The 230,686-nt window shown below is 56.9% G+C and carries 211 protein-coding genes, 4 tRNA genes and 2 pseudogenes (2 of these 217 cut by a window edge); 140 read left to right on the forward strand and 77 right to left on the reverse strand.

The window, feature by feature from the left end; genetic code table 11:
• Positions 1-921 carry the 3' end of a beta-glucosidase gene (locus tag GC165_01005; GenBank protein ID MBI1331437.1) on the forward strand. It extends 1,299 nt beyond the left edge of the window, so the window shows 921 of its 2,220 coding nt (coding positions 1,300-2,220); its start codon lies off the left edge, out of view; its stop codon occupies positions 919-921.
• Between the two features lie 59 nt (positions 922-980).
• On the opposite strand, the gene GC165_01010 is transcribed toward GC165_01005, so the two are convergent.
• Complete coding sequence (locus GC165_01010; protein ID MBI1331438.1) at positions 981-1,493, reverse strand: GNAT family N-acetyltransferase; 513 nt, start codon at positions 1,491-1,493, stop codon at positions 981-983.
• 98 nt (positions 1,494-1,591) lie between these two features.
• Here GC165_01010 and GC165_01015 point away from each other — a divergent pair, with 98 nt between their 5' ends.
• Positions 1,592-2,029, forward strand: coding sequence for a DUF1905 domain-containing protein (locus GC165_01015; GenBank protein ID MBI1331439.1), 438 nt, complete (start codon positions 1,592-1,594; stop codon positions 2,027-2,029).
• Here the strand turns inward: GC165_01015 and GC165_01020 are convergent.
• Positions 2,026-2,727: a flavodoxin family protein gene (locus GC165_01020; GenBank protein ID MBI1331440.1), complete on the reverse strand. Its 702-nt coding sequence runs from the start codon at positions 2,725-2,727 to the stop codon at positions 2,026-2,028. The genes GC165_01015 and GC165_01020 overlap by 4 nt on opposite strands.
• Before the next feature lie 82 nt (positions 2,728-2,809).
• Here GC165_01020 and GC165_01025 point away from each other — a divergent pair, with 82 nt between their 5' ends.
• Positions 2,810-4,630 (forward strand): hypothetical protein, encoded by a 1,821-nt coding sequence (locus tag GC165_01025; protein MBI1331441.1) that lies wholly within the window; start codon positions 2,810-2,812, stop codon positions 4,628-4,630.
• A gap of 117 nt (positions 4,631-4,747) precedes the next feature.
• Complete coding sequence (locus GC165_01030) at positions 4,748-6,004, forward strand: tyrosine-type recombinase/integrase (protein ID MBI1331442.1); 1,257 nt, start codon at positions 4,748-4,750, stop codon at positions 6,002-6,004.
• A gap of 450 nt (positions 6,005-6,454) precedes the next feature.
• Here the strand turns inward: GC165_01030 and GC165_01035 are convergent, their stop codons facing one another.
• On the reverse strand, positions 6,455-6,643 hold the full coding sequence (locus GC165_01035; protein ID MBI1331443.1) for a hypothetical protein: 189 nt from the start codon (positions 6,641-6,643) through the stop codon (positions 6,455-6,457).
• A 315-nt stretch (positions 6,644-6,958) separates the two neighbouring features.
• Between GC165_01035 and GC165_01040 the strand changes: the two genes are divergently transcribed.
• From GC165_01040 to GC165_01080, 9 genes are all read left to right on the forward strand, one after another.
• Positions 6,959-7,510, forward strand: a complete 552-nt coding sequence (locus GC165_01040; protein MBI1331444.1) for a hypothetical protein — start codon at positions 6,959-6,961, stop codon at positions 7,508-7,510.
• Positions 7,480-8,049: a hypothetical protein gene (locus GC165_01045; GenBank protein ID MBI1331445.1), complete on the forward strand. Its 570-nt coding sequence runs from the start codon at positions 7,480-7,482 to the stop codon at positions 8,047-8,049. Before GC165_01040 ends, GC165_01045 begins: the two co-directional genes overlap by 31 nt.
• Positions 8,050-8,134: 85 nt before the next feature.
• Positions 8,135-12,118 carry a glycosyltransferase gene (locus tag GC165_01050; protein MBI1331446.1) on the forward strand — a complete coding sequence of 1,328 codons (3,984 nt, stop codon included), beginning with the start codon at positions 8,135-8,137 and terminating at the stop codon, positions 12,116-12,118.
• A gap of 151 nt (positions 12,119-12,269) precedes the next feature.
• Complete coding sequence (locus tag GC165_01055; protein ID MBI1331447.1) at positions 12,270-12,626, forward strand: hypothetical protein; 357 nt, start codon at positions 12,270-12,272, stop codon at positions 12,624-12,626.
• A 310-nt stretch (positions 12,627-12,936) separates the two neighbouring features.
• Complete coding sequence (locus tag GC165_01060; GenBank protein ID MBI1331448.1) at positions 12,937-16,599, forward strand: hypothetical protein; 3,663 nt, start codon at positions 12,937-12,939, stop codon at positions 16,597-16,599.
• Positions 16,571-17,692: a hypothetical protein gene (locus GC165_01065; protein ID MBI1331449.1), complete on the forward strand. Its 1,122-nt coding sequence runs from the start codon at positions 16,571-16,573 to the stop codon at positions 17,690-17,692. The genes GC165_01060 and GC165_01065 overlap by 29 nt, the downstream gene beginning before the upstream one ends.
• Complete coding sequence (locus GC165_01070; protein ID MBI1331450.1) at positions 17,689-18,093, forward strand: hypothetical protein; 405 nt, start codon at positions 17,689-17,691, stop codon at positions 18,091-18,093. Before GC165_01065 ends, GC165_01070 begins: the two co-directional genes overlap by 4 nt.
• A gap of 504 nt (positions 18,094-18,597) precedes the next feature.
• A complete protein-coding gene (locus GC165_01075) occupies positions 18,598-18,909 on the forward strand; it encodes a transposase (GenBank protein MBI1331451.1) in 312 nt (103 codons plus the stop codon).
• Positions 18,910-19,143: 234 nt separating this feature from the next.
• Positions 19,144-19,365, forward strand: coding sequence for a hypothetical protein (locus GC165_01080; protein ID MBI1331452.1), 222 nt, complete (start codon positions 19,144-19,146; stop codon positions 19,363-19,365).
• A gap of 18 nt (positions 19,366-19,383) precedes the next feature.
• Here GC165_01080 and GC165_01085 read toward each other — a convergent pair whose 3' ends face one another.
• Positions 19,384-19,737, reverse strand: a complete 354-nt coding sequence (locus tag GC165_01085) for a hypothetical protein (protein MBI1331453.1) — start codon at positions 19,735-19,737, stop codon at positions 19,384-19,386.
• A gap of 249 nt (positions 19,738-19,986) precedes the next feature.
• On the opposite strand from GC165_01085, the gene GC165_01090 reads away from it, so the two are divergent.
• The 3 genes from GC165_01090 to GC165_01100 all read left to right on the forward strand — a co-directional run bounded on the left by GC165_01090 (position 19,987) and on the right by GC165_01100 (position 22,422).
• The gene (locus GC165_01090) at positions 19,987-20,481 is read left to right on the forward strand and encodes a hypothetical protein (protein ID MBI1331454.1); all 495 of its coding nucleotides are present in this window, start codon (positions 19,987-19,989) and stop codon (positions 20,479-20,481) included.
• Between the two features lie 105 nt (positions 20,482-20,586).
• The gene (locus tag GC165_01095; protein ID MBI1331455.1) at positions 20,587-21,537 is read left to right on the forward strand and encodes a DUF1738 domain-containing protein; all 951 of its coding nucleotides are present in this window, start codon (positions 20,587-20,589) and stop codon (positions 21,535-21,537) included.
• Between the two features lie 237 nt (positions 21,538-21,774).
• Positions 21,775-22,422, forward strand: a complete 648-nt coding sequence (locus tag GC165_01100) for a DNA methylase (GenBank protein MBI1331456.1) — start codon at positions 21,775-21,777, stop codon at positions 22,420-22,422.
• 917 nt (positions 22,423-23,339) lie between these two features.
• On the opposite strand, the gene GC165_01105 is transcribed toward GC165_01100, so the two are convergent.
• Genes GC165_01105 through GC165_01115 form a run of 3 tightly spaced genes read right to left on the reverse strand, consistent with a single transcriptional unit; the run spans position 23,340 to position 25,657 of the window.
• Positions 23,340-24,722 (reverse strand): ThiF family adenylyltransferase, encoded by a 1,383-nt coding sequence (locus tag GC165_01105; protein MBI1331457.1) that lies wholly within the window; start codon positions 24,720-24,722, stop codon positions 23,340-23,342.
• 5 nt (positions 24,723-24,727) lie between these two features.
• Entirely contained in the window at positions 24,728-25,426 is a 699-nt protein-coding gene (locus tag GC165_01110; GenBank protein MBI1331458.1) for a hypothetical protein, read from the reverse strand.
• 6 nt (positions 25,427-25,432) lie between these two features.
• Positions 25,433-25,657, reverse strand: coding sequence for a DUF2188 domain-containing protein (locus GC165_01115; protein MBI1331459.1), 225 nt, complete (start codon positions 25,655-25,657; stop codon positions 25,433-25,435).
• A gap of 133 nt (positions 25,658-25,790) precedes the next feature.
• On the opposite strand from GC165_01115, the gene GC165_01120 reads away from it, so the two are divergent.
• The 4 genes and pseudogenes from GC165_01120 (at position 25,791) to GC165_01135 (ending at position 30,877) form a co-directional block, all read left to right on the forward strand.
• Positions 25,791-27,020, forward strand: coding sequence for an ImmA/IrrE family metallo-endopeptidase (locus tag GC165_01120; GenBank protein ID MBI1331460.1), 1,230 nt, complete (start codon positions 25,791-25,793; stop codon positions 27,018-27,020).
• A 10-nt stretch (positions 27,021-27,030) separates the two neighbouring features.
• The gene (locus GC165_01125; protein ID MBI1331461.1) at positions 27,031-27,543 is read left to right on the forward strand and encodes a hypothetical protein; all 513 of its coding nucleotides are present in this window, start codon (positions 27,031-27,033) and stop codon (positions 27,541-27,543) included.
• Between the two features lie 411 nt (positions 27,544-27,954).
• Entirely contained in the window at positions 27,955-29,271 is a 1,317-nt protein-coding gene (locus GC165_01130) for a DUF4263 domain-containing protein (GenBank protein ID MBI1331462.1), read from the forward strand.
• 397 nt (positions 29,272-29,668) lie between these two features.
• A pseudogene (locus GC165_01135) lies at positions 29,669-30,877 on the forward strand (site-specific integrase).
• Positions 30,878-31,606: 729 nt separating this feature from the next.
• Here the strand turns inward: GC165_01135 and GC165_01140 are convergent.
• Positions 31,607-31,882: a hypothetical protein gene (locus GC165_01140; protein ID MBI1331463.1), complete on the reverse strand. Its 276-nt coding sequence runs from the start codon at positions 31,880-31,882 to the stop codon at positions 31,607-31,609.
• Positions 31,883-32,181: 299 nt separating this feature from the next.
• Between GC165_01140 and GC165_01145 the strand changes: the two genes are divergently transcribed.
• Positions 32,182-32,385, forward strand: coding sequence for a hypothetical protein (locus tag GC165_01145; GenBank protein ID MBI1331464.1), 204 nt, complete (start codon positions 32,182-32,184; stop codon positions 32,383-32,385).
• A 43-nt stretch (positions 32,386-32,428) separates the two neighbouring features.
• On the opposite strand, the gene GC165_01150 is transcribed toward GC165_01145, so the two are convergent.
• Complete coding sequence (locus tag GC165_01150) at positions 32,429-32,704, reverse strand: helix-turn-helix domain-containing protein (protein ID MBI1331465.1); 276 nt, start codon at positions 32,702-32,704, stop codon at positions 32,429-32,431.
• Between the two features lie 142 nt (positions 32,705-32,846).
• On the opposite strand from GC165_01150, the gene GC165_01155 reads away from it, so the two are divergent.
• A complete protein-coding gene (locus GC165_01155) occupies positions 32,847-33,776 on the forward strand; it encodes a hypothetical protein (protein MBI1331466.1) in 930 nt (309 codons plus the stop codon).
• Positions 33,777-34,257: 481 nt separating this feature from the next.
• Here the strand turns inward: GC165_01155 and GC165_01160 are convergent, their stop codons facing one another.
• Entirely contained in the window at positions 34,258-34,524 is a 267-nt protein-coding gene (locus GC165_01160) for a hypothetical protein (GenBank protein ID MBI1331467.1), read from the reverse strand.
• 166 nt (positions 34,525-34,690) lie between these two features.
• Here GC165_01160 and GC165_01165 point away from each other — a divergent pair, with 166 nt between their 5' ends.
• The gene (locus GC165_01165) at positions 34,691-35,566 is read left to right on the forward strand and encodes a hypothetical protein (protein ID MBI1331468.1); all 876 of its coding nucleotides are present in this window, start codon (positions 34,691-34,693) and stop codon (positions 35,564-35,566) included.
• A 389-nt stretch (positions 35,567-35,955) separates the two neighbouring features.
• Here GC165_01165 and GC165_01170 read toward each other — a convergent pair whose 3' ends face one another.
• Both GC165_01170 and GC165_01175 read right to left on the reverse strand, forming a co-directional pair.
• On the reverse strand, positions 35,956-38,361 hold the full coding sequence (locus tag GC165_01170) for a TraM recognition domain-containing protein (protein MBI1331469.1): 2,406 nt from the start codon (positions 38,359-38,361) through the stop codon (positions 35,956-35,958).
• A gap of 2 nt (positions 38,362-38,363) precedes the next feature.
• On the reverse strand, positions 38,364-39,566 hold the full coding sequence (locus tag GC165_01175; protein MBI1331470.1) for a YARHG domain-containing protein: 1,203 nt from the start codon (positions 39,564-39,566) through the stop codon (positions 38,364-38,366).
• An 82-nt stretch (positions 39,567-39,648) separates the two neighbouring features.
• Between GC165_01175 and GC165_01180 the strand changes: the two genes are divergently transcribed.
• From GC165_01180 to GC165_01190, 3 genes are all read left to right on the forward strand, one after another.
• Positions 39,649-40,032: a hypothetical protein gene (locus GC165_01180; GenBank protein ID MBI1331471.1), complete on the forward strand. Its 384-nt coding sequence runs from the start codon at positions 39,649-39,651 to the stop codon at positions 40,030-40,032.
• A complete protein-coding gene (locus GC165_01185; protein ID MBI1331472.1) occupies positions 40,029-40,667 on the forward strand; it encodes a hypothetical protein in 639 nt (212 codons plus the stop codon). Before GC165_01180 ends, GC165_01185 begins: the two co-directional genes overlap by 4 nt.
• A gap of 147 nt (positions 40,668-40,814) precedes the next feature.
• A complete protein-coding gene (locus tag GC165_01190) occupies positions 40,815-41,096 on the forward strand; it encodes a DUF3892 domain-containing protein (GenBank protein MBI1331473.1) in 282 nt (93 codons plus the stop codon).
• Between the two features lie 701 nt (positions 41,097-41,797).
• Here the strand turns inward: GC165_01190 and GC165_01195 are convergent.
• Positions 41,798-42,205 (reverse strand): hypothetical protein, encoded by a 408-nt coding sequence (locus GC165_01195; GenBank protein ID MBI1331474.1) that lies wholly within the window; start codon positions 42,203-42,205, stop codon positions 41,798-41,800.
• Between the two features lie 92 nt (positions 42,206-42,297).
• Here GC165_01195 and GC165_01200 point away from each other — a divergent pair, with 92 nt between their 5' ends.
• The 3 genes from GC165_01200 (at position 42,298) to GC165_01210 (ending at position 46,177) form a co-directional block, all read left to right on the forward strand.
• The gene (locus tag GC165_01200; protein ID MBI1331475.1) at positions 42,298-43,842 is read left to right on the forward strand and encodes a hypothetical protein; all 1,545 of its coding nucleotides are present in this window, start codon (positions 42,298-42,300) and stop codon (positions 43,840-43,842) included.
• A 1,188-nt stretch (positions 43,843-45,030) separates the two neighbouring features.
• Positions 45,031-45,124, forward strand: a tRNA-Sec gene (locus GC165_01205).
• A gap of 99 nt (positions 45,125-45,223) precedes the next feature.
• Positions 45,224-46,177, forward strand: a complete 954-nt coding sequence (locus tag GC165_01210; protein MBI1331476.1) for a hypothetical protein — start codon at positions 45,224-45,226, stop codon at positions 46,175-46,177.
• Between the two features lie 8 nt (positions 46,178-46,185).
• On the opposite strand, the gene GC165_01215 is transcribed toward GC165_01210, so the two are convergent.
• Positions 46,186-47,070 (reverse strand): hypothetical protein, encoded by an 885-nt coding sequence (locus tag GC165_01215; protein MBI1331477.1) that lies wholly within the window; start codon positions 47,068-47,070, stop codon positions 46,186-46,188.
• Between the two features lie 220 nt (positions 47,071-47,290).
• Between GC165_01215 and GC165_01220 the strand changes: the two genes are divergently transcribed.
• Positions 47,291-47,872 (forward strand): PEP-CTERM sorting domain-containing protein, encoded by a 582-nt coding sequence (locus tag GC165_01220; protein ID MBI1331478.1) that lies wholly within the window; start codon positions 47,291-47,293, stop codon positions 47,870-47,872.
• On the opposite strand, the gene GC165_01225 is transcribed toward GC165_01220, so the two are convergent.
• Complete coding sequence (locus GC165_01225; protein ID MBI1331479.1) at positions 47,873-49,723, reverse strand: glycoside hydrolase family 9; 1,851 nt, start codon at positions 49,721-49,723, stop codon at positions 47,873-47,875. It lies immediately after the preceding gene.
• Between the two features lie 109 nt (positions 49,724-49,832).
• On the opposite strand from GC165_01225, the gene GC165_01230 reads away from it, so the two are divergent.
• The 3 genes from GC165_01230 (at position 49,833) to GC165_01240 (ending at position 52,747) form a co-directional block, all read left to right on the forward strand.
• Positions 49,833-50,240 (forward strand): hypothetical protein, encoded by a 408-nt coding sequence (locus GC165_01230; GenBank protein ID MBI1331480.1) that lies wholly within the window; start codon positions 49,833-49,835, stop codon positions 50,238-50,240.
• Between the two features lie 235 nt (positions 50,241-50,475).
• A complete protein-coding gene (locus GC165_01235; GenBank protein MBI1331481.1) occupies positions 50,476-50,937 on the forward strand; it encodes a 2-amino-thiazoline-4-carboxylic acid hydrolase in 462 nt (153 codons plus the stop codon).
• Positions 50,938-51,256: 319 nt separating this feature from the next.
• The gene (locus GC165_01240; protein ID MBI1331482.1) at positions 51,257-52,747 is read left to right on the forward strand and encodes a hypothetical protein; all 1,491 of its coding nucleotides are present in this window, start codon (positions 51,257-51,259) and stop codon (positions 52,745-52,747) included.
• Between the two features lie 294 nt (positions 52,748-53,041).
• Here the strand turns inward: GC165_01240 and GC165_01245 are convergent, their stop codons facing one another.
• The gene (locus GC165_01245) at positions 53,042-55,687 is read right to left on the reverse strand and encodes a hypothetical protein (GenBank protein MBI1331483.1); all 2,646 of its coding nucleotides are present in this window, start codon (positions 55,685-55,687) and stop codon (positions 53,042-53,044) included.
• A 97-nt stretch (positions 55,688-55,784) separates the two neighbouring features.
• Between GC165_01245 and GC165_01250 the strand changes: the two genes are divergently transcribed.
• Entirely contained in the window at positions 55,785-57,137 is a 1,353-nt protein-coding gene (locus tag GC165_01250; protein MBI1331484.1) for a hypothetical protein, read from the forward strand.
• A 4-nt stretch (positions 57,138-57,141) separates the two neighbouring features.
• Here the strand turns inward: GC165_01250 and GC165_01255 are convergent, their stop codons facing one another.
• Positions 57,142-57,903 (reverse strand): SDR family oxidoreductase, encoded by a 762-nt coding sequence (locus tag GC165_01255; protein MBI1331485.1) that lies wholly within the window; start codon positions 57,901-57,903, stop codon positions 57,142-57,144.
• 129 nt (positions 57,904-58,032) lie between these two features.
• On the opposite strand from GC165_01255, the gene GC165_01260 reads away from it, so the two are divergent.
• The 4 genes from GC165_01260 (at position 58,033) to GC165_01275 (ending at position 66,296) form a co-directional block, all read left to right on the forward strand.
• Positions 58,033-58,944 carry a helix-turn-helix domain-containing protein gene (locus tag GC165_01260; GenBank protein MBI1331486.1) on the forward strand — a complete coding sequence of 304 codons (912 nt, stop codon included), beginning with the start codon at positions 58,033-58,035 and terminating at the stop codon, positions 58,942-58,944.
• A 338-nt stretch (positions 58,945-59,282) separates the two neighbouring features.
• A complete protein-coding gene (locus tag GC165_01265) occupies positions 59,283-63,026 on the forward strand; it encodes a PAS domain S-box protein (GenBank protein MBI1331487.1) in 3,744 nt (1,247 codons plus the stop codon).
• Entirely contained in the window at positions 63,013-64,176 is a 1,164-nt protein-coding gene (locus tag GC165_01270) for a response regulator (GenBank protein ID MBI1331488.1), read from the forward strand. The genes GC165_01265 and GC165_01270 overlap by 14 nt, the downstream gene beginning before the upstream one ends.
• Before the next feature lie 401 nt (positions 64,177-64,577).
• Complete coding sequence (locus GC165_01275) at positions 64,578-66,296, forward strand: hypothetical protein (GenBank protein MBI1331489.1); 1,719 nt, start codon at positions 64,578-64,580, stop codon at positions 66,294-66,296.
• A gap of 504 nt (positions 66,297-66,800) precedes the next feature.
• Here GC165_01275 and GC165_01280 read toward each other — a convergent pair.
• From GC165_01280 to GC165_01295, 4 genes are all read right to left on the reverse strand, one after another.
• The gene (locus tag GC165_01280) at positions 66,801-68,609 is read right to left on the reverse strand and encodes a tetratricopeptide repeat protein (protein ID MBI1331490.1); all 1,809 of its coding nucleotides are present in this window, start codon (positions 68,607-68,609) and stop codon (positions 66,801-66,803) included.
• A 6-nt stretch (positions 68,610-68,615) separates the two neighbouring features.
• Positions 68,616-68,840: a hypothetical protein gene (locus GC165_01285; protein ID MBI1331491.1), complete on the reverse strand. Its 225-nt coding sequence runs from the start codon at positions 68,838-68,840 to the stop codon at positions 68,616-68,618.
• Positions 68,841-68,929: 89 nt separating this feature from the next.
• Entirely contained in the window at positions 68,930-69,799 is an 870-nt protein-coding gene (locus tag GC165_01290) for a DUF1559 domain-containing protein (GenBank protein MBI1331492.1), read from the reverse strand.
• Positions 69,800-69,816: 17 nt separating this feature from the next.
• Entirely contained in the window at positions 69,817-71,040 is a 1,224-nt protein-coding gene (locus GC165_01295; GenBank protein ID MBI1331493.1) for a GntR family transcriptional regulator, read from the reverse strand.
• A 217-nt stretch (positions 71,041-71,257) separates the two neighbouring features.
• On the opposite strand from GC165_01295, the gene cysD reads away from it, so the two are divergent.
• From cysD to GC165_01310, 3 genes are read left to right on the forward strand one after another with little or no spacing between them, the layout of a single operon-like run.
• Positions 71,258-72,151, forward strand: a complete 894-nt coding sequence (cysD, locus tag GC165_01300) for a sulfate adenylyltransferase subunit CysD (GenBank protein ID MBI1331494.1) — start codon at positions 71,258-71,260, stop codon at positions 72,149-72,151.
• On the forward strand, positions 72,152-73,924 hold the full coding sequence (cysC, locus tag GC165_01305; GenBank protein ID MBI1331495.1) for an adenylyl-sulfate kinase: 1,773 nt from the start codon (positions 72,152-72,154) through the stop codon (positions 73,922-73,924).
• A gap of 53 nt (positions 73,925-73,977) precedes the next feature.
• Entirely contained in the window at positions 73,978-74,505 is a 528-nt protein-coding gene (locus GC165_01310) for a globin (GenBank protein ID MBI1331496.1), read from the forward strand.
• Here the strand turns inward: GC165_01310 and GC165_01315 are convergent.
• Positions 74,495-75,127 carry an HAD-IA family hydrolase gene (locus tag GC165_01315; protein ID MBI1331497.1) on the reverse strand — a complete coding sequence of 211 codons (633 nt, stop codon included), beginning with the start codon at positions 75,125-75,127 and terminating at the stop codon, positions 74,495-74,497. The genes GC165_01310 and GC165_01315 overlap by 11 nt on opposite strands.
• Before the next feature lie 207 nt (positions 75,128-75,334).
• On the opposite strand from GC165_01315, the gene GC165_01320 reads away from it, so the two are divergent.
• The 10 genes from GC165_01320 (at position 75,335) to GC165_01365 (ending at position 86,387) form a co-directional block, all read left to right on the forward strand.
• On the forward strand, positions 75,335-76,189 hold the full coding sequence (locus GC165_01320; GenBank protein MBI1331498.1) for a hypothetical protein: 855 nt from the start codon (positions 75,335-75,337) through the stop codon (positions 76,187-76,189).
• A gap of 5 nt (positions 76,190-76,194) precedes the next feature.
• Complete coding sequence (locus GC165_01325; protein MBI1331499.1) at positions 76,195-76,743, forward strand: hypothetical protein; 549 nt, start codon at positions 76,195-76,197, stop codon at positions 76,741-76,743.
• A 15-nt stretch (positions 76,744-76,758) separates the two neighbouring features.
• On the forward strand, positions 76,759-78,300 hold the full coding sequence (locus GC165_01330) for an NAD(P)H-hydrate dehydratase (GenBank protein MBI1331500.1): 1,542 nt from the start codon (positions 76,759-76,761) through the stop codon (positions 78,298-78,300).
• Between the two features lie 45 nt (positions 78,301-78,345).
• Entirely contained in the window at positions 78,346-79,614 is a 1,269-nt protein-coding gene (locus GC165_01335; GenBank protein MBI1331501.1) for an FHA domain-containing protein, read from the forward strand.
• Positions 79,614-81,119, forward strand: a complete 1,506-nt coding sequence (locus GC165_01340) for an FHA domain-containing protein (GenBank protein MBI1331502.1) — start codon at positions 79,614-79,616, stop codon at positions 81,117-81,119. Before GC165_01335 ends, GC165_01340 begins: the two co-directional genes overlap by 1 nt.
• Before the next feature lie 10 nt (positions 81,120-81,129).
• Complete coding sequence (locus tag GC165_01345) at positions 81,130-82,503, forward strand: VWA domain-containing protein (GenBank protein ID MBI1331503.1); 1,374 nt, start codon at positions 81,130-81,132, stop codon at positions 82,501-82,503.
• A gap of 169 nt (positions 82,504-82,672) precedes the next feature.
• The gene (locus GC165_01350) at positions 82,673-83,035 is read left to right on the forward strand and encodes a four helix bundle protein (GenBank protein ID MBI1331504.1); all 363 of its coding nucleotides are present in this window, start codon (positions 82,673-82,675) and stop codon (positions 83,033-83,035) included.
• Between the two features lie 156 nt (positions 83,036-83,191).
• Complete coding sequence (locus GC165_01355) at positions 83,192-84,364, forward strand: cellulase family glycosylhydrolase (GenBank protein MBI1331505.1); 1,173 nt, start codon at positions 83,192-83,194, stop codon at positions 84,362-84,364.
• 10 nt (positions 84,365-84,374) lie between these two features.
• The gene (locus GC165_01360) at positions 84,375-85,454 is read left to right on the forward strand and encodes an NADH-dependent flavin oxidoreductase (protein ID MBI1331506.1); all 1,080 of its coding nucleotides are present in this window, start codon (positions 84,375-84,377) and stop codon (positions 85,452-85,454) included.
• 21 nt (positions 85,455-85,475) lie between these two features.
• Complete coding sequence (locus GC165_01365) at positions 85,476-86,387, forward strand: alpha/beta fold hydrolase (GenBank protein MBI1331507.1); 912 nt, start codon at positions 85,476-85,478, stop codon at positions 86,385-86,387.
• Here the strand turns inward: GC165_01365 and GC165_01370 are convergent.
• The 9 genes from GC165_01370 to GC165_01410 all read right to left on the reverse strand — a co-directional run bounded on the left by GC165_01370 (position 86,365) and on the right by GC165_01410 (position 99,213).
• Positions 86,365-87,096 carry a hypothetical protein gene (locus tag GC165_01370; protein ID MBI1331508.1) on the reverse strand — a complete coding sequence of 244 codons (732 nt, stop codon included), beginning with the start codon at positions 87,094-87,096 and terminating at the stop codon, positions 86,365-86,367. The genes GC165_01365 and GC165_01370 overlap by 23 nt on opposite strands.
• Before the next feature lie 24 nt (positions 87,097-87,120).
• Positions 87,121-88,311, reverse strand: a complete 1,191-nt coding sequence (coaBC, locus tag GC165_01375) for a bifunctional phosphopantothenoylcysteine decarboxylase/phosphopantothenate--cysteine ligase CoaBC (GenBank protein MBI1331509.1) — start codon at positions 88,309-88,311, stop codon at positions 87,121-87,123.
• Positions 88,308-88,853: a guanylate kinase gene (locus GC165_01380; GenBank protein MBI1331510.1), complete on the reverse strand. Its 546-nt coding sequence runs from the start codon at positions 88,851-88,853 to the stop codon at positions 88,308-88,310. The genes coaBC and GC165_01380 overlap by 4 nt, the downstream gene beginning before the upstream one ends.
• 66 nt (positions 88,854-88,919) lie before the next feature.
• Positions 88,920-90,869 carry a HAMP domain-containing protein gene (locus GC165_01385; GenBank protein MBI1331511.1) on the reverse strand — a complete coding sequence of 650 codons (1,950 nt, stop codon included), beginning with the start codon at positions 90,867-90,869 and terminating at the stop codon, positions 88,920-88,922.
• A gap of 124 nt (positions 90,870-90,993) precedes the next feature.
• Positions 90,994-92,931, reverse strand: coding sequence for a HAMP domain-containing protein (locus GC165_01390; GenBank protein ID MBI1331512.1), 1,938 nt, complete (start codon positions 92,929-92,931; stop codon positions 90,994-90,996).
• Positions 92,932-93,150: 219 nt separating this feature from the next.
• Positions 93,151-95,100: a HAMP domain-containing protein gene (locus tag GC165_01395; GenBank protein ID MBI1331513.1), complete on the reverse strand. Its 1,950-nt coding sequence runs from the start codon at positions 95,098-95,100 to the stop codon at positions 93,151-93,153.
• Positions 95,101-95,299: 199 nt separating this feature from the next.
• Positions 95,300-97,249 carry a HAMP domain-containing protein gene (locus GC165_01400; protein ID MBI1331514.1) on the reverse strand — a complete coding sequence of 650 codons (1,950 nt, stop codon included), beginning with the start codon at positions 97,247-97,249 and terminating at the stop codon, positions 95,300-95,302.
• A 267-nt stretch (positions 97,250-97,516) separates the two neighbouring features.
• Positions 97,517-98,824, reverse strand: a complete 1,308-nt coding sequence (gene yvcK, locus GC165_01405; protein MBI1331515.1) for a uridine diphosphate-N-acetylglucosamine-binding protein YvcK — start codon at positions 98,822-98,824, stop codon at positions 97,517-97,519.
• A complete protein-coding gene (locus GC165_01410) occupies positions 98,821-99,213 on the reverse strand; it encodes a hypothetical protein (protein ID MBI1331516.1) in 393 nt (130 codons plus the stop codon). The genes yvcK and GC165_01410 overlap by 4 nt, the downstream gene beginning before the upstream one ends.
• Before the next feature lie 44 nt (positions 99,214-99,257).
• Here GC165_01410 and mutS point away from each other — a divergent pair, with 44 nt between their 5' ends.
• From mutS to GC165_01430, 4 genes are all read left to right on the forward strand, one after another.
• Complete coding sequence (gene mutS, locus GC165_01415) at positions 99,258-101,819, forward strand: DNA mismatch repair protein MutS (protein MBI1331517.1); 2,562 nt, start codon at positions 99,258-99,260, stop codon at positions 101,817-101,819.
• Between the two features lie 242 nt (positions 101,820-102,061).
• Positions 102,062-105,190 carry a hypothetical protein gene (locus GC165_01420; GenBank protein MBI1331518.1) on the forward strand — a complete coding sequence of 1,043 codons (3,129 nt, stop codon included), beginning with the start codon at positions 102,062-102,064 and terminating at the stop codon, positions 105,188-105,190.
• Positions 105,191-105,304: 114 nt separating this feature from the next.
• Entirely contained in the window at positions 105,305-105,829 is a 525-nt protein-coding gene (locus tag GC165_01425) for a hypothetical protein (GenBank protein ID MBI1331519.1), read from the forward strand.
• Positions 105,830-105,910: 81 nt separating this feature from the next.
• Positions 105,911-108,448, forward strand: a complete 2,538-nt coding sequence (locus GC165_01430) for a hypothetical protein (protein ID MBI1331520.1) — start codon at positions 105,911-105,913, stop codon at positions 108,446-108,448.
• Positions 108,449-108,452: 4 nt separating this feature from the next.
• Here GC165_01430 and GC165_01435 read toward each other — a convergent pair whose 3' ends face one another.
• The gene (locus tag GC165_01435; protein ID MBI1331521.1) at positions 108,453-109,964 is read right to left on the reverse strand and encodes an aldehyde dehydrogenase family protein; all 1,512 of its coding nucleotides are present in this window, start codon (positions 109,962-109,964) and stop codon (positions 108,453-108,455) included.
• An 88-nt stretch (positions 109,965-110,052) separates the two neighbouring features.
• On the opposite strand from GC165_01435, the gene GC165_01440 reads away from it, so the two are divergent.
• The gene (locus GC165_01440; GenBank protein MBI1331522.1) at positions 110,053-111,855 is read left to right on the forward strand and encodes a M3 family oligoendopeptidase; all 1,803 of its coding nucleotides are present in this window, start codon (positions 110,053-110,055) and stop codon (positions 111,853-111,855) included.
• Here GC165_01440 and GC165_01445 read toward each other — a convergent pair.
• From GC165_01445 to GC165_01455, 3 genes are all read right to left on the reverse strand, one after another.
• Entirely contained in the window at positions 111,852-112,868 is a 1,017-nt protein-coding gene (locus tag GC165_01445; protein ID MBI1331523.1) for a peptidase M4 family protein, read from the reverse strand. The two genes, GC165_01440 and GC165_01445, sit on opposite strands and share 4 nt — an antisense overlap.
• 376 nt (positions 112,869-113,244) lie before the next feature.
• Positions 113,245-115,479 (reverse strand): AAA family ATPase, encoded by a 2,235-nt coding sequence (locus GC165_01450; GenBank protein MBI1331524.1) that lies wholly within the window; start codon positions 115,477-115,479, stop codon positions 113,245-113,247.
• Positions 115,472-116,518 (reverse strand): hypothetical protein, encoded by a 1,047-nt coding sequence (locus GC165_01455; protein ID MBI1331525.1) that lies wholly within the window; start codon positions 116,516-116,518, stop codon positions 115,472-115,474. Before GC165_01455 ends, GC165_01450 begins: the two co-directional genes overlap by 8 nt.
• 328 nt (positions 116,519-116,846) lie before the next feature.
• On the opposite strand from GC165_01455, the gene GC165_01460 reads away from it, so the two are divergent.
• From GC165_01460 to GC165_01490, 7 genes are all read left to right on the forward strand, one after another.
• Positions 116,847-117,635 carry a hypothetical protein gene (locus tag GC165_01460; GenBank protein ID MBI1331526.1) on the forward strand — a complete coding sequence of 263 codons (789 nt, stop codon included), beginning with the start codon at positions 116,847-116,849 and terminating at the stop codon, positions 117,633-117,635.
• Between the two features lie 93 nt (positions 117,636-117,728).
• Positions 117,729-119,054, forward strand: coding sequence for an argininosuccinate synthase (argG, locus tag GC165_01465; protein ID MBI1331527.1), 1,326 nt, complete (start codon positions 117,729-117,731; stop codon positions 119,052-119,054).
• Positions 119,054-120,094: an alpha-L-fucosidase gene (locus GC165_01470; protein ID MBI1331528.1), complete on the forward strand. Its 1,041-nt coding sequence runs from the start codon at positions 119,054-119,056 to the stop codon at positions 120,092-120,094. The genes argG and GC165_01470 overlap by 1 nt, the downstream gene beginning before the upstream one ends.
• Before the next feature lie 95 nt (positions 120,095-120,189).
• Entirely contained in the window at positions 120,190-120,756 is a 567-nt protein-coding gene (efp, locus tag GC165_01475; protein ID MBI1331529.1) for an elongation factor P, read from the forward strand.
• Between the two features lie 7 nt (positions 120,757-120,763).
• Positions 120,764-121,831: a hypothetical protein gene (locus tag GC165_01480; GenBank protein ID MBI1331530.1), complete on the forward strand. Its 1,068-nt coding sequence runs from the start codon at positions 120,764-120,766 to the stop codon at positions 121,829-121,831.
• Positions 121,831-122,880, forward strand: a complete 1,050-nt coding sequence (locus GC165_01485) for a hypothetical protein (GenBank protein ID MBI1331531.1) — start codon at positions 121,831-121,833, stop codon at positions 122,878-122,880. Before GC165_01480 ends, GC165_01485 begins: the two co-directional genes overlap by 1 nt.
• Before the next feature lie 48 nt (positions 122,881-122,928).
• Complete coding sequence (locus GC165_01490) at positions 122,929-123,504, forward strand: hypothetical protein (protein ID MBI1331532.1); 576 nt, start codon at positions 122,929-122,931, stop codon at positions 123,502-123,504.
• Here the strand turns inward: GC165_01490 and GC165_01495 are convergent.
• From GC165_01495 to GC165_01505, 3 genes are read right to left on the reverse strand one after another with little or no spacing between them, the layout of a single operon-like run.
• Positions 123,437-124,153 (reverse strand): 1-acyl-sn-glycerol-3-phosphate acyltransferase, encoded by a 717-nt coding sequence (locus tag GC165_01495; protein MBI1331533.1) that lies wholly within the window; start codon positions 124,151-124,153, stop codon positions 123,437-123,439. The two genes, GC165_01490 and GC165_01495, sit on opposite strands and share 68 nt — an antisense overlap.
• Positions 124,150-124,737 carry a hypothetical protein gene (locus tag GC165_01500; GenBank protein MBI1331534.1) on the reverse strand — a complete coding sequence of 196 codons (588 nt, stop codon included), beginning with the start codon at positions 124,735-124,737 and terminating at the stop codon, positions 124,150-124,152. Before GC165_01500 ends, GC165_01495 begins: the two co-directional genes overlap by 4 nt.
• 14 nt (positions 124,738-124,751) lie before the next feature.
• The gene (locus tag GC165_01505; GenBank protein ID MBI1331535.1) at positions 124,752-125,093 is read right to left on the reverse strand and encodes a hypothetical protein; all 342 of its coding nucleotides are present in this window, start codon (positions 125,091-125,093) and stop codon (positions 124,752-124,754) included.
• 32 nt (positions 125,094-125,125) lie between these two features.
• Between GC165_01505 and GC165_01510 the strand changes: the two genes are divergently transcribed.
• The 3 genes from GC165_01510 to GC165_01520 are packed head-to-tail and all read left to right on the forward strand — an operon-like array spanning position 125,126 to position 128,394.
• A complete protein-coding gene (locus tag GC165_01510) occupies positions 125,126-126,031 on the forward strand; it encodes a hypothetical protein (GenBank protein MBI1331536.1) in 906 nt (301 codons plus the stop codon).
• Positions 126,032-126,047: 16 nt separating this feature from the next.
• Positions 126,048-127,910 (forward strand): excinuclease ABC subunit UvrC, encoded by a 1,863-nt coding sequence (gene uvrC, locus GC165_01515; protein MBI1331537.1) that lies wholly within the window; start codon positions 126,048-126,050, stop codon positions 127,908-127,910.
• Between the two features lie 49 nt (positions 127,911-127,959).
• Positions 127,960-128,394, forward strand: a complete 435-nt coding sequence (locus GC165_01520) for a hypothetical protein (protein MBI1331538.1) — start codon at positions 127,960-127,962, stop codon at positions 128,392-128,394.
• Here the strand turns inward: GC165_01520 and GC165_01525 are convergent.
• Complete coding sequence (locus GC165_01525; protein MBI1331539.1) at positions 128,391-129,992, reverse strand: AAA family ATPase; 1,602 nt, start codon at positions 129,990-129,992, stop codon at positions 128,391-128,393. The genes GC165_01520 and GC165_01525 overlap by 4 nt on opposite strands.
• Positions 129,993-130,088: 96 nt before the next feature.
• A complete protein-coding gene (locus tag GC165_01530) occupies positions 130,089-131,261 on the reverse strand; it encodes a trypsin-like serine protease (protein ID MBI1331540.1) in 1,173 nt (390 codons plus the stop codon).
• Positions 131,262-131,361: 100 nt separating this feature from the next.
• Here GC165_01530 and GC165_01535 point away from each other — a divergent pair, with 100 nt between their 5' ends.
• From GC165_01535 to typA, 9 genes are read left to right on the forward strand one after another with little or no spacing between them, the layout of a single operon-like run.
• Positions 131,362-132,447, forward strand: a complete 1,086-nt coding sequence (locus GC165_01535) for an acyltransferase family protein (protein MBI1331541.1) — start codon at positions 131,362-131,364, stop codon at positions 132,445-132,447.
• A 43-nt stretch (positions 132,448-132,490) separates the two neighbouring features.
• Complete coding sequence (rlmN, locus tag GC165_01540; protein MBI1331542.1) at positions 132,491-133,567, forward strand: 23S rRNA (adenine(2503)-C(2))-methyltransferase RlmN; 1,077 nt, start codon at positions 132,491-132,493, stop codon at positions 133,565-133,567.
• A complete protein-coding gene (locus GC165_01545; protein ID MBI1331543.1) occupies positions 133,522-134,097 on the forward strand; it encodes a hypothetical protein in 576 nt (191 codons plus the stop codon). The genes rlmN and GC165_01545 overlap by 46 nt, the downstream gene beginning before the upstream one ends.
• Positions 134,094-134,957, forward strand: a complete 864-nt coding sequence (locus GC165_01550; GenBank protein MBI1331544.1) for a hypothetical protein — start codon at positions 134,094-134,096, stop codon at positions 134,955-134,957. Before GC165_01545 ends, GC165_01550 begins: the two co-directional genes overlap by 4 nt.
• Complete coding sequence (lptB, locus tag GC165_01555) at positions 134,954-135,700, forward strand: LPS export ABC transporter ATP-binding protein (protein MBI1331545.1); 747 nt, start codon at positions 134,954-134,956, stop codon at positions 135,698-135,700. Before GC165_01550 ends, lptB begins: the two co-directional genes overlap by 4 nt.
• Positions 135,687-136,805, forward strand: coding sequence for an LptF/LptG family permease (locus GC165_01560; protein MBI1331546.1), 1,119 nt, complete (start codon positions 135,687-135,689; stop codon positions 136,803-136,805). The genes lptB and GC165_01560 overlap by 14 nt, the downstream gene beginning before the upstream one ends.
• Before the next feature lies 1 nt (position 136,806).
• The gene (locus GC165_01565) at positions 136,807-138,351 is read left to right on the forward strand and encodes a DUF3084 domain-containing protein (protein MBI1331547.1); all 1,545 of its coding nucleotides are present in this window, start codon (positions 136,807-136,809) and stop codon (positions 138,349-138,351) included.
• Positions 138,348-138,764, forward strand: coding sequence for a pre-16S rRNA-processing nuclease YqgF (locus GC165_01570; protein ID MBI1331548.1), 417 nt, complete (start codon positions 138,348-138,350; stop codon positions 138,762-138,764). Before GC165_01565 ends, GC165_01570 begins: the two co-directional genes overlap by 4 nt.
• Positions 138,765-138,811: 47 nt before the next feature.
• Positions 138,812-140,644, forward strand: coding sequence for a translational GTPase TypA (gene typA, locus GC165_01575; protein ID MBI1331549.1), 1,833 nt, complete (start codon positions 138,812-138,814; stop codon positions 140,642-140,644).
• 54 nt (positions 140,645-140,698) lie between these two features.
• On the opposite strand, the gene GC165_01580 is transcribed toward typA, so the two are convergent.
• On the reverse strand, positions 140,699-141,289 hold the full coding sequence (locus GC165_01580) for a PEP-CTERM sorting domain-containing protein (GenBank protein ID MBI1331550.1): 591 nt from the start codon (positions 141,287-141,289) through the stop codon (positions 140,699-140,701).
• Between the two features lie 242 nt (positions 141,290-141,531).
• A complete protein-coding gene (locus GC165_01585) occupies positions 141,532-142,212 on the reverse strand; it encodes a peptidase E (protein MBI1331551.1) in 681 nt (226 codons plus the stop codon).
• Positions 142,213-142,266: 54 nt separating this feature from the next.
• Between GC165_01585 and GC165_01590 the strand changes: the two genes are divergently transcribed.
• A complete protein-coding gene (locus GC165_01590; protein ID MBI1331552.1) occupies positions 142,267-143,133 on the forward strand; it encodes a hypothetical protein in 867 nt (288 codons plus the stop codon).
• 33 nt (positions 143,134-143,166) lie between these two features.
• Here the strand turns inward: GC165_01590 and queF are convergent, their stop codons facing one another.
• The 6 genes from queF to lpdA form a co-directional block, all read right to left on the reverse strand.
• On the reverse strand, positions 143,167-143,514 hold the full coding sequence (queF, locus tag GC165_01595) for an NADPH-dependent 7-cyano-7-deazaguanine reductase QueF (protein ID MBI1331553.1): 348 nt from the start codon (positions 143,512-143,514) through the stop codon (positions 143,167-143,169).
• A gap of 14 nt (positions 143,515-143,528) precedes the next feature.
• On the reverse strand, positions 143,529-145,343 hold the full coding sequence (locus GC165_01600) for a hypothetical protein (protein MBI1331554.1): 1,815 nt from the start codon (positions 145,341-145,343) through the stop codon (positions 143,529-143,531).
• A gap of 107 nt (positions 145,344-145,450) precedes the next feature.
• Positions 145,451-147,289, reverse strand: a complete 1,839-nt coding sequence (locus GC165_01605; GenBank protein ID MBI1331555.1) for a hypothetical protein — start codon at positions 147,287-147,289, stop codon at positions 145,451-145,453.
• Positions 147,290-147,317: 28 nt separating this feature from the next.
• Positions 147,318-147,824: a cupin domain-containing protein gene (locus GC165_01610; GenBank protein ID MBI1331556.1), complete on the reverse strand. Its 507-nt coding sequence runs from the start codon at positions 147,822-147,824 to the stop codon at positions 147,318-147,320.
• A 42-nt stretch (positions 147,825-147,866) separates the two neighbouring features.
• The gene (locus tag GC165_01615) at positions 147,867-149,642 is read right to left on the reverse strand and encodes a hypothetical protein (GenBank protein MBI1331557.1); all 1,776 of its coding nucleotides are present in this window, start codon (positions 149,640-149,642) and stop codon (positions 147,867-147,869) included.
• A gap of 72 nt (positions 149,643-149,714) precedes the next feature.
• The gene (gene lpdA / locus GC165_01620) at positions 149,715-151,280 is read right to left on the reverse strand and encodes a dihydrolipoyl dehydrogenase (GenBank protein ID MBI1331558.1); all 1,566 of its coding nucleotides are present in this window, start codon (positions 151,278-151,280) and stop codon (positions 149,715-149,717) included.
• Between the two features lie 105 nt (positions 151,281-151,385).
• Between lpdA and GC165_01625 the strand changes: the two genes are divergently transcribed.
• Complete coding sequence (locus GC165_01625; GenBank protein ID MBI1331559.1) at positions 151,386-153,821, forward strand: extracellular solute-binding protein; 2,436 nt, start codon at positions 151,386-151,388, stop codon at positions 153,819-153,821.
• 41 nt (positions 153,822-153,862) lie between these two features.
• Positions 153,863-154,711, forward strand: a complete 849-nt coding sequence (locus tag GC165_01630; protein MBI1331560.1) for an ABC transporter permease subunit — start codon at positions 153,863-153,865, stop codon at positions 154,709-154,711.
• 63 nt (positions 154,712-154,774) lie between these two features.
• On the opposite strand, the gene GC165_01635 is transcribed toward GC165_01630, so the two are convergent.
• The gene (locus GC165_01635) at positions 154,775-155,623 is read right to left on the reverse strand and encodes a hypothetical protein (protein MBI1331561.1); all 849 of its coding nucleotides are present in this window, start codon (positions 155,621-155,623) and stop codon (positions 154,775-154,777) included.
• Positions 155,624-156,228: 605 nt separating this feature from the next.
• On the opposite strand from GC165_01635, the gene GC165_01640 reads away from it, so the two are divergent.
• The 5 genes from GC165_01640 (at position 156,229) to GC165_01660 (ending at position 161,064) form a co-directional block, all read left to right on the forward strand.
• Positions 156,229-156,630 carry a hypothetical protein gene (locus GC165_01640; GenBank protein ID MBI1331562.1) on the forward strand — a complete coding sequence of 134 codons (402 nt, stop codon included), beginning with the start codon at positions 156,229-156,231 and terminating at the stop codon, positions 156,628-156,630.
• 205 nt (positions 156,631-156,835) lie between these two features.
• On the forward strand, positions 156,836-159,124 hold the full coding sequence (locus GC165_01645) for a hypothetical protein (GenBank protein MBI1331563.1): 2,289 nt from the start codon (positions 156,836-156,838) through the stop codon (positions 159,122-159,124).
• A 25-nt stretch (positions 159,125-159,149) separates the two neighbouring features.
• Entirely contained in the window at positions 159,150-160,082 is a 933-nt protein-coding gene (locus GC165_01650; GenBank protein MBI1331564.1) for a lactate dehydrogenase, read from the forward strand.
• A 167-nt stretch (positions 160,083-160,249) separates the two neighbouring features.
• A complete protein-coding gene (locus GC165_01655) occupies positions 160,250-160,630 on the forward strand; it encodes a hypothetical protein (protein MBI1331565.1) in 381 nt (126 codons plus the stop codon).
• A gap of 74 nt (positions 160,631-160,704) precedes the next feature.
• Positions 160,705-161,064, forward strand: a complete 360-nt coding sequence (locus GC165_01660) for a helix-turn-helix domain-containing protein (protein ID MBI1331566.1) — start codon at positions 160,705-160,707, stop codon at positions 161,062-161,064.
• Positions 161,065-161,171: 107 nt separating this feature from the next.
• Here the strand turns inward: GC165_01660 and GC165_01665 are convergent, their stop codons facing one another.
• Entirely contained in the window at positions 161,172-161,684 is a 513-nt protein-coding gene (locus GC165_01665; protein MBI1331567.1) for a hypothetical protein, read from the reverse strand.
• A 123-nt stretch (positions 161,685-161,807) separates the two neighbouring features.
• On the opposite strand from GC165_01665, the gene GC165_01670 reads away from it, so the two are divergent.
• Genes GC165_01670 through GC165_01680 form a run of 3 tightly spaced genes read left to right on the forward strand, consistent with a single transcriptional unit; the run spans position 161,808 to position 163,872 of the window.
• Positions 161,808-162,365: an isochorismatase family protein gene (locus GC165_01670; GenBank protein ID MBI1331568.1), complete on the forward strand. Its 558-nt coding sequence runs from the start codon at positions 161,808-161,810 to the stop codon at positions 162,363-162,365.
• Positions 162,366-162,379: 14 nt separating this feature from the next.
• On the forward strand, positions 162,380-163,006 hold the full coding sequence (locus GC165_01675; GenBank protein MBI1331569.1) for a hypothetical protein: 627 nt from the start codon (positions 162,380-162,382) through the stop codon (positions 163,004-163,006).
• Positions 163,003-163,872, forward strand: a complete 870-nt coding sequence (locus tag GC165_01680) for a hypothetical protein (protein MBI1331570.1) — start codon at positions 163,003-163,005, stop codon at positions 163,870-163,872. Before GC165_01675 ends, GC165_01680 begins: the two co-directional genes overlap by 4 nt.
• 194 nt (positions 163,873-164,066) lie before the next feature.
• On the opposite strand, the gene GC165_01685 is transcribed toward GC165_01680, so the two are convergent.
• Positions 164,067-165,614, reverse strand: a complete 1,548-nt coding sequence (locus GC165_01685; GenBank protein MBI1331571.1) for a menaquinone biosynthesis decarboxylase — start codon at positions 165,612-165,614, stop codon at positions 164,067-164,069.
• A gap of 59 nt (positions 165,615-165,673) precedes the next feature.
• Between GC165_01685 and GC165_01690 the strand changes: the two genes are divergently transcribed.
• From GC165_01690 to GC165_01795, 22 genes are all read left to right on the forward strand, one after another.
• Positions 165,674-166,585, forward strand: coding sequence for a hypothetical protein (locus GC165_01690; GenBank protein MBI1331572.1), 912 nt, complete (start codon positions 165,674-165,676; stop codon positions 166,583-166,585).
• 57 nt (positions 166,586-166,642) lie between these two features.
• Positions 166,643-167,581 (forward strand): hypothetical protein, encoded by a 939-nt coding sequence (locus GC165_01695; protein MBI1331573.1) that lies wholly within the window; start codon positions 166,643-166,645, stop codon positions 167,579-167,581.
• A gap of 49 nt (positions 167,582-167,630) precedes the next feature.
• Positions 167,631-168,596 (forward strand): M48 family metalloprotease, encoded by a 966-nt coding sequence (locus GC165_01700; GenBank protein MBI1331574.1) that lies wholly within the window; start codon positions 167,631-167,633, stop codon positions 168,594-168,596.
• A gap of 23 nt (positions 168,597-168,619) precedes the next feature.
• Positions 168,620-169,174: a hypothetical protein gene (locus tag GC165_01705; GenBank protein ID MBI1331575.1), complete on the forward strand. Its 555-nt coding sequence runs from the start codon at positions 168,620-168,622 to the stop codon at positions 169,172-169,174.
• Between the two features lie 55 nt (positions 169,175-169,229).
• On the forward strand, positions 169,230-169,964 hold the full coding sequence (locus tag GC165_01710; protein ID MBI1331576.1) for a flagellar hook-basal body complex protein: 735 nt from the start codon (positions 169,230-169,232) through the stop codon (positions 169,962-169,964).
• A 79-nt stretch (positions 169,965-170,043) separates the two neighbouring features.
• Positions 170,044-170,832, forward strand: coding sequence for a flagellar basal-body rod protein FlgG (flgG, locus tag GC165_01715; protein MBI1331577.1), 789 nt, complete (start codon positions 170,044-170,046; stop codon positions 170,830-170,832).
• A 3-nt stretch (positions 170,833-170,835) separates the two neighbouring features.
• Positions 170,836-172,026 carry a hypothetical protein gene (locus GC165_01720; protein MBI1331578.1) on the forward strand — a complete coding sequence of 397 codons (1,191 nt, stop codon included), beginning with the start codon at positions 170,836-170,838 and terminating at the stop codon, positions 172,024-172,026.
• Positions 172,023-172,640: a hypothetical protein gene (locus GC165_01725; GenBank protein MBI1331579.1), complete on the forward strand. Its 618-nt coding sequence runs from the start codon at positions 172,023-172,025 to the stop codon at positions 172,638-172,640. Before GC165_01720 ends, GC165_01725 begins: the two co-directional genes overlap by 4 nt.
• On the forward strand, positions 172,641-173,834 hold the full coding sequence (gene flgI / locus GC165_01730) for a flagellar basal body P-ring protein FlgI (protein ID MBI1331580.1): 1,194 nt from the start codon (positions 172,641-172,643) through the stop codon (positions 173,832-173,834). It abuts the gene before it with no gap.
• The gene (locus GC165_01735) at positions 173,831-174,163 is read left to right on the forward strand and encodes a hypothetical protein (GenBank protein ID MBI1331581.1); all 333 of its coding nucleotides are present in this window, start codon (positions 173,831-173,833) and stop codon (positions 174,161-174,163) included. The genes flgI and GC165_01735 overlap by 4 nt, the downstream gene beginning before the upstream one ends.
• Entirely contained in the window at positions 174,160-174,639 is a 480-nt protein-coding gene (locus GC165_01740) for a hypothetical protein (GenBank protein MBI1331582.1), read from the forward strand. Before GC165_01735 ends, GC165_01740 begins: the two co-directional genes overlap by 4 nt.
• Positions 174,640-174,651: 12 nt before the next feature.
• Positions 174,652-176,031 (forward strand): flagellar hook-associated protein FlgK, encoded by a 1,380-nt coding sequence (gene flgK / locus GC165_01745; GenBank protein MBI1331583.1) that lies wholly within the window; start codon positions 174,652-174,654, stop codon positions 176,029-176,031.
• Positions 176,032-176,075: 44 nt separating this feature from the next.
• Complete coding sequence (gene flgL / locus GC165_01750) at positions 176,076-176,966, forward strand: flagellar hook-associated protein 3 (GenBank protein MBI1331584.1); 891 nt, start codon at positions 176,076-176,078, stop codon at positions 176,964-176,966.
• Positions 176,966-177,433, forward strand: coding sequence for a flagellar assembly protein FliW (locus tag GC165_01755; protein ID MBI1331585.1), 468 nt, complete (start codon positions 176,966-176,968; stop codon positions 177,431-177,433). Before flgL ends, GC165_01755 begins: the two co-directional genes overlap by 1 nt.
• 36 nt (positions 177,434-177,469) lie before the next feature.
• Complete coding sequence (csrA, locus tag GC165_01760; GenBank protein MBI1331586.1) at positions 177,470-177,676, forward strand: carbon storage regulator CsrA; 207 nt, start codon at positions 177,470-177,472, stop codon at positions 177,674-177,676.
• Complete coding sequence (locus tag GC165_01765; protein ID MBI1331587.1) at positions 177,639-178,109, forward strand: hypothetical protein; 471 nt, start codon at positions 177,639-177,641, stop codon at positions 178,107-178,109. The genes csrA and GC165_01765 overlap by 38 nt, the downstream gene beginning before the upstream one ends.
• Positions 178,013-179,020 (forward strand): bifunctional riboflavin kinase/FAD synthetase, encoded by a 1,008-nt coding sequence (locus tag GC165_01770; protein MBI1331588.1) that lies wholly within the window; start codon positions 178,013-178,015, stop codon positions 179,018-179,020. Before GC165_01765 ends, GC165_01770 begins: the two co-directional genes overlap by 97 nt.
• A gap of 12 nt (positions 179,021-179,032) precedes the next feature.
• Entirely contained in the window at positions 179,033-179,533 is a 501-nt protein-coding gene (locus tag GC165_01775) for a hypothetical protein (GenBank protein ID MBI1331589.1), read from the forward strand.
• 113 nt (positions 179,534-179,646) lie between these two features.
• Positions 179,647-179,943, forward strand: coding sequence for a hypothetical protein (locus GC165_01780; protein ID MBI1331590.1), 297 nt, complete (start codon positions 179,647-179,649; stop codon positions 179,941-179,943).
• 84 nt (positions 179,944-180,027) lie between these two features.
• Positions 180,028-181,149 (forward strand): aminopeptidase, encoded by a 1,122-nt coding sequence (locus GC165_01785; GenBank protein ID MBI1331591.1) that lies wholly within the window; start codon positions 180,028-180,030, stop codon positions 181,147-181,149.
• Between the two features lie 24 nt (positions 181,150-181,173).
• Positions 181,174-181,683, forward strand: coding sequence for a hypothetical protein (locus tag GC165_01790; protein ID MBI1331592.1), 510 nt, complete (start codon positions 181,174-181,176; stop codon positions 181,681-181,683).
• Between the two features lie 156 nt (positions 181,684-181,839).
• A complete protein-coding gene (locus GC165_01795) occupies positions 181,840-182,292 on the forward strand; it encodes a transposase (GenBank protein ID MBI1331593.1) in 453 nt (150 codons plus the stop codon).
• A gap of 96 nt (positions 182,293-182,388) precedes the next feature.
• Here GC165_01795 and GC165_01800 read toward each other — a convergent pair whose 3' ends face one another.
• Positions 182,389-182,967, reverse strand: coding sequence for a hypothetical protein (locus GC165_01800; protein MBI1331594.1), 579 nt, complete (start codon positions 182,965-182,967; stop codon positions 182,389-182,391).
• 186 nt (positions 182,968-183,153) lie between these two features.
• Here GC165_01800 and GC165_01805 point away from each other — a divergent pair, with 186 nt between their 5' ends.
• The 4 genes from GC165_01805 to GC165_01820 all read left to right on the forward strand — a co-directional run bounded on the left by GC165_01805 (position 183,154) and on the right by GC165_01820 (position 188,608).
• Entirely contained in the window at positions 183,154-183,564 is a 411-nt protein-coding gene (locus GC165_01805) for a nucleoside-diphosphate kinase (protein MBI1331595.1), read from the forward strand.
• A 143-nt stretch (positions 183,565-183,707) separates the two neighbouring features.
• Positions 183,708-185,321, forward strand: a complete 1,614-nt coding sequence (locus GC165_01810) for a hypothetical protein (GenBank protein MBI1331596.1) — start codon at positions 183,708-183,710, stop codon at positions 185,319-185,321.
• A gap of 26 nt (positions 185,322-185,347) precedes the next feature.
• On the forward strand, positions 185,348-187,384 hold the full coding sequence (locus GC165_01815; GenBank protein ID MBI1331597.1) for a hypothetical protein: 2,037 nt from the start codon (positions 185,348-185,350) through the stop codon (positions 187,382-187,384).
• A 3-nt stretch (positions 187,385-187,387) separates the two neighbouring features.
• Complete coding sequence (locus tag GC165_01820) at positions 187,388-188,608, forward strand: glycosyltransferase (GenBank protein MBI1331598.1); 1,221 nt, start codon at positions 187,388-187,390, stop codon at positions 188,606-188,608.
• On the opposite strand, the gene GC165_01825 is transcribed toward GC165_01820, so the two are convergent.
• Positions 188,605-189,303, reverse strand: a complete 699-nt coding sequence (locus tag GC165_01825; GenBank protein ID MBI1331599.1) for a hypothetical protein — start codon at positions 189,301-189,303, stop codon at positions 188,605-188,607. The two genes, GC165_01820 and GC165_01825, sit on opposite strands and share 4 nt — an antisense overlap.
• A gap of 98 nt (positions 189,304-189,401) precedes the next feature.
• On the opposite strand from GC165_01825, the gene GC165_01830 reads away from it, so the two are divergent.
• The 3 genes from GC165_01830 to GC165_01840 are packed head-to-tail and all read left to right on the forward strand — an operon-like array spanning position 189,402 to position 192,443.
• Complete coding sequence (locus GC165_01830) at positions 189,402-190,352, forward strand: NADP-dependent phosphogluconate dehydrogenase (GenBank protein ID MBI1331600.1); 951 nt, start codon at positions 189,402-189,404, stop codon at positions 190,350-190,352.
• A gap of 29 nt (positions 190,353-190,381) precedes the next feature.
• Positions 190,382-191,422, forward strand: a complete 1,041-nt coding sequence (locus GC165_01835) for a dipeptide epimerase (GenBank protein ID MBI1331601.1) — start codon at positions 190,382-190,384, stop codon at positions 191,420-191,422.
• A complete protein-coding gene (locus tag GC165_01840) occupies positions 191,415-192,443 on the forward strand; it encodes a DUF1611 domain-containing protein (protein MBI1331602.1) in 1,029 nt (342 codons plus the stop codon). Before GC165_01835 ends, GC165_01840 begins: the two co-directional genes overlap by 8 nt.
• Here GC165_01840 and GC165_01845 read toward each other — a convergent pair.
• Together GC165_01845 and GC165_01850 are read right to left on the reverse strand one after the other, a co-directional pair.
• Positions 192,435-193,619, reverse strand: a complete 1,185-nt coding sequence (locus GC165_01845; GenBank protein MBI1331603.1) for an aminotransferase class V-fold PLP-dependent enzyme — start codon at positions 193,617-193,619, stop codon at positions 192,435-192,437. The genes GC165_01840 and GC165_01845 overlap by 9 nt on opposite strands.
• Positions 193,620-193,744: 125 nt before the next feature.
• Positions 193,745-194,272 (reverse strand): hypothetical protein, encoded by a 528-nt coding sequence (locus GC165_01850; protein MBI1331604.1) that lies wholly within the window; start codon positions 194,270-194,272, stop codon positions 193,745-193,747.
• Between the two features lie 163 nt (positions 194,273-194,435).
• Between GC165_01850 and GC165_01855 the strand changes: the two genes are divergently transcribed.
• From GC165_01855 to GC165_01870, 4 genes are read left to right on the forward strand one after another with little or no spacing between them, the layout of a single operon-like run.
• Entirely contained in the window at positions 194,436-195,467 is a 1,032-nt protein-coding gene (locus GC165_01855; GenBank protein ID MBI1331605.1) for a LacI family DNA-binding transcriptional regulator, read from the forward strand.
• 2 nt (positions 195,468-195,469) lie between these two features.
• Entirely contained in the window at positions 195,470-196,333 is an 864-nt protein-coding gene (locus GC165_01860) for a prepilin-type N-terminal cleavage/methylation domain-containing protein (GenBank protein MBI1331606.1), read from the forward strand.
• 2 nt (positions 196,334-196,335) lie between these two features.
• The gene (locus GC165_01865) at positions 196,336-196,563 is read left to right on the forward strand and encodes a hypothetical protein (GenBank protein ID MBI1331607.1); all 228 of its coding nucleotides are present in this window, start codon (positions 196,336-196,338) and stop codon (positions 196,561-196,563) included.
• Positions 196,564-196,572: 9 nt separating this feature from the next.
• A complete protein-coding gene (locus GC165_01870; GenBank protein ID MBI1331608.1) occupies positions 196,573-197,007 on the forward strand; it encodes a hypothetical protein in 435 nt (144 codons plus the stop codon).
• Positions 197,008-197,039: 32 nt separating this feature from the next.
• Here the strand turns inward: GC165_01870 and GC165_01875 are convergent, their stop codons facing one another.
• The gene (locus tag GC165_01875; protein MBI1331609.1) at positions 197,040-198,182 is read right to left on the reverse strand and encodes a methionine adenosyltransferase; all 1,143 of its coding nucleotides are present in this window, start codon (positions 198,180-198,182) and stop codon (positions 197,040-197,042) included.
• A gap of 53 nt (positions 198,183-198,235) precedes the next feature.
• On the opposite strand from GC165_01875, the gene GC165_01880 reads away from it, so the two are divergent.
• The 7 genes from GC165_01880 to GC165_01910 all read left to right on the forward strand — a co-directional run bounded on the left by GC165_01880 (position 198,236) and on the right by GC165_01910 (position 202,892).
• On the forward strand, positions 198,236-198,880 hold the full coding sequence (locus GC165_01880) for a PEP-CTERM sorting domain-containing protein (protein ID MBI1331610.1): 645 nt from the start codon (positions 198,236-198,238) through the stop codon (positions 198,878-198,880).
• 22 nt (positions 198,881-198,902) lie between these two features.
• Complete coding sequence (locus GC165_01885) at positions 198,903-199,391, forward strand: GNAT family N-acetyltransferase (GenBank protein MBI1331611.1); 489 nt, start codon at positions 198,903-198,905, stop codon at positions 199,389-199,391.
• A 160-nt stretch (positions 199,392-199,551) separates the two neighbouring features.
• A complete protein-coding gene (gene rsgA, locus GC165_01890; protein MBI1331612.1) occupies positions 199,552-200,610 on the forward strand; it encodes a ribosome small subunit-dependent GTPase A in 1,059 nt (352 codons plus the stop codon).
• A gap of 5 nt (positions 200,611-200,615) precedes the next feature.
• Positions 200,616-201,200: a sigma-70 family RNA polymerase sigma factor gene (locus GC165_01895; GenBank protein ID MBI1331613.1), complete on the forward strand. Its 585-nt coding sequence runs from the start codon at positions 200,616-200,618 to the stop codon at positions 201,198-201,200.
• Positions 201,200-201,949 (forward strand): hypothetical protein, encoded by a 750-nt coding sequence (locus GC165_01900; GenBank protein MBI1331614.1) that lies wholly within the window; start codon positions 201,200-201,202, stop codon positions 201,947-201,949. The genes GC165_01895 and GC165_01900 overlap by 1 nt, the downstream gene beginning before the upstream one ends.
• A 2-nt stretch (positions 201,950-201,951) precedes the next feature.
• The gene (locus GC165_01905) at positions 201,952-202,656 is read left to right on the forward strand and encodes a prepilin-type N-terminal cleavage/methylation domain-containing protein (GenBank protein MBI1331615.1); all 705 of its coding nucleotides are present in this window, start codon (positions 201,952-201,954) and stop codon (positions 202,654-202,656) included.
• Entirely contained in the window at positions 202,653-202,892 is a 240-nt protein-coding gene (locus tag GC165_01910; GenBank protein MBI1331616.1) for a hypothetical protein, read from the forward strand. The genes GC165_01905 and GC165_01910 overlap by 4 nt, the downstream gene beginning before the upstream one ends.
• A gap of 10 nt (positions 202,893-202,902) precedes the next feature.
• On the opposite strand, the gene GC165_01915 is transcribed toward GC165_01910, so the two are convergent.
• The 3 genes from GC165_01915 to trxA form a co-directional block, all read right to left on the reverse strand.
• Complete coding sequence (locus GC165_01915; protein MBI1331617.1) at positions 202,903-203,361, reverse strand: hypothetical protein; 459 nt, start codon at positions 203,359-203,361, stop codon at positions 202,903-202,905.
• A gap of 98 nt (positions 203,362-203,459) precedes the next feature.
• Positions 203,460-204,044, reverse strand: coding sequence for an NUDIX domain-containing protein (locus GC165_01920; GenBank protein ID MBI1331618.1), 585 nt, complete (start codon positions 204,042-204,044; stop codon positions 203,460-203,462).
• 132 nt (positions 204,045-204,176) lie between these two features.
• Positions 204,177-204,527 carry a thioredoxin gene (gene trxA / locus GC165_01925; protein MBI1331619.1) on the reverse strand — a complete coding sequence of 117 codons (351 nt, stop codon included), beginning with the start codon at positions 204,525-204,527 and terminating at the stop codon, positions 204,177-204,179.
• A gap of 106 nt (positions 204,528-204,633) precedes the next feature.
• Between trxA and GC165_01930 the strand changes: the two genes are divergently transcribed.
• The gene (locus tag GC165_01930; GenBank protein ID MBI1331620.1) at positions 204,634-205,860 is read left to right on the forward strand and encodes a hypothetical protein; all 1,227 of its coding nucleotides are present in this window, start codon (positions 204,634-204,636) and stop codon (positions 205,858-205,860) included.
• Positions 205,861-205,924: 64 nt separating this feature from the next.
• Here GC165_01930 and GC165_01935 read toward each other — a convergent pair whose 3' ends face one another.
• Entirely contained in the window at positions 205,925-206,173 is a 249-nt protein-coding gene (locus GC165_01935; protein MBI1331621.1) for a YHS domain-containing protein, read from the reverse strand.
• Positions 206,174-206,896: 723 nt separating this feature from the next.
• On the opposite strand from GC165_01935, the gene GC165_01940 reads away from it, so the two are divergent.
• The 3 genes from GC165_01940 (at position 206,897) to GC165_01950 (ending at position 209,814) form a co-directional block, all read left to right on the forward strand.
• Positions 206,897-208,114, forward strand: a complete 1,218-nt coding sequence (locus tag GC165_01940) for an RNA polymerase subunit sigma-24 (protein MBI1331622.1) — start codon at positions 206,897-206,899, stop codon at positions 208,112-208,114.
• A 78-nt stretch (positions 208,115-208,192) separates the two neighbouring features.
• The gene (locus GC165_01945; GenBank protein ID MBI1331623.1) at positions 208,193-208,549 is read left to right on the forward strand and encodes a hypothetical protein; all 357 of its coding nucleotides are present in this window, start codon (positions 208,193-208,195) and stop codon (positions 208,547-208,549) included.
• A gap of 278 nt (positions 208,550-208,827) precedes the next feature.
• A complete protein-coding gene (locus GC165_01950) occupies positions 208,828-209,814 on the forward strand; it encodes a hypothetical protein (GenBank protein ID MBI1331624.1) in 987 nt (328 codons plus the stop codon).
• Between the two features lie 222 nt (positions 209,815-210,036).
• On the opposite strand, the gene GC165_01955 is transcribed toward GC165_01950, so the two are convergent.
• The 7 genes and pseudogenes from GC165_01955 to GC165_01985 form a co-directional block, all read right to left on the reverse strand.
• Positions 210,037-210,112 (reverse strand) — tRNA-Arg (locus GC165_01955).
• 13 nt (positions 210,113-210,125) lie between these two features.
• Positions 210,126-210,596, reverse strand: coding sequence for a hypothetical protein (locus GC165_01960; GenBank protein MBI1331625.1), 471 nt, complete (start codon positions 210,594-210,596; stop codon positions 210,126-210,128).
• A 43-nt stretch (positions 210,597-210,639) separates the two neighbouring features.
• Complete coding sequence (locus tag GC165_01965) at positions 210,640-211,437, reverse strand: hypothetical protein (protein ID MBI1331626.1); 798 nt, start codon at positions 211,435-211,437, stop codon at positions 210,640-210,642.
• Positions 211,434-212,438 carry a hypothetical protein gene (locus GC165_01970; protein ID MBI1331627.1) on the reverse strand — a complete coding sequence of 335 codons (1,005 nt, stop codon included), beginning with the start codon at positions 212,436-212,438 and terminating at the stop codon, positions 211,434-211,436. The genes GC165_01965 and GC165_01970 overlap by 4 nt, the downstream gene beginning before the upstream one ends.
• A 77-nt stretch (positions 212,439-212,515) precedes the next feature.
• A complete protein-coding gene (locus GC165_01975) occupies positions 212,516-212,719 on the reverse strand; it encodes a hypothetical protein (protein MBI1331628.1) in 204 nt (67 codons plus the stop codon).
• Positions 212,720-213,384: 665 nt separating this feature from the next.
• A pseudogene (locus tag GC165_01980) lies at positions 213,385-213,561 on the reverse strand (prepilin-type N-terminal cleavage/methylation domain-containing protein).
• A gap of 298 nt (positions 213,562-213,859) precedes the next feature.
• A tRNA-His gene (locus tag GC165_01985) sits at positions 213,860-213,935 on the reverse strand.
• A 40-nt stretch (positions 213,936-213,975) separates the two neighbouring features.
• Between GC165_01985 and GC165_01990 the strand changes: the two genes are divergently transcribed.
• Positions 213,976-214,605, forward strand: coding sequence for a hypothetical protein (locus tag GC165_01990; GenBank protein MBI1331629.1), 630 nt, complete (start codon positions 213,976-213,978; stop codon positions 214,603-214,605).
• 181 nt (positions 214,606-214,786) lie between these two features.
• Here the strand turns inward: GC165_01990 and ispE are convergent, their stop codons facing one another.
• The 4 genes from ispE to gatC are packed head-to-tail and all read right to left on the reverse strand — an operon-like array spanning position 214,787 to position 218,251.
• On the reverse strand, positions 214,787-215,569 hold the full coding sequence (ispE, locus tag GC165_01995; GenBank protein MBI1331630.1) for a 4-(cytidine 5'-diphospho)-2-C-methyl-D-erythritol kinase: 783 nt from the start codon (positions 215,567-215,569) through the stop codon (positions 214,787-214,789).
• Between the two features lie 3 nt (positions 215,570-215,572).
• Entirely contained in the window at positions 215,573-216,493 is a 921-nt protein-coding gene (locus tag GC165_02000; protein ID MBI1331631.1) for a hypothetical protein, read from the reverse strand.
• A gap of 9 nt (positions 216,494-216,502) precedes the next feature.
• Positions 216,503-217,954, reverse strand: coding sequence for an Asp-tRNA(Asn)/Glu-tRNA(Gln) amidotransferase subunit GatA (gene gatA, locus GC165_02005; protein MBI1331632.1), 1,452 nt, complete (start codon positions 217,952-217,954; stop codon positions 216,503-216,505).
• A 6-nt stretch (positions 217,955-217,960) separates the two neighbouring features.
• Positions 217,961-218,251: an Asp-tRNA(Asn)/Glu-tRNA(Gln) amidotransferase subunit GatC gene (gatC, locus tag GC165_02010; protein MBI1331633.1), complete on the reverse strand. Its 291-nt coding sequence runs from the start codon at positions 218,249-218,251 to the stop codon at positions 217,961-217,963.
• Positions 218,252-218,290: 39 nt separating this feature from the next.
• Between gatC and GC165_02015 the strand changes: the two genes are divergently transcribed.
• A complete protein-coding gene (locus GC165_02015; GenBank protein ID MBI1331634.1) occupies positions 218,291-220,330 on the forward strand; it encodes a hypothetical protein in 2,040 nt (679 codons plus the stop codon).
• Positions 220,331-220,355: 25 nt separating this feature from the next.
• Positions 220,356-220,443: transfer RNA gene (locus tag GC165_02020), tRNA-Ser, on the forward strand.
• Position 220,444: 1 nt separating this feature from the next.
• Here GC165_02020 and GC165_02025 read toward each other — a convergent pair.
• Together GC165_02025 and pheA are read right to left on the reverse strand one after the other, a co-directional pair.
• Positions 220,445-221,131 (reverse strand): DUF479 domain-containing protein, encoded by a 687-nt coding sequence (locus GC165_02025; protein MBI1331635.1) that lies wholly within the window; start codon positions 221,129-221,131, stop codon positions 220,445-220,447.
• A complete protein-coding gene (gene pheA / locus GC165_02030) occupies positions 221,017-222,126 on the reverse strand; it encodes a prephenate dehydratase (protein MBI1331636.1) in 1,110 nt (369 codons plus the stop codon). Before pheA ends, GC165_02025 begins: the two co-directional genes overlap by 115 nt.
• Before the next feature lie 69 nt (positions 222,127-222,195).
• Between pheA and GC165_02035 the strand changes: the two genes are divergently transcribed.
• The 4 genes from GC165_02035 to GC165_02050 all read left to right on the forward strand — a co-directional run bounded on the left by GC165_02035 (position 222,196) and on the right by GC165_02050 (position 225,150).
• Positions 222,196-223,056, forward strand: a complete 861-nt coding sequence (locus tag GC165_02035) for a TIGR00159 family protein (GenBank protein ID MBI1331637.1) — start codon at positions 222,196-222,198, stop codon at positions 223,054-223,056.
• Complete coding sequence (locus GC165_02040; GenBank protein MBI1331638.1) at positions 223,053-223,769, forward strand: hypothetical protein; 717 nt, start codon at positions 223,053-223,055, stop codon at positions 223,767-223,769. The genes GC165_02035 and GC165_02040 overlap by 4 nt, the downstream gene beginning before the upstream one ends.
• Positions 223,770-223,780: 11 nt before the next feature.
• Positions 223,781-224,554 (forward strand): GNAT family N-acetyltransferase, encoded by a 774-nt coding sequence (locus GC165_02045; protein MBI1331639.1) that lies wholly within the window; start codon positions 223,781-223,783, stop codon positions 224,552-224,554.
• Between the two features lie 113 nt (positions 224,555-224,667).
• The gene (locus tag GC165_02050) at positions 224,668-225,150 is read left to right on the forward strand and encodes a hypothetical protein (protein MBI1331640.1); all 483 of its coding nucleotides are present in this window, start codon (positions 224,668-224,670) and stop codon (positions 225,148-225,150) included.
• Here the strand turns inward: GC165_02050 and GC165_02055 are convergent.
• From GC165_02055 to GC165_02070, 4 genes are all read right to left on the reverse strand, one after another.
• Positions 225,122-225,859 carry a hypothetical protein gene (locus GC165_02055; GenBank protein ID MBI1331641.1) on the reverse strand — a complete coding sequence of 246 codons (738 nt, stop codon included), beginning with the start codon at positions 225,857-225,859 and terminating at the stop codon, positions 225,122-225,124. The two genes, GC165_02050 and GC165_02055, sit on opposite strands and share 29 nt — an antisense overlap.
• Before the next feature lie 491 nt (positions 225,860-226,350).
• A complete protein-coding gene (locus tag GC165_02060) occupies positions 226,351-227,289 on the reverse strand; it encodes a hypothetical protein (GenBank protein ID MBI1331642.1) in 939 nt (312 codons plus the stop codon).
• A gap of 17 nt (positions 227,290-227,306) precedes the next feature.
• Positions 227,307-228,089 carry a GNAT family N-acetyltransferase gene (locus GC165_02065; protein MBI1331643.1) on the reverse strand — a complete coding sequence of 261 codons (783 nt, stop codon included), beginning with the start codon at positions 228,087-228,089 and terminating at the stop codon, positions 227,307-227,309.
• Between the two features lie 3 nt (positions 228,090-228,092).
• A complete protein-coding gene (locus GC165_02070; protein ID MBI1331644.1) occupies positions 228,093-228,884 on the reverse strand; it encodes a hypothetical protein in 792 nt (263 codons plus the stop codon).
• Between the two features lie 89 nt (positions 228,885-228,973).
• Between GC165_02070 and GC165_02075 the strand changes: the two genes are divergently transcribed.
• The 3 genes in view from GC165_02075 to GC165_02085 are tightly spaced (at most 8 nt apart) and all read left to right on the forward strand, a layout consistent with a single transcriptional unit that may run on beyond the window.
• Complete coding sequence (locus tag GC165_02075; protein MBI1331645.1) at positions 228,974-229,786, forward strand: arylamine N-acetyltransferase; 813 nt, start codon at positions 228,974-228,976, stop codon at positions 229,784-229,786.
• A complete protein-coding gene (locus GC165_02080; protein ID MBI1331646.1) occupies positions 229,783-230,088 on the forward strand; it encodes a hypothetical protein in 306 nt (101 codons plus the stop codon). The genes GC165_02075 and GC165_02080 overlap by 4 nt, the downstream gene beginning before the upstream one ends.
• Positions 230,089-230,096: 8 nt before the next feature.
• Positions 230,097-230,686, forward strand: partial view of a hypothetical protein gene (locus tag GC165_02085; protein MBI1331647.1) — the 5' portion only. 538 nt of this gene lie beyond the right edge of the window; the window shows 590 of its 1,128 coding nt (coding positions 1-590); it begins with the start codon at positions 230,097-230,099; its stop codon lies beyond the right edge, outside the window.

A 230,686-nucleotide genomic window follows, 5' to 3' on the forward strand; every position in this document is an offset into this window, starting at 1 on the left:
ATGGCCGAGCGCCTCGGCGACGACCTGTTCTATGCCAAGGGGGCCGACATCCAGTCTCAATCCGAAGACGGCTTCACCGCCGCCATCGCCGCCGCCCGCAAGGCCGATGTCGTGGTCATGGCCCTCGGCGAAAGCCGCTTCATGTCTGGCGAATCTTTCTCACGCACGAAGATCGACCTGCCCGGCAACCAGCAAGACCTCCTGAGGATCATCCTCGCGACCGGCAAGCCGGTCGTGCTCGTCGTCTTTAGTGGTCGCCCGCTGGCGCTCCCGTGGGAGGCCGAGCATGTTAACGCCATGCTCGAAGCCTGGTTCCCTGGAGTCCAGGCTGGTCCCGCCCTCACTCGAACGCTGTTCGGCGACGTCGCCCCCTATGGTCGCTTGACCGCCTCCTTCCCCCGCTCGGTCGGCCAACTTCCGCTCTACTACAACGCCCTCACCACTGGCCGCCCAGGTAAAACCGACGCCCCCAACCAACGCTTCCTCTCCACCTACCTCGATGAGCGAACCTCCCCTCTCTTCCCCTTCGGCTACGGCCTCACGTACACAAAATTCACCTACTCGGAACCCACGATTCTAACCAAAACCGCAAAGGCATCCGCTCTGAATAAAGGCCAAGCTACGATCGAAGTCGAGGCGACGGTAACGAACGCAGGTGACCGCGCCGGAAGCGATGTCGCACAGGTATATATTCAGGAGCGCGGGACCAGCGTCGCGCGCCCCATCCGCGAATTGAAAGGCTACCAGCGTGTCCAACTCGCCCCCGGCGAATCGAAGAAGGTCAAGTTCACGCTGACCGGCAAGGACCTAGCCTTCTGGAACCTGGACATGAAGCATGTCGCCGAGCCGTGCGAACTGCGAGTCTGGGTCTCGCCCAACTCCCGCGCCGGAGCACCCGCGACAATGCGAATCGAACCTTAGAAAATAAGTCTCCCTCGCTGGCCGAGGGAGCGGTGAACGAAGTGAACCGGAGGGAGTGGCTAAGCTAACGGCTTCGCCATGATCACGCTTCGATAGTTCGTCGAAGTCCAATCCGCCTCGTCGACAATCTCAAAGCCCCATCGCCGGTACATTGCAATCAGGTCCAGAGCCGGCTCAGCCGTGTCCAAGGCCAAATACGACTTTCCGAGCAAGCGCGCATGGTTCTCGACCATCTGGTACAGCATCCGTCCGATACCGTGCCCCTGAAACTCTGGCTCCACCGCAAACTGCCCAAAATACGCCACATCGTCGCGCTGGTAATACGAGTGGTACGCGTTCGGCCGTCCCGGATAAAGCGAAATGCACCCCACGATCCGCCCATCGATGACCGCGAGAAAAGATGTACCCCCGATCAGCCGGTCCTGTGTGTGCCGCGGAGATTGGTGGCTGGCATTATAGTGCAGACCTTGATCGGCCAGTCTTCCGTAGGCTCGATGAAGCATCGCCGTGATGTCTTCGACAGAATCGCTAGGCGTCCAACGGCGAACTTCGGCGACAATCATGGATACCATCTATTATGGAGGAAATATTTACCTGCTTCAGTTTAACGATTAGAAGTTTTTTGCTAGTCGCGTCACATTTAACGCTAAATCGGGTATTAATTGTGCATATGCCCACCTTCAATACCACCCTTGCCGGAACCGCCGATGGTCCAACCGGGATCGTCGTCCCGCCGGAAATCATCGACGCTTTGGGGCAGGGCAAGAAGCCGGCCGTGGCGCTGACCGTCAACGGTTACGCCTACCGAACCACCGTCGGCGTCATGGGTGGCACCTTCATGATTCCCTTCAGCTCGGAGCATCGCGCCAAGTCCGGCCTCAAGGCGGGCGACGCCATCGAGGTCGTGATCGAGTTCGACGATAAGCCGCGCGAGGTGGAAGTTCCCGACAGTCTCGCCGACGCCCTCGCCGCCAACGGCCTGCGCGAAAAGTTCGACAAACTCGCCCCCTCAAAGCGCAAGGAATTTGTGCGTCAGGTCAACGACGCCAAAGCCGAGGACACTCGCCAGCGCCGCATCGACAAGATCGTCGCCGATCTCCAGGGCTAAGACTTTCGCACGAACCGCTCGTCGTACGCCTCCAACGGCAGGTAAGCGATCGGCTCGGTCTGGTCGAGCGAAGTTAGCCGTTCGCCGTACTCGCGGAAGTACGCCTCACGTGCCTCATCGCCCACCCGCGACGGTCCCCACGCCACGAACGGCGGCAATACATCGAATCCCACAAAGTACAAGATTCCGTGGTGGATGGGATAGAGAATCTGCTCGATAGAACCATTCAGGCCGTTCTCGGAGAACATCGGCTCGTGCCCGCCAGTGGTGAGCGAGAGCATCGCTCGCTTGCCGCGAAACACGCCGCGGCTGTACCATTTGCCCCCGCCGTACGCGTGCCCACAGGCGAAAACGCGGTCCACCCAGCCCTTCAGAATCGCAGGCAAGGAGAACCACCAAAGCGGAAACTGGAAGATTAAAACGTCGCACCATTCCAGCTTGTCCCACTCCTGGCGGATGTCGTCAGCAAAGCCGTCGTTGCGGCTGGCAAATATCTCCTCATCCTGCAGGTCAAGCCGGTCGCCATTCACCACCGTCCTGAAGTTTTCGCGACCTGAGACTGGATTCCATCCCATTGCGTACAAGTCCGAGACTTGAACGTCATGGCCGGCAGCCGACAAAACCTCAACGGCGTGGCGGGTCAGGGCCGAGTTGAAGCTGGTGGCCTCGGGGTGAGCATGAACGATCAGCACTTTCATGAGAGATATGCTTCTTCTCTACGTCCACTTTGGTGAACATATCTGCGTACCGCTCCTGGACCACCGGTAGACTGGCGCAACGATGATTGCATGGATCGGCCTGCTGGCGATCGCCTCCCCAGACCTGCCCCTGTTCCAGGCTAAAACCTATGCGGGCTGGGAGGTCACCGGCACCGCATTCCGGCTCGGCCCCGTCATCGATCCCGCCCTCAAACGCAGGCTGGAGATCCAGAATTCCGGCGAGGATTCCGTCATCAGTAGTGAGATTGAAGATGACGGCCCCATCGGCACCCTTACTTCCCCCGAGTTCGTCATCCAGCGCCGAAGTGTCTCGTTCCGCATCGGCGGCGGAGACTATGCCGGACAAACATGCGTTGACCTCTTGGTCGGTGGCAAAGTCGTCCGCTCCGCGACTGGACACCGAAGCGACTACCTCATGACCACGGTCTGGGACGTCTCCAAACTCAAAGGCAAGAAGGCCCAAATTCGCATCGTCGATCTCCATCGCGGAGACTGGGGCCACGTCAATGTCTCCCATATCGTCCAAACCGACCGACCCGAAAAGCCAATGGCCACCACGCCGCTCTACCACGAAACCCTGCGCCCGCAGTTCCACTTCACCGCCCGCTACTGGAACGACTTTCGCCTGAATCCGGTCGAGCACCAAGAAGGCTGGATCAACGACCTCAACGGCCTCATCTACTACGACGGCGAATACCATATGTTCGCTCAGCGCTGGGCTACGTGCTGGCTCCATGCCGTCAGCAAGGACCTCGTCCATTGGACCGAACTTCAGCCCGCTTTCTGGGAGGAGAGCCTGGGAAGCGGCGTGCAGTCCGGCACCATCGTCGTCGACTATCACAACACTTCCGGCCTATCGCCTGACCCAAAGACCCCACCGATGGTGGCCTTCTGGTCCCGCTTCGATAACCGTAGCCAATGCCTTTGCTACAGTCTCGACCACGGCCGCACATGGACCCGCTACGCCAAGAACCCGTTCATGGAGCGGCCCGAGCGCGACCCCAAGGTGTTTTGGTATGAACCCGGCAAGCATTGGGTCATGATCATGTACGGGGAGGGAGCATATCATGTCCTCACTTCGCCCAATCTGCTGGATTGGACCGACGCCCACCATCCCATTCCCGACAGCTTCGAATGCCCCGATTTCTTCGAGCTTCCCATTGACGGCGACGCCAGTCGAAAGAAATGGGTGCTGATCCAGGGGAGCGGCAAATATTCGGTCGGCACGTTCGACGGCTTCCAATTCAAGGAAGAAACGCCCCGCCTCGCCTGCGACATTGGCCCGAACTTCTACGCCACCCAGTCGTGGGCCAACACCGAAACCGGCGACGGACGCCGCATCCAAGCCGCTTGGATGCGCGGGTCCAAGTTCCCCAACATGCCCTTCAGCCAGCAGGTATCCTTCCCATGCCAATTGACCCTGCATTCCACCACCGACGGTCTACGCGTCCATCGCGAGCCGATCGCTGAAATTGCCAAACTCCACGATGGCCACCACGATTGGAAGAACGTCGACCTGCAATCCGGTAAGAGCCTATCTCTGACGAAGGACGGCGAACTCTTCCACCTCGTCGCCCAGGTCGAAATCGCCGACGGGGCCAAGCTGAACTTGAATATCCGTGGCAACAAGGTGACGTTGACCAAGAACGAGCTGGAGTCCGGCGACGCCAAAGGCACAACCACCAGCGCCGTCCATAGAGTCGAAATCCTGATCGATCGCGGCTCGATCGAAACGTTCGTCAACCACGGTGAACTCTCCTCGACCCGATTCGCTCTGCCCGAAGGCGAGGGCATCGACCTCTCCGCCGAAGGTGGCGATGTGAAAATCCTGTCGCTGACGCTCTACCACCTTAAATCCATCTGGCCCAAGAGCCCTCTATAATAAATCGGGAGTGAATGAGTGCTGGTGTGCTCCGCGGTCTTCAAAACCTTTATTGTTGAACCTAAAACGGCTAAAGGTTGGGAATTCAGACGGGAAAATGTAGTACAATGTCTACATATGCAACGCAGTTTGTCACGGTCAGAAGCCAGGCGACTCGAGTCAGAAAAGTACATCCGCCTTGGCAAAGACGGAAAGTTTCATGTTGAGATAGACAAGAAGACACCTGGTGGTGAAGACTTCCGCAAGGCATCCAAGTATGTGACGTTGGACAAAGCTGTTGCGGCCCGAGACGAGTGGTTAAAGTTGTGGGCTGACGATCAATCGGCCAAAGTCGTAACCCTCGACCAGTGGGCCGAAGAATGTTTTGAGGAAATCATGCCCATTCCGCACACGCGCAAGAAGGCGCTGAAGCCAAATACCATCAACGGATATCGCTTGCTGTACAACATGCACGTTAGCCCGGTTATCGGCAGGATGGAGCTACGCAAGGTGAAGACCTCTCACATGATTGAAATCATCCATCATCGGATGACTTGCCGGGATAGTGACACGCAGGCGAATGTCAGAACGGTGGTCTCAAAGCTCTATACCCTTGCCCAAGCCTTTGAAAAGGTTCCCTTGGGCTACAACCCGGTAAAGCTGGTGACGGTGCCGCGAACAGGTATCAAGCACGACGAGGAAGGATTTGAAATCCGGTCTGTTCGAAATCTGACGGAGTCCGAACAGGAACAGCTCTTGTCTGCCAGTGCCTTACATGCGTGGCGCTTTTCTCCCTCGGATGAGATATTCACCGGTGAGGATGGTCGTCCCTGGCTGTATTTGGCAAATCTCATGGGGCTTCGAATGGGATTGCGCAGGGGCGAGATTTTGGGCTTCAACCTGCGCCACGTCGATTGGAACCGCCGCCTGTACGATGTTCGGTGGCAGGTGAACAGGATCTACAAGCCCGACAAAGGCGACTTCGTGCAAGCTTCAGACTCCTTGAAGAAGGAGGGTAGCTACCGGAAGATGCCAATCCCGCCGAGCGTATTTGATGAATTGGTGAGGATCAGGGAACGCAAACCAGATACGGTTTTTGTTTTTGATTGTCCAGACGGCAAGCACCGCAACCCGGAGGATTTGAATTCGGCATTCAAGATTGCGGCCCGGGAAGCGGGTCTCTTGGATTGCCGAGATGATCGAGGCGGACCGCTGAAGAATCCCACACCGCACGACATGCGTCACACTTTCGGTTATATGCATGCAAACGTGTACCACACGCCCCACACTGCCCTTCAGAAACTCATGGGCCACAAGAATATCCAAACTACGCTCAGTTATTACGCTGTCGCCAGCGTTGACGACGTGATTGCGGCCATGGCGCGCGTGGCATAGTAGGAATGAGACTATTAAGATTAAGTTAAGACGCGATCATAAACGTGTCATTGCCCGGATATCAGCCATATTTATTAATACAGTTGAATACCAGTTGAGGGCCTGGCATTTAGTGCTTGGCTCTTTTTGTTTGGTGCTCGGCTGAAAATAGAAGAACTATGGCAAAAGCTATAATAATCCAAGCAGCACGCGCAGGAAGCGTAGGTATCGTCACCGCCGGAACTGGGGCATCCGTTCCGGCTATCGTCATTGTCGGGGGCGCGGCCCTCGCTATTTATGGTCTATATAACCTTTGTAGAAATTTAACCCGTCAAAATTAGGCAAAATGATAGTGCTAGAAGGACATCAGTTTCCCATTGCGCTATTTGATATGAAATTACACTGACCAAATAGACTTGGTTCCTGTCTTTGAAGAAGGAACCAAGTTCTTGCTCCTTTGATTTGTGAGTCCTAATGCCGTCGTTTCCTTCGAACCGGGCTTCTCATCGTGCCCGACATTTCAATCATCGCCATGTAGCGTTCAAGCTCTTTGCGCTTGATAAGCGTTCGCTTACCATGCTTGAAATGTCCAATCTCGACCGGACCGCCACGCTGCCCCAGCAACGTCTTCACATGCGAGACTGAGGATCGCAAAAGCATCGCGACCTCAGCGATGGTCAGCCATTCGAACCTGCTAGGGAGGAACGCTATGCTCTTCTTCCAGTGCTTCCACTTCTGGGCTCTGGCATTGCGTCGAATGCGCAGAAAGCGAATGCGTAAGAGTCGTTGATTTGTTCTGTTTGTCGGGATCGGGGTTGTTATCGGCCCGATCGCTGTTTGTCAGTCAATGTTGCATGAGCAAGGCACCATGCCTTTTTAAGTTGTAGCCTTGGCTACAACTCGCATTATACACCGATTATCATAGGTTTGAAATTTCTTTGAACTCGTATATTGGAAGACACTTACAATAACATCATGGTCACCAATCAAATGAAGAGCGCCATTCCAGAGTTTCAGATCGGCGGTGTTATTGACGACGAACGGGTGTATGGTCGTGACCCAAGCAATCCATACTACGACCTTCTGTATTGGACGGCCAAAGAGTTCCAGCCGAGGCTCATCGTAGAACTTGGAACCTGCACGGGCGGAAGCACCTCGCATCTGGCTGCCGGAACCAAGGGCAAGGTGGTCTCCATCGATATCGACCAGCGGGACGAAACGCGGCGCAAGCTTGAAGCCTTCGATAACATCGAGCTCATCGAGGGCGACACGAGGGATGCCGTTCTTGCTTCGGAAATCTCAAATCGCGGCCCAATCGATCTACTCTTCATCGATACCGACCACACGGCAGAGCAGGTAAGAGAGGAGATGGCGCTCTATGGCCCGCTCGTTCGCAACGGTGGTCTCATTCTTTTCGACGACATCCGCATGCACCCTTGCATGTCGAAATGGTGGGACGAACTGAGCGAAGATAAGCTCGAAATGCCCGAACTCCACTGGACGAGCTTCGGCGTGGTGTTTCGGTGAAGTTCCCCGAGTGCTTCGAAAAAGCTCACTACCAAACATCCTTTTGCGGCGTCGAAGCTTCCCAAGCGTGGAACGATCTGGCGCTTTGGGAGGAATTCCTAAATCGAACCCAACCGAAATCAGTGGTCGAGTTAGGAACTTTCAAGGGCGGAATGGCCATGTACCTGACCCTCCGGGGTCTCGTCCGAGACTTTCAGTTCGTCACCATCGACTCAGCGAACCATGGTGCACCAACCCGGAAGCTTGCGGAACTCGGCGCGGAAGTGCTGCAGATGGACCTCTTCTCAGCGAGTGGCGAAGAGCAGATGAAGGAGCTTCTCAGCAGCTTGCCGAAGCCTTGCATTCTTTTCTGCGACAACGGCAACAAACCGGAGGAGTGGAAACGCTATGTTCCTATGCTGACGGCAGGCGACTACGCCGCCGTCCACAACTGGGGAACGGAGTTCCGCGAAGAGAATCTCGTCCCGCCAGCAAGGCCCTATATACAGAGCGAATGTGAAGCCGTAGAAAGCATGACCAGGTTCTTTGAAGTTTTCTAATTAAGCTTTTGGTTAGTCTTAGATAAAACGACGGCTAAAACGTACTCCACTTGGCATATCCTATTATTTTTGGTGGTGGAGATAGTTGAAGAAATCTAAGCGCTGCGTCGTTCTCTGTGCCCATGACGACTATTGGTTCGTTCGCCGGAGCATCGAGGCGGCAAAGCCTTTCGGTCCGGTTCTGGCCTTCGTTTCGCGCAAAGCCTGGAGCGGAGAGCCCGGCTGCTTTGAAAGGGTTGTGGAAGAAGCCGAAGCCGCCGGAGCGGAAGTCATCCTGGGAGATTGGGATAACGAGACGGAGCATCGCCGCACGGCGCTTGCCGCCGCACTTGAGCGAGGCTACGCATACGCGCTCATACCGGACGGCGACGAGGTCGTCGAACCAATGCTTCTGGACAGCCTCATCAAGATCGCGGATGCCGGTCTTGCCGAGCGGGTCCACGCTCACATGGACACCTACTGGAAGTCGGCGCGCTACGTCATCCGTCCTCGTGAGCAACTAACACCCGCCATCGTCCTTAAACTGGACGCCGTCCAGCACGTCTACATCCGTGACTTTCAGGGTGGACGCGCCATCGTCCTTGGACCTGAACACGGCGTCATCCACCATCTCAGCTACGCCGGTCCCGACGAGCGGATTCTCAGGAAGATCACGACATGGAGCCACAAGCATGAACTCGTCCGGGATTGGTATCGAAACGTTTGGCACGGCTGGGACAGCGACAAGCTCCTGAACAATCTGCACCCAACCCATCCCCAGGCGTACGGCTTTACCGAGCGTGTCGAGATTCCCGAAATCCTTCAAGGCGTTTGGGACGAGCGTCCGGTCGCAGAGCCAAATCCAGAGAGACCCGAAAACTGGCCGAAGCTTTCCATCGTCATTCCCTTGCACGGCGGTGAGGACGACATCCGCCTCTGCCTGCAGAGCCTAGAAAAGTGCGCGGACCTCATTCATGAGACCATCGTCGTCGATGATCTCTCTCCCGATAACGCCGCAAGCGTAGCTGAGGAGTTCAACGTCATCCTCGTCAAGAACGAAACCAATCTCGGTTTTGGCCTCACCTGCAATAAAGGAGTGGAGGCTTCCACCGGAGACGTCATCCTCTTTCTCAACTCGGATACCGTCGTTCCGAGAACCGGCCTTGTGAAGCTCACCCTCGGCCTGATGGAAAGCGGCTCCATCGGAGCCGCGGGACCGATGTCGAACAACGTCGGCTACCACCAGCGCATCGCCCCGACCTACACCACCCTCGGCACTCTGGATCTGTTCGCGGCAGACCTGGCGCAGTCTGGAGCCGGGAGCCGCGATGTGGAAATCCTCGTCGGCTTCGCGCTTGCAGTGCGAAAGTCCGTGCTCAATGAAGTCGGACTCTTCGACGATCGGTTTGGAGCCGGCCTCTTTGAAGACACCGACCTCTGCTACCGCATGCTCAGAGCCGGTTATCGCCTACGCATGGTCGGAACCGCCTACGTCCACCACTGGGGCTCCAGAACCCTCACCAGAGTCATTCCCGACATCTCGAAACTGCTGGAAGGAAACGGCAAACTCTACCGCGATAAATGGAAGCTGGACATCGAAACCGGCTTCGCCTCATATCTTCCCGGTTTTGCCCTTAATCCCGAAGTCGTGCGTTTCAATGAGGACAGAAGGCCAGACAGGGTCCGAAAGAATCTTGAGAAGCTTAAGAGTGAAGCAAAGATTTCGCTTTGCATGATCGTGAAGAACGAAGAGCGCGTTCTTGCCCAGTGCCTTGAGAGCGCCATGCCCTATTTCTTCGAGGTCATCGTCGTGGACACCGGCTCGACAGATAGGACCAAGGAGATAGCCAGAGAGTTCGGGGTGAAGCTCATCGAATCCTCGTGGCCGGATTCGTTCGCCGAGGCGCGCAACGAGTCCCTTAGCCACGCCACCGGCGACTGGATATTCTGGCTGGACGCCGACGATGTGCTTCCGCTCGCCTCGGGTGAGGCCGTCGTGCATGCCGCCCTGAATGCGGCGCCGGACATCACAGGCTTTGTTGTGCCTGTCCAGTTCGTCGAAGAAGGACCGAACGCCGGGACTAAGGTGGATCACGTTAAGCTCATCCGCAACTTCCCGGGCATCCGCTTCGAAGGTCGCATCCACGAGCAGATTCTTTCCTCCATCCGCCAGCACGGCGGCGAGATTGTGAGGCTGAACGCGGTCGTGCTTCACGCCGGATACGATACGTCTGCCAAGGGACAGGCAAACAAACGGGTGAGGGATTGGCATCTGCTGAACCTCGACCTGCAGGACCGCCCCGAGCATCCATTCGTTTGGTTCAACATCGGGATGACCCATCACTACACCGGAGGGCACAACGAAGCGGTTGAAGCCCTTCGAAACAGCATTCGCTTTTCCGGCGAGCAGGACTCGCACCTGCGCAAGGCGTATTCGCTGATGGGCGTGTCTTTGCGCGAGCTCAAACGGTACGAAGACGCCGAGCAGGCTTTTCGAGAGGGACTGGCCAAAGTCGGCGAGGACCCCGAACTCGTGTTCCAACTCGCGATGACCGCAACCGCGCAAGGAAAGCTCCTCGAAGCGAAGAATCTCTACGAGAACATGCCTCAGGACACCGGCGGCTACTTCAGCAGCATGGATATCGGCATTTTGAGTTTCAAGCGGCTCCACAACCTAGGTGGCATCAAGATGGCGCTTGGAGACTATGTCGCCGCCCGAAGGGACTGGATGGAGGCGTTTAATCTCAATCCCCATTTAGCCTTGAGCCTTATCGCCCTGGCTGACGCGGCGCTGGAGATGGGCGACTACAATACCGCACGGCAAAGTCTGGAGGATATCGCCCGCATCGAGGGACACCAGATAGACTGGGCCGAGCGCAGAGCCAAACTCGCAGACCTGACCCAAGAGCCTGGAGGGAGCATCGGCGCGATGAACCACTACCTTCAGGCGCGCCCTGACGACATTGGTCCCAGGCTCATGGTCGCAAGGCATCTGCTCGCGAGTGGACACGTCGATGCAGCGCTGCCGCATCTACAGATTCTGGAGCGAAAAGGCGTGGCCGAAGCCGCGTTCATGCTGGGAGTTCACTCGCTCCAAAGAGGAGACGTAACCAGCGCGATCCGGTGGATGGAAAGAGCGGTCGAGCTGAATCCAGACCATGCCCAAAGCGTGGAGCAGCTTGAGAAGCTGAGGCTCCTCGTTTCCGAAGCCCCTGCCTCGATCCTCTGCGAAGATGAACAGAAAGCCCTGCTCATCGGTCCGGATGCGGGAACGCTTGCAAAGCCAAGCATGAGGCATTCCATCGTCATCGTAACCTATAATTCGGCCGAGTGGATTAAGCCCTGCCTCGGCTCCATACTTCCCACCTTGAGCCCGAACGATGAAGTCATTATCGTCGACAACGGCTCTGGCGACGATACAGTGTCTGTAACGGAATCCTTGGCCTTGCCAAACGTCAACGTGATCTCAAATCCTGAGAACATCGGCTACGCCCGGGCCGCCAACATCGGCATTCGGAACAGCAGGGGCGAATACGTGACGCTCCTGAATCCTGACACCGAAGTCAGCCCCGGCTGGCTGGAAGGCTTAGCGTCAAGACTGAAAGATGGCATCGGCGCGGTAGGGCCGGTTTCCGACAACATCGGTGGAGCGCAGTTCGTTGGGCACTACATCGAGCCTGGCATCGCCATCTCCGAACTTCCGAAGGTCGTAAGGCAAGGGTATGACGGTCGGTCCGTGGACACAAGGCTTTTAATGGGAATGTGCCTGATGGTCTCGCGACGGGTCTTCAACGAGGTGGGACTCTTGGATGAAAATCTCTTCCTCGGAGCCGACGATCTCGACTTGTCTTGGAGGCTGAAGTGCCTTGGCTACGATCTGCTGGTCGCGCTCGATGTCTTTGTGCACCATGCTGGGCAAAAGAGTTTTGAAACAAGGGAAAGGTCTGAGGTATCGGACTTTGTCGCCCAGAGCGATGCAAACCTCATTACGAAGCTCACTAGATTCTATGGTCCAAACTTGCCTAATTCCCATGTCCTCTGGGAATGCGACATCTTCGATGAGGCATTGCAAAGGTTTAGTCTTAAGTAATCTGGACTTTTAGGTAGAGATATAGGTTTTGAGAAAAAAGTGATACGTTATCAATTAACGATAAAAAAGATATCCACTTTTTCTAGTTTCTTAGTCACAATCTGACAAAAAGTACGATACAGTAATTTTTACAGGAGCGCGATGGACTGAAATGATGCTCTCTGACCGGGTGCAGGACCATGTAACCCGTCCCAGAAACAGGGGCGAAATGGCGGATGCAAACCGAGTTGGAGTAGCGGGAGTTCCAGGCGACGGGCCATTTGTAAAGATTTGGCTTCTCACTGAGAATGACACCATCCTCAAAGCGAGCTACGACACCAACGGTTGCCCGAGCTCGGTCGGATGTTCCAGCGCGCTTTGTGAATTAGCTATGGGGCGAACGATGGAAAAGATGAAACTCCTCGAACCTAAGGAACTTGAACTTTATCTCGGCGGGTTGCCAGAAGGCAAAGGCTATTATGCTGACCTCGCAGTGCAGGCGATGAGAAATGCCATGGAGGAGAAATAAGATGCCGGGCGGTGGTGGAACGATTGGTGGGGGCTGGCGTTGTGCAAACGGAATATGCATGAAATGGCCACCGGTAATAATCATCCGTTATCATTTCCAGTTTCGCCTTTACCCTGCGGGGTTGCCGGGTCTTGGAGAAAATAGCGGCATGTGTGCGAGTGCAAACGATAATCCCATCCCAGACTCAGGAGGAGACGGGACGACCTGCCCACTTCGGGGAGACATGCCCTATGTTCCCCGCTCAGTTGACTACTCAGGGTCGCCCCCTCTGCAGACCTGTGAGCAGATTCCGATCTGATGGAGACCCAAGATGAAAGAAAGCAAATCTCCGCTCAGGAATACCTCGCTTGACCAGACTCCATTGGACCCCGCTGTGCTCCAGCACCCCACACGGCCGATGCCCGATCCTCGGGATGGATCACTGGTCCTCGACCCCGAGATCATGCTTAGAGCCTTGGGCCTTGGACTCCATATTGAGTTCTTCTACAGTTCTGCGTCGTCTAAGAACGAACAGTATGGAAAGAACCGTTCCGCCAACGTCGCCGGTTTTGTCGCTCAGAACAGCGAATTCACCACCAATGTTGGCCTCTGGCGAGGCAATGAAACGGGCTTTCTCTATAAGGTAGCCAGTACCTCAGGGGGAATAACTTACTACAACGCCACGGCGACCAACTATTCGCCGACCACGCTGATTTACGATGGAAGCAAGTTCCAAGAGTTGGGAGCCGATGGTTCGATGGTCGAGTACGGCCACGTCGCAGGGTCCCACAACCTCATCACCAAAATTGTGTCGCCTGCAGGGCTCGTTCAGACCTTTTCCTACGGTGTCTCGGGCGAAGCCGACCTGATCAAGACCATCCAAGTGCCCGACGGGCGCAAGGTGACCTTCACCTACGCGGTGAGTTCTCCGACCTCGCTCCTTCGCTCGATCGAGGATTGGGGCGGAAGGTTCTGGACATTCCAGTACGATGCCAATCGCCAGTTGACGACGATGTCGACCCCGCTGGGCTGCGAAACCGGCTATGCCTATTCCACCTTCTCGGGCAACACCCTCCTGTCCTCCGTCACCGACCCGAGAGGCTATGCCACTCTCTACAGCTATGACAGCAATAAGCGGGTCGCCACGATGTCGATGGCCGATGCGGTCTACACGCATGTATATGGTTCAAACGTCAGCGCCGGCTTCAAGGGCTCGACCCAGATGTCGCCTACTGGCGCGATTACGACCTACACTCTCAACTCAAATGGGCAGATCGAGGGCATCCAGCATCCCGAAGGCTACATCAGCACGTACACTTACGATTCAAACGGCTTTGCAATATCGGAACTCGTTCCGTCGGGAACCCGGTTCAGCTACACCTACGATGCCCGTGGCAACGTTACCAAGTCGATTGACCCCTTGGGTAACGTCACCACGATCCAATACGATGCGGTTGGCAATCAGACGACTATCACGAATGCGCTGGGCTACATCTCCTCGTTCGTCTACGACGGTTCGCGTAACCTCCTGGCAAGCGTCGATCCGCTAGGACGCCGCACCAGTTTCACGTACGATTCCAACGGTATCCAAACGTCAATGCAGGATCCTCGGGGTCTCACAACAACCTTCCAGTACGACGCTTACGGCAACAATACAACCATCACAAACTCGGATGGAAGTGTGGTGACTCAGACCTACGACGGTCTTGGTCGCATGGTGACCTCGACCGATCCGCTTGGACGGACGACCAGCTATGGCTACGATGTCGCCGACCACGTCATTTCGATGACCAATGCTCTGGGCGAAATGTCGAGAACGGTTTACGACACCTGTTTGCCAGTGGCCCAGGTGACGCCGTTGGGCTTCCGCACAACGATGACCTACGGTCGGTTCGCAAATGTTCTGACCACAATGAACCCGCTTGGCAATGTTTGGAGTCAAACCTACGACAACATGGGCTACCAAACGTCCAGCATCGATCCGCTTGGTCGAACGACAACCACCGTCTACAACGCCGCGAAGCAGAGAATCGCGACCGAAGATGCCCTTGGATACTTCACCAGCTACGCTTACGATTCGTCGGGAAGACCGAACGGAATGCAGGATGCGCTCGGTAATAGAACAACGACCATCTACAACGCCCGTGATGCGATAGCGACGCAGGATGCTCTAGGCAATCGATCCACGCAAACTTTTGATGCGATTGGACGACGAACCGAATCGATGTCGCCTCTCGGCTATGTGAGAACGACTGTCTATGACGCGGCGAACCAGGTAACGGCAAATGTCGACGCCCTCGGCTATCGCACGAGCTACACCTACAACGAGAACGGCGCTCAGGTAACCACTCAAGACGCTCTGAATTTCGTCTCGACGACGAGTTACCAGGCTACGTCGAATAGAGTTGCGGCTCGAACCGATGCAAAGAGCTTTGTCACAAGCTACTTCTACGATGTTGCTGGGCAGTCTATTGCAATGCAGAATCCTCGCGGCTTTCTTTCGTCGACAATTTACGATTTGGTAGGAAGAACAAGGACATCAATCGACGCTACTAACAACACGACTAGCTTTACTCACGATTTAGATGGACGAATGGTCTCTTTAGAAAATGCCCTAGGCCAAGTTTCTTCCTGTATTTACGATAATGCTGGGCGACAGATCGCCACTATCTCACCTCTCGGTTTCTTCAACACAACCACGTACGACATTGCTGGGCAGGTTCAAACAACGCAGAACGCCTTAAATTACGTTAAGACCTTCTCCTATGATGGGCGAGGTAGTAAGATATCGGCTACCGATTCGTTAGGCAATACGACTTCAACGGTCTACGACACTGTCGGCAGAACGCTGGCGACTGAAGATGCTCTCGGATTCTTTACAACCTACACCTACGATGCGATAGGCAGACAAACCGTTCGAACCGATGCGAAAGCCAACCTCATCTCAATGAGCTACGACGCCGACAGTCGCATGACCTCGATTTCGAACGAGATTGGCAACGTCACGACCTATGGCTACGATGCTAATGGTCGCACGACGACTAAGAAGCAGCCGAGCGGCTTGGTGACGACGTTCTCATACGACGCAATTGGTCAACAAACCGGCATCGCCTACAAAGACGGAACGCTTGTCACCAATGCCTATGACGCCATTGGCCTCATGACGTCTGCCGAGAACTACACAGGAAAAACAACATATACCTACGATGGCAACGGCCAAATGTCGGGCAAAACCGATCCCGGCTTGCTTTCTCAAGCTTACAGCTACGACGGAGCAGGTCAGAGAATAAACCTTACTGATCCCGACGGTGGAGTCAGGACTTTCTGCTACGATGCAATCGGTAGAACGAGTACATTTGTTGATCCGCGAGGAAACAAAACAACACTACAGTACGACATAGGTAGTCGTCGAACCACTATTGTTTACCAGTCAGGTATCACAAGAACTACAGAGTTTGACGCGCTTAATCGACAGATTAAGCTACTTGACTATCAACCAAACGGCTCCGAATGGCAACGACTTACTTATACCTACGACAATGTCGGAAACCCAATCCAGATTCTTGATGGTAGTGGCGAAGTGACCAACTACGGATATGACGCAAAATACCGACTAACCTCTGCCAACTTCACTCCCAACACGAATGCCTTCTACACCTACACGTACGATGCGGTCGACAATCGGACATTTGCCAGTGAAGATGGACCGACAACCTTCATGTACAATGCCGCCGGGCAGATAACGACCTCGATTAATGTGGGCACGGTTTCGACCTATACCTATGACATGGACGGCAACAATACCATCGTCCAAACAGGTGCATCCTTTGCTACAATGGGATATGATCAGGAAAACAGGTTGGCAAACCATGTGGATGGATCCACCTACACGACCTTTACATATCAACCAGACAATCTTAAGCGAACCGAGCATTCTGGTTCGAAATATACGACCTTGATTTGGGATGGTAGCGACTATTTGGGAGCGTACTAAGATGGCGATGACAGAACAATACTACACGATTGACGGTCAGATGATAGCTTACGAGTCTGGAGGGACACGGAAGGATTTTCTCACTGATAACCTCGGATCAGTAACGGCGGAAATTGATCAGACGGGTATGAACCGGACATTTGATGGCAGGTACAGACCATACGGCAATTCATTATGGTCATCTGGAGTTCGAGGAGTCTACGGCTGGATTGGTACTCGTGGATACCGCAATACTGGCTTAGCTGAATCTTCTCTTTATGTAAGGGCCAGACACTACGAGTCCAAGAGTGGAGCATGGACAACGCAAGATCCCGTGTGGCCCACTTTGAGTGCCTTCGCCTACGTTCGCGGTCATGTTACGAAGGCCGTTGACCCGCTGGGGCTCTTCGATTGGGATCTCTACGTTTGGCTCGAAATTGCACTGAACGGAGGTGCAACGGTTATTGATGGAGTTTTTTACGGCTGGGGAACATTTGTTATTGGGGGAAATTACGGCGGTGGAGATCGCAATTCGGGCTCAAGAGGCGGAGGAGGAGGTACACGTGGTCGTGGAGGGTCTTGTGGCACTGGACGAGGAAGTTCGGATCCAAGCGGCCCTCCATGTGACCAACCTGAACATCGAATTAACGGCGTCAAGATAGCCTATTGGGCTACATGCGGTGGCAATTGTCTCTTGGATCAACTGGCACCGATGTGTTGGGATATTCTAAAGGGATTCGAAAAGGGAACTTCAAATTGGGACATACTTATTAAGTATGTTCAATGCGCAAAAGATGTCTTTCTCTTGCTATATTCTGAAGTTGAGGTTAGCGAACTACTAGAAAACATGGAGAAACTGGCCGACGCAGTTAGGTGCTTCTCTGACTGCATTAAGGAAGCTCCAAATCTTGACGAACCTGCATCTTGGCAATATTGCAGTTCTGGTAGCGCAAAGTTACCAGGTGAGTCATGCGATGAATGTTGTAATCGATTGGCAAGCATGCAACCTTGGAACACAGACTGCATTACCTGCTGCGAGGAAGAGGCTGGTCCTCCTAGCGAAAGCGGTCACTCGGGACCACCTGGGTATACTGGCAGCGGACGAGCAAGATGAAGCACGACAGGAATAATGATTTTGCCCTTGGATTGGTCTTCTTCGCTTTATTGAGTGGCGGTTGTTCTGGTCCAAGGTCCACTGCCTCGGCCACAACTGTCAGCGTAGTTGATTTGGCTGTTTTGCGATCTAAGCCTACTACTCAAATAGTCGGGGATCCAGACAGTGAAGGAGTCACGCAATATTGGTATGAATTCGATATGGATTGGCATATGCTTGCCTCTAAAGTAGAAACCGATCCGGCCCTTTCCCATTGGAAGCAAGGGCACTATTCTAAGGGGGTTGTCTTTACCAATCCTGGATCTAAATTGATTACTGTTACCGTCCATGAAGGGGGAGGTACCGCCAGTTCATATAACGATACTTCCAAATCCAGCATTATGGTGTCAGTCAGAAAGTAATTGCATGAAGTGGAAACTTGTTAGATATTCATTTGCTTCGATTTTGGCAATTTTCTATTTCGGAGTGGGAGTCTATTTCTTCTGCATCGGAAAAATGCCTAGGATGGAAACAAGTCATCATTTTAGTTCTGAAAAGAAGAAAGACTATCTCTACGGTAGTGACGCCAAGGCATGTAGTATCTTTATGATGATTACTGGGGGATGTTTTATTTTAGTGAGTGTTATTTCTATCGTTAATACGGTAAATGGAAGGGAGATTGGGACAAAAAGCAATTACTGGTAGTAGTCGATCGCTTAACTCTCTTGACTGGTTCCCAAAAAACTGACTGACCCGGACGTTAGTGGACGATATTCTCAACCCGTTGCGTGATGAAGATATGCAAGGGTTTGGCACATCGGAGCAACCAGTTCTTCGTGAAGCTTCAAGTAACGAGCAACCGAAGTCTTAGCTGCCTTCATGCTTCATGCAATAGAGGTGACTGGTTTCCTAAAAACTAACCGCCATTGAGTGTTATGTTTTGTTCTCCAGTAGTATGGAGAGGGAACATGTCGAAAGGCAAAAGATACAACGAAGAACAGATCGTTGGGATATTGAAGGAAATAGACAGCGGCGCGAGCATTGCAAGCGTGAGCCGTCTTCACGGGGTGAATGTGCAGACGCTGTACCGCTGGCGTGAGCGCTATGCGGGAATGACGAAGTCCGAGCTTGCGGAGCTGAAGGCTCTTCAGGAGGAGAACCGCCGTCTGCGCCACATCGTGAGCGAGCTGAGTCTGGATTTGGCGACGACCAAGGAGATTGCGAAGGGAAAATGGTAAGCCTTGCTCAAAGTGACCGGTCCCCGGTCATTGACCCAAAGCGATCACACGCCAAAAGGTGGGATTGCCGTGAATGGCCCTCGCGATAATGTGTCCAAAATTCTCATTTTCCATTGTTTCCATCCGCCGACCTTAGTCCAGCGAATTGTCGCTGAACTGGACGAACCCTTTGTACATTTCGGCAATTCTCAATTCATATCGCATATCGAATAACAGCAAGTACAATTCTCACCTGTGCATCGCAAGACCATTCGACTGGAAATGATGGCGGATCGATATGATCTGCCGCTTTCGACGCGGGCAATCAACCTGATGTTCAAGCTGGGCATCCTCACCGCCGAAGCGCTGATCACCGCAGACCTCGAAGCCATCAGCAATATCGACGGCGTCGGACCAAATACCATCGGCGAACTGCGACAGTCTCAAGAAATCCTGCGCAAGGAACTTAGCCGGTAGGCGAATTCCCGCCGTTAATCACGCAACCAGGTCAGCGTCGCTCTTATTAAAGACCTTAAAACTCTCCCGAATGCTGTCGCCCGGTTTACTGTTGAGCATCGCATCAAGATATCTGTCCCAATCCTCGCACATCCCTTCGTATCCGATGTCGATTGTTGCGTAATCCAAAGATGGATCGTTCGGATCACTCGGCGCTTTGATGGCCAGGCTGTCCCCGTAAGCCAGCCGTTCCATGCCGAACAGGAGCTTCTCGTAGGCGTTGCCTTCGGCGTCCCTCATTGCAAAGTTCAGCACGCCGTGAGACCGAATGAACATCTTCGCCGCCGCGATCTTCAGTAGATCTTTGCTTTCAATCTCTGACTGGGTCGTCATTTTGCTTTAAGGACGTTTTATGGGTTCCGATTGCCGCACCTGTCTCTCTTTGTCGCATTCACCACGCCCTCATTTGACGCCGATCATGGCGCAGGACGCTTGCCGCGCAAGGGGCACCCCAGTTTCCGCGCATCACTTATGCAACCGGGGACTGCGTTTTCCCCGCCCCGTTGCGCGGCGTCGCTGATCTCCCGCGCCTGTTTTTCCGGCATCAGGGCAATGGTGTCCTGACCAACGAAAGGCAAAGCCATGAAAACAATCAACCGTCCAGACTTTATCGCCTGTCAAGTTCGTACCTCTGTTGACGAGGTCCCAAACCGAGTACGGTATTTTCCAATCGGCACGGCCAGAACGAAATGCCGGGACACTCAAACAGACATTCACATCAGTCTAGTCGAAGGTCTGGTGGCTGGTGACGACTTCTATCTGATCGCCTACGCAAACGCCGAGCATCTCTGTGACCACCCCGAAGTCAGCAAACCATGTTATGCCCATTACTTCGGCGATACCGCCGTTGAGGATGACATCGAAGAGGCCTTGGCGCTTCTGGCAAAGCACCGCTGTATCGGCATCATCTGGTCTATTGAACATGTGCAAATCGTCCGTGATGACTTATCCGACGATCAATGCTGGGAAGTTCTGGAGCGCTGTGAATGCCATCACGATGCTGGCGTTGGCATAGACCTCGACCTCATTAAGACTCACGCAGACTTCCTGTTCCCCCAAAAGCAGGAAGAGGATTAGGTAACCAGCGCGGAGGCTTCGGCCTCCGCTCGCCGTGGTCGACATACGATAGCATGGCCATGGTTTCTCAATCTTTCATCAATAGGCTTACTTTTGGAGGTCGATATGACAAACAAAGCGGCAGATCGCTCGGACGTTTATTCCCGAGTAACCAATCAGATCATCAAGGCAATCGAGGCTGGTGCGGGCGAGTGGCGTATGCCATGGCATGCGTCCGAAGTGCCGCTTGCCATCCCAAAGAATGCGCTGACCGGCAAACCGTATCGCGGGATCAATGTTGTCGCCTTATGGGCGCAGAGCCAGGACAAGTGCTATATGGAGCCAACCTGGGCGACCTATCAGCAATGGGCGTTGCTTGGCAAACAGGTTGCCAAAGGCGAAAAGGCCACGATCGGGATTGTCTGGAAACCGCTTGATAACGACGGAGCCGATGAACCCGCCAGAGACAATCCAGCATCTGATGAAGCTAACGAACAGCGCTGGTTTGCCAAAGCATTCTCGGTCTTCAACATTGCCCAGCTTGATGACTACGAGCCGCCCGCAAATCCAGGTCAACCAGTAATGCCAAGAATTGAAGAAGCAGAAGCATTCTTTTCAAATCTGGGTATCGATCTTCGCCACGGCGGAAACCGTGCCTATTACCGTCCGGCAGATGACTTTATTCAAATGCCGCCGTTCGATACGTTTGTTTCGCCAGATGCCTACTATTCCACTCTCGCGCACGAGTCGACGCACTGGACGGGGCATGCCAGCCGTCTTGAGCGCGACCTTTCGGGCCGGTTCGGTTCCGAAAGCTATGCGGCGGAAGAACTCATTGCCGAACTTGGCGCGGCGTTCATCGCGGCGGACCTTGGCTTATCGCCCGAACTTCGCGCCGACCATGCCGCCTATATTCAGTCATGGCTCAAAATCCTGAAGGCTGACAACCGCGCGATCTTCGCCGCCGCCAGCCACGCTCAGAAGGCGGCTGACTTTCTGAACGCGGGGAACCCCACGATGAAGCCTGAAAGCAACCCGCAACCGCAATCACCGACGCAGTTTGCACTCCAGTTATAGATTCCTTTTGAACCCGGTTTTCAGCGCATTAGTTCTCTCCACCGCGTTCACCATGCCCTCAATTGACGCCGATCATGGCGCAGGATGCTTGCCGCGCAAGCGGCACCCCGGTTTCCGCGCTTCACTTGTGCAACCGGGACTGCGTTTTCCCCGCCCCGTTGCGCGTCTTCGCTGATCTCCCGCGCCTGTTTTCCCGGCATCAGGGCAATGGTGCCCTGACGACAAAAGGAGAAAACAATGCAAATCGAAAACACCTTCATAAACGGCGACTGCCTAGACATCCTGCCAACCTTGCCCAGCGGCTTTGCCAATCTGGTCCTGACTGATCCGCCGTATCTGGTGAACTACAGCTCACGCGATGGAAGAGCTGTTCCCAACGATAACAACGACGCATGGCTGGAACCTGCCTTTGCAGAAATCTACCGGGTCCTGCATCGCAACAGCTTTTGCATCAGCTTCTACGGCTGGCCGAAAGCGGACCGGTTCATCCAGGCATTCCGCAAAGCTGGATTCAAGATTGTCGGACATTTCGTCTTTCCAAAGGCATACAGTTCTTCCACCGGCATGGTCGGCTACCGCCACGAATGCGCCTACCTGTTGGCGAAAGGACATTTGGTCCCGGCCAAACTCATCCCCGACGTACTTCCCTGGAAATACACCGGCAACAAGCTTCATCCCACACAGAAACCTTTGGCGATCCTGCGGCCTTTGATCGAAGCCTTTTCCAAAGAAGGCGACATGGTCCTCGATCCCTTCGCAGGTTCAGGTTCAACCCTCGTCGCCGCCAAACAACTCCACCGCGACTACCTCGGCATCGAACTCGACGCGAATTATCACGCGATCGCCCTGCAACGCTTATTGCCGGCGGTTGACATCCGGCAATAAGCGAACGACCCCGAGAACTTCTCGAGGTCGTCCGACACAGATGCTGGGAAGCTATGCAACTCTGACCGCAACACCAAAGTGATGCGAACACTGACCTTGACAATTTGCCGCATGGCTAAGCCATCCGTCATTGCATATAGCAGTTACTTTGTCTCCTATCCCAATTGCAAATTCTGCAACTGATACCCCAGCGGTCGCGGCCAACTTCGTAACTAGGAACTGGAGATAATAGGCGAGACCTACGCAGGCAATTATTGCACCGATAACAATGAGTGCCTTTTGGGACGGAGTGCGAGCTTCCCACCAACGACGAATATTTCTAGGTAAAGAATTAATACTTTCCATAGCAGGAGTGTACTAGCTATGATGGCGTTCACCTTTGCTCTTATGTCTAAATGCTGCCAGCTTCGCTCAATCGGGCTAATTTGCTGATCTGCCATAGCGGGCATTCAGAATGACTGCGTCAAAAGAGAGACGTGAAATCTCGGGTTTGCGCCGATGGCGTGGCACACTCCATAATTAATCACCACAAGCGTGAAATTTGCCTTAACACCAAATCACTTTGCCGTCCGTCATCACAAAATGCGATTTGCAACCCTTTGATCGCCAGACCGATGGCGTTAGCGACGGCTCCTTATTTGGTCCACATGACAACGACCAACTCGGGCTATCATCCGGCAATAGACTTAGTTGAATAATATCCCCGCACCCACAGGGGCAAACCATCACCGCAAGCCAAGGCTCGCCATCCCCCACTGCGTAGAGCGCTCTTTTTTTCAGCTTGTCGGGAACTTCAGTGACGTAAATCATTCGGAATGGCTCTTGACTACCACCAATCAGCTGACCCCAAATATAGGTCAGCCACCGAAGCAAGTTTACTACTCTCTGCTTAGACCAAGCGAACACATTTTTCATTGCTAGCTCAGCCCCGGCATGTCGAGCAAAGGCTCAATGTCGCCTTTGCCGATTTCTTTGATTAAGTGTCCTGAACTTTCGGCGGCGGTTTCACGCAGTAGCATCCATTCACACAGATCCCCACGCACGATGTCGTATTCAGAGTTCTCTAGATTTCGGAAGGGATGAATTCGAGCGAGAAATTCGTTTACGGCTAATGCGCCGAAGAACATGTTCACGCTAATGACGGCAGGCCGATCCTCATTGACGCCGCGAATATATTTGGCAGCCAACTGCTCTCGATAAGCATCGGGATTCGTCCTCTTTAGTGCCTCAGCCCTTACTTGTTCGGTCGTATAGACTTCACGCTCCAGCAGCGATGACATACCCGGACAGAAATAATGTACTGCACCAGCGATCGTGCTGATTCCGCCGTTTCCATCAGCAACCAGGCTAACCCCAACATCGATATAAGGGATCAAATAGAAGCTACAAATTCGATTGAGCAGATTCCTTCCCTCAGCGGAATCGACACATCCAAAGACAAAGTCGCATTTTGCGATACGCTTGACGGCGTCCGGCGTGCCAAGGTTCGCCTCTACTGGATCAACGATTTGCCCTTGTCCTAATGCCTTGGCTTGTCTCGAAAAGACTACGACCTTGGCCAGTGATCGGGCAGCGTCTTCGCCGGTTGAGTTCAGAATTCGGTTTAGATTCTTGTCTTCGACTTTATCAGGGTCTACCAAGACAAGCTTACCAACGCCTAGACGCAGAAGCTGTTCGATAACCACACTTCCCGTGCCAGAACAGCCGACAACGCCAATCGTCATTCTTTGGAGCATTTCGATTGTGCCTTGTCCAAACGCTTGTCGGTGCCTCTTCTGGGCCTCGCGCTCGTCAAGTTCCTCTTCCTGCCTCCAATATCTTGGTGAACTTCCAAGAGCAGTGATGCAGTTGAATGGATTCATCAAGTGCCCCGCAACTAACGCCCTGCCAAACATGCTTCCATCTGGCAACATGACTGCACTGCCGTGTACACGTCCTTCCTGGAACAACCCGTCCCACGCAATGGAAAGGTCGACATCAGATTTGTCATCAAACCTCGAAAAAGAGCGATAGTCTGTCGGGTGGCAATGGACTTTCACCAAACTATTGCCTGATTTCCAGACTTCACCGATCAAGTCGTCAAGGATGTCGGTAGACCACACAACGCGGTCGGGTGTTCTGACAGAGCAGAGATCGTAGGGAATGGGCACGACCCGGCGCGTGGTCAGAATTGTCTGACTATCGTCTTCATATTGGCCGCAAACCAACAGCGCCACGGCCTCTAGCCCATCTCCGGGAAAGAGATGGGCCCGAAGCTCCTTGTACTGCCCTTCGGTCAGTCGCAAAGAATATTCGGGCATGATTGTTACTTGAACTCCCGGCGCAGCCAGTCATCGACAAGCGATAGATGGCTTGCAATATCATCAACACCGGGACGCCAGGGATTGGCGGCGGTTCTGTGGCGCGACCATTGCTGAAACTGCTTGCCGAGGTAATTGCAATCCGAGAGGTTTGCGATCGTTCCACCATCGAGCCGCTTCAGGGACGGACTAAAGTACGCCATGTCAATCTGCGTATCGGGATAATTGCTCGGAATGACTAAGAGCAGAGTGACGAGATTTGTGTTGTAACCGGGTGGGATACCCCATCCATGGATCAGAAGATAGCGGGTTTCGCCTTCCTTAATGGCTTGCCAGTCTTTGCCGAGCGAGTCGAGGAAATCTCGATCTGCTTCCGGCATGAGAAAAGTATTTTCGTTGGCGACCAATCCTTCGGTTGGGTCTTTGGGTACGGTAGTGAACCGCTCTACGCCTTTTTCTCGCAAATCTACATGCTGATCGGGCGCAATCGGTTTCGGCTGTTGCCCCCGAATGATCTGATAGAGTTTCCACTCCGCCGGTTCCTTCTTGGCAAGACCAAGAATCTGCTTGCCAGTGGGAAGCGGGTTGTCCGTGTCGTAAGTCTCCTTATCAATGCGGAGACGATAGGTTTTCGCGAGAGGAACTTCCTTGCCAGCGATGGCATATTCCTCAATGACTACGAGTTCAATTACGATTTCTTCCATTGTCTTTTAACCTTCAGGGGGGTGGGGGTCATGGCCGTGGGAGTCGCGTCCTCGAATTTGACCGTCACGACCGTGGATGATGAGTTCCGATTGCTGGTTTCTGGCAATCTCGCGTCCCCGCTCGATTGCTTCGGCCTGCGTTCGATGGATCGAAGAGGCCCTTTGGCCGCCTTCGGGCTTAACTGCCCAGCCTGATGGACTGGGGACTACGTGCTGGTTCTTACCTTTCATAAGATTCGTCCTAACTCATTGAAGCCGGTCAATTTTCCAGCTTCATGAGTATTATAGCACAAATCTGACGATTTGACTATATTGTGCTGATAGTATATATTATATATATTAGAGATAGAATCAGGAGATACCCATGCCCCCACTTACCCGCGACCACCTAGCAGAGCGCATACGACAGGCCCGAGATAATGCCCGGCTTACTCAGGACCAGCTGGCAGAACTTGCCGGTATGGAGCGTTCTGCCTTGGCGAAGGTCGAAATTGCCGCTCGAAACGCTACCGGCGGCGAAATTGAGCGCATTGCCTATGCGCTGGGTAAGAATCCGATGGACCTTCTTGGCAATGGCCCCTTATGCCAAGGCGCTTCCGTTCAGTTTAGGAGCGTAACCGATGAAGAGAGCGCTGAAAATAGGAAGGCAGTTATGGACTGCATTGCACTATTACAGGAAGCCCGGCAACTCGAGACTTACTTAGGTGTTGACCGTCCCGATGTTGCGAAAGGCTATAGCTTTGGCCGAATAACTAACTTCTCGGAAGCAGTTCATGTTGGAAGGAGCGTTGCGAAATTTGAACGCGCGCGACTAGGTCTTGGCCATGCACCGATTCCAGATATTGCCGACTTAATCAATCTCCAAGGAATCCGAGCCGCCGCTGTGCCGATGAAAGACGAGGTTTCTGGAATTTTTCTTCAAGACGAAGAATTAGGAACCGCGATCCTTGTCAATCAAAATATGTCCCGAGTTCGGAGACGCTTCTCCTATGGGCATGAGTATGCCCACGCTTTGCTAGACAGAGACGAACCATCTGAACCAAGCGGAAGAAAGAATGCGAAGGAACTCCGCGAGGCCAGAGCCAATGCCTTTGCTGCAGAGTTTTTGGTTCCTGAAGATGGCATTTATGGTCTGCTTGCCCAACTTGAAAAAGGCGAAGCATCAAGGTTTCATGGGGCATTGTTCAGCCCATCCTATGAGAATCTCGAACTATTTGAAGAACGGACCGACTCGAACGCTCAGAAAATTACGATCAGAGAAGTTGCCCTAATTGCGCACACCTACAGAGTAAGTGTTGATGTCGCAACCTATCGGTTGTTTGACATTGGCGTTATACGACGCCCAGAAACGGACGCCCTGCTTGACCAGCGTGACAACGCACAAGAACTGATCAAGCTTCTGAGATTTTGGGATGCAGAAAGCGAAGAGCCCAATAATCAGCCCCTGCTACAACAACAGATTTTGATGCTTGCGATCGAAGCTCTGCGAAGAGACAAATTGCCAACTTCCAGGTTCCGGGACGTTTGTGTATTGACGAACTTCCCGGCGGATGACCTATTAGACGCCCTTGGTGTAGTGACCGAAGAAGCGTAAGGAGACGATATTGCCGGGCAAGGATGCCAAACCTCTAATTCTCGATACTTCGGTACTCGTCAATTACGCCCATATTGATCGGCTCGACCTCTTGGTTGGTGCTCATGTCGAAACGCGCGTAGTCGAGCAGGTTCAAACTGAACTCCAGAGGCAAAATCAAAAGAAAGCACTAGAAAGAGCAATCACTAATGGAACCATCTTGCCCTGCGCAGTGGAAGACCTAGAAGACATCGCGGAAGCATTCAAAATTGTCTATGACGACCGGCGAGGCCGAGGCGAGGCATTTTCCTTTGTTTACGCTAGATCGACAGGCGGAATTTTGGGCATTGACGACAAGAGAGCCATGTCGCTGTTCCAGCGTAAATTTCCCGAACTTGCTACTGCCACATCGAAGGATCTAATGGTCAAGGCCATCAAGAACAAGCTAATCACGATTGCTGAGGCTGATGAAATTAAGGGGATTTGGGAACAAGAATGCAGATACAAGCTTCTCTTTGAATCCTTTTCCGATTTGTTCAAGTAAAGGCAATTGGCCAATACAATCAGAAGTGTCGACTTAAGTCCCAATTTTGCCATCCCACGCATGTGATCGCTATAGGTCCCTGCCCTTCCGGTATAGCTCCGCGAATTCATATATGTATCGCTAAGCGACACCGCACCGCATTCCATCAATGCCAGAAAGGGCGCTTATGTGCGGACAGATGAGCATGGCCAGCGGTTTGAAGGTGAATTACCAACATCGGTAGCAGACGAAAGCTCTATGAAGCGGCAAAGTGCTACGACTTCTGGCAACCAGCCTCAAAAAGCGCCGGCTACCAAGACTGCGTCTCAGTTCTCAAGTAGGATTGGTCCACTTCGGACTGACGGAGATTTCAGCTAATTTCAACCGAAACTTGCATTGATGAGATAAAGACCCTACACTATTTTTGCCGTTATGGATCAAGAGCTATATCAAGAAATTAAAGATGCGTGGCCCGATGTCGTCGGATATATGGACCCGACCGGCGAGCGACTGAGCTACATTACTGTTTTCCACGATTTTGTTTGGCCCGGTACCAAGCAATTTACCAACGGCCAAAACCTCACAAAAGTCGTTCGAGATACTCGGAACAAAGAAAAACGACCTGCGATCCTGCTCACGAACACCGGCCAGAAGACGATCTTTGAAACCGAGAGTTGGCATGTTTTTGTCCTGTGTGAGAAAGCTTGCAGAGAACATTGGCTGAACGAAGAAGCGGCCTATTCCCACATTTATAAGGAAAGGTTTGCCGGGTTAGAGGCTACATTGTCTAACCTGAGCGACGAAGAAAGGCTCGCCGCCATTAGCCAATTCATCAACCCGAGGGCTGTCGCTCATTACTTTGCACTGGACCCGAGCCGTCTCGTGCAGGTCGTCACAGAGTGGCAATCGTTGCCCGAGAAAACTGCTGAGCTTATCGCTCAGATACCTGCAGCCGAAACTGGTGTACCCGACAATGACAACTTAGGGACTGCTCTAAGCGCAATTCAGATTGTTCAAAATACCGATCCTCAGCTATTAGAGGCCGTTTGCAGACTCGCAGGCATGATATCCCCAGATGACCGGCGAAAACTAATGACGGAGCTTGCCAATTCCGCCGACGGAGTCCGAGATTTAACGATTGTTTTCGGGGAAAGTATTGAACGAAGATTGGACAATCTGGAAGCCATTGCTCGTGAATATGAGGAGAAGATCAAGTCCGCATCGGAAACGGACATGCAGGACTTCATTGAAAAGCATCCCTGGATTCTAGGATTGGAATACGCGTCCATTGCCGGGAGGAGGGATATGGGTTCGGGTAAGTGTGATTTCCTCTTACAGCGACATGACGGCGGTTATGACATTGTCGAGATGAAAGGACCGTCGGACCTTCCAATAGAGCCAGCTACGCCAGAAGGAAACGTCGTCCCACCAAGCAGTTTGCAAATCGGGAAGACACTGGCTAACGCCGTAGCACAGGCCCTGAATTACAAAGTCCTCCTTGGCCTCGGAATTCCGAACAAAGGCATTTCAGCCTGCCAGGACCCAAAAATCGTGATCTTGTTAGGAAAAAGCGATACCTGCGTTGGTCTTGGCGCAGCTGTCTACACAGAGTTAAAAGAAGCCCTCCACAACGTTGAAGTCATCAATTACGACCACGTAGGGAGACGAGCCTTGGGCATTGTTAATGCCATGAGGAAGTATTTGGGCCAGATCGAACAAGAGATCGAAAGGAAAGCCACCGTTGCATAAGATCAATCGGCTAGCCCTCTAAGAATTAAAGTCGTTCAAAGTTCTCGTAGCCTAGATTTCGTGATGCAAGCAACGTTGGCTATTGCTTGTTTATTAGATGTCTAAGGTATGTCCCCCTCGGGGCCTAAGTAAATCTTAATCCGATCCGAGAGTGCGGCAATGGAAATCGACACACTGACTGACACATACCAATTCGATCGGAAAAAAAGTGAAGTAAATTCAATTGGTTAAGTACGGCTTCGGGGCCACCATTACCAACTTAAAATCTGGACATCTGATCCTACTCGACTAAATTCATCAATCAATTCAACGAGTTCCGCTTGACATTCAACCAATTCCGAGCTACACAGTTCTTACACAAACTGACACACCTTAGGCTGAATCGGAGACTTGGTCAATGGCTGAACGGCACCGTTTCATGGACGGCAAACTCCACCTCTACCAGCGGGAGAATAGCCGACATTGGCAGTGCTCAACTTTCCTCAACGGAAAGAACTGGCGAATGTCAACCAAAGAGGACAGTCTCGCCAAAGCGAAAGACGTGGCCCTCGACTGGTTCTTCACCCTCAAAGGAAAACACCACGCCGGACAGCTGGCCGTAGGCAAAACCTTCCAATATGCTTCCGAGGAGTTCCTCAGAGAGGCGGAAGCTCTAATCGCACACGACCGTGGAAAGCACTACATTCGTGGACACAGGGACCGACTTCGAGCCCAGCTTATTCCCTTCTTTGGCACTATGATCCTCACTGAGATTAAGAGTGGGGTGGTCCTCGATTACCGAGTGCACAGGGCGACCTCGAAGCGAGACCCCCAGACCCGGGAATTCATCAGGCCAGCCAAGAGCACCATCCATCAGGAAATTGTCACTTTACGCCAAATCCTGAAAATGGCCCAGCGACGCGGGTGGATCGAACACTTGCCCGATCTTTCGGATCCATTCCGCCAATCGAACAGAGCTGAACCAAGAGCATGGTTTACCCAGGCGCAGTACAGGGCGCTGTACGAAGCGACTCGAGGCCGAGCATTGAATCCGCCGAAGGAGCGCTGGCGTTGGTCGTGCGAGCAGTTGCACGACCAAATCCTTTTGATCGCGAACTCAGGTTTGCGTCCAGACGAGGCTAATAATCTTGAGTTTCGCGACATTGAAATCATTTTCGACGAAACGACCAATGCAGAAATCCTTGAAATCGAAGTTCGAGGCAAACGCGGCTATGGTCCCTGCAAAACCATGCCAGGGGCCGTACTGCCTTTCAAACGATTGCGCGAACGGCTTCGAGCCAAAGACCAGAATGGTCGGACCTTAGAGGGACGCCACTCTGCCCTGCCCGCCAATGTCCGTCAGGCGAAGCCCGCACCAGCCGACAAGGTCTTTCCCCACTCGCATACGGAACTCCTTAACGAAATCCTTGAGGAGACTCAATTGAAGTTTGACCGCGATGGTCGGCCGCGAACCATGTACTCCCTACGGCACTCATATATTTGCTTCCGACTCATCGAGGGGGCCGACATCTACGCCCTCGCCAAGAACTGTCGAACCAGCGTTGAGATCATTCAGAAACACTACGCCTCACATCTGAAGTCTTTGATCGACACAGCCGCCATCAACACCATGCGCCCCAAAAAGAAGGCAATCAGGAAATCCAATGGCTCCAAATTAACCAAAGGAAATACGCGAAAGCGAAATCCCAATCTCTCCAAGAAGCTATTGCGCGAAAGCTAGTCCAAGGCTATCTTCCTACTCGTGCGGACGTGGCGGAATGGTAGACGCAACGGACTTAATCACATTGAGTGCCCATCGGGAAACCGATGGTGTAGAACTGCCCAAATTCGGGGAAGCCTGAAATGGTAATCCCGAGCCAAGCCCGGTAGCGGGAAGGTGTAGAGACTAGACGGGCAGCGCCTAAGGCTCAAACTATGGCGAAGGGATAGTCCAGACCACGAACGCCGAAGGGCGGCGGCGAAAGCCGAAGTGGTATGAAAATCCGTCGGAGGAAACTCCATGTCGGTTCGAGTCCGATCGTCCGCACCACTACCCTACTCAACCTCCTTAAAAACGAAATCCCACCCTCCCGACCCGGGCGGCTTCACCGCAAAAGGTGCGGTTGTCATGCGACGGGAATCTTGGCAAAGGGACAGGCATGAAAAACGATCCGATCATAGTTCGCCAACACCAAAACGAAACTTTCCAGTCGATGAAAGATTTGCTTGATGCCCTTCCCGACCTTACGTCTAAGCGCAGGATCGTCGCCATGTTGGCGGCAAGCATTGATTTCGAGATCAAGCAGCCGCGAACCATTTCCCGACCGAAGCCCGGTCCAGGGCCGCGAAAACGCTACTAAACTTCCGGTTCACCAGCCAGTTGGTTATAAAAGTTTTCTACATCCTTCGGCTTTCCGTACACTAGGTCGACTGTCACAAATTCCGATTGGTCCTCTGCGACTTCTAGGGCCCTTCGTCGAGCTTCGAGTGCAGTCAGTCTTTGCCACTGCTCAACCATTCCAGATGCAGGGGTTCCCATTGGAACCTTGGACATCTCGAATTCAGTTGCCGCCTGCTGGTAGAGGCGAATTGCATCCTTCTTGCCTATTGTCCTAGTCTCAAACTTTCTCACTTTCTCTTTCGTACGTTCGTCCCTCCATTTTCATTTCGATTGAACACGTCATTGATTTCCCAAACCTCCTATTGCCGTAGGGAAAAACCACCAATTCAGATGACGGGTATCACGGCGGGTGATCGTTGCAAGGGTGAACTCTTCGAGCGCGGGCGGCGTTCCCCGAGTTTCGGGCTTTGCCCTGCAACCCGGGTGATACCCCTTGCCGCAACGCGCCCCTGAACGCCCAATCCCACTGCCGTGATCGAACCCTTGTCATCCGGCGGGAATTCACTCGCTGGCAACTAACGGAGGTTCACATGAAACCACAATACGAAGCATTCACCGTTCGCGAAACGGAAACCAAAACCGTCTGGACACGCATCGGCGTTGCTTTTGACAATCGCAAGAAGGGTCTGGCTGTCTTCTTAGAAGCTATGCCGCCAGCGGCTGACGGTCAGTACAAAATCCTACTTCTTCCGCCTAATCCGCTCAGAAGCGACGTGACCGAGATCAAGGAGTAGTCCTTAGATTAGTTCCAGCCGGCGTAGGTCGGCTGGAACATTTCTACGCGAACTTCTGTGTCGGCGCGTCCGTTGTGCGATCAACGGTCACACCGCGCTTCTCAAGTTCGATGAACAGTGTGCTGATTTCCACACCGAGCCCTCGGGCAATCTTTCCTACCACTTCAATCGACGGCATCTTTGATCCACGCTCGATATGGGTCATGTAAGTGCGGTGAACGCCGCACCGGTAGGCAAATTCCTCCTGACTGATTTTCAATGCCATGCGCTTGTCGCGCACCAGTTTCCCGAACTCCTGCGATAGCGACAGTTCCGCCATGCCCTTAGCGTGGGTCGTGTTGCATTCTATCGTCTACATTCTATAGACTGGTGACTTGAAGTCACATAATCCATTTTTCAACGAGGACTACCGGCCAGACTTCACCCCTGAGGACGATCGGCAACCAAGACGGATATTGGTCATGACGGAACGTTGTCTAGGCGATACCGTCATGACACTGCCACTGATCAATCTGTTGGAGACGCGGTGGAACGAATTGTCGTTTGTCGCGCCCGGCTACGCCGGTTGCTTGCTTGCCGCACCAAACCGAAGGTTTCTTCCGGCGCAGAAGGCTTCGGGATTTCGGCAAGACCTCGCCTTCGCGCGAACATTGCGCCAGCACCGCTTCGACACAGTGATTGTTGCCAAGGCCAGTTTTCGGTCTGCATGGATTGCGAAACTATCCGGCATCCCACGTAGGATCGGTCTTGCTTCGGAAGGTCGCGGCTTTCTATTAACGGACACCGTGCCATACGAGCAAAACGCCTACTATGCCTATTCGATGCTCGACCTGGCGCGGCCACTTGGCTTCAGCTTGAAGCTAGAGCGTCCACGCTTCATGCCGAGCGGAAATATCAATGAAGCCGCGATGTTGCTCGACGGCGCGACGATCGGGATTCAGCCTGGCGCAACTTCGGAGCGGAAGCGCATTTCACCCGAGGTTCTTCGACTGCTCGTTCAATGTTTGCACTCCAGCGGCCAACGCGTCGCGCTTATTGGCGGACCAGATGAGCGGAGCTATGCCGATGCTTTGCTTGATGGCTTGAATTGTCCTGTCGTGGACCTGGTCGGCAGAACCGACTTCTCAATGCTGGCCGCGGTCGTGTCCCAGTTATGCCTGATGGTTGGTGGAGACACGGGCGTTCTGCATCTTGCTGCCGCAACCGGAACAACGACCGTTCAGGTGTTTGGACCGACGCAGTATAAGGGCTGGGGAAATCTCTACGGAGCGAACCAGGTGCTTGTCGCCCACGACGGCAATGTCAAATCCATCACGGATGAACAGTTGATCCAGACTGTTTACAGGGCTCTGTCCGCTTCAAAGGAACCAAAAAGTGCCCTCGCAATTTGAGGGAGCACCCTTTGCGAGGGCGAACCGCCGTTCATCCATGATGCGCAAGGCGCGGCAGGTTTGCAGTGAATGCTTGCTCCGTTTGCGCTGTCCGGCGTCACGGTTCCCTTTTGTCGGCTGGAGGTGACGGCTAGTGCCTCGCAAGCTCGCACATAGCGCCGAATACCTCGCTCAGGCTATCGCCCTCGCTACCAGCCAAGGAAACCGGCCCCTCGGCCACCAGCGCACTTCGCCCACGTCCAGGAGCATACCGCCGTAACCGCCAGCGCATCTCGCCCTCACTGCTCCGGCCCTTTGACGACCTCGCTACGCTCGCCCGCACAATTGTTTCCCTTTGCCCAACGAAGGCTTGGATTGCCGCGACGGTCACGGGTCAAGGGCGGCGGAGCCGCTTGCGAAACCCTTTACGCGCTGATCCGGCGCGGCGGATAATCCGGCCATGGGCAAAGGGGGAAGTGCATACCTTTGTATGTGTAGTCCGCTACTCACCGGTTGGCGATCCGAAGTCGAACAGCATTCGGTCGCGGGGCTTTGTTAGCCGTTGGTCGAGGAGTTTTCGCACCCAGGCATCGAATTCCGGGCGGTCCTCCATTTCCTGCAAGACGATCGCGCCGATGAGAATTTTCCGGCGTGTGTCCTGTTTTCTTTTGCTGACGCGCGAGATTGCCTTCAGCCGATGGACTTCTGCATCGATGACCGCACGTCGTTTAACAAGATTCTCTATCTTCGATTCTGCGTTTGTACGCATGAGTAACACTCTTCATTACTACTCTACGTAGAAGTAGTTAACTGTTCGTAAACTTTTGCGCGATAACCTGACCGAACATCGTAAGGGCGCACTTATACATTGCGATGCAATGGTGCGGCAGGAGACCCTGCACCCGAGAGTCGAAAAACATACAGGAGCATGACGCATGTCAGCCTATTTTCATTTCACCGTAAAGGTGATTTCGCGGTCCACCGGAAGGTCCGCAGTTGCTTGTGCTGCATACCGCGCGGGCGACAAACTTCATGATCGGCGTTACGGAGCAACGCACGACTACGTACCGCGCAGAGGCATCCCTGAGAACGGGATAGTCGCGCCGCAACATGCACCCGTATGGGCGAGAAACCGTGAAGAACTTTGGAACCGCGTGGAAGAACGCGAGAAGCGCAAGGACTCCCAGTTAGCGAGAGAGTTTGAGGTTGGCTTTCCGCAACAATTGAGCGCTGAACAACGGCGAGAATTGCTGAGCGAATTCATCGAACAGGAATTCACATCCAAAGGCTTGGTTGCAGACTGGGCGATCCACGCGCCGAACCGGAAAGGCGATGAGCGCAACTATCATGCCCACGTTATGACGACGATGCGGGTGGTTTCCGAAGAAGGCTTCGAGGCCAACAAGGACAGATCGCTCAACTCCGATGATCAGTTGCGGCATTGGCGCGAAGCATGGGCGGAGAGGCAGAACGATATGTTCGCACGCTATGGTATTCAGGGCGAGGACGGCAAAATCCTGACTGTCGACCACCGGAGCTACGAAGCCCAGGGCAGTGAACAGGAGCCGACCCATCACCTGGGCGTACACGCGACTTCGATGGAACGTCGTGGCATCCAAACTGAGATCGGGGATTTGAACCGAGAGATCACTGAACGGAACCGATCAAGAGAGGGCCAGGCAAATCTTCCAGCCGGTACTTCCACAAATCGGCGCCTCCAACAATTGGAGGAAGAACGAGAACAATGGCGTTGCCAAATGGCGCAGGAACAAGAAAGGCACAAAACGTTTGGACTCGATCCCCAGCTTTGAAAATGAAAGATGCAACATCAGGCTTTATAGGGACGTAAATTTCTTTCGATGAAGATCAAAAGAAATGATTCAGATTTCGTCGTAGTCGTCGCCGAACAAGGTGACATCGTAAACATTGGAAGCGTGGATGCTTCGTCATCGTATCATCCCACAGAGGACTGTGTAATCCTAGAGATCAAAAATCCTGGTGGAGGGCCGCATATTGAAATCGCGATCCCGAGCAGCCTCTGGTCCAATTTCGAAAATGGCATAAAGGGCGGAGTACATCAGAGTCCTCCGGCAACCTTGTAGCTACTATGGCCACCGTCGGTAAATTGGCGGTGGCCCCGCACGATCAGTCATTTTGTGTTCACTTTTTAGCAATATCAAAAATGAGATGCAACCTGCGGCTATCCAAATTTGGGCTCTAACTTAATCACATCCCGGCGAGGGGCCCTGGCACGGATGGCGACCATGAGGGCGAGGTTTTGTTCGGCGAGGAGCGTTGATATTTCTTCAGCATGGATCAGCGGAACGGGGCGAACAGACGACGATATGCCTTCATCAGCTTCCCTGTAGTCGCGTGGATCGGCACTGGCGCTTTGCTGGTTGGCCTGTGCCTGGCGGGACTTTTCCATAAACGGAGCAAGGGGCGATGCGGCTGGTAGTGCGAATTCACGCATGAAGGTCTGGCGACGGCTTGCGGCGATTGAGCCGCTGAACTGCGAAGCGACAATGGAATCCTTCACTGATATTCCCGGCGCGGTTTGCACCGCCGCTTTCCATACTGAGCCCGCGCGCTTTGCCATGAATTCATCCGTCGCAGGGGATCGCCCGGTTAGCGACAATGCGTTGCCATAGACCGCCAGCCACTTTGCGGCGGCTTTGTCGCCGAGCTTTTCCGTAATGCCCTCGATGGTCTGGGTTGCCCCGACCATCGCCAGACCCAGGGAACGTCCTATCGAAAGCATGGTCGCATCGTCTTTCGTCGCAACCTCCTGCGCTTCATCAATCAGGAAGACGACCGGCACCGAATTTGTCGATTTGCCTTCCGCACGTTCTTTCAGGCGAGAATAAATCCTGGCCTTTAGGAGAGCAGTTACGACTGCACCGGCTCTACCGTAACGATGGGCGGGGATCAGAAAGCCTAGCCTGCCGCCTGTCAGCGGCGAAAAGAGATCGAACGAGTCTTCGCCTTCTTTTGCTTCAGCCCATGCAAGCAGTTCAGGATGCGCCGTGATTGTCGCTATCCAAGTCATGGCATGCGACATAATCCCAGACTTCGGCTTTTCATCCATGACGCTCCATTCGTTCATGAAGTAACTCACCGCCTCAGAAACCAATGGGTCCTTGGCGACGGCTTTTAGGTCAAGCCGGTCGATAATCTTCTTCAATTCCTCCTGACTGGTAGCCAGTTTGCCAATGCCGCTGAGCGTCCACCAGGAACCGCCGATGAAACGAGCGAGCACTGCCGCGCGGCGCAAAAGCCCCGCCGCGCTGTTGCTCCAATAGGGATCGCTTTCCTGGCCCGTGGTGAGAACGTCGACGATGGTGTCTACGAGTTCAGCCGGGCTAAGTCCCGAAACGAGCGAGAATTTAGATTCCGCCGGATCGACGATCTGCATTCCCGCGAGCGATTTCAGTTCACCGGGCAAAGAAGCTTTGCCGTCCATCACCACAAGACCGACACCCTTCAGCGAAGAAATCTGATGTGCCAGCGGCCGCAGAATGCCGCTGGTCTTTCCCGAACCCGTTCCGCCCAAAACGAGAAGGTGGTTTTGCAAATCGCGCAGGCTCAAATCAAAGGGAACGCCAACGGACGGGGCATAGGAGTCACCCCGCGCGGCCAAGATGCCTGTCGATTTGCCAAGGCGAAGGATCGGCGTTTTGTCGTTCATGGCTTCGGCGATCTGCATCATTCGCGCCTGCTCCTGATGCTTCGACCATTCGATGCCGCCAGCGGCAACAAGCACTGCGCCCTCGACGGCTTGCCGCCGATCGAGCTCTTGGGAGCGGATCGTTCCTGGGTTCGTCGTCCGCTTGGCGAGCATTCCCCAAAGTGCGGGCAGTATCAGGACATTGAGGCAAGGCATCAGGCAGAGAAAGGCACAGGTCATGAGCGCCATCGAACAGGAACGCCAGCCCTGGACAATCTCTGAAGCGACCAGAGAGTTTGCGTCGGTTTCAACAATTTCCGATGAGATCGGCCTGCCTTCATTGGTGTACCAACTGTGCCGCCAAATATCCGCGAGGTCTTGCGGCGCTCCTTTCGGAACCGCCTTTAAAAAGCACCGCTGAACGGCTTCTTTGGCTTCTTCCCTTATCTTCGCAACGGGGATTCTCAGCAGAACATCCGGCGCGCTCGCCATCATGGATTTCGCATAAAGCACCAAATAGACGGGCGGCGCGAAGAACAGAAAAGGCAGAATCGCTCCAATCACCTTTGCGGCATCGAAGCTGTCGGAATTGCCTCTCAAACCTCCCATTCCGTTCATAGATGTAAAGGAACTTCCCGCTACAAACGAACCGCCGAACAGCATCAGCGCATACCATGCAAAACAACTGACTATCGCAACCTTGAGGCCCTTATGCAAAGCCGCCGTCTGAAACTTGTGCACCTGTGCCCCGATCAGCCGGGCCACGAGACGGTGATAGGTCTGCCGCGCAATCTCACCCGTACTTCCATCGTGCATGGGCGACGTCAGGATCAGGGCATCCAAACCGCTATGCCGCCAGAAAGTTGCATCACCGCCGAGATGCGCCATGCTTTCCCGGACTTCGGTGATCATTTGGGTTGCTTCGTCCATTGTCTGCATCGTCAGTTACCCAGGTTCGCCTCGCTCATCAGCTTCATCATGCTGTCCATCGTGAATTCCGAAAGTTTTGTCTGGTCCAGCCAGGCTTTTCCCTTGTCCGCAAACTGCTTTGCCATCGCTTCGTAAAGATCGCCCGCGCGGTGGGCGCTGTCTCTCTCGTTCAAAGTCATTTGGTGATCGAAGATGTCTGAATCATCACTGGTCGTCGGGTGGTACCAGGGAAACTGCGAGAAGAATTCGGTCAGGTCGCCTCCTTGAAACCGCAGACCACGAAAGGCAAAGAATGCGTTCTTGAACCGATGTAGATCTTCAATGGTGAAGCTACGGAAGAGCTGGCTTGCCCGTTTGGCTGTGCTCGACGCGTCGTCGTCTCCAGCGGCACCCAACATCGTTATCAGACTTTCCTTGCGGCAAAGCAGGGCAAGCTCGGTAACGGGATTCATATCCACCGAGACCGTCTTGGTGTCTGTTGAACCGTCCGCGCCGTAGGCGACGAGCTTGCAATCGCCGGAAGTCTCGACGGCGACCTCCACCGTCTTGTCGGCGTTGAAGACAACGCCATCCCGGCTGTCATTGCTGACTTCCACGCCGCCCTGCGAAATCGTGACCCGATTCACATTCGACGCGACATATTCAAAACTGACGGTCTCATATGGCTCTTCTCCAATCCGGCTCGAAACAGCCTTGAACCTATCAATTTTTGGCGAACCGTCTTGGCTTAGGTTCGTTGCGGTGCTTTCGGGTGGCGAACTCACGGTCGAGTCATTGGTTTCGCTTGCCGAGATGTTGCTCTCTTGGCTAGCGACGGGCGTGTTGCCAAGGTCCGAACTCGCCGCAGTGTTATCGCCAGAATTAGAATTGGATGCGATCAGTGCACCGATGCCGCCCACGCAAACCAGCACCAGTACCGCCAGAATGATGATGATCGGCGTACTGTTGTTCGCCTGGCGGGTCGGCACTTGCGGCACATATCTCTGTTGCGGCGGAGTGTAGGCATAAGCTGGGGGCAGTGAAGGCGCCGTCGGAGGCGGCGTATTCGGAACCGAGTGTTGCGGTCTTTGGGGTGGCGTGACCTGAGGTTGCGGGGCATGGGGTACCGACTTGCCCTTACCGGCAATCGTCGCCCCACAGGTATTGCAAAAAGGGCTTCCCTCAACCATTTCCGCCCCGCAGTTGGGGCAGTAGTAAGCCACAATGCACGCCATTTTACCGAAACATTTACGTCACGAAACATTCACTGGAGAAAATAGACACGTTTCTTTATCATCATTTGAGTAAGGAGGAGCAATGACCGAAACTCACGACAGAGAGGCGTACGTCCGCGACGAAGCTTTCCTCGCCGACTGGCGAGCCGTCTTCCACCCAAACATCAAAGGCTTGCCCGACTACGGATTAGGTTCACTTTCACCCGATGTTGAGGACTATTGCCGACGCCTATGCGAGGCAAATGGGATGAACTACCAACATCTCAAAGACCGGTTTGGCGTGGAAACACAGGTCATTTCTTCGCGAGATAGGAACCCAATCAATTCGCATCTGCTTGAAAAGGGAGTTGTGCCAATCAATCGGTTGGACGAGTTCTTCGTTGGGTATTTTCGTGGTGCATTAAAGATGGCCGTTGAAACAAGAGGGCGGCAATATGTTTCCGTTCCACGTAAAATAGATAAATGAAATATGGTAGGCATCACGTAGAAACCTACAACCGAAGTAATCCCCATGACGAACGCGTTCTCGACATGCAGGAACAAGTTGCAAAGCTCAATGCCATGAATTGGCAACAGGGGGCAAACGAAAGTCCAAGTGAATTCAAGCTCCGCGTTGAGCAGGCTTACGATAGCCTAGCTGATCCTCATATCTCGGCGGATGGAGATCGAATAGAACGCTTTGCAACGCGAAATCAATGGATCAAAGACCACTACGCCCAGATAGCAGGAGAGCGTTTTCTTGGAATTCAGCAACAGCCGGACAATGATCTGAAGGTTGGCGGGCAAGTCGCGCGTAGGCAGGAACTTGAAACCTTCGAAGCGAATGCACGTGCAGGCAAAGACCCAGAACTCAACGCAGTAATTGACGACTTGACCAACCAGCAGGCGGCCCGACAGGAATACCTCACCAATCACGTCATCGGTCCGGCACAGGAAGCAAAGCTCAAGGAGCTCGGCCTCGACAAGGTCGAAGAACGGGTCAGCAAAGAAGACACGGAAGTGCAACACAGACTGCGAGCCCTGGAGGAATCGCGTCAGGCGTTCCATGACCGGATTTCAGACATGGGGCGCACTCACGGACAAGAGCATGAACTCGAATAGTCTCTCTACTTGAAAGTAGCCATGTTTCGACGCACACCTTAGTAGAACATATAGACAAAATGAAACGCTATGGCTAATTCTGGCGTACTGAAATCTAATCGCGAATAGAGGGAATACCCTCATTGAATTCGTGGGTGGAGCAATCTAATGAGCATTGAAGTCAAGTGCATCAACAAGACAGATCGACAAAACGCGCATGAGCGCATCTCTCACGTTGGAGGAGTTAATGACGATGGCGCTCGATGGAAGATCACGCAGCAGGAAGCGATTGACGGAATCGAGTCCGGTAAGTGGTCCTTCCATGTCACCCGTGGCGGTAATACCGTCAAGGTGGTCGTCTCAACGAGCCGGTACGGTCACAAGTACATCAAAACCGTCAGCGACGGTGAACAACCGGACAATCTGTTGTCCTTGCCTGAGTGTCCCTAAGGGCCTGGTGCTTTCGACATTGGGCGGTCAAATTCTTGACCGCCTATTTTCGTCTAGTTCGGCCCGCTTTCCGTAGCAAGCGACTAGCCTGTACTGGTCCATGAAGTCGCCAAGGAAGATACTGAGCGCGGCGCGTCCATGACGGCGATTTTGACCAGCCAATTAGTGTTCCGTTTCTTCGGAAAGGTTGTGGCAGTTAATGAGCGGCGGGTGTCAAGTCGCCGAATTTGATGGGGTCAGTAACAAATTGATAGCCTCAACTCCAATGGGCCAACTACACTAAAGGTAACCTGACTGACTTTCCTGCGCCAAAAATCTAATATTGACAATATTTCTGTCAGCGATTATAGTAATCTCTGGTTTTTGGCTGGCCATGGTGCAATTGTGCTTTTGGCTATTCAATAATGATCACATGGCACACAATAAGGAGCTTGCTATGACGGACTCGCAAAATCGGAGAGCAATTTACATCGGTTCTCAAGAAGCTTCCGTCAAACTGCTTTTGTCAGTCATGACCGACGACCAACTTAACCTGGCAGATGAATTGGTCGACCATATGTCCTCAGCATCAAAGGAAGGGCAAAGGGGCCAGCCGATACGGGTCAACTCTGCAGATTCATCCCGACGATTGCTGATGTCGGTCATGACTGAGACTCAAAGGAAAGACGCAGAAGATCTCGCAGAGAGGCTTGCCGCAGGAGCTAATTCGAGCAATCTTGACCATCCTTGAATGGGAACGACATGATGGCAAGTATGCTGGAGAGTTCTTCATCCTTTGGAAAAAAACTTACCTCGTAGCCTTTAAGCTCCAATGTCTTGGCGTAAGCTAGAACTTCTTTTCGATCTGCGGATTGTCCGTCAGAAATTTTCGTCTGGTTAATGATGGCAATCCATGCATTTAGAACTTTTGTCGAGGCATCGCAAAGCTTCCCTCTCACGTCAAGCGCGAAAAGTATGTTCGTTTCATGCGTCGGCGAGGCTGGTTGACGAAGCGAAGAAGGAGCAAATCCTATGTGAGCGTCATCTTTCATGAAGTCAATGAAGACCTCAATACTCATGTCGCACATAACGTTAAATCCCGAGCCGTGTACAACAATCGCTTGTTTCATCTCGAAATCATTATAGGAGACTTTATGCAAAGTTGACAGACATGTTCGGCACTTCTGCCAGATTTTTCGGTCAAAATTGAGTTTCAGCAGAAATGAGACAAAAGCCACATAACCCTAAATCGCACACATTTGGTCATTACCTGATCACGGTACTTAAACAAAATCGCTTCCCAATGGAGTACCTATGTGATTGGATCGCAAAATCCAGCACTCAGCGCAGTTACAGCACAAAATTTGGAGTGAAGGAGCATCTTCGAACCCTTAGGGATAAGTCTGTGCCAGTCACGCAATATCCACTTTACGGCTCCATAATTGCATTCTTCGAAGCTCACGACTTGGAAAAAGTAGCCGATCGTCTCAAATATATCTTTCTGGTACAGTCTGAGGATCAAGGGCTGGTCCATCCTCCATTCAGTGACTCACCAAGGCTGGAAGAAGATCTCCTTTGGCTATATCGCCCTCCTGTTCACGAAGCAGTTGTTCAGCGTCACTATGACCTTTGGAAATTCAAATGTTTCAATGGGGACCACGACCTATATCGGAGGTCTATGGCCTTTTACCGAGAACAAAGCAATAGCGTTGTACATGCTCCAATAAGGAGAAGAATGTCTGTCGACCTTGCCAGGGCCGCTATTCTGCATGGTGACTACATTTTTGCCTTCCTCGTTGTTCATAGATTTGGCACTGCATTCCGAGAACACATAAAGTTTAAAACTGGGCGCTTTGGGGCAGATGGCGGATATGAAATCGCATCCGAAGATTATCAAGCCTTCTTGCAATGCCTGCAGATAGTTGCAACATCGGTTTCACATCTTTCATTCAATAACCCATTTTATCCTTCAATCGCCTATTTTGCAGAAGCTGATCAAATGTTGCAGAATGCCCGCGAAGGAGAAATGATTGATGAGCAGGCATACATAAAGCACTGGTTCAACCTAAAGGTTCGGTACCTAAGGATGTTATCAAGATGTCAACTCCTGTTCGAACCAGAAGCCCTAAAGGACAAGCCAATTGATGGCGAGATTTCAGGGACCCTTGAGCAGATCGAAGAGTGCCTCGCAAAGGGATATGAGCCGCCAGACAGTTTCGTCCTAAACGACACACGGGCGAGAGTCCATATTCTTCGCGAAACTCCAACTGATATTGCCTTTGCAGAAAAGTACTTTAAGTATGCATCCATTGCTAGAAGAGAGATGGATTCCGAAGACCGGCTGAAATTTGGCGAGCCTTCAAAACTAAGACGATTGCGATCCGAGACCACAAGATCGCTACTTCAAGCTGTGTTGTCGGTTCACCAGCACACCAGCGCGGAACCAAGATCTGATCGGATTGTCCTTGCTAATCAAATCCTAAACGATTTGATAAGAGAAATTGGGCCAGATAACACTTGGCACACGAGATTATTGATTGCCGAAGTTCAGCGTAAAATTGACAGTATCGCAGGGCATTTACAAGGTAATGTCGCACCAAATATGCAAGGAATCTTTTCAGAAGACAACGAACAGAGTCTGCGAGAGAGAATCGAACGCCGATCCAATTCATATCAGGAGATCTTTTTCGCGGTAGAGGACATGGATGCCCATCGAATTGCCCTCGAGCAATCTGCGTTTCTGACGAGAGCTCCCTTCCAAATCTGAAAACGTGAAGGGCGATGAGGCGCTTAAAGAGTTCGAGGACCTTCTCAGAGCCAAAGGCGCAAAACTAAATACACCTAACCGACACTAAATAGCGAGGAACCAAGAGAACGAAGTCTTGTCAAATGCGGTGTCCTAAAATTTCAGGTTGGACGATTAAGGCGAGGGGGGGATTCATCCAGCGAAAATTGAAACGCACATCATGCTGAACAATGGGACTCAAAAACCGCGATTTTGTCAACAAAAATGTGTTATCTTTTAGGTAACACTTTTGATAAGAGCTTTTGTGGAAACACGAAGGTTTGAAAAATCAAAAGCAGAGGACATGGAGTTCCGCTTTTCAGAGCGGAACTCGGACGACAAATGATAGCTGAAACTATCCTTTGATGATTGCGATGCAAATCGCAATCGCGAGGACCAGAATGGCCGCCGCCGTTAGCAACTGCGCGAACCTCTCTGGTTTGCTGAATTTAATCATTCTAGTTTTTCATTCCTTTTGGGTCGGTTGTTCCACCAACCGACCCTTCTCCTTCTGCATCTTTGGATTAGAAGTCAATATTCGTATTGTACCGTAACGCTTAATGGTTTCCAAAAAATGAGACTTTACGCATTCTCTTTGTCATTAATTGCTACACTGATAAGTTACTCTACGCCCCTGTGATGTTGTCAAGCACGCCTATCGTCTTAGGTTTAGAAGCGATTGAAATTTCAAAGAATGCCATCTTTGTGATGACAAGCTTGTACGGTCACCTTTCCGTAGCAACACCAGAATTATTAGCTGGCCGCTTTGGTCCGTAAAGGATGGTACAGAGCGCGGCGCGTCCTTGACGGACCTTCGCCGCCATCAGATTGGTACCCGTCTGCTACGGAAAACAACCGTGGGAGGCTCTCCTGTGCTTGATCCTATGATCTTAGGTTCCCCTGGTCTTCAGTCATTTGTGAATCTTATAAGATTCCTGACACTGGTAGGATCGTTCGATGCCGGGCGCTGAGCCAGACGAATTCGGCGCCGGAACTCTGCGTAATCGGGGTAGAGTTTGATGATCGAGTCTATAAAGAGGGGACTGATAATGAGATTCAAGAGCGCGAATGGTTGGGAAAAAGGTTGGGAATTTCCCACCCTTTTGCAACACAAACCAGCACTTTGGGTTTGAATCTTTTCCTTGAAGATCAGGTTCAATTGAATTCAATGGGAGTGGTTCCTGTCTGGTGGCAGGCGCGGTCTTCAAAACCGTTGTGGCGTCCTCGGGCGTTGGGTGGGTTCGATTCCTACACATTCCCGCCAGCCAATAACGGCCGGCCACGGCCATTTGCTTTCCCCCCAAATCCTTCGGTAGAATGGCGTACCACTCGCCGTCAAGACACGACGCCTGATGCTTGCAAAATGGGGCAACGAATCTTAATTTCGACAACGGAGTACCTGGGGGACACCATCATGACCCTTCCGTTGATCGACCTCCTGGAGGCGAACTACGACGACGTCCGATACATGGCGCCGGGCTACGCCGCCCAGTTGCTAGCCTCTCCAAAGCGCCATTTTGTCACCCCGCCGCCCAAGTCCTCGTTTTGGGGCGACATTCAATATGCAAAGTCCCTGCGGGCCGAGCAGTTCGACACCGCCATCGCCGCCAAAACGAGCTTTCGGACCGCGTGGATTCTGCGACTGGCCAAAATTCCTCGCCGCATCGGCCATGCGATGGAAGGGCGAGGATTTCTGCTCACCGACCCGGTGAAGTACGAGCCGGGCGCCTACTTCGCGTTCACTTTGCTCGACCTGGCCCGCCCGTTCGGCCTGCCCATCAACTTCAAGTTTCCCAGTTTCCGAAACTTCACTAAGATCGAAGAGGCAAAGCAGTTGCTGGACGGCGCAACCGTCGCGGTCCAGCCGGGTTCAAAGATGGAGCGAAAGATGATGTCCAACGACCAACTCGGGGCCATCATTCAGTACCTTGCCGACCAGGGCGCTCGCGTTGCCCTCATCGGGGGGCCTCCCGAAACCGAGATCGCCGAGAGCCTGATCGCCGAGCTGAAGTGTCCGGTGGTGAATCTGGTCGGCAAAACCGACTTCCCCACCCTGGCCTCCGTTCTCTCCCAGTCCAAACTGGTGGTCGGCGGCGACACCGGCGTTCTGCACCTGGCCGCTGCCACCGGCGCGACCACGGTTCAGGTCTTCGGCCCGACCTTCTACAAGGCCTGGGGCAATGGCTACGGCGGCAATCAGGTCCTCGTCGCCCACGACGGAAACGTTCGCTCCCTGCCTGCTGACCTCCTCGTGCAAACCGTCGCCACCGCCCTCGATGCCGCCGAGAGGAAAGCCCTTCTCGCCACCGCCCGATAGCCCCCGAGCTACAGCTTTACGTCGTAGAACCGGGTCCACCACTTCCCGATATCAGCGTCAAAGAAGTAGACCAAGACCTTCGGTTGTTTTCCAACCATCACCAACGCCGCCGACAGCTTGTCGGGAACTCCCAGGTCGCGCGACCGAAGAATTTTGGTGCGTTTAGTACCGAACTGAACCCAGTTGACCGCCGACGTTACCACGTCTTCGGTCGTCGCCGTCTTATCGAGTGGAAGGTTCGGCATGATCCCATTCCGCCAAAGTCCACCCTGCGACTCGAAGATCGGCTTCACCGAGTCGATCGCCGCATCCCATTTCTTCAGGTCTTCCGCACTCGGGGTCACAGTCGGTGCCTCCCGCACAGATAGGTTGATTGGCATTGTCAGGGCAGGTCCGATCCATTCGTGATTGCCCGGACCAAATGGCGGATCCAGTCGAACGTTCACGCTAATCTGATAGTATCCCGGCGGTAACTTCCGTCGCTTGGTCTTAAGGCCATCGCGAGGCCCCAAGTTTTCATAGGTGAAGGTGTAAGCCGGGTCGTTAAGGTCCACCGGAATCTCTAAACTTTCGCCTGGCTTCAGTTGTTTGTGGTCCAGCGCGGCCGAGTTTGACACCTCGAATCGTACGCTCCACGGTCCCGGGCTTTGCTTGGTCGCGTCCAAGCGGAGGAACACGACATGCCACTTCCAGTAGGCGTTAATGTCGTACAAGTTTACGTAGTCGGACCATTGGTTCTTAAAGGTGATCCTGAATAACGGCTGCTCATCATTGGTGATCTCGTAGTAGCTACTCCACAAAGAAACTGATATGGCGGTAGCCGGAACCTCGGTGGCCGGTTTAGCTGATGCCTGCTGGCAGAGAAACGGGGCGAAAACAACTAACCCAATCATAAAGCCCCTCCTTGATTAGACGTATCGAATGCCGTATCGTTCTCAATTGACATAGACTCAACTTGTGGCTTGGAGCAAGTCGAGAAGTTCTGATATGTGAGAGCCAAAGGGCTGTAGGCTCGTCCAAACAGCCGGGATTGCAACGGAATTGTTGGCAGAGGACCTATCGCATTACAGAAGTCCATTGAAATCTAAACGACAGTACTATAGACTTCCCGCAATGAAACTTTTTACCATTGCTTTCCTGGGGATAGCTCCGGTGTTCGCGTCCGCCACGATGATCACGTTCGACGAGTTCGGGACCCAGCCTGCACTCTTCGATAATGCCAGCCCCGTAAATGATACATATCTGCCCCAGGGCGTTCGCTTTCGCGGCCCGGGCGGATCGACTGAAATTGGTGGAATGATGCTCAACGACAGCACGTTCACCGTCAAGGCCCACAGCGGAAACAACTTTCTGGCCATGCTCTCCAGCTTCAACCCAGAACAACTAACCTTCACGACCCCGCAGAACGCGGTCTCGATCTACGCCGCCAGCGTCGATACCCACGCCGGCACTTTCGTCATGGCCGCCTTCGACGCCAACGGAAACCAGATCGACTCCGACACGCTCACCTTGGCGCGAGGCGTCTGGGGTCAGCTTAGCGTCACCGCTCCTTCCATCTCCAAAGTCACGCTGACCGAGACCTCGGGCGTCTTCACGTTCGTCTACGACGATCTGAACTTCAGCCCCGTCCCCGAGCCGGCGAGCTTCGCCGTCCTCGCCATTGGCGCGCTGGCTCTGATGCGACGACGTAAATAGCTACTTCGCGAACTCAGCCAACAGTCGCACATACATCGCCTGGTAGTAGATCGCCGGCTCGCTGAGCTCCCATGAACTCTCCGGCCAGCCCAAAGCCGTGTCCATATACGCCTTGCCGCGCGGTTGCCCTTTCACCCACTCCACCGACGGCTTTCCGTCCGCCGCTTTACCGCCGAACGACTGGTTCGGGCCTCCCACCACGTACCCAGGAGGCGGATTTCCGTCCCATTTCGATCCCACTCCGTACCGTTCATGGTAGATGTGCATCATCGAAAGCTCGGCCCCGTACTTCTTCATGTTCGAGAGATACACGCACGAAAGCGGGTTCACGCCGTGAAACGAATGGAGCATTCCCGCGGCCCGAACCCGAAGCTTGGCCGCTGTAGCCGAGTCCACCACATGCGCCGCCTGCAGCGCCACCACGCCCCAAGCCGCTCGAACAAAGTTGCTTCCCCAGTGGTAGTTGTCCTTGGACATCCACGCCCGATACAGGTCAGCCGAAGGGTCCGGCGCGAATTGGTCGCTGGCTGCCGACCGCACCAAAACGTCCTTGATTTTCTTCACCAGTCCCGCATCGGCTCCCGGCAGAGACATGTAGTCCACCAGTGCCTCCGCCGCCCCCGACTCGTACGGGCTCCACAAATATTCGGTGAGCTGGCGCGCCGCACCCGCTTTTGCAACCACCGCCTTGTTGTACGTTTCATCGCCGGTCAACGCGAACAAATGCACCGCCGCAAAGGCCTCCATTCGGTCCTGCTCCTCGGCTGAGCGGTTGGCGATGCCACTCTTGATCTCTCCGGTATCGGTCTTGTACGTTCTGGGATTCGACCTGTACCAATCCCACGCTTTCTTGGCACGATCCGTCAAAAGCACGGAGTAGCCCGACCATGGCTTGAACTTGCCGTAAACCCGCGCCGCATGGGCGAAAATCGCGCACGTATAGATCGTCGCGCCCGAGTCCTTCGGTCCGTAATACCGCGGACGAGTGTCCTCACTCAAGGGCCACTTCCCGTTGTAGTCGATCTGCCCCATCTTGACCGGCACCGAGCCGTCCGGGAACTGCATCTTCAGCAACCAATCAAGCTGATACTTCACCTCATCCAACAGGTCCGGCAAGCCATTTCCCGACTCCGGGATGTTAAAGTCGTCGGTGAACGCCTTCGGGTTCGCCGTGTAGGCGTACAGCAACGGGTGGATCACGTCGCCATTGAACGGCGGATACTTGTCCGTATCGCCCGCGTCCATCCATCCGCCCGAGAGGTCGCGATCCTTCGACCGGTCGTCCTTCGCCTCCACCGACCGCGTCTGCTTGTCCTGCAGGTACGCCGCGCCGTCCACCCACGGCCCCTCGGCGTACTTCGCCTCGATCGGCGTCGCCAGCCGCTGGAAATAGTACATGCGGCACGCCGCCTTTAGGACCGGGTCAAACACCTTCTCCCCGATCTTGAATACCGGCGATCGCATTCGGTTCGAAACGTCGTAAACGTAGTACTCGCCCGGCTCCTTCAGCGACGAAAAATCGAACCACCACCCCTTGTCCCCCGACGATTCGTCTGTCGCGCCATCCTTCCACACCGTCGCCGAGCCGGAAAACACGGTCTTATCGTCGCTCCGCCGCCGAACCTGGAGAGTGTGTCCCGGCGTGTAATGGTCGCTCGCGTTATAGCCCTTCTGCGGATCGCTGATCACCGCCACCTTCGCGCCATCCAGCAGGTAGCCGAATTGATCGACGCAGATATGCCCGGTCACCGCGGGTAAACCCGGAATCGTCACACCTTCGAGACGGGGTACGGCGTAGGCTGGCAACGCGGACCCTTGGGCCGCCAGCAACATCGCAAGCGAGACAAGCACGCGGTCATTCTACAACGATTATTCAAAGCCCGATACACCGATAAATCGGAAAGGTCCTTGCCCTCTGGGACCATCAGGCGCAAAATGTGAACAAGGCCGCCTTTTCGACGTGGTAAAGGTTAAGGGCGAGATGATCACAATGGGTGTGAACGCAAGCATAGCAACGGTTTTCGACGAGCGCGAAGCACGAAGCGCAACGACCACGCAAGAGGCGCAGAAAGCAATGATCGCTTTCATCAAAGAGGGCCTCGACCCCCACTCCCGGCACAGCATCGCTGAGCGGTCAAAAGGCTACGATCTCTATCTGCCGTGGCTCATGGAGATCATTGAGTACGTCGCCCCGTTGGAAGGAAAAGACCCACTCCCTATCCCCAAATTGCACCGGCTGTACATGGACGCCGCATGGGATATGGTCATGCAGGGCCTTCTCCGCCCTGGCCCCAAGTCGATGGCGGGCGGAGCCGACCCCAACGCCTACGGCCGTGCCTACTCCCTCCGCGACGACGTCGAAATCTAAAGGCCCACCAGAAAGAAGTAGTTCATGAGGGAGGTCGGCCCACTGGGAGCTGTGAGCGTCTCGCTCACAACGGTAGTTTAGGGGTGTTGAGCGTCTCGAAGCTCCCGCCCTTGCAAAGAAATCATGGGAAGTGAGCGTCTTTCAAAAACCAAGCCGAAATAGGCAAACTTCTCGGAGCTTGACCACATTTCAATCACGCACCAATAGTCCAGGCCCAAAATCCGTAGAACATTCCGTGGAACCCAATCTCTCCATCCTCGAACGCCGCCGCATCGAAGCCGAGATCGTCAAGCCGATCTACGAAGCTTTGAAAGCGGAGTTCGGAGTCGAAACCGCTCAGCGAATCATCGCCGATGCTGTCAAAGCTAAGGCGATCGAGTTTGGAAAGTCCCTTGCCGAATCCGGCACCCCGAGCGTGCGTCATTTCGCCGAACTACTCCCGCTTTGGAAGCAGGACGACGCCCTCGAAACCGAGACCCTCACCCAGAACGACACCCAATTCGACTTCAACGTCACCCGCTGCCGCTACGCCGAGATGTACCGCGAAATGGGCCTCCAAGAGATCGGCCACCTGCTCAGTTGCAATCGCGACGCCAGCTTCTGCGACGGCTACGATCCCCGCCTCAAACTCACCCGAACCCAAACCATCATGCAGGGGGCACCCCACTGCGACTTCCGCTACCGTTGGGAAGAATAGCAATGCGCCCGTTCCCTCTCCAGATTCTCCGCAGGAAATCTGGAGGGTCCACAGTTGGAACTGCCACAAAGGCAGTTTTGGCGTGGAAGGGTGTCGTTCCGATTCCTAGGAACGACGGGAGGGGAAAATCCGCAATCAAATCTCAACGTCGACCAAAATCCTATCCCCGCCAAAAACTGTGATAACATATCGGTGGCGTTCGGAATGCCACCGGGTCCGCGGAAAGGACTGAGTCCATCCAAAATCGAGAAATTGGTCAACAGAAGACCTTTGTTGCTGCCTGTTCGCGGACCACGGGCGAAGTGCATCGAAGGTACATATGTCTGAACCCTTACCCGAGCGAGCCGACGTCCGGCAGCTCCGTATCCAAGCGAAGGAACTCCTCCGCGCTCTCCAAAAGGGCGATCAATCCGCCGACGGCCTAGACCCCGCTAAGGTCAAACTCGCCGACGCCCAACGCCTCATCGCCCGCAAATACGGCTTCTCCAGTTGGCCCAAATTGGTCGATCAGGTCGAAACTCCGGCCCTGCTTGAGCAATTCCAAAACGCCGTCCACAGCGGCGATGCCGCTGCTCTCGAGACCCTTCTCAAGAGCAAGCCGAACCTGCGCAAACACATCAACGACCCCATCTTCTCGTTCGATTCGCCCGCCATCGTGCCCGCGAGCCGAAACCCGAGGGCCAAGGAGATCGTGCCGATCCTCGTCAAGTATGGCGCTGACCCCAACCAGCGCACCGGCTGGTGGGCGGGCGGCTTCGGCGCGCTCGACCACGCGGATGACGAGGTGACCGACCTCTTGCTGAACCTCGGTGCGAAGTTCGACGTCTGGTCCGCCGCCTCGCACGGCCGCCTCGATGTCTTGCGCCAGCTCCTCGACCAGGATCCGAGCCTTGTCAACGCTCCCGGCGGCGATGGCATGCGCCCGCTTCACTTCGCCGCCAACGCCGAGATCGCCGAGTTTCTGATCGAACGCGGCGCGGACCTCGAACAGCGCGACGTGGACCACGAAGGAACGCCGATCCAATATCAGGTGCAACGCCCCGAGGTCCTTCGCGTCCTGCTTGCCCATGGAGCCAAGCCCGACGTCTTCACCGCCGTCGCGCTCGACGACCCCGACCTCCTCCGTCAAATCCTCAAAGACGATCCCAAGGCTATTGATGCTCGGGTTGGTCAGGGCGAGTTCGTCACCAAGAAGTCGAACGGCGGTCACATCTACGCCTACACGGCCGGGCCGACCATGACGCCCCATCAGTTCGCCGCCAAGCTCGGCCACCAAAAGGTGGAAGCCGTTCTGCTGGAACACGCCGCGCCCGCCCGTCGCCTGCTCGTCGCCGCCCTGCGCGAAGACGCAAAGGAGGTCGACGCCATTCTCGCTGCCCATCCCGATGCCGGAAGAGACATGGGACCCGACGCTCGAGCCCTCGCCGATGCGGCTCAAGAAGGTCGTGCTGAGGCCGTTCGCCTGCTTCTGAAGGCGGGAGTGGACCCCACCGCGCCCGGAATGGATTCGGGAAGCGCCCTCCACACCGCCTGCTGGTTCGGATACATCGACGTCGTGCGCCTACTTGTCGATCGTGTCCCGCTCGATCTTTGCGACGCCGTCCATGGCAGTCCACCGCTCGGCTGGACCGCCCACGGCTCGCAATGGTGCCGCAATCCCAAAGGCGACTATGTCGCGGTCGCAAGGCTCCTCCTCGAAAAGGGCGCCGACCCAACCGCCCCCGCCAATAAATTCGGAGTCTCGATGCTCAACCAAGCCGGTAAACGCGAAGACGTCAAAGCCGTCCTCCGCGAATTCGGTGCTTCATAAGAGAGACAGCCCCTCTGGGAAGGTGGGCGGATCGAACCGGAATCGCCCGCTCAAAGAGATGATCGGACGCTAAAACTTCGAGCGAGCCTATTAACCACGCTACCCCACTGAAGGGGGGTCGGTGAGCGAGCAACGCGAAGCGAACCGGAGGGGGGCAGGATTCGATAGAGGGACGCCAGCCCATCGCTAAAGCGCATAAAGAACCTCGCCGAAGAAAGCGACCAACCAAATTCCCCTCCCGAACACAGAAGGAGGGGTGGCTCCGAGAATCGGAGACGGGCCAGATAACCGGCCCTACGGGATCAACACACAGAACCCCGTCGCAACGACCGTCCCGCCCGAGCTGTTCGTTACCGTCGTCGAATACTGAATCAGCATGTTTCCATTGTTCAAAACGCTGACCCCCTGCACCGTCAGCGTTCCCCCCGTCCCAACCGGATACAGAGACGAATTGGGATCGTCGGGATTATTGAGGTTCGTATCCAGCGACATCACGAACTGTCCAACCGACATAAGTGTCCCCGGCGGCACCCGCGTAAACGTCTGGTTGACCGTCGGCGTTTGACCCTTGCCGACGGCGATCAGCATCGTCGCGGCATCGTTGCCTGTCGAAGTCACGCCGTAAACGAAGGACAGCGCGTCGGTCGTCGAATTGACCGGTTGTCGGCCGCCATTCGGATCCGGTCCTAACAAATGGTACGTGCCGTTCGGCGGAGTCTGGTTGGGATCCCAGGTTCCCGCGATCGTCAGATCGAGCTTCGGCGTCGCTCCAACCGTGATCGAATTGTCCGCGTTGGCGATCACGTTGCCGTTCAAGTCCAACACATCCACGTGCAGGATGTCGCTTCCGTCCGCCGTCGCCGTATAGGCGATCATTGGCGCCGAAGTTGTTACCGGCGAACTGCCGATCGTGCCCGCATTCCCGGTCAGCGTCCATCGGTATTTCACCCCATTAGGAGCCCCGCCCGACACCTCTACCGTAAAGGTCTGATGCTCGCCTTTCTGGAGCAACGGGCTCGTCGGCAGAATCTGCGCCGGAATCAGGAACTTCACCGTCGTGCCCGAGCGCCCGACCTCCACCCGCTGGCCCGAACTCGTGTCGTAGCCGATGACCAAGACTTCGATCGGCTGAGTGTCCGACCCTGTCGTAATCAGATCGACGGTCAGTTGCTTCGTCGTGATCTTGTTCCCCACATTCACCTCACCCACTGCGGATAGAGTCGCAAACCCCGATGTCTGCGTCCAGTCGTATTCGAAGTTTCCGTTCGAGTTGGCCGGAGCCGTAATCGCAAAGCTCACTCTTTCGCCCGCATGGATCACCGGATTCTGTGGGCGCAAGTTCAGTGATTGGCGAATCAATAGCGCGTTCCAAGCCGTGCCTAGGTCGGAGTTGTATACGTCCAAAATCACCGCGCCGAGGTCGAATCCGTCGAGCAAAAGACCCGCCGCAAAAATCGGCTCGAACACGCTCAAAAACATCTTGCTGGCTTTCGAAAGCCGCGTTCCTGTCGCCGCCAGCGAGGCCGATTCCAGCGCCTTTGCCTCCGCTGCGCCGATAACCTGCCGAATCTCCTCCTTCCAAAACTGCGTCGAGGTGTCGCTGGAGATCGCATCGCGAACGATCGTCGCCAACGCCGCCGAAACGCCCGGAATGCTTCCATACTCAAGCTGGCTGATGACCCGGGCAAAGGTAGCCGAGGCCACTGCCGCCGGAGCCAGAACTGCCGCCGCAACGACGGATCGCGCCGCCACGATGCATCCAAATCCACCGAAGAAGCAGAAGATCGGGAGCAGAATGTCGCCGAACAGCGACACGTAAAAGAGGTTAGCGTTGTCCTGCCGCCACTTCGCCAGCTCATTCACGTAGTGCGAGTCATGGAAAAACGCCGGCTCGAACGCGTCGCCGCCAAGCGTCTTGAACGACGACGCCAGCACCACTACGTGGTAGGTCGTCCGGTCCGTCCCCGTCTCCAATGCCAACGGGATCGCCGGTAGGTTCACTGGCGACCACGGCGATGTGCCGTGGAAGAACGTCGTGAAGTCCTTCAGCGACGTAAACAGGCTCAGGTTCTCGGTTGAATCCAGATCGAACGGCCCAGCCACCTTCTTGGCCGGATTGATGTCTGCGGTTTGGTTGACCGTCAGCGTTGTCGTTTCGTAAACGTACACCTTACAAGGCCGCCGCTTCGAATTGGAGATGAGAAGCGAGGTCGTCGTCGCGTCCTGGTTGACCATCACGCCATTCTGCTCGTCCGTCGGCGAGACGTACATCAGCGTGGGTACGTTGGGAGTCGCCGGTGAGGCGACTGCCGCCAGCCCGTGGGTAACATTCCCGCTCGGCCCGCCCAAAATCGTCGTAAGCGCATCCGTAATCGCTTGCCCCAGCCCGCTGGCATTGTTCGCCAAGGCGTGCGGATCGCTCACAATTGCCGAAGCAACCGCCGCCTCCAGCGCCGCAATTGCTGGGTCGCCGTCCAACAGCGAAAGGATTTTGGCCATCGCTGTGCCAGGGAATAAATACGCGCTCGTCGCGTAGTACAAGAGGGTGACCGCCGTCGTGTGCGCCGAAATGGCGTGCGAGGTCCCCGCTGGGTCCAACATCGCCATCAAAACGCCCTCCCCTCCCGAATCCACCAACAGGGCGAGCGATGGAGAGTTCGACGGAATCTGGGCCGAAAACTGGTTCGGCGACGTAATCGAGGAGGAAAGCCCCATGACATCGACCGTCATCGTCGAAAGATCGAGCGACGAGCCGTTCGGCAAGGTCACGACTCCGGAGACAGAGACCAGCGAGTCGGCGATGCCACCTGTGCCTCCTCCCCCGCACCCCATCAGTCCAAAAAGGCTCATAGCGGCCAGCGCCCCTCCTGCGGCGTACATGAAATCGCGTCGCGACAAGAGATCGCGCAGTTGTTGTCGAGACTCTTCGGTTTTTCCCATGGTTCGATCCTGTTTGGTTGGTCCGCCTCGGGTGGGCCGATAACCCCACAAGCATCGGTCAACAGGACAAAAGCACTCATTTGGCCCACCTTCGGCTATGATTAAGGTAACGAGGAGGCGTCAAATAGCGTCAATCACACCAACCATCGAATGGCAGGTTCAGCTCTTTGGAGAGTTTCAACTCGTTGGTGCCGACGGGGTGCTCCGCGACCTGCGCTCCAAAAAGCTTGAGTCCCTTCTTGCTGTCCTCCTGGTGTCCCATCCCCACGGACTCTCTCGCGGCGAAATCACCGAGATCGTGTGGCCCGAGACCCATTCCAAGCAAAGCCTCCGGCAAGCCGTTTATTCGCTCCGCCAGGTTCTGGGCGACAAAGCCATCGAAGCCACTTCCGACCATTGCCGCCTCGCCCAAGCCTTCAACGTCCGATCCGACTACCACGACAAAGCCCTCCGATCATCGGAAACGTTCATGCCTGGACACACCGGTGAATGGTACGAGCGCGTGCGGACGGAGATTGAAGTCGAAGGCCGAGAGGCCGCCGAAGAGGCCACCGACAGCCTTTCCCACTCTCTGATGTGGTTGGCCCAAAACGACGTTCGCGGCTTCTACGCCATGCTCCGCTCGTCGTCCGCCTTGGTCCACGCCATCTCGTTTCCCGTCCTGCGCCGCCTCTTCGAGACCGCCGCTCGCACCAGCCCGGAACTACACGGGTGGTCCTTCTTCTGGCGGGGAACGGCCGAAGAAAACCTAATGACTTCGGCTCGCCTCCTGCGCCGTGCGCTCGACGAAGCCCAGCGTTGGTCCGATCAAGAGCTAGCTTCGGAGGTCACTTTTGAACTTGGCAAGGTGTATGCCCGGCTCGGTCGACCCCGCCAGGCGATGTGCGTGGCTGCCATCTCCGACGCCGTGGCCCAGGGCACCGAAAACCGCAAAATGCTTGCCCACAAGTTCCGCCTTAAGGGAACCGTGCTAACCTACTTCGGTCAATCCGAAAAAGGAATTCGGCTCCTGGAAAAGGGCGAAGAATATTTCGACGATACGCTCAGCCTCGCCCACGCGCGATGTAGCCGGGCTTTTTTCCTCGCCTCGGTCGGACGCCTCGATGAAGCCGTGAGCGTCCTCGATTGGCCCCAGAGAGTGACGAGCGGACTCGGCCATCGCCGAATCTTCCATCTTGTCGATATGACGACCGCCATCGCCGGGGCTGGAAGCGGCGATTTGGGTTCGGCTGTTTGCAAACTGCAGACCATTGTTGGCGAGTCACTTGCCACCGGCTTCACCCAGTTCGGGGTGTGCGCGGCAGACATGCTTGACGAGTTCTATTCGCAAAGCGGCGAACCCGAACGGGCCCTCCAAATGGCCGTCGCCGCCAAGCAGGGACGAGAGCTTTCGCTCGCCGTCCCCACTCCACTCGACCTTCAGCGTCGGCAGTTGGTCCGTTCGTGTTGACGCCCTAGAGAAGCATTCCGCCCGACGCTTCAATCCGCTGACCCGTCACCCAGTTCGAATCCTCCGAAAGCAGAGCCGCCGTAATCGAACCGATGTCCTCTGGCTGGCCAGTCCGCCCAAGTGCAGTCATTGAAGCCACCAACTGGTTCAACTCCTTGTCGTCGCGAACTCGTCCGCCGCCGAAGTCTGTCTCGATCGCGCCCGGTGCGAGCACATTGACCGTGATCTTCCGCGCCCCAAGCTCTCGCGCCATGTACCGCGTCATCACCTCTACGCCGCCTTTCATCGACGCATACGCCGAGTACCCAGGGAATGAGAACCGCGACAGCCCCGACGACACGTTCAATATCTTGCCGCCATCCGCGATCAGAGGCAGTAGGCGCTGACTTAGGAAGTAGGGAGCCTTCAGGTGAATCTTCACCAACTCGTCAAACTGACCTTCGTCCGTATCGGCGAACGCCGCATGGTAGCCGGTCCCGGCGTTGTTCACCAGATGGTCGAATGTCGTCCGTCCCCAAGTCGAATCAAGAACCGACCGAACCTGCTCCACGAACCCAGCGAACGACCCGCTGTCCGATACATCGAGTTGAAGAGCCACCGCTTTGCGGCCCATCGCGGCGATCTCTGCCACGACCGCGTCGGCCTCCTCCTTTTTAGATCGGTAGGTGAGAATCACGTCGCCGCCCTTCTGCGCCAGATGGAGCGCCATGCTCTTGCCAAGGCCGCGGCTTCCGCCGGTGATGAGAGAAATCTTGTTCGTTGCCATGACCATAGCTTTCCCCAGGTAGCTCCAAAGATGACTACCAAGATCTCCGCGTTCCTTGCCTAATCCTCTAATGTGTAAAATAAGACTTCTTAGAGGAATAGGCAAGGTGCTACGATAATTCAAACTGAAGTGACAGACCGAGCAAGCAAATTGACGGCGGAGTTGGCAACCATTATTAGCCGAAACTCCGGCCAAGAAGGTCCAACCGAGACCGCCGTACCGGGCCTAATCAGCCTCTATTACACCGTCCCGTTCATCAAAACGCCAACCGTCTATCGACCCTCCTTTTGCATCCTCGCCCAGGGGGCAAAGGAGATCGCGCTCGAAAATCAAACCTACACCTATGGGCCCGGCCAGTGTCTGGTCGTGCCTGTGGATCTGCCCGTCGTGGGGCAAGTCGTTATCGCCTCGAAAGAAGTGCCATACCTCTGTTTGGCCATCGAAATAGATCGTCAACTCATCAGCGAGTTGATCGTCCAGTCCGGAATTAATTTCGAATCGAGTCGCCATTCAGCCGCTAGCGTCATGGTCGGACAAACGTCAGAGGAGATGCTGGAATGCGTCGTGCGCCTCGCCCGCCTGCTCGATTCGCCAAACGATATCCCCATTCTCGCCCCCATGGCAACGCGTGAGTTGTTCTACCGCTTACTTCATACTGAGTACGGAGTCCGACTCGCCCAAATCGCTGTCCGCGGCGGCATCATGGAACGCGTGGCCGAGGCCATCAGCCTCCTCCGTCGCGATTACGCCCGCACGATCCGTGTCGAAGAAATGGCCGCCCTCGTGGGTATGAGCCCGTCGTCGTTCCACCAGCACTTCAAGCACGTCACCACGATGAGCCCGCTCCAGTATCAAAAGCGCATTCGCCTGCTTGCGGCCCGCGCCATCATGCTCGCCGAGGATGCCGACGCCGCCAGCACGTCGTACCGCGTCGGCTACGAAAGCCCGTCGCAGTTTAGCCGCGAATACTCCCGCATGTTCGGAACGTCCCCCATCGCCGACCGAGATCGTCTTCGCCTCACCCAAGGCATTCCCGGCTAAATCCCTGCTCCAACCCACACCTCTGGCCCGTCCATAAAAGGACAAGGTCAACGCGCAGACTGGTGAGGGGGTACTTGGTCCCAATTCGTTTGCGCCATACGACTGATTTGATAAAAGGCAAGTCTGAACAAAGGGGTTGCACTTGGTAAGTGCGCCTTTCTAACGACAACCGAGCGAAAAAATCGTATTCGAAAGGGTCGAGACATGTTTTTATCATTTAGATACGTATATAATTCGCTGTTGTCGGAAACCAGGCTAAGTGAGCTGGTAGCCGTGGGGGGGGGCCGGTGCGGAAGTTAAGATCGCGATCGATGAAGTCGTGAACTTTTGAAGGGTGTATGCGGAAGGTTTTCTTCTTCTCGGCTTGGCGACTTCGGTACAAAATTGCGGCGCTTCTGATTGCGGCCTCCATCGTGCCTCTCATCCTCGCGTCGTTCGTCGACCTCTACGAAAGCCAGAGCCGATTGAAGGAAAACACGGCCGCCCTGCTCACTGCTCGTTGTGAACAACTCCAAGAGCGCCTAGACGAATTTAATCGAGCATGGCTGAGAACCGGAGATCGTATTTCGCGCCTCCCCGAAATCGAATCGGTGCCTTCGTCACCCGCCTCGGCGCAGGTTGTTGCCCGCACCAAGGAGATTCTCAAGGTTTGGCCTACCAGCGACAAGCGTATCATCGCGATTAGTGTTTTGGGCCTTACCGGAAGGGTGGTTGTTGCGACCGACGATCGCCTGGCGGACAAGGACCTTTCCTTTCATACGTATGTCAAGGAAGCGCTGGCCGGCAAACCAACTATCTCCGATGTCTACACCTATGACCCAGGGACGCAGGACGAGCCGAGAATTGCTTTTTCTACGCCTATCCTCAACTCAAATCGGGTGGTGACAGGGGTCGTCGTCGTTTTAGTCAAAGCTTCCGCTCTGCACGATATTGTCGCCAAAACCAACGAACTTGTGGGAGCCGGCAGCAATGCCTCGGTCTTTGATCGGTACGGAATCCGAATCGTCGATTCCTCCTTCGAGGGCGGCGCTCTTCGCCCATCAGGCAAATTAAGCCCCGACGATTTGGAAACCCTAACTGCCGATCAGCGGTTCGGTCCCAACACTGCCTCGCAAATGGACGACGTCTCCTCCGCTCCCGAGTGGTACGACAAAGCCACGGCGGCCAGCGTAACCACCCGCATGTTCCGGGGCGTTTCGGTCAGCGGTGTCGCTAAGTATGGTGTTGCCCGTCGGCTCCAGACCACTTCTTGGACCGTTTTTTCCGCTATTCCCGAGGCCTCAATTGACGCCAAACTCGGGACCATCGCCCGCGAAAGGCTGCTCTTTGGCCTTGCGATAGCCCTCGTCGCCGTCGCCCTTGGCGGCGTCTTTGCCCGGCCCATCCTCAGCCCAGTTCGAGCCCTCACCGATGTCACCGGCGCGCTCGCCGATGGAGACCTCTCCGCCCGCGTCGCAAACAAAAGCGAAGACGAGATCGGCCAACTCGGCCAAAGCTTTAACACGATGGCCGACCGTATCGAGACCCAGGCAAAAACGCTCCAGCAAGAGCGAGACGAACTCGACGCACGTGTGCGAGAGCGCACGGCGGACCTCGAAGCTGAAATCCAAGAGCGTAAGCGCACCCAGAGCCTCATCGAAGGCATCATGGAGAACTCATCCGCGGTCATCTACGTCAAGGACCTCGATGGCAAGTATCTCTACGCCAACTCGCTCTTCTGCGAACTCTTCCTCACCACCAAAGAGAAGCTCATCGGAAGCTACGACCACGACTTCCTCTCGTCCGAAACCGTCGAAAAGTTTCGGGAATCCGACCGCAAAATCGCAGAGTCGGATGTCGCTCTCATCGAAGAGGACTACGGCGATCTCGAAGACGGACGGCACTACTATTACTCTATCAAATCGCCCCTCCGCGACGAGCAGGGCGTTTGCTTTGCCACTTTCGGAATCTCCACAGACATCACCGATCGCAAGCGCTCCGAAGACTTCCTACGTACCAGTGAAGAAAGGACACGCCTCATTGTCGAAACCGCTCTCGATGCCGTCGTCACAATCGACCAACTGGGCCGGATCACCGGTTGGAGTCCCCAGGCTGTCTCCACCTTCGGCTACTCTCGCGACGAGGTCATCGGTCGGGAATTGGCCGACACCATCATTCCCCTTGCCTTCCGCCAAGCCCATCGCGACGGAATTGTTCGCTACGCCGAAACGGGCGAGGCTCGCGTTCTCAATCAGCGCCTGGAACTCGCTGCCATCCACAAAGGCGGCCGCGAGTTCCCCATCGAACTCTCAATCACGCCGATCCCCACCGGTGACCGCATCGAATACAGCGCTTTCATTCGCGATATCACCGATCAAAAGCTGGCCGAAGAAAAGCTCCGAGCGCAGCTCGAACGCCTGAATCTGCTCCACCACATCACCCGCGCCACCGGCGAGCGCCAAGACATCAAAAGCATTTTCCAGGTCGTGGTCCGAAGTCTCGAAGACCAGCTCCCGGTCGATTTCGGCTGCGTCTGCCTTTACGACCCCCTTGACAGCCTCCTCACCGTTTCCAGTGTCGGAATCCTCAGCGAGAGCATCTCCGCCGATCTCGCCTTGGTCGAAAACTCAAAGATCGCCATCGACGAGAACGGACTTTCGCGATGTGTGCGCGGCAACCTTGTCTACGAGCCCGATATCTCGCAGGTGGACTTCCCCTTCCCACGCCGCCTTGCCAAGGGTGGTCTCCGTTCCGTCGTCCTCTCGCCCCTACTCGTCGAAAGCGAGGTCTTCGGCGTCCTCGTCACCGCCCGCCGAGAGGCTAACAGCTTCAGCAGCGGCGAATGCGAATTCCTTCGCCAACTCAGCGAACACGTCGCCCTCTCCGCCCATCAGGCCCGTCTTCATGATGCCCTCCAGACCGCCTACGACGACCTCCGCCAAACCCAACAAGCGGTCATGCAGCAGGAGCGTCTGAAAGCTCTTGGCCAGATGGCCAGCGGCATCGCCCACGACATCAATAACGCCATCTCGCCTGTCGCCCTCTACACTGAGTCCCTGCTCGCCAACGAGCCTAGCCTTAGCCCGAAGGCCCGCGATTACCTCGAGACCATCGCCCGCTCCATCGACGACGTCGCCGCCACCGTGGCTCGCATGCGCGAGTTCTATCGCCAGCGTGAGCCCCAACTCACGTTCGCACCCGTGCCCCTCAATCGCCTCGTGAGGGAGGTCATCGACCTCACCCGTGCACGGTGGAACGACATGCCGCTCCAGCGCGGCATCCGCATCGAAACCGAAATCCAGCTCGATCCCGACCTACCGCAGATCATGGGTATCGAAAGCGAAATTCGAGAGATGCTCACCAACCTCGTCTTCAACGCCGTCGATGCCATGCCCAATGGCGGGACCCTCACCATCCGCACCAGCTACACCGAAGGCGATAGCGACTCGCAACAGGTTCGGCTCGAAGTCGCCGATACCGGCGTGGGCATGGACGAAGAGACTCAGCGACGCTGCCTCGAACCCTTTTTCACGACCAAGGGTGAGCGCGGTACCGGCCTCGGTATGGCCATGGTCTACGGCACCATGCAGCGCCACGGAGCCAACCTCTACATCGAAAGCCAGGTCGGACAAGGAACCACGATCGGTCTGACCTTCGACGCCGCCCGCAAGGACAACGGCGATACCGGCACTACGGTCTGGAATCCAACAAGGATTGCCAACATGCGCATCCTGATCGTCGACGATGACCCCCTCATCCTCAAGTCGCTTCGCGACACGCTCGAGGGTCGGGGCCACATGGTAACGGCTGCCAACGGAGGTCAGGCAGGCATCGACGAATTCGCCGCCGCCCTCAATCGTAATGAGCCCTACCCGGTCGTCATCACCGACCTCGGTATGCCGTACGTCGATGGCCGCCAAGTCTCTTCTGCCATCAAGGAGGCACATCCGGATACTTTTGTGATCCTTCTGACCGGTTGGGGACAACGCCTGGTTGATGACGGCGAGGTCCCTCCCCACGTGGACTTCGTGCTCAACAAGCCACCGAAGATCCTCGAAATACAAGACGCTTTGACCAGGAGTCAACGACATGGACGGGAATAACCTCACCATCGCAAGCCAACTCGAAAGTGGAAGGGAGATCGCTCCCACCGCTTCTATCCTCGTCGTCGACGATGAAGTCGCCCTCATGAAGGCCCTTTGCAACACCCTGCAGGATTTCGGCTACCGCTGCGTCGGCTACAACTCGCCGCTCGAAGCCCTGGAGGCGGTACGGACCGAGGAGTTCGACCTCGTCTTGTCGGACCTCATGATGCCAGAGATTGATGGCATTGCCTTCATCCAGCGCGCCCTCGAACTCGACCAGAATCTCGTCTGCGTCATCATGACCGGCCAGGGCACCGTGGCGACCGCCGTCGACGCTATGAAGTCTGGAGCGGTCGATTACATCCTCAAGCCGTTCAAGGTCAACGACGCCCTCCCCGTCATTTCGCGGGCGCTCGAAATCCGTCAGCTTCGAATCGATAAGCAAATGCTCCAAGCTCAGTTGCAGCAGAACTTCGTCGAGTTGGAAGCCCGGAATGAGGAATTGAAGCTTTTCAGTGCCGCCGCATCCCACGATCTGCGTGCCCCCCTCAATCGAATCGGGGGCTTTGCCTACATCCTACAAGAAACCTGCGGGCACCTCATGGATGCCGATAGCATGGAGTCGCTGAAGTTCATCCAGTCGTCGGTTGAAGACATGCGCCGCCTCATCTCTGGACTTCTCGACCTCACGATGGTTCGAGAGACCGAACTCCAAGCCGAAGAAGTCGACTTGAGCACCATGGCGCATTTGGTGGGCAAGGCCGCACTAGGTGCGACCACCGGTCGCCGTGTGTCGTTCGATGTTGAGCCCGGCCTCTACGTGATCGCCGATGACCGTCTCATGTCGATCGTCCTCACCAACCTGATCGGCAATGCCGTCAAATTCACTGCTAAGACCGATCCGGCCGTGATCAGCTTTGGGCGCGAGCCCTCGGACGACCGCCAGCCGTATTTCGTCCGAGACAACGGTGCCGGCTTCGACCAAATCCACGCCGACAAGCTCTTTACCCCTTTCAAACGCCTCCATTCCGACAAAGAATTCGCGGGCTCCGGCATCGGATTGAGTACCGTTCAACGCATCATCCGCCGCCACGGAGGCCAAATTTGGAGTGAATCCGAACCAGGAAACGGCGCAACCTTTTTCTTCACAATTGGCGACATTCGTTAGCGAATAAAGATGCATATTTCTCCTGTTATTTGTCGTGGATGTATCTCTTAAGGTGAGATGAATTATATTGAATCAGTAATTTTTAAGTGAAGGCTATTTTGCCTAGTTTCGCCACTAGCCATGCCATGCCACGGAGGACAAAGTACTGCAATGAATCTTGCCATGAAGGCAAATTTGTGGCCGGCGTCGACCCATTTGGGAGTGCGATTGCCCGCAATCGCTTTAGACCTGCGAAGCCTGCTTCGCTGATTCTGGGAGCGTTGGTTTCAGGCCCACGCGAAAACCAACTTTACTCAAACCGAAAAACCTCGGCGATTCAACGCGAAAACGTCGCAAAACAACCTGCAAAAACCACAAATCTCGTAAAATATAAACGGCGGAAATAACCGCCGCTTTCTGCAATGCAAACCCTCACGACCGATGTGGCGATTATTGGCGGTGGTCCCTCTGGTTCCACTTGCTCCGGATTCCTCAAAAAATACGGACCAAACACTCGCGTCCTCGTCCTCGAACGAGATCAATTCCCACGCGACCACATCGGCGAAAGCCAACTCCCGCTGATCAGCCGTATTCTCGACGAACTCGGCGTTTGGGACCGCATCGAAGCCGCCAACTTTCCCATCAAAATCGGCGGCACTTATCGCTGGGGCACCACCGACAATCTTTGGGACTTCGACTTTCTCCCTTACGGAAAGTTCGATGACGCCCCTCGCCCCGGCAAGTTCGAGGGCCAACGCCGCTACACTGCTTTCCAGGTCGACCGCGCCCTCTACGACAAGATCCTCCTCGACTACGCCGAAGAACTTGGAACTGAGGTCCGCTACCAAACCGCCGTTCGCAAGGTGGAAAAAGACGGCGACAAAGTCACCGCCCTCATCCTCGATGACGGCACCCGCGTCGAGGCCAAGTGGTTCGTTGACGCAACCGGTCACATCGGCTTCCTTCGCCGCGCGATGGACGTTGCCATCGAGGAGCCGTCCACTCTCAAAAATATCGCCTGTTGGGACTACTGGCGCAACGCCGAATGGGCCGTCTCCCTCGGAATCGGTGGCACCCGCATCCAGATTCTCTCCCTCGGTTACGGCTGGCTCTGGTTCATTCCCATCAGCCCCGACCGAACCTCCATCGGCTTCGTCTGCCCCGCGGACTACTACAAAAAGTCCGGCAAAACCATGGAGGAACTCTACGAACAGGCTCTCGCCGAGGAACCGCGCCTCCAACGCCTCATCAAAAATGCCGAGCGCGAAGACCGCTTTGCCACGACCAAGGATTGGTCGTTCGTCGCCGAGCGAATGGCGGGCCCCAACTGGCTTCTCACCGGCGAAGCTGCTGGTTTTGCCGACCCCATTCTCTCCGCTGGTATGACCCTCGCTCACGCCAGCGCCCGCGAAGCCGCTTTCATGATTCTGGAAGCGATGAACGGAGGCGATGTCGACTGGATGGCCGAAAATTACACTCGCCGAAACGATCGTCGAGTCCGCCAGCACATCCGCTTTGCCGACTACTGGTACGGGGCCAACGCTAACTTCACCCAGCTCAAGGACTACACCAGCGAGATCGCCCGCGACGCCGGTCTTGAACTCAATGGCGACCAGGCGTTCCAATGGCTCGGCACCGGTGGCTTCATCGAGGAAGACATGGAGGTCGCCGGACTCGCGCTCCTCCGCCTCGACCAAATCCACTCGATCACCGGCCGCCTCTCCGAGACCCCCGCCACCAGCGCTCTCGACGGCTACACCCACTTCGTCATCGACGTAACCGGAGCCGAGAAGGTCAAAATCGCTCGCTTCGATAAGGGCGGGGTCAAGCCCGTCTACGCCATCCGCCGCGACGGCAAAGTCCTCCCCGTTTACGGCTTTTTCGGATTCCTCACCGAAGGCCTTTTCCATTCGCCAAAGCTGGATGAGGCGATGCCCTTCATCGCCGACCTCATGGCCAAACACGGTGCCCGCTTCGACGAACAAGCTCACGCTCGCCTCACCGAATGCCTGGACGCCATGGTCCGAGAAGGCTGGGTCAAACCCTACGCCTCCCACGATGGACAAGCTGTGAGACACGAAATGCCGATGGAAACCGCCGCCATTCACACCCACATCCCCGACCGAGGCGATCAAGACTAACTCTGGGAGGGTGGGCTTCCAGCCCACCTCGTGAACAGGTCACGACCACTGGTTAGGACCTCTCACCGACGAGTGATGAAAGCCTCTTTTGGAGTGCGATTGCCTGCAATCGCTTTGGTCGGCGAAGCCTGCTTCGCTGAGTCTGGATGATGGGCTTAAAGTCCAACCCGCGGACCAATCGTAGCATGGGTAATGACCTTTGCGAAGCTGTGACTTACCCGTGCAAAATCCAGCGTGCCGACCAACCCATTTCCCCTCCAAAGCTTGGAGGGGTGGCGCGAAGCGATGGGGTGGATGGGTTTAAATTGACGATGTACAAAATCCCTTCGAACAAGCCTAATAGCGACGTCTGACCCCTGGGAGGGTGGGCTTCCAGCCCACCACTTAGATGAGCCGTGGCACCGGTAAAAGCATCTGCGAAGCTGTAACCTACCAGCGCTCAAAACAAAAACACCAACCCATCAAGCTTGGAGGGGTGGCGCAAACACAAGCCAAGACGACCCCTTACACCAACTCCCCAAACTCACCTAGCCACGGCTCATACCGCCGCCATCGCTCAACCGACGATCGATAAATCGGCTGACGCGCCTGCCATCGACTCGGCGTATTGATCGCGCTCGTGTTCGCATCATGATGCAGACACGCGTCGTCCCACGGCAAACCAAGGAACGAAATAATCGAAGGAATCACCTCCGCTGGTCGATCCGTCAAGTCCTCGTAATCGACCTCGAACAGCCGATCCGCCGGCAGCTCGCCCCGCCAAAACTCCATCGTCCGCAGGTACTCGCGGTAGTACTCCACCACGTTCCGCTTGTCGTAGGCAAACACCGGCCCCGGACCAAAATACGTGGTCCAAATCGAAAGGCACGTATCGATCGGATTCCGCCGAATATGGACAAAACGGGCGTTCGGCAACGCCCGATGAATCACCCCCGCCGAAGCAAAGTTCAGCGGCATCTTATCCGTCACTCGCTCGCCTCCCCCCGCCAGCAACCGCGCGTACTCGACGTACTCTTTGGCCAATGCCTCCATGTCCGGCTTGCCACCCAGGACCAAACGCCGCGTTTCCTCGATCCAAAACCGAAGCTCGCCCCCCGACGTCACCATCGGGTGGCTCGAAAGAATCTGGTCCAGAAGCGTCGTCCCCGACCGAATCATTCCGATGATGAAGATTGGCGCGTCGCTGGAAGAACGCCCCTCTGGCAAGCTCGAATAGAGCTCTCGAATCTGCCGATGCTCTTCGGCAAACCGCGCGGGATCGACGTAAGCCCCCGTCCGATTTACTTCCAATGCCAAGGCGTTGGCCCGGTCGAAGTGTCCCATCGCCTCCTCGTACCGTTTCGTCTGCTCACAGGCTCGACCCAGCGCGTACCGAAGGTACATTTCATCCCGGCCCCGCAATTCGCCGGAAGCCAAGAATCCTTCCATTTCCGACAAGAACCCGTCGGAGCCTGTCAGCTTCTTGCCCAGCATCAGGCTGTAGTACGCGTACGCTCGGTCCTTCCCCTCACGGAGCATCCGCTCGAAAATCTCCGCCGACTCCTCAAACCGACCCTGGTTGATCAGCCACGTCCCGTATCCACTTCGCGCCGACGGCGAAATCTGCATCGCCAAATGGTGGTGTCGCTCGGCCTCTTCGTCGTTTCCGACCATGGCGTACGCCCCCGCTACCGCGGTTTCCAGCGGCGCGTGCCGCGGACATTTTGCCAGTCCTTCCGACAAGCACTCGATCGCGGCGCCGTACAAGCCGAACTGTGAGTGAACCGAAGCTTGCGCCAAGTAGTTCTGAGGTGCGCCCGGGGCCAGCCGAATCGCTTCCCGAAAGGCCGCGATCGCCTCGTCGTTACGATGCGCCGCCGCAAAGGCCAAACCCAAGTTATGTCGATGTTCCGGCACCTTCGGTGCGATCCGAGCCGCCTGCGTCAAGGCGTCGATGGACTCAAAGGGCAGTTTGGCCGCCAGCAGTGCAACCCCCAAAACGCCGTAGCTCTCCGCATCCGATGGATGAGCCGCAACCGCCCGTTTGGCATACTCAATCGCCACGCTCGGTTCGCTCAGTAAAGCGAGCCAGGTCAGGGCATCGTGGTTATTGGGTTCCAATTCCAAAACCCGCTCATACACGGGAATGGCCTCGTCCGCGCGCTTCAGTTTTGCCAAGCAAGCGCCCGATAGAAGGAGAAAATCGAGGTGGGATCGAAGAGAAAGGGGGACCTTCTCAAGGTGCCGAAGCGCCTTGCCGAACTCCCCCTTTTGGTAGTGTTCATATGCCTGCCGAACCAACTGGTCGACAGATAGATTCGGTTTCTTGGCCAAGGGTCGCTACTTCAGGTGGTTTCGCTCTTTCACCACTTGAATGCGCCGTTCGCGCTCCTCGGGAGAAAGGCTTGTGTCCGCCTGGATATTCTTGATTCTCTCCTCCGGTGTACCCTGAACGTAAGGGTTCGTGCCATCGGCCGGCTTAGGATTCACCGGCACGGATTCGCCGCAACCCGCGACCAAGAGACCGCACGCGAGAATTCCGAGCGACAAGAATAGGGCTTTCATTTTCATTCCATTGATTTCCATAAGCAAAGGTCGAAGGCAGTGACCTCGGGGGGCGAAGTCACTGCCGTGGTGTTCGAACGGTCGGAGGACTAGAAAGCCGATCCGTTACAGGTGACGTCCCAGTTGCGGTACGTCCACCCGGTACCCGTCCAAGGATTCTTATCCAAGAGCGGAGTCAGGGTCGCATCGACGTTCGTCACGTTCGGAGGCGTCGTGCCACTTCCGTAGAATCGACAGATGCCAGTCCAACCGAAGTTGCTGTACTTCATCTGCGACTTCTTCGAGTACTTGGCGTGGCCGTCGGCAAAGCCGAAGTTGCCACCCTCGTGGTTCACGTGCGTCGTTGGGCCGTCAGTGCCGGTTGGGCATCGGTTCGTCGTCGGCTTGCCGATGACGTTCGGACAGTTGCTGTCGCTCATGCCGTTCCAAGAAGGAGCCGACTGGGAGACTTTCTGCTTCTGCGATTTCTCGCTGATGATGACGGTCGAAGCCGGTTCCGGCATAGCCGTCACGGTCTTACCTTCGGCAATGGCGTTGAACGCCGCGCTGCCGCAGAATGCGGTAACTGCGCCGTTATTGTCAAAGCATCCCCATCCGTTGTGTCCGTCTTGGTCGATCGCGACGGAGTCAGAATAGATCTGCATGTTCTTGATGTACGGATAGACCGATCGCACCCAGTTGGTGGGAGCCGTCGGGTCCATAGCGCCGTTGACGTACGGCTGGCCGTAGTAGGTGTTGCCGGGGTCGCCGCCATTGTCGTACGGAAAGATGTCGTCGACGTCGGTGGCGTACATGGTAGCGCCGAGCGCGAGCTGTTTCTGGTTGCTCAGACAAGAAGTCTTCTTCGCGGCAGCCTTTGCCTGGGCAAAGACGGGGAAGAGGATAGCGGCGAGGATCGCAATGATCGCGATGACGACGAGCAGTTCGATCAAGGTAAAGGCTTTGTTACGTGATCTCATAAGTATTTCAATTGAATTTAGGGCGGGGAACCGGGGTCGGCGGGCTTACCGTTGGGAGTGACCGACAGTTCGGGTTTGGTCGAGGACCGAATGACGAGTGGTGCTTCTAACAAGATGTGTCGGGGAGCCGAGTCAGCAATGCCGGTGATGCGATCCAGCAAAAGATCGCTTGCATACTTTCCGAAGCCGAGAAAGTCCTGGCACGCCGTTGTGAGGGTGTCGTTTTCGGGATTGTCCCACCGGGAAAGGCCGTCGAATCCGATCACCGACATGTCATTCGGGACCGAGACGCCTGCACCTTCGAGGAACGAGATCAGCCAGAACGCAAGCACGTCACACGTGACGAAAACTGCGGTCGGGCGGGGAGTGAGCGAGAGGATTTTCGACGCGAGGCGATGCGCCCACGCCGAGTAAAGACTGTTTTTCGAAAGCCGACCCACATATCGGCCCGCCAACTGCCAAGGTTCGCCCTCGGGGTTTGGCATGTTGTCCGCCACTAGGCAAACGGTATGGTCGCCAAGGCCCGCTTGCTGCATGGCCCGCTTATAACCCTGTATTCGGTCGAGCGCCGGTCGGGGAGTCTCATTGTCCGCCGCGCAAACGATGTCGCGGTGCCCTAGCTTCATCAGGTACTGCACGCACTGGCGAGCGGCCGAGAGGTTCGCTGTACCCACGTGGTCGGCCAGAATTCCGTCCGGTGCCGGACAGTCGGCAAAGACCAGCGGCTTCCCGCGCCGCACGATCTCACGAATGATGTCCGAATTGTCCGCGTAAGGGTCTCTTTGGACAATCGCGCCAACTACATTCTGATTGTCCAAAATTTCGCTCAAAAATTGTCTTTCATCCGACTTGACGTGGTTGCCAAAGAATCGGGTTGGCTCGCGGACGATCATGCGAAACCCTGTCCCCAACAGGCCCGCCGAAATCCCCTTCATGAACCGCAGGGTCGCCTCGTCGGCGATTGGGTGGCTCACCCACACGTGGACCTCGGTCCCCTTCGTCACCGGAGCGATGTCGCGATGGATGCCGACAACCGGCCGTGAGTGCTGAACACGGGTGATGTCGCCCGCATCGGCCAGCACTTGAATCGCAAGTCGAACCGTTCCGCGGCTCACGCCGATCTGATTCGCCATCTCCTGTTCTGCGGGAAGGAAGGAGCCGTACGCGTATGTACCGCTCTGAATGCCTTGGCGAATGGCGTTAACGGTAGCCGCGACGGTAGGGGACAAAGACTTTGCCATAGCAGATTATCGCTCTCCCCTCTCTCTGTTCGCTTCGATTCTAACCAACATTTAACGACTCCTTGGACGAATTGCTGGACATTATACAAAGAAATCCAAAATTGTTCAAACAATTTTCATACATTTTTTCGTAAATTGTTCACTTGACTCTAATATTGTCTAAAATGACTGTCGTTTTCAGTGGTTTCGAGGGAATCCGCGATAATGGTGGAGGCAAATGTTCGACGATTTGGACCATTTAGAAGAGGAGGCGATCTACATCCTGCGCGAGGTCTACGGCCAATTCGCCAACCCCGTCATCCTCTTCTCTGGTGGCAAAGACTCCATCGTCGTCACCCACCTCGCGATCCGCGCTTTTGCGCCGATGCCCCTCCCCTTCCCTCTGCTCCATGTGGATACGGGACACAATTTCCCGGAAACAATCGCGTTTCGTGACCATTTTGTACAAAAGAATAATGCCCGCTTGATCGTCCGCCTCGTCCAAGACACCATCGATCAAGGTCGCGCCGTCGAAGAAACCGGTCCCCGCGCCAGCCGAAACGCGATCCAATCCGTCACCCTCATGGACGCCATCCGGGATCTCAAAATCGACTGCGCCATCGGCGGCGCTCGCCGCGACGAAGAGAAATCCAGAGCCAAAGAGCGTGCCATTTCGTGCCGAAACTCGGCTGGACAATGGGATCCCAAAGCCCAACGACCCGAGTTCGGTCGCCACCTCAACTGCGCCCACTCCGCCGGCGAACACTTCCGCGCCTTCCCCCTCAGCAACTGGACCGAACGCGATGTTTGGTTGTACATCGTCCGTCGCAACCTCCCCGTCCCCGACCTTTATTTCAGCCATACCCGCCTGGTGTTCGAGCGCGAGGGAGTGCTCTACGCTGTCACCGACTTCTTGCAGCCTGACGGCGATGAACTCGCCACTGAGCGAGTCGTCCGCTTTCGCACCGTTGGCGATGCCACTTGCACCGGCGCAATCCTTTCGACCGCCTCGAACCTCGCCGACATCCTCGACGAAATTTCCACGCTACGCACCACCGAGCGCTCCGGTCGCGGAGATGACAAGCGATCCGATACTGCCATGGAAGATCGCAAAAAGCAGGGGTACTTCTAAATGAAGAGCCTCCTCCGCGTCGCCACCGCCGGAAGCGTCGATGATGGCAAAAGCACCCTCATCGGTCGGCTCCTGCTCGAAACCGATTCCCTCCTCGACGATCAGCTTCAAGCCCTGGAAGACTCCAGCCGCCGACGTGGCTCCGAAGAACTCCAACTCGCGCTCGTTACCGACGGTCTCCGCGCCGAGCGCGAGCAGAACATCACGATCGACGTCGCATTCCGTACGTTTTACAGCCGCGACCGCCGCATCATCCTCGCCGATTCGCCCGGTCACGTCGAATACACGCGCAATATGGTCACTGGCGCATCGACCGCCGATGTTGTCATCGTCCTTGCCGATGCCTTTCGGGGCGAGACGGTTCAGAGCCGCCGCCACCTGGCCATCGCCTCCCTCCTCCGCACCCCGCTGATCGTCCTCGCGATTAATAAGATGGACCTGGTCGGCTACGACCAACAAGTCTTCGACCAGCTTCGCGACTCGCTGGTCGGCTTTGCAACCAGTCTCGGGGCGAATCGCGTCGAGGCGGTCCCCATTTCCGCCTTGATCGGTGACAACGTCTGCTCGAAATCGGAGGCGATGCCCTGGTACACGGGTGACTGCCTGCTCGATCTCATCGACCAGTTCGAACCCGAGTCGCAGATCGGTATGGCGAGGTTAGCCGTCCAAAGTGTGCTCCGCGCTGGCGAAAATCGACGCTACTACGCAGGGTCGTTGGTTGGCGGATCGGTGGGCATCGGCGACACCTTGCGAGTGTCTTCGGGCAATAAGTCTGTGGTCGAAGAGATTCTGGTTGCGGGCGATCAGGCTGACCTTGCGCCGTCCGGCTCCGCCTGCGCGGTGCGCTTAGCCGACGAACTCGATATCAGCCGTGGCGACTGGCTGTCCGCCATCGCCTCGCCGCCAACCGAAGCAAGGACTTTTCACGCCACGCTCTTCTGGCTCCAGCCGGAGGCGTTACGCCTCGGCATGACTTACCAACTGCGCCAAGGTCCTCGCACGCTGTCCGCCAAAGTCACATCTATTCTCGGACAGCTTAACTTCGAAACCGGCGCATTCTCGCCCACTGGGTCTATCGCCGTCAACGACGTCTGCCGAGTCGAAATCGAGCTGGCTCAGTCCGCGCCGTTGGAACTCTTCGCCGACAGCCGTGACCTTGGCGGGTTCGTCCTTGTCGATCCTCGCCACCAAACCGTCGCCGCTGGATGTATCGAAGCGATCCTCGATGCCGAAGTCGCTTCCAACGCGAAGCTAAACACTGTTCTGTGGTTGACCGGCCTCAGCGGAGCCGGAAAATCGACTCTCGCCACCGCCATTACCGATGCGCTTCTAGCCCAAGGCGTTGCCGTGATGCATCTGGACGGCGATCTCCTGCGCTCCGGCTTGTGCTCAGATCTCGGCTTTACTGACGAGGATCGCCGAGAGAACGTGCGTCGCACGGCCGAGGTCGCCAAACTCTTCGCACAGCGGGGAACGCTGACCATCTGTTCGCTCATTTCGCCTTCAAAAGCCCAGCGCGACCTCGCCCGCGAAATCCTGGGTGACTGTTTCGTCGAAACCTACGTCCGTTGTGGGTTGGACGAGTGCATCCGCCGCGATCCCAAAGGTTTGTACGCCCGCGCGATCTCCGGTGCGATCCCCCGTTTCACCGGCATCAGCGACCCCTACGAAGCCCCCGAAACGCCGGAACTGGTCGTGGATACCGAACGACACTCCGTCGAAGAGTGCGTTCGGAATGTGCAGTCCTACCTGCGGCGAAGCGGCCGCATGTAAAGATTGGGCACCGATCGCGATAGCAGCCAAGATGCCCGCGTAGAATCGTCCATATGAGCGAGTCCACTATTCCGAGCCCTGCCGATTACGCTGGTGGGCTTGAATCTTTCGAAAAGCTGACGACCGCCTTTTACGAAAAGGTGGGAAAGGATGCGATCTTGGCCCCAATCTTTGAAGAAATGGACCACGAGCATCCCAAACATGTCGCCGCGTTCATGGCTCAGTGCTTCGGGGGCGGGACGCCGTACTCGGGCGACCGGTCGGAAAACGAGGCTTTGCGCGAAATGGTGGGCAAGCACTTGGGCCGCCACCTGACCGAACAACAGCGCCGTCGCTGGGTGGAGCTCCTGTTCGATAGCGCCGACGAGGTCGGCTTGCCGAATGACCCCGAGTTCCGCTCTGCCTTTGCCGCCAAGATCGAATGGGGAAGCCGCATCGCGGTCATGAACTCTCAGATGGACGAGAATCCGGTGGGTCCCGACGACCACATTCCCCGATTCGGATGGGGAAGCGTGCGTGGGCCGTGGGAATCGGTCGGAAGCATCTGCAACTTCGAGTTGGACGAAGAGATCATCCCATAGCGAACAGACCAACTAAATCGCTCGGATGATTGGCCGTCATCGTTGGCCGCGTTGCGACCAACTCATCCGCATCGTGGGCGCCCCAGATGGCCGCGCACGTCTGGACTCCGGCGGCATGCCCCATGTCGATGTCGGCTCTGGCATCGCCGATCATCACCGACTCGGATGGACCGAATGGGAAGGCTTCTCGTACACGATGGATCGACTCGGGGTGCGGTTTGTAGTTGGACACATCGTCGGAGCCAAGGACCATGGCAAACAGGTCCCGCAAGTTCATCAATTCGAGGTTGTGGTCGGCGACGGAGCGCTTTTTGCTGGTGGCGATGGTCAGGGTGTGCCGCGTTCCCAAAACAGACAATGCCTCTCGCATACCACCGAAGACCGTCAGCTCTGAACCCGCCATTTCGGCATAAAGGCGGCGGTAAGTTGCGATCAAATCGGCGGCATCTTTCTGGCCGGACCAGCGAGGAAAAGAGACTTCGAGCGGAATCCCCATCGCCCCTGCAACCTCATTTTCTTCGGGTTCTTCAAGTTCATGGAACCGAAATGCCGCCTGAGTCGCCTTGACAATACAGGAGCGCGAATCAATTACAGTTCCATCCAGATCGAAAATTAGAAGCACCGCACCAGATTATGCCGATAGAAATAACAGTGTGCGGGATTCGTCAGAGGCGAATTCGCGTAATATGTACTAGGAGACAAGATGAAGTGCCCACGCTGTCGCGGAATGGCTCCCGATGGGGCCCAGTTTTGCCCGAATTGCGGCAATGACCTGCGCTTGTTCCAGCAGTCTCCCGCCCAAAAGCAACAAGTTCCTGTGAGGGAGCAGATGCGCAAGGCATCCATGGCTGCTGCCCCCGCCGGTTATTTCCAGGCCCAATCCGCAGCCAGTGCGGTCATGCCTGCTCCGGCCAAAAAGAAGCTTAAAGTTGGTTGGATCATTGCGGGTGTTGCGGCCCTGATGCTCATTGCCTTCGGATTCGTCGCAACCAAACTTCTCGCCAAGAGCGCAACCAATGACCCGTCGAAGGTTCTTGCCAAGCAAGGCGCAACCTCGGGCCCGATGCTGCAGGTAACGGGCAAGGAAGCGCCAGTCCTCGGTCAGACCGCCAAAGTTCCGACCGAAATGCCGGACGACGTTTTGCGATGGCTTCAGCACCTGGAGCGCATCGAAAAACAACGCGGCAAACTAGCCCGCCAGGGCCTTTCTGATTTGATGGTCATGGCTCAGTCGGCTCAGTTCGGCACCGACCTCGACAGCTTGAAGTCGCTTGCGACTGGAGACCCGGACGCACCGGATCCGACTCCGGCGGCGGACAAGATCGCCGAGTCGAACGTCGGAACCAAGAAGGCCTGGTCCGATCTGCGCGTCGATTTCGATAGCTACCCGCCTCCAGCCGAGTGCCAGACTATCGCCAACTCGTACGGCCACGCGCTCGACGAGACCGGGGCGATGATCACCGACATCAACGACGCCATCGCTCAATCGAAGGACGACGTCAACGCCGCGCTGAAAAAGCTGTACGGTATGCAGCACACCTCGGGCGACATCGACAAGTTCGGCTCGGAAACGGACGACAAGGTGAAGGCTATTTGCGAAAAGTACAACAAGCGCAAGTGGTTTAGCATCAGTTCCGACTTCGGCAACTCGAATATCTTCCAATCTCTCGGCGGTCTTCACTAGACAGCATGACGCTCTTTTCGAAGCTTCGGCCGAGCAAGCCCGTAAGGCGCACTCGACCGAAGGTCGATGAGACAATTCAAACCGCCGCCGACCAAGCCTTGGACGAGGCGCAGTCAAAATTTCCTCTTCCCTATACGCCGATGCTGGAATGGCGTCGGTACAGCGTCACGGCGGGTATGGCGCACTATCAGCAAGGGCTTATCAGTCTTTCCAGCATCGTGCTGAAGGATCCAGATCATGTGCGCGAGACGCTTCTGCACGAGTACGCGCACCTGCTGGCCTTCGCACGTCATGGCCGACGTGGGGCCGGGCATGGCAAACACTGGCGTCAAGCCATGGTCGATTTGGGTTTAGAACCCAAGGTTCATCATCATTACGAGGTGGTGCGGAACCAATCGCATCAGAAGGTGGTGTATCGTTGTAAGCGTTGCGGCTACACCTTCGACCGAAAAAGGCGACTTCCCCAGCGAAAACGCTATTTTCATCGTGATTGCGGTGGACAAATCGCGTTTGTTGAAGTACAAAGAGCGACAAGACAAAAAGAATCAGCGTAGAGTCAAATACCCCGGATGTGGATTGCAAACGTCGATAAGACCCGGATTCTTGAGCAGAAAACGGAGTGTGAGTTCGGAATCTGCGCCTCCGTCCTGATGGAGCGTGCCGGGCTTGCCGTCTTTGACGCTCTTCGCGAACTCGTTCCCCCTGGCGGCCGTGTGATGGTTTTCGCCGGAAAGGGGCATAACGGCGGCGATGGGCTCGTCGTGGCGAGGATCGCCCACCAGCACGGCTACCGAGTCGACGTGATGATGACCGGGATGGAAGAGTGCCTCGCTCCGCTTTGCCGCCATCAACTCGACGCCGCAGTCAACGCCGGAATCGAACCCATTTTCCCGAGTAGCCACTGTTGGAGCAAGAAGCTCGACCAAATCGGGGCGAAGGACGTGATCATCGACGCTATTCTCGGCATCGGCGCGAAGAAAGAGGTTCACGGCTCGGTGCGCGAGTGCATCCAGGCGATCAATCGAAGCGGCGTACCCGTCATCTCCGTCGACGTTCCCAGCGGCATCTGTTGCGACACTGGCGAGGAACTGGGTGAGAGCGTATGGGCGCTGAGGACGATCACCTTTGGCATGGCCAAGCCGTATCTTTTCCAAGGAATCGGCCTGGAGCACGCGGGGTTCTGGTCGGTTTCTGAGATCGGATTTCCGCAGGTCTTGCTGACCGAACCGTCCGAGGCGCGCGTCCTCGACGGCGAATGGGTTGCGAGCCTTCTGCCTGAGAGACTGAAGTCCAGCCACAAGGGCGACAACGGTCACGTGCTCATCATTGCGGGAAGCAAATGGATGCGTGGCGCGGCGTCGCTGGCGGCGATGTCGGCGTTGTCCGCCGGAGCCGGATTGGTGACCGTTGCCTCGGTGCCAAGCGTTTGCGACGCGGTCGCCGCTCATGTCCCCGAAGCATTGCTCCTGCCTCTGCCCGAGATCGACGGCGTGATCAGCCCGACCGCGATCCGCACCCTCATCGAGCTTGAGCATAAGTTTGTTTCGACCGTTGTTGGCCCCGGTCTGAGCACCGAGGAGCCGGTGATGGAATTTTTGCAGGAGTTGTTCTGCCAATGGGCGATTCCCTGCGTGGTCGATGCCGACGCCCTTAACTGCGTGGCGGCCGGAGTTCAACTCCCGATGACGGACTGCGTGCTCACGCCGCACCCCGGCGAAATGAGCCGACTCCTCCACTCCAGCGTGGCTGAGATTCAATGCGACCGATTCCGAACGGTTCGCACAGCGGTTGAGGACATGAAGCAGTGCGTACTCCTGAAGGGTCCGTATAGCATCGTCGGTGAGCCAAACCAGCCATTGCTGGTTAATTGCACCGGCAATCCGGGGCTGGCGAGCGCGGGAATGGGTGACGTTTTGAGTGGCATCATCGGAACCCTGATGGCGCAGGATTTGCCCGGCTACTACGCGGCGGGGTGCGGCATGTTCTGGCATGGAGCGGCGGCGGACATCTGCGCCGAGGAGATTGGGCAGGTTGGCTATCGAGCATCGGACGTTGCCAAGGCCCTGCCATTCGCCCGGTCCAGAATCGTCTCCGCTTGTATGGAACGTTAAAGAATCCCACCGAATTTCGGCAATTCAGGCTAGAATGTCCTCAGAGTGCTACGAAAATTACCAGCCCTTCTGCTCCTAGTTTTATCCGCGAGCGCTTTTGCGGCCCAAGAAGTGACCATCACTTTTCCAGATAGCTCCGAACATATCGTGTTCGAATCCGCGAATTGGCCCACCTCCGACCCGCCCAAGTCGATCACCTTCAAGGTGGCAAAGATCAATTTCGCACTCGATACAACGAATAAGACTGATCGCATTTTCGTCGTCGATACCGCCGCCAACAAGCTCGCGTCCAAGACCCTTGCCGAGATCAAGGATAACAACTGGACGATGACCAAGGACGACTTCAAGGACCTCTATAAGGTGAAGGTCGAGGTCTCCACGCCGAAGGGGCCAATCGCAGCGGCGTCCGTCATGTTGGCTGACGCGGCGGATGAGCGAACCGACCTGGTCGACCCATCCACCAACGGCACCGCCTCGTTCATGTTTGTGAAGGCTGGCGAGGTGAAGGTCGCCGTGACGTACAAGGCGAACGGCCAAGCAAAGGACCCGGTCAAGCAGTCGTTCACTGTCGGCGGCGATAAGGACGCGACGCTAAAAGTCGCGGTTCCCGACGGGGACGCGGTCGCGGCTGGCACCGCTCCGGCGGGTAATACGCCTGCGTCAGATACGGGCTCGTCGAAGGAAAAAGGCAAAGATTCAGGCGATAAGAAAGGCGACGAGAAGGTCGACACCGGCAACGGAATGCTCGGCAATCTCTTCATGACCCTTATCGGGTTTGCCGTCGTCGCGGGCGTTGGCTATTGGATCGTCCTCTTCATGAAGAAGAATCCGGATCGCGTGAAGGACACAATGACGAAGCTGGGGGCCGATGTGCCGAAGCCGTACGACCCGGCGACAGACCCGGCCAACGATCCAAACCCGGTCGCTCCGATCAAGCCTCAACCACTTCAGCAGATCATTCTCGATCAGTCGTCGGCTCCGGCCGTAGCGCCGGTGCCGATGAGCGCGACTCCGGCCGCCGCACCGACGGTGACGGGTATTCCCAAGCTCATCGCAGGAGATGGAAGCGCGTTCCAACTGCCCGAAGGCGAGACGGTGGTGGGTCGAGAATTTGGCAACGGTTTGGTCGTCCCGGACGATACGGTCTCTAGAAAACACGCAACTCTGCTGAAAATGGGAACAAGTGTCGAACTGCATGATCACGGAAGCACGAACGGAACGTGGGTTAATGGCGTCAAAGTTTCCGGGTCGCAAACACTTCGACCAGGAGACTCGGTCCGATTTGGAAAAATCGAATACCGATTTGAAGGCTAATGGGAAGCATTCTATTTAAGGCAATAGCGGGAATGATCGCCGGGCTCGCGGCTTGGGCGATCGTCGAGCCGTTCAAACCAGCGCTGTACTCGGAAGCGTGGGGCAACTTCGAAAGCGCCCTCATGTTCTTCTGGGCGATTTTCCTCGGCGCGACCGTCGGCTTCATGAGCGGCTACCAGCGCGGTAGTCGAACCCACGCCTTAAAGGAATGCGGCCTGAGCGCCCTCTTTGCTCTGGTGGGCATCATCATTTTCAGGAGCCTGGCGGCTCCCTTTACCGCCCTCATCGGGGCGGGACCGCTGACGATCATTGGCCGTATCGGCGCAATCGGCATCATCGGCGCTGGTCTGGGCGGTGGTATCGGCATCGCAACATTCGTCCCTCGACGCGGTATCCAAGGTCTGGTCGGCGGCTTGATCGGTGGCGCGGTGGCGGGTGGCCTGTTCGATATCGTTGGCGCGTTTGCTAGCGGCCTCGACCTGACGCTTCACCACGTGAAGCAGGGTAGCGTCGGCGAAGTCGGCGCGATTCCCCGAGCTCTAACCTCGATCATCATGTGCGGCGCGATCGCCCTTATGATCGGCATCATCGAAGCGCTCAGCCGCTCGGCGTGGCTTCGCCTAGAGCTTGGACGCAACGAGGGCAAGGAATGGGCGCTGGATAAGCCGGTGATGACCATCGGCCGATTCGAGCGGGCCGATATTCCGCTTTTCGGCGACCAAAGCGTTGCCCCTCAGCACGCCGTCATCCAAAAGCAGGGCGGCTCGTATGTTCTGATCGACCAGGGGTCGCAGATGGGAACCGGCGTTAACGGCCAACGAGTCCAGCAAGTGATGCTGAACCCCGGCGACGCGATCCAGATCGGCGGCTTCAACCTACGGTTTTTGATGAAGAATGCGAAGGTTCCCAACCGGGGACCGGAGCCAAATCGAGGCATGGCGTTCCCAATCAGCGGTCCAGGCCAACCCGCTATGCAACCCATGCCGGGCATGCAGCCAACCATGATGGGACCAGGCGGTCCGGTTCAACCTGTTCAGCCAATGCAGCCAACGATGATGAACCCCGCCATGCAGCCGACTATGATGAATCCGGCTATGCAACCGACGATGATGAATCAAGCGCCGATGCAGCCAACGATGGCGGTACCCCAACAAAATTTCGATCCGACGGTCGCAGTTGCATCTCAGCCGAACTTTCAGCCGACTATGGCAGTCCAAACAAGCGGATTCGCACTGGTTGCGATGGATGGGCCGTTGATGGGGCAACGTTTCCCCCTCGGCGGGCCGTTAGAACTAGGGAGGGAGTCACAAATGGTACCGATGGGATTCGACACAAGCGCGAGCCGAAAGCATGCGCGAATTGAACCTGCGGGCGCTGGAGTGAACGTCACCGACCTCGGCAGTACGAACGGAACTTTCGTTAATGGACAACGAGTGGCTACAGCAACCGCAAAAAATGGCGATATTGTAAAAGTAGGCGCAACAAGTTTTCGCATAGAATCCTAAAGGCAGAACCATGGACCTGACACAAAGAGTAGACATCAACCGAACAGTAATGACCAGCGCACCCGTCGCAGGTGGCGGTCAGCCAACCATGGCCATGTCCCCGACCGACATGGGTCGCACCTCGGTCATGGCGCCGATGACCGCCTTGGAAGTCGAAATCGTGCCCGGTCGAACCGTCACGATGGCCAACGGTCCAGCTCGTGAGCAATTTCTGCTGGAGCTTCGCGCCGGTGGCGGATCGGAGACGTTCGGCGGAATCGTGAGCGGAAGCCGCACGCCGATGAACCTCTGCCTTGTCATCGACCGATCCGGTTCAATGGAGGGCCAGCCGCTTGAGTTTGTGAAACAGGCGTGTTCGCACGTAGTCGATCTTCTGTCGCCGACCGACGTTCTGAGCATTGTCACCTTCGAAGAGATGGTCGAGGTTCTGATGCCGCCCCAGCAGGTGACCAATAAGGACATGGTCAAGGCGGGAATCAGCCGACTCCAAGCCGGAAACACCACCAATTTGTACGATGGCATCTCGCTGGCCATGCAGCAGATTATGCAGTTCATCGAGTCGAACCGCGCCACGCGAATGATCGTTTTGACCGACGGCGACCCGACGGCGGGCATCAAGGACTACACCGCGCTGGTGAACCACGCGGGCGAATTGCGCAGCCGAGGAATCTCGGTCACGTTCTTGGGCTTCGGTCCCGACTACAACGAAGAGCTGTTGGCGGGCATGGCCAAGAAGGCGGGCGGTAACTACTACTTCATTCCCCAGCCTCAGCTCATCCCAGAAATTTTCCGATCCGAGCTTGAAAAGCTCATGACGACCGTCACGCGAAACATGTCGCTTGAGCTGAAGTTGGCTCGATGGGTTTCGATGCGCGCGCCTCAACAGGCGACGGATGGCGGCTCAGTCACGATTCCGTTGGCGGACATGGAGCGCGGAAGCGTCATTCAGCAGGTCATCGACCTGGAGTTCCCCAACCACCCGCTCGGCCACTACCGAGTCCTAGGCGGCAAGCTCTCGTATGAGGACCTGCTGACCGGCGAGCACAAGGTGCTCGACCTCGACTTCGAGATGGAGTTCTCGTCCGATTCGGCCCGCTACTCGGCACCGGTGAACCCACGTGTGGGTCAAGCCGCGACGATTGTGGCTTCCAGCAAGGCGATCGAGAAGACGGTTATGGGCCTCAAGACGGGCGCGATCACCCAGATGGGCGCGATCCAAGAGCTTCAGAAGACGCAAATGCTGTTGGTCAACGAAGGCCGAACGGCGGAAGCGCAAGAAGTCACGATGGCTCTGCGTGCGTTGCAGACTGGCGATAAGGGCGCGGCGGAGAAGACCCTCATGGGCACCTTCGTCAACCTTGACACCGGTAAGTCGAGCAAGTAAGGCTTTCTGGGCAGAGGGCGTGCACTTCGTGCAAGGGCTCACTACGTTAGGGCATAGGGCTCGCTTCGCTAGGGCATGCACTGCGTGCAAGGGCAACGCTACGCTTAGGGCGTCGACTTCGTCGAAGGGCTAAGGGCATCTATTCACTTATTTGGTTAAACTCAACCGGATGAGTTATCGCAATCTGACGGCTTGGGACAAGTCGATGTTGATGGTTGTCAAAGTGTATGATTTCTGCGCCACTCTGCCAGCGGATGAGAAGTTTGTTTTGAGTGCGCAGATGCGGCGAGCTGCCCTTTCGATTCCCTCAAATATCGCGGAAGGCTATGGAAGGGGAACCAAACAGGATTACGCTCGCTTTCTTGATATTTCGATGGGCTCCCTCCGCGAACTCCAAACGCAACTAGAAGTGGCGCGCAGGCTTAAATTTGGGGAAACCAAGGCACTCCAAGACGAACTTGAGGAGTTGGCTCGCATCATACGTGGACTGTCAAAGTCGCTTCGCAAAGACACCCCTCCCGAGGGTTCGTAGCTTAGCACGCGGAATCAATGCCCTTTCTCTAGCACGGAGTGTGTGCCCTCGCGCAGCGTCGCCCTTCGACGCAGTCGACGCCCTTGTTTTGATTTCATCTGTTATCATCTTTCCGATTCAAATGGCCCCGTGATAAGCTGAAATCGAGGTCCCTCGATGATGATTTTGACCGCTGCCGCCGCCCTCGCTTTCCAATCCCTCGTGCCTTTGCACACCGACGGCGAGAGCCTCGTCGATCCAAGCGGGAAGAAGGTGCTTCTGCGTGGCGTGAACTTCGGCAGTTGGTTTGTCGAGGAAATTTGGATGACGCCCTGGAAGAACAAGGCAAGTGCCAGTGCGCCGGAAACGGTGCGCGACCATGATTCGCTGTGGTCCACTATCGAGAAGCGGTTGGGGCATGAAGCGATGATCCACATTCGCGACGCGTGGCGAGATAATTGGATCACGCAAGAGGATTTTAACCGCGTGAAAGCGATGGGCCTCAACCACGTTCGTTTGCCGATTCTCCATGACTTGATCGACGAGCCGGGAGGGATGGAGCGGCTGAAGGGCGCAATTGCGATGGCGAAGAAGGCGGGGCTGTATGTGGTGCTGGACATGCACGGCGCGCCGGGCGGGCAGAGCGACGAGCATCACACAGGCAAGGAGAACCGCAACCGCCTCTGGTTCGACGTGGAGAACATCGCGGAGATGGAGCAAAAGTGGACGAGGCTGGCGACGGCCTTTCGCGACGATCCAACCGTGGCGGTGTACGACATCATGAACGAGCCGATGGGTGCGCCAAACCCGGCAATGCTCCATCTCGTCTACGACCGCGTGATCCGCGCGATTCGAAAAGTGGATCCCAAGAAGGTCGTGCTCGTCGACGACGGCTACAAAGGCTTCGACACGACGCCGCATCCGAACGTAGCAGGGTGGACCAACGTCGCGTTTTCGCTTCACTTTTACAATTTCGACGCCAAGAAGCCTGAGGACCACGTGGCCCAACTCGAGAAGAACATCCCGAAAATCAAGGAGCTTCAGGGCTACCGCAATGCGCCGATCTACATTGGCGAGTTTCAGCTTGAACCACAGTTCAGTGCGACCGGTCTGAAGCAGTTCACGAGCGACCTGACCAAGCATGGATGGTCGTGGGCGATGTGGACATGGAAGGCGTGCAGTGCGGACGGTCCGGTGGGCAACTGGGGGCTCTATCGTCCGGCGGGCGCTATCGACGCGGCCGACCCGTTCCATGACTCCGAAGCGGAGCTGATCCGCAAAATTAAGCATTATCGTACCGAGTTCTGGACCGCGCCGAAGGATAACGTTCAGGCGCTGACCCTCAAGTAAACTTGAGGCCGTGAAGCCCCTCCTTGCGCCGGTTCGGCTAGGCAGTCTTGAACTTAAAAATGGGTTCATCGTTGCGCCGATGACCACCTATTCCAGCCGCGATGACGGCATTATCGCCGACGACGAAATCCCGTATCTGGCGCGGCGGGCCGAGGGTGGATTTGCGGCCGTGATGACCGCGGCCTGCTACGCGCACCCCTCGGGCAAGGCGTTCTCGGGTCAGTGGGGATGCGACGCGGACGACAAGCTGGATTCGCTCCGACGAGTGGCGGACGCGATTCACGAGAAGGGTTCGAAGGCAATTCTACAGATTCACCACGGTGGCCGTCAGTGTCCGCCCGAACTCGGGGGTGGCGAATGCCTTTCGGCGAGTGCGGTCGCCAGCGAGCGGGAAGGTGCGCCAACCCCACGAGAGATGACGGATGCCGAAATCGTGCGAACACTCGGCGACTACGCTCGGGCGGCGGTTCGAGCCAAGGAGACGGGCTACGATGCGGTCGAGATTCACGGTGCGAACACGTACCTGATCCAACAGTTCGTGAGTCCGCACAGCAATCGGCGCACCGACAGATGGCGGGCAGACGATTTCCTTTTCCCGACCGAACTTGTGCGGCAGGTTCTGGACGCGGTGGGCGATTTTCCAGTTGGGTATCGGTTTAGTCCCGAAGAGCCGGAGACGCCGGGTATCCGATTGGAGCGGACATTTGAGTTGGTGGACCGCTTATGCGGGTTCCCACTCAGCTTCCTGCACCTTTCGCTCCGCAGCTACGACCAACTGAGCCTGCATGGGCACGGCGACCAGCCAATCCTGCGACAGTTGAGTGATCGGATCGCCGGGCGCTTGCCTCTGGTGGGAGTCGGATCGGTCAAATCGGCAGAGGATGTGGCGAAAGCGGTCGATTTGGGGTGCGACGCTCTGGCGATCGCCCGAGGTGCGATCTATGACCCCGATTGGGTTGCCCATTACGCCGCGGAAAAACCCATTAGTAAAACTTTAGTACGCGAATCTTTCTCGGAGGACGTTGTTCTGCCTCGGGGTCTGACAGAACGTATTCTGAAAGTCCCTGGTTGGTTCGATTTCGCCGATTAATTCTCGTAGAATAGAGTTACAGTGGACGATCCCCGCTACTGGCTAAACCGAGCCGAGTATCCGTTCGCTCTTCGCGAATTCGACTCTGGAGAAGGTTGGATGAACTACGTGGACGAGGGCCAGGGGCGCACCGTTTTGTTTGTCCATGGCAACATGACGTGGTCGTTCCTCTTTCGGCGGATGATTGAGGGGTTGAGCGACCGCTACCGTTGCGTCGCCCTGGACCATTTGGGATTCGGCCTCAGCGAAAAGCCGGGCGACGCCGACTACCGACCGGAGGGGCACTCGCGGCGGTTTGGCAAATTCATGGAGCACATGGCTCTGCGCGATGTCACGCTCGTGGTACACGACGTTGGCGTTCCGATCGCGCTGGACTGGGTGGCCGACCATCCCGATGTGGTTCGCGATATTGTCATTTTCAATTCGAACCTGTGGAATCTGGATAAGAATCTCTACGCGATGAAGCTGGCCATGATGATGATGAACCCGATCAACCGGCTTTACTACCGCATGATCCAGTCTGCGCCAGGGTTTGTGCTTCCGGCCGCGTTTGCCGACCGACACCGCATGCCTCGGAGCATCGAGCGGCAATATCTGAAGCCGTTTGGCTATCACGACGATCGGATCGGCGTGTATACGATGATCGAATGCTGGAAGCGGAGCGGCCCCTGGTTCGACTCGGTGGGTGCCAAGGTGGCGAGTTTGAAGGCGAAAAAGGTTCTGCTGATGTGGGGCCATAAGGACCCAATGCTAGGCGAGGAAGACTACAAGCGAATGCTCGAAATCTTTCCCAACGCTTCGACGGTTGAGTTTGCCGAGTCCGGGAAGTTTGTGCCGGAAGAACAACCGGAACGCGTGACAGGCGAGATTCAGTGGTTCCTGATGAACAGCGGTAACCCGTCGCTGTCGCTTATTCAGCAACTCGGCGGTTAGGAAACGCGCTGGTGTATTCGTTGCTAAACTGCCAGTAGTAGGTGCTGTCGTCGAGTTTGTACGCGGCGAAGTTCCCGTCAACGAAGGCGCATTTGTGGACGCCGATCGAAGCGGCCAACTTGCGGTTTCTTTCGAGAATCTCATCGGCTTGAATCTGAATACTGGGCGGCACTGCATCCCACATTTTCTTCAGTTCCTTTGACGCTATGCCAGCGGTACCCGACGAAAGCAGTCTTTGGCCATACTGGGGGAGCATCGCCGTTGCCTTACCTTGCAAGCAAGTGGCAATCCAAACTTCGGACCAGAGAGTCCATCCCGCCGATGTCTTAGCCGGGGCGAAGGCGAGCGCAAGGGTTGGATTCATCTCCGGCTCAAATCCGGTGAGGCTCATCAGATCGTTGACGATGGTGGTCGAACTGGCGTCGGCGGGGTTCGGGGCAAAAATCCGCACAAAATACTGTCGGTTTTGGTCGATCTTGGATACTCGGCCGTTCACGCAAAAATCTGTTTGGCGCAACATCTGGAGTTGTTCTGACGAGAGTGGGCTATAGTCGGCCCGGAACTCTTCGAGGGCTTTGCGCTCGCGAACGGACTTGGATGACGGGAAAAGGAGAAAAAGGGCGCATACCGCAAAGATGGCAATCATGATGATCGCCATCGGCGAAAGCCGACGCTTCGGCTCCGAAATGGGCGGTGCGTCTGTCTGCACTATGCTATGTAGACGCTTTTTTGGTTATGTTTGGTTCACGGAAAGGGCCGCGATTGCTTCGAGAAGCCACCAAGCACAGGAGAATTTCGACCGTTGACCACTGTCCAGCACTTGACCATCGGCAAAAACCAACTGAAGACGATTGCGGTCCGATCCGAACCCGATGGCCGGATCGGAAACATCGTTGGCGGCGATGGCGGCCAAACCCTTGCGCATGATCTTGGCTTGGGCGACGGAAACGTCCGAGGTCGGCTCGGCGGCAAAGCCGACGACAACTGCTTTGGGCGCGGCTTTGGCTAGGTCGGCGATGATGTCGGGATTGGCAACGAGTTCGAGGTGAAGCTCGCTAGATTCGCGTCGGATCTTGCCGACGACCGGTTCTGCGACGCGATAGTCGGCGACTGCGGCCACGCCGATGATGAAATCGCTTTCGGCGGCGAAGTCGAGGCTTCGCGCGTGCATTTCGAGGGCGGTCGTGACTCGGTGCACATCGGCACCAAGGGGGAGAGGTTCGGTCTGTGGTCCGGCGACGACAGTGACAGTCGCTCCCATCTGGAGGGCGGCCCGGGCGAGCGCCGACCCCATTTTGCCGCTCGATCGGTTAGAAAGGTAACGCACCGAATCGATGGGCTCCTGCGTCGGGCCCGAGGTGATCAGGACCCGCTTCCCGGCGAGCAGTTGGGAAGTCGCTAAGGTTTCCTGGACAGCCTGAACAATTCCGGCAATCGAGGCGAGTTTGCCCTGGCCATGTTCACCGCAGGCGACATCGCCCTCGGCGGGTTCGACAATGCGGATGCCTCGGTCGTGTAAGGTTTGCAACGATGCCTGTACCGTGTCGTTCAGGTACATCTGAGGGTTCATCGCCGGGGCAACGACCATCGGTCGGGTCGAGACGAGGGCGAGGGTGGTGAGCATGTCGTCGCCGATGCCCTGGGCGATCTTGTTAATGGTGTTAGCTGTGGCGGGGGCGATGACGACGATGTCGGCTTGGCGGGCCCAGTCGATGTGGGCCATGCGACCGGGAATCGGCTCTTGGAAAGCGTCGGTTAGGCAGGGGTTACCAGTGAGAGTCTCGAATAGGACGGCGCTGACGAAGTTTTGGGCGGCGTCGGTGAGGCAAACGCGCACACTGTGCCCGCTCCGCATCAACTCACGCGCCAGATCGGCGGCGCGGTAGGCGGCGATTGAGCCGCTTACTCCCAGCAGAACGTTCACTCTACGATCCTCTCCAGCATGGCCACCGTCATTCCTACGTCCATGTTGACCAGTCGATGCTGATACTTGGGGGCGACGGCGAGTTCGTCGGCGGCGTTCTGCAGGCGCTTCTCGATCACGGCTTCGTCGTCGGTGCCTCGTCCGCGAATGCGTGCCTCTAGCTCGACCATGGATGGCGGCAAGATGAAGACGGTGATGGCATCCTTGCGTAGCGTCATGGCGTGGAGTGCCCCTTGGACGTCGATTTTGAGGATGGCGATACGGCCAAGCTCCAGCATCGTTTCGAGGTCAGTGAGGGGCGTGGCGTACCAGTTGCCATGGACCTCTTTGAATTCGAGGAAGTCGCCGCGCGAGGCCATTTCTTGGAAGTCTTCGATGGAGACGAAGTGGTAGTCGATGCCATCGACTTCACCGGTCCTCGGGGCACGAGTGGTGTAGGCGACGACCCGCTGGACGCGGGGATTGACGGCCCGCCATGCGTCGATGACGGTGTCTTTCCCGACCCCGCTTGGGCCACTCAGAATCACGAGCTTCCCACTCATTCAAAAGAAATTGTACTGTACCGATAGGGCTTCAGGAACGAGCGCCCTATCGGACAGCGGGCCACGTTAGGCGGCCATTTGGTATGTAGCCTGTGTCGAAGCGTCGTCGACCGTCACCTTGAACTGATCGACATGATGCTTCAGGCTGATCGCCAGGTTGCTCAATTCGCCCGCCGAGGCGCTGACGTTGCGAACTCCGCTGCTCAGTTCTTCGGCACAGGCGGCCGACTCCTCGCTGATCGAAGCGACTTCGGTGATAGCTTTCGACACCTTTTGGGTTCCTATCTGCATCTCGTTGGACGACGTCAAATTATAAGCGGCGGACTCGGCGACATTCTTCATCGCCCTGGTTGCTTCGCCCGTTACTTGCTCGACCTCTCGCGAGTAGTTGACCACTCGCTCGACGGCCTCTAGGATGTCTTCGAGCGCTTGACCAGCAATCGCCGTCTTCTCTACGCCATCTTCGGCGTTTGCGGCGGTGGATGTGATGGAATCGACGGTTTCCTTGACGATCTCACGGACACTTTCGATGATGGCCGTGATCTCCTTCGTCGCGCTGCCAGACTGTTCCGCCAGCTTCCGCACCTCGTCGGCGACGACGGCAAATCCGCGTCCGTGCTCACCTGCTCGGGCCGCCTCGATGGCAGCATTGAGAGCAAGAAGATTTGTCTGGGCGGCAATGCTATCAATCGTATTGACGATGTCGCCTATTTTTTCGCCAGCCGAGTTGAGCTCCATCACTTTACTAGCGGAGAGTTCGATCTGAGCCTTGAGTTTATCCATAGCCTCGACGGTCTGACCGACGGCTTTGCCGCCGTTATTGGCTGAAGACGCCATGTCTTTCGCGGCTTCGTCGACCTTCTGAATGCCAAGCACGGCTTCATCGAGCGCACCGGATGCCAGGGTGACGGCGGCAGCCTGCTGTTCGCTGCTTTGACCGACTTCGTTGACTTGGGCTTCGAGCTCCTCGACGATTGCGGCGGCCTCGGTTGCGCTGGTTGCCAGGGACTGACTGCCAGCGGCGATTTGGCTCGCGCTCGCACTGATTTGCTCGGCAGTCGCGGCGAAATGCTCGCTATTTTCGGAAACAGTCTGGCTGCCCACGCCGACTTGGCCGATGAGTCCAGTGAGATTGTCGTTGGCTTGATTAAACGAGCCGATGGCGGACTGAATGCCCAAGAGCATCTTGTTGAAACTGCGGCCCATGTCGCCGAGTTCGTCGTTTGCCGAATAGTTAACGGGCGTGGTTACTGGTGTCACTCGATAGGTCAGGTCGCCTCTTGCAAGGGCTTGCGCGCCCTCGCCAAGCCATGTAGCGCACTTATCGGCAACGGACTCCAACCTATTCGAGACTTCGGCAATCGGCTTTGTGACGGCACGGGTCAGGAAAATGGCAAGCAAGCAGGAGACGCAGAGTGCGATGAAAACAACGATCCCAACGATTTGGCCAACTTGACCAAACATGCGTTCGGAGATTGCCACCATCTGATGGCCATGATCGGCGTTGTAATGGAAGAGACTGTCCGCCGCGTCGTCACACTTCGCAAAGTCGGCATCAATCTTGGCAAGGTCGTCTTCGAGGTCGGCCATTTTGGCTCCGGCCTTGAACTTGTCCAAGCACGCGTTGGCGTCGACGACCAAGACTTTATGCACTTCTTGGAAGTGGTTGTATTTGTCTTGATCTTCCCTCGTCGTGATTGTGCTTTCATATTCCTTGGCATAGTCCTGCGTCTCTCGGAGAGCTTCTTCGAATCCCTTGATCTTGGCGGAAGCGGTGGCGGTACTTCCTTTCCCGATCGCTTGATTGAAGTAGATATAGGACTTCATCATCGCATCGTCGATCTCGCCAGATTTGGTGAGGCCGGGCACGACATCGATCTTAAATATCCGAAATTTCGTCGCAAGCAGGTGAATTGAGTCAAGTGCCGCAAATCCTAGCGTGATGGTGAGCAGAAGCGTAATGCCAAACGAAAGTCCGAACTTCTTGGACAATCGCAAATTGTTCCACAATCTCATTTTGTTGCCTAAAAAATAAGGGCATCGCGGATGCCCTGTAAGGATGATCGGTAAACGGTCTCACGAAACTTATAAAAAAACCGGGCCAACGTTTTATTGGCCCGGCTTCTGGTGTGGTAATTGTTTAGGCGACTTTGAGGTTTGGTCGATCGTTGGAGACGACCTTGAATTTTCCGATGCGTTCGCGGAGATCGGCAGCCATCAGGTTGAGTTCTCCAGCCGACTGACTCACTGACGCGATACCTTGGCTCAGCTCTTCGGCACAAGCAGCGGACTCTTCGCTGACCGAGGCGACCTCGCCGATGGCGCGAGAGACCTTATGGGTGCCGACTTCCATTTCTTTAGCGGAACTGAGATTGTATTGAGCCGATTGGGCGACATTAGCCATGGCCTTCGTGGCTTCACTGGTGACAGAGTCGACCTCCTTGGCATAGCTGACCACACGATCGACAGCTTCAAGGATATTGGCGAGGGCTTGGCCGGCGGCTTCACTCTTTCGAACTCCATCGCTGGCGTTGACGGCGGTCGTCGACATCGATTCGACGGCTTCCTGAACGATGTGCCGCACCGACTGGATGATCGTCGCGATTTCTTTCGTGGCATGGCCCGACTGCTCCGCCAGCTTTCGAACTTCGTCGGCGACGACGGCAAATCCGCGTCCGTGCTCCCCGGCTCGGGCGGCTTCAATAGCCGCGTTAAGGGCCAGAAGATTGGTCTGGTCGGCAATGCTCTCGATCGTGCTGACGATGTTGCCGATTTCTTCGCTCGCCTGATTGAGTTCGAGAACCTTGGATGAGGAAACTTCGATCAGCTCCTTCAGGCTTTCCATCGCCTGAACGCTGTCCACGACGGCGCTATTGCCTTGCGAGGCAAATTGCGACATTTCCTTTGCGGCCTCGTCGACCTTCTGGATTCCCAAAGCCGCTTCGTCAAGAGCGCCGGATGCTTGGGTCACGGCGGCGGCCTGCTGCTCGCTACTCTGGCTTACTTCGTTCACCTGAGCCTGAAGCTCTTCAACGATGGCGGCAGCTTCGGTGGCGCTGACAGCCAGCGATTCGCTTCCAGCCGTAATTTGGGTTGCGCCAGCGCTCACCTCGGTTGCAGAGGAGGCGACGTGGTCGCTGTTACCGGAGACGGTTTGCACGCTGGAGTCGACTTGGGAAATGAGATCGCTCAGATTGTCGTTGGCTTGGTTGAAGCCGGAGATTGCCCCCTTCACTTGCTCAAGCATTTCGTTAAACACGGTTGCCATCTGACCGATTTCGTCCTTCGAAGGGTTCTCCACGGCTTTGCTGACGGGAGTGATGCGCTTGGTGAGGTCTCCCTGGGCCAGCGAGGAAAGCCCTTCGTTTAACCACGGTACGCATTTGGTGGCCAGCGAACGAAGCCCTTCGGCCACTTGAGCGATCGATCCGGTAATCAACCTTGTCATCTTGATGGCAAAGAAGAGACCAACTGCAATCGCAAATAGAAGCACACCGGCCATCTGCTTCAGCGTGATATCGGACCGATGTTCGGCATGCGCGATTTGGCTAAAGCCGTGATCACGGTTCCAGTCCACGATTTGGGATGAAATTGCGTCGATATCTTGGTAGGAGGCTTCGAGAGTCGCGTATTCATCCTTGAGTTGAGCCTCCGGGGTGCCAGCCTCCACGTGGTCGACAAATTTCGTCGCTGCCTTGGAAAATACGTCGTACCTTTGTTTGAATTCATCGAAATTCTTTCGATCGTCAGGGAGCGTAATTGTGACGTCGTAATCCTTGAGAATCTTGTCTTCGCGCCCAATCGCCTCGCGGAATTTTCTGATCGCTTCCTCTTTATGGACGCTATTGTAGTTTGTTGTTGCGACGTTGAGCGCCACGTAGATATCCATCACTGAGTTGTCGAGACCTGCGGCTGCGGCCTGACCAGGCACGATATCGACTTTGAATACGTTAGTATTGGCTGCTAGTCGGGAGAACCCATAGAACGCCGTTCCGCCTAGAATGCCCATCAGGCCCAACATCGCCCCAAAAGAAACCCCGAACTTCTTAGAGAGTTTGAGATTGTCGAAAGTCTTCATCTTTGTTTTCCTTCCTTTGCTGGGCGGGTGTGAGATGAGGTCCCGCCTCTGAGATGATTCCTTCCACGCTATTTCGATAAGTTGCTGGGAATTCACGCTTAGTCCACATAAACGATGACATTCCTCACTTTGGTACGATTGGTGCAGGATCCCGGGGGCCGGACACAAAAAATGGGCCACTCATGAGAGTGGCCCTATCGCTTCTTCTTTTGTTTCCCGTTAGGCTGCCTTTGGCAAATCTTGTGCGTGTTCTTTCGTCGATTCAAGGAGCTTGAATTTGCGAATCTGCTGCTGCAAATCGTCGGCCAAGCGGCTGAGATCGCCAACCGATCCCGTGACTGTATGGACGCCACTGCTCAGTTCCTCGGCGCAGGCCGCAGACTCCTCGCTGATCGAGGCGACATCGGTGATCGCACGCGAAACCTTTTGCGATCCGACCTGCATCTCGCGAGATGAGGTCAGGTTGTATTGCGCCGATTCGGCCACGTTCTTCATGGCCAGCTTGACCTCGCCAGTGACTCCTTCGACCTCTTGGGCATAGTTGGCGACAAGGACGACAGCTTCCAGAATTTCGTCTAGGGCTTGACCAGCGGCCGAGCTCTTCTCGACCCCATCTTCGGCTTTACTTGCGGTCGTCGTGATCGAATCGACGGTCTCTACTACGTTCTCACGAACGCTTTCGATGAGGTGGCGGATTTCTTGGGTTGCGTGGCTCGACTGCTCGGCGAGTTTGCGGACTTCATCCGCAACGACGGCAAAGCCTCGTCCATGCTCGCCAGCTCGGGCGGCTTCGATCGCTGCGTTGAGGGCCAACAAATTGGTCTGCGCGGCAATGCTATCGATGGTTCCGACGATGGCGCCGATCTTTTCTCCGGCGGCGTCGAGCTCCTGGACCTTGGTCGAAGCCTTTTCGATTTGAACCTTCAGTTCCTGCATGGCTTCGACGGTCTGGCTGACCGACTCGTTGCCCTTTTGGGCGGACTTGGTCATTTCTTTCGCGGCTTCGTCGACCTTCTGGATTCCAGCGGCGGCCTGAGCCAAAGCGGCAGAAGCCTGATCGATGGCGGCGGCTTGCTTTTCGCTTCCTGCGCCAACTTCATTGGCTTGGGCCTGCATTTCTTCGACGATGGCGGCGGCTTCGGTCGCGCTGGTGGCGAGCGAAGTACTTCCCGACGAGATTTGGCTAGCGCCCGCGCTGATCTGCTCCGCCGAGGACGCGACGTTATTGGCGTTGTCGGCCACGTTATAGCTGCTGGCTCCGACTTCGCGGACAAGGTTGCAAAGGCCGTCCGTTGCTTGGTTGTAGCCGGCGATAGCGCCCTGGATCTGTCCGAGCATTTCGTTGAACGTCGTCGCCATTTGGCCGATCTCGTCCTTGGTTGGATTCTGGACGGCCTGGCTGACCGGCACGATGCGACGAGTGAGATCGCCTTGAGCCAAGGCGGAAAGTCCATCGTTCAACCAGGGGACACACTTGGTGGCCAGCGAACGAAGACCTTCGGCGACCTGCGCAACCGGTCCCGTGATCGATTTCGTGAGTTTGATTGCGAAGAGAAGCCCGATGGCAACGGCGACAATGGAGGCCCAGAGCATTTTCGCTTCGGTCCTGTTTGTGTCCGCCTCGGACTCGGCTACGACTTTATCGCCATGAGTGGCCGTGTACTCAACGATTTTGTCGGCCTGCTCGTTCGTGGTGTTATAGCCGGTTACAACGGCCTGAAAGTCTTTGGTTAGCTGATCCTCTGAGGCACCTGCGCTGTGGTCCGCCAAGTACTTCTTACACGCGACAACATAGTTGTCCCAATCCTTTTTGTACGCTTCGAAAAGATCGCGAGCCTCCTGAGTGGTGACCGTCTTCTCAAAGGCATCGATATCCTCTTGCTTGGCTTTCATCTCGTCTTCGAACTGATCCGATCCTGCTTTGGCATTCGCCTTGTTATAGGAGATGGTAGCGAGAGTCAGGGCAATGAAGTCGTCCTTGGGAGACGCGGTGAGTTCGACACCGGCGGTTTGCCCAGGAAGGATGTCAGTCTTGATCGTGTGAATGTGCTTTCCGAGCCTTCGGTTACCGGCGTAACCCGACCAACCAAGAAAGCAAAGCAAGCAAAGAATGATGCCGAACGAAACAGCAAATTTATGAGAGAGCTTCAAATTGTCAAATTTTTTCATGCGTCGTTTGTCCCATCGACCGACTGTGACTTCGCTTCACTCGGCCCCAAACCCCGTGGAAATCTTTTTCCACCGTACTTATATCGGCAAGTTGCCCACCGATTTTCGATGTCTTTGTTGCAGATTTCGCGAATTGCAGAGCCTTAGCAAAAAATGGGCCACTCTTTCGAATGGCCCCATCGCTTTTTCTTGTTTCCCGTTAGGCTGCCATTGGCAAATCAACGGCGTTGTCTTCGGAGGACTTGTTAAGTTTGAATTTCCGGATTTGACGCTGCAGGTCGTCTGCTAGCCGACTGAGGTCACCGACGGAGCCAGTCACGGCGTGGACGCCACTGCTCAGCTCTTCGGCGCATGCCGCGGATTCTTCACTAATAGAGGCCACTTCGGTGATCGCCTTGGATACCTTGTTTGTGCCGACCTGCATCTCTTTGGACGACGTGAGGTTGTACTGCGCGGATTCGGCTACATTCTGCATGGCGACCGTGACTTCGCTGGTGACCCCGTCGACCTCTTGGGCGTAGCTGGCCACTCGCTCTACGGCTTCGAGAATCTCGTCGAGAGCCTGACCTGCGATCGAGCTCTTTTCGACGCCGTCTTCGGCCTTGCTTGCCGTCGTCGTGATCGACTCGACGGTCTCTAAGACGTTCTCGCGAACATTTTGGATGAGAAGACTGATCTCCTTGGTCGCCAGGCTCGACTGCTCGGCAAGTTTGCGGACTTCGTCGGCGACGACGGCAAAGCCTCGGCCGTGTTCTCCAGCCCGTGCAGCCTCGATGGCGGCGTTGAGGGCTAGCAGATTGGTCTGAGCGGCGATGCTGTCGATCGTTCCGACAATGGCGCCAATCTTTTCTCCAGCCGCATCGAGTTCCATGACCTTACTCGAAGCCTTTTCGATTTGAACCTTGAGTTCTTGCATGGCCTCGACGGTCTGGCTAACCGACTCATTGCCCTTTTGGGCCGACGTTGTCATCCCTTTCGCGGCTTCGTCAACTTTTTGAATGCCGATGGCGGCTTCGGCGAGCGCGGCGGATGCCTGCTCAATCGCAGCAGCCTGCTTTTCGCTGCCGGCTCCAACTTCGTTGGCCTGAGCCTGCATCTCTTCGACGATGGCGGCGGCTTCGGTAGCGCTGGTGGCGAGCGAAGTGCTTCCGGCCGATATTTGATTGGCTCCGGCGCTGATCTGCTCTGCCGAAGAAGCGACATTGTTGGCGTTGTCGGCAACATTCTGGCTGCTGGCTCCGACCTGACTGACGAGAAGGCAAAGATTATCTGTCGCTTGGTTGTATCCCGCAATGGCGGCCTTGACCTCTTCCAGCATCGAATTGAATGTCCGGGCCATCAGACCGATTTCATCCTTCGAAGGGTTGGCGACCGGGGAAGTGACCGGCGTAATTCGGTGGGTGAGGTCGCCATCTGCGAGCGCGCCAAGGCCTTGTCGAAGCCAGGGAACGCATTGTGTGGCGAGAGAGTCGAGCCGCGAGCCAACCGCGGCGACGGGACCAGTAATCGCCTTTGTCAGCTTCCAAGAGCAGACGATTCCGATCACGATGGCGAACAAGGTAGCGATCCACATGGACTTGCGCGAACTGGCCACCTGCTTGGCCGAGGAATCCATTACGTCGTTGCCATACTTCTTGTTCCAGTCAACGATGGTGTTGGATGATTCCTTCAGAGCCTGAAAGGCCTTATCGACGTTGACATAGGAGGCCATAAGCTGATCGTTGCCGACGCCACTTTCAACTTTGGACACAAAACCCTTCGCTGCTTGTGCGTAGTTAGCCCATGCCTCTTTGAACGCCTGGAAATTCTTTTGATCTTCCGGCTCCTTCACCTTTTCGGCATACTTTGCGATGAAGCTGTCTTCCTGAGCAACGAGATTATCAAAGGCTTCAACCTTCTTAGAGATATTGTCACGGTCGAACGTGGCAGCGGTTAACGCCAGTGCATTGTTGACGTCCTTAATCGAAGAACGAAGTCCGGCGGCCCCGGTGAGGCCGGGGATCGTGCCTAACTTTATGCGGTCGATGTCATGCGAAAGGTTGGAAAGACCGGCAAAGCCCGCCGAAGCAAGATTGCCCATCAATACGATAAGAATTCCGAAGCTGAGCCCAAACTTTCTAGAAAGCTTCAGATTGTCGAAAAAAGCCATATACCCTCATCCGGCAAAATATTTGCCTGGCAGGTTGATTCTCGGCACCTCGAAAACCACTCTTTACGAATCCAATTAGAGAAATTGGCTAGGCGCAGGATTTGTAACGGAAAACTGCGTCAGATTGTCTAATCTGCCCACCAAATTGTACATGTCTGAGACCAGGATTGAGGGTGAGAACGTTCTCGTAAATAGCATCTTGAACTCGCTTGGAGCTTAACGCTAACTCATTACTCTTCCAAATTTAGGTACTTAAGTCTTGCTCGATTAGAGCCCGAGAATCGTCATGAGTTTGCTGACGACCTTGACAGGATCATGTCGGACGTAATCGGTGTCCGACATGAAGTTGCCGGGAATGACTCGGAGGCCCATCGCTTTGATACGGTCGATGTCGGGATCGACGAAGATTTGGCCGAACGCGCGGTACTTTTCCAACGAGGCATCCGACGGGACGCCGGTATTGACGAGGACGTAGTCGAATACTCGCTCGCGCACCTGCTGCATGATGGCGCCGACGTGCTCACTGGCGCTGAAGGTGTCGCTTTCGCCCTTTTGGGTCATCACGTTACAGATATAGACCTTGATGGCCTTGCTGCTCTTGAGCGCTTCGGCCACGCCGGGGATCAGTAGATTGGGGATCACCGACGTGTAGACGCTCCCGGGGCCGATACAGATGAGGTCGGCGTCGGCGATGGCGTCGAGCGCCGGTTGGTAGGGGTGTACGTTTTCTGGCGCGAGCTTCAGTTCGCGAATCTTGCGACCGGCTTCGACGATGGCGGTTTCGCCGGAGATTTCGACACCGTCGTCGAGAAGGGCCCGCAAGCCGACGTGGTCGAGCGTGGACGGCATCACCTGCCCGCGGATAGCGAGAACCTTGGACGCGTAGTTAATGGCTTTCTCGAAGTCGCCATGGGCGAGGTCGACGAGGGCGGCGATGAGCAGGTTGCCAAGCGAGTGCCCGCTGAGTGCGCCGCTATCCATAAAGCGGTGTTGGAAAAGGTCAGTCATCGCCTTTTCGGCGTCGGCCAGCGCGACCAGGCAGTTTCGAATGTCGCCGGGCGGGATCATCCCTTTTTCCTGGATGAGGCGTCCCGACGACCCGCCGTCGTCGGTAACCGTCACGATCGCGGTGATGTTCGATGAATGCTTCTTCCATCCGCGCAGGAGCGTGGAAAGACCGGTGCCGCCGCCGAGGGTGACGATGCGCGGACCTTGGGCCAGTTGTTGACGTTGGAGGAAAAGGTCGACGCGGCCCGCCTTGAGGTCGGGGTCGAGGGTTTCAACGACGTGGATGAAGACGCCTCGGATGGCGAACACGATGAGGGCGATGCCGAGCAGGAAGAGGGTTGCGCCGGTCCAGTGGATAACCGCGTCGGTGGCGTCCGGTCCCAGAGTTGCCTCGATGATCGACGACATCATGTCGTTGAGCACCCGGATCGACCCCTGAATCTGCGTGTTGAACGCCATCAGCGCGCCGATGACGACCGACACGATGCCGAGTAGGCTGAGGAGAACTCCCTTGACGAGTCCTCTGGTTGGGGCAATTGCGTTACGCAGTCGGTGTCGCCGGGTCACTCTTTGTCATCGGGCAAAAAGACACCCAATACTCCGTTAATCAAGGATATGAGCAAGGACGCGACGAATGCGGCAAGGAAACCCTGCGTTCCGGAATTCTTAATCGAAAAGCCTAAATTGAAGCTCGCGGCAAAGTAGAGAACGGCGGCGTTCACGACGAGCGAGAACAGTCCCAGCGTCAGGCAGCTCAGCGGAAGCGTAATGAATTTCAGGAATTTTCCGAGCGTCGCGTTGAGAAAGGCTAGCAGAGCGACTCCGATCATGAGCACGATCCATTGTCCGACGTCCTTCGCGAAGACCTGAAAGCCCAGCCCCAACGCCTGGCACAGAATCGACGTGGCGAAGACCGAAACTGCCAATAAAACCCACCGGAGTCCTAACCGTTTCATCTTTGCTCAGATTCATTATGACGCGAGTCATACTTTTGAAGGGCATGACCGCAAAAACGCCGATGCTGCAGCAATACTTCACCGCCAAAGCCGAACACCCCGGGGTTCTCTTGGCCATGAGGGTCGGCGACTTCTATGAATTTTACGGCGAAGATGCAGAAACCGCTGCATCGGCCCTCGAAATAACCCTCACGGCCAAGGCAGACGGTGGGGACAAAATCCCTATGGCGGGGGTGCCGTTCCACTCTGTGGAGCGCTATCTGGCCCGCTTGCTCCAAAAGGGATACAAGGTCGCCATTTGCGATCAGCTTGAGGATCCCAAAACCGCCAAGGGGCTGGTGAAGCGCGGCATCACCCGCGTCATGACTCCCGGCACGGTGCTTGAAGACTCCCTATTGGAGTCGGGCCGGAACAACTTTTTGGCCGCGCTCTGCGTCAGCGATGGGAATCTGGGCCTGGCGATTTTGGACCCCTCGACCGGCGAATTTCAGGTGACCGAGATCACGGGTTCGGAGTCGCAGGAGCGTTTGTTGCAGGAACTAGCCCGGCTTCGGCCTACCGAACTTCTGCTCGGGAAGGACTTAGAGGCGTACGGCGAGGTCGCACGGTCGGCCCTGGGAACGATGACCACCGATTTCAACCAGCCGAGGCTGGATCAGGCGACGCGCAAGCTTTCCGAGGTCCTGCATGTGTCGTCGCTGAGCGGGTTTGGCTGTGCGGATAAGCCAGCGGCGATCACGGCGGCGTCGATGATCGTGGCGTATGCGGAGCGAAACCACGTTTCATTAGATCACCTTCAAGGGTTGGCGACGTACTCGGTCGACGGCTTCATGCGGCTGGACCCAGCCACGCGGCGGTCGCTGGAGCTGACGCAGAACCTCGCCGACGGTTCGCGCAAGTACACGCTGTTGGGCGTGCTGGACACCACGCGCACCCCGATGGGTGCACGGCTATTGCGGCGATGGGTCGAGCAACCGCTTCTGGATCGGGACGAGATCAAGCGGCGGCACGACGCGGTGGCGCGGTTCATGGGCTCGTCGATCCATCGCGGCGATCTTCGGGATGCGCTAGCCGGATTGTCGGATATCGAGCGGTTGGTGTCGCGATGCTCGGCCAATTTGGCGGGGCCGCGGGACTTGGCGGCGTTGCGGCAGACGCTGATCAACCTGCCGAAAGTGCTCCAACCAGCCGAGAAGCTGGGCTTCGGCCGGATTCAAGAGCTGATCGAGCAGGTGCAATCGCACGGCGACCTATCGAAGCTGTTGACCCAGTCGATCGTGCCTGAGCCGCCGCACACGGTGCGCGACGGCGGCGTCATCCGTGAGGGTCACGACCACGAACTCGACAAACTGCGCGAGCTATCTCGAAACGGGAAGGGCTTCATCGCCGCCCTAGAGGCCAAGGAGCGCGAGACGACTGGCATCGGCAACCTCAAGATTGGCTTCAATTCGGTCTTTGGCTACTTCATCGAGGTGACCAAGACTAATTTGGACAAGGTGCCAGAGCATTACATCCGCAAGCAAACGACTGCGAATGCCGAACGGTACATCACTGCCGAGCTAAAGGACCAGGAGGCCCAGGTGCTGGGGGCGGAGGAGAAGGCGACGGCGCTGGAGTCCGACCTGTTCCACCGGGTGCGCCTGCGGGTGGCCGAACATGCCGGTTCACTTTTGCAGACGGCCCGCGCGGTGGCGGAGATCGACGTGCTGTCGAACTTTGCCGACGTGGCGGTTCAGCGGCAGTACGTGCGACCCGAGGTCGTCGAGGACGATGTGCTTGGCTACCATTCGGGGCGACACGCGGTGGTCGAGGCGAACACGTCGAATTTCGTGCCGAACGACCTCGATCTCGGCGAGGAGTCGCCTCGGTGCCTCATCATCACGGGGCCGAACATGGCGGGCAAATCGACCTTCCTGCGCCAGACGGCGCTGGTGACCCTGATGGCGCAGATTGGGGCATACGTTCCGGCGAAGGATGCGCGGGTCGGAATCTGCGACCGCATCTTCGCGCGCATTGGCGCGAAGGATGAACTGGCCCACGGCCAAAGCACGTTCATGGTGGAAATGGTCGAGTCGGCGAACATCTTGAACCACGCGACTGAGAGGAGCCTTGTGATTTTGGATGAAGTCGGACGAGGAACCTCGACTTATGATGGTTTGGCTATCGCGTGGGCGATGATCGAGCATTTGGTCGGCGTTCAGGCCAAAACGCTTTTTGCCACCCACTACCACCAGCTCAACGAGTTGGAGAAGGATATGCCGACGGTGCGAAATTTTCGCGTGGCGGTGGAAGAGTTTGGCGATGAGATTGTGTGGACGCACCGGGTCCTGCCCGGCGGGGCGGATCGCTCGTATGGCATCCACGTGGCACGCATGGCCGGGGTTCCTTCACCCGTGTTGATTCGGGCGCAGGAGATTTTGGGCGAGTTGGAAGAGACCAAACCGCCTCAGGCGGTGCCCGTGACGACGCAGAGATTGCAGATGACGCTGTTTGAAGCCGAGCGTCCGCCGGTGCTGGATGAACTAGAGAAGGTGAACGTCAACGCCCTCACGCCGCTTGAGGCGCTGAAACTGTTGGACGATTGGAAGCGGAAGTTTAGCGGCTGACTTTCCCCTCTCCCGGCCTAGCGGCCGTACTCTCCCCAATTTTCGCTTTGCGAGAAATTGGAGAAAGAGTCCTAATCGCCTTCAATGGCCCTGTTTGATTATGGTAGGAGTATGTCTTCCCATAAAATGAATCGTCTTTCCGGTGGCTTGCCCGTTCATCATCGTGAACTAGATCAGGGCATTCTTCTGCCAACTGCCGACTGCCAACTGCTGACTCTTGGCTGATCTGTCAAAATGATCCAATGACCGTTCGCGAACTACGCGAGAAATATTTGCGCTTCTTCGAGAGCAAGGGGCACACGATCCACGATTCTGGGTCGCTGATCCCCGTCGACGTCACCGGACGCCTGGACGAAACCCTGCTCTTCAACGGCGCCGGAATGGTGCAGTTCAAGCCTTATTTCCGCGGCATCGCAACGCCGCCCAACAAGCGGCTGGTCACCGCCCAGAAGTGCGTGCGAACGGGCGATATCGACGAGGTCGGCGACGACAGCCACCTGACCTTTTTCGAGATGCTGGGCAACTTCTCGTTTGGCGATTATTTCAAGAAGGATGCGATTGCGTACTCATGGGAATTCCTCACGAGCAAGGAGTGGTTGGGGCTCGACCCGAAGCGGCTCTCCTTTACCGTTTTTGAGGAGGATGACGTGGCTTTCGAGTGCTGGTCCTCCCATTTGAAACAAGCGGGCATTGACCCGTCGACGCGAATCTTCAAGCTGGACGAAGAGACGAACTACTGGCCGGCGGGATCGTTCACCAAAGGTCCCCCGGGGCCGTGCGGGCCGAACTCGGAGATGTTCTATTGGACGAACCCTTCGACCGTGCCCGGAACGCAGGCGGGTGACTACTCGCGTGAGCAGTGGATCGCCGACGACGAGGCGAAGAACTGGCTGGAGATTTGGAACGACGTGTTCATTCAGTTCGAGTGGCAAGGCGTGCACCGCAACCCCGACCGGCCGTCGGATGGCTACGAAAAGACGGGCATGCCCGATCTTCCGTTCCAGTCGATCGACACGGGTATGGGTATGGAGCGCACGGTGGCGGTGCTGTCGGGCAAGACGACGGTGTACGAGACCGATGCTTTCCTGCCGATTTTGGGCAAGATTGACGCGCTTCGAAGCTTTCAGCCCTCACCCGATTCGTCCCTCACCGGCCTCTCCCAAGGAAGAGTCACGACTGGAGATACCTCTCCGGATGGAGAGGTCGGTGAGAGAGGTACGAACGAACCGGGTGAGGGGAACTCTTCTCATCGAGAGGCATCCGGCTCTTCTACCCCTCCATCCCCAACCCCTTTGCTCCCCGAGGAGGAAGGGGCCATCAAGAATGCTAAACGCATCATCGCCGACCATATTCGGACTTCTTGCTTCTGCATTGCGGACGGCGTGCTTCCCGCTAACAACGGTCGCGGTTACGTATTGCGACGCCTCATTCGTCGCGCCGTGCTGAAGGGTCAGCGCGTCCTTGGCTTCAATGACCTCTTCATGCACGAGGTGGCCGAGGCGGTGTTCGACACGTTTGGCGATCATTACACGGAGTTGATCACACGACGTGAGGTCATCGAAGAGACGCTGAAGAGCGAGGAGGCGTTGTTTAGGAAGACACTCCAGAATGGGGTTGACGCCCTGTATGAGGGATTCATCAAGTGGGCGATGGATCTCTATCCAACATATGTTGATGCCGTCGAACGGGCGCTTATCCGCAAGCCTATTGATCAATACCTAATTGATCTAGTTAACAAGTTCCCATCGAACACGTTTTCAAGTTCGGAGTCAAATTTCCGCACTGGTATGCAACAAATGGAGCGAGTCATTACTTCAGGCGAGTTAGGTCGTGTTCTATCTTCGATCGCCTCTGAATTGAGAGCTCAGGTCTTGCCAGATGAACTCAAACATTACGCGTCAAAGACGTACGTATTAAGCGGAAAGCGCGCATTCTTCTTATATGACTCGCTTGGCTTCCCATTGGAAATAACTCAAGAACTCTGCGCAGAGTCCGGCATCCCCGTCGACATCGACGGCTACGAAGCCGCAATGAAGGAAGCGCAGGAGCGCTCGCGCGGCGCCCAAGGCGAAAAATCGGCCTACTCTGGTATGTCGGCGGAAAATGAACAAGCGACTGACGACGCTCCATCCGAGACAACGTTTACCGGTTACCATGACGTACAAGAATCTGCAACGCTCGTCCGCATTCGACCCGTTGCGGCCGGAAAGTACAAAGTCGCGCTCGATCGAACGCCGTTTTACGGCGAATCGGGTGGACAGATTGGCGACACCGGCGAGATTCGAGTCAACGGCACCAGCCTGATCGTGGAGAACACGACGAAGAGCGCGGGCACGTGGTGGCACGATGTCATCGGTCAAGGTGTGGAGAGCCTGCTGGGCAAGCCGGTCGAGGCGATCGTCGATGCAAAGCGGCGCGCGCGAATCAAGCGCAACCACACGGCCACTCACCTGCTTCAGGCCGCCTTGCGGCAGGTGCTGGGTACGAGCGTGACCCAGGCCGGCTCGTACGTCGGTCCCGACAATCTGCGCTTCGACTTCACGCACGGCAAAGGGATGACGGCCGAGGAGATCGCCGAGGTCGAGCAGATTGTCAATGACGAAATCCTGAAGAACATCGACGTGACGACGTACGTGGATCTGCCCATCGACGAGGCTCGAGCGCGGGGCGCGATGGCGCTCTTCGGTGAGAAGTATGGCGATAAGGTTCGCATGGTCGAAGTGGGAGATTTCAGCCGCGAGCTGTGCGGCGGCATCCACGTTCGAACGACGGGCGAGATCGGGCTGTTCAAAATCGTAAGCGAAAGCTCGGCGGCAAGCGGGGTGCGGCGCATCGAGGCGATCACCGGTGAAGGCGCGTACGAGTTTGTCCGCGAGGAAACCGAAGCGGTGAAGGAGGCGGCGAACCTGTTGAAATCGTCGCCGCGGGACTTGGTGCAGGCCGTCGAGCGAGCCCTGGAGCAACTGAAGGACGAGCGAAAGCGGCGCGAAAAGGCCGAGATGGCCGCGATGTCGGGCGGTTCGACTGCGAGCGACACCGTGGATGTTGGCGGCGTGACGCTGTGGGTGAAGAACTTTGGCGACGCCGACTCGAAGATCGCCAGCCAGGCGGTGGATAACGAAGCGAACGGCAAGCCGAACCAGGTCACTCTGGCGGCGGTGGTTGGCGACAAGGTGACGTTTATTTGCAAGGTCGGACCCGATGCGGTGGCCAAGGGTGCCCACGCGGGGAACTTGGTGCGCGAGATCGCCAAGATTGCAGGTGGTGGCGGTGGTGGCCGACCAGACTTCGCGACGGCGGGCGGAAAGGATCCCGGGAAAGTCGAAGGAGCCCTCGCGGCGGCGGAAGGTCTGCTGAAGGCTCAGTTGTAGGCGAGCGGTCTTTCAAAGGAGGGTGGACTCTTTGGGAGTGCGCGAACCTGTTCGCGCTTTGAGACTGCGAAGCTTGCTTCGCTGAATTCGAGCAGTGGTTAGAATGAAGACGTCATGCATTCGTGGCCACATGCGCCGAGCAAGTCCGTTACGGAGCCAGGAACGTACTTTGTGACGGCGGCGACCTACCAAAAGGAACACTGGTTTCGTAGCGACGAGAAGTTGGAATTGCTTCAGAGCATCATTTTTGAAACCTGTCTAGAGTTCGACTTCGAGTTGCAAGCGTGGGCAATATTTGCCAATCACTATCATCTGATTGGTTTCAACCCGGCAGACATGGGAGTCAAGAAGCTCACTGAGAAGATCCACGGAGTCTCAGCGCGCGAATTGAATCGTCTTGACAACGCCGTCGGGCGAAGGGTTTGGTACAACATGCGAGATACACGGCTTTCTTTCGAAAAGTCCTATTTGGCCCGCCTGAACTATGTGCATAACAACCCTACGAAGCATGGGTTCGGACCCGCGCTGAGCTACCCATTCTGCAGTGCCCATTGGTTTGAAACCCACGGTGATCGCTCGTTCATCGAAACGGTCAAGTCGTTTAAGTACGATCAACTCGATATCGACGACGATTTCTAACTTTCAGCGAAGCAGGCTTCGCAGTACGAAAGCTAACGCAGGCGTTAGCACTCCCAAAGAAGTGGGGCTAAACTGACAATCATGCTTCTCGCCTGGACCGTCGCCGTTGCCGCCTCCCAATCCAAGATGCCTTACCTCAACCCCAGCCTCTCGGTCGAGGTGCGGGCAAAGGACCTGGTCGGGCGGATGACTCTCGCCGAGAAAGTCTCCCAAATGGTACACGGAGCGAAGGCAATTCCCCGCCTTGGTGTCCCAGCCTATAACTGGTGGAACGAGGCATTGCACGGTGTGGCTCGCAACGGAACCGCCACCGTGTTTCCCCAGCCGATCGGCCTCGCCGCCACCTTCCAGCCCGACCTCATCCATCAGATGGGCGTCGCCACATCGGACGAAGCGCGCGCCAAGTTTCACGACCAATTCCGCAAAACCGGCTCGTCCGGAAACTACCAAGGCCTCACCATGTGGGCTCCCAATATCAACATTTTTCGCGACCCGCGCTGGGGCCGCGGCCACGAAACCTACGGCGAAGACCCCTTCCTGACTTCGCGAATGGGCGTGGCATACATCACCGGCATGCAGGGCGACGATCCGAAATACCTGAAGACGGTCGCGACGCCGAAGCACTACGCCGTGCACAGCGGCCCCGACCCCTTGCGCCACCAATTCAACGCCACTCCGACTAAACGCGACCTTTGGAACACCTATCTGCCCGCCTTCGAGGCGTGCATCACCGAGGGCAAAGCATGGTCGATCATGTCGTCGTACAATCGCGTGGACGGCGCACCCTCGTCGGCGAACACGGTCCTACTGGAGGACATTCTTCGCAAGAAATGGGGCTTCCAGGGGTACGTCGTGTCGGATTGCGGGGCGATCAACGACATCGTGAATGGCCACCATTACGCCAAGACATACGCCGAGGCTTCCGCCGATGCGGTCAATGCCGGGTGTGATCTAGAATGCGGCGGCGCGTACCACGCTCTGGTTCAAGCCGTGGACGAAGGGCTGATCAAGGAAGCCGAGATCGACAAATCGCTGACGCGATTGATGGAAGCAAGGATCAAACTCGGCCTCTTCGACCCACCGTCGATGGTCAAATACGCCCAAATTCCGATGTCGGTGGTCGAGAGCCCAGCCCATCAGAAACTGGCGCGAAACCTGGCCGAGAAGTCGATCGTTCTGCTCAAGAATAGCGGCACTCTGCCCCTCAAATCCAGTGTCAAATCGATCGCGGTGATCGGTCCGAATGCGGATGTCAAAGAGACGCTGTGGGGCAACTACAACGGCATCCCGACCTACACGGTGACGCCACTGGCGGGCATCCGAAAGCTGGCCGAAGCGCGAAAGATCAAGATCAACTACGCTCGCGGGTGTACGATCACCGGTGTCGATAATGTCGAGGTTGTGCCTGCTTCGGCCTTTGCCGGACCGCTGAAGCGGGAACTGTTCCGCAACAAAACGCTGGAAGGAACGCCCGAACTCGGCGAGGCGAAGAACATCGACGAGAATTGGGGCGAAGATGGCCCGGCAAAGGACCTGAAAGACAACTTTTCGATCCGATGGACGGGCAAGCTGAAGGCCCCCACGACCGGCGTTTACAACATCGGCCTTAAGGCCGACGACGGTGCGCGGCTGTGGATCGACGGCAAATTGCTTGAGGAAGATTGGACAAACGGAGCGGCGCGTCTGAAGTCGGGCCAGGTGACGCTCCAAGCGGGCCAAGTGGTCGATATCAAGGCCGAGTACTTCGAATCCGAACAGTATGCCTCTTGCCAACTGATGTGGACCACTCCCGGGCAATCCAAGTTCGCCGACGCGGTCGAGGCGGCTAAATCTTCGGACGTGGTAGTCGCGTGCATGGGTCTCTCGCCCGCCCAAGAGGACGAGGAAGGCGACCGAACCTCCATCGAGCTTCCGGCGGTCCAAACCGAGCTCTTGAAGGCGCTGAAGGCGACGGGCAAGCCGGTGGTGTTGGTCCTTGTCAACGGCGGACCAGTTTCATCGACGTGGGCCGACGGTAACCTCTCGGCCATCATGGAGTCCTGGTACGGCGGGCAAGAGGCGGGTACCGCCATTGCGGAATCCCTGTTTGGACTCAACAACCCGGCTGGACGCCTGCCGGTGACGGTGTACCACTCCACCAGCGAACTGCCCGATTTCTCGGACTACCACATGACCAACCGGACCTACCGCTACGATGCCCGCAAGCCGCTGTACCCGTTCGGGTTCGGCCTCAGCTACAGCAAGTTCGTGTACAGCGGATGGAAGGGGCCGAAGAAGCTGGCTATCGGCAAGGACTTTGTGGGTCGGGTGAAGGTCACCAATATGTCTAATCGAGACGGTGACGAGGTGGTGCAGTTCTACCTCTCGCGGCACGACAAGGATGCGGCGATTCGCGAACTGCGCTGGTTCAAGCGGGTGAGTGTGCCCGCCAAGAAGAGCGTTTGGGTTGACGTGCGCCTCTCGGCCAAGGACCTGGCCGAGCATGACGACAACGGCAAGCATGTGCTCATTCCCGAGAAGCTGACGGCGACGATCGGCGGATGCCAGCCGGGCACGCCTGGGCTTAGCGCGCCGCTGAACCTCAGCTTCGAGCTGACGGGCCAAGCCAAGAAGTGGTAGCGGGCTAGTCGAGGTCGAACTTGATGCCTTGGGCGAGGGCGGGCTTTTCGCGACCGAAGAAGGTCGTGCTCGTCTGTCGTCGCATGTAGGCCTTCCAGGCGTCAGAGCCGGATTCGCGTCCGCCACCGGTCTCCTTTTCGCCACCAAACGCGCCGCCGATTTCGGCTCCCGAGGTGCCAATGTTGACGTTGGCGATCCCGCAGTCGCTGTGCTGCTTAAAGTATTCGGCGTCGCGGACGTCGGTCGTCATGATCGCCGAACTGAGGCCCTGCGGAACGGCGTTGTGAATCTCCAGCGCTTCGTCGAGCGAATCGAATGGGATGACGTAGGTGATCGGCGCGAAGGTCTCGGTGAAGATCGTCTCGCTCTGGCCGGACAGCTTGACCAAGGCCGGGCGTACGTAGTATCCGCCGGGATACTGGTCGGCCAATGCTCGCTCGCCGCCCACGACTTCGGTGGCTTCGGTGCGAATGCGATCAAGGGCACCCTGCATGCCATTGAAGGAGGCTTCGTCGATGAGAGGCCCAACCAGAGTTCCGGCTTCTAGTGGGTTGCCGACTTTGGAGTTGCCGATGGTGCCGTACGCCTTTTTGAGGATATCGAAGACGCGATCGACCAAGGATCGGTGGACGATAACGCGGCGAGTGGTGGTGCATCGCTGTCCGGCGGTGCCGACGCTTCCGAACAGGATCGACGGGATGGCGACATCGAGGTCGGCGGACTCGGTGACGATGATGGCGTTGTTGCCCCCGAGCTCGAGCAGGGCTCGCCCGAAGCGCCCTGCTACGCGCTGACCAACGGCCGCACCCATGCGCGTCGATCCGGTGGCCGAGATCAGGGGGACGCGAATGTCATCGACCAGCCGCGAGCCGACCGATGCATCGCCGATGATCACTTGGCTTAGGCCGGCCGGAATGCCGCCGACTTCCTGCGCGGCCTCATCAAAGATGGCTTGGCAGGCCAAGGCCGTCAGCGGAGTCTTCTCGCTGGGCTTCCAAAGACAACTATCGCCGCACACGAGGGCCAGGGCCGCATTCCACGACCAGACGGCGACGGGGAAATTGAACGCCGAAATGATGCCGACCGGCCCGAGCGGCAACCAGTTTTCCTGCATCACGTGGTTCTTGCGCTCGCTGGCGATGGTCAGGCCATAAAGCTGGCGGGAGAGTCCGACCGCGAAGTCGCAGATGTCGATCATCTCCTGTACCTCGCCGCGACCTTCTTCCAGAATCTTTCCGCATTCAAGGGTCACCAGCTTGGCGAGGTCCTCTTTGCGTTCCCGGAGCTTGTTGCCTAGGACGCGCACCAGCTCGCCTCTTTTGGGGGCTGGGACTTCTCGCCATTGCTTGAATGCCTCGACCGATTTGGCGATTTTGGCATTGACGGAAGCTGGCGTATCCACCCTCAAGCGAGCGAGGATGGAACCGTCGATCGGCGAGGTCACCACCAGGTCGGTGCCCTGCAGTCCGCTGATGTCGGGAATCACGTTCGAGACGAGCTCGGCGTTGGAAGTCATGCATCTATTATGAAAGCTGGGAAACCGCGAGACCCGGTGTGGGCGTAGAGATGGTTAATTGGGGCGGCCCCGCCTCATAATCTAAACTATGTCCACCGAAGTTTTGCCACCGCCGGTACGCTGGGACCTCAGCGCACTCTTCGCCTCGATCGATGATCCGAAGATCGAAGCCACTTGGAAAGAGGCCAACGCTCGCGCCGACGCTTTCGCCACTCAGTACCGAGGCAAAATCGACGATCCGGCCCTCACGGCGGATACGCTCGCCAGCGCCCTCACTTCGCTGGAAGAGCTGACGACCGACGTTGCCAAGCCGCTTTCTTTCGCCAACCTTCTCTTTGCCGGCGATGCCAGCAATCCGACCATCGGTGCGTTTATGCAGGCGCAGATGGAGAAGGCTACCGAGCTTCAGGTCAAGCTGATGTTCTTCGAGCTTGAACTGCAGGCCGCTTCGGGCGAGGTGATCGACCGACTGCTCGCCGATCCCAAGCTCAGCAACTACGTACACCACGTCACGGTTGCGCGAACCTACAGCCCGTACCGCCTCAGCGAGAAGGAAGAGGTGCTGATGGAAGAGATGGCCAATACCGGCTCGCGGGCATGGAATCGGCTGTTCGACGAGGTGACCTCGAACTACGTCTTCAAGGTGGACAAAGACGGCGAAACCGAGGAAATGAGCCAGCAGGAAGTGCTGGCCCTGCTTCGCCACGAAGACCGAGCGACCCGACAGGCAGGAGCCGACGCTCTGACGGCTGGCCTCAAGGACCAGGAGCGGGTGCTCACTTTCATCTTCAACACGATGCTCCAGGATAAGTCGATCGAAGACCGCGTTCGGGGCTTTGAGTTCGCCCAGCAGTCGCGCCACATGGCCAACGAACTCGACCGGGAGACGGTCGATCTCGTCGTCCGGCTATGCCGCGAATACTATCCGATGGTCGCGCGTTACTACGCCGTCAAGCGACAGATTCTCGACCTTCCCGAGCTCACTCACATCGACCGATACGCACCGCTTTTCGCGGCTGAAGAAAAGGTCAGTTGGGAGCGGGCGCAAGGCATCGTCCTCGACGCCTTCGGCGAGTTCTCGGGCGAGATCCGCAGTCGAGCCGCCGAATTCTTCGATAAGAATTGGATCGATGCCGAGCCGCGAAAGGGCAAGACCGGTGGCGCATTTTGTAGCTACAACACGCCGGACACGCACCCGGTTATCCTCCAGTCGTTCCTGAACAAGATGGACGACGTGATGACGCTTGCTCACGAGTTGGGGCACGGCGTCCACGCATCCCTTAGCCGCGCGCAGACGTACTTCAACTACCATGGCACTCTGCCGCTGGCCGAACTCGCCAGCACCTTTGGTGAGATGCTGGTGTTCGAAAAGCTCGTGTCGGGAGCATCGACCAAGGACAAGTTGGCCTTGTACGCCGAAAAGATCGAGGGCATTTTTGCGACGGTCTTCCGTCAAGCGGCGATGTACCAATTCGAGATGCGCATCCACGAGGCGCGACGCACCGAGGGCGAGCTAACCTCCGACGAATATGGTGAAATTTGGCAGGAAGAACTCCAGGCGATGTTCGGCGACTCGGTGAAGTTGGGCGATCAGCACCGATGCTGGTGGATGTACGTCAGCCATTTCATGGCGGTGCCGTTCTACGTGTACGCCTACTCGTTCGGCGAACTCCTGGTTCTCAGCTTGTACGAAATGGCCAAGAAGCAAGGTCCTTCGTTTGCCGACGACTACATCGAGGTTTTGCGCCTTGGTGGCTCGAAGTCGCCGACCGAACTGATGGCAATGGTCAACGTCGACCTCAAATCCGAAGCCTTCTGGCGCGGCGGATTCGCGGCTATGGATCAGTTCTTGGTCGAGTTCGAGCGACTGTGGGCGGAGTACAACGCCTAAAGATCGACGCGCTTCCAGCCAAGGTCGATCGACTGATACACCTTGGCTGAGTAGCCCACTCGGGCGATGTCGCGCGTGAGTCCGGCAAGATCGGAAAACTGGGCGGTGCGATCAAGTCGTTGCATCGCCTGGTACCAGACATTGCCGATGGTGTCCCACGAGTACCCGCCGATCTCTTTTGCCGCCAAGTAGAAAGCGTGGTTGGGAATGCCGGAGTTAACGTGGACCTCGTTTGGACCGGAGTAGAGGTCCTGCATGCGGCACCTTTGGGGATCAGTCCCGAGAAAAGGGTCGTTGATGAACGCTGTGCCAGGAGCCATCAGACTTCGGATGGCGAGACGAGTCTCGGCCCGGGTCACGATATCCCGACCGATCAGCCAGTCGGCTTGGCTAAAGCGCTGCTTGCGCGCATATTGCCGAGCCATGCTGCCAAGGACGTCGGCAAAATGCTCGTGGAGGGCGCCAGATTGCCCCGAGGGCTCCAGTTCGCAGTCGATGCTGACGATGCGGTGAGCCAGACCCAAGGCAATGACGTCGACACCCGACGTGAAGTGGTGAAACGCTTTGCCGTCTCCGTCGCCACAGATCAGTTGGTTGCCGTTCCATAGGCTGTTGGAGAACCCGGGACCCTCGCAAATAGTCACCGCGATTGGCATTCCCTTGTTGTCGATCGAGTCGCGGTCAAACTTTTCCTTGAAGAATCGATAGGTCGCGCCGACTCCGCCGTAGGCTTCGTCGATGAGGGGATCACCGGTCGGCGGATCGCCTTCGGACCGTCTCAAGTCGCCAGGCAGTTCGCCACCATCGCCGCAGATGCAGAAAATTTGGCGGCAGAGACCAGAATCTGCTTCGAAAGTAGTTGGTTCAGGCTCGATTGACGGGAGAGAGCGCAGGGCGGCGGTTAGTCCCGCGGTTCGCTGTGCGCAAACTCGAATTGCCGGATCGGCCGAATTTGCCATATGTTCGAGGATGTAAGGCGGGAGAAGGCAATAAGGTCGATTCTGTTCGCGCATGACAGCTTGAAAGACCAAATAATACGCCGCCGCCCAATCTATCACGAACGGTAAAAAAGATGACCAAAAAGTATAACTTTTTGGTCAAATTATTGACTTTAAGTCAATAAAAAAAGCTCCTCGATCAAATGTAGCCCGTCAAGGAAGCTTTTTTCCCCACATGCAATCCGAGAGCGAACGCGAAAACCCCATACGTTGCACGTTTCGACTTTCTCAAAGCTGGCTTTAAGCCGAGATCGGGCGAGCGAACCCGCCCGAATAATGGCGCGAAGAGCCCTCGGCAGCCGGGCGATGAGAACCCAGATCGCAATATCAAACGATTGATCGCATGCGAATCTATCACCCGGCATCAAATATTTCGAGAAATTTCTGAACCTTAACTGGAGAGCCGCTTCGCAAGCTGCATCCAGCCACCCGGCGTGGCCTGCAGCCGCGGATCGGTCTCAGCAATTTGGTTGGCCTCGCAGAGTTCGGCGAGTCGCGTTCGGCACCTGCCGAGGTCCCTGGTTTGGTACTCGTTGAGCGCGTCGATGGCGGAAACCAAGCACTCCAGAGCCAGCGAGACTTCGCCTTTGCGTTCATAAAGGCTTGCCAAGCTGGCGAGGGTTCGCGCAGAGTGGATGACCCGATGCCCTTCGGAGACCAATTTGAGCTGGGTTCGAAGCGTTGAGATTGCCAACTCGGTTTCGCCGAGCTTGTCGTAGCTTCGTGCCAAACCTTGGTATACGAAAGGCAGCATTTTGAGGTCTCGGCAGGACTCCAGACTAACATTGGTCTTGTCGATCCAGGCTCGAGCTTCCGCTTGGTCACCCGCTTCCAGGTGCATCTGCGCTCGGATGATCTGGGCGGTGGCTTCAAGCTCGATCAAGCCGTGCTCTCGGCACAACGCCTCGGACTGCTCCAGATAGTCGTACGCCTCTTCATGGTTGCCTTCCTCGAACGCTTGCCAAGCAAGGTCGGTCAGGGTGTCTGCGCCGGCTTCGAAGTCGCCGATCTTGTTGGCAATGGCGAGCCGTTGACCCCAAAGATCGCGGCAGGTCCGATTGTCTTGCTTGATCGAGGCGAGGGCGCCACGCAGGCCGAGCATTCGGATGGAAAGCTCTTCGCGGCGGAGCCCGATTGCCGCGTCGCACAGCGCCTCAAAGTCGGCCAAGCGACCCGATTCAAAGTAGGTGCGGCAGAGCCCATCGGCGAAGGTCTGAATTTCGTTTCCGTCGCCGGACTCGATGGCAAGGCGGCTGGCCTTGCGAAGCTGAGCCTGGTTGCTCAGCAATTCCGTCGTTCCCGCCACCCAGCGGTCTGCCGCCATCGCCTGTCCGATCGATGCCGCTCGGTGCGCAAAGAGAGAAACAAAGCGGTCGGTGGTAGGTTCGCCCAGCTTTGGTTCGCCCAAGTATTCGATGACTGAATCTGCGACTTGATACCCTTGGCGACCCTCATGCGAAACCGACGCGATGAGTGCGCATTGGTGAAGCCGAATGAGAGAGGACGAAAAGTCTTCGTCGTTGAGGTCGGAAACGATTCGACCGTCGTCGTAAAGGAATGGACCGGAGAAGTTCGAGAGCGCTCGAAGGGCTGATTGGTCCTGGTCCGCCAGCATGCGGAAGCAGCCATCGACCGACGAGTGGACAACGCCACCGGAGTACGCCTGTCGCGTCGTCGCTTCGGCGAGTTGGTGGGAAAGGTTGCCGATTTCCTGGGTCCGAAGGCACCCGGCCGAGATGGCGATGGCGAGGGGAACGCCCTGAGTCAGTCGGCACAACTGGATGATTGCGGCTCGATGGTCTTCGATCTTCTCTAACCACGGCTTGGCCAATCGCGTGAAGAGCGAAATGGCCGGCGAGTTAGGTGACTCATCGGACAGATCGAACGGCTTGAGCTCGAAGTTCTCAATGGCGCTGTTCTCCGAAAGGGCGCGACATGATGTAACGATCGAAAGATTTTCGCCGCTGGCAATCAGACTCTTGAGTTCTTGTTCGATAAAATCAAGGCCGTCGATCCGGTCGAGGATTAGAACAGTTGGAACTTCGTGCAGAGTACGTCGAACCGCGCTTTCGACATCGGAATCGGTCTCAATTTGGAGCGCATTCTTCAGTTTGTCGGTGAAGTCGGCCTTGCTGATGACGGTCGTGCAGGAGAGGTAGGCCACCCTTCGGTTACTTCTCAGCTTCTTGGCCAATGCACCGAGCAGAACCGTCTTCCCGATGCCGCCGATGCCGGTGATGGCGAGGAGGCGGCTTTCGCCATTCAAGACTTTGTTCTCGATCTCGCCGATTTCTCGATCCCGCCCGATTACGACGCAGTCAGGCTCCGATTCAACTACGGTCCCTTCGCCCAACGCCTCGGCCCAGAGCGTGTAGACGGCTTCCAGGAATGGGTTGGTAAAGGGTTGGGGCTGACTGCCCTTGCGAAGGGAGTCGATGGCCCGACCGGTTTTGACAAGCCGCGCACGAACCTCAGATCGCTCGATCGACTGGCGTTCGACGAAGTCGATCAAGGGGGCGTCGCCCTTGCCAGAAGCGTAAAGGACGAGGTCCCTCAACAGCACTGGCGGTACGGTAATGCGGTGCTCAGCGTCGAGCGCCGCCAAAAAGTAAATCAAATCATCCATCGTTTTTTGCCCTCCAAGACAAGATGTCGTCCAGCAGTCGGTTGGCTATCCAAGTGTTGATGTTGCGGATTCGATAGCCGGCCACGTCGGCGGCGGGCGAGATCCGCTCCAAAATGTCGTCCTGGGGTAGTTCGTGCAGGACGTAATACTGGAAAACGAGTCGTTTCCAGAGGGAGTTTGCCCCTAACGCCTGATCTCGAAACGGAATTCCTTCCGTCCGGCCCCAAAGGTTTATCATCTTTTTAACAAAGGGATATCGCGAACGACATCTATCATGAATTTCCAAGCCTCTTTCCCGGGATAGCGGTTTTGCAGTTTTTGCTAGTGCAAGCGAGAACGGAATTCCGGCTCGGTAACGCATCAAAATAAAATCGACTTCTATACATGTCCAGTCGCCGATGGCCACTAATTCGGGATCGTTGCGCTTGGCGTGAAGCCAGATTCGGTCGAACTCGTCGTTGCTCCAAGATTCCAGGCCAAGGATCTCTGCGCAAAGCCTATCGCTGGAAATATAGAGCTCGTTGAAAGCGACCTTTCTTAGTACCCAGGGCGAAGAAATCCATTCCAAAAAGTCATCTGGTTGGATGGGTGGTGGTTGTCCGGCCGCGACAACCTTGAGCGCTTCTTCCGGCGAAAGTCCGTCGATGAAATGGAGTTGGGCGGCCAGGCAACGCTTATGGCCGTCTTCGGGCTCGACTCCCAGCCAGACTTCGTCAGCGACACTGTAAAGCCTTTCTCGGTCCAAGACCTTCGCGATGATCCCATGAACATCGATTCGATGGTCTTCGGTTTCGCGCAGGGGGCTGCTCGGGTTAGGGTTCTTGGCTGCGTGGCGGATGCCGTTGCGACACGATTCGTATAGGTATCCGTACCAAGCGGAGGCGGAATTGAACTGGAGTCGGGACCAGTGGTTGAGGATTCCGACAAACAGATTTTGGACGATTTCATCGCTTTCGTCTTCGGAGACGCCGCGCGAAAGGAGAAACTTCTGAAGAACCCGGCGACCGTCATCATACAGGACGGAATAGGACTCCTGCATTTCTTCGCCGGTAGTACCGAATTTCGTCAGGGCTCGTTCGATCCGTCGTTTCGATTCCTTATGGTTCGGCCAAGAATTTTCTATTGGGCGATTATACAGTTTTATCCAGATTGACTCCTAGTGACTTCCGTACCGGGTTTTGACCTCAAGACCCCCGGCTAACCCCACCAGGTTGTTCGAGAACGAAACGGATGGGTCGGCGGACCTAGCCGCAAAGACGGAGCCGTGCGCGGCATATTAGAGACGATCTGACTAAGAAAGCAAGGATTGTGTTAGATCGATCTCGCGAATGGGGTTTGGTGGGGTAATCCTCATTTGGACTAATAGCATGGAAAACCCCCGATTCATTCCCCTTACTTCTGACGACACGCTGTGGGTCTACGACACGGATGACATTCAGCCGCTGATCAACGGAAACCTCGAGCAATGGTACGACGAGACAATCAATCCGCTATCGAACTGTCCTCGGCCCGACAGCGGTTTGATCCTGAAGTCGATGCCTCAAGGACCGACCGGCTACGCATACCAAGTGGTCGGTGTGTGCGGCACGCCCTTGGTGCTGGTGGCTGGCCTCGAACAAGCCACTTCGAAGCCGCAGGCAGGTGGCTTGGTCGAACTTGAGAAGCCGCAGGGATTTTGGGACTGGTTCGAGCAAGCGCTCTCGACCCAGCCGGGACAATATGGAGGAATTGAGTTCTTTTTCCTGACCAAGGAGATGCAGCTGTACGTTCATCTCCAACTGGGACGCGACCACAACTTTGCCCTTCAGTACCTCAACGGGGTTGTCTCGCAGCCGGGCTACGCTCAGTGGATGTTGTACGGTAGTTCAACGCAAGGGTGCCTTATCGACCGAACCTTCTGGACTGTTGATTCCAACGGAGACAAAACTCCGCTCGACGTGAGCAAAATCACGTTTGCCCTCGACGATGCCAACGTCCAAACAACCGAGGCGGGCACTCAGGATATGTGCCCGGCTGACTGCTGCTATCTGGCCTGCGGCGTGACCGCCTGCTGCCTCAGCAAGTTCGAACCGGACAGCGGAACCGTGATCGGAAGCGTGGACATGGCTCTGGTCAAGACGTACTGCGACGATTGTCACGGCGGGCCCTGCCTGTAAACCGGTGAGGCGGCCCCTCGTTCCGAGGGGCCGCCCGAGTACAATTCTAAGTGGCCCGACGTCAGGGGCGACTGCGGCCGCTCTTTTCCATCTATGTCACGAATTCTCTCGAACCTTCCCGTCGGCGAAAAAGTCGGCATCGCCTTCTCGGGCGGCCTGGATACCAGCGTCGCCGTCCACTGGATGCACACGAAGGGCGCCATTCCCTACTGCTATACCGGCGATCTCGGGCAGTACGATGAGCCCGACGTCACGGGCGTGCCCGACCGGGCGCTTCAGTACGGCGCAGAGAAAGCTCGGCTGGTGGATTGCGTCGAGGACATGGTCATCGAGGGTATCGTCGCCATCCAATGCGGAGCCTTCCACATCACCAGCGGTGGCAAAACCTACTTCAACACTACTCCGATCGGTCGGGCCGTGACCGGTACCAAACTGGTGCGGGCGATGGCCGAGGACGGCGTCTCGATCTGGGGCGACGGAAGCACCTATAAAGGCAACGACATCGAGCGCTTCTACCGCTACGGCTTGCTTGCCAATCCCGATCTACGCATCTACAAGCCGTGGTTGGATACCGCCTTCGTCAATGAACTAGGCGGTCGAAAGGAGATGTCGGAGTGGTTGGAGACCCATAAACTGCCGTACCGCGACAAAAAAGAGAAGGCATACTCTACCGACGCGAATATCCTCGGCGCGACCCACGAAGCCAAGGACCTCGAGTTTCTGAACAAGGGTCTGCGCATCGTAGAGCCGATCATGGCGGTTAAGCACTGGGATCCGTCGGTCGATATCGACACCGAAGAAGTCACCATCGAGTTTGAGAACGGATGGCCGGTGGCCATCAACGGCAAGCGGTTTGAGACCAAAACCGAACTGTTCCGGCTGGCGAATGACATCGGTGGGCGACACGGGCTCGGCTTCAGCGACCAGATCGAAAACCGGATCATCGAGGCGAAGAGCCGCGGCATCTACGAAGCGCCGGGCATGTGCCTCTTGCACATCGCCTACGAGCGGCTAGTCAACGCGATCCACAACGAAGGCACCATCGAAAACTACCGCATCAATGGTCGCCGCCTCGGTCGTCTGCTGTACGAAGGACGATGGTTCGATCCGCAGTCGCTGATGCTTCGCGACAGCACTCAGCGGTGGATCGCTAGCATGGTCAGCGGCTTGGTCGCGCTCGAACTTCGCCGAGGCGATGACTACACGATTCTCGATACCCAGGGCGAAAACCTCGCTTACCACCCTGAACGCCTCAGCATGGAAAGCGGCGAATCCGAGTTCTCACCCGAGGACCGAATCGGCCAGCTCTCGATGCGAAATCTCGATATTCAGGACACTCGCGAAAAGCTCATCGGCTACCAGCACCAGGCAGCCCTCAGCACAAGCGAGATCTTCGGCCTCGAAGCCAAAAACGACTGATGCGGGAAGACGTTTTCGCCCACTCGACCGGCACCGGCGACAAGCCAGAATGGCTTCGTGAGCGGCTGAAATGGTTCCAAAGCCTGAAGTTTGGAATCATCCTGCATTGGGGCGTCTATTCGTTTTGGGACTGCTGCGAAAGCTGGCCGTTGGTGCCAGATTGCGACTGGTCGCGGCGCGACGAGATTCGGTGTTGGACCGAGCGAAATAAAGACATCGATTGGTTTCAGCGGGACTACCGAAACCTGCATAAGCAGTTCAACCCCACCGGCTTCGATCCCGACCAATGGGCGAATCTGTTTGTTGAGGCGGGAGCCAAGTACGTGTGCTTCACCACTAAGCATCACGACGGCTTTTGCATGTGGGACACCGAGACCACCGACTACAAAATCACCGGCGAGGAGTGCCCGTTTCACACGAACTCCAATGCCGACGTAACAAAAGCGCTGTTCGAAAGCTGTCGTCGGGCGGGGTTGGCCGTTTCCGTCTACTTCAGCAAAGCGGATTGGCATTGCCCTTATTACTGGTCGCCAGAACCTCGTCCGATGTCGCAGACCGCCAACACGGTCGACGATCCAGAAACGTGGGAGAAGTTTGTCCAGTACACCCATCGGCAAATTCGCGAGTTGATGACCAACTACGGCAAGGTCGATATTCTCTGGCTCGACGCCGGATGGGTTCGGGGCAAAGAGGACATCCGAATGGCGGAAATGGTCGCGATGGCCCGCGAGCTTCAGCCTGGGCTGATCGTCGCCAATCGAGCCGTCGGGGACGAATTCGAAGACTTTGTCACTCCCGAACGGGAAATCCCCGACGACCAACTGCCGGATGTGTGGGAAGCGTGTCTGCCTCTCGGCCCGGATTGGAAGTACGTCGAAAACCAGCCACTCAAATCGGCGGCTCAGGTGGTCGAGGAGATCGAAACGGCCAATCGTCGGGGCGGAAACTTTCTGTTGGGAATCGGACCGAAGTACGACGGAACTATCCCCGATAGGGATACGGAAATCCTGCTTGAGATCGGTCGTCTACGGCGTAATTAGCAGATTCACGCCGACTTCATACACGCAATACGCCTTTTCTGCCAAAATTGATTGAACCCTTTTCGTGTAAAAGGTGTACCTATTGGAGAAAGAGATTGGCAGATACGAGCGATTTTAAGACTGGAATGGCGTTTCAAATGGACGGCGATATTTGGACGCTCCTGGAATTCCAGCACGTAAAACCCGGCAAGGGTGGCGCATTCGTAAGAACGAGGCTCCGAAAAGTAAAATCCGGGCAAGTTTTGGAAAAAACCTTCCGATCGGGCGAAAAAATAGACCCAGTATTTCTTGAGAAGGTTAAAATGCAATTCTTATACAAACAAGGATCAGAAGCGATTTTGATGGATTTGGACTCATACGAGCAGATTCCCGTCGAAATGGCGACCCTTGGCGACCAGGCTGAATACCTGAAGGAAGACATGGAAATCATCTCTCTCCAGGTGCGGGAAGAAGTTTTGGGCTATGAATTGCCGAACTTTGTCGAGCTTGAAGTCGTTGAAACTGATCCAGGGGAACGGGGTAATACGGTGAGTGGTGGCGCAACAAAGCCCGCTAAACTCGAATCGGGTGCCACTGTACAAGTACCGTTCCATATCAACATCGGAGACGTCTTAAAGATTGACACTCGCGAAGGCAAGTATCTTGAGCGCGTAAAGAAGTAGAAACACCATGAAGCCAGGACCCAAAAAGGACCCGACCGAGTTTCAACCGGATTTCCTCGGTGAAATCCCGTATGCAATCGCTCGGTACTCTTTTTGGGGCGGCGTCATCGCTCTGGTTTTGGGCATCGCGGCTGCGGTGTACCTAATGACGGCTGCCGCCGAGCCTGCTCGGGTCAAGGCGATCACTGGCACCATGGACTTCCTGCAGAAGGAGATGCTGGTCGCCGTGATTTGCACGGTGGCGGGATCGGCATGGCTCTTCTGGGAGGAAGAGATCATGGTCGCCCTCAATCTGATGGGGGCAGCGCTGCTGTTCGCATCTGGCTGGCTGTTGCCAAACGTCATTTCGACGAGTCCCGATTCCAATACTGCCGTCAAGGCGGGTTACGACGCACTGGGGGTAGCCGGGCAGCTCTATCTTGCTCTTGCAGTCTTGGTCCTTATCATCGACCTTAGCCTGCGAATCCGTCAGAGGGCGATTCAGGGCGCGAAAAAGGACAGCTTGCGCTACGGCAAAGGCGTCACTGAGGAAAGCGACCGTAAAAACGTCTTCATGGGCAAGTGCTGGCAACTGCCCTATTGCCGAAAGTTCGTTCGCGAAAAGTGCCCGATTTACCACGCTCAGCGAACCTGCTGGCGGGAGCTTGTGGGCTGTATGTGCGAAGAAGCCGTCATCCGCGTCGCGATGGAAGGCAAGCCGATTTCCAAGGAAGCCCTGCTGTCTGGTGCGGCGATTCCCCGTAACAGCAAGCTTCCCGATAGCGCTAAGCGCGAGCGGTGCCGCAACTGCGTCATCTACAACGAACACCAAAAGCACAAATACCGCTTGGCGATGCCGGCGGCGTTGATCTTTTACGTCCTGGTGTACGTTTTGTTTAAGGGCCCGCTGGCGGACATGATCAATACCTTCTTGTCCCGTGGCAGTAAGATGGTGACCGACAGCACAGGTGGCGCGGTAAAGAACGTCCACACCGGCGACTTCTTCACGCAGTTCCTCGTTCTCGCCGTCGTGGTGGTCCTGTGGGCGTACACGATCAAGATGATCGAGTACGCGCTGTTCAAACTCAAGATCTAATGTCGGGCCTTATTCGACTGGATGGCTCCCATGGCGAAGGCGGCGGGGCGTTGCTGCGGTCGGCCCTGTCGATGTCCGTTCTCACCCAACAAGGATTCCAGATCGAGCACATCCGGACCGGAACCAAATATCCAGGTCTGGATGTCGAAGACATCACGCTCCTGAAGGCGCTGGCCCATGCGTGCGATGCCGACACGTCCGACCTTGCGCCGGGCGCGCTTTCGCTTCTATTCGTGCCCAAGAAGGCGGTCAAACCGATCAAGGGGCGCATTAAGACGGAGCGTAACATGGCTGGTCGCGGTTCAAATGCGCTGGTGTTATCGGCCGCCCTTGCGCCGATCCTTTCTCGGAGCGGCGGGTATTCGGACTTCGAAATCGAGGGCGAGACGTTCTCGAATAACTCGATGACCTTCGACTATTTCAATCAGGTGCTTGGGTCATTTTGGCGGAAGCAGAACCTGCACATTCAGGCCGAAATTCTGAAGGCGGCCTACTCCCGCGATGGCGAGGGCCTCTGTCGGATCGAGGTGGAACCGTCGCCCTTTGCGGGCATAAAGTACGTGGAGCGGGGGCGGGCCAAGCTCCTGCAGGCATCGGTGAGTTTCTCCAAGCTCAGCTTTGCCGTCGCCGACCGAGCGGTTTCCCACCTGCAAAAGCTGGCCCACTCGGTGCGGGCCAACTTCGACTGCGACGTGCACGAGGTTCCAAGCGATGGACCGGGCATGCAGATCACGGTTTGGATGCAGTACGAACACGGAATCGGCGGTGGGAGCGCGATGGGCGCTAAGAAGATTCCCGCGGAGCAAGTTGCCCAAGAAGCATTCGAAAAGTGCTTCGACTGGATCGCCGACGAAGCTCCGCTCGATGCGATTTTGGCGGAACATGCGCTATTGCCAGCCTGCTTTGCCGACGATGAGACCGAATTCCGCGTATCAGAATTGACGTCTCGCTTCACGACCATTTCCTGGGTGATCAAGCAGTTTTCGCCAGTCCGAATCATGATCAAGGGCAAACAGGGGGAGTCTGGCGTGGTGAAGGTCAGTCGTTAGAGGTATTGTCTACACATGCGGGGATGGGCTTGTTTACTGGTTGTTACGATGGTTGCTTCGGCGTTTGCCGACCGAGTGATTGACGTTCCAACCGGCCACACACTACCCCAATACACCTTCGAATACTCCTTCCTGGAATCGACCAACGAGAAGGGCAGCCGCGACCGCTACATGGTCTACTCGCCGCTCAAGGGCGTCGAAGTCGGCTTGCGACAGCGGTTCCGGCCGAACGAGAACGGCCACACCACCGCTGATTTCTCTTACAACGTCGTTAATCCGATTTCTTCCGTCTCGCCCGGTATTTCGGTTGGGATGCTCGATGCCATGGATCAGACGGTCGACGGTCGCCGAACGTACATCGCCTTCACATTCCGTGAACTCCTGCAGGTCGGAGAACGAGGCGAGCACGGCGAGGCAACCCTTGGCGTGCAGTTTGGCCACCTCAATTCCGGCTTTGTCGGAGTGACGTTGCCGCTTGGCGAACGATTTCAACTGCTGACCGAGCACAACGGCAACCGAATTTCGGCTGGGTTCGAGATCGAGCCTTCGGCCGACATCAAGGCGCGGGTTGTGACTCAGGATGGGACGCTTCTGTTTGGTCTGAACTTGTCTCGCCGCTTTTGATCATAAATCCGTGCTCGTTGCACAGACTCGCAATCCGGTCGGCTAATACTCGGGCAAACGTCTCGCGGTTCTTCTTCTCGTTCGAATCCTGGCAGACTTCGGCATAGGTGAACGGCTTTCCGTAAACAACCAAGACCTTGCTTCGCTTCGGCTTCGATGCGCCCTTTGGCCACCGTTTCACGGTGCCGATAAGGGCGACGGGCACCACTTGGGCATTAGTCTTCTTGGCCAACATGCTGACGCCGCGCTGAACAGGCAACATGGTCTTACCATCGCCCCGAGTGCCTTCGGGAAAGACCAATACCGCTTCGCCGCTGTTTAGGAGGGCGATCGTGACCTTGACCGATTCCGTGTCGCCTTCCCCGCGGTTGACGGGAAACGCGCCAAGCGACCGGATCAGGCCGCCGAAGAACTTGTGGTCGAAGAGGTCGGCTTTGGCCATGAATCGAAGCCGACGCTTACAACCACATGCCACGGCTGGAGGATCAACGTGGCTGACGTGGATGGGCGCAAAGATGACTGGTCCCGTCATCGGGATGTTCTCAGTTCCGGTCGAGTCGAATCCACCGCCCAGCCGGAAAAAGAAGACGCGGGTGAACCAACGACAGAATGCGAACCAGGTTGGATGAGCCTTGGGGACGACGCTCATTCGGCGTGCTTCGCCATCTCTCGCATCAGATCGTAAGCCATGTGGTCGAGGAAGATCTGCTGGATAAAGAGGCGAATCTTCTGCTCGTCTGTCATCTTGTCCGTCTTTCCGCCTACGAACGACGGGTCGATCAGGTTCTTGATGACGTTCATCTGACCTTCGTTCAGAGTCTTTTTGCAGACTTCGTAGATCATGTCCACCATCTCGTTGGTGGCGATGCGGCGGCGCGTAACCAGGGCGTCTTGAACCTTGATCAGTTTCTCTTGAAGCTCTCGACTGGGGTACTTGCCATCATTGGTGGCCCCGCTGAGCGCGGTGTCGATATCGCCCTCGACCTTTTTCAATTCTTTGGCATCGAGGTCTTTAATATCGTTTTCTTTAGCCCGACATCGCTCGATCACCGTGAGGAGGTCGTTGTACTGCGACTTCTTGAGGAGAATCGGCTGAATGAACTTAATAAGATTGAGCTGCTGGATTTTATACAGAATCTTATCGACGTCGGCTGATCCCTGCGTCGGTGCAGAAGCAAAAGCGGCGAATGGCGCGGCCATCGCAATCATGGCAACGAGAACTTTGATTTTCATGGCAATCCCTATGATTATGAACGTTTCGTATTTTCGTCCGTTTCTGACGTTGTGGCAAGGCTTACGAAAGAAAGCATCGCCAGGACTTGCAGCCCAACAAAGATCATCATAAACAGCAGAATTCCGACGAGATGGAGGACATCGGGAGCCTGCCAGTTGCGAACACCATCGGCAACTCGTAGCGCGCAAAGGGCAGAACCAAAGGAGGTTAGGCTCGCCAGCAAACCCATCACTATCCGCTTCCGTCGATCGATCTGGGTGAAAAAGTCTCGATTTCTTGCGGAATTCCTATACAGCCAGAAAGAGAAAAAAGCAACAAATACCAGAAAAACGATTCCAAAGTCCCAGAGCATCAACGCAATTCCTTTCTAGACGGTAAATTAGCTCGGTGGTTCTGGTCTTCGGCACAATTTGTGTCGACCGCATACGGCGTATCGACAGCCTGCCTAAGAAGGGGGGGTATAGTCCCGTCGAAGACCAAGTCGAGCTCCTCGGCGGCGAAGCCGCCAATACTGCTTGTTATCTTGTCATGTGGAGACAAGAAGTTGCACTAGCGGGCAACGCCTTAGGGACGGGATTCGAGGGCGAGAACCTACGCATGAAGGTGTTAGAAAAAGGTCTCGACGCCTACCTTCTTCAGAAAGCGGGAGCCACGCCGGTCTGCGATGTTTACGTAACGCCCGACGGCGACCGAACGATGTTCGGATACGGGTTTCACCAAGAGGGCAACCACACGCCGTTCGACATGCTCCCTTTTACGCGAAACTCTTGGTTCACGGCCGATCCCAACATGCCCATCGCCAGCCGTTTGGCGGCGAAATTGGCGCACGGTCACGGAATGCACCTGTACCTCATGGACTTTTCGCGCGATGACGAAATTGTTCCGCCGGACGCCGTTTGCCAGTTCGGGACGGATACGATCGGCGAGCGGGGCAATCCAGATATCAATTTGGCTTGGGTTGAGGCCTGGACGAAGAAGCATCGGTGCCGCACGATCCTGACGGACGGCGCGTATGGCCTTTACTGTGGGTGTCCCGGGGAAAAGGCTAAGCACCTTCCTTCCTTTCCGGCCGAGGTTGTCATCGACTCGACTGGTGCGGGCGATGCCTTCCGCGCTGGGGTGCTCTACGGGCTCATCAACGACCTTCCTTTTGGCCAGTGCCTGCGACTGGGAGCCTCTTCGGCTTCGCTCAAGGTCGCCAGCCTGGGAGCCACTGAAAGCGTGCCGACGATTCAGGAAGTTCGGGCCCACATCAAAGCCCACCCGGATATCGCGCAAGCGTATGAGTTTTGATCGTATAACTAAGTGAATGCCCATTCGCGCCGTGACGGATAACGTCGCAGAGAAGCTCAAGAAGCTCCCCAAATCGCCAGGATGCTATATCTATAAGGACGATAAGGGCGAGGTGCTGTACGTGGGCAAGGCGGTCGTCCTCCGCAATCGAGTTCGAAGCTACTTCCAGACCTCGACTCGGCACAGCATCCGTATCGAGCGGCTGGTCTCCAAGATTCGCGACATCGAATGGATCGTCGTGGACTCCGAACTGGAGGCGCTGGTGCTGGAATGCAACCTCATCAAACAGCACCGCCCGCCGTACAACGTGCGCCTGCGGGACGACAAAAGCTATCCGTACATCGTGATCACCAAAGAGGCCTTTCCCAGAGTGATGTTCACGCGAAAGGTGCGGAAAGACGGGGGGCAGTATTTCGGGCCGTACACGAGCTCGTACAACGTACGCGACACGCTTCAGCTTTTGCACAAGGTGTTTCCGTTGATCCCGTGCGGAAAGAGTTGGACCGGTGAGGAAGAACAGCGTCCCTGCCTGTACTACCATCTCAAGCGGTGCCTTGCGCCGTGCGCGGGAATGGCGGACAAGAAGGAGTACGCCGAGGTCATCGGCCAGGTGAGCCAGGTTCTGCGGGGTAAGGAAGACTCGCTCATCGAGGACCTGAAGACCAAGATGGAGAAGGCAGCCGAGGATCTTGATTTCGAGAAAGCGGCCCAGTTCCGCGACCAGGTTTATGCCATCGAGCACACGCTTCAGCGCCAAAAGGTGGTGAACGCAGACGGCACCGACCAGGACGTCATCGCGGTGGTGAAGGACGAGCGCGGTGCCGCGATCCAGATGCTGTACATTCGCAACGGCAAACTGATCGGCCAGAACCAGTACATGCTGGACGGAGCGGCCGACGCGCCCCCAGGTGAGGCCGTGCAGGAGTTCGTCAAGCAGTACTACTCGAATTCGCCCGAAGTGCCGAAGGAGATTCTGTTGCCGGTCGAAATTGACGAGATCAACATCGTTCAGTCGTGGCTGAGGCAGAAGCGCGGCTCGGCTGTCACCCTCGAAGTTCCGCGTGGCGGAGAGAAGCTGAGGATGCTGGAGATGGCGGCCAACAACGCCGAACTCGCGCTCAATGCGATGAGCCAAGAACTGGCGGCGAAGGAAAGCTGGGCCGAAGAAGCGCTGGCACAGCTTCAGGAGGAGTTGGAGCTTCCATCCCTGCCGTACCGGATCGAAGGCTACGACATCTCAAACATCCAGGGAACCGCGCCGGTGGGCTCGATGGTGGTGACCGAGAACGGCGAAGCGGCCAAGGCCGAGTACCGGCGGTTCAAGATCAAATTCCTGCAGGAGACGCCCAACGACTTTGCAATGATGAACGAGGTCATTATGCGTCGCCTGCGCAACTATCTGGACGGGAATGAGAAGTTCACGACCCTGCCCGACTTGTTCATGATCGACGGGGGCAAGGGCCAGCTTGGCGCCGCCCTGAAGGCGCGCGACGATCTCGGGCTCTCGGTACCGATGGTCGGGTTGGCCAAGAAGCAAGAGATCGTGTTCGTGCCGACCCACAAGAACCTCGACGGCTCTTACAGCTTCCGTGAAGTCGTTCTGCCGCTGACCGCGCCGGGGCTGATGCTCCTGCGCAAGCTCCGCGACGAAGCCCACCGATTCGCACTGACCTTCCACCGCAAGATTCGCGACAAGCGCATGAACGGCTCGATCCTCGACGAAGTGCCCGGCATCGGTCCCCGCCGCCGCCGTCTGCTGCTACGAACCTTCGGGTCGGTCGAGGGCATTCGGCGAGCCAGCGTGGAGGAAATCGCGTCAGTACCGACGCTGACTCGGGCGGTGGCCGAGAAGATTAAGGAATATTTGGTCGAGACGTAACCGGGACCTTTTGCAATACGGGGCGCGCTCTGACTCGTATGATATGAATATGAGAGTTTCTCGTACGGCAAAAGTCGTTGCTCCCCTCGTCGTCACCGCCCTCCTCGCTCCCTTCGCGGTGGCTCAGATCGGGCAACTGGTCAAGCTCGTGGGTATTTGGGAGGTCACCAAGCGCTACGGAAACGACATCAACAAGGCTTTCAACAAGCTGGTGAAGCGCGACGAAGCGTCGGCCAGGCTGACCAAAGTCGTGCCGATCATTTCTGGTGGCGTCGGAAGCCGAAAGGCGGTCGGAATGGTGCAGGTCTCTGGGCCCAAGCGGTACCTCGACACAGTTAAGTCCGTCGCCCAGTTGGACCAAGACTTGTTCGGTAAGGAAGTGAAGATTCGGGCGATGGTGCCGATCGATCAGGATACGATCGGCAAGACCATCACGCCGGTTCCAGAAGTCGGAATCACCGGCATCGTCGACTTTAAGCTTTAAGTCGGCATACGCGTCGGGAGGATTCGAATTCGACGATTCGGGTCCTCTCCGATGGCTTCACTGGCCAGTCGGCGCGCCTCGATCATCTGAAATTGAACCTTCCGCACCGGGGCTGGTTGCGGACTCAACTCGAACGGCTTCCCGCTCTGCAGGACCGTTTCAATCCCCGCCTGAACTTCGGTCAGCGCCTTATCGTCGAGCTTCGAAGCCCCGCCTGGGTTCTCGGGAGGATCCTTGATAATGTCCTCCAGGGCCGAGGCGATGTTGGCAAAGGTGTTCGACCGCACCACCACCGTTTTGACGTTGCGACCGGCGAGGTCGCGAATCTTTCGCGGTTTGTTCTGATATGTCGAGCGGATCGCCATGACGGCGTCGGCGCTCTCGATATCGCCGGTGACCACGGCGTTGACCTTCTTCTCGCGGATGGCCCGCTCTAGCCGAGTTCGGGCGATGCCGTACGGGTAGATGCGCACGAGGCTGGACGGTTGGGCGGGAACCCGCGGTTCGCGCGGCTCCTTGGGCTCTTTTACATCCTTGCTGCTGTTGCGAGCGAGGGCCGGGAACTTCTGGTTGAACGACGGATCGGGCAGTTCGGCGGTCTGCTCTTCCTGCACGACCTCGACCTTGCCGACGTCGGTGCGGACGCGGATTTCCGGTCGCGGCGGGACGCCGCGCAGGATCATGTCCACCGTCTTTTGGACGTTGTGGTGGACGGCCAACCGGTCGTAGTCGAGTAGTTCGATGACGACGTCGAAGGTCGGAGGCGCTTTGCGCTCCAGAACCGTCTTTTGGGTGCCCCGGCGCTGGGCCTCGGCGTCGGAGAGGGTGACCGCCTGAATGCCGCCGATCAGGTCCGCGAGCGACGGGTTGAGCATCAGGTTCTCCAACGTCTGACCGTGGGCGGTGCCGATGAGCTGAACGCCGCGCTCCGCGATGGTGCGGGCGGCGAGGGCTTCCGCCTCGTTTCCGATTTCGTCGATGATGATAACTTCGGGCATGTGGTTCTCCACTGCCTCGATCATCACGTTATGCTGTTCCGCCGCGATGCGAACCTGCATGCGTCGGGCAAAGCCGATGCCAGGGTGGGGCACGTCGCCGTCGCCAGCGATTTCGTTTGAGGTGTCGACGATCACCACGCGCTTGAGCACCTCGTCCGCCAAAACGCGGGCCACTTCGCGAAGCTTGGTGGTCTTACCCACGCCGGGTTTACCCAGGATGAGGATCGACTGACCCGAGCGAACGATGTCGTCGATGATGTCGATGGTGCCTTCGAGCGCGCGTCCGACACGGCAGGTTAGGCCGACGATTTTGCCATGCCGATTGCGGATCGCCGAGATACGATGAAGTGTGCGCTCGATTCCAGCGCGATTATCGGTGCCAAATTCACCGAGCGACTTCCCCACGAAGTCAATATCAAGATCGGAGACGACAACGTCATGAAAACGTTCGACCCGATCGGTAAAACGAGCTTCCGCAGGACGGCCGTAGTCAAGGACTACTTCTACAAGACCGGACGTGCCGAGATCTTCGAGCCGCTGGCGGACGATACCGGGAAGGACATTGAGGAATTCGTTGATTCCGTCCGAATAACGAGCCATATTCTTGTTTAAGAGAAAAGGCTCCTCAATCGTTGGTCGGTGAGGAGCCTTTCCTTTATTGTATGACGCTTCTATTGGCGTCAAAGTTGGTTAATTTTAGATGTTTGTCGGCATTTCTTCCAAGGTCACCGAAGTTTGCTTGGTTTGACCGTCGTGCCAGTACTTTACGCTGACCTTATCGCCAACCTTCTTAGGCAGAAGAACCTTGTTCAGATCGAACGAAGAGTCGATCTTTTGGCCGTCGACTTCGAGAAGAATGTCGTTGGCGGCGATGCCGGAGTTCTGGGCCGGGCCGCTGACCGATCGGACGAGCAAACCGTAGTTCGGGTAGTCGTCTCGCTTCAGCACTTCTCGGCTCAGGTAGTCACGAGCGTAAGGGTTGTCCATCTGGCCAACCAACTGCGGGTCGTACGAGATACCAAGCATCGGGTACTTGGCGTGGCCGAACTTGACGATATCGTTGACAATCTTCTTGGCGCGGTCGATCGGGATCGCGAAGCCGATACCTACCGATTCGCCGGTGCCCGACGCGATGGCCGAGTTGATGCCGACCAACTGACCTTGCGCGTTGCAGAGTGCGCCACCCGAGTTACCCGGGTTGATGGCCGCGTCGGTTTGGATGCCTTCGACCAGTCCTTGGTCGCCGACCGGCAAGTTGCGCTTGGTCGAACTGACGACGCCGACGCTGACGGTGTTGTCGAAGCCGAGCGGGTTACCGACGGCCATGACCCATTCACCGACTTCGAGGTTGCTGCTGGAGCCAAGCTCGATTGGGTGGAGGTCTTTTGCTTCGATCTTCAGGACCGCGATGTCGGATCGCTCGTCGGTGCCGAGGACCTTCGCCGCGACCGATCGACCGTCGTAAAGTCGAACCTGGACGCGAGGGTAGACGATGTCGCCGCCGCGCGTTTGGGTGCCTTTGACAACGTGGTTGTTGGTGACGACGATGCCGTCACTGCTCACAATAACGCCAGAACCGGTGCCGGTTTCGCGTTCGGTCGCCTGCGAATCGAAGAATCCGCGGGTTTTGTCGTACCGATCGACGGAGACGACGCTCGGCATGGCGCGTTTGGCGGCTTCACGGAAGTCGAACGCGGGGGTTGGGAGCGTCTCGCCCGTCGTTTGGGTGATCTTAGCGTAGCTGGGCTTCGATTCCAGGAAGATGTCATCCGGCTTGTTATGTGCGGAAATCCACTTGTCGGCCTGGAGGGCGCCGAAGACGCCAACAAAGCATGCAGCGAAAGTAAGGATGAAACCTGTCTTTTTCATAGCTTGTTTTTTCCGATTTGAACTAAAAGTAATAACGTCACCTTCGGCCAGAAGTTCCTGGACCTGGGACTAGTCTTGGGATTTTGAGTCTGAATGTGGAATGAACCAAGTGGTGGCGAAGGGGCAACGCTGGCAGTTTTTGGATGCGATCCGGGGAATCGCCGCTTTGGCGGTGGTCCTTCAGCATTCGCTATGGTTCGCATCGCCGCACCTCGAAACCTTCTTTGCCACGCTCTGGAGCCCGGGTCGGTTTGGCGTGGTCGCCTTCTTCATCGTCAGCGGCTTTATCGTTCCCCGCAGTCTGGAACTCAAGGGCGACGTCAAGGGATTCTGGATTTCGCGCTTTTGGCGGCTCTTCCCCGCCTATTGGTTCAGCCTGTTCGCATTTGCGTTCCTGGCCGCCATCGGGGTCGAGACCTACACCCAGGCGAACCTGCATAGCCCCATTCACTGGATCGCCAATCTGTCGATGATGCACGGGCTGATTCGCATCCCGGACATCAATCCGGTTTCGTGGACGCTGGGCCTGGAGATGGTGCTGTACGGGGCGATCACGATCGCTTTCGTGCGGGGCTTTATCCACCGCACGTGGGCGATCTCCCTTTCGATTTTGGGTCTCATCGTCGTAAGCTCGGTGCTGTTCCCGATGTTCCTGCACATCCGTTTCCCCGCTGGAGCGTCGGCGGTGTTCGGTTCGATTTTGGCGGGACTGGCGCTGTACCGATGGTTTTCGGGGTCGGCATCGCGGCGCGATGCGATTGCGATTACCTTTCTTTGCATGGCGGTGACGGTCGGCTCGTCGATCATCAACTATAGCCCGGTTCGAGTCTCCGGCGACCCGCTCCAGCCAACCCAGTTTTGCGCGATTTCGAGCGTGATTACCGGCTACGCGTTCTTTCTCGCCTTTTTGGCGATGAAGGATCGAAGCTTTCCTAACGCGTTCTTGTGGTTGGGAAAGATCAGCTATTCGCTGTATCTCCTGCATCCGCTGGCGTTGGTGATCATTCCGGCGGGCGGCAACCCGTTCGTCACGGTTCCGTCACAGGTTGGACTTTCGATTCTGCTGGCATGGCTCGGTTACCGTTTTGTCGAGGTTCCCAGTTTGGAGATCGGTAAGCGGTCGCTGGCGAAACGGAAAGCGCCGCAAGCCGAGCCCGAAAGAGACGTCGTCAAGGCCGTCGCGTAACCCAAATCGTCGGATTTATTTAAGTTCAAAGTAAACTCATAGGGTGGAGACTCGCAAGACACCGTTGATCGGCCTCGATCGGGCCGAGCTTGCCGAGTTGTTCGCGGACCGGAAAGACGCGAAAATACGGGCCAAGCAGCTTGCTCACCACATCTACGCCCGAGCGGAGACGGATTTCGACGCCATGCTCGACCTGCCGCAGGAGTTCCGCGAATTCCTAAAGGCGAACTACCGCATCTCTCCGTTGGAGGTGGCGACGCACCGAACCTCAACCGACGAGGTGGAGAAGCTGCTGGTCCACAACGGCGACAACCAGGTGTACGAGTGCGTGTTGCTTCCTTACAAGGACCGCGTGTCGTGCTGTATCTCTAGCCAAGTTGGATGCCCGATGGGCTGCACTTTCTGCGCGACGGGCCTGGGCGGATTCGACCGCAACCTTACCGCCGGAGAGATCGTCGGCCAATACCTACTCTTGCAGTCGATCTCGGAACGCCGCGTCTCCCACGTCGTCTTCATGGGAATGGGCGAGCCACTATTGAACCTCAAGAGCATTCGCAAGGTCCTGCGTCTGATGCACGACGAAATCGGCCTTTCGTACCGCCACCTCACCATTTCGACCGTGGGCTTGGTGCCGCAAATCTACGAACTGGCGAAGGACAATCTGCCGATCCACTTGGCGCTCTCGCTCCACTCGCCGCTGGACGAGGTTCGCGACCGCCTGATGCCGGTGAACCACAAGTGGCCGGTCAAGGAGGTCGTTCAGGCGATGAAGGACTATCAGAACACGACCGGGCGCAAAGTGACCTTCGAGTACCTGCTGATCAAGGAAGTGAACGACACGCCTGAGCAGGCCAAGGCGCTGATACCGCTCCTGAAGGGAATGCCGAATGTGATCAACCTGATTCCTTTCAACTGGGTCGATACGGGCCAAGGTTTTGCACGTCCAGAAAGAGAGCGGGTTCGCGCTTTTCGTCGCATTTTGGAGCAGGCGGGGCTCAACGTGACCGAACGGGTCGAGCGGGGACACGACATCGCGGCGGCCTGCGGTCAGCTTGCGGGCCAACATAAAGGGAAATTTTCAAGGAGGAACCTATCCGAACCATTGCCGCTACACTCGTGATCGCTCTCGCATTGGCAGGGTGCGCGAAGTCGGGCGGCAAGAAGCAGGTTTCGGCGGCCAACAACGAGGCATCGGCGGCGAATAAGCCGGACGACATGGCCATCGAGGTCACCGCAGGCAACAACACTCGCAACAGCGAAAAGGACCACAAGCCGGTCTGGGAAGTCAGTTGGCAACGAGCCCACTTGCTGGTCATCAACGGCCGACAGTCGGGCACGATGCTGACCGTCACCGGCAAGCTATATGGCAAGGACGGCGTGGCTTCGACGTTTTCCGGTGAGCGAGCCGAAGCAGATCAGGCTCAAGATCGTCTTATTATTGAGGGGAGCGTCAAGATCACGTCTTTGGACTCGCCCAAGGCGGTGCTGACAGCGAAAAAAGTGGAATGGATTCCAGACCTACAAGTGTTAAAGGCTAGTGGCGATGTCACCGTGGAAGGCGATAATGGTGTCGTCGGACCAATCCAACAGCTTTACGCAAGTTCCGACCTCAAAAAGGTGGGAACGTCGCAAGACTATTTCAAGAAATGAAACCACTTCGATACGCTTCCATTCTCGGCTTCACTGTGGCTTTGGCTATGGCGGGCTTGGCCGTCTCCAAACAGCAAATTAACTTTCGGGACCGGAAGGTCAATCCGCGAGTCGAGTTGGTTGGAGATCATGGCTTCTTCGTTCCAGAGAAGTCTTTTGAACTCAAAGGAAACGTTATTCTCAAGCAGAACGAGCAGAAGCTGACCGTGACCTGCGCTAGCGCAGTCGGCGACATTGTGAAGGTGGATCAGAAGACGGACGTCGATAACGTGCATCTGACCGGCGGCGTTCGCGCCGAGCAGATCGGTAAGAAGGGCAAGACGATCGCGACCGGCAATAAGGCCGATTATGGAATTAAAGGCGCGCTTCGCTATTTGAATCTGACCGGCTCGGTTCGAGTCGATTTTGCCGGATCCGAAGAGGTCGAAGAGAAGCCGGGCCAAAAGAGCACGAAAACATCGAATACGGTCTTCACCGCATCGGCGGGAGAGCTGACCTTCCAGAAGGCGAAGGGGAGCGACGGAAACGAAACGTACGAAGTGCAGACCGCCGACGTGACCGGACCGATCCAGTTCGACGGGACCCAAGTCACCACCACGGGCGGCAAAATAACCCACCAGAAGCTGTCGGTCAGCGCCAAGCGACTCACTTTCGAACGAAAGGACGGCGGAGCCGAAATCAAGCTGAGCGGCGACCTGGTGATCCACCAGGAAGACGATGGCGAAGGACCCGAGATCACCGGCGCTCAAACCTTGGTCGCTACGCTCAACGAGAAGAACGAGATCGTGAAGCTGGTCTTTTCTTCCGAAGGCATCGGCAAGATCAAGACGGTGTACAAGGGCGGCAAGGGTGGCGAGTGAAGATCACCGCCGAACACCTCGAAAAACGCTATAAAGGTCGGCAAGTCGTCCGCGGTGTTTCCTACACGGTCAACACCGGCGAGATCGTCGGTCTGCTGGGGCCGAACGGCGCGGGCAAAACCACGTCGTTCTATATGACGGTCGGCCTAGTGAAGCCGAACGCCGGCCAAGTGTTCCTCGATGACCAAGACATCACGAAGTGGCCGATGTACCGGCGAGCGCGGGCGGGGCTAGGATATCTGCCCCAAGAAACCTCTGTCTTCCGCAAGCTGTCGATCCGTGACAACATTCTGCTCGTGCTGGAGTTGGCCGGAAAATCCAAGAAGGAACAGCACGCCAAGGTCAAGGAACTGGCCGAGGAGCTTCACATCGCCGATAAGCTCGACGCCACCGCGGGTGTCCTATCCGGGGGTGAGCGGCGACGGGTGGAGATCGCCCGCGCGATGGCCACCGAACCGAAGTTCATCCTGCTCGATGAACCATTCACGGGCATCGACCCGGTGACCATCGAAGAAATTCAAGAAATCCTCTTCAAGCTGAAGGATCGCGGGATCGGCATCCTCATCACCGACCACAACGTGGCGGCGACGCTTCGAATCACCGATCGCAACTACATTCTCATCGACGGCCAAATCGTGGCGGAGGGCACGAGCAAAGAGATTTCGGAAAACGACCACGTACGCAAGCGCTACCTGGGCCAGCAGTTCGGCACCGATCTATTCGAAGACAATGAAGAGAATTGACCGCCTGATTGTGGGCGAGCTTTTCGGCCCATGGCTTTTCGGAGTCGCGATGTTCACCTCGCTGTTGTTGGCGGCGACCTACCTTGGCCGCATCGCCGACTACGTGGTGCAGGGCCTGCCGCCGGCGAAGATTCTCGAAATCACGTTCTTGCTTCTGCCGCCGATCCTCGTCAAAACGTTCGCGATGGCGACTCTGCTGGGCGCGCTTTTGGCGTTCGGACGGCTCTCGGGTGACTCCGAAGTCGTAGCCCTGCGGGCGGGCGGCGCCAGCATCTACCGCATCATCTTCCCGGTCGCGTGCTTCTCGTTCGCGGTGGCGGTCCTGACGTTCATCCTGAACGACACGCTGGTGCCGAACTCGGCTAAGCAGGCGAAGACGATGACCGACTCGATCGGAAAGGAGATTAAGAACAAGAAGGCTCAACCAACTTTCCAGACGATCATCGAAAACGGCCAACTCAAGGCGATGATCATGGCTCGGGACTTCAATCTGGGCGATCAGACCCTCAGCGGGGTCACGATCAAGGCCCTGGATAAGGAAGGGCATCCAACCTTCTTCATGGAGGCCAGCAAGCTGAAGTATCAAGGCGACAGCGCGAAGGGATGGCGGATTGAAAATGGGGCAACCCTGTTCAGCGCCGACGGCCGCGACTATAGCCAGATCACGGGCGAAATCTGGCCCGGCGAGGTGCCCAAGATCAACAAGGACCCGCAGGAGATGAGCGTCCACCTGAGCACCGATCCCGACTATTACACAACCGGCGAACTGCGCGAAGCGCTGTCGAAATCGAACCTCGATAAGTCGATTACGACCGAGCAGTACCGCAACATGGAGTACTGGCTTTGGAACAAGTACGCGGTTCCGATGGCGGCCTTCGTGTTTGGGGTGCTGGGCGCGGCGTTGGGAATTCGATCCCATCGCGCAGGAACCGCAACCGGATTCGCCTTAGCCGTGGCAATAATGTTTGCATACATGACGCTCGCCAACTTCATGAATGTTTGGGCGATGGGAGGAGTCATTCCCCCATATGTGGCGTCGCTGACGCCGATCGCGCTTGGGCTGATCGCGTCCTTCATCATCATGTGGAGGAGGAACACCGGCTAGGATGGATCCTCAATCCGTTTTCTTTGTTCTGCTGATGTCCGCCGTGGGCGGCATCTGCGCCTATGTGGCCGACATCCTCGGCTACAAGATCGGCAAGAAACGGATTTCGTTCAAGCGTATTCGACCAAAGTACATCGCCCGCATCAGTGTCGTGGTCGCGGGAATGTTGATTCCGCTCGTCACCATCGCGCTGATCTATGCCGTGAGCGCCGACTTTCGCACTTGGCTGACCAAGGGGCAGCAGTTCGTACGCGAACTGCAAGAGAAGTCGGAACAACTGAACGGCCTGAACGACACGCTGGTCAAGAAGGAAACGCAAAACGCCGAACTGACCAACAAGAATCACCTCTACGACGCGGACCTCAAGAAGAAGCAGGACCAGGTTAAAGAGCAAGAGAAAAAGATTCAGGAACAGAAAGACAAACTGGCCTCGCTGGAGGCAAGCAGTCGGCAGCTTCGCGACCAGTTCGAATCGGCCAAGACTCGCCTGTCGGAGGCCAAAGGTCAGCTAGAGGCAAAGCAAAAGCAACTCCAGGCTGTGACCGACAATTATGCGTCCGCGAAATCCAAGTACGACATTGCGAAGCAGTCCTACGACGAGATTTCTAAGCGGAACCTCGAATTGACCAGTCAGAACTCGAAGCTGACCAACGATAATGCCGACCTTGCGACCAAGGCGAAGCAGCTTCAGACGACCTTGACTGACCTGCAGGCCCAAATGGGTGGGCTGAACAAGGAAATCGAGTCGCTGAAGAAGGACAAGGAGGACGCTCAGCAAGAAGCCGCCACGGCTCAGACCGACGTTGCCAGGTATAGCAAGGACCTCGAAAACCTGAGAACGCGCATCGAATCTGCCCGGGCCCTGCTCACCAAGTCGCTCGAGGTCGTACGCCAAACCACGATCAACTTCCTGAACGGCGAGGAGATCGCCCGAATGCCGATCGATCACGAGATTTCGACCCGCGAAGCAACCAACGCCTTTCGGAGCTTAATGCGGACGGCGCGGTCAGTGGCGACCGAGCGTGGCTCGACCACCGATATCACCTACCCGTTCTACAGTCAGGCGGGCTTTGAAATCCCCGACAAGACCGGCCAGAACTATCTGAATGCCGACCAAGTCGAGAAGTATTGGGTCGACCGATTCGTCCGCGTCCCTGATAATCAGGTCGCCGTGCTGACCGCCAGTGGAAACCGGTTCGTGGGAGAGCCGCTTTCCCTCCAAATGCAGTTGTATCCGAACCCGATCGTATTCCGAAAGGGTGAAATCATTTCCGACTACCGGCTGGATGCGCGGAACAGCGATTCCGACATCCGAAGTTCGATCCGCGAATTCCTGCGGACATTCGTCAACACGCGGGCCCGGTCGCGGAAGATGATTCCCGTCGTCTCTCGCGATGGCGAATCCTTCGGTCAGTTCTCTGAGGATCAGTTCTTCGAAGCCTTTGCCCGAGCCAAGACCATCCACCGACTCGTGCGCATCGTCGCCGTCGCCCACGATGACATTCGCGCGGGCGATCCGCTCGCGATCGACCTGGAGTTCCGATGACGAAAAAGACCGTCCTCTCTGTGGACCCTGGCACCGAAAAGTGCGGTATGGCCTTGGTCCAACGCGACGAAAACGGCAATATCAAACTGCTTTGGCACGATGTGGTCCCAGCTGATGCCGTCATTGTGAAGCTCCATGAGGCCTATATTGTCGAGGAATTTCACCTCGTCATTCTCGGGGATTCTACGGGATCGAAGCAGGTGAAGACCGCTCTACGGCGGCACTTGCCGAGCATGGGTTTGTTGGTCGTGGACGAGACAGAAACCACGATTCAGGCTCGCGAAAGGTACTGGGAGCATAACCAACGCAAGGGTTGGCGAAAGATTTGGCCGGCCACCCTCCAGGTTCCGCCGGAGCCTTACGACGACTACGCGGCGATGGTGCTGGCCGAGCGTGTATTGACCGAAGCTTAACTTTCCGAAAGGTCTATCTAGCCTAAACGGTAAACTATAAGCGATATATGTCCCCCAAGATTCGGAATATCGGCATCATTGCGCACGTCGATCACGGAAAAACCACACTCGTCGATGCAATCTTTAAGCAGGCGGGTCTCTTCCGTGAGAATCAGCACATGGCCGACCGAGTCATGGATAGCAACGATCTCGAGCGCGAAAAAGGCATCACCATCCTCTCGAAGGTTGCTTCGGTCAACTACCTCGGCACGAAGATCAACATCGTTGATACGCCAGGCCACGCCGACTTTGGCGGCGAAGTGGAGCGCGTACTCAGCATGGTCGATGGTGTTCTCCTCGTCGTTGACGCCAACGAAGGACCGATGCCGCAAACGCGCTTCGTCCTCAAGAAAGCTTTCCAAAACGGCCTGAAGCCGATTGTGTTCGTTAACAAGATCGACCGCGAGAACTCGCGTCCGGCTTATGCCTACGACAAGACGCTCGACCTGTTCATCGACTTAGGTGCCGAGGAAGACGATCTGTTCTTCCCGGTCCTGTACGGATCGGGCGCGGGCGGCTATGCCCGCACCAAGCCGGAAGATGACAACACGGACATGCGGCTTCTGTTCGAAGCCATCGTGGCCAACGTTCCTGAGCCGCGCGTCGAGCAGGAAGGCCCATTCCGACTTCAGGTCAACAACCTCGACTACAGCGAATACCTGGGCCGAATGTTCGGTGGAAAGGTCTTGCGCGGGAGCGTGAAGATCGGCGACCGCGTCGAGATGCTTCGCGAGGAGAGCACCAAGAAGACGGGATTCAACGTCACCAAGCTCTGGACCTACGAAGGGCTCCAGCTTAAGGAAGTCGAATCGATTTCTGCGGGTGAAATCGCCATGCTGGCCGGACTCGACAACGTCCTCATCTCGGACACCATCGCCCTCGTCGATACCAGCGAGGCTCTGCCTGCGATCAAGGTCGAGCCGAGCACCCTGTCGATGAACTTTTACGCCAACAACTCGCCTCTGTCGGGCAAGGATGGCGGCAAGTTCCTGACGATCCACAAGATTCGTGAGCGGGTGGAGAAAGAGGAGGCCGTTTCGGTCTCCATCAAGATCGACCCGAGCACGGCGGCCGATACGGTGAAGGTCAAGGCGCGAGGCGAGCTCCAGCTTGCGATCCTCATCGAGACGATGCGCCGCGAGGGCTACGAAATGCAGATTTCGCGACCGCAGGTCATTTTACAACGCGATGAGAACAACCAGGTCCAGGAACCCAACGAACTGGCGGTGCTGGAAGTGCCGGAAGACGGCGTGGGCGCCGTCATGGAAGAGCTTAGCCGACGAAAGGGCGATCTGCTAAACATGAAGACCAACGATAACGGCTCGACGACGTTGGAATACTCGATTCCGACCCGAGGTCTCATCGGCTTCCGATCGACCTTCCTCACGCTCACGCGCGGACTCGGTCTTATCGGCTCGCTGTACGACGGATACAAGCCGTACAAGGGCGAAATCGCCTTCCGAACCCAGGGCTCGCTCATCTCGAAGGATCCAGGCAAGCTGACCAGATACGCCTACGAAGACGTGATGGAGCGGGGCACGCTGTTCTACCCGGTGGGAACCGACGTGTACGGTGGCATGATCGTCGGCGCTTGTAGCCGCGACGAAGACATGATCGTCAACGCGACCAAAGAGAAAGCGGCCAACAACATTCGCTCGGCAACGTCTGAGCAGACGACGGCCCTCGATCCTCACCGCGAATTCTCGCTGGAGCAGGCGCTATCCTGGCTACGGGACGACGAACTTCTGGAAGTCACGCCCAAGCAGTTGCGATTCCGCAAGAAGATTCTCGACCATAGCGAGCGCCGCGTGGCCGAGCGACGAAGCGAAGTCGTCGTCTAAAAAAAGCCCCGGAGCGTTGCGCCGGGGCTTTTTTGTGTTTGAAGGTTGGATTTCTTACTTGCGTCGTCGTCGGGCAAGAGCGAGAACGCCAAGGCCGAGAGCCGCGATGGATGCGGGCTCCGGAACCGGGTCGTCGGCGTGAATCTTGTAGGTGACGATACCGGAATCGTAGGTATTGTCGATTGCATTCGGTGCATCGTCAAAGACTTCCCAAAGGTGGAAATAGACGGTGTCATCGCCTAAAGCATGGACGGGACCTGCGGAAATGAATCCGCCCGACGAAAGAGGTCCATCCGAACCGCTTGCATCTAGCGAAGATGGAGCTACGTCGATGTATTCGCTGGCGTCCGTGTTTTCCAATGAGAAAACCGAGTCCGAGCACCAACTGCCCGGGGCAACCGTGTGGAGTACGACATTATCCCACGAAACATCGGTGACTACGTAGTTGCTGTAGTCGTGCGCAAAGTAGGAGTCCAAATTGATGAAGACGGCGTAATTGTCCGGATCGTAGACGTTTGGGTTGTTCGGATCGTAAAGCCCATCCACGCTGTTCAGCCCAGTAAGGTCAAAGGAGATCGTGAGGTCCGTAGCGTGCGCCCCCGCTGCTAGGACGCCGAGCGCCCCAATCAAGAGTAGTTTTTTCATAGATTGCCCAAGTGCGAGCAGACACAATCTCTGCCCGACCCCTACATCCTATCACTGATCTGCTAATTTGAAAACCTCTTCAAAAGGTTTAGCAAAGATTATCAAGCATATTTACTGGGAAAACTAGGTAACTCTACCGAGCGACGATCGGCTCTTCTACCCACCAGTGCCGAATTCATCCTTACAAGCGCAGGGCTAAGTATAAGTTCCTTTTGAATTAACCTTAAACGATTCGCGGCTAATCAAACTAAGACTTTGGGCTGGATCGGAGTCTCCTCACCAACCTCGACTCGATAGGCCATTGCGGAGGGTCTCGACGACACGAATTGATAAAGATTTTCGTCGATGTAATGCGCTGCGACTCCATCGTCACAGGCAAATCCAGGGCCCATTTCCCCCTCATCTAGCATCCGTTTGAGCGATGGTCGTCGATCCGATTCCCCGTCATAGTGAGGGCAAAAACTTCCGTTCAGCCAGCCTAGTCCTTTCCAGGGTGCGAGAGGACCCATCGAGTCCGTACTGAACTCCTCGAACCAGCAGTTGGCTCCGGCGCTGATGCCTGCCAACACCGTACCGTTCTCGTACGCCTTTCGGATGGCCGAATCTAGTCCCCAGTCTTTCCAGAGCAGGAGCAGATTTCGGGTGTTGCCTCCACCGACGTAGATCACGTCCTGGGCCATCATGAAGTCGTCGAAGTCCAGCCGATGCGGCCAAAATAAGCTCAGGTGCGATGCTTCGCATCCAAGGCCTTCAAACGCCTCATAGAACCGGCGTGTGTAGTCTTCGCTATCGGCGCTGGCGGTCGGAATGAAGCAGACCTTCGGCTTGTCGGCTTCCACCAGCGACAGCACGTATCGATCCAAGGCCAGATTGTCCGGCTCCATGCTAAATCCGCCTCCACCCATCGCTACGATATGCCGCATATCCGTCCATTTTGCCTGAACCTGCCGCCGCTTTCCACCGTATCCTGTAGTGAAATGAGCGCGCGGTACACGCCGAAAGAAATCCATCCGTCGATTTTCGAGCAGGTGCTTTCGGTCACCGGCGGGTACATGAGCGGCAACGTAACAGACTCGAAAGTCACGGCCGCCGGCAACAAGCACACCCAGGTTTGGATGGCCGAATACTGGAAGGGCATTTTGCTGTGGCTCGTCCTGATCATCCCCGTCATTGCCATGCTTCCGTGGCTGAAGGAGCATGTGGGCAAACCGGCTGTGCTGGCCGCCTTTTTCAGTGGAATCATCGCTTGGCTAAGCCTCGGCTATTGGGGCCTCCAGAAGAATCGTGGCCTGCTCACCTGGGAGGAAATCGAAGCGGTTCGATCTGCCTTGGATCTGAACGAGAATCAGACCCTCTATCTCGACTGCCTGCGGTACATCGAAGAGTGTTCGATCCTCGACAATGAGCAGAAGAAAACGTGGCGCGCCGCTCTGTACCAAGCGCTGGATCAGGCCGTGACGCTCGAAAAGCTTTCCAGCGAAATGACGCACTCCGCAGGAGGCAAGGATCACGCCGAGTCGCTCGCCGAAATCGAGCGACTGGAAGCATTAGCAGATCGAAGCTCTGACCCGGTCGCCCAGAAAGCATATACCGAAAGCGCCAATTTGGCCAGGGATCGAATGGCGAAGTGGGATGGTGTGGCCGTCCAAGCCGAGCGGACCGAGGCGCATCTGGAATTGACTCGCCAAACTCTGCTCAAGACCCGCGACACGCTGAAGAGCCTCAGCCTGGAACAGCAACGCACGGTCTACGTCGACCTCGAACCGCTACGCGCCAACCTTGGGCGAATTCAGTCGGATGCCTTCGAAATTCAGCGGGCGATTGAAGAACTCAGGGAAATCTGAGCCGAGCGCATGAGACCTTGCTCGCTTCACCCGCTACTCGGGCTTCTTGCCCGTCTCGCAAGTTACCACCGAGTGAATTCCGCCACGGGCGCTGAAGTTTCCAACCACGCGCATCCAGCGCGGCTTACACGCCGCCGCCAGTTCGTCCAGCATCTGGTTGATCACCGCTTCGTAGAAAATGCCCTTGTTGCGAAAGTCGAGGTAGTAGTACTTCAGGCTCTTGAGCTCGATGCACGTCTCGTCAGGGATGTATTCCAGCTCGATGGTGGCAAAGTCCGGCAGCCCCGTCTTGGGGCAAACGCTCGTGAACTCGGGGTTCACGTGCTTGATCGTGTAGTTGCGGTTCGGATTCGGATTCGGAAAAGTCTCCAGCTCGGCCATATCGAACCCATAGTTTACTTTGCCACATCGATGAACTGGCTGACCGACTCCGCATCGCTGAATCCGAATCCGATGGTGTACTGATTTCCGGGATATCGCTTTGGCACCGCCTTTTGAATGACTTGATTGCCCTCACGAAGTTCTCGGCCATAGTCAATCAGGCCGTCAAAGAAGTGAGAGTGGAGCGTGACTCTCATAGACCTAAGCTCACTCGGCGCGACACCGGCAGAAACAATTGTCTTTGCCATGCCATAACTGCAAGAACCGGATTCCGAAAGCATCTTTACGATCGTGTCAATGGCTGCCTGTTGCTGGTCGGTTCCAAGGGTTGCAATGGCGAGGCCATCATCGGCCGAGGCGGCCGCCATTTGGTTGGAAGTTAGCTGGGACAAGAACCGTAGGGCATCATACGAGTTAGCAACGCCAAAGGCATCAAAGGTTGTTAGAGGATAATCCACTTCTTCATTGGTGAGTTGATCTTCACGAAAACTGCCTGCGACCTGAATGAAGAAATTGAGGTCGTGGGGTGTATTCACCGACTCGAATTTTGACCATTGCGCTTCCGAGGCTTCGTGCCGTCGATGAGTCCAATACCGAAAGTTCCTCGCCAAGAAGAAGCCTGAATCTTCCTTGCAAAACGTCTTGTTGTCCTCGACCAACTTTTGAATGTAGGTCTTCGCGTCAGGATAATTGCGATTCAGTTGCACCCAATTCGTGGTGCAACTCCGATCGGCTTGAGCGACAACCGGGATTCCTGTCGCAAGGTGAAACCACCGCAAATGATCCCCCAATCTTCGCTTCATCGAGGACCAAGGAGAGGGCCAAATCTTTGTACTCGCGTCGAGCTTCTGTGGAAATTTCTCGGCGACGTCCTGCACGTGGGTCCAAGGTTCTAAGTCTTCGTAGAAAGGAAGTTTCTTGAGTGTCCCGGGGACGCCCTCATTAAAGGTCTTTGCCGAGAACACTCCATTCGTATGGCTGGCACCGGGATTGCCCTTCATGCCAGGATAGACTCCGTAGGAATTGAAGCTTGCCCGGATGTCGCCGGTAGCCGGACGATATCGCACAATCTCAAAGACCAAAGGCGTCACCTTTCGAGGATTCCCATCGGCGTCCGTAATGGTGAAGTAGGAGGATTGGTCTTGATCAGCTGGATCGAGTTTGAGCCCCGGGCCGGGCATGGTGCTTGCGACCAACGGTTCTCCTTTCCAAAATTGTTCTTTCTGGGCATCGCTGAGCCGCAAAAAGACTCTTCCAAGGCCAGTCATGTAGCCATCGCCGATCGTTCGAGATGCAGCCAAGTACTGCCTGTTGGCCTCCTCCAACCTTGTGGGATCATTGGCCTTCGTGGCTGCTTCAAGTTCGTTCTCGAAAGGATCCAGGAGCTCGAACTTCCTTCTCGGTGGGAGCAATCCAAATCGCTTATCAGAATTTGGATCAGGCGGCGTATTCTTGGCGGCATATTCGCAAGCTGAGATCAGCGCTTCGGAGTATTTCTTCGACAATTCATCTTCAGCCAAGTTGAAGACCTTTTCGTGGTTTGCCTTCGGGATGTCCATTTCCAGCCGGTATCCGTTACCGTCTTGCACCCACTGACAATCAAGGACTTTGGCGACCTCGTCCATAACCGATGAAAGCGACTTCTTTTCAACAAAAAGGTCCACCTTTAGGTCCGAAATATTGCGATTGACCTTAAGCGGGACGTGGGACATCGCCGAGAATTCGTTGCACACGTCCGTGATCTGCACCAGGCTCTTATCGAGATCAACAACCTCTTTCAATCGACTATCGGTAAGAATGGATGCCTGAACGAGAAGAGCGATAGTCACGATCATGATGTTTGATAATCCGGCTGATGCCGAATGCCCGAAATATTATAGGGGAGAAAACAGTACTTGACGAAGTCCCGTAACCAGGGCTTTGGGAAAGTTCCGCGTTACTTGGGCTTGAAGAGCGTCAGGAACTGGCCGACGGTTTCCTTCTCGCCCAGGGCAAATGTAAAGCTAATTTGCGTCGCCGGACGCTTTTCCTGGCTCCGGGCTGAAACAACCGCGTCGCCGTCCTTGATTTCGTCTTGGTAGTCCACATAATCCTTGTGCTCCGTCTCGGTGACCTTAAAGGTCATCTGCCGGAGGGTGGTGGGCTCCAGGCCGCGCGCGATCAGCGCCTTCGCCATCTCGTACGAGCAACTGCCGTTCTCGACGATGAGATTCAGGACCGTCGACTGCATGAGTTGAATCTGTACGGGGTCGAGCATGTCCGCCGAAAGCCCGCCTTTGTCGCGGGCGGCGTCCCGCTGCGACTTCGAGAGCGAAGCGTAAAACTTCAGCGAATCGTAGCCCGTGAGCACACGATCCACGCCCACGGTGTTGACCGGATAGCCGATGAACTCGTTGCCCATTTGGTCCCTTCGCAACAGACCGGCGATCTTGACCGCCTCATCGAAAGTCATTGGAACCTTGGCGTCGTGATCCTCGATCCGCCGCCAAGCCGACTCGGACGCTTCGTAAGCTCGATGCGACCAGAACCGGAAGTTGCGGGCCACCAGATATCCATTGTCAGCGCGGCAATAGGTGTCGGAGTCAGCCATCATCGCCTTCAGGTATTCGCCCGCGGTTTTGTAACCCCGCTCGAGGTTGATCCAATTCCAGAGGCAGCTTCGGTCCGCTTGGGCCACAACCGGAATGCCGGTGGCGAGGTGGAACCACCGCAAGTGGTCGCCTAACCGCCGACGATGGTTGGACCACGGCGAGGGCCAGGATTTCGTCTTGGTGTCGATCGACTGAGGAAAGCCTTTCTCGACCGCGTCCTGGTCCATCCAGGGCTCCAGGTCTTGGTAGAAAGGCATCTTCTTCAGGAAGTCCGCGATGGGCAGGTTGGAAGACGAGCCGCTGAACGGGCCGCTCATCTTGGCCGACGAAGCGCCCCCGCCGAACTCCTTGGGGTACGCGGCGTAGACGTTCATGCTGCACCGCAGCATGCCGGACGCGGGGTCGTAGCGGATGATATCGAAAAGGTCCTGTTCCACCCGGTGTTGTTGGCCGTCAGCCCCGATAAAGGAGGCGTTGATGAGGGTGGTGGAGTCGGACCGATACAGTTTGTATTGGGAACCGGGAAAGGTGCTCGCCGCCACTGGCTCGCCCTTCCAGAATCGGTCCATCGCTGACCGATCCATCTGAAGCAGGATTCGGCCGATGGCCGTCGTTTGTGGGTTGCCAGCCGCCGCCGACATCGCGGCGTAATCGTCGTAAGCCCGCTGGGTCGCTGCCGCGTCGGTTCCTTTCTGGGCATCTTCGTATGCCTTTTGGTAGGGGTTTAGAAGGCGATTTCGATCTTCGGCCGACATCATTCCCATGCCGAGGGGCACGGTCTCGTTCGACGTCGGCGTCGCCTTCGCGCACTTTTGGTAGATGTTCAGAGCCGCCAAAATCATCTGCCGGTCCTCGTCCTCCTCAGCTTTGATGAAGTTGCGCTCGCGGTTGGTAGTCGGGATATCCATCTCCAGCCGGTAGCCAGCCTCCGACGGGGTCCATACGCAGTTGAGGGCCTTCGCCACTTTATCGAGCGTTTCTCGCAAAGGGCGGTTCTCGACGAAGACGTCGACCTTTAGGTCGGCGATGTGGGAATCAACTTTCAGCGTCACGCCCGACTGCTGTGTGGCCTGGGCGCAGAAGTCGGTGATTTGGGTCAGGCTGTCGTCAAAGTCGCTCTTGGCGGCCAGTCGGTTGTCGGTCAGAAGCGTGGTTTGAAGAAGGACAGTAAGCGCAAGAACCATTCGGTGAACCCCGATAGTACGACGACGTTCACGCGAAAAATCTTTCAGAAAATCCGTCGGTTCGGATACTTTCGTAATCGTGCCCGCAGTCGGCCGCCCAAGCGCACCAGAAAATCAGCGGCTCGTCGCCGGTGTTCACGGTCCGATGGGCAAGGGTTCCGTCGATGTGATACGTGACACCCGGCCGCAGTTTGACCGTGGTCGTCTTCCGCTCATGGTCCATCAGAACCACCAGCCCTTGGCCCGACACGACGAGGATCAGTTCGCCGTGAGTCGGCTTGGTGTGCCAGTGGCCACGAGTCATGAAGTACTCGCCGCCGACGGTGCCGGGGTGGAGCGTGGTCGAACCCCAAAGGATCGCCCCTTCGGTGCCGTCCGGCTTGGAAAAGTAGGTCTCCGTCTCGTACAGGGGCGTGGAAGCCATCGCCTGCGCCGCGTCTCTATCGCCCCAGTATTCGAGAAGGTCGCCGACGGTCCGCGCGGACCGAGAAACCTCTCCGGTCATTGTCCCGGAGAGGATATCGGTTGTGATCATGACAGATACTCTACCGCGCTCTGCGGCTCAGATTTGCGCGGCTCAGATCTGCTCGGACATGAAGGTCACGACCTTCTCGCCGTCGTATCCGAACTCGTAGTGAATCGTTCCGCAGACCTTTTCATTGCCGGGATCGACGACAATCTGCTCGCCGAGGTCCTGCACCGTCACCGGTTGGTTGATCACCTTCATCTTCATGGTGCTCATGTGAAATCGCATCGCGTTCAATGACTGCGAATCGTAGCCGTCATAGATGAACGAATCCATGAGCGACTCGCTGACGAACCCTTGGTCCCCAATACCGTTGACGATTGCGGCTTCAAAAAGGCCCTGTTGCCGTTGGCTCAGTCGATTGAACGACAGTCCGCCTGGCCTGTTGGCCTGGCCAAGTTCACCATCATCCAGCGTAGCCACCAACTGAAGGGCGGGGAATGTCTGCGCGAATTCACGCCGAGAGAATTGCACGACCACTCCATCACGATCCTGCACCAGCATGGCTTGCAACGGATTCAATTTCGAGCTAAACGCGACGTATCGATCCATCTTCGACTCGTTGCCTCGCTGTGGGTTTTCGACGATGGCGTAAGTGGATTCTGGGATTTCGTTCAGCTCTTTCCGCCAATAAATTCCATCGCGCACGAGCAGGAAGTCGCCGCTTCGGTGGGCATAACCCTTGCAGGCGGCAAGTAACGAGGTGAGGTACTGCCCCTCCGTCGCCGAATGGCGATTCTGCCTGACGAAGGGATGCACGGTTCGGTCGGCCATCGCGACCACAGGTACGCCACTCATCCGGTGGAACCAGCGCAGGTGGTCGCCTAGTCGGTACCGCCCGTTGTCCCACGGCGAATCGAAGTTTGCCTTCTCGGCGCTTTTCTCGTCGATCTTGGTTGGGAACATGTCGTCGAGCGCGGAAAATTGATCCCACCGCTTCAGACTCGCGGCGAAGCTGAGCCCATCGAGCTCCTTCGGCATGTCGTCGAACGGATAGTGCCCAGGTGGCTCTCCAGAAATGATCCGCTGGTTCGGCGTGAATGTAAAGTCTTTCTTGCCGATGCGCTTGGTCGCTGGATCGACGCAGGTGAAGAGCACGTACTTACCGTCCACATTGGGCCGCGATGGGTCGAGGTCGCCCAGGGAGAACGCGAATTTGGCTTTGGTGACCGACGACACAATGAACGGCAGACCGGCCTTGTAGGCCCGAATGTCGCCCTCCGACATTTGCGAGAATAATCGGGCGAGCTCCAGGTTGGCGGTGCCCGATGCGATCTCTTCGAGCGCACGAACGCGGATATCGAGCGGTTCCAGCTCCGCGTCCGAGGCGTTGTCCGCCCGGGCTTTGGCCAGTTGGGCCTGAGCCTTTTTGAGGTCGCCTTTGTAGAGATTGAATCGGTCGGGATCGTTGATCCGCTCGTCGGAAGGCGGCACGATTCGCGCAATCTCCCGGTACACCGTAATCATGCGATCGAGGTTTTGGGTCGCGAGCTTGTCTTCGGCCGAAACGTACTGCCGCGCCTCAGCGTCGGCTTGGTCGTCGCCGACCAGCTGGTAGCCGTCGGCGCCGCGAACCCACTGAAGGTTGCACGCCTCGGCGACCTTCGCCAGGGTCTGGTTCAGGGGCTCGTCATCGACGAAGACGTCGATCTTGAGGTCCTTGATGGACGGGGAACAGGAAAACTGGATGCCCGATGCCTTTTCGGCGTTCTGAAGCAGACTCCGAATCGGCATCAGCGGTGCATCGATACTGGTCGGCTTGGTCAACCGAACATCGCTCGAAATGGAGTCCTGCGTCGCGAGGAGGATCAGCGAAAGGAGGCTCATCGTATTGCCATCATACGACGATTTGCCGGAAACGATACTGGTATTTTTACCAGTATCGTTTACCTTGGTAAATTACATCTTGTGGATGGCGTGTCCGGCGGCATCCTCGAACGCTTCGATGATTGCCTCGGCCATCGTCGGGTGAGCGTGAATCACGGTCTCCATCGACTCCAGCGTCGCCTCGTGGACGAGGGCGACCACGCCTTCGTGCAGAAGGTCAGAGACGTGTCCGCCGACCATGTGCAGGCCGAGGACTTCGCCGTACTTCTTCTCGGCGACGACCTTCACAAAGCCTTCGGTCTCGTTGGCGGCCATCGCCTTGGCGAAGATCGCGAATCGCGAACGGCCCACGACCACGTCGTAGCCCTTCGACTTGGCTTCCGACTCGCTCATACCCACGCTGGCAACCTCCGGCGAGGTGTACACCACGTTCGGCACATGTCGATAGTCGACCGTCTTGGGTGAATCCGGCTTCAAGATGTTGTTGACGGCAGCCAGACCTTCCTGCTGAGCCACGTGGGCAAGCTGGATTCGGCCCGTCACGTCGCCGATCGCATAGATGTTCGGCACGTGGGTGCGGAGCGTGTCGTCGACGATCTCGACGCCGCGTCGGTGGAGCTTGACACCGATCCCTTCGAGGTTCATGCCCTCGATGTTCGCCTTTCGGCCTACGCCGAGCAGGACCACTTGGGTCTCGATGACTTCGGTCTCGGTGCCCTTCTTGATGTGCGCCTTCCAGCCCTTCTTGGTCTTCTCGACCTTGTCGATGGTGGCGCCGGTGCGAACGTCGATGCCCTGTCGGCTGAGTTGTTTGCCCAACTCGACGCCGAGGTCTTCGTCCATGATGTTGACCAGCGTCGGCATCATTTCGACCAGCGTGACCTTGGAGCCGAGGCCGTTGAAAACGTAGGAGAATTCGCAACCGACTGCGCCGCCGCCGAGGACGACCATGCTGTCCGGCACGAACGGAGCGGAAACCGCGTCATCCGACGTCCAAACGCCGTCTTCGCGGCCGCCTTCCAGACCCGGGACCGGCAGGTGGACTACCGATGAGCCGGTGGCGAGAATGAAATTCTTGCCTCGGTACTTGCTCTCGGTTCCGTCCTTGGCCGTCACCGAAATCGTGTTGGCGTCGATGAACTTGGCGAAGCCTTCGACGTGCTTCACGCCGCGCTTCTTGAACAGCATGCCCACGCCGCCGCGCTCGGCCAGTACGATCTTTTCCTTGCGCTTCATGAAGGCGTCGAAATCCATCTCGGCCTTGTCGATCTTCTTCAGGCCGAAGCTCTCTGCCTTCTTCGCCTTGTTGAGCATCTCGACGCTGGCGATCATCGCTTTGGAAGGCACGCACCCGACGTTCAGACAGGTTCCGCCGAGGTACTCCTTCTCAACACAAATGACCGAAGCCCCCATCTGGGCCGCTCGGATTGCCGCGTAATAGCCGCCGGGGCCGGCGCCAATCACGATAATGTCTGCGTCGAATTGTTCATTTGCCATAGTTTGCGTTTGCTCCTGCTCTACTGGGATGCCCGAGATCGCCTCGATAATGGAGGGTGCCGGCATCGGCGTTGAGACGGCCGGACCGTTTGTCAGCTCGCTCGCTGTGTTTTGGGGTGATTCGTCTGTTGGATCACTCATCGAGCACCGAGAGGATGAACTTCGAGTTTACCAGGTGGCGGGAATGCCCGAATCTGCAAAAAAGCGACAAAAGGGGGTTTTGATTTACAGATATATCACGTTAAAATGGGTTCGCGAAGAACTCCGATGAAGAAGCTTTTCTCCCGCATCGCCCTGGGCGTGGTTGCCCTGCTTTTGGCGTCCCTTTCGTCAGCGGATGTTACTTTGAGGCTGAGCGTCTGGGACGGCGACAAGGCTCTGGAAACGATTCGCGGCATCTGCCAGCAGTTCGAGAAGGACAATCCCGGCATCCACGTCAAGCTGGAGAACTACGACTACACGCTTTACCATCAGAAGATGATCATCACTTACGCGGCGGGCGTGGCTCCCGACGTCGTGATGATGGACGGAAGCCACTACCAGTTCTTGGCTACCCGCCACGCGCTTTTGCCCCTCAACCAGTTCTTCGCCTCGTCGCCCGGGTTCGACATCAAGGATTACTACAAGCCGATCGTCGATTCCTACACGTTCCACGATCAGCTTTATATCCTGCCGCGCGACATCGCCCCCATCGGGCTGATGTACTACAACAAGAAGATGTTCAAGGACGCGGGGATTCCGTACCCCGATGGTTCATGGACGTGGGACTTCCACATTCGGCCCGAACTGAAGGAGAAGGACTTTCTGTGGGTCTGCCAGCAGTTCGTGAAGAAGGATGATCGGGGCAAATACATCCAGTGGGGCTACGCGCCCAGCTGGCCGCAGATGCAGGCCGACACCTACGCTCTGCAACTCGGCGCGTATCCTTACGACAACATGGCCGAGCCGACCAAGGTGCTGGCCGACGCTCCCGACCGCGTGAAGGCGTTCCAGTTTGCCGCCGATTTTGCCAACGTTCTGCACCTCGAACCGTCGAACCTAGAAGCCAGCGGCTCGCTGATGCTGACGACCCAACAGATGTTCGTCCAGCAGAAGATCGCGATGTATCAAAACGGCATCTGGGACGTGCCGAACATGCGCAAGATGCTGAAGCCCGGCACGCCGGAATGGTTCGATTGGGACATCTGCCTGGCTCCCGCCTATGCGGGCAAGGACGGGAAGCCGGTCCGCCGCTCGACGACGGGCGGCTCGGGCTACGCCATCATGGCTTCGACCAAGAACCCGAGCTTGGCTTGGAAACTGACGCGCTACCTGGCTGGGCCAGTGGGCATGACGGCGATGGCCAAGGCGGGCATTGCGCAGCCCGCGATTCGGCAGTTGGCGCTCACGAAAGGCGTGTGGCTGCCGGGGCCGGATACGCCGCTGGAAGAGCAGTATCCGCGCAATCGAATCGTCACCGACGAAGCCGTCAACTACGTCGTGTTCGATGCCACGACCCAGTTCGGCATCTCGGTCAGCGACCGATATAACAAGGGCCTTGAGATTCTGTGGAACGGCCAAACGACGGCGCAAAAAATCCTCTCCGAGAACGAGAAGATCGCCCAGCAACGGCTAGACGACCTGCGCAAACAGGAAGCCCTGCCGCCGTTCAATTGGGTGTTGGGCGGGGCTATCGCCGCCCTGATCGTGCTGAGCATGGTCGCCTTCGTGTACCTGCCCGAAAGGGGCCGACGGCTCACTCGGCTGGAGAAAGGCGAATCCAAGTCCGGCTACAAATTCCTCACTCCCTGGATCGTCGGCGCGGTCATCTTCACCCTTGGCCCGATGATTTTGGCCCTGCTGATGTCGTTCGCCGAGTGGGACATCATCGCCCCCGCCAAGTGGCGCGGCCTCGCCAACTTCCAAGAGATTTTCCAAAGCGATCCATCCTTCTACAAGTCGATGATCATCACGGCGATCTACACGGTCTTCAGCGTGACCTTCGGCATCATCGGCGCGCTCGGCCTGGCCTTGTTGCTGAACCAGAAGGTGCGCGGCGTGGCGCTGTATCGCACGCTCTACTACATTCCGTCGATCACCTCCGGCGTGGCCGGATCGCTGATCTGGATGCGGGTTTTCAACCCCGACAACGGCCTGCTGAACTTCTTGCTGTACGGCCCCCATGGCGATTGGCCGGTGGGCGTATGGCTCAGCAACTGGATCATGCACGACCCGCATAAGCCGGTCGATTGGCTTCAGACCGAGACGACCGCGATGCCCGCCCTCATCATCATGTCGGTGTGGGGCATCGGCGGCGGAATGGTCATCTTCCTCGCCGGTCTGCAGGGCATTCCGCAGCACTACTACGAAGCGGCGACCCTCGACGGAGCCGGGATCATCGCCCGGTTCAAGTCCGTCACCCTACCGATGCTGACGCCGACGATCTTCTTCAGCGCCATCACAGGCTTGATCGGCGCCTTCCAGGCGTTCACCCAGGCGTTCGTGATTTCCAACGGCACCGGAGCCCCGAACGACGCCACCCGCTTCTTCGTTCTGCACATCTTCAGCGCCGCCTTCCAGTCCGCGCGCATGGGGTACGCCAGCGCCCTCGGGTGGGTGCTGTTCATCATCATCATGGTCATCACGCTCATCCAAATGAAGCTCAGTAGGCGCTGGGTCTACTACGAATCGGAGGCGAAATAATGGCCACCAAGGTTCAAACCTCGTCGCAAGAATGGCACGCCATGGCCAAGCGGGCCGAGAACACGGCTCGGATTCTGCGCTGGCTGTTGTGGGTGGTGCTCCTCACCGGCATCGTGCTGTCGCTCGCGCCGTTCTACCTGATGATCGCGATGTCGCTGAAGACGCCGGGCGAGATCGCCAGCAGTTCGGTGTGGTCGTTGCCGCGAGTCCTGCAGTGGGGCAACTACGAAAAGGTCCTCACCAACGCCAACGCGCCGTTCTTCGACTTCCTGCGCAACTCCCTCATCATCTCGGGGGTCTCGACCATCGGCGTTTTGCTCAGCTCGAGCATGGTGGCGTACGGCTTTGCGCGCCTGAAGTTTCCCGGCCGCGATCGACTCTTCATCCTGCTCCTCAGCACCATGATGTTGCCCAGCATCGTCACCATGGTCCCGCAGTACGTGCTGTGGAAGTACCTCGGCTGGGTGGATACGTTCTATCCGCTGATCGTGCCCGCGTTCTTCGGCGGCGGAGCGTATAACGTGTTCCTCCTGCGCCAGTTCCTGATGGGCATTCCGCGCGACATCGACGAAGCCGCCCTGCTGGACGGCGCCAGCCATTCGCAGATCTTCTGGCAGTTCATGATGCCGAACATGGGCCCCGCGCTGGCGACGGTGGGCATCTTCAACTTCATCTATAACTGGCGCGACTTCCAGGGCCCGCTGATCATCCTCAATAGCCCCGAACACCAGACACTGGAGCTGGGTTTGCAGACGTACCGCGCGATGAACCAGAACCAGTGGGAACTGCTGATGGCCGGCTCGGTGATCGTCATGATCCCGATCATCATCCTGTTCCTGGCGGGGCAGCGGTACTTTGTGAAAGGCATCGTGATGACGGGGATCAAGTAGCGATCTGGACTTCTTCGCCGACCAAAAGCGGCTACGCAACGTGGTTCATAATGAGCACACGAATTAAATAGAGGCGACTTTTGCCCCTTCATTAAGGGAAGAATTCTCTTCAGAAGAAATTGCAACCGGTTGAGAATCAAGCAAATACATTGCCGTAACCCGATTTTCATCTGCGATAGCTTGAGAATATTTAGATATTGAGTCGGAACTGTAATCAATCAAAATAAGGAGCAATTTTGCAAGTTGCTCTTGACTACTTGACAGCGAAGACGCTGCAGCGCAAAGAATTTCTAAATGTCCCTCTCGAAGCTTCTGGTCGGAATTCATCGCACCATGCCGATGTCCAGCATAGGTTTTTCTCATGTCAGCTTCGATTCTCTTCTTTTCGACCTCAAATTCCGCCAATTTTACCTCCTTGTCATTGGCGTCCTTTTCACGCTGCACCTCTAACTCTTTCAACCTAATTTCGTGCTCAAAAGCTTGCTGTTGACGCTTCGTCTCTTGCTCTCTGCGATCCTTTATTAGCTCTACCAGTGTTCTCAATGGGCCCAGCGAACCGATAGCAGTAATCCAGCCAGGAGAATTGTAGTGCAGAGATTTCAAGCGAAGGACTTCGACATTGCGGCTACACTCGAAAATCACGCTTGATATGAGGTGGTCTTGATCCTCCCCAGGGGAAAGGCTCTCCAGTCTTGAAAGCTTTTGCAGGACTTCGCGCCGTTCGGATTTTGAGATCTGCAGACTATCCTCATTTTGCGAAATTGCTGAGCCAATTAGCGAAATAGCTGACAGACGCGCATAAGCTTGCTCTAAGTTTGTCAGTAAGCCTTGCAAATCCGACACAGTCCAATATCCATCAATTTCAACCTTAACCTCAGCCGAATCTGGTGTGAAAGAGAGATCGTAGCCCATTATATGATTCTACGACGAAAACCAGCAAACAATCTTCGGGATTTTTGAGGTCAGCAAAATATTTGAGACCGAAACCACAAATCATGTTTCTGATACGTTGGCTTAGTCTGGGTCCTCATTTCAGACTCGGTTGCTTAGGAGTAGACTCCCGAACTGCACGGTCCAATGAGTTTGAGCCTGCTTCGCATCGAAAATCGTATTTGTCCTTACCACTCATAATCAACCCTTTTCCTTCCGATGCTATCCTAGCGAGGGATACTCGTTGTCTCCACCGAGATTATGGCCAATACAACACAAACGGTGAGCCAACTCCTCCAAGAACCTGAAGCAAAGTATGAAGTTCCATATAGAAAGTATCGGCATTTCCTCTTTTCGTTTTGAGTTAATCGGCAGAACTGAAATTGGGTCTTCCCGAATATATAGACTGATTCTCTTCAATTCTTTGTGCTGACTGACAATTGCTTTACCCTGAGGTAACAGACTGTTTTCCAATGGCTTTTCGAGTAGGGCTAGCCGCTGACGTGGTCGGATTGAGAACGTACGTGTGAGAAGAGGGTTTGAGCCGATTAGTGTAACGTGAGCCGCTCTGCGGGTAAGACAGACGGATGGACTTGCGCCTAAAGCATGTGATCGAGGAGTATAGGGCGGGAATCCAAGAGGTTCTTCGGCTCATGGATGCCTCCGGCATGCCACGACCCGCCACCCTCGCCGAATGGCTCGTCACCCGAAACGAATGGCAGATGGGTACCTTCGTGGGCGACATTCGGTTCTTTTGCCATGGCTACGGAATCGCCGTGAACCTCCCGCCCGGCGTGCTGGACTTCGACTTCGGCCTGAACGGCGAGGTCGATGGGGTCAACGTCCACTGGGCGATTCAGTTCGTACAGAAGCGGCTCGGGGAATTCGGATACTCGTCCGAGAGCGAGCTGAAAGAGGCGTTTGAAGACGCGATCGCAGCGGGCGATCTGGCCAAGGACGACTTGGGCGCCTATCGATTGCAAGGGTAGCTTCAAAAGAGATGGTCTACGGTGGCATGCTCAGCCGATCTCTGTGTAGCTGGGAGTCTGAGCATGAAGGAACCAGTCCATGCTTAGGCTGGCTCGACAGTATTCACACGCAAGGACTCCTTCATCGCCTAAACATGCCAAACACTTTCTTTAGTACTCCCTCCCACCGTCTTCCTCCCGACGCCAAAACAGGCTAAGATTAAGAATGCTGTCTTCCCTTGCATTCGGCTACGCCCTGTTGCTGAATCCGGCTGTTCGTCCGCCCCACGAGTACGACCTGCAGGATGTGAAGTTCGACCTCTCTCTCGACTTCAAAAATGAGTCGATCAGCGGCTATGTCGCCAACAAGGTCGTCACCACCAAAAACGATGCCACCCTCTGGTTCGACAAAGGTCCGATGACCGTCACCGGCATTTCGGTGGACGGCGCGCGAACCTACAACGCCAAGGCCGAAGGCGACCACGTCCACGTCAACCTCAAAGGCGTGGCCAGGGGCAAGACCGTCACCGTCACCATCAAGTACCACGCCGAGCCCGAAGCCGGAATCTACTTCGTCAACGGCAAGCGGGCCTACCCCGCCACCACCGACCTGGCCTACACCCAGGGCGAGATGGAAGACAACCACTACTGGATTCCCACCTACGACTACCCGGACGACAAGGCCACCAGCGAAGGCATCATCCGTGTGCCCAAGGGCATGAGCGTCCTCAGCAACGGCACGCTGATCGACCACAAAGACGTCGGCGCACAATCGGTTTGGCACTGGAAGATGGACCAGCCGATGTCCACCTATCTGATCAGCCTCGTGGCCGGTTACTACACCGCCGTGCCGGACGGAAATTTCAAAGGCAAGCCCGTCACCATCTGGACGCCCAAGGGCGTGGAAGATTGGGGCGAAGCGGCCTTCAAGGGCACCGATAACCAGATCGCCATCTACTCCAAGCTGACCGGCGTCGACTTCCCGTGGCAGAAATATGCCCAGTCGGCCGTGCCCGAGTTCATGTTCGGCGGCATGGAGAACGCAAGCTGTACCACCCAGACCATCAACGCCCTGTTCCCGCCGGATTCCAAGGGCACCCAAAGCGGCGAGGGGCTCAGCGCCCACGAGCTTGCCCACCAGTGGTTCGGCGACCTCATCACCGCCCACGACTGGTCGCACATCTGGGTGAACGAAGGCTGGGCTACCTTCATGCCCCACTTCATCACTCGCGAGCGGCACGGCGAGGACGAGTACCAGATTCAGCGCTACGGCACCTACCAAGGCGCGATGTTCTCGGCTCGGCAAAACCCGATGGTCCGCACCGACTACACGGTGCCCATGGAGATGTTCGACGGCAACGCCTACCCGGGCGGCGCAACCCGAATGTTCATGCTCATGCGCGAGCTTGGCGAGGACAAATTCTGGAAGTGCTGTCAGGCCTACCTGAAGGAGTACGCCCACAAGAACGTCACCACCGAGCAGTTCTTCGATAGCTGGGGCAAGACCGCGGGCGAGAGCCTGGACGCCTTCCGCAAGCAGTGGTTCTACACCAAAGGCGTTCCGCGCCTGCGCGTCACTCGCCAGGGCGACGACTTCAAGGTCGAACAACTGACGCCCGGCTTCACGTTCAGCACCGAGGTTCAGCGCATCGGCGACGACGGCCTTCTGACCGAGAAGGAAGTCGAGTTTAGCGACAAGCAGCCAACTCTGATCTCGGTGCAGAACGCCAAGGGCATCATCATCGATCCGGGCGCATGGATCATGTGCGATATCGACTACCCGGACTACGACAAGAGCCTTTGGATGACCGCCTGGCACACCGCCGAGAACGCGGCCCAGAAGATGCGCCTGCTGGACAAGTTCGACGCCGATGGCATCGAGACGATCTATAAGGAAGAGAAGAGCGACGCGGTGAAGCGAGAGCTGATCCCGCATCTGACGGATAAGGCCGAACTGATCAGCCTGCTGGGGAGCAAGGACGAGCGGGAGATCGAGTCTGCCCTCGATCGGCTCGCCGCCCTCAACGACCCCGCCGCCAAGCCGGAGGCCGAGCGAATCTTCGCCGAAACCGCCAACGAAGCGATGAAGAATAACGCGTACGACATTCTGCTTCGCATCAACAACGACGAGAAGACCGCCGAGCTGGGCTGGAACACCACCACCTACAACCTGGGCACCAAAATCGCCGCCCTGCGCTGGTATAGCTACCACGAGCCCGAGAAGGCGCGGCAGATGGCTCTGGACGCGGTTCGCAACTTTGCGCCGGGTCCGGTCCGCATGGCCGCTATCGGGGTCCTGGGTCACGTGAAGGATATTCGCGGCGACCAAGAGGTCTTCGATGTCCTCATTGCGTTGGTCAAAGCCCGGCCCTATGCTCCCATGAGCGCGGCGATCAACGCCCTCGCCGAGTATGGCGACAAGGCGGCGATCCCCGTCCTGGAATCGCGAAAGAACCACTCTCTGCACTTTGCGCGCGGAGCGGTTGCCAGCGCGATCGCAAGGCTGAGCCGCTAAGACCTGCCATAATCAAAAGAGAATCATGGGATTTAAGGTCAGCATCATTGGCGGTGGCGGACGAGTCGGATCGGACGCCGCCTACGCACTTCAGTTGGGAGGCGTCGTTCGCGAGATGGCGCTCGTCGATGCGAATCCGGACATGGCCGCCGGCGAGGCCCTCGATCTTCGCCACGGCTCTTCGCTGACGTCGAACATCAAGTTCACGTCGTCGAACGAGTACGGCATCGTCGATGGAAGCGACTGTGTGGTCATCACCGCCGGACTGCGACGCAAACCGGACGAGACGCGGCTCGACCTCATCAACCGAAACGTCGGCCTCTTCAAGCAAATTCTCGAATCGCTGAAGGGTTGCAAGCTCGCCGCCGGTGCGACCATCCTCGTGGTCTCGAACCCGGTGGACATCCTGACCCAGCTTGCCGCGAAGACCGGCCTGGTGGCCGATGGCCACGTTCTGGGCCTGGGTACGGTGCTGGACACCGCCCGCTTCCGCTCGCTCCTGGCCGATGCCTTCGACGTCTCGGCTCCCGACATCAAAGCCTTGGTGCTGGGCGAGCACGGCGACACGATGGTGCCGATCCTGTCTAGCGCGACCGTTGGCGGCGTGCCGATGACCTCGTATCCGGGCATGACCGAGGCCGCGATCAAGGACGTGTTCGAGTTCACGCGAAAGTCGGGTGCCGAAGTCATCCGGTTGAAGGGTGGCGCAGGTCGCGCCGTGGGACTTTCCATCAAGGAAGTCGTCGAGGCGATCGCCCTCGATAAGCACGCGGTTCTGCCCGTCAGCTCGGTTCAGAGCGGCGCGCTGGGCATCTCCGACATCTCGCTCTCGCTCCCGACCGTGGTCGGACGCCAGGGCGTGGTCAAGGTGATCGAGCCGATCGTGTCGAGCGAAGAAAAGGACCTTCTGCACAAGTCGGCCGCCTCGCTGAAAGAAATCTGGGCGAGCATCAGCTAAGGCTTCGGGTTCATTCCAAAGTGGCTCACCTTCAGGGGTGGGCCACTTTTTTATTGACTGTACGATTGCGCAAGAAGCGATGATTCCTCAAATTGCCGATCGAACGGATCAGTTGGAAAATTCATATTCTCGGTAAGGAAATATAAGTTATAGGTTATAATTAAGGTATGCTTCGCGAGTTCGTACCATTCGACGAGGATGAGATTGAGAAGGAACTCGATGCGCTAGAGAAGGCATCCATTTCGGACCTTGCGAAGCTCGACTACTGTATGAGACGGTATGAGCAGGTGAACCCAAAAGATGATCCTAGTCCTGCCTTTATCCAATCCTTCGATGAAGGGTTCTTGGAGCTAAGGCACAAGAAGGGTGAATACAAAGGTCGTTTGCTCTACTACGTGCCCAGGGTGCCGAAAGGTACCGAGGAGTTGGTGATGCTCGTGGTCTTTCGCAAGGAGACCCAAAAGACTCCGGCCGCCATGATCAGTCTGGCAGAGAAGCGGATGAAAGCAGATATCGCAAGGCGGAAGAATGAGGAAGAAGATCAATGACTTACACAGAACGACGGATTGCTAAGAAGATGGCGGAGAATGCGGATTACCGCGCCGCCTTCGAGGAGGAAGAGATGCTCTTGGCCAAAGAATTGGAACTCCGCCAAGAGCTTATGTCGATGGTCATTGCCATGCGAAAGGCGCAGCATCTGTCGCAACAAGAGCTCGCGGAAAAGTTGAATGTTTCTCAGGCTCGAGTGAGTCAGATGGAGCGTGGCCGCGAGCCGCTGAGTGTCGACAGCCTTTTGCAGATGATTAAAGCGCTCCACGGGAGCATCGTCATACTTACACCTGAAGAAGTCAAGAATTACGGGTTACAAGAGAAAGTTGTGGCGAAGGGTGATCTCTTTAGAAAGGCTCTCGATATGCGAGCGAAGGCCCGAGGTCGTGCTCAGAAAGCGATGCCAGCCAAAGCCGGCGCTAAAGTGAAGTAGGCGAGTTGTTCGCCAAAAGTGTTATCTGACCCTAATTGGCTTAGACCAAAATAAGAAAGCCCTTCCGAATTTCGGAAGGGCTTTCTTATTTCGGGTGAACAGCTGGACTAGAAGCGATAGCCGACGTAGAAGCCGATCGTGTTGAACGAGCCGTTGCTGTTGGACGACGGGGTGAACGTACCGGCGGCCTCAACGAAGGTGTGGTCGCTCACGTTCATGCCGAATCCGCCTCGAGCGGCGAAAACCGTGTCGGTCGGACCGGTCAGGTCGTTGATGGCGATACCAAGGCCGAAGAAGGCGTAGGTCTGTCGAACCGCATCCTTGTTCTGGTAGATTCGCATGTTGTAGGTGATCGGGATGACCGAACCCTTGCCGAACGTACCGAAGGACTTCGAGAAGTAGTCGATTGCGAGGTAGTTGTCCGTACCCTTAGCCAGCGACGAAGGGTTTGCAAACTCCAGCGCTACGCTCGTAAAGTTGTCGTTGATACCGGAAAGCGTGTTGTCGAGCGGGAAGGCCAGGCCGAGTCGCAGGGACACGCCGTTCATGCCAATTGCCTCTTGGGCATGTGCCCCGGCAGTAATCATCAGCGCAGCAAGCGCAACGAGAGTCGTTTTCATAACAATATCCGATCGCCTCAAGGAGCAGGCCCATAAGCCCACCCGCTCCAAGTTATGCCTATTTTAACCTAGTATTCTTGCCGTGTCCAGCACTTTAGGTGAAATCAGGGTCAAAATCACACAATGCCATCCGCGATTCTAACGCCGGAAAACAGCCTGGTTTTGGTCGTCGATATGCAGTCGAAGTTCCTCGCCCCGATTTTCGAGGCCGAGCGGGTCGAGGCTCGCTGTCGATTTCTGTGTCAGGTCGCCCAACTGTTCGAGGTTCCGATTCTGGCCACCGAGCAGTATCCGGAGCGGATGGGCGGAACCATCGACTCTCTGCTGCCGTTTGTGGGCCAGCCGCATCGTAAGATGGAGTTTTCGGCCTTTGGCCAAGAAGAGTTTGGGCAGTTGGTTAAGCTGACGGGCCGGACGAATCTGGTCGTGGTCGGAATCGAAACCCACATCTGCGTATCGCAGTCGTGCCACCACGCCCTTTCGATGGATCTGACGCCGGTCATCTGCCCCGATGCGGCCTCCTCGCGAACCCAGGATCGGCACAAATTGGGAATGGAGCGCCTTCGCGATGCGGGCGTCGTACCCGCCCATACCGAGGCGGTGGCTTACGAGTGGTGTCGCACCGCCGATAATCCGAAATTTAGGGACCTTCTGAGCGTTGTAAAGGGCTCCGCTTTCTGATACTATTTCCTAAAGTGGCGTTGATCGAATTGATCCAGCAGGGGCAACCCGAAGCGGCTTTTGCCTTGTTGGAGCAAAATCCCGAATTGGCGGATGAGGTCGGTGCCGACGGGGTCAGCGCGGCGATGCTGGCTCTGTACTACGGAATGCGCGACCTGGCTGACCAAATCTCCTCGCAGAAATCGTCCCTTTCGATCTTCGAAGCCGCCGCTTTTGGCCGGATCGTCGCCCTCGAAAAGGGCCTGACCGACGCCAACAAGGAATCCTTCAGCTCGGACGGCTTTCAGCCGCTCCATCTTGCTGCCTTCTTTGGTCGCCAAGAGGCCCTGAAGGTGCTGCTCGCAAGCCGGGTCAAGCTCGACACGCTCAGCGATAACGGCCTCGGCGTGGCCCCGCTGCACTCGGCGCTGGCCAACGGCCACGAAAGCATCGCCCGCGAGTTGGTGTATGAAGGTGCCGACGTGAATTTAGCGAGCAAGTCCGACTGGACGCCGCTCCACTATGCGGCGCATCTGGGCAATAAGCCACTCGCCCTGTTCCTGAAGGAGCATGGCGCCATCCCCCGCCCGGGGCCGGAAGGCAAAACGCCGAAGGACGTTGCGCTGGAGAAGGGCTTTTCGGAAGTCGCCGAGGTTCTTTGACTCACTCCGAAGTAGAGGAGATCGTTGCCGAGCTTGAGCATTTCGAGCAAACGAATAACCATGAAGCCATTCGAAATGACGATTCTCCCCAGGGTAGTTATCGTCGAGAGTTTGCGCACCTTGTCGGCAATGTCTTAATCTACTGCAACGGCTTTGGTTTTCATCCGTGGCCCGCGGTCAGACCATTCTTTGAAACCTATTCGGTTTCAGTTTTGCCCGACTATCCTGCTTACGAGAAGATGCTGGTAGTCGCCCAAGGGCAAACTAGGAATGCGGCTTCTGGTGCGCCAATTACCGACTCTCAGATATTTTCCTTCTTCGACCTTTCGAGAAGATTTGTAAATTTGGCTCTTCACATGCAGACCCAGATTCCCTTTCCAGAGGAGGATAGTCGCTGGGCCAAACACGCCAAGAAACAACGAAACAGGGCGCAAGAAGGACCGAGGGAGGACTCTGATCCACCGAACATGCCTATTCAGACGCGGACCGATATCGAGAACGCGCTCAAGGAAATGTACTACTCCACCAGGAACTTGAGTTCAGAAGCCCACGGCCTGGCGGAGTTTTGCGACATCTTGGCATATTTCGGAATGGCGTCGAGCTTCTTGGGCTACTTACCTCACCCGGCCCTGCAGAAGAAGTGGAAGGATGTATCGCTCGATGACCTGCCAGATGAGCGGGCCATTTATGTGGAGGCTCTCAATAAGGTCTACCGTTTGTATCGCGACGTCCTTAGTGCGGGCGATGCAACCGACCATCAAATTAACAGAATGTATCGACTCACCTGGCGGACGCGAATTTTCGGCAAAGAGTGCGGTAAGCGTTTGCGTGCGATAGTGGACGCGGTTAATTGGGAAAGCCGCTAGTCGGAGGTTCAAACAAGATGTCTCTCTGGCAAGAGAGACCGGTAAGGTTCATCCGGCAAGGTAATCCGAAACCGCGAACCGAACCGAGAGAGTCGCTTTGCTAAGCGCCCCTACCAGGTACGGCGATTGAACCGGTGATTGTTGACCGACTGCCGACCAAGTGATGATTGCTCCGAATCCTGAATCCTGGTTTCCTACAATCCCAACCGACTCCACATCCCATCGACCTTCTTCACCACATCGTCCGCCATCGTGATCAGCTTCGGATACGGCCGCGAGAACCCATTCTCGCCCGGCCATTTGTGCGTGCAATCGAAGCCCATCTTCCCGCCAAACCCCTCAGCAACCGACGCATGGTCGAGTTGATCGACCGGACCCTTGGAAAGCAGCGTATCCCGCGAAGGATCGCAGTTCGCCCCGATTCGGAACAACACCTCGCCGAGGTCTTGCACGTTGCAGTCCTCGTCAAACACGAACACGAACTTGGTGAATGCCAGCCCACCCAGCCCCCAAATCGCATTCATCACCTTATAGGCATGGCCGGGGTACTTCTTCTTGATCGACACGAACGCCATGTTGTGGAAGGTCGCCTCGACCGGCAGGTTCATATCCACGATCTCCGGCACCGTGAGGTTGATCATCGGTAGGAAAATCCGCTCGACGGCTTTCCCCATCCATCCGTCTTCCATCGGCGGCTGGCCGACGATTGTCGCCGGGTACACGGCCTTCGGCCGCATCGTGACTGCCGTCACGTGCAAGACCGGAAAATCTTCCGCGAGCGAGTAGTAGCCGGTATGGTCGCCAAATGGACCTTCTAACCGACGCTCAGCCGGATCGATGTAACCCTCGATCACCATTTCCGCATCGGCAGGAACCATGATGTCGACGGTCTTGGCCTTCACCAGCTCGACGTTCTCACGGCGAAGGAACCCAGCGAACAGCATCTCGTCGATGCCCGGCGGCAAGGGGGAGATCGCCGAAAACGTATACGCCGGATCGCCTCCCAGCACAACCGCAACTTCGAATTTCTGAAGCCCCTTCTGGCCTGCGTCCTCCATCTGCCGCATGCCCGTTTTGTGCATCTGCCAGTGCATCCCGCAGGTCGTCTTATCGTGGATTTGCACGCGGTACATGCCGACATTTCGCTTGCCGGTATTGGGGTCGTGAGTGAACACCAGCGGCAGGGTCACAAACGGCCCGCCGTCCTCCGGCCAGCAGGTCAAAACCGGGAGCTTGTAGAGGTCGATCTCGTCGCCTTGCCAAACGATCTCCTGGCATCGGCCCGACGAAACCGTCTTCGGCGGAACGTTTTTCATCTCGCCGAGGAGCCACGGCAGTTTCTTCAGCGTGGCAACGGGACCGGACGGAAGCTCGGGCTTGAGCAAAGCCGCGATCCGCTCGGCGTGCTCCTCAAAGTCGTCGCACGACAGCGCCATGCTCATCCGCTTGCGCGTGGCCATCGTGTTGATCGCGACGGGAAAATCGTATTTGCGAACATCGCTGGGCCGAGAGGCAGGGTGAATGGACGGATGCCGCTGAACCGCGCTGAGAGGATCAGGTGTCGAAACCCGGTGCGAAGGCCCCTGAACGTTCTCGAAAAGCAGGGCCGGACCACCCTTCTTGACCACCCGATCGGTGATCTCCGTGATCTCCAAATAAGGCGATACCGCTTCCGAAATCCTCTTCAATTCACCCTTGGATTCGAGGACCTCCAAGAAGTGCTGAAAATCGCGGTAGGCCATTGGCTCTCTAGTCTACGCGGAACTAGTCACGAAAGTGCGAAACCGCTACAATAGGGCTCATGAAGAAGATGCCGCTCTTATGGCTCCTCATTCTTTCGATTTTTGTCGTGGGGTGTGCCCGAACTTCGTCCGAGGTGACGGTGAATGCCGATGGCTCTTGGACCCGGTCGCTGAAGCTGACCGTGGGCAAGGCGATGATGGAAGAAAACAAGTGGAACGACGTGTTCACTCTGCCGACCGACCCAGCCTGGAAGAAGTCGGAAGAGATTCAGGATCAGGAGAAAACCACCACCCTGACCCGCGACTTCAAGCTCGGCGACGGGCCGATCACCGACATCATCATCAAAGAGAAGGACGAGACCAAACTCAAGAATTTCGTGATCGTGCGCAAGCTCGACAACGGCCAAATCGAGTACTTCGAGAAGATCGTCGACCTGAAGCCGGAGACCGACAAGATGGACAAGGAGATTCAATCCTACATCGACGACCTGAAGGCAGCCATGCCCGCTGGTAAAGGCACGGACGACGACTTCAAAGCGATGGGTAAGAAGACGATGACGAAGATCATTCGCCTGATGCTCGGCCCCGATGACCACCTCTTCGGCACCATGGTGCTCAATCCCGATGGCGCCGCTCGCCGCCTTCGCATGAAGATCGGCCAAGTCGAGGGTCAACTCCTCGAAGAGCAGTTTGGCGACCGTTTGACCAAGGAAGAACGGGACGATGTCCTCAAGAAGCTCATCGCCAAGCTGGACAGCCGCTCCCTGATGAAGCAGAACAAGCCGGATCAGGAGCAGGCAAACGACAATCAGAACGACATGGTCGGCATGTCCGTCGCTGTCAAACTTCCCGGCAAAATCGTCTCCACCAACGGTGAGATCGACCCGGTGACGGGCGAAGTCTTCTGGGATTTCGCGACGCTGTCGGCCAGTACGGACATACTGGAACTTCACGCCATCTGTCAACCATAGCGTTAAGTCCTAGCGGAAGGGAACCTTTACCGAATTCGTTCGTTTCATAATTTGGTAATGCGTTCCCTCTCCCTTCTTTTGTGCCTGGTCCCCTCCGTCGTCTTTGCTTGGGGCAGCGACGGCCACATGCAGATCGCCGACATCGCCTGGACGAAACTCACTCCGACGGCCAAGGCCAAAATCACAACCCTTTTAAACGCAGGAGAGCCCTCTTTTCGAATCCTCAACAACGATTCGCGCGATGCGTTTCGCTCAGCCGCGACCTTCTGCGACTACATGAAGTCGCATGAAGACACGATTTACGAAAGCATCATCCCCGCCATGAACTCCAAGTTCAACCCGAACATCGCGTCGATTGGGCGCGAAGGCGTCCGATGCAAGACGTGGCACTACTACGACGTGCCCATTCGTTATTCTGGCCAGGAACCGGCCATCGACCCCTCGAACGCAGATGCGGCCCTGAACTTGGCCATCGCCGAACTCTCAAAAATGAACAAAAGCGGCCTGAGCGACCCCAAGATGGCCTGCTGGTGGCTGTACTGGATCGAGCACGTAACCGGCGATTTGCACCAGCCTCTGCACTGCGTCAGCAGTTACGAATACGAATCAAAGGGCGACGCCGGAGGAAACTTCTTCAAGATCAAAAAGCTCGGCGGCGAAGGGACGACTAACCTGCACAGCTTCTGGGATGGCGGCATCGGTCGCGCCATCGGCGAGGAGCGGGAAAAGGGCAAGGACCCCAATGTCGAGAAGGTGACCGATCGCTGGACCGGCGATTCCTCCCTCCAGCCCCCGGCAGATCAGGTGAAGGACCTCGATCCGATGGATTGGATCAAGATCGGCTCGCGCGAGGCAGACAAGGTCGTGTACGGCGACCTTAAGCAAGGCGACGCGCCGGATATGAACTACCTCTACCGCATGTCGATCTTCTGCCGAAAGCAAGCGGTTCTCGGCGGATATCGGCTGGCGGCGGTGCTGAACAAGGCTCTCGGCTAGCCGAAGGTGCATCTTTTCGGGTTCGCGTGGCGTAACCTTTAGTCTGGAGATGCGAAAGACCCTTCGGGAACAGATCGACGCGAACAAGCGAGGCAGTCTAGTACTGGTTTGCGTGATGCTCGCTCTGATCACCGCGCTCGGCACCTGCATCGTCGGCATCTGGCACCCGCGATATTGGTACTACGGAGCGGGCGGTGCGTTTGGCATCGCCCTTTTCGTGGCCTTCGTCGCTCGGTCGTGGGGTCCGGGCATCATCCTCGGCATTTCCAACACCCGCGAGGCGACGGCGCAGGAGGACCAGATGCTCCGTAACGTCGTCGAAGAGATGGCGATTGCCTCCGGCCTTCCCATGCCCAAGATCTATGTGATCAACGACAGTTCGCCCAACGCGTTCGCGACCGGCATGTCGCCGGAGAAGGGCATCGTCTGCGTGACCACCGGTCTGCTCTCCAAGCTCAATCGCGAAGAGCTTCAGGGCGTCATGGCCCATGAACTTTCGCACATCCGCAACTACGATGTCCGGTACATGACGATGGTCTCAATCCTGGCCGGGATGATCGCCTTGCTGGCGGATTTCCTCCAAACCCAACTTCGCTGGGGTTTCTGGGGCGGACGATCGAGATCGAGCGACAACGATAACGACAACAACAATCCGCTCGCCATCGTATTTCTCATCGTCGGTATCATCCTCGCCATCATCTCGCCCATCGCGGGTTGGATGCTCGAAATGGCGGTGAGCCGCAAGCGCGAGTTCCTCGCCGACGCCAGCGCGGCGGAGATGACCCGCTACCCCGAAGGGCTCATCAGCGCCCTCCAAAAGATTTCCAACGACCCCGATCCGCTGGAGGCCGCCAACCGCGCCACCCAGCATATGTACATCGTGAATCCCCTCAAGCTGATGGAGGAGCGGGCCGACCTCTTCCGCACCCATCCATCCACCGAGGCGCGCATCAACGCGCTGCGGGGTATGGAGCCGTATTACGACAAAGTGCGTAAGTTCGGCGAGATTGAATAGAAAGTCCGTACAATGACATTGTTGTGGTCGCTTTGTTATGCCTCGCACTGCCCCATAGCATCGAAACAGCTTCGGAGCCGATCATGCTGGCTACGGCCTCAACGAGAAATGGAAAGGCCAAGTTGCTTCTCCGCGAGTTAGGTGATGAGGGCCTTGACCGTAGTCTGGTCCTCCATTTGCCCGGTCCAAATGGGCGGGAAGTAACGTTGGCTCCCGAGTGTGGCGACAGCGAAAAGGGGGCTATCATCGCTCGCAAAAGCGACTTTCTCGTCGTGGCAATACCGAGCCGGGTCCCCCAGGCTTATGTTGTTTCCCAAACTGGACAGGTGAAGCGACTGGAGACCAGCTTTGCGCATGAAGATTGGTTTTGGGTCACTCAGGATCATGGCGTCGTCTTTGAACAAATGAATTACCAGAGCGGCCCTAGCTTCCTGCGGGTACGGCAATACCAAACCCTCGACCCAAAGACTCTCAAGTTTCGGGTCGTTTCGATTGAGGAAGCGAAGCGAGACAAGATCGATTCAGCAAGCCTAAGCTCAAGTAAAGAGTCAGCAACGAATTTGCGAAACCTAAAGTAGATTGCAAAGTTCCAGCCCTAACCAGGAATAAATACCTGCCGATTCCTATTACGGGATGAACCGAGGAATCTACACCGGGGCACGGGGAATGATGACCACCACGCAGTGGATGGACGTGATTTCCAACAACCTTGCCAACTCTGGAACCGACGGATACAAGGCCGACACGCTGGCGTTTACCGACGTCATGATGAAGAACCTTTACGCCAACGGCGGAAAGGGCGTCTATCTCGGAAGCATCGGCAACGGCCCCGCCGCAACCGCCAACTCCATCGACCGAAGCGTCGGCACGATCCGCACGACGGGCAATGCGCTCGATGTGGCTCTCCGCACGCCGCAGGGCATGTTTGCGGTTCAGATGAACGGCCAAACCTACTACACCCGCAACGGCTCGTTCAGCCTCGACTCCGCTGGCCACTTGGTCACCAACCAGGGCCTTCCGGTTCTGGACACCAAAGGCTCCCCGATCACGATCACCGGCAAGGGCAAGGTGATGATCGACGAGCAGGGCCTGGTTCACCAGGGCGATAACGTCGTGGCCCAGATCGGCATCTACGAATCCGACTTTGCAAAGGCTGGACTCAATCTCTGGACTGCCGGCACGCAGACCCCTCAGCCGGTCGCAAACCCGGAGCTCGCAACTAACTCGCTGGAAGCCAGCAACGTCGAGCCCATCCAGGCGATGGTGGACCTCATCAAGGTCCAGCGCTCCTTTGAAGAATCTCAGCGGTCGATCCAAACCCAGGACGACATGACCGGAAAGCTCTTCGAAATCTTGAATCGACACTAATCCCACATCGGGACCCGACCGGCCAAGCAGGATGCGAGGCTATGAATCAGCACAGGAAGGCAAACCATGAAAAGCCGCCATGTTAAGATCGCTCAATACTTCGGCAACCGGAATGGTTGCGCAACAATTTAACCTGGACGTTATCTCGAACAACCTCGCGAACGTCAACACGACTGGTTTCAAACACCAGCGGGCCGAGTTTCACGACTTGGTGTATCAGACGGTTCAATCCGCTGGTACCTCGGTCGGTCAGAACTTCAAAACGCCGGGTGGCGTTCAGTTCGGTCTTGGTTCGATGGTTTCCGCCACCGCCAACGACCTCTCGCAGGGCGCATCCCTCAGCACCGGTAACCCGCTCGACCTCATGATCGTCGGCGAAGGTTACTTCCGCGTGCTCAAGCCGGACGGCAGTTTCGGATACACCCGCGATGGCAGTTTCAAGAAGGACGCGACCGGTCTGCTGGTAAACAGCAACGGCTACCCGCTCGTCCCCCAGATCACGATTCCCGAGGGAGCGACTCAGGTGAATATTGGTCAGGACGGCACGGTCGAGGCCATGATTCCGGGCAACTCGACGCCGACACGGCTCGATCAGATTACTTTGGCGATGTTCGCCAACCCCGCCGGTCTCACCCGAGCTGGCGAGAACCTGTGGGTGGAGAGTGCGGCCAGCGGCGCGCCAAACCTCATTGCCCCCGGCACCGATGGAGCGGGTACGGTCTCCGCCGGGTATCTGGAAGGATCCAACGTTTCGGTTGTCGAAGAGATGGTTCGAATGATCACTGCGCAACGCGCCTATGAGATCAACTCGAAAGCCATCCAGACCTCAGACGACATGCTGTCGATTCTGAACACGCTGAAGAGGTAAGCCATGATCGGTAGCATTCTCGCACTCATGGTTGGGGGAACGGTCCCCACTGTCACCGTTCGAATCGAAGGCGACGGCTTCTTCCGCTTCGCCAAAGACAATCAGATGTTTTACGGCCGCGTGGCCCAGCTTTCGGCCACGCCGCAGGGCCTCATGGCCAAAGATGGCTCCTTATTGGTGCCCCGCCTGGTGGCGCCGGAAGGCACGACCAAGCTGGAAGTCAGCATGGACGGCAACATCACCGCGGTTCTGGCTAACGGAAGCAAGCACCTCGGCCGCTTTGTCATCGCCATTTTCGAAACCCCGCCGAAGTTCAATCACGTGGGCAACTACGTGACCACCGACTCCCGCCCGACGCTGACCAGCCCGGGTGAATGGATCGCCGGTGTGATCCGAACGAACGGCACCGCAACAACGGCTCCGATCGACACCAAGACGACCGAGGGAAGCACGACGACGACCACGCCGAAAACGGCTGGTAACAACTCCGCGAGCGAAAAGTTTGTGCCGGGAACGACCGAGATCAAGGTCAATCTTCACTCGGAGATCACGTCCGAGCACATCTTGCTCGGCGATATCGCCACGATCGAAGGCGACCCGGAAGTCAAAGAGAAGCTGAGCGTGGTCGACTTTGGTCGAGCCCCGATCTACGGCGCAAAGCGGGGCCTCACCGTCCTGCACGTCCGGGCCAACATTTTGGCCGCCAAGATCGATACCCGAAACATCAAGATCATCTGCCCCGAAGGTGCAACGGTCGAGCGCAAGAGCCAAAAGGTCGAGCCGACTGCGATCTCCGATGCCGTCGCCAAGGCGATCAAGGTGAAGTTCGGCTTCGAGACCCAGCTTCAAGAGAAGAATCGGCTGACGACCCTCAGCGTTCCCGATGGAGAGGTGACGATTAGCGTCTCCCAGCTTAACCTGAACAACACCGAAATTAGCGGTATGGTCGATGTCCTCGTGGATGGCAAGTCCGCAGGCACCGTCCGCATCGGCTACGACCTGCCCGCCCTTTCGATGGTCAAGCGCGGCGATGTGGTTCGCCTTCGCCTGATCTCCAATTTTGCCACCGTCGAGGTCAACGCCAAGGCGACGACCAACGGCTATCTCGGCCAGAGCATAACCGTCGAAACCGACAACGGCACGACCCACACCGGCACCCTCATCGGCTCCGGAATCGTGGAGGTGAAACTATGAAACTGACGTCCATCTTCGCCCTCGCACTGACTTCGGTGGCCTTCGGCCAGCAGGTAGATTCGCAGGACAACTTCGGCTCTCTGACGCCGAAGAGGTACAACTCGCCGTTCCTGGCTCGAACCGCCCGGCACGTGGGCGATCCGCTGACGGTCATCATCAGCGAGTCGAACATCTCCTCGTACCAGTCGAACATGCAGAACAACAAGAAGGAGACCGTCACCAACGGCCCGAACAGCGTTCCGCTCGTCGATTGGCTGAAGGTTGGCCTGCTTTCGTCGCTGACCGGCAGTTCCAGCTCCAGCACGGATCAACAGTTCCAAACCACGGGGCAGAACTCTCAACGCGGCACCATGACGGCCAAGGTTTCCGTCCTCATCAAGCAGATTCTTCCGAACGGCACGCTGGTGGTCGAAGGGACCCGAGCCGTGAAGTTCGGTCGCGAGACTCAGCATCTAACCCTCAGCGGCATCTGCCGAGTTGATGACATCCGAACGGACAATACGCTTCTCAGCGAGAACCTCGCCAATGCCGAAATCAAGAGTGAAGGCATCGGAGCGATCTACAAGAAGCAGCGACAAGGCTTCATCTCGAAGCTCTTGGGGTGGTTGTTCTAAATGAAACTCCTTTCCATCGCAACGCTTTTGCTGACTGCGAGCATGGTTTTTGCCCAGGCTGGACCTCCTTCCGGTGGCGGCGACACCAAGCCGACACGCATCACGGACGAGATGTCCCGCCGCATGTCCAACATGCGACAGGCCGAAAGCAACGGCATCAGCGTCCGCATTAAGGACATCGCCCGGTTCCGCGGCATCCGCTCCAACTCCCTCATGGGTATTGGTGTAGTGGTCGGCCTTAAGGGCACTGGCGACACGCGAAAGAACCCGCAGAGTGCGGCGGCCATCGCCAACTATATGAAGTCGATGGGGCAATCCGTCGATCCGACGCTCATCGAACCGAAGAACTGCGCTCTCGTATTTGTCCGCGCCGAGCTTCCCCCGTTCGCCACGAACGGCCAAGAACTTGACCTCACGGTCGCATCGGCTGGTGACGCGCTCAGCTTGCAGGGAGGACTCCTCCTTCGCACCGAGCTGTACGCCGTCGGAGACAACGAAACGGTTTACGCCATCGGCGAAGGCTCCATCAGCATCGGTGGGTACGGCGCTTCGTCGGGTGGCAGCAGCAAGTCGGTTGGCTTCCTCACCGCGGGCCGAGTCCCCAGCGGCGGCGTGGTCGAGCAAGGCGCGCCGACGAAACTGGTCTACAGCGGCAAGATGTACCTCGAACTGATGGATGCCGACCTCACGACGGCTAACCGAGTTCAGGACGAAATCAACAAGAAGTATCCCGAGTTCAACGCCATGGCGGAGAACGGCGGCACCATCGGCGTTTCGCTCCCGACCACTATGTCTCCGGTTCAGGCGATGTCCAAGCTGGAAGAGCTGAACGTCCTGGTCGACAATGCGGCCGTGGTCGTCATTAACGAAAAGACCGGCGCGATCGCCATCGGCGGAAACGTCCGCATCGCTCCCGTCGCCATCGCCAGCGGCTCCATCAGCGTCAAGATCGAGGAATCGACGAGTGTGTCCCAGCCGAATCCGTTCGCTCAGGGCACGACCACGCCGGTCACGAACCAGAAGGTCTCGGCCGATCAAGGCGAAGCCGACATTGCGGTCATGGCTCCGAATACGACCGTCGCCGACCTGGCCCGCATCTTCCAAGAGTTGCGTCTCAAGTCCAGCGACATCATCAATATCCTTCAGATCCTGCGTCAGCAGGGCGCCCTCAAGGCAAGGCTGGTGATCCAGTGATAAACGGAAGCCTCCAGGCTCTCAAGGCGGGTTCGCTCGTCGCCGAAGCCAAAGACGACCTCACGAAGCTGAAGAAGGCGACCGACGGTCTGGAAGCCTTCATGTTCAAATCCCTGCTCCAGAGCATGGGTGGCAAGGATGGCCTGTTCAGTTCGAAAATGCCCGGTGGCGATATCTACCGGGACATGTTCGAAACGAACCTGTCCGACGTGCTCGCCGCCCGCGGAACGCTGAACATCAGCAAGACGATTTACAACAAGGTTGTGCCGGTAGCCCTGGCTCAAGCCCAACAACGACTGAAAGAATCAACGATCGAGAAAAAAGTATGAAATCCCGACAACTCCTCAATCTGTGGACCGAATGGTTGTCCACCTCCGAGACGCTGCTGCGGGCTCTGCATGAGCAGACCGTAGCGGTGACCCTCCGCGACGTACCGCGTGTCGAGAAGCTGCAACCGGAGCTCGACGAGCTGATGGAAAGCATCCGAACCGTCGACACCCTGGCATTGGCTGAAGCAAAAAGGCTGGCCGAAGAGCTTGGAGCCCCGCTCCAGAGCCTTCGAGGTCTGGTCTCGGTTCTCGATAAGACCGAGGCGGCTCAAGTCCAACTCACCGCGAACAAAGTCCTATCGGCCTCGCAAAACATCCAGGATGTGGTGCACAAAAACCGAAAATTATTTGAGAGCGAAATGACCTACATCAATGGAACGCTCACCTTGATCGCTAAGGCCGCCGTCATCGGCAAAGGTCCGTATCGAGGTCGCAAGTCTGGTTCCACGTCGGTGTTGGTCGACGCCGCTGCATAAGAGGAGAGAAGAATGTCTAGTCCGTTTCAAGGCATCGAAACCGCAAGCCGAGCGCTTCGGGCATTCCAGCGCAGTCTGGATACGACCGGCCACAATATCGCCAACGTCAACTCGACGGGATATTCGCGGCAGACGGTCAGCCTTGCTGCGACTCCGGCTCTAACCGAGTTCGGTGGCCACGAGTACAGCATCGGCACCGGCGTCAACATTTCGACGATTGCCCGCATTCGCGACTCAATGCTGGAACAGCGACGCCAAACCGCGTTTTCCCAGCAGGGGCAGGCCGAAAGCTCGCTCGGCAACCTTGAAAAGGTTCAGTCGATGTTCTTGGACGTCCAGGGCAGCGGCATCAGCGACTCGCTCAGCACGTTTTTCAATTCGTGGTCGGCCCTTGGGTCGGATCCCACGAACGCCGGTAACCTTCTGGCTGTCCAGTCGGCCGGTCGCGACCTCGCCAGTAAGATCAGCTCAACGTACAGTCAGTTGAAGGCGCAGGCGACCGACCAAGGCACGCAGGCGTCCCAGACCATCGGCGATATCCAGAACCTGGCCAACAAGATCGCCGACCTCAATGCCGGTATCCGCAAGGACTTGGCCCGAGGCGGTTCGCCCAACGACATGATGGACGAACGCGACCAAGCCGTCGCCGATCTCTCCAAGCTCGTGAACATCACGACCAACACCGCCAGCGATGGCGCGATCGTGGTTTCCGTCGGCGGGTTGTCGCTCGTGGACCAAGTGGGAGCCAAGACCTTCCCTACGACCTTCGATGCCGCATCGGGAACGGTGTCGGATTCGGTGGGAAGCTGGCCGATCAGCGGTGGCAAGCTGAAGGGCATTTTCGACGCAACCAACCAGGTTAACGGCTATATGGGCCAGTTGGACAACCTCGCCAACACGCTCCGAACTCAGGTGAATGCCGTCCACATGGCGGGCTATACCGCCAATGGTTCGACTGGCGTCGCCTTCTTCAACGATTCGGTGCCGCAAACCGGCGCCATCGACTTCGCGCTCTCTTCGGCGGTCGATTCCAATCCGCAGAACATCGTCGTGGGCACCACGTCAGCCGCGTCCGATGGTTCCGCCGCCCTCGCTCTTTCGAATATGCGGGACACCAAGGTCGCTGGCCTCGGCAACCGGACGATGGGCGACTACTACACCAGCCTCATCACGACGGTGGGACGCGACGTCAGCGTCGCTCAGAACAACGTCGATACCGCTAACGCGCTTAGCGAACAGGTGGAGGCGCAGGTGCAGGATGTCAGCGGCGTCAACCTCGACGACGAGATGTCCGACATGCTGAAGTTCCAACGAAGCTATCAGGCCTCGGCGAAGGTCCTGAGCACGATGGATCAGGTCATGGGTGACCTGATGAATATGTTGAACCGCTAAAGGTTAAGGAATCCAGGAACCGATATTAATACTAGGAGACAAGCATGAACCGAGTTAGCACCTTCTATCAGTTCAGCACGTTGCAGAGTCAAGTCGCCCGAGCGGGCGAGGCGTACTACGACGCGCAGAAAAAGGTCTCGACCGGCAAGCGAATCAACGTTCTCGGCGATGACCCGACCGGCTTCGGTTCGGTCGTCTCGATGAAAGGCGTGAAGGCTGGGCTGACCCAGTACTCTGCCAACCTCGATCGGGCGAACAACTGGTACTCCACCACGGAGAACACCATGTCGGAGGTCACCACTCTGATGAACCGCGCCAACGCGTTGGCCGTCAGTGGCGCAACCGCGACCACCGGCCAGACCGAGCGCCAGGCAATGGCTTCGGAAGTCACGTCGATCCGCGATCGACTGCTCCAGCTCGCCAACGCCAAGGACGGAAGCGGGAACTACATTTTCGCTGGCACTGCCACATCCACAACCCCGTTCTCCCTGAACGGCAATACCATCGCCTACAACGGCGATACCGGCAAAGTGAAGGTCGAAGCGGCCCCGGGGCAGACGATGGATCTGTCTCTTCCTGGGACCGATACGTTCTTCCAATCGGCTTACGACCACCTGACGACGATGATCGATGCAATGAACAACAACGACTCATCGACGCTCAGCAACACCTCGCTCACCGATGTCCAGGCTGACCTACAAGTGGTCAACATGGCACGGGGCGAAATCGGCAACCGCGTTCGCACGCTGGACGACTATCAGTCGGACCATTCGCGACGCATCGACGAACTCACAAAAGGCGTCTCCGATATCGAAGACGTCGATTTGGCACAGGCGATTACGGATTATCAGAGTGCCCAAACGGCTTATCAAGCCGCTCTCCAGATGGTTAGCCAAGGATCGAAGCTAAGCCTAATGGACTACATCTCAGGCTAATGATAACTATGAATCTCTACGGCACTCGATTCGGAGACATTGATTACGCGGAAAACGACATCGTCCATTTCTCGGAAGGGATGATCGGGTTCACCGCCTATCAAGACTACATCGTCGTTAATACGAAGGAAGGAAGCCCCTTTAAATGGCTTCAGTCGGTCGACGAGCCCAAGCTCGCTTTCCTCGTTTCTATGCCCAACTTTTTCGTCGACGAATACTCTCCCGAGATTTGCGATGAGGAGGCTTTCGCGCTACGGCTGACCCCGGATACTCAGTACTTGGTCCTGGTTACCACGACCATTCCTGCCGGTAAACCCAAGGAAGCAACCGCGAACCTAGCCGCACCCATCATCATAAACTTGGAAACTCGTCACGCAAAACAAGTGATTTTGGAAGATCAAGCGTATACTATTCGTTATCCGATCTTCTCGGGCGCGCAAGATGGTGCCAAATTAGCGGCTGCGTAATGCTCGAAGTGACCGGATGCCAAGGAGGGCGGACGGATGCTGGTCCTCACCAGGAAAGTTAACCAAACGATCATCATTGGAGACAACGTCGAGGTTGTGGTGCTCGAAGTGCGCGGCGAACAGGTTCGCCTCGGCATTCGAGCGCCTCGCGACGTCTCCGTCCACCGCAAAGAAATCTACGAACAAATCGCCGAGGAAAACCGGGGTGCAGCCGACGTCAGGCCCGAAGACCTCCCAGAATAATCAAACGGTTCCGTTCCAGGATCGTCTGTATGTCGCCGGCAACGCCGGTTTCCTATGCCTCATCGTCGCGGTCCTTTGGACGGCCCTCTTCATTGCCCGTCTTGGGTTCAACGAGAGCATCCTGATCGCCCTCGCCCCGCCACTCATTGCTACTGGAGCGACCGTGCTCATCGTGGGTTGTAGTCGAAACATGGTGCCGAAGCCCATTCTTTCCAGCCCGGTCCCTATCACCGTTCCTGTGATCTGGTGCCTGATCTGCTACCTTGCCGTCCTCCTAATCTCCACCCAGGAAACTGGAGCGACCAGTGTGCCCGACGCCCTCTTGCCTGCGATGGAATGGAGCCGAATGAGCAACCTTCTCCCGGTGCTGGCTGTCCAGATCGTCTTCTTGGGACTTCTCGCTCTGCTGATTGGGAGGAGACAACCGGTCTAATGCAGGTTCATTTCGGCGTCGAGCTTCTCCGTCCCGAGTGGGACAAAGCCGTGGTCTGTATCGGCACGTTCGACGGTGTGCATGTCGGCCACCAGCAGGTCATCGGAGCCGCCGTTGCCCGGGCGAAAGAGCTGGAAATCCCGGTCATCGTGGTGACTTTCGACCGTCATCCGGCCGTGATCCTCAACCCGTCGAAGGCGCCGAAGGCGATCGCGTCGCTCAAGATGAACCTCGAACAGCTTCAGGTGCATGGCGTCGGGCTGACCGTCGTACTGCCCTTTAACGCTTGGCTCAGCCGCATGTCGGCCGACGAGTTCTTCCAATCGATCCTCCTCGACAAACTGAAAGCCGAGGTGGTGGTGGTCGGACATGACTTCGCCATGGGCAACGGTCGGGAAGGTAACACTGAGTGGCTCCAGTCTCACATCGAAACCGTCATCGTCCCTCCGTACGAGGTCGGCGGCATCCGGGTTAGCTCCAGCGCCATCCGCGAGTTCGTCGGCACGGGCGAACTAGACAAAGCGAACCAACTGCTGGGACGCGGATTCGAGGTCCAAGGCTTTGTCGAGCATGGCCAAAAGCTCGGACGCACGCTCGGCTTCCCCACCGCCAACATCGCCCGCAGTTTCGACCAAGTAATGCCGTGCGACGGCGTTTACGCCGCCTGGTTCTTAGTCGATGGCAAGAAGTTCATGGCCGCCCTCGCTATCGGCACTCGGCCCGCCGTTGGCGGCAAGATCAGGACGATCGAGGCCTATCTTCTCGACTACCCCGGCGACTCCCTATATGGTCAGCACGTCCGGCTCCGCCTCGAAAAATTCCTTCGTCCCGAAGCCGATTTCACGTCGCTGGACCACCTGAAAGATCAAATCGAGAAAGACGTCGTAGCAGTGCGCCTCTGTTTGACGTAAGTTTAGGTTAAGATGACCTCCGGAAAGAAAATCCTCGCTTTCACCGGTACCGTAGTACTCCTGCTCGTCGTTGGACGGGTTGGTTTGGGCTTTCTCAATCAGCCCGACGACAAAACCTTGATCGTCGAAGCCGTCAAGGAAGCGCAGAAAGCCAGCCGCGAAGGGCAACCGGGCGGTGTGCTCGATTTCCTCAGTCTCGACCTAAAGCTCAATGGCGACGAGACGTCGGGATCGCGGCGAAACATTGCCGACTACGTGAAGAATCAGAAGCCGGATATTGAGTTCACGACCCTCGAACCGCAGATTTTTGGCGACCAAGCCACCATCGAATCCGATGCCAAAGTGAAGATGGGATTTGGTGGATTTACGCCTGAAGTCACCATCCACGACGCCAAGATCTACCTCAAGAAGGAGGATGACCGAGAGTGGTTCATCATTCCCAAAAAGTCGTGGAAAATTACGGAAATACGTGCTTCTTTATCCGAACTTCCGTCCTTGAATTTAGGGTCGTAAAAAAACCTGAAACCATCGGCAGCAAGCATCTGTTCTATGTTTTTGGGTACAACACCCTCGCAACTTTGACGAAGTCAAGAGCCGTCATCGATTTGCGAAAGACAGGAGGAAAAATGAAAAACACCCTTAAGATTCTCGTCATCAGCGCAATTTTCGGCGCTGCCCTGATCGGTTGCGGTTCGTCTGAGGAAGGCAACACGACCTCGACGCCTGGCGGCCCTTCGGCTACCAGCTCGTCCACTCCGGACACCAAGCCGGCCGGCGATGCCACGTCTTCGACCTCGGCTACGTCGTCTGATGCAGGCGCTACGTCCTCGACTCCGGATGCTGGTGGTACGTCCTCGGCTGCTCCGGATGCGGGCGCTACGTCTTCGGCTCCGGATGCAAACGCCGGCGCTGCCAACAAGTAATCGCTTTTCGAGCGAATTGCAACAAAAAACGTCCTCCCATCGGAGGGCGTTTTTGTTTTTGGCGGTAGATTGAGTTCAACAAACATGCTGGATCCTCGAATTACCAAGCTGGCCGAACTGCTTTGCACTCACTCCTGCCAACTGAACGAGAGCGACACGCTCCTCGTCCACGCCTTCGACATCCCCGACGAGGCCGTCGCCGAAGTGGTCCGCGTCGCCCAAAGCAAGGGTGCAAAAGTCGCAGTGCGCTTAGAGAGCAGCCTCGTCCGGCGACAAATTCTGCACGGACTCACAACCGAAAGCGCCCAATTAATTGCCACCGTCGAAAAGTACGAAATGGAGCAGATGACGGCTTACATCGCCCTGCGCGGGACCGACAACTACGCCGAACTTAGCGACGTTTCCGGCGATCTCATGAACCTATGGTCGCGCGAATACACCACGCCGGTCGTCTTTGGCGTCCGAGTTCCCAACACCAAATGGGTCGCTCTCCGATGGCCCAGCCCCGGCATGGCCCAGCAGGCGAACATGAGCACGCCCGGGTTCGAAAAGTTCTACTTTGACGTGTGCACGATGGACTACGCCAAGATGGCCACGGCAAGTGCGCCCCTCCAGGACTTGATGGAGCGCACGGACCGAGTGCGGCTAGTCGGTCCGGGCACCGACTGCTCGTTTAGCATCAAAGGCGTTGGCGCGGTGGCTTGCAGTGGCCGACGGAATATCCCCGACGGCGAGTGCTTTTCCGCTCCGGTCAAGGATTCCGTTAACGGCGTGGTGCAGTACAACACCGTTTCGCTGTATCAGGGCACCGAGTTCAAAGACATCAAGCTGACGATGAAGGATGGTCAAATCGTTGACGCCGAAGCCGGGCCCAACACCGAACTTCTGAACAAGATTCTCGACACCGACGCTGGCGCGCGCTACTTTGGCGAGTTCGCCATCGGCTTCAATCCGTACGTTTTGCACCCGATGAAGGACACGCTGTTCGACGAGAAGATCGCGGGGAGCTTCCACTTCACGCCCGGCAACTCGTACGACCCGCCCGGAGGCAACGGCAACGTGAGCTCGATCCACTGGGATATCGTTAATATCCAGCGACCCGAATATGGCGGTGGCGAAATCTGGTTCGATGATGTGATGATCCGCAAGGACGGCTTGTTTGTCCTGCCAGAGTTAGAAGGATTGAACCCAGATAAGCTGAAGTAAGAGCAAGTCTTGCCTGGGAGGGTCATGGTCAAGTCCAGAATCAACCCGATTGTTGCCTTTATTATCATGGCAATTGGTGTCTTCATTTCTTGGTCTTTCATCAGGCTTTTCATTGGGAATGCTAGATACAACGACATCAGTGATCAGTACATGGATGCGGACGCACTCGCGAAGGTATTCAAGGAGTATCCATTGACCCATGACGGTTGCTACCCAGCATTTCGAAACTCTAACGAGGTGCTCGATTGCCTCTCGCCTTTTCTCGCCAAGGAAGCATCCAAGGTCAGTGACTCCGGGCATCCACGTACGACGATGACTCGACTTGAGTCCATGGCAAGGAAGGCAGTTTGGAACCTTTCACTTTCGGGGGCAAGGGCAAAGGAGTTCAGTGACGACCGACCGCCATGGGTTTTCTATTTGCCCGCCATTCATTCCAGCAATCGCTTTGTGGTTGGATATGCAGATGGAAAGTTCACCAACAAAGCCAGGAGTGAGTTGGATGATGTTTTTCAACGGTCCGTTTGGAATCCGTAGGCGAAGTAATGTGTTGTGTAGGTTGATTTCGTCTCGACGGTGATCCGAAAAGCCCCAACGGGGCGAAACTACCCTTAGCCTTGGGCATCGCCCTAGGAAAAAGATCGACGTAGAAAAGCGGCCTGAAGGGCCGCGCTAATACAAAATGAAATCGCGATGCCGCAATCTCTGTCCCAGATCATTGTCCACGTTGTCTTCAGCACCAAGGACCGGACGCCATGGCTCGACGAAGAAATCCGGCCCGAGGTCTTCGCCTTCCTAACCACGTTGATCAAGAAAAACGGGCACGTCCCGATCATGATCGGTGGACACAAGGACCACGTCCATCTCCTGTTCGGGCTATCACGAACGCAATCCGTCGCCGATTTGTTGGAAGACATCAAGGTTGCTTCTTCGAAGTGGCTGAAAACAAAAGGGAGCAGCCGGGCGCAGTTTTCGTGGCAACGCGGCTACGGAGCGTTTGGCGTATCGTATTCCTTGATGGATAGGGCCATCGCCTACATCGCCAACCAAGATTCTCATCATGACGGAGAGTCGTTCAAAGATGAGTTTCGCCGCCTAATGCAGGAGAACGGAATCGACATCGACGAGCGATATGTGTGGGATTAGCTCGGCCCTTCAGGCCGCAAATGATGGGCGAACCCCGCCTAGGGCTTCGCCCCAGGCTAAGGGCAATAGCGCCTCTTTTGGGGCTAACGGGTGAGCCTACGGGTGTCGGTAAATCGCGTAGGCTCCGCCAACATAGGGGTAGTACCACTGCGGATTGTACGAAGGCGACAAAGTCATGTCGGCTGAATAATCCGGTGAGGCCACTGGCGTCGTCACGTTAGGCATGTTGGGCACCGGCATCGTCGACGGAGAGGCGTAAGAGGTGCCGACCATCGTCGAAGTTGGCTGAACCCACATCGACGTCGTTACAGTGCTCGACAAGTTCTTGCCCGACGAATACTGGTCGCCCACCGCGTACAGTTCGACTCGAATCGGATGGTTCGGCGTGACCGAAAAGGTTCTAGAGTAATTGCCGCCGCGTTCCGACGCATGATAGCTCTCGCTCGCCACCGGTCCTTGGGAATAAGTCGTATCCCACACGACCACTCGCCAGCCGACCGGGTTGGCGGTCGAAGTCGAATAGCCGCTCCATTGGACGTTCACATAGCCGGTCTCGCTCGACCCATCGACCGAATAGATGAATGAATCGCCCTCGTAAGTGCCCACCCGAACGATCTGCGCGCTCGAAATCCCAGCCAAAGCCGTCAGGGCGAGCGTAATCAACATTCTCTTCATGGTTTCTCCTGAGGGCAGACGTGGGCGTTGCCCAAAGTCCGCCCAATCTTCCTGACGCCTTCTCCATAGCGAATCCGACGAAGGGGACCATCGTCCTGGGAGCTTGGTCCCACGAGAGCCCACCATCCCAACTCCCAACTCAAAACTGCCAACCCAATCACAAAAGGTAAACTTCACCCTTCGAATATGGAAACCACACTCGTCCTGATCAAGCCTGGCGGCGTGTCTCGCAACCTCATCGGCGAGATCACCCGAAGAATCGAAGCCCGAAGCTTGAAAGTCGTAGGACTGAAGCTCATCAATGCCGACCGAGCCACCGTCGAAGAGCACTACGCCGAGCATAAGGAGCGACCGTTCTTCAAGGACGTCTGCGACTATCTCACCAGCGGCCCCATCGTCGCCATCGCCGTCAGCGGCACCAACGCAGTCAAGGCTATCCGAGCCATGATGGGTGCAACCAACCCGCTCGATGCCACTCCTGGCACCGTCCGCGGCGATTTCGCGCTCACCATCGACGATAACCTGACCCACAGCAGCAGCGACCCCGAGGCCGCCGCTCGAGAACTGCAGCTTTGGTTCCCCGAAGGGACCATCTAAAGAACATCGTCGCGCGTACTAGTTTGTAAGGACGCGAAACGATTTCCTAAGCGGCCCCGTATCCCGAAGAACAACCCGTCTCCGTCACAATAGAAGACAGGTTGGGAAAGGTAACGGGGCCTTTTCCAAAGGCTAACCGAACTGTGAGTAGTAACGCTACCGCCTCAAACCGACGATTCGAACAAGGGATCGTTGCCTTCTTTATCCTCATGCCGCCGATCGGAGGACTCGTGGTTCTCTGGCATTCGCTCCAAGATCTGCCCAAATTTGGCATGACCATCGGCTGGCTGGCCTACCTGATCGCCCTCGTCGGCGCGCATATCAAGTGGGTCCGTCCGAAGTTCCGCCGCTATCCTTGGGTGGCTTCGTACAAAGAGATCACCGAGCGAAGCAAGCCGCTCAAAGCCAAGCACCCGAAACTGGTGCAGAAGGCGCTCAACCACCGAGTTATCCGCTCGCTCTACCGTGTCGGCTTCTTCGTCGCCCTCCTGCCGTTCTTCATCGGCATGTACTCGATTCACCACGAGAAATTCGTGTGGTTCTTCGGCATGTGGCTGGTCGCCGGATTCGGCATCACTATCGGCTACCACCGCGTTGGCACCCACCCCAGTTTCAAAACCAGCCCGGTCATGCGGGGCATCTTCTTCGCCATGGGCAGCATGGCCATTCAGGGTCCGCCCAGTGAGTGGATGAAGAAGCACAGCAAGCACCACGCCTTCGGCGAAACCACCGCTGACGTGCACACGCCGTACGTATTCGAAGAGTCCAAGCGGGCGATCTTCATGGAGCAGTTCAACGGCTTCATGCACTCCTTCGTGATGTGGGCATTCCGAGAGCCGAGTCTGCGCCGCCCCAAGGGCATGTCCATCGAAGAGTGGAAAACCGATCTTATCTCCCGCTCGCCTGATCCAGCGACCTTCCGCTATCGCGACGAAGACCGCCACCACTGGGAAGTCCGTAACGAGCAAGGCGAGATCGTCGTCTCCACCGAGACCCTCATCAAAAAGCGATGGGCGCGCTTCGTGGACGTAATCGCGGTCATCGAGCAGGATGCCGTCGTCACGTTCATGAGCCATCCGCTCGTATACCTGTCGGTCCTCTTCCTCAGCTTCGCCATTCCCTATTACCTCGGCGGAATCTCCGTCTGGGAGTCGCTGGCCCGCGCTTGCTTTGTCAACTGGGTCACGTTCTGCGTCAACTCGGTCTGCCATCTCTGGGGCGAAGTCCCGTTCGAAGTGCCAGACAACTCGCGCAATAACGCCGTCATCGAAATCCTTGCCCTCGGCGAGGGTGGCCACAACACCCACCACAAGTCGGAGCTTTGGGCTCAGCACGGTGTGTTCGGCTGGCAGTTTGATCCCGGTGCGGTCGTCATCAAGACCCTCACCAAGGTCGGCTTGGCCCACGAACCCAACCTGCCGACCCGTCAGCAGATCGTCAAGGCATGGCTGAAGTGGCGCACCCGCGAGCCGTGGATGCAGGGGCTTCCGCTCACCACCAACGACCTGATTCAGCACGTGGGCGACGAGCACACGTCGGACGGCTTCCTCGCCCGAAAGCTTCGCCGCATTCGCAAGTCGGAGTCGCCCGAGCAGGTGGTCGAGCAGATTCTCAAGATCGTCGATCAGGATGTCACCGCCGAGAAGCGGGGCCAACTGGTGACAGCCTGCGTCGACGCCGGCGGCATCAGCGCCCTCCAGGACGAAGAGTCGGCTAACAAAATGATCGTTACCGTCGTGAAGGCGATGGCGGTTTGATGGCCGAAATTCAGTAACATGGCTTCATGACGGCCCAAGAATTGGTGCAACAGGCGTTCGACCGCCTGGCCCAACGCTCGGGCTTCGAAACCCGCGAAAACCAGGTTCAACTGTCGCTCCTGCTCTCCGATCTCATCGAGCAGGGAGCGACCGGTCTCTTCGAAGCGCCTACCGGCCTCGGAAAGTCGCTCGCGACCCTCATTCCCGCTATCGCCAATGCGATCGCCAACGAAAAGCGGACCGTCATCGCGACCTACACCAACGTCCTCGCCGATCAATATTGGCGCAAGGACCTCCCGCTCGCCCTCAGCCTCTTCACCGAGATTGTCCCAACCGCCTTCCTCATTGGGCGTCAGCGGTACGTCTGCGTGATGGGCATGGACGAGCACATGCCACGCGACCTCGATGAGTTCCGCCGTGGTGCCCAAGAGGGCGTGGAAAACGAGTTCCGACGCCTCATTCGCAAGCCGGATCGCGAAATCAACAAGCTCTGGTCGCAGGTCCAAGTTCCGCCCGTCTGCCCCGCTCGCGCCTGCCCAGCCTATGACGACTGCTTCTATTACCAAGCCCGCAAAAAGCTGGAGAAGGCCAAGGTCATCATCACCAACCACAGCGTGGTCATTCAGGATGCCGTCAGTTCCGACCCAGAAGCCGAACGTGAAGGGATGCTCTTCAAATACGACTTCCTTATTCTTGACGAGGCCCACGACTTTCCCTCTGCCGCCATCAATGGCCTCGAATTCGAACTCAGCCAACCCAAACTCGGCGCACTCAACGGCGTCGCTAACCGCTTGGAGAACCTGGTCTTGCCCCTCGCCCAAGCCCAGCAAGACGAGCGCGACTGGCGTAAGAAAGGCGATGACCTTCGCCATGACCTCCAGATCGCCCAGCGCGACCTCACGTCGCTAGGGCTCCAGCTTCAGCAGGGCGGCATCGTCGCCGTCACGCCCAGCGAAATCGATGAACATCCGGCGGTCCAGCGCGCCCACGCCAAACAGCACCTTGAAGAGGTCGAGGCGATCGCCGAGCGGGTCCGAAACGCCTGTGACCGCTACTCCACCGAGGCGATGCTCCGCATCGAACGGTACCGAACCGAGAACAAGCACCCCGAAGTCAAAAACATCGTCGATTCCTCGCGCAACTACCTCAGCTATGTTCGCGACTTCGCCGCCGGTGCCCACGAACTCTCTCGCCCCTCGGGTGCGGCCGTCAGCTACATCGGCAACCCCAGGTCGGAAGTCATCCTCCGCCGCGATTTCATCGACCTTCAGGAGCCGCTGAAAGGGCTGATTTGGGACCGCGTTCCCTACGCCTGCCTCTCCGCCACACTCCAAGTTGATAACGATTTCGACCACTTCATGCGGGTGACCGGCACCAAACCGATGTTCCAGGAAGTGCTTCCTTCACCCTTCGACTACTCGGTCCAGTGCGCTCTCTATATGCCCGAGAAAGGCACGATCCCCGACCCGACGTTGAGCCGCCAAGGCGAGGCCGAGCAACTGTATTACCGCTCTATCGCCTGGGAACTCAGCCAGATCATCGAGACCTGCCAGGGGCGAACTCTCGCCCTGTTCCATTCGCGCAAAGAGATGGAGGGCGTGCGCTCCTACATGAGCGTGCCCGACGATTTCCCGATCCTCATGCAGGGCCGAACCGGCGTTGCCAACGTCGGCGAGCAGTTCAAACGCAATATCTTCGCCTCTCTCTTCGCCCTCCGTTCGTTCTGGACTGGCTTCGACGCTCCCGGAGAAACGTGTAGCGTTGTCGCCCTCGTTCGCATCCCGTTCGAGGTCCCTGTCGAGCCGTCACAGATCGCCCGAATGGCATATTTGGCCTCGCAGGGCATGGACCCGTTTCAGACCCACACTCTGCCAAACGCAAAAATAATCATGCGGCAAGGTGCGGGTCGCCTCATTCGTTCCGAAAATGATAAGGGGATTATCGCTTTGCTGGACCCTCGGCTCCAGACGAAGCGGTATGGTGAGCAGATTCTCGATAACCTGCCCGCGGGCATGCGGCAGTTTAGCGACATCCGCGACGCAGCCGGTTGGATCGGTCTATAGGGCATGAACGTTATCATCGTCAACGACTACGGAATGGTGAATGGAGGCGCCGGAAAGGTTGCCCTCGAATCGGCCGTTGCGCTGACCAGCCACGTTGACAACGTCCACGTCTTCGCCTGCATCGGCGAAGCCGCCAAAATGTTGAAGCAGGCGCCCAACATGCACCTGTCCCTGCTTCACCAGAGCAAAGTCACCGACCAGCCCTTCTCGAAGTCTGTCGGTGGCGGCCTGTGGAACAAAGAGGTTGAAGCCGAATTCCCCAAAGTCCTCGACCAATACGATCCCAAAGACACCATCGTCCACGTCCATAGCTGGCGCGATGGCACCACGCTTTCCTTTATCCCCGAGGTCCTTCGACGCCGCTTCCCACTCGTCTTCACCGCCCACGACTACGGCCTCGCTTGCCCGATCGCGGGATTTTTCGACCACCGCACCAACACGATCTGCGAGCGCAAAGGCATGTCCGGTCCGTGCCTCCGTGCGAACTGCACGAACACGTCCATTGTCAAGAAGTCCTGGTTCAGCCTCCGGCATCGTCTCCAAACCCACAAAGCGCTCATTCCTGCCGAACTCCGGCACCTGATCGTGGTCAGCCAGATGAGCGAGGAGATTCTGCGCCCGTACCTGAACGATCAGACAAAGACTTACTTCGTGCCGAATCCCATTTCGGTCGAGAAAGGTCCGCGAATCGAAGCCGAGAAGAACCAGACGTACGCCTTCGTGGGCCGCTTTAGCCCTGAAAAGGGCCCGCTCCTCGCTGCTCGCGCGGCTCATGAAACCGGTGTCCCGATCATTTTCATCGGCACAGGCCCCCTAGCCACCGAAATTCGCCCCCTTTGTCCTGAGGCCGAACTCGCCGGTTGGCGAAAGCCCGAAGAGGTCCGCCAACTTCTGACCAAAGCCCGAGCCCTCATCTTCCCGTCGGTGTGGTATGAAGCGCAGGGCATGGTGGTCGATGAGGCTGCCGCAAACGGACTCCCGGCCATCGTTTCCAACGCCACCGCTGCCGTCGAAGCCGTTGATCGTTACCGCCACGGCTCCGTATTCGAGTCGGGCAATTTAGACGCGCTGGTAAGACGAATCAAGGAGTGCGAGCACGACGAGGTCATCCAGACCTTCAGCCACGCCGGATACGAAAGCTACTGGAAGCAACCGCACGACATGGATAACCACTTGCGCCACTTGCTCGAGGTCTACGAAAAAGTGCTGGCCAATCCGTACTAGATCGCTTCGTCGGAGCTTTCCACGACGGTCACTTCCGTCACCTCGATGGACAGAACCTGCGCCGCCTTCTTTTTGCGCCGCCGATGCAGGATGTACTCGATAATGATCGGCAGGACCGAAATGGCGACCAGTGCGAACACCGCAATCTCGAAGTGCTCTTTCACAAACTGGATTTCGCCCAAAAACATGCCCGAAAACATGCAAACGCTCACCCATGCCACGCCACCGATGACGTTGTAGATCATGAAGGCGGGAAACTCCATCGCACCCATGCCCGCCACGAACGGGGCGAACGCCCGAACAACTGGCACGAATCGCGTAATCACGATCGCTTTGCCACCGTAGTTTTCAAAAAACTCGTGCGTTTTGGCCAAGTTGCCAGGTGAGAAAAACTTGGCTTTGGGGTTGGCGAAGAGCCGCTTGCCGAAGAATCGTCCCAGCCAATAGTTGATCACGTTTCCGCCCACCGCCGCTCCGCTTAAAAGGAGGAATAGAGCGGGAACATTGAGCCCCTTCTTTTCATCCGCCGCGATGACGCCAACCGCGAACAGCAAGGTGTCGCCGGGCAGAAAGGGAAAGATGACAACTGCCGTTTCGAGGAAGATCACTCCCGCTAGGATTCCGTAGACCCAGATGCCGTATCGGTTGATGAGATCAACCAGGTGGCGGTCGATGTGCTGAAAGAAATCGAACATTCGTGTGGGAACCTAATCGGCTTGAATAGGGTACCCGTATCAACGAAAATGCTCAGGCTTGCGTTTCAAACCCGTGGAAAACAAGCAAAATAGTACTTATGGACGAATTCGGTGTTGTTGGACTCGGAAGAATGGGCGGCGGCCTTGCTTGGCAGGCCCTCGGCAAGGGTTATAAGGTGGTCGGAATCGACCTCCACGAGCCATTTCCGGACGTCGTGGAAAGGGGCATTGTCTTTTCGAAAGACCTTGCCGATCTAAGCCAGTTGAACTCGCCTCGAGTGGTGTTTCTCTACATTCACGCTGGACCCGCGATCGACAAAATGATCGACCGACTTTTGCCCGTTTTGGGTGAAGGCGACATCATCGTCGACGGAGGAAATTCGTACTGGGGCGACTCCATTCGCCGCGCCGAACGCCTGAAAAATTCCGGCATTCACTTTGTCGATCTTGGGACCAGTGGCGGCGTCGAAGGCGCTCGAACTGGTGCCTGCTTCATGGTCGGCGGCCACAAAGACGCCCTCGACCGACTTGAGCCGATCCTGCTCGACCTCGCACAGCCCGGTGGCTACGTGCGATGCGGCGGACCCGGCTCCGGGCACTTCGTCAAACTCGTCCACAACGGCATTGAGTTCGGCATGCTCCAAGCCATCGGCGAAGGCATGAACCTCCTCGAAAAGTTCGACCAGGAACTGCCGATCTCCGACGTCCTGACCTGCTGGCAAAACGGCTCCGTCATCCGATCCTGGCTGATGGACCTCATGAAACAGCAGTTCGACGAGCAGAAGGGCCTCACCGTTCCTGGCTACATCGAAGACACCGGCGAAGTGAACTGGCTTATCGGCGACGCCATGCGAATGGAAGTTCCCGTGCCGGTCATCGCCCAGTCGGTGATGCAGCTCTTCACCAGCCGCGACGACAAGAAGGATTGGGCCAAGGCCATCGCCATGATGCGCCACGGCTTCGGTGGGCACCCGTTCGGACCCAAACCGGAACTTCAGGAAGACCGGCAGGTCAGCCGCGTCGGAGACATCTGGAAGCCGACCGAATAGTCGCCGAAGCGGTAGCATAAAGCTTGGGAATGTCGCTTCACTTTCACTCCGAAATCCGAACGCTTCAAAAGCTTTATCCGTTGACGATCAGCCGCGGAACCATGTCCAGTTCCGACAACCTGTTCGTGACCCTGTCCGATGGCACGCACACCGGCATTGGCGAGCATGCGCCCGCCACCGGCAAAGCGTGGACCGCCGAACGGGGTCAGACGCAGTTGAAGGACTTCTTCGCCTCCCAAGGCGTTCCCGAGTCGCCCTTTGATCTCTGGCAGGCGATGAAGGACGCCGAGATCGACCCGCCCGCGATGGCGGCGCTCGATATTGCGCTTTGGGACCTGCTGGCCAAGCAGGGCGGCCTTCCCCTTTACCGCCTGCTTGGACTCCCCAAGCGGGCCGTACCCACTAGCGTGACCATCGGCATCAATCCGCCCGAAGTTACTCGTGAGCGAGTGCCCGACATCCTGCGAACTACCGGTGCAAAGTGCCTCAAGATCAAGCTCGGCTCGCCGGAAGGGCGAGATCATGACAAAGAGCACTTCATGGCCGCCAAGGAATCGTCCGACGCGTTCGGAGTGAAGCTCCGCGTCGATGCCAACGGCGGCTGGACGGTCGCCGAAGCGATCGACATGATCGCTTGGCTCGCCGAGCGCGGAGTGGATTACGTCGAACAACCCTTGGCCGAGGGCCAAGAGGCGGGCTTGCCCGAAGTTTTTGCTCATCGCAAACTGCCCATCTTTGTGGACGAATCTTGCCGGTTCTCTAGCGATATCCCCAAGTGGGCCGCCCATGTGGATGGCGTGAACCTCAAGCTGATGAAATGTGGCGGCGTCACCGAAGCCCTTCGCATCGTGGCCACCGCGCATGCTCACGGTCTGCAAACCATGATCGGATGTATGAGCGAATCCAGCATCGCCATCGCCGCCGGCGCGGCGATGAGCGCCCTCTTCGACTACATCGACCTCGACTCTCATCTGAACCTGAATCCCGATCCCGCCAGCGGAGCCGAAATCCACGATGGTTTAGTTCTCCCGAACGAGAAGCCTGGTCACGGAGCCGCCCTGAATGATTGATCCGTCGGTGCCGCTCGCCATCTATCTGGAGGGCGCGCTGGGCTTGGATATCGGCAAGATGGGCTACGGTATCCTGCGCTACTCGCCAAACCCGGTTGCCTGCGTCATCGATTCTGTCCATGCGGGCCAGTCGGTTACCGACGTGGTCGGCTCGCCGCGAAATGCGCCCGTCGTTGCGACGTTAGACGAGGCCATCGCCCTCGGCGCAAAGGCGCTGGTGTTGGGCACGGCCCCTCCCGGCGGACTGATCCCTGCCGAGTGGCGACCGATCATCGCCCAAGCCGTTGCCAACGGCCTCAGCATCCTCAACGGCCTGCACGAGGCGCTAGCTCCGCAGTTTCCCAACTTGGCTTCCGGCCAAGTGGTGTGGGATATCAGACAGGAGCCGCCCAACCTCAAGCCTGGTTCGGGTGCGGCCCGAACCCTGAACAATCGTCGCATCTTAATGGTGGGGACCGACATGGCCGTCGGCAAGATGACCGCCGGTCTTGAACTCCAAAAAGCCGCCATCCAGCGCGGTATTGACGCCGCCTTCCTCGCCACTGGCCAAATCGGCATCACCGTCTCCGGCGCAGGCGTCCCCCTGGATGCGGTTCGCGTGGACTACGCCTCTGGTGCCATCGAGCAGGAAACCCTGAAATACGCCGACCGCGATTGGGTGATCGTCGAGGGCCAGGGCTCACTGGTACACCCTGGTTCAACGGCGACGCTCCCGCTCCTGCGGGGATCGATGCCGACCGATCTGATCCTCTGCACCCGCGCTGGTCAAACTCACCTCAAGCGCATCGCCGACATTCCGATTCCGCCGTTACCGGAACTGATTCGCTTGTACGAGGACTTGGCCACGGTCTGCGGCACCTTCCCTCGGGCGATGGTCCGCGCCATCGCTGTCAATTCCTCGCACTTGGACGACGAACAGGCTCAGAAGGAAATTGAAGCCGTTCGCCAACAAACCGGACTGCCCACCGTCGACCCCATTCGGCAGTCCGCCGACGCCTTGGTCGAAGCAATCCTAGCCTAACCGCCGGACCGCTTCGACCAGGGTCTCCAGGTCGCGCTGAGTGGTGTAACCCTGCACCGACACGCGCAGGACCGTTTCTCCATTGAGTGTAAACGAGGGAATCTCAATCTTGTATTCGTCCATCAGGTACTTGTAGACCTCCGTTCCATCCTTACCAGGGAGCTTCACCGAAGTCATTTGTTTCTGCATCGAGGAGTCGGTTGGGTACCACGGCCGCACATTCGGCAAGCTTTCCAGTTCGTCCTTCACCCACCGAACCATCTCCTGGCACCTCGCCCGCACCGAATCCCAGTCGTGCTCCTTTTGAAACTCGATCGCAGCCGGTACGGTCAGAAATGCCGATGGGTCATGCGTTCCAAAGAACTGAAGCTCATCCACGTACGGATCTTTGGGTACGTCGGGATTGTTATTGCCCCAGCTCACCACCAGCGGCTCAATGAGGTCTTTCTTGTCGGGCTGGGCGAACAAAAAGCCGGTTCCCTTGGGCGCGCAAAGCCACTTATGACAATTACCCGTATAGAAGTCGCACGGGAAGTTCGCGAGGTCGAGCGGAACCTGGCTGGGTGCATGAGCTCCGTCGACGACGACTAGAATCCCTCGTTCGCGAGCCCGTCGTCCTAATTCTTCGGCTGGAAACACGATGCCCGAGGGCGAGGTGATGTGGCTGATGAAAAGCACCTTTGTGCGGTCCGTCACCTGACTCCAGATCGCCTCCGCGATGTGCTCCAGCGACTCGATTGGGTCGGGAATAGGAGCCGAAACGTACACCGCCCCGGTCTTCTCGCACACCCTTTGCCATGCTCGCACGCAAGCGCCGTACTCGTGCTCGTTCGAGAGAATTTCGTCGCCCGGCTCTAGCTTCAACGATTTGGCGATGACGTTCACGCCAAATGTCGCGTTGGTCACCGGAACTACGCAGTCGGTTCGCGCCCCAAGGTACTCCGCCAGAATGGATCGCGTTTCGACCAGCGCGGGTCTCAGCACACGCGCGAAGAAATGGACCGGTTGCCGCTCAAGGCGCAATTGCCATTCCTGATACTTTTCGAAGACTGGTTTCGGACAAGCGCCGAATGACCCGTGATTGAGAAAGACGACGTCCTGTTCTAAAAGGAAAAGGTCCCGAAGCGATTCCGACACAACAGGATGGATTGTATCTGTCCGGCCGCCCTTCGCGATACGGACAAAAAAGCGGGCGCTGCTCGTAAGCGCGCCCTACTCTGGTCTCACGAACCTCGATTGGACGAGGAACGCACTATGATCCATCGAACCGGTGAATCAGGGTAACCGCATTTTTACTAGGATTACTGCCGCATCGAAAAGGAAATGTTCCAACCGAGCAGGTTGTGGTACCCCATGCTGAAGTTACTCGTATTACTGACCGATGCCTGCAGGCCGACCGACAGACCGGTCCGCCAGGCGTTGTGGTGACCAAACTCGTACAGAAACCCGCTTGACGCCGACCGCCCGACCTCGGTGATGTCTTCGTAGTAAAGACCCACACCAAAGAACAGGCTCTGCCGCTCGTTGCCGGGAAAGAACAGAAGGTCGGTGCCAAAGCCCGGGCTGGTGCGATAGTTACCAAGGAACTGCGTATCATTCGGCGGGGGGCCGTCCGAAAGACTATTGGGATCGAGGTCGATGTCGTTGTAAACCCCGATCTGGACGCCGAGCGAGTTCATACGCTTGCCGTAATAGGCGGCGCCGCGTCCACGCACCCCGGTACCAATACCAAAAAAGTCCGACGAGTTCTGATAGTACTGGGCCATCGCCACTGTCGGCAGCGCGACGGCCAACCCCACCGCAAAGCGGGAAATTAGACGGTATTTCATGAGCACTTAGGCTAAAAATCGCGAGATTTATGAAGCCACTTGAATGACGTCCGACGGGCCTTTTTCCTTACAGATGAAATTTTTTTTGATGGCAGGCACAAATTGTTAGAATTTTGTTATAATGGCTGATACACCGGTATACCAACGAAGGTAGGAACCACTTATGGCAGTCACGATGCGCGATGTTGCGGCAAAGGCTGGGGTCACACCCACCGTCGTTTCGCGCGTCCTCCATAACAAGGCCACTTCGGTCCGAGTCAGCCAAGCCACCGCCGAACGCGTTCGCATGATCGCCAAGGAAATGAACTACCGGGTCAACGTTACGGCCCGTAATTTCCGCGACCAGCAGACGATGATGATCGGCATCCTGCACGGGGTCGGTTTCGAACGACAGCCCCTCTCGGAAGGCAGCCGGTACTTCGCCTGTCTCGTCGACGGAATCATCGATCGAGCTTTCCATCACGGCTATAGCGTGACGTTCTGCCCGGCGTTGATGGGCGACGATCCTGGGCAGGCGCTTTCGGACGGTCGGTTCGATGGACTGATCTGGTACAGCACCGACCTGACGAAGCAGAACGTCGACCTCATCGAAAATTGCCGATCTCCGCTCGTGGTTCTCCACGCCAGCGAATCGGATTTCGATGGCAAAGTCGCTTCCGTCATCTGCGACAACTACGACGGCATTTCGCAGGCGGTCGACCATCTCGTGAGCTTGGGCCACGAGAGACTCGGCTTCGTTCTCGAAAAGAAGGACTCCTTCTCCGAAGCCAAGGTCCGCGCAAACGTCTTCCAGAAAGTGGTGACTGAACGCGGTCTGAGCTACAACGAAGACAGTCTCATCTACGCCGAAGAAGACTGGAGCGGCTTGCATGCCAGTCTGCATACCACTGAATGCACGGCACTCGTGTGTTCGAGCGAAACGGTCGCCTCTCACGTCCTTCGCGTGGCCAAGGAGACTGGGATATCCATCCCCGACGAACTGTCGGTGATCGGCTTCGACTCGACCGAATTCTGCGATGGCCTTTCGCCGAAGCTATCGGCCATTCGACAGCCTCTTCGAAGAATGGGATCGGCCGCGGTCGACCTGCTCATTGGAGAGATCAGCCAATTTTCCTCAGAGAAAAAGCACCTCGTCATTCCATGTGGATTCGATGTTCGCGAATCTACCACGACCTTAAAAACAACGAAGAAATAATCATGAAACGTAGAGGTTTCACACTTATCGAACTGCTTGTCGTTATCGCGATCATCGCAATCTTGGCGGCGATCCTATTCCCTGTATTTGCTCAAGCGAAAGTCGCCGCTAAAAAGGCCGCCGACATCAGCAACCAAAAGCAGCTGACCTTGGGCCATATGATGTATGCGTCGGACAACGACGACTACTTCTGCCGCAACTTTTATGTTCTGACGAACAACGGAGCTTGGGCGGAAGACATCAACTGGGCAAAGGCCATCCTTCCCTACCTGAAGAGCGGCAAAGCTTCTCTGTACGACACCGCAGGTGGCATTTTCCAGACCCCAGGCACGCCGTACGACCGCGGCTATGCGGTCCATGACAAGATCATGCCGTCCTGTACGGTCAACGACTGGGGCGCACGACTTTGTGCCGATCCCGGACCCGGTTCCGTCTCGCAAACGCAGATCGGCAACCTGACCAGCAAGCTCATCGTCACCACGACTGGTGTTAACCCGACGTGGGGCGACCATGGCGCTCCCGGCTCCAACATGGACTCGTCCTGGTGGTGGTGGGGCGGTGCCGACGATCACTATGATCCGGGTACCAAGACTTGCGGCAACAACGCATGGCCGCCCGACGTCTACGGCGCCAAAGCTGGCTTCCGCTGCTACAACAAGGACAATACGGATTGGCCGAACTGGTCGATGCCTCGATTCCGCTTCAACGATGGTGCCAACGTAGGCTACGCCGACGGTCACACCAAGTTCTCGCGAGTTGAGAACTTCAACTGGTGCACGATGATGTACGTCGACGGCCTGTATCCGTCGGATACGTGGACGTTCGATCCGGGCAACTTCTGCGCTCCATTCTCCGCCCTCAAGTAAGCATGAAGAAAGTCATTCTTGGTCTCATCTCGCTGACGGTTCTGATCGGTTGCAGCACGGGCGATCAGCCCGGACCTGCTGATCCGACGGCCGGAAACGTCGAAGCCCAAAAGCAGAAGACGGAAAAAGCCCTTGACAACGTGCCACCGGAATTTCGGGATAAAGCTCGTGCGGCGGCCCAAGGCTCGCCAGGCATGGGCTATCAGCCGCCCCCCAAAAAGGGGCCATAATTGGCCGGAATGAAATTTGGCCGCTTACTCGTTGCGCTTTTGGCAACCCAGGTGATCCTGGGTTGCCAAAACGATGACGAACCTGCCCCTCAACCGATGAAGGTCGACGTACCGACTTCGATGGAAAATCCATCCGAGTTGGTCGGCAACTGGACCGAAACAAAAGGGCAAAAAGTTAGCCTCAAGGCTGACGGCACGTGCGAACTCATTTCAAAGGTGTCGCTCGGCTCCGACGTCACGCGCGGAGAAGCGAAAAACTTCGACCAAAAGACGGAGGCCAAGTGGGGCACGAAGGGCGATCAGTTCTTCTTTACCGACATGAAGTCGTCACCTTCGCTCAAGTACGATTGGAAGTTGGATGGCGATAAGCTCATGCTGAGCACCAACGGTGTAAAGCTCACTTATTCTCGATCGAAAGAAGAGAAGAAAGAAGAAAAGAAATAGGCTTGCCGAGTTCTCGACAAGCCTATTCAGCGTTACTTCAGCAGACTCGCCGCTGAAGTCGACTCCCACGGAAATACCGGGTTGCCGAAGTGGCCGTTCTTGGCCGTCGGAAGGTATTTGGTTTCCAGCAGGTTGAGCGTCTTGATGATGCCCGCCGGCGATAGATCGAAGTTGTCCTTGATGCGCTTGACCACCACATCTGGATCTTCGGTTTCTGTCCCAAACGTTTCCAGGTTGATGGCCACTGGCTGAGCCACGCCGATCGCGTAGGCAAGCTGAACCACACATCGACTGGCCAATCCGGCCGCCACGATGTTCTTCGCCAGGAACCGCGACACATACGCCGCCGAACGGTCGACCTTTGTCGGATCTTTGCCGCTGAAAGCCCCGCCGCCGTGAGGGGCCATGCCCCCGTACGTGTCCACAATAATCTTTCGACCCGTCAGACCCGTGTCGCCCGCCGGGCCACCGGTGACAAATCGCCCCGTTGGGTTGATGTGGAAGGTAATGTCGCTGTTGCGATACTCCTCGTATTCGGCCAAAACCGGCTCGATGATCGACTGCCGAACGCGGTTGCGGATCTCCTCTTGTGGAATCTCATTGCCGAGCGCGTCGTGATCGTCGTGCTGATGCGAGACCACCACGGTGTCGATGGTCTTCGGAATACCTTCGTTGTCGTAGATGACCGAAACCTGGCTCTTTGCGTCGGGGCGAAGGCCAAGACCTGGGCTGGACCGTCGCACTTCCACTGCCTTGCGCATGATGGCATGGGCGATGGCGATCGGAAGAGGCATCAGCTCCTTCGTCTCGTTCGTCGCATAGCCGAACATCATGCCTTGGTCACCAGCTCCACCGGTGTCAACGCCCATCGCGATGTCGTTGGACTGGCCTTGGATCGCGACCAAAACGCCGCAATTGTCGCCGTCGAATCCGACGGCGGTGTTGGTGTAGCCGATCGACTTGATGGTGTCGCGAACGACCTCTTGGACGTTGACGTAGGCGTTGGTCGTCACTTCTCCCGATACCACGGCGACGCCGTGGGCTAGCATGGTTTCGACCGCCACACGAGACTTCGGATCTTGCTTCAGAAACTCGTCGAGAAGGGCGTCCGAGATCTGGTCAGCGACTTTGTCGGGATGCCCAATGCTGACGCTCTCGGATGTGTAAATCTTCATCGTTCAATGGGAAAGGGTACCCGTTTTGAATTCAAATCTGCCGGAAGGGTGTGATGGCGGGCCTGATCTGTTACAATGGCCGTATGCGTTGGATGACTTGTTTGGGCGTGGTTTTGTGTGGATTTTCGATGGCTCATGCCGACCTCCTTTCGTATCACTTCGATACCGACAACGAAGGATGGCGACGGGCGGATTTCAACCCTTCAACTCTGGTTCTGACAGACATGGGTGCCGCTACCTGGAACGCGGGCGGGTACATCGACGCACCGGACTTTTCCAACTGGTCTTTTCACGTCAGCCCTATCCTCTCGGGCGGCTTTGCGAGCGCGTCGTCGCTGTCGTTCGACTACTCGTCGGACTTCTCCGACGGGCCCTATCCTTTCGTGGTTATGGCGAGCACGACCGGTGCCATCTATCAGACGACGTCCGTGCCTGCCGATGGAGCATTTCATCACTACTCGTACGACTTCACGCCCGGAACCTGGCTCTACAGCAATGGCGTCGATTTCCGAGCCGCAACCTCGGCCGATATATCGAGCGTGCTCGGCGGTTTGGTGAGAATCGGTATCAACGCTGATCAAGAATCCGGTCCTGACTACACTCGGTTAGATAACGTCGTGCTCGTCCCGGAGCCAATTTCCTTGCTTGGATTAGGATTCGGTCTAATGGTCTTGGCAGCGCGCCGACGGAAGGCATAGCCCCTCCGTAGAAAGCCTTGCCATGCTCGAAGTATGTCCTGGCCAGGAGTCTGATAAGTCATGGATTGAGGAAGCCTTGATCCGTGAGTGGGATGGCCCAATGATTGAGCGAGCGGGCGAATTTATTGATGCCCGCACTCTGCCCGCTATCGTCGCCTGGATCGGTGGCCGTCGCGTTGGGCTTGCAACCCTGCTTCATTTGCCCGGTGCAACCGAGATCATGACCATCAACAGCTTTGAAAAGGGTATGTCGATCGGCACAGAAATGTTGGCCTGGATCGAACGCGATGCCATGGACCGAGGCTCGACGAAAATTGTCGTCTTCACCAGCAACGATAATATCGATGCTTTGCGGTTTTACCAACGACGCGGCTTTCGACTGGAAAAGATCTGGCGAGATTCCATCACGGAAGCGAGGAAGGTCAAAACGACGATCCCTTTGAAAGGGCACTACGGAATCCCTTGTTGCGACGAGATCGAGCTAACCAAGGACTTGCCGATCCGTGTATAATCGAGGGGTCCGCTGACGCGGCAATCTAACTCAGGAGGTCTCAAGAACAATGTCTGTTATCACCGTCTCTTCACGCTTGAACTCCTGCCTTCTTTCCTAATCCTGCGTCGGGAGTTCTCTTCGCCATGCGAGGCGTTCGTGCGCCTCATCGGCCCCAAGAATTCCCAAACCAGTGAAAGAAACGATTTCCGCGAAACTCGCCACCCGTCTGTCCTACCTCGAACCCGAGCAGTTGGACGGCCTGATTCAACGCGTCAAACAACTCAAAAAGCGCTCCGGCAAACCAAACGAGAGTCTCGACCTATGGGTTGAGCGGGCGATCCGCAAAGAAGAGCGGACCCTGCAGTCGGCCTGCAATCAACGGCTTGCCGTCGTGACTAGTGTCTTCGCCAACGAGATTGATGTCGAAGTCGATGGCGAGACCGTACGAATTCAGCGCGGGACCCATCTGCTGGCTCCTGGCGACGAGGTTCGCATTGGCGAAGCCAGCGGTCGATTGTCGGTCCTCGAACTTCTGCCCCGTCGGACCAAGCTGTCTCGTCCCGACGTGGACAACGGAAACCTCGAACGTCTGATCGTGGCGAACGTCGACGTGGTGGTCATCGTCGTGTCGGTCGTGACGCCCCCGCTGCATCCTCGCCTGATAGATCGCTACTTGGTTGCCATTCAAAACGGCGGCGCGAAGCCCGTCATCTGCGTCAACAAAATCGACTTGTTGGAGGACCATAGCGAGTTGGAAGTCCTGGAGCCGTATCGAGGCATCGGGCTTCCGGTCTTTGAATGTTCGACCGCCGATGGGAGAGGCATCGACGACCTCCGAAAGCATCTTCAAGGCCAAACCTTTGCTTTTGTCGGCCACTCGGGCGTCGGGAAGTCGTCATTGGCCAACGCCTTCGCTCCCGAATTGAACCTGAAGACCAAGGGATTGATGGAAGGATATGGGCGCGGCGCCCACACGACGACGGTTAGCTCCCTGCATCGTCTGGCCAACGGCACGACGCTCATCGACACGCCAGGCATCCGTTCATTCGGACTCTGGTCGACGAGCCTCGATGAGATCGAGCGATCCTTCCCCGAGTTTGTCGGCATAAGCTGTCGATTCCGAGACTGCTCGCACACCGCCGAACCCGGATGCGGTGTACTTGAAGCCGTCGAAAACGGCCAGATTTCGTCCGATCGGTACCAAACTTTCTTGCGACTCAAGGAGGAAATCGGCTAACGCGAATTCTTTTTCGAAGAAAATTGCGTATTGGCGAACAAAGCGCGTTCGTGAAACAACTGTACCTACGGAAAAGCTCGTCGACCGCGCGAGATTGTGAGGAGAACCTGGACGCAGAGGACTTTGCCCTTGTCGCACGGCTGTACGCCGACCACTCGGAGAATCTGCTTCGGTTCTGCTTCCGGCTCTGCGGAGACGCCGATGGCGCGCAGGACCTTTTGATGGAAACGATTCACGCGGCTCCGGGGGCGATCAAACGCTTCAGTCGACGGAGTTCGGTCAAGACTTGGCTGTATCGCATCGCCCTGAATAAGTGGCGAGAGGGACGGCGCACTCTCCAGCGCCGCCAAGAGCTTGACCGAGTCCATGCCCCGAAGCAACCGTCAAGGGATCGGGATTTGGTCATCGCCATCGAATCCGAACTCGCCAATCTTTCAGAGCCTCTCTTGGAAGCATTCACGCTGGTCAAGATGGAGGGACTTAAGTACCGTGAGGCGGCAAAGATTCTGGACGTGCCGATTGGCACCGTGCAATCAAGGGTCCACTCGGCTTGTGAGCAGATGCGCGAGCGCCTACAGGAGGTTTTGTGATGTCTTGCGACAGAATTCGGACTCAGTTGAACGCGCTCATCGATCGTGAACTTGGTTTGGTCGATTGGGTGCGGGTGAAGCTACACCTGCTCCGGTGTGATGAGTGCCGACAACACTTTGACGAGTACCGTCTCGTGAGTCAGGCGGCAAAATGTGTGCGTAGCGTGCCAGGAAGGCGTCGGCTTCGACTCGCACCCGTCTTTGCGGTGGCTGCCGTCGCCTCTGTCGTCGCCCTCGCCGTGCTTTGGCCCAAGCCAAAAGAACCTCAAGCGCTCGTGTATAACCGGACTTTTCTCACCGGTGGGGCCAAGCCTCTAGGCGCGATTTACAATGAGGGCAAGTACTTGGTGGTGCGAGACTTTAAGGACGGCGCTCTGTTGGCCACGGCCCCTGGTCATACGAGGAAGGATGCGTTTTATGCCGTCTCGCAGGCAGGAAACATGCCTTTCAATCAGCCGCTTGAGCGTGTGATCGAGGACAAACCTCCGATCAGTTTGAAGCTGGAGAAGCATGGATCTGGGGCCACGATCATCATGGAGGATCACCCTTCCGCAAAGGAAGATGCTCAGATCGTCATCTTCTTTTCGGGCCCGGCGCCGAACCTCAAAGACGTGGATATTCCTGCCGATCGCCCGGCTCTGTTCGTGAAGATTATCGATCCCGACTTCTTGGCTGACGTGGTTCCCGACCAGCCCGACAAAAAGTTTGTTCCCCCATCGAACAATAAGCCAGAGACAATCAACCGTTAAGCATGAGGTGCAAAACCAAAGCCTTCACGCTCATCGAACTTTTAGTGGTGATCGCCATTATCGCCATTGTGGCGGCGATTCTGTTTCCCGTCTTTGCCCAGGCAAAAGGCGCGAGCAAGAAGACCGCGGCCATGAGCAACCTTAGCCAGATCGCCAAAGGCGTTCAGCTCTATCTCGGGGACAGCGATGACCACCTTCCACCGCAGCACGAAGCCGTTCCACAATGGCCGGGATTCGATACGCTCCTCATTATTGTCAGCGACAACGAGCCGACCTTAGTGGACACCTACGAGCCATATGTGAAGAACAAGGACGTCTGGTTTTCGCCCGAGGACCGACTAGACAAGAAGGGACAAACGAGCTTTGTTTTCAACGGCCAACTGGTCTATGCATGGAGCATGAGCGCAATACCTCGACCAGCCGAAGCGATCTATATGACAGACCGAAGCGACATTCCTTCGTCCCTTCCCGGAGGCAAGAACCTCGAAGATTACGCCTGGTGGACGTTCACTCAAAACCTGATCACGTCGGAAAGCCAACTCCCCGGAACGCTTGAGCCGACCAAAGTGGTGACGAGGATTTCACCCAATCGATACACCGGCAAAGTTGCGCTCTATCAATTCCTCGACTCCCACGTGAAAGCGATGAAGTTCGACCAGACCTGGGGAGACAAGAGCAAGAACCTCCACTACGCAACCAAACTATGAAAACCCTCCTTTTCCCTTTCGCTGCCCTCCTCATTTGCGGTTGCAACGCCGGTCATGACAAATACGACATGGCCACTGATCAAGCGATGCGAAACGGTGCGGCCAAGAAGGCGAACCAGATCGTAATCAACCACGGGTCAACACCAACAATGGGCAAGACCGGCGCAAAGCAACCGCTTGGCTCGGTCATCTCCGATGACAATAGCTCGGGTTCCGGCGCGCCGGAACCCCACTAGAACCTTCCTTTTAGTGCATTTCTTTGTCGCCCAGCATGGTCTGGACGTAGGCGATCTGCCCGAGGTGATAATTGAAATTCCACCTTGGGTAGTCCATCATCTCGAGGACTGTGTGGTCACGTCCGCCGTTATAAGGGAGCCACTTCGTGTCCTTCAGTCGCTCGTCGGACAGCGTTCCGAACAGTTGCGCCAGCTTCTCAACTCGGGCTAAGCACTCGGTTTCGTACTCTGCGACGGAGAGCGGTTGGGCAGGGTCGAGGGCGCGGCCGCTGGAGTCGCCTTCTTCTCTATTTTCGATCAGGTCCTGCGCCCAGGTCGGGCACATCGCCATCTCCCAACAAAGGCTGATCACGGACCGAGCGCCGTCCGGCTCCCAAGTCAGCTTATCGGCGGGAACGGCCTTGGCATATCGAAAGGCTTCTTGCGCGGCTGAACGCGTCACATCGGCTAAGTATTCTTGAATCGTCATTTCTTCACCACTAAAATAGTAGACAAAAATATACTATCATGCGTGGTAGGTAAAGTCAACGGGTCCCAGGACAAATGTTCAGAGTCTTAACGATCCACTTAGGTTTGTCTGTGGGCAAGAAGCCACTGAATGGCGATGATGGACTTGGCATCGATGATGGTGCCGTTCTTCACCATTTCGTCCGCTTCTGACGTCGGGACGCGGTGGACTCGCAGGTCTTCGCTTTCATGCGCCAGACCGGCGTGGGCGAGAACAGTCAGGCCGGTAGGAAACGGGCAATAGAACAAACTCAGCCGCTCCGTGCAAGCACCCGGGGATAGGTAGAAGCTAGCCACTAACTGGATCGACTCGGGTTCGGCTCCGGTCTCTTCTATCGCCTCTCGCTTGGCGCTTGCCTCCGCGGATTCGCCGTCGTCGATGCGTCCAGCCGGGATTTCGAGTAGTCGGCCCGGGCCGTTTTCGAAGGCCGATACACGAAACTGCTCGACCAGCACGATCTCGTCGGTTGCAAGATCATGTAAGAGGATGCCGACGCTGTCGCCTCGGTTCAGGACCAGGTGTTCGATTGGCTCCGAGAGGGTCCCGTCGAACTTCTTGGCTCGGAAGCGGATCGAAAGCCAGCGGAAGATGCGCTTGTGAAAGACTTCCTTGGTTTCCAAAATCTCGGCGATCGGTTCGGACATTCCTCTAGTATCGCCCGATGGTCCGAAAAAATGGCCCGCCGCGAGGTGGCGGGCCCAAATGAAACTCCTCACCCGTCACATTGGGCTAGGAGAGTCGTCATTAGTGGGGTTTTCCTTATGAGGGGGCAAGATCTAAACGGCGTCAACTTTGGCGAGGATTCGGCTCGCTACTTCGCCTGGTGGCAAGACTCCCGTGAATGAAGTGAGGGCTCGATTACCCTTCATCAGATAGCAGGTCGGAATACTGCTGATGCCGAAGATTGAAGCGATTTCAGGTTCATCGTCGACGTTGAGCTGGGCGATGCGAGCTTTGCCGGCGACGGTCTCGGCCACTTCGGCAAGGATCGGCTTCATGGCTCGACACGGACCGCACCACGGCGCCCAGAAGTCGATGAGAATGGGGGTTTCGTTATCAAGAACTTCGGACTTAAAGTTGGCCGTAGTGAGCTGAATGATGGGATTTGACATGACGGATTGTTCCATTAGGAAGGAAGAGGCAGGGTTTTCTATAAATGATTCAAAACGGCACAAAGTGGCACGAATTTTTCAAAATTGAAACTATATCTTACGATATGTAGTATCTTAAGATATGTTTTACGATAGACATGGTCGTGGAGAGATTCCTTTTGAAGCTATTGGGCCCTGGGCGGCTCGTCTACATCGAGGGCGCGGCCCTCGGGGACCTCACCACCGTTTCGGCATGCACGGGCCCCATGGGCTTCATCGAGGACGCAAATTCTCCTCGGCCGACCTTCAGATTTTGATCCTCACTCTGCTGGACAAAGGACCTTCTTACGGCTACGAGATCATCAAGTCGCTAGAGGAATTGTCCGACGGATACTATGCGCCGAGTCCGGGCATGATCTACCCGGCGCTCACCTATCTGGAAGAGATCGGGTACGCGGATGTCGCGATGGAAGGGACACGCAAGCGGTACCAAATCACCGACGAAGGTCGTGGGCACCTGGAAGAAAACCGCGAGCGAGCCGACGAAATCTTCAGCATCCTCGAAAAGATCGGGGCACGCATGGAGGAAGCGAGGCAGGCGTTCGAAGGAGAGCTTGGACCCGACGAAGACGAACACTCCCGCCAAAGCGAAGACTTGAAGGCAATGCGCCGTCGCCTGCGCGACTTTCTACGCGGCTACCGCCCGCGAGGTCGCGAGGATGAGATGCGGCTAGTCGGGACGCTTCAACAGATTCTCCATCAAATCGAACATGGTAAGCCCGAGGCCCCCAAGCCTCCGATGCCGCCGCATCATTTGATGGAGGTCTTCGAGCGTCGGCGAAGTATGGGGCTGTCGCGCCTGAAGCCCGATCCGGTGGATCGCCAGTTGATCGAGCAGATGCTGCAGGCGGCGAACTGGGCTCCCAGCCACGGGGACACCGAGCCTTGGCGGTTCGTGGTGTTCACGGGCGAAGGGCGAGGCGTTTTGGCGGATCTTTTTGAATTGGCTCAGCGAGAGGCGGGCCAAGACCCCGAGAGCGGACGAAAGCGGGCATTTGCCTCGCCGGTTTGGATCGCCATCGGCATGTCCCCCAAGCTCGATGAGAACGGCAACTTGGTGATGTCCGAGCGGGAAGAGATCATGGCCGTGGCGAGCGCAGTGCAGAATCTGCACCTCATGGCGTCCGAGCTTGGCCTGATCGGCATGTGGCACTCGAAGGGCTTGTCGGTGGACGAAACCGTGGCCAAGGGGCTTGGCTTTACGGCTCCGGCGCGCCTTTTGGGATTCTTTATGTGCGGTTGGCCGGCGGTCGAGATTCCGAAGGGTGAGCGCAGGCCATGGACAAATAAGGTCACGTGGCACGAATAGCCACCTGACCTTATTCGCGAATTTTGACGCGAGATCGAAACGGTCTCGCGTCAATTAGTCGTGATCAGGTCTTCTTCAGAGCCTTGCCATCTTCGAACTTCGCGGGATCGGCTTTGAACTGATCCGGGCAGCCGGGGCAGCAGAAATAATACCGTTTGCCGTTGTAGTCCTGGTGGCCAACAGCCTTATCCGGCGAAGCGATGGTGTCGCCAGTGACGGGGCAAACGATGTCGCCCTTGTCGTTAGTGAAGGCGGCCGGGGTTGCGGTCGGAGTCGAGTCGGACTTGGCTTCCGGCTTGGTCTCGGCACTCATCGTCGACTTGGAGTCGGTGCTCATCGCGCTCGATGTGCTGGATGAGTTCGCCGCAGGCTCGGACGACGAGCATCCCGCTGCCACGAGGGCAAGCAGGGCGAAAAGCCCGAGAAGGGCGAGCGATTTCGTTTTCATTGGTTTCATTGCTTTCTCCGTTTGGCTCGCTTGGCGAGCCGGTACGCGATCATTCGGCGTCAAAAGCGTTCGCTGCGTCGGCGGAGTGGCTTCTGTAAGGTTAATGTTACCCACGGTGGTTTCGTTCCAATTTTTTGCGGTGGTTTATGGGGCGTTTGGTTCTTGGTCGGTGAAGGGCCTAGCCAGGTGCGGCGCTAAGCACCTTCCTTCGGACAAGCCTTCGGCAGGGCTTTGCCCAGGTCGTCCCGAGGCTCGGGACTCCTGGGACTTTCGAAGTTGATAGGTCTTTCCTGGGGTGCAGGCACCCCAGGCTAATCTCCGCGAACCCTCCGGGATCGGTTTGGTCGTCAGCTACACCCGGCTGCAAATCGAAAGTTGGTTTTCCCACTTAGCCGTCGTCACTTCAGGCTTTCTTGGGTGAGAGGTCCCGATTCACTTCGTTCATTTCCCTCGCAAACTCGGCGAGAATTTCGCGCCGCTCGCCGCTCCCATTAGGCCGACTGGGCCACCAAGGCCTTTTCTTGGCGGGCGAGACAACTATTCCGGCATCCTGTGTTATGATGGCTGGCGGTGGATGAGCGCGAGGACATTCGGGGCCATATCGAGGCGTTGCATCGAACTCATGGGATCGTGGTGCGAGCGACGCTCATGCGGTTGTTGGGTGATTTGGATCTAGCGGACGATTGTTGCCAAGACGCGTTTGCCTCAGCGTTAGCGGTTTGGCCGGAGTCGGGCATTCCAGCCAAACCCCTGGCGTGGCTCGTCAAGGCGGGTCGGTACGCAGGCCTGAACACCTTTCGCAAGAATCAGCGGCAGGTGGCATTACCCGCCGAAGAGCTCGTCGCGTTCGGGGATGAACCGGATATCGAGATCATCGATGACGACGCTTTGCGGTTGATATTCATGTGCTGTCATCCCTCGCTCGGAGTGGAATCACAGATCGCGCTGACTTTGCGGGAGTGTTGCGGACTCTCGACGGAAGAGATCGCCCACGCGTTTCTGTGTCCGATGCCAACCTTGGCCCAGCGCATCGTGCGAGCGAAAGCTCAGTTGAAGGCGGGCGGGCACAGCCTGGAATTGCTCAACGACGAGGTGATTTCTGAGCGTCTACCGGGTGTGCTCCATGTGCTGTACCTTACGTTCAACGAGGGCTACTATGCGAGTTCCGGCTACTCGCTGGTTCGGGCCGACCTTGCGCGTGAGGCGATTCGACTGACTCGGCTCGTGGTTTCGTTGCTTCGAACGAGCGAAACGGTCGGTCTGCTTGCCTTGATGCTTGTTCAGGAGTCGCGTCGGTCGGCGCGGACCAACGCGGAGGGCGACATCATTCTGTTGGACGATCAGGATCGGCGACTTTGGAATCAGGCGATGGCGCGTGAAGGAATTCTGCTCTCGGATGAGGCGGTGGGATGTTCATCGCTCGGCTCGTATGCTCTTCAGTCGGCAATTGCGGCGGTCCATGCTCGCTCGCCGGAGTCCGATTCGACGGATTGGGGGCAGATTGTCGGTTACTATGACCAATTGCAGGCGTTGGGGTATTCACCGATCGTCGAGCTGAATCGGGCGGTGGCGGTCGCGTACCATGTGGGTCCCGAGCACGGCATCGAAATCATCGAGCGGATGTTGGCAGAGGGCGAACTTGCGCATTACGGCCTCGCGTATTCGGCTTTAGGCGGTTTGAAGGAGAAACTTGGCCAGTTGGCCGAAGCGGTGTTGGCCTACGAAGTGGCTCTGGCGAAGTCGAATCAGGATTCCGAACGGAAGTGGCTTCGGGAGAAAATCGAAAATTTGCAAAAATCCTTGTAGCGGGTGTCGAAAAGGGCGATGTTCGCGTGTCTAGGCTGTGTTGCTCCGGTGAGTAACGCAAAATGGAGAAAATAGATCATGCAATTTCTTTGCCTCGGATATCTCAACATGGACCAATTTGACAGCCTCGATGAGGACGTCAAAGGCGCGATTTTGGAAAAGTGCTTTGCCCAGTGTCGGCCTTTTCGCGCGACCGGAAAAGTCGTGACGGAAGAAGGGCTTCAGCATAAGAGCCTAGCCAAGACGATCCGCCCTCGTGGCGGCGCTCCGTTCGTGACGGATGGCCCTTTTTTGGAAGTGAAGGAGCAGTTGGGGAGCTTCTTCATCGTCGAAGCGGAGAACATCGACGAAGCGGTGAAGGTAGCGAGCCTGCACCCAGCGGCGTTGTTTGGCGAGGAGTACGGGTTCGGGATCGAGGTTCGACCAATTCAGTAGCGTCTTGGGGTGTTTGCTTGGGGAGCCGGGCCATCGATGAAAGCACCCCTCAGTCCGCGACGCGGCCAGCTCCCCATGAGGGGAGCGACTCCTTCAAATCCATCGTTGCTGGTGGCTGGATATGAAGGTGTGTCGGGGTTTGGAGGGGCGCCTTTCCCCTCTCCCGGCCTGGCGGCCGTACTCTCCCCAATTTTCGCTTCGCGAGAAATTGGAGAAAGAATTCGTCGTCCGTTTGCTCACTTGATCCAGATGGATCGAAATGCGAGTACATTTCCTTCATGTGTATTGCTGTGGGGTTGCTCGCGACATTGGGAGTGGCGAAGTCTTTTCAGGATGCCAAATCGAACACGCCGTTGGTTGTGTTCTTTTCCTCGCCAACAGTCAAGATCGACTATTCCGTCGCCTACAAATCTCTCGTGCCAACCTCGAAGGTAGGGGAGATGACAGAGATCAAGAACGGAGATTGCTTGGTCAGACTCGGATCCAATTTATATGCGTACTTTTCTAAGTCGGTGCCGAGTATACGGGAGGTGCGAGCAAGGCAGTTCTTCTACGGCCTCGTCGAGAAAAATGGACTTCAGATTCCGATCGGATTTTCGGAAATCCAAAAGTCAGAGTTCGCCGACGTTCTGGAGCCTTTTTGGTGGCAATACGCCGAATTCGGCCCGACGCAACGGTCCAAATTTTCGATCAATCTCAGTCTTGAAACGACGGTACGAGCTGGCTCGGACGTGAAGGTTGTAAACTTTGGACCCCACCAAACGGACTCGGAATCAGCCTCGGCTGAGCTGAAGGGGAACCCGATTGTCGCCAAGCGTACGAAGCAGGAGGCGCAGAAGTACCGCGCGGAGCACTCATTCTCGTACTCGGGAAACCCGTACACCGTGTGGGAGAACCAAAAGATTTCGCATGAAGTCGAATTCGGTCTCGTCAAGGACGCGAACGAACTCCTTCGGTCATTCCTGCGGGAGAAATTAAATGCGCTGGAGGCGGATTTTGACCGTTTCCTTTCGACCGATCCTAAGTTCTCCGACACGGTCGCCCGCCGAAGCGCTCGGTCGATGGACGACCTTGCAAAGGTCGCCCCAAGCGCGTTTCAGACAATGCTCTCGATCTTGGGCCAGTCGCCGGGCGTCGTCGGGGGCACAAGCGATAATGTCCGCTCGGAGCTTGGCAATGGGCAACTTACGCATCGATACGATGTTCATCTCATGTGCTTCGACGATCAGGGCCGAGAGTTGATGTTTTCTCTCACTAACTTGTAGCCTGAGCTTAGCCAAGTCGGAGGGTAGCCTTTTCCCCTCTCCCGGCCTATCGGCCGTACTCTCCCCAATTTTCGCTTCGCGAGAAATTGGAGAAAGAACCCGCGCTTTGTGGGTCAGAGACTGCTTTGGCGAGACAAGTCTCGCCGGTGAAAGCGCGAATAAATTCGCGCAGTCCACATGGGAATGTGTAACCTATGTGTCCGGTATGGACAATCCATAATTTGGCGGCCTCGGAGGGACTCGAACCCCCGACGCCCTCCTTAGGACGGAGGCGCTCTATCCTCTGAGCTACGAGGCCGGAAGGGTTCAGTTTACTTCAGAAACAGGAGCTTGAGCAGGAGGAAGAAGCCGAGCATCAGCGCCAGCATTCCGACCGGCGCGAGGATGAGAACCGGGAAGAAATCGCGCAATGGATGGTCGTCGTCCACGTAGAACATATCGCCCGGCTGGTACACACCCAGCGGGTCGTTGCCACGCCAATAGAGGTCCATTTTTCGGATCATGCCTTCGACGAACTCGTGCGAGAGGCGGTTCTTGCCGAAGTTCTTGATCAGGAATTCGTTGGTGGCGATCAGCGAGGTGAGGCCGGTGTCTTCCGGTCGGCGCTCGTTGAGGGTCCTGGCTACGAGCATCGGCATGAAGCCGTGGCCCTCGGAGAACTCGGCTACCGTCTGGGGTCGAGGGTCGTCCAAGGCGTGGAGGGCAAGGCGCTGGTAGATCCAGTTCACTTCGTCCGAATTCATTCGGACCGCGCCAATCTGGTCGTCGGCAGAGACGAGCATGATAACACTATAAACGAATTTCGGGACGGAAAAGGTTACAAACCTAATTCCACAGCTTCTGATAGTCTGCTTGGTCAGGTGTGCTGAAATTGGCGTCGCTCGTTTTCCAGCCCTGTCGCCAAAGAAGAGCGATGAGGAAGGAGAAAGCCAGACCCAGTACGAGACCAATCAAGCCGAATGCGACGGCGTCACCGCCATCGACCGAGACAGTTCGGGGCGTTTCCAACACGCTGTGGTAACGTTCGACCGACATAAGCGTGTGCCCGGTCAGCACGGTGCTGGCCCCCATGCCAACGCAGGCGGCTGACGCGCAAGTGATCAAGAGAGACGCCAGAAACGACTGATGGGCGGTCAGCTTCGGGTCGAGCCGAAGCCGTTGGAGGTAGCTGAGGTCCTTCTTTTGGTCGATTACTCGCAAGCGCGAAATGTGTTGGCCGATGACCCATAGGTGGCAGGTCATGCCGAGTTCGAGTTCGGGCAACTCCTCGCCGTCGGCGAGGTACGTTTCCTGTTGACCATTAGGAAACTGGACGAAGACGACGGCTCCTTCTCCCGGCTTCGGCGCAAAACTGATGATTTCGCAACCCGGCTTCATGGTCTCCAGCCAGTGAGGCTCCCACCCGCGCCAGATTCGCCATTCGATGAATGCGAGCACGAGTCCGATGGCGAGGCTGACGGCCATAGCGGCTTCGGCAAACACGATTGTGCCCGGAATATAGTCTTTGAAAAGCGGCTGGATATTGGTGGCGTGCTTGAGGTCGTTCCAGATGAGGGCGGAGGCGACGAAAAGCCAAACGCAAACGAAATTGAAGTAGAACAGAGGCGAGCGCGCCCGGCTCATCGCCTCGGGTTCCGGCTAGTGATGCCGTGGCGGAGGAATTCGACCAGTTGCTTCTTCTCTTGGTCAGTGAGGCCGAGCTTGGGCAGTTTGCCGTCGTCGCCGCCGCGGTCGTAGAAGTCGACGACTTCCTGAAGCGAGGCGAGCGTGCCGTTGTGCATGTAGGGGGCCGACTTTCCGATACCGCGCAGCGACGGAATCTTGAACGCCCGCATCATGTCTTTGTCTTTCTTATCCACCTCGCCGCGCCCTGCGTCGGGGTCGAGCACGGGTGATTGGTACAGGCCGGTGTTCTTGTAGGGCACGCCGTCGTCGGTCATGGCATTCGAGAAATTCGGTCCGCCGTGGCAGGTGACGCAGTGGCCTTTGGTTTGGAAAATCTCAAGTCCGGCGATGGCGTCGGCGGACATCGCCTGCTTATCGCCCTTCAGCCAGCGGTCATAGGGCGTGTCGTTTTCGGTGATGGTGCGCTCGAACGTCGCCAGAGCTTTGGCGATGCGATCGACGGTGATTTCGGGCGTGCCAAACGCTTTTTCGAACTCGGGTCCGTAACCGGCCTTGGTCAAGCGGCCGGGCAGTTCCTTCAGGTCCATGCCCATTTCCTTCTTCTGCTGGATAGGGAAAAGGCACTGCTCCTCGAGGGTCGTGGCGCGGCCATCCCAGAAAAGATGGGTGGCGTAGCCGACGTTGAATAGGCTCGGCGAGTGGCGGTTGAGGGCCTCTTTGGTGTCGCCGATGGAGATGGTGCGGCCGTCGCCCCAGCCCCGGTTGGGGTCGTGGCACCAGGTGCAGGGCGTGGCTCCGGTCTTGCTGAGCTTGCCTTCGGAGAAGAGCTGGCGACCGAGTTCGGCCTTTTCGGCCGAGTATGGATTGTCCTTGGGGAACGGAACCTCGCCGGGTGTGCCGAGGGCGAATTCGTCGGCGCGACGATCGGACAAGACGCCGCCCGCGAACGCAAACAGCGCCAGCGAAACCGCAATCCATCGAACCCCGTTGATGGCCATGACTGTCTTCCAGTGTAGCCGAGATCGTTGGCAGGAACAAGAGCCCCTCGCCGTGGCGGGCGAGGGACCATCGTCGGCTAGCGGCTTTCGCCGATGTTCTTTTCCCCCATATTTCGGGTGGTTTCTTCGGACATGTTGCGTGCTTGCTGGTCGGTGACGTTGCCCTTGGCTTTGACGGTCGGAGCGTTGAGATGCATAGCCTCGGCGTTGCCTTCGTCGCCCGAGCCGCAACCGACTACGGCGCAGGCCAGCAAACCGAGAAGGACTAGTCGCCTGACCAAGACTTACCCCAGAACTTGTCAATGTCCTTGTCGATACGCTTTTGGCAGTACTGCGCGGTGGTCGAGGCCTCGGTCAGGGCCGGGTTCGTGGAGGAGTATCCGACGAACTTTTCGCGACCGAACTTGCCGGCGTGGCCATCGGCGTAGGCACCGCTGAAGCGGGTACCCCATCGTCGTCGGGCATCCCAGTTGAGGGCATACCAGCTAAAGCCATCGACATACTGATCGATGTACGGCCAACCGGCTTCCCATGAGCGGAAGTACATCCACGAGAACGGGAGGGTTCCGTATTGGGTCGGAGCGATCATGATTCGGTCGGCGACACCGTCAATCGACGTGAGCGAGCGGATGTATTGGAATTCGCTCGGTGCGGCGCAGGTGCCGGAGCCGCCGTACGAGAATCCGCTGGAGTTGAGGCTGAGGTTGGTGACCCACTGCCACGTGTAGTAGTAGGCTCCGCCGCCGGTGCAGGTGTCGTAGTACTTGTCGCAGTAGTACGGCACGCCGCCGATGTTGGCGTCTTCTTCTGGCTCGCCAGTGGTCGGGTCGAAGAAGATTGGCCGGTTCTTGACGTAGGGCGTCACGCGTCCGACCCAGGTGTTGGTGTTGTGGTACTGGTTGGGGTCGGTTGGGGTTCCCGAGCCGTAGTGCGGCACAGCCATGTCGTCGAAGTCGGTTGCATACATGAGGACGCCGAGGGCGGTCTGCTTCATGTTTGAAAGGGACGAGGTCTTCTTGGCGGCAACCTTCGCCTGGGCGAAGACTGGGAAGAGGATTGCGGCTAGGATTGCGATGATCGCGATGACCACCAAGAGTTCGATGAGCGTAAAGGCTTTCTTCATGATGTCGCCCCTATCGTCTCACACGAATGCTATCTGGGGGTTAGGGCGAGGGCGTGCTTCGCAAACCAAGGGCTCGCTTCGCTAGGGCTAGGATGGGTGATAGAATCACGCTATGTCGCCAACGGGTCGCAGTATCTTGGTCCTTGCTGTGGGCTCGCCACTTTGTGTAGTGATCCGTGAATTGGTAGAACCTCACCTTCCGCACGGAATCTTGCGAAACTTATTATTTGGGCTCTTAGTGGGAGGCTTAGCTGGAGGTGCGATTTTGGTTAGGGGACCAAGGCGCAACCGAAAGAAATGGGGCGGATGATGGGTCTCGAACCCACGGCCTTCTGAGCCACAGTCAGACGCTCTAACCCCTGAGCTACACCCGCCGCGCGATGCTAAATAATACCCGAATCCGTCTGTATGATCATGCGGTTTTCTGCCTTGGTGGCGGTCGGGGTTGGCGCGGTGGCGCTTTTCGGATTTCGGGGCGGTGGCGGTGACTCGGAACGGGTGGCCGACGCCAAGGCTCACTTAGCCTCGCTGGGGCGACTTTCAAAGCCCATTTGGGAGCAGATGCAGGGCAAGCACACGTGGGTTTTCGGCGCGCCATCGAAGGTCAAATTGGTCGGACTTTTGACGCCAAACGCGTCGGCGAACCTCAAGAATATGCTGTTCGGTGGTCCGAACAAGGATGCCGATATCCTCTGCAAGACGATCATGGTTCCGGACGACGCCAGCCCGACCTGGAATTTGGCCTCCAAACTGCGCATCGCCTATGCAATCGTCGATTCGTCTGGTTATCAGACTCCACCGATCGTGCTGAACTCGAAGAAGCAGGTCGCCGAGCCGAAAGTCGGCGATTTCGATGCGGCATGGAAGGCGTTGCCCGCCGATATCCAGAAGCAGGCCACAGACGAGTTCGAGTTGTATCGGGAACTGGCGAAGCACGTGAAGACAGACACGTATTTTGTGGAACTGCCGGATGGATCGGTGGTGGAAGTTGGGCATCCGTTCAACGTCGAAAAGGTCTGGAACGAGTACCTGATGAGCCGGTAGATCTTGCTATATGCCACGTGATGAATGGCTTCGCCGGGTCGCTTCGCTCCTTGGACTTTTAACTGGGCAGTCCACCCAGGGGTCTTCGCTTCGCTACGACACCCTGGCAACCCGATGTGATCCTGGCGGATCGTCGTTTTTATGTTCGTCGTGCCGAAGCGTTGCTCAGGGGCGAGCAGGTTTAGAGGGAGTGGACGGCGACGGCGAACGGCGCTTCGTCCTTCATTTTCGCTTCGGCTTTCTTGGCTGAATCCTCGTCGGCAAATCGTCCAAAGACGGCTGAGCCGGAGCCGGTGAGACCGGCATCTTTTGCGCCATGAACTTGCAGGCGCTCGATCAGGTCGAGCGAGCCACAGGGGGCGACCCGTTCGAAGTCGTTGTAGAGAATGTCGTCGTCAGGAAAAGCGCGCCATTCGTACGGCTTTTCGTCGAGGCGTTGGTAGGCGCTCTTGGTGTTACAGAGGTCGCTGGGCTGGGCAATGACGTACCATTCGGGTGGATTCGGGGAAGGGAGAGGCGTCAGCTTTTCGCCATAACCTTCACCGCGGGCACGGCCGCCGAGGAGGAAGAACGGAACGTCGGCGCCGATAGACTTCGCGATGGCTTTGCGCTCATGTTCGGGCATCGGGGCGGACATGAGTTGTTTCGCCGCGCGGATGATTCCGGCCGCGTCACTACTGCCGCCGCCGAGGCCGGCTTCGCTAGGGATTCGCTTCACGAGCCGAACGTGGATGGGCGGAAAATCGGCGACTTCCATCATCAGCCGGGCGGCTTTGGTAACGGTGTTTTCGGCAGGGATGCTCGGGTCATCGCACTCGAAGCCAAGTTCCTTGGCGGGTTCGATGTGCAGTTCGTCGTACAGACTCACGGCCTGAAAAATCGTCCGAAGCGGATGATAGCCGCGGTGGTCGATCGGCCCGACGCTCAGGAAGAGGTTGAGTTTGGCAGGACACCGAATTAGCAAGGGCTACAGCGTACCTTCCACGTTTCGGTGCTCGCTCTCACCCTCGGAGTCGGCTGGATTTCCGAAGTTGGTGAGGCTTCCAAAGTTGCGACCATCGTCGCGATAGAGGGCTTCGGAAGGTGGTGGCTCGGGCGGAGTGTTGGGATCGTAAGAGTTCGGGAGCGGCGGGATCACGGCGACGGTTTTGGGATAGTGAGAGAGGTCGAGTTCATCGAGTGCCTGGTCGATGGCGCTTAGTTGGGCGCGAGCCTCGGCCAAGACGGATAGGAACTCTTCGGAACTCATCGCCGGGTCCTTGCCGACAAGCCGGTAGCCAAGCATCTTGACCCGAAGGTTATCGAGGGTGGTCATGAAGACGGTGGCCTGGGCCTCCGTGCGCTGGATGCCCGCCATCAGTTCGTTGTAGTGGCTCCGGTACTCGCCCAGGTTCTTTTCGGCGATGCGGTAGAGCTCTTGCGCTTGCGGGTCGGTGGGCTTGAACATCGGCACCCCAGGGCGGATGCGATCGACGCCTTCGGACTGCAGAACCTCTTCGAAAAGAATATCGGCGCGGCGAAGCGCATTGTAGATCGTCATCGCGAGGCCCCGGATGGTTTCGGGCAGTTCTTGGAACTGCGCGATGTCGGCCCGACGGAGCTTTTTGGTGCCTTCTTCGAAGCTCTCGAACCGCTCGCGACAGCCGTTCCAAAGGGTCGAAAAGCGAGAATTGATGAACCGCTTGTTCAGCGCCGACTTCCGGGCCGAATTGAGATGGACCGCTAGGCTGATTCCGAAGGCGAGCAAGAGGTAGGCCGGGCTCCCGGCGGCGAGGGCGATCGGCCAGCAGATCAGCAGGAACAGCAGATGGAGGACGATCCGGCTGGATCGCAGGAATTCGCGCCAAAAGATTCGCTCATCGGCTTTTCGAATCTCCTCGCTGATCATTGTCTAACTTTACGGGATCGGAGGGCGTTTTCGTTGTGTTTCGAAGACTCTTTCTACGGCAAACGCGGCCTGGAGGACCCGTTCGTCGCCCATGTGCGGACCCATGAGCTGAATTCCGACCGGCATATCGTGGGCGAATCCGGCCTGGAGCGAGATGGCGGGGAAGCCGCCCATGTTTGCGGGGATCGTGCAGTAGTCGAGCAACTTCATCTGCATCGGATCCTTGCTGAGCGAGCCGATTTCGAACGCCGTGACCGGGGCCGTTGGGGAGATGACCAGGTCGAACTCGCGGAAGGCTTCGTTGAACTGGTGGGTCATGACGGTGCGGACCTGCTGGGCACGCAGATAGAAGGCGTCGTAGTAGCCAGCGCTGAGGGCGTAGGTTCCGATCATGATTCGCGCCTTGACTTCGTGGCCGAATCCTTCGGCGCGGGTCTTGGCGACGACGTCGATGTGGCCCTGACCCTGCGACCGCGGTCCGTAGCGGACCCCGTCGAACCGGGCGAGGTTTGAGCTGGCTTCTGCCGGTGCGATGATGTAATACGTGGTGACGCCGAGGGGGATGGTCGGAATCGAAATCTCGGTGATTTCGGCTCCCTCGCGGCGAAGAGCGTCGAGCGCTTCTTCGGTCGCCTTGCGAACTTCGGGATCGGTGTCGTCGCCATACATTTCCTTCGGGAAAGCGAGCTTCAGACCTTTCAGCGAGCCGGACTTGAGGTCGGAGATATCGATGGCGTCGGCGGGAATCGAAGTCGAATCGTAGCCGCAGTGGCCGGTGATGACGTTGGCCAAGAGCGCGGCGTCTTCGACGGACTTTGCCAGCGGGCCGATCTGGTCGAGGCTGGAGGCAAACGCGACCAAGCCGTATCGGCTACAGCGTCCGTAGGTCGGCTTGAAGCCGACGATGCCGCAGAAAGAAGCCGGGAGACGGATGGAACCGCCTGTGTCCGAGCCGAGGCTGAGCGGGGCCAAGTCGGCGGCAACCGCAGCAGCGGAGCCGCCCGATGAGCCGCCCGGCGTGCGAGCGGTATCCCACGGGTTCCGCGCCGGTTTGATGGCCGAGTTCTCGTTCGACGAGCCCATCGCGAACTCGTCGAGGTTGGTTTTGCCGAGCGTGACCACACCCGCCGCCTTCAGCTTCTGCACGACGGTGGCGTCATAGGGCGGTATGTAGCCCTTAAGAATCTTGGAGGCGCAGGTTGTCTCGATGCCTTCGGTGGAAATGTTGTCTTTGACGGCAACGGGAATGCCGGTCAGGGGTGCGGCGTTGCCGGAATCCAGTCGAGCTTGAGCTTCGCTGGCTTGGGCAAGCGCTTTTTCGGCATCGACGGCCAAAAACGCGCCGTACTTTGAATCTTCCGCGCCGATGCGGTCGAGAAATGCCTGCGTGACTTCGGTTGCGGAGACTTCTTTGGATCGTAGCTTCGCCGCGATCTCCGTCGCCGTGAGTTGGGTGATCATGAGCCCCTAGTCCTCGATAATCATCGGGACCAAGAAGAGTCCCGCTTTGCTAACCGGTGCATTCTTCAACGCTGATTCACGCTTCAACGACGGCCCCGCAACGTCTTCCGACCAAACGTTGGTCAGGTTGGACGCGTGGAGAATGGGTTCCATGTCCTTGACATCCAGCGATTGGATGTCGGCGAAGTGCCCGAGGAGGGCATTGAGCTCGGTCTGAAGGGACATTACTTCAGATTCATCAAGGTCGAGGCGTGCGAGTTTTGCGACGTGCCTGACTTCATCGAGCGAAATCGCCATAGAAGAAGAGTTTAGCACAAGCCCATAATGGGCTAAGGGATGAGAAAGCCGACATTCGGGGTCACGGCGGGGGCGGTGGTCGCGCTCAGCCTCGTGGGCGTGGCCAAAGTCTTCTATGAGCCGCTTTTGCCGTCGTCGCCGACGGAGTACTTGGTGACGGTTCCTTCGACTGACTCGGTCCCGGCTCCGATCGTGGAGATCAACTGGAAGCGGACCATCGACGATGGCCAAGCTGAGGCCAAGCGGCGCAAAGTCGGCATCCTGATCTTCTTTGTGGACCCGTCTAACTTTTACGCTAAGCAGTTGGAGCTCGACGTGTTTCGTGACCCAGAGGTGGCGCGTTTTGTCAACCGAAGCTTTTCGGCCGTCAAGGTCAATTTAGACCAGTACCCGGAGTGGTCGCAGGTGGTTCTGCCGGTGCAACGCCTGGGGCGCTACATCGAGCCAGGCGTCGAGTTGGTCGTCACCGATTCCGACGGACGGTTGATCGACCACTATAGCGTGGAGAACCCGTTCCAGTTTTTTGGGCCGGAGACGATGCTGCCGTTCCTCATCAACTCGCAAAAGCTGTTAGCGCAGGGATCGGTAGAACAGCCACTTCAGCAACAGCAGTCGAATGATCTTCAGGCATTAGCTCTGGCTTCGCCGGATCCGTTGCCAGCGTTTGACGAATTCAGCGATCGCTTGCAGAATGAGTACAAATTCCAAACGCCCTGGACGTTCATCGGCGGTTCGACGAAGTTTCGACCGGCGGCCATCCGGGCCCTCGCTAAGCTAGGACACCCGCGGATGTCGGAGGAGATTGTGCAGGCGCTGGCCCTTAGCCCGCTGTATGACGCGCTGGACGGAGGCTTCTTCCGAGAAGTGAGAACGTCACAATCCTCATCCTACGTGGACAGTAGCAAGTCGTCGTCGCAAAACGCGGCGAGCGCCGAGGTGATCGCCCAGATTGGTTGCCTTCAGCATAATGACGACCTGATTCGACTCGCCAAAGACATTGGCACCGAAGTCATAACGGAGTTCGCCGATCGAGACAGCATCTGTGCGTCGCGACTGAACGACGAAGGCGACGACTATCGCAGTCAGCGGTCGTCGATGAACCCCGCTCGATTGAACAGTCTGCTAACCGACGATGAACGGCGTTCCCTGGATCGGTTCGTGACCGAGGCGAAGAGCCCGGATCAGTACCTGATGTCGTTCAAAAGTCTTTCTGATCTGACCAACGCGGAGTTCGTCCGATTACGGCAAACGCTCCGCGAGAAGATGAATTTCGTTCCTTCTTTGTCCGAGCCGGACCACATCGCCATCGACGGCTACGTGGCGGCGCGGCTCTTCAACCTCTACCGCTATAGCGGCGACGAAAGGTACCTCAATCGCGCCGAAGTGTTGGCCCAGCAGGTGTATTCGGCGGCTAGCGATAGCGCCATTGCGCGCATCTACGGCAACCGCCACCTTGGCCCTGGTTGGCTTAGCACTTACTTGTCGGTGGCCGACTGCGGCGTGACGAACTTTGCCGCGACGGGCGAGGTCAACGCCCTCCGTATCGGCGAAGGGGCTCTGACGACTGCAATTAGCAAGTTCCGCGACCCTCAAACTGGATTGCTGTTCAACTTGCCCGACGATCCAACAAGCACATTTGGGCTCTCGCCCGCCTTTCCCGACCTAGCCGATCGCGGCCGGGAGTCGTTAACGGCCCAGGCCGTCCGCTTGTCCTATCAGTATTCTGTGATCGCCGAGGAGGACTCGTCGCGAGCCAAGTTCTTGGCTTTCTCGCAGAGCCTAATGGTGCGGCTTAACGCGGTGATGCGCCAGGCAAGCTCGGTGGCCGGAGGCTATTACGATGCGGCCTACGACGCCATCCGCAACCGCGCGTTGCTTGTCAGCGGACCCCAGCGCGTGCAGGATGCCAATGCGATGGCGAAGCGATTCCCGCTTGCCACTGTCTATCCGATCTCGGTAACGAACGGCGACCGAGAGACGCGCTATTTCTTGCGTGAAGGCTTGGTGCTGTCGGGGCCGTTTTCCGCCGCCGAGGTGGAGAAAAAACTGGCGGAAACCGGGCTACCCTACCCTGTCTAGGCGTTTTTGCGTCATAATCTCTCCCGGACAGGTCGCATAGTGGTCTAGTGCGCCGCACTCGAAATGCGGTGTGGGGCAACTCACCGTGGGTTCGAATCCCACCCTGTCCGCCACCTAACTTCCCTTCGTTTGGTCCACCAGTTGCGGCCAGAATTCCAAGAAATCCCGCTCGAAACCGGTGTAATCGTGCTTGAGGATTTGGAGCGCTCCGACCAAGTCAACGGTTCGATTCGTCCGCCATTCGATCCTCCGCTCCATGCGGCCCAGGTTCTTTTCTAGTCCCTCGAACTCGCCATATTGTCGCATCCATCCCTGCTCGATCATCCGGCGGGACACAGCCACGCATTCCTCGGGGAGCCCTGGATAGCTTTGTTCGATGTCTTGGTTGAGTCGGTCGACGTACGTGTTGAGGGGAATCTCTTTGCGCCAATGGAGCGTGAGGAAATGGTCGTAAAAAACGTCAACCAATGGGTTGGCGAATCGTTTGAATCCGGTTAGGCGATTGTGTGATCGTTGAACGATCGGATGGCTGTCTGTGAATCTGTCGATCCGCTGATGCAGTTCGACACCACGCTTGAGATCGGGGTCGAGGTGTTCGACCTGGTTGCGAGGGATGAAGTCGGCGACGACGTTGCCCACGCGAACCCTCTCGGAGTCTGGAGAGAGAACGGCGTGAGCGAGTAAGTTCACGAATTGATTTCGACCATCGGGTAACTGCCGAGGACAGTCGTCTCCAGCGCTTGCCCCTTCAGTCGATTGATTGCGGCAACCAGGTTGTCGTCGGTGCGGTGTCCGGCGCAGTCGGTGTAGAAGATGTATTCAAACGACGCGCGGGGGGCAGGGCGGCTCTCGATCATCATGAGGTTGACGCCGTGCTCGTACAGGGCTTCCAAGGCGCGGTAGAGTTCGCCTGGACGATTGCGCAAGTTAAACATCACGCTCGTCTTATCGCGACCCGTCTTGACCGGCTCGTTGTAGCCGATCACCAGGAACCGTGTTCGATTCTGGGGGTTGTCTGCGATGTGCTCCTGCAAGATCGGGATGCCGACCATTTCGGCACCGAGAACGTTAGCGATGGCGGCACCGTGCGGATCGTCGAGGGCGGTTTGGGCGGCCTTGGCCGTCGGCACGATCTCCACGATCTCGGCGGCGGGAATGTTCATCTTCAGCCAGCGTTTGCACTGCGCGCTCGGCTGGGGTCCGGCGTAGACCTTGCGGATGTCATCGAGACTGGAAGCCACGCTTACCAGATGATGGTCGATGGGGACGTAGGTTTCGGCGCAGATTTTGACGTTGGTCTGCGGGAACATGTCGAGGGTCTCGGGCACGACGCCTGCGACGGAGTTCTCGACCGGCACCACGCCGTAGTCGGCTTTGTTGTTTTCGACGGCCTTGAAGACGTCGGAAATGGAATCCTGAGCCGCCATTTCGGCGCTCCCTCCGAAGGTTTGGAGCGCGGCCATATTGGTAAAGGTTCCCGGCGGACCCCAGTAAGCCACGGTCAAGGGCTTCTCGGCGGCGATGGCGGCGGAAATAATCTCTCGGTAGATGGATTTGAGCTGTTTCGGCAACAGCGGTCCGCGATTAAGCTCGGCAAGCTTTTCGTAGACGGCTCGCTCTCGCTCGGGGGTAAAGAATGGTTTGCCGTCGCGTCCTTTCACTTTTCCGACCTCGATGGCGAGGTTGGTGCGTTGAGAAAGCAGTTCGACCAGTTGACGATCCACGGCGTCGATATCCGTTCGAATCTCGTCCAGCGATCTCAGATCTTGGCCGTCGGATTTACCATCACGTATCATGGGACTACTAGATTATGGAAATGTCCGATGCCTTTTGGATTCAATTACAGATAGAATCCTACTAATCCCTTGCAAGATTCGCCCGTATTCCACGTATTCAAAGACCTAACCCCTCGGCAGTTAGGCGTTACGGCCGTGGATATCATTCTCGTGGCGTTCATCATCTATCGCCTGTTGATGATGGTGCGGGGAAGCCGGGGATGGCGCATTCTGCTGGGACTTCTGGTCTTCGGCGCCCTGCTTTTTTTAAGCGACTACCTTCAGCTTTCGACCTTGCACTGGATACTGGCCCAGGCGACCTTGTTGGGGCCGGTTGCGCTGGTCATTTTGTTCCTGCCCGAGCTTCGACAGGCCCTGGAAGGATTGACCAAGCTGAGCTGGTTCCCGGAGAGCGTGGTAGAAGCCGGGCACGAGAAGAACCTTGATCGAGGCTCGGTCGAAGAGATTGTCGGCGCCGTTTCCGAGATGGCGCGCGATCGGGTGGGTGCGATCATCGTCATCGAAACCGGCGGGCACCTGGACGAAATTGCCGCGACTGGCGTGATGCTCAACGCCAAGATTTCTATGTCGCTGTTGGGTTCGATCTTTTACGGTCAGAACCCGTTGCACGACGGGGCGGTTGTGATTCGAGGCGACCATATTCTCGCGGCGGCCTGCCGTCTGCCGTTGAGCGAATCGCGCATCGACCGCACGCTGCATATGCGCCACCGAGCGGCCCTCGGCGTCACCGAGCAGACCGACGTTATCGCGTTGGTCGTCAGTGAGGAGAAAGGCAGCATTCGCGTGGCTCAGGAAGGCAAGCTGCACACCGTCGCGAGTACGTCCGAACTGCGCGAATTTCTGGTCAATAACACAACCCGCACCGAAGAGGAACACACGCCTCGCCGCTCGCGACGAAAGGACCGTAAGGAAGAAGAGGTCTCCCTGTGAGCAAGGTTAATGTGCCGATTGCCTTTCTATCGCTGGTGACCTCGGTCTTGCTTTGGGCCAGCGTGTATAACAACGCGAACCGCAGGCCTGCACCCAAGGACGTTTCGATTGGGCTGGAGACGAGCAACCTCGACCGAACCAAGTACCACATGGTGGACTATCCATCGGAGATTACGATTTCGGTGGCGGGAAACACCGACCTGCTGAAGACGGTGACGCCCTATGCCATCGTTGATCTTTCGGGAGCTCAGGACGGCGTCAAATCCTATCCGGTAGCGATCTTCCCGAACTCGATCCGCGAACTGCTGGTGAAAAGCGCGGTGACGGCGCAGGTAAAGATCGAGAGCTTGGTGACCAAGGCTATGGAAGTGAAGGCGAACTTCAACGGGATCGTACCGGGCGGGCGAAAGGTTTCTTCAATCGATGCCTATCCGCATCGCGTTTTTGTTACGGGGCCAGCCGATCTTGTGCAGAAGGTCGCCCAGGTTCGTCTGGATGTGGACTATACGCCGACGGCGGTGACGCCTGAGGGCGTGGAGGTCGAGGCGCAGGCCCTGGATGCAACGGGAACGCGAGTGCCGCGCATCGTCGTGCGCACCAGCGACAGCCATCCTGAGTACACCGACGAGACAATCCAGGAACCGGCGATGGTGCGAATCCATTTGAAGCTGGAGGATGTCGAAGAGCCGAAGGTACCGATTCGGTTCCCCTAACCCCGCGGAACATGACCGAAATTCGAACGATTCGCCCCGACGAGACGGACGCCTTCTTGCGTCTTCTGTGTAACGTCTTCAACCTCGACTTCGCCCGAGCCCAGACTCTCTTTCGCGAGGAGCCGCTGTTCGATCTGAACCGCAAGTGGGCCCTATTCGAGGGTGGTCAGATGGTCAGCATCCTCACGACGACGCCACTGGAGTTTGGATGGGGACCAGCGATCGGCATCGCTGGGGTGGCAACGCTCGCCAATCGACAGGGTGAGGGCTTTGCCCGACGCCTGTTGGAGAAGGTTTTGGTCGAATCCGAAAAGCGGGGCGAGGGACCGGCGCTGTTGTTTGCCGCCGATACACGGCTGTACGAGTCCATCGGCTTCGAGGGTATCGACCGGGTGGTGCGGGGGCCGATCGTGTCGCTTCCTCTGGACATTCAGTTGGAGCCGATACCGGTCGACGACGTGAAGGCAAAGTACACGGCTTGGAGTGGGGAGGACCACAGTCGTCTTCGTCGCGATGCGCGGCGGTGGAAGTACTGGCTGTGGCAGTTCCGCGAGTCATTTGCCTACCGGGACGGATATCTGTGCCTGGAAAATACGCAGGTGCGCGAATTGGTGCTTCCCGGTCCTGAGAAGAAGCTCCCGGTGCCGCTGGGAACGGAATGGATTGGACTGGCATCGATGACGGATCAGTTCGAGATTCCACTCGGGTCCATCTCGGTGCCGATGTATCTGATGGGCTACAACTTCCCCGGCATTCCGCAACTGTTCATGACCGATCAGTTTTAGTCCCAACACCTTCGATTGGTTTGACCGCGCGTCGGTCGGCCTAATCTTTGCCGAATTTCCTTTCAAAGGCGGGTCACCCGATCGCCGCTCTGATAGCATGTTGGCAATACATCATGGATATCAAAAAAGCGATCAAAGGACAATATCGGGCGGGGCTGGCTATGCTGCGGCAGTGCATCACGGATTTTCCCGACGAGCTATGGGAGGCGGGCATGGGGCCACGAAAGAATTGGAAGATCGTGTACCACACGCTGTTCTACACCCACCTGTATGCAATGCAACGCGAAGAGGACTTCGAGCCGTGGGGAGTCGGGATGGAGTGCGATATGTGGGAAGACAAGCCGGGCGAAAAGGTGTACTCGAAGGCGGACTTGCTGGAGTACTGCGACCATGTCGATTCGCGCATCGAGGAATGGGTGGATCGCCTCGATTTGGAAGCCGAGGAGTCGGGCTTCAACTGGTACCCAAACTTCCCTAAATTGGACCACCAACTTCTGAACATCCGCCATCTGGGTGGGCACATGGGTCAGCTTTCCGAACTGGCGATGAACAACGGTGTTGACGAGATTAAGTGGTGTAGTCGGATTCCGCGCTGACCGCGATGGCCTCGGGTTCGGTTTGCACCTTGGGTGACCGATAGGTTTTGCCCAGCACATCGAGAAAGCTCAGAATGCCGGCGTAATTTCCTCGGCAGGAGGGATTGTGGTGGAGGGCGTGGAGTTTCGGACTTGCGATGACCTTCGTGAACCAGCCCCAATCGAGATTGAGGTTGGAGTGGAGCAGAACAGTGTAGAATCGCTCTAGCAAGACGAAAGTGGCAATGGACCGCAGGTCAATGCCGAGGATCAGGGCGGGCAGATTTGCGCCGACGATGATCAGCAAGAAGTCCACCGGATGCTGGCGGGAACTGGCGCTCCAACTCATGTCGACGACCGTATGGTGAACGCGGTGAAACTTCCACAAGAATTCCGATTTATGGGCTAGTCGGTGAAACGCGTAAACCCATATCTCGGCCAACACTAAAGCGACAGTCGCCTGGAGCCAATAGGGCTGGTGGGCTACGAATTGATTCCAGTTCGGGGGTAATCCTTGCCGGATTAGGTAGGCGAATTCGTAAACAATTCCCGCCGAGATCCAGAGTCCATAGGATTGATAGAACCAGAGGGCGGTTAGGTCTTTGAGTTTTGGTCTCGTCGCGCCGCCCTCGAAGAGTTCTTCGAGGGGGCAGAAGACGAGTGCGCTGATGGCGACAAACACCACTCCGGTGACGCAGATTTGAACTGCCGCAGGGAGGATGTTGGCCATCGCTCTTTAGTAGCCGCTGACGACGTGGTCGAGCCCGGATCCGGTTGTGGACAAGCCGTACCCACGGGATATGGCAAAGGCGGCGGCGGCTAATCCGAGGACGAAAAGAAAGACGAGACTAAGACGTCGATTCTTCATTGTTAAACCCCTGCTATCTTGGATAGCTGTTATTAGGGATAAGCGTTAAACGTGGGACGTTCGTTCCGGTTTGGTGGAAATTTTTTTGATGAGAATTTTGAGGAGAGGGACGTCTTGTTAATCTTGCCATTCCTTTCACGGATAGGAAGCTACGGCGATAATCGCCGGGTCGCCCCGATTCCGCTTTGCTCCATTTCCCTCGCTTTGCTCAGCGGGGTCTTCGACTTCGCTCCTCGGACTTTTGCTTTGCTGTGTTCTACCCGGCCCTTCGGACCGGGCTAAGATGAAACGGGCTCACAGCCCTACGCTGGTTGCCATCTGTAGGCCGGTAGCGGCGACTAACAGAGCCCAGCTCAGTCTTTGGGTTTGGCCGCCTTCAGTTCTTTGAGGGCTTTTCGAAATTCCCTTTCCGCTTCCTTGTTACCTTCGGCCTTGAATGTTGCTAAGAGCATTTTAGTCATTTCGACATCGCTTTCCCAACGCTCCAACGGAGTTTGGCCGTCTACATTCTGGAGCTCCTTTGCGAGTTGACGGTATTGGTTAGCTTCATCCGGCCGTCCTTTTTCGGCGGCAATGAGCGCCAATTTGTCATAGAAGCTACGAATCTGGAATGCCTTGTCGGCGGCCTTTGCATCCTCGAGACCTTGGCGGACGAGCGGCTCAAGGCTGGCGAGCGGTTCAATTTCCTCGGCGTTCATGAGGGCAATATCGACACACCTTGCGGCGTCGGCAGGCATTCCGTGATCGCGATACAGGTTAGCAGCTTCAAGGGCGAAGTCTCGCTTTTCCTCAGCCGTACCATCTGAGATAGACAAGCTGAACAAAGTCGTTGCTAGGTCATGCCAGTCGCCAAGGCGTCGAAAAACCTCCAGGGCCTTTATGTTCATCTCTTTGGCTCCGGGTCTATTGGACATAGAGGTGGAGCGGGCTCGTGCCGCCAGGACTCTAGCTGACAATCTTTCGTCGCCAATCCTCGTTGCGATAGCGTCGGCTTCTTCAAGCATTTGCTGCCGAGTTGCGGGAGGAGAAAAAGGGCTTGCGCTGATCAGGGCTCGGACTTGACCACGTTCATCGTCGGCTCGAACAAACACGTCGTACGCTTCTAATGCGAGTTGATGGGCCCGGGGAAACGGTGGCAAATGCGTGTCCGACCGTACCCACTTGACCAGAAATGCGAGAGCGAGTAAGCCGTTGCCTAGTTCGGTCAGGTTTTCGTCACGTCGATACTGCTCAATCCGGCGAAGGCATTCTTGCAAGCCCTCTTCCGTCTGCGGCAAATCCCAATCGGCCACGGTGATATTGTATGCCTCTAGGGCATTCTTGTGGCAATGCGCATCGATGCCACCGTCCGAAAACCAAGCCGCTCGTACACCGGGTATCCGAGCTTGGAGGCCTGGAGCACTCCCACTCGGTAGCCGAGGTTTCGCGCTAAGCGCAACGGCTCGGCCGTCAGGTGCGCACCCAGGCCCTTGCCGCGATGATCGGGAAGCGTGCCCACACAGTACATGCCCGCCACGCCGTCGGCGAGCACCAGCGCGGAGACGGCAACGACTTCGTCTTCGCACATCGCCATGAAGAACTGTACGTCGTCGTCCGGTCGGCCCTCACTCTCGCCTTCAAAAGAACACAGAATCTCGCACACTGCATAGGGGACCTGGAAAGACTCCTCGGCGGCTCGCATCCAGGGCCTCGCGTCTTGATGGGGCATGAGGCGATGGAACGTGTAGCCGTCGGGCATGGCAGTTTGGTTCAGTTCGGCCAGATCGACCGCCATCGCCGGAGTCTTAGACGGCTCCGAGAACCCGAACCGCGTCACCTCGGCTTCGAACGCCGTCGCATCGTGCGTGGTAAAGACCAGCATGCTCGGACATCCACTGGCACCAAGCGCCTTGGCGCACGGCTCCAGTTCATCCGCACTCGGGTCAATGGCCATATTGGCCAGCGGATGCGGCAAACCGGTTATCACCATCAGCCCTCCACTTGCTAACGGGGTATAGCCGGCAGGGCGCGAACGCTCAAGAAGGATGCGAAACGCGGTTCCATAATGTGGCGCGGCGAGAGCTGAGCCCGCGTCTTGGTCCTCGATGATCACGACTTAGCCACCACCATTCTTGTAGGGGCCGAAGCTGAGGAAGATGTCGTCGTGCTCGCTAGGCTGGAAGTCGGTCAACACAAAGCGGATATGCCCATTGGAGAGGACAGGCTTGCCCGGACCCGACCAGAACACCGTTCGGCGGTTTCTCTTCATCACGTCGTTCAGCACCTTTTCGTTGAACTCGCCGTTCTCGGGATGGACCTTCGAATTGAACGCTTCGTCGGGGATCAACTTAGCAGGGCTCAGAAACTTGGAATCGAAGTCGATATCGACTTCAGCGCGGCCGATGGAGCCCTTCCAAGTGTTGCCAGTGTGCAGGATGTAACCGGCATAGTGCAGGTAGTAGGCACCGCCCTGAAACCCAGCACCGGTCTCGATGATGTACCGATCGTGTACCGTCCGCTTCTGCTTGGCCCCAAAGGACACCATTTTGGTTTGCCAAAAGCCGTCGTCATTTGACCCCTCGAACTTGCAGGGTGTCTTTTTCCCATCGACCCATGACTCGTATTTCTTGAAGACAGTGCCCTGGCTGGCTTCCTCCCGGTTGGAATCGTAGTCGGGAAAGCCCATCTTCACCGTCGTTGCGTCGCCATCGTTCACGAAGTGGAAGAGGCAATCGACGGTGGTGCGCTCTCGCCCGACATGGACGGTCACGGTCTCGTCCGCCATGCGAATGGACGGGTGCTTGCCGCCCATAGTCGAAGGCGTGCCGCCGTTACCGACCCAACCGTCATCGGCGAGGGCGACGAGCGAGAGACTGAACCCCAAAGCAAGGAAGAAGATGGTTTTCATCAGACTTTGATGTTCAGACGACTCGGCGCGGTCAGATGACCGTCCGATTTTGCAGGAAATCGGGGTGCCGTCGTCGGTAGAATCTGAGCGTGGACGCCGATGTCGACTTGAACCTATATGGCGAAAGGATCGGAGTTCTCGGTCCCCTCTCGCCCGATCTGTCGACGCTTCGAAAAATCCAGTTCGGGCACTCGACGAACATCCCCTTTGAGAACCTCGACGTCCTTCTCGGACAGCCCATCTTGCTCGACATCGCCTCACTTCAGGGCAAGCTCATCGAGGGCTCACGAGGCGGCTACTGCTTTGAGCAAAACGGACTGATGCTGGAGATGCTCCGCGCCATTGGGTTCGACGCGGTTCCGTTGTCGGGGCGCGTACGAATCGGGGTTGGGCGCGACTTTATGCCCGCCCGAACGCATCTCTTTATCAAGGTCCGCTTGGATGGCGAAGATTGGCTGGGGGACGGGGGTGTGGGCGGAATGTCGCTAACGGCTCCGATCCGATTTGTGGTGGACGAGGAGCAAGAGACCCCGCACGATAGGCGGCGCATCGTCCGCGAGAACGGCATCTACTATCACCAAACGCGGATGGGGGAGGAGTGGGTCGACGTTTACGAATTCACCGGCGAAGAGATGCCGCTCATCGACCGCGAAGTTGGGAATTGGTGGACGAGTACCAATCCCCGCTCCAAGTTCAAACAGGGTTTGTTCTGTGCCTTGGCGCGGCCAGATGGCGAGCGCATCGGCTTGCTGGATCGCACGTTTACACATCGTCGCGGGGCCGAGATTCTGCGCAAGATCGAGATCGATAACATATCCACGCTCGAGAAAATCCTGTCGGAGGAATTTGGCTTAGATATTCCGCCGGGGCTCGATTTTGGTCTTTGGGAGGGCCGGGGATGAGTTGGGCGATGCATGCCAAGAATGCCCTCCGCGAAGGGAGGACGGTGCAGATTCGCCCTCCCGGTCACTCGATGACGGGCAAAGTGAACGACGGCGACCTCGTCACCGTCGAGCCATGCGATCCGGCAAATTTGCGGGTGGATGACATTGTGCTGGTCCGCTGTAGAGGATATGATTATTTGCACCTGATCAAAGCGATCGACGGCCAGCGGTTCTTGATTGGCAACAACCGAGGCAGAACGAATGGTTGGGTAGGGGCTCAGGCGATCTTCGGCAAGGCGGTGAAGGTCGAGCGGCCTTAGACAAGACTATGGCAGAGCGGCTTGGAGTAGGGATTATCGGCTTGCACGAGGGCAAGAGCTTTCTCAAAGCTCTCACCCACTCCGTACCCGACTCCGTTAGCCATGGCCATCTGCTTTCTAGCGGTGAGCCGGGGCGAAGCGAAAAGTGCTTCGCCGTCGGCGGTTTCGACATCGATCATAGCAAGCGTCAAGTGGCTGAGGACCTCGCGCCAGGTCTCTTCTATCCCGAGTCTCTGGACGATTTTCTCGCTCATCCGGAACTGGATATCGTGGCGATTTACACGCCCGATTCGACCCACGCGGACCTGATCGTCCGGGCGTTTCAGGCGGGCAAACACGTCATCTGCACCAAGCCGTTCGTCAACGACCTCTCCCAAATCGCGGCGGTTCTCGACGCTCAGCGGGGAAGCGGCAAGCGGCTCATGGTGGGGCAAAGCACTCGCTTCTTCGAACCGTTTGCCCAACAGCGGCGTCGGGCCGAGAACGGCGAGTTTGGCGATATCGAATTTGTGGATGCCCAGTACTGCCACCGAATGGACTGGTTTTACGACAAGAGTCCGTGGGCGATTACGGACACCGACTGGATTTTCCTTGGCAT

The organism is Armatimonadota bacterium (assembly GCA_016125185.1).
GTDB lineage: Bacteria > Armatimonadota > Fimbriimonadia > Fimbriimonadales > Fimbriimonadaceae > Fimbriimonas.

Coding starts and splice junctions, on each gene's coding strand:
- GC165_01010 (MBI1331438.1), bottom strand. CDS start 1,493: ATGGTATCCATGATTGTCGCCGAAGTTCGCCGTTGGACGCCTAGCGAT.
- GC165_01015 (MBI1331439.1), top strand. CDS start 1,592: ATGCCCACCTTCAATACCACCCTTGCCGGAACCGCCGATGGTCCAACC.
- GC165_01020 (MBI1331440.1), bottom strand. CDS start 2,727: ATGAAAGTGCTGATCGTTCATGCTCACCCCGAGGCCACCAGCTTCAAC.
- GC165_01025 (MBI1331441.1), top strand. CDS start 2,810: ATGATTGCATGGATCGGCCTGCTGGCGATCGCCTCCCCAGACCTGCCC.
- GC165_01030 (MBI1331442.1), top strand. CDS start 4,748: ATGCAACGCAGTTTGTCACGGTCAGAAGCCAGGCGACTCGAGTCAGAA.
- GC165_01035 (MBI1331443.1), bottom strand. CDS start 6,643: ATGCTTTTGCGATCCTCAGTCTCGCATGTGAAGACGTTGCTGGGGCAG.
- GC165_01040 (MBI1331444.1), top strand. CDS start 6,959: ATGGTCACCAATCAAATGAAGAGCGCCATTCCAGAGTTTCAGATCGGC.
- GC165_01055 (MBI1331447.1), top strand. CDS start 12,270: ATGATGCTCTCTGACCGGGTGCAGGACCATGTAACCCGTCCCAGAAAC.
- GC165_01060 (MBI1331448.1), top strand. CDS start 12,937: ATGAAAGAAAGCAAATCTCCGCTCAGGAATACCTCGCTTGACCAGACT.
- GC165_01065 (MBI1331449.1), top strand. CDS start 16,571: ATGGTAGCGACTATTTGGGAGCGTACTAAGATGGCGATGACAGAACAA.
- GC165_01070 (MBI1331450.1), top strand. CDS start 17,689: ATGAAGCACGACAGGAATAATGATTTTGCCCTTGGATTGGTCTTCTTC.
- GC165_01085 (MBI1331453.1), bottom strand. CDS start 19,737: ATGACGACCCAGTCAGAGATTGAAAGCAAAGATCTACTGAAGATCGCG.
- GC165_01090 (MBI1331454.1), top strand. CDS start 19,987: ATGAAAACAATCAACCGTCCAGACTTTATCGCCTGTCAAGTTCGTACC.
- GC165_01095 (MBI1331455.1), top strand. CDS start 20,587: ATGACAAACAAAGCGGCAGATCGCTCGGACGTTTATTCCCGAGTAACC.
- GC165_01100 (MBI1331456.1), top strand. CDS start 21,775: ATGCAAATCGAAAACACCTTCATAAACGGCGACTGCCTAGACATCCTG.
- GC165_01105 (MBI1331457.1), bottom strand. CDS start 24,722: ATGCCCGAATATTCTTTGCGACTGACCGAAGGGCAGTACAAGGAGCTT.
- GC165_01110 (MBI1331458.1), bottom strand. CDS start 25,426: ATGGAAGAAATCGTAATTGAACTCGTAGTCATTGAGGAATATGCCATC.
- GC165_01115 (MBI1331459.1), bottom strand. CDS start 25,657: ATGAAAGGTAAGAACCAGCACGTAGTCCCCAGTCCATCAGGCTGGGCA.
- GC165_01120 (MBI1331460.1), top strand. CDS start 25,791: ATGCCCCCACTTACCCGCGACCACCTAGCAGAGCGCATACGACAGGCC.
- GC165_01130 (MBI1331462.1), top strand. CDS start 27,955: ATGGATCAAGAGCTATATCAAGAAATTAAAGATGCGTGGCCCGATGTC.
- GC165_01145 (MBI1331464.1), top strand. CDS start 32,182: ATGAAACCACAATACGAAGCATTCACCGTTCGCGAAACGGAAACCAAA.
- GC165_01150 (MBI1331465.1), bottom strand. CDS start 32,704: ATGGCGGAACTGTCGCTATCGCAGGAGTTCGGGAAACTGGTGCGCGAC.
- GC165_01155 (MBI1331466.1), top strand. CDS start 32,847: ATGACGGAACGTTGTCTAGGCGATACCGTCATGACACTGCCACTGATC.
- GC165_01160 (MBI1331467.1), bottom strand. CDS start 34,524: ATGCGTACAAACGCAGAATCGAAGATAGAGAATCTTGTTAAACGACGT.
- GC165_01165 (MBI1331468.1), top strand. CDS start 34,691: ATGTCAGCCTATTTTCATTTCACCGTAAAGGTGATTTCGCGGTCCACC.
- GC165_01170 (MBI1331469.1), bottom strand. CDS start 38,361: ATGCAGACAATGGACGAAGCAACCCAAATGATCACCGAAGTCCGGGAA.
- GC165_01175 (MBI1331470.1), bottom strand. CDS start 39,566: ATGGCGTGCATTGTGGCTTACTACTGCCCCAACTGCGGGGCGGAAATG.
- GC165_01180 (MBI1331471.1), top strand. CDS start 39,649: ATGACCGAAACTCACGACAGAGAGGCGTACGTCCGCGACGAAGCTTTC.
- GC165_01185 (MBI1331472.1), top strand. CDS start 40,029: ATGAAATATGGTAGGCATCACGTAGAAACCTACAACCGAAGTAATCCC.
- GC165_01190 (MBI1331473.1), top strand. CDS start 40,815: ATGAGCATTGAAGTCAAGTGCATCAACAAGACAGATCGACAAAACGCG.
- GC165_01195 (MBI1331474.1), bottom strand. CDS start 42,205: ATGAAACAAGCGATTGTTGTACACGGCTCGGGATTTAACGTTATGTGC.
- GC165_01200 (MBI1331475.1), top strand. CDS start 42,298: ATGAGACAAAAGCCACATAACCCTAAATCGCACACATTTGGTCATTAC.
- GC165_01210 (MBI1331476.1), top strand. CDS start 45,224: ATGGGGCAACGAATCTTAATTTCGACAACGGAGTACCTGGGGGACACC.
- GC165_01215 (MBI1331477.1), bottom strand. CDS start 47,070: ATGATTGGGTTAGTTGTTTTCGCCCCGTTTCTCTGCCAGCAGGCATCA.
- GC165_01220 (MBI1331478.1), top strand. CDS start 47,291: ATGAAACTTTTTACCATTGCTTTCCTGGGGATAGCTCCGGTGTTCGCG.
- GC165_01240 (MBI1331482.1), top strand. CDS start 51,257: ATGTCTGAACCCTTACCCGAGCGAGCCGACGTCCGGCAGCTCCGTATC.
- GC165_01245 (MBI1331483.1), bottom strand. CDS start 55,687: ATGGGAAAAACCGAAGAGTCTCGACAACAACTGCGCGATCTCTTGTCG.
- GC165_01250 (MBI1331484.1), top strand. CDS start 55,785: ATGATTAAGGTAACGAGGAGGCGTCAAATAGCGTCAATCACACCAACC.
- GC165_01255 (MBI1331485.1), bottom strand. CDS start 57,903: ATGGCAACGAACAAGATTTCTCTCATCACCGGCGGAAGCCGCGGCCTT.
- GC165_01265 (MBI1331487.1), top strand. CDS start 59,283: ATGCGGAAGGTTTTCTTCTTCTCGGCTTGGCGACTTCGGTACAAAATT.
- GC165_01270 (MBI1331488.1), top strand. CDS start 63,013: ATGGACGGGAATAACCTCACCATCGCAAGCCAACTCGAAAGTGGAAGG.
- GC165_01275 (MBI1331489.1), top strand. CDS start 64,578: ATGCAAACCCTCACGACCGATGTGGCGATTATTGGCGGTGGTCCCTCT.
- GC165_01285 (MBI1331491.1), bottom strand. CDS start 68,840: ATGAAAGCCCTATTCTTGTCGCTCGGAATTCTCGCGTGCGGTCTCTTG.
- GC165_01290 (MBI1331492.1), bottom strand. CDS start 69,799: ATGAGATCACGTAACAAAGCCTTTACCTTGATCGAACTGCTCGTCGTC.
- GC165_01295 (MBI1331493.1), bottom strand. CDS start 71,040: ATGGCAAAGTCTTTGTCCCCTACCGTCGCGGCTACCGTTAACGCCATT.
- cysD (MBI1331494.1), top strand. CDS start 71,258: ATGTTCGACGATTTGGACCATTTAGAAGAGGAGGCGATCTACATCCTG.
- cysC (MBI1331495.1), top strand. CDS start 72,152: ATGAAGAGCCTCCTCCGCGTCGCCACCGCCGGAAGCGTCGATGATGGC.
- GC165_01310 (MBI1331496.1), top strand. CDS start 73,978: ATGAGCGAGTCCACTATTCCGAGCCCTGCCGATTACGCTGGTGGGCTT.
- GC165_01320 (MBI1331498.1), top strand. CDS start 75,335: ATGCGCAAGGCATCCATGGCTGCTGCCCCCGCCGGTTATTTCCAGGCC.
- GC165_01325 (MBI1331499.1), top strand. CDS start 76,195: ATGACGCTCTTTTCGAAGCTTCGGCCGAGCAAGCCCGTAAGGCGCACT.
- GC165_01330 (MBI1331500.1), top strand. CDS start 76,759: ATGTGGATTGCAAACGTCGATAAGACCCGGATTCTTGAGCAGAAAACG.
- GC165_01340 (MBI1331502.1), top strand. CDS start 79,614: ATGGGAAGCATTCTATTTAAGGCAATAGCGGGAATGATCGCCGGGCTC.
- GC165_01345 (MBI1331503.1), top strand. CDS start 81,130: ATGGACCTGACACAAAGAGTAGACATCAACCGAACAGTAATGACCAGC.
- GC165_01350 (MBI1331504.1), top strand. CDS start 82,673: ATGAGTTATCGCAATCTGACGGCTTGGGACAAGTCGATGTTGATGGTT.
- GC165_01355 (MBI1331505.1), top strand. CDS start 83,192: ATGATGATTTTGACCGCTGCCGCCGCCCTCGCTTTCCAATCCCTCGTG.
- GC165_01380 (MBI1331510.1), bottom strand. CDS start 88,853: ATGAGTGGGAAGCTCGTGATTCTGAGTGGCCCAAGCGGGGTCGGGAAA.
- GC165_01385 (MBI1331511.1), bottom strand. CDS start 90,869: ATGAGATTGTGGAACAATTTGCGATTGTCCAAGAAGTTCGGACTTTCG.
- GC165_01390 (MBI1331512.1), bottom strand. CDS start 92,931: ATGAAGACTTTCGACAATCTCAAACTCTCTAAGAAGTTCGGGGTTTCT.
- GC165_01395 (MBI1331513.1), bottom strand. CDS start 95,100: ATGAAAAAATTTGACAATTTGAAGCTCTCTCATAAATTTGCTGTTTCG.
- GC165_01400 (MBI1331514.1), bottom strand. CDS start 97,249: ATGGCTTTTTTCGACAATCTGAAGCTTTCTAGAAAGTTTGGGCTCAGC.
- GC165_01410 (MBI1331516.1), bottom strand. CDS start 99,213: ATGAAACGGTTAGGACTCCGGTGGGTTTTATTGGCAGTTTCGGTCTTC.
- mutS (MBI1331517.1), top strand. CDS start 99,258: ATGACCGCAAAAACGCCGATGCTGCAGCAATACTTCACCGCCAAAGCC.
- GC165_01420 (MBI1331518.1), top strand. CDS start 102,062: ATGACCGTTCGCGAACTACGCGAGAAATATTTGCGCTTCTTCGAGAGC.
- GC165_01425 (MBI1331519.1), top strand. CDS start 105,305: ATGCATTCGTGGCCACATGCGCCGAGCAAGTCCGTTACGGAGCCAGGA.
- GC165_01430 (MBI1331520.1), top strand. CDS start 105,911: ATGCTTCTCGCCTGGACCGTCGCCGTTGCCGCCTCCCAATCCAAGATG.
- GC165_01435 (MBI1331521.1), bottom strand. CDS start 109,964: ATGACTTCCAACGCCGAGCTCGTCTCGAACGTGATTCCCGACATCAGC.
- GC165_01440 (MBI1331522.1), top strand. CDS start 110,053: ATGTCCACCGAAGTTTTGCCACCGCCGGTACGCTGGGACCTCAGCGCA.
- GC165_01445 (MBI1331523.1), bottom strand. CDS start 112,868: ATGCGCGAACAGAATCGACCTTATTGCCTTCTCCCGCCTTACATCCTC.
- GC165_01450 (MBI1331524.1), bottom strand. CDS start 115,479: ATGGATGATTTGATTTACTTTTTGGCGGCGCTCGACGCTGAGCACCGC.
- GC165_01455 (MBI1331525.1), bottom strand. CDS start 116,518: ATGCAGGAGTCCTATTCCGTCCTGTATGATGACGGTCGCCGGGTTCTT.
- GC165_01460 (MBI1331526.1), top strand. CDS start 116,847: ATGGAAAACCCCCGATTCATTCCCCTTACTTCTGACGACACGCTGTGG.
- argG (MBI1331527.1), top strand. CDS start 117,729: ATGTCACGAATTCTCTCGAACCTTCCCGTCGGCGAAAAAGTCGGCATC.
- GC165_01470 (MBI1331528.1), top strand. CDS start 119,054: ATGCGGGAAGACGTTTTCGCCCACTCGACCGGCACCGGCGACAAGCCA.
- GC165_01480 (MBI1331530.1), top strand. CDS start 120,764: ATGAAGCCAGGACCCAAAAAGGACCCGACCGAGTTTCAACCGGATTTC.
- GC165_01485 (MBI1331531.1), top strand. CDS start 121,831: ATGTCGGGCCTTATTCGACTGGATGGCTCCCATGGCGAAGGCGGCGGG.
- GC165_01490 (MBI1331532.1), top strand. CDS start 122,929: ATGGTTGCTTCGGCGTTTGCCGACCGAGTGATTGACGTTCCAACCGGC.
- GC165_01495 (MBI1331533.1), bottom strand. CDS start 124,153: ATGAGCGTCGTCCCCAAGGCTCATCCAACCTGGTTCGCATTCTGTCGT.
- GC165_01500 (MBI1331534.1), bottom strand. CDS start 124,737: ATGAAAATCAAAGTTCTCGTTGCCATGATTGCGATGGCCGCGCCATTC.
- uvrC (MBI1331537.1), top strand. CDS start 126,048: ATGCCCATTCGCGCCGTGACGGATAACGTCGCAGAGAAGCTCAAGAAG.
- GC165_01520 (MBI1331538.1), top strand. CDS start 127,960: ATGAGAGTTTCTCGTACGGCAAAAGTCGTTGCTCCCCTCGTCGTCACC.
- GC165_01525 (MBI1331539.1), bottom strand. CDS start 129,992: ATGGCTCGTTATTCGGACGGAATCAACGAATTCCTCAATGTCCTTCCC.
- GC165_01530 (MBI1331540.1), bottom strand. CDS start 131,261: ATGAAAAAGACAGGTTTCATCCTTACTTTCGCTGCATGCTTTGTTGGC.
- GC165_01535 (MBI1331541.1), top strand. CDS start 131,362: ATGAACCAAGTGGTGGCGAAGGGGCAACGCTGGCAGTTTTTGGATGCG.
- GC165_01550 (MBI1331544.1), top strand. CDS start 134,094: ATGAAACCACTTCGATACGCTTCCATTCTCGGCTTCACTGTGGCTTTG.
- GC165_01560 (MBI1331546.1), top strand. CDS start 135,687: ATGAAGAGAATTGACCGCCTGATTGTGGGCGAGCTTTTCGGCCCATGG.
- GC165_01565 (MBI1331547.1), top strand. CDS start 136,807: ATGGATCCTCAATCCGTTTTCTTTGTTCTGCTGATGTCCGCCGTGGGC.
- GC165_01570 (MBI1331548.1), top strand. CDS start 138,348: ATGACGAAAAAGACCGTCCTCTCTGTGGACCCTGGCACCGAAAAGTGC.
- typA (MBI1331549.1), top strand. CDS start 138,812: ATGTCCCCCAAGATTCGGAATATCGGCATCATTGCGCACGTCGATCAC.
- GC165_01580 (MBI1331550.1), bottom strand. CDS start 141,289: ATGAAAAAACTACTCTTGATTGGGGCGCTCGGCGTCCTAGCAGCGGGG.
- GC165_01585 (MBI1331551.1), bottom strand. CDS start 142,212: ATGCGGCATATCGTAGCGATGGGTGGAGGCGGATTTAGCATGGAGCCG.
- GC165_01590 (MBI1331552.1), top strand. CDS start 142,267: ATGAGCGCGCGGTACACGCCGAAAGAAATCCATCCGTCGATTTTCGAG.
- queF (MBI1331553.1), bottom strand. CDS start 143,514: ATGGCCGAGCTGGAGACTTTTCCGAATCCGAATCCGAACCGCAACTAC.
- GC165_01605 (MBI1331555.1), bottom strand. CDS start 147,289: ATGGTTCTTGCGCTTACTGTCCTTCTTCAAACCACGCTTCTGACCGAC.
- GC165_01610 (MBI1331556.1), bottom strand. CDS start 147,824: ATGATCACAACCGATATCCTCTCCGGGACAATGACCGGAGAGGTTTCT.
- GC165_01615 (MBI1331557.1), bottom strand. CDS start 149,642: ATGAGCCTCCTTTCGCTGATCCTCCTCGCGACGCAGGACTCCATTTCG.
- lpdA (MBI1331558.1), bottom strand. CDS start 151,280: ATGAGTGATCCAACAGACGAATCACCCCAAAACACAGCGAGCGAGCTG.
- GC165_01625 (MBI1331559.1), top strand. CDS start 151,386: ATGGGTTCGCGAAGAACTCCGATGAAGAAGCTTTTCTCCCGCATCGCC.
- GC165_01630 (MBI1331560.1), top strand. CDS start 153,863: ATGGCCAAGCGGGCCGAGAACACGGCTCGGATTCTGCGCTGGCTGTTG.
- GC165_01635 (MBI1331561.1), bottom strand. CDS start 155,623: ATGGGCTACGATCTCTCTTTCACACCAGATTCGGCTGAGGTTAAGGTT.
- GC165_01640 (MBI1331562.1), top strand. CDS start 156,229: ATGGACTTGCGCCTAAAGCATGTGATCGAGGAGTATAGGGCGGGAATC.
- GC165_01645 (MBI1331563.1), top strand. CDS start 156,836: ATGCTGTCTTCCCTTGCATTCGGCTACGCCCTGTTGCTGAATCCGGCT.
- GC165_01650 (MBI1331564.1), top strand. CDS start 159,150: ATGGGATTTAAGGTCAGCATCATTGGCGGTGGCGGACGAGTCGGATCG.
- GC165_01655 (MBI1331565.1), top strand. CDS start 160,250: ATGCTTCGCGAGTTCGTACCATTCGACGAGGATGAGATTGAGAAGGAA.
- GC165_01660 (MBI1331566.1), top strand. CDS start 160,705: ATGCTCTTGGCCAAAGAATTGGAACTCCGCCAAGAGCTTATGTCGATG.
- GC165_01665 (MBI1331567.1), bottom strand. CDS start 161,684: ATGAAAACGACTCTCGTTGCGCTTGCTGCGCTGATGATTACTGCCGGG.
- GC165_01670 (MBI1331568.1), top strand. CDS start 161,808: ATGCCATCCGCGATTCTAACGCCGGAAAACAGCCTGGTTTTGGTCGTC.
- GC165_01685 (MBI1331571.1), bottom strand. CDS start 165,614: ATGGCCTACCGCGATTTTCAGCACTTCTTGGAGGTCCTCGAATCCAAG.
- GC165_01690 (MBI1331572.1), top strand. CDS start 165,674: ATGAAGAAGATGCCGCTCTTATGGCTCCTCATTCTTTCGATTTTTGTC.
- GC165_01695 (MBI1331573.1), top strand. CDS start 166,643: ATGCGTTCCCTCTCCCTTCTTTTGTGCCTGGTCCCCTCCGTCGTCTTT.
- GC165_01700 (MBI1331574.1), top strand. CDS start 167,631: ATGCGAAAGACCCTTCGGGAACAGATCGACGCGAACAAGCGAGGCAGT.
- GC165_01710 (MBI1331576.1), top strand. CDS start 169,230: ATGAACCGAGGAATCTACACCGGGGCACGGGGAATGATGACCACCACG.
- flgG (MBI1331577.1), top strand. CDS start 170,044: ATGTTAAGATCGCTCAATACTTCGGCAACCGGAATGGTTGCGCAACAA.
- GC165_01720 (MBI1331578.1), top strand. CDS start 170,836: ATGATCGGTAGCATTCTCGCACTCATGGTTGGGGGAACGGTCCCCACT.
- GC165_01725 (MBI1331579.1), top strand. CDS start 172,023: ATGAAACTGACGTCCATCTTCGCCCTCGCACTGACTTCGGTGGCCTTC.
- flgI (MBI1331580.1), top strand. CDS start 172,641: ATGAAACTCCTTTCCATCGCAACGCTTTTGCTGACTGCGAGCATGGTT.
- GC165_01740 (MBI1331582.1), top strand. CDS start 174,160: ATGAAATCCCGACAACTCCTCAATCTGTGGACCGAATGGTTGTCCACC.
- flgK (MBI1331583.1), top strand. CDS start 174,652: ATGTCTAGTCCGTTTCAAGGCATCGAAACCGCAAGCCGAGCGCTTCGG.
- flgL (MBI1331584.1), top strand. CDS start 176,076: ATGAACCGAGTTAGCACCTTCTATCAGTTCAGCACGTTGCAGAGTCAA.
- GC165_01755 (MBI1331585.1), top strand. CDS start 176,966: ATGATAACTATGAATCTCTACGGCACTCGATTCGGAGACATTGATTAC.
- csrA (MBI1331586.1), top strand. CDS start 177,470: ATGCTGGTCCTCACCAGGAAAGTTAACCAAACGATCATCATTGGAGAC.
- GC165_01770 (MBI1331588.1), top strand. CDS start 178,013: ATGGAGCCGAATGAGCAACCTTCTCCCGGTGCTGGCTGTCCAGATCGT.
- GC165_01775 (MBI1331589.1), top strand. CDS start 179,033: ATGACCTCCGGAAAGAAAATCCTCGCTTTCACCGGTACCGTAGTACTC.
- GC165_01780 (MBI1331590.1), top strand. CDS start 179,647: ATGAAAAACACCCTTAAGATTCTCGTCATCAGCGCAATTTTCGGCGCT.
- GC165_01785 (MBI1331591.1), top strand. CDS start 180,028: ATGCTGGATCCTCGAATTACCAAGCTGGCCGAACTGCTTTGCACTCAC.
- GC165_01790 (MBI1331592.1), top strand. CDS start 181,174: ATGGTCAAGTCCAGAATCAACCCGATTGTTGCCTTTATTATCATGGCA.
- GC165_01795 (MBI1331593.1), top strand. CDS start 181,840: ATGCCGCAATCTCTGTCCCAGATCATTGTCCACGTTGTCTTCAGCACC.
- GC165_01800 (MBI1331594.1), bottom strand. CDS start 182,967: ATGAAGAGAATGTTGATTACGCTCGCCCTGACGGCTTTGGCTGGGATT.
- GC165_01805 (MBI1331595.1), top strand. CDS start 183,154: ATGGAAACCACACTCGTCCTGATCAAGCCTGGCGGCGTGTCTCGCAAC.
- GC165_01815 (MBI1331597.1), top strand. CDS start 185,348: ATGACGGCCCAAGAATTGGTGCAACAGGCGTTCGACCGCCTGGCCCAA.
- GC165_01820 (MBI1331598.1), top strand. CDS start 187,388: ATGAACGTTATCATCGTCAACGACTACGGAATGGTGAATGGAGGCGCC.
- GC165_01825 (MBI1331599.1), bottom strand. CDS start 189,303: ATGTTCGATTTCTTTCAGCACATCGACCGCCACCTGGTTGATCTCATC.
- GC165_01830 (MBI1331600.1), top strand. CDS start 189,402: ATGGACGAATTCGGTGTTGTTGGACTCGGAAGAATGGGCGGCGGCCTT.
- GC165_01835 (MBI1331601.1), top strand. CDS start 190,382: ATGTCGCTTCACTTTCACTCCGAAATCCGAACGCTTCAAAAGCTTTAT.
- GC165_01840 (MBI1331602.1), top strand. CDS start 191,415: ATGATTGATCCGTCGGTGCCGCTCGCCATCTATCTGGAGGGCGCGCTG.
- GC165_01850 (MBI1331604.1), bottom strand. CDS start 194,272: ATGAAATACCGTCTAATTTCCCGCTTTGCGGTGGGGTTGGCCGTCGCG.
- GC165_01855 (MBI1331605.1), top strand. CDS start 194,436: ATGGCAGTCACGATGCGCGATGTTGCGGCAAAGGCTGGGGTCACACCC.
- GC165_01860 (MBI1331606.1), top strand. CDS start 195,470: ATGAAACGTAGAGGTTTCACACTTATCGAACTGCTTGTCGTTATCGCG.
- GC165_01865 (MBI1331607.1), top strand. CDS start 196,336: ATGAAGAAAGTCATTCTTGGTCTCATCTCGCTGACGGTTCTGATCGGT.
- GC165_01870 (MBI1331608.1), top strand. CDS start 196,573: ATGAAATTTGGCCGCTTACTCGTTGCGCTTTTGGCAACCCAGGTGATC.
- GC165_01875 (MBI1331609.1), bottom strand. CDS start 198,182: ATGAAGATTTACACATCCGAGAGCGTCAGCATTGGGCATCCCGACAAA.
- GC165_01880 (MBI1331610.1), top strand. CDS start 198,236: ATGGCGGGCCTGATCTGTTACAATGGCCGTATGCGTTGGATGACTTGT.
- GC165_01885 (MBI1331611.1), top strand. CDS start 198,903: ATGCTCGAAGTATGTCCTGGCCAGGAGTCTGATAAGTCATGGATTGAG.
- GC165_01900 (MBI1331614.1), top strand. CDS start 201,200: ATGTCTTGCGACAGAATTCGGACTCAGTTGAACGCGCTCATCGATCGT.
- GC165_01905 (MBI1331615.1), top strand. CDS start 201,952: ATGAGGTGCAAAACCAAAGCCTTCACGCTCATCGAACTTTTAGTGGTG.
- GC165_01910 (MBI1331616.1), top strand. CDS start 202,653: ATGAAAACCCTCCTTTTCCCTTTCGCTGCCCTCCTCATTTGCGGTTGC.
- GC165_01915 (MBI1331617.1), bottom strand. CDS start 203,361: ATGACGATTCAAGAATACTTAGCCGATGTGACGCGTTCAGCCGCGCAA.
- GC165_01920 (MBI1331618.1), bottom strand. CDS start 204,044: ATGTCCGAACCGATCGCCGAGATTTTGGAAACCAAGGAAGTCTTTCAC.
- trxA (MBI1331619.1), bottom strand. CDS start 204,527: ATGGAACAATCCGTCATGTCAAATCCCATCATTCAGCTCACTACGGCC.
- GC165_01930 (MBI1331620.1), top strand. CDS start 204,634: ATGTTTTACGATAGACATGGTCGTGGAGAGATTCCTTTTGAAGCTATT.
- GC165_01935 (MBI1331621.1), bottom strand. CDS start 206,173: ATGAGTGCCGAGACCAAGCCGGAAGCCAAGTCCGACTCGACTCCGACC.
- GC165_01945 (MBI1331623.1), top strand. CDS start 208,193: ATGCAATTTCTTTGCCTCGGATATCTCAACATGGACCAATTTGACAGC.
- GC165_01950 (MBI1331624.1), top strand. CDS start 208,828: ATGTGTATTGCTGTGGGGTTGCTCGCGACATTGGGAGTGGCGAAGTCT.
- GC165_01960 (MBI1331625.1), bottom strand. CDS start 210,596: ATGCTCGTCTCTGCCGACGACCAGATTGGCGCGGTCCGAATGAATTCG.
- GC165_01965 (MBI1331626.1), bottom strand. CDS start 211,437: ATGAGCCGGGCGCGCTCGCCTCTGTTCTACTTCAATTTCGTTTGCGTT.
- GC165_01970 (MBI1331627.1), bottom strand. CDS start 212,438: ATGGCCATCAACGGGGTTCGATGGATTGCGGTTTCGCTGGCGCTGTTT.
- GC165_01990 (MBI1331629.1), top strand. CDS start 213,976: ATGCGGTTTTCTGCCTTGGTGGCGGTCGGGGTTGGCGCGGTGGCGCTT.
- GC165_02000 (MBI1331631.1), bottom strand. CDS start 216,493: ATGATCAGCGAGGAGATTCGAAAAGCCGATGAGCGAATCTTTTGGCGC.
- gatA (MBI1331632.1), bottom strand. CDS start 217,954: ATGATCACCCAACTCACGGCGACGGAGATCGCGGCGAAGCTACGATCC.
- gatC (MBI1331633.1), bottom strand. CDS start 218,251: ATGGCGATTTCGCTCGATGAAGTCAGGCACGTCGCAAAACTCGCACGC.
- GC165_02015 (MBI1331634.1), top strand. CDS start 218,291: ATGAGAAAGCCGACATTCGGGGTCACGGCGGGGGCGGTGGTCGCGCTC.
- pheA (MBI1331636.1), bottom strand. CDS start 222,126: ATGATACGTGATGGTAAATCCGACGGCCAAGATCTGAGATCGCTGGAC.
- GC165_02045 (MBI1331639.1), top strand. CDS start 223,781: ATGACCGAAATTCGAACGATTCGCCCCGACGAGACGGACGCCTTCTTG.
- GC165_02050 (MBI1331640.1), top strand. CDS start 224,668: ATGGATATCAAAAAAGCGATCAAAGGACAATATCGGGCGGGGCTGGCT.
- GC165_02055 (MBI1331641.1), bottom strand. CDS start 225,859: ATGGCCAACATCCTCCCTGCGGCAGTTCAAATCTGCGTCACCGGAGTG.
- GC165_02070 (MBI1331644.1), bottom strand. CDS start 228,884: ATGAAAACCATCTTCTTCCTTGCTTTGGGGTTCAGTCTCTCGCTCGTC.
- GC165_02080 (MBI1331646.1), top strand. CDS start 229,783: ATGAGTTGGGCGATGCATGCCAAGAATGCCCTCCGCGAAGGGAGGACG.